The 178,420-nt window shown below is 71.0% G+C and carries 143 protein-coding genes and 1 pseudogene; 87 read left to right on the top strand and 57 right to left on the bottom strand.

All coding sequences use genetic code 11. The features are described 5' to 3' along the window. Positions 1–378: 378 nt before the first annotated feature. The 6 genes and pseudogenes from ACIBKX_RS17880 to ACIBKX_RS17855 all read right to left on the bottom strand — a co-directional run bounded on the left by ACIBKX_RS17880 (position 379) and on the right by ACIBKX_RS17855 (position 7,649). Positions 379–792, bottom strand: coding sequence for a PTS fructose transporter subunit IIA (locus ACIBKX_RS17880; RefSeq protein WP_363274100.1), 414 nt, complete (start codon positions 790–792; stop codon positions 379–381). Beyond that, entirely contained in the window at positions 789–1,394 is a 606-nt protein-coding gene (gene dhaL / locus ACIBKX_RS17875; protein WP_363274099.1) for a dihydroxyacetone kinase subunit DhaL, read from the bottom strand. Before dhaL ends, ACIBKX_RS17880 begins: the two co-directional genes overlap by 4 nt. A 134-nt stretch (positions 1,395–1,528) precedes the next feature. Further along, positions 1,529–2,521 (bottom strand): dihydroxyacetone kinase subunit DhaK, encoded by a 993-nt coding sequence (dhaK, locus tag ACIBKX_RS17870; RefSeq protein WP_363274098.1) that lies wholly within the window; start codon positions 2,519–2,521, stop codon positions 1,529–1,531. Between the two features lie 110 nt (positions 2,522–2,631). Further along, entirely contained in the window at positions 2,632–3,231 is a 600-nt protein-coding gene (locus tag ACIBKX_RS17865) for a sarcosine oxidase subunit gamma family protein (RefSeq protein WP_363274097.1), read from the bottom strand. After that, positions 3,221–6,381: pseudogene (locus ACIBKX_RS17860) on the bottom strand (sarcosine oxidase subunit delta family protein). Before ACIBKX_RS17860 ends, ACIBKX_RS17865 begins: the two are co-directional and overlap by 11 nt. 29 nt (positions 6,382–6,410) lie before the next feature. Continuing rightward, the gene (locus ACIBKX_RS17855) at positions 6,411–7,649 is read right to left on the bottom strand and encodes a sarcosine oxidase subunit beta family protein (protein ID WP_363274096.1); all 1,239 of its coding nucleotides are present in this window, start codon (positions 7,647–7,649) and stop codon (positions 6,411–6,413) included. A 130-nt stretch (positions 7,650–7,779) separates the two neighbouring features. Between ACIBKX_RS17855 and ACIBKX_RS17850 the strand changes: the two genes are divergently transcribed. The 5 genes from ACIBKX_RS17850 (at position 7,780) to ACIBKX_RS17830 (ending at position 12,286) form a co-directional block, all read left to right on the top strand. After that, positions 7,780–8,451 (top strand): GntR family transcriptional regulator, encoded by a 672-nt coding sequence (locus tag ACIBKX_RS17850; RefSeq protein ID WP_363274095.1) that lies wholly within the window; start codon positions 7,780–7,782, stop codon positions 8,449–8,451. A 215-nt stretch (positions 8,452–8,666) separates the two neighbouring features. Beyond that, a complete protein-coding gene (locus tag ACIBKX_RS17845; RefSeq protein ID WP_363274094.1) occupies positions 8,667–8,996 on the top strand; it encodes a hypothetical protein in 330 nt (109 codons plus the stop codon). A gap of 209 nt (positions 8,997–9,205) precedes the next feature. Further along, complete coding sequence (locus ACIBKX_RS17840) at positions 9,206–10,321, top strand: PLP-dependent cysteine synthase family protein (protein WP_363274093.1); 1,116 nt, start codon at positions 9,206–9,208, stop codon at positions 10,319–10,321. Next, positions 10,318–11,613, top strand: coding sequence for an MFS transporter (locus ACIBKX_RS17835; RefSeq protein WP_363274091.1), 1,296 nt, complete (start codon positions 10,318–10,320; stop codon positions 11,611–11,613). Before ACIBKX_RS17840 ends, ACIBKX_RS17835 begins: the two co-directional genes overlap by 4 nt. A 124-nt stretch (positions 11,614–11,737) precedes the next feature. Continuing rightward, the gene (locus ACIBKX_RS17830; RefSeq protein ID WP_363274089.1) at positions 11,738–12,286 is read left to right on the top strand and encodes a class I tRNA ligase family protein; all 549 of its coding nucleotides are present in this window, start codon (positions 11,738–11,740) and stop codon (positions 12,284–12,286) included. A 51-nt stretch (positions 12,287–12,337) separates the two neighbouring features. Here ACIBKX_RS17830 and ACIBKX_RS17825 read toward each other — a convergent pair whose 3' ends face one another. Further along, a complete protein-coding gene (locus ACIBKX_RS17825) occupies positions 12,338–14,137 on the bottom strand; it encodes a coagulation factor 5/8 type domain-containing protein (protein WP_363274087.1) in 1,800 nt (599 codons plus the stop codon). 214 nt (positions 14,138–14,351) lie between these two features. Further along, a complete protein-coding gene (locus ACIBKX_RS17820) occupies positions 14,352–15,344 on the bottom strand; it encodes a winged helix-turn-helix transcriptional regulator (RefSeq protein ID WP_363274086.1) in 993 nt (330 codons plus the stop codon). Positions 15,345–15,630: 286 nt separating this feature from the next. Here ACIBKX_RS17820 and ACIBKX_RS17815 point away from each other — a divergent pair, with 286 nt between their 5' ends. Both ACIBKX_RS17815 and ACIBKX_RS17810 read left to right on the top strand, forming a co-directional pair. Next, a complete protein-coding gene (locus ACIBKX_RS17815; protein ID WP_363274229.1) occupies positions 15,631–16,671 on the top strand; it encodes an NAD(P)-dependent alcohol dehydrogenase in 1,041 nt (346 codons plus the stop codon). 83 nt (positions 16,672–16,754) lie between these two features. Continuing rightward, entirely contained in the window at positions 16,755–16,949 is a 195-nt protein-coding gene (locus ACIBKX_RS17810; RefSeq protein WP_363274085.1) for an antitoxin, read from the top strand. On the opposite strand, the gene cydC is transcribed toward ACIBKX_RS17810, so the two are convergent. From cydC to ACIBKX_RS17790, 4 genes are read right to left on the bottom strand one after another with little or no spacing between them, the layout of a single operon-like run. Continuing rightward, positions 16,897–18,603, bottom strand: coding sequence for a thiol reductant ABC exporter subunit CydC (gene cydC, locus ACIBKX_RS17805; protein ID WP_363274084.1), 1,707 nt, complete (start codon positions 18,601–18,603; stop codon positions 16,897–16,899). The genes ACIBKX_RS17810 and cydC overlap by 53 nt on opposite strands. Beyond that, positions 18,600–20,300, bottom strand: a complete 1,701-nt coding sequence (gene cydD, locus ACIBKX_RS17800; RefSeq protein ID WP_363274082.1) for a thiol reductant ABC exporter subunit CydD — start codon at positions 20,298–20,300, stop codon at positions 18,600–18,602. The genes cydC and cydD overlap by 4 nt, the downstream gene beginning before the upstream one ends. A 30-nt stretch (positions 20,301–20,330) precedes the next feature. Continuing rightward, positions 20,331–21,365, bottom strand: a complete 1,035-nt coding sequence (gene cydB / locus ACIBKX_RS17795; RefSeq protein WP_363274081.1) for a cytochrome d ubiquinol oxidase subunit II — start codon at positions 21,363–21,365, stop codon at positions 20,331–20,333. Between the two features lie 14 nt (positions 21,366–21,379). After that, the gene (locus tag ACIBKX_RS17790; protein WP_363274080.1) at positions 21,380–22,648 is read right to left on the bottom strand and encodes a cytochrome ubiquinol oxidase subunit I; all 1,269 of its coding nucleotides are present in this window, start codon (positions 22,646–22,648) and stop codon (positions 21,380–21,382) included. A 190-nt stretch (positions 22,649–22,838) separates the two neighbouring features. Between ACIBKX_RS17790 and ACIBKX_RS17785 the strand changes: the two genes are divergently transcribed. The 3 genes from ACIBKX_RS17785 (at position 22,839) to ACIBKX_RS17775 (ending at position 25,572) form a co-directional block, all read left to right on the top strand. Next, on the top strand, positions 22,839–23,768 hold the full coding sequence (locus ACIBKX_RS17785; protein ID WP_363274078.1) for a LysR substrate-binding domain-containing protein: 930 nt from the start codon (positions 22,839–22,841) through the stop codon (positions 23,766–23,768). Between the two features lie 212 nt (positions 23,769–23,980). Next, the gene (locus ACIBKX_RS17780) at positions 23,981–24,304 is read left to right on the top strand and encodes a 2Fe-2S iron-sulfur cluster-binding protein (RefSeq protein ID WP_363274077.1); all 324 of its coding nucleotides are present in this window, start codon (positions 23,981–23,983) and stop codon (positions 24,302–24,304) included. Further along, positions 24,304–25,572 carry an FAD-dependent oxidoreductase gene (locus tag ACIBKX_RS17775; RefSeq protein ID WP_363274076.1) on the top strand — a complete coding sequence of 423 codons (1,269 nt, stop codon included), beginning with the start codon at positions 24,304–24,306 and terminating at the stop codon, positions 25,570–25,572. The genes ACIBKX_RS17780 and ACIBKX_RS17775 overlap by 1 nt, the downstream gene beginning before the upstream one ends. A gap of 6 nt (positions 25,573–25,578) precedes the next feature. On the opposite strand, the gene ACIBKX_RS17770 is transcribed toward ACIBKX_RS17775, so the two are convergent. Together ACIBKX_RS17770 and ACIBKX_RS17765 are read right to left on the bottom strand one after the other, a co-directional pair. Then, the gene (locus ACIBKX_RS17770) at positions 25,579–26,082 is read right to left on the bottom strand and encodes a hypothetical protein (RefSeq protein ID WP_363274074.1); all 504 of its coding nucleotides are present in this window, start codon (positions 26,080–26,082) and stop codon (positions 25,579–25,581) included. A gap of 108 nt (positions 26,083–26,190) precedes the next feature. Next, on the bottom strand, positions 26,191–27,684 hold the full coding sequence (locus tag ACIBKX_RS17765; RefSeq protein ID WP_363274072.1) for a SulP family inorganic anion transporter: 1,494 nt from the start codon (positions 27,682–27,684) through the stop codon (positions 26,191–26,193). Between the two features lie 198 nt (positions 27,685–27,882). Between ACIBKX_RS17765 and ACIBKX_RS17760 the strand changes: the two genes are divergently transcribed. From ACIBKX_RS17760 to ACIBKX_RS17750, 3 genes are all read left to right on the top strand, one after another. After that, a complete protein-coding gene (locus ACIBKX_RS17760) occupies positions 27,883–28,287 on the top strand; it encodes a MerR family transcriptional regulator (protein ID WP_363274228.1) in 405 nt (134 codons plus the stop codon). 281 nt (positions 28,288–28,568) lie between these two features. After that, positions 28,569–29,651: a phosphate ABC transporter substrate-binding protein PstS gene (gene pstS / locus ACIBKX_RS17755; RefSeq protein ID WP_399375832.1), complete on the top strand. Its 1,083-nt coding sequence runs from the start codon at positions 28,569–28,571 to the stop codon at positions 29,649–29,651. A gap of 123 nt (positions 29,652–29,774) precedes the next feature. Further along, positions 29,775–31,346, top strand: coding sequence for a phosphodiester glycosidase family protein (locus ACIBKX_RS17750; RefSeq protein WP_363274070.1), 1,572 nt, complete (start codon positions 29,775–29,777; stop codon positions 31,344–31,346). Between the two features lie 20 nt (positions 31,347–31,366). Here ACIBKX_RS17750 and ACIBKX_RS17745 read toward each other — a convergent pair whose 3' ends face one another. After that, a complete protein-coding gene (locus tag ACIBKX_RS17745) occupies positions 31,367–32,656 on the bottom strand; it encodes a cytochrome P450 (protein WP_363274069.1) in 1,290 nt (429 codons plus the stop codon). Positions 32,657–32,835: 179 nt separating this feature from the next. On the opposite strand from ACIBKX_RS17745, the gene ACIBKX_RS17740 reads away from it, so the two are divergent. The 4 genes from ACIBKX_RS17740 to ACIBKX_RS17725 all read left to right on the top strand — a co-directional run bounded on the left by ACIBKX_RS17740 (position 32,836) and on the right by ACIBKX_RS17725 (position 37,441). Further along, positions 32,836–34,848, top strand: coding sequence for a tetratricopeptide repeat protein (locus tag ACIBKX_RS17740; RefSeq protein ID WP_363274068.1), 2,013 nt, complete (start codon positions 32,836–32,838; stop codon positions 34,846–34,848). A 74-nt stretch (positions 34,849–34,922) separates the two neighbouring features. Next, positions 34,923–35,735 carry a hypothetical protein gene (locus ACIBKX_RS17735; RefSeq protein WP_363274067.1) on the top strand — a complete coding sequence of 271 codons (813 nt, stop codon included), beginning with the start codon at positions 34,923–34,925 and terminating at the stop codon, positions 35,733–35,735. A 37-nt stretch (positions 35,736–35,772) separates the two neighbouring features. Next, positions 35,773–36,684 carry an AraC family transcriptional regulator gene (locus ACIBKX_RS17730; protein ID WP_363274066.1) on the top strand — a complete coding sequence of 304 codons (912 nt, stop codon included), beginning with the start codon at positions 35,773–35,775 and terminating at the stop codon, positions 36,682–36,684. A gap of 124 nt (positions 36,685–36,808) precedes the next feature. Beyond that, positions 36,809–37,441 (top strand): NAD(P)-dependent oxidoreductase, encoded by a 633-nt coding sequence (locus ACIBKX_RS17725; RefSeq protein WP_363274065.1) that lies wholly within the window; start codon positions 36,809–36,811, stop codon positions 37,439–37,441. Positions 37,442–37,466: 25 nt separating this feature from the next. On the opposite strand, the gene ACIBKX_RS17720 is transcribed toward ACIBKX_RS17725, so the two are convergent. Continuing rightward, positions 37,467–38,066, bottom strand: a complete 600-nt coding sequence (locus ACIBKX_RS17720; protein ID WP_363274064.1) for a helix-turn-helix transcriptional regulator — start codon at positions 38,064–38,066, stop codon at positions 37,467–37,469. Between the two features lie 133 nt (positions 38,067–38,199). Between ACIBKX_RS17720 and ACIBKX_RS17715 the strand changes: the two genes are divergently transcribed. The 7 genes from ACIBKX_RS17715 (at position 38,200) to ACIBKX_RS17685 (ending at position 47,215) form a co-directional block, all read left to right on the top strand. After that, positions 38,200–38,838 carry a class I SAM-dependent methyltransferase gene (locus ACIBKX_RS17715; RefSeq protein ID WP_363274063.1) on the top strand — a complete coding sequence of 213 codons (639 nt, stop codon included), beginning with the start codon at positions 38,200–38,202 and terminating at the stop codon, positions 38,836–38,838. Positions 38,839–39,034: 196 nt separating this feature from the next. After that, positions 39,035–40,732, top strand: a complete 1,698-nt coding sequence (locus ACIBKX_RS17710; RefSeq protein WP_363274062.1) for a dynamin family protein — start codon at positions 39,035–39,037, stop codon at positions 40,730–40,732. Positions 40,733–40,766: 34 nt separating this feature from the next. Then, a complete protein-coding gene (locus ACIBKX_RS17705; RefSeq protein WP_363274060.1) occupies positions 40,767–41,342 on the top strand; it encodes a hypothetical protein in 576 nt (191 codons plus the stop codon). Beyond that, positions 41,335–43,236 (top strand): dynamin family protein, encoded by a 1,902-nt coding sequence (locus tag ACIBKX_RS17700; protein ID WP_363274059.1) that lies wholly within the window; start codon positions 41,335–41,337, stop codon positions 43,234–43,236. Before ACIBKX_RS17705 ends, ACIBKX_RS17700 begins: the two co-directional genes overlap by 8 nt. Continuing rightward, positions 43,233–44,447: an Hsp70 family protein gene (locus tag ACIBKX_RS17695; RefSeq protein WP_363274058.1), complete on the top strand. Its 1,215-nt coding sequence runs from the start codon at positions 43,233–43,235 to the stop codon at positions 44,445–44,447. The genes ACIBKX_RS17700 and ACIBKX_RS17695 overlap by 4 nt, the downstream gene beginning before the upstream one ends. A gap of 27 nt (positions 44,448–44,474) precedes the next feature. Continuing rightward, positions 44,475–44,903, top strand: coding sequence for a YbjN domain-containing protein (locus ACIBKX_RS17690; RefSeq protein WP_363274057.1), 429 nt, complete (start codon positions 44,475–44,477; stop codon positions 44,901–44,903). Positions 44,904–44,995: 92 nt separating this feature from the next. Continuing rightward, a complete protein-coding gene (locus ACIBKX_RS17685; RefSeq protein WP_363274056.1) occupies positions 44,996–47,215 on the top strand; it encodes an NADP-dependent isocitrate dehydrogenase in 2,220 nt (739 codons plus the stop codon). Between the two features lie 80 nt (positions 47,216–47,295). On the opposite strand, the gene ACIBKX_RS17680 is transcribed toward ACIBKX_RS17685, so the two are convergent. Continuing rightward, positions 47,296–48,210 (bottom strand): hypothetical protein, encoded by a 915-nt coding sequence (locus tag ACIBKX_RS17680; protein ID WP_363274055.1) that lies wholly within the window; start codon positions 48,208–48,210, stop codon positions 47,296–47,298. 245 nt (positions 48,211–48,455) lie between these two features. Here ACIBKX_RS17680 and ACIBKX_RS17675 point away from each other — a divergent pair, with 245 nt between their 5' ends. Beyond that, a complete protein-coding gene (locus ACIBKX_RS17675) occupies positions 48,456–49,634 on the top strand; it encodes an acyl-CoA dehydrogenase family protein (protein WP_363274054.1) in 1,179 nt (392 codons plus the stop codon). Positions 49,635–49,643: 9 nt separating this feature from the next. Here the strand turns inward: ACIBKX_RS17675 and ACIBKX_RS17670 are convergent, their stop codons facing one another. Then, positions 49,644–50,558, bottom strand: coding sequence for an AraC family transcriptional regulator (locus ACIBKX_RS17670; protein ID WP_363274053.1), 915 nt, complete (start codon positions 50,556–50,558; stop codon positions 49,644–49,646). Between the two features lie 194 nt (positions 50,559–50,752). Here ACIBKX_RS17670 and tkt point away from each other — a divergent pair, with 194 nt between their 5' ends. The 7 genes from tkt to ACIBKX_RS17635 all read left to right on the top strand — a co-directional run bounded on the left by tkt (position 50,753) and on the right by ACIBKX_RS17635 (position 59,605). Continuing rightward, on the top strand, positions 50,753–52,849 hold the full coding sequence (tkt, locus tag ACIBKX_RS17665; protein WP_363274052.1) for a transketolase: 2,097 nt from the start codon (positions 50,753–50,755) through the stop codon (positions 52,847–52,849). Between the two features lie 89 nt (positions 52,850–52,938). After that, on the top strand, positions 52,939–54,078 hold the full coding sequence (tal, locus tag ACIBKX_RS17660) for a transaldolase (protein ID WP_363274051.1): 1,140 nt from the start codon (positions 52,939–52,941) through the stop codon (positions 54,076–54,078). Then, the gene (gene zwf / locus ACIBKX_RS17655; protein ID WP_363274050.1) at positions 54,075–55,619 is read left to right on the top strand and encodes a glucose-6-phosphate dehydrogenase; all 1,545 of its coding nucleotides are present in this window, start codon (positions 54,075–54,077) and stop codon (positions 55,617–55,619) included. The genes tal and zwf overlap by 4 nt, the downstream gene beginning before the upstream one ends. Further along, a complete protein-coding gene (gene opcA / locus ACIBKX_RS17650) occupies positions 55,616–56,557 on the top strand; it encodes a glucose-6-phosphate dehydrogenase assembly protein OpcA (protein WP_363274049.1) in 942 nt (313 codons plus the stop codon). Before zwf ends, opcA begins: the two co-directional genes overlap by 4 nt. Beyond that, the gene (pgi, locus tag ACIBKX_RS17645; RefSeq protein ID WP_399375821.1) at positions 56,550–58,223 is read left to right on the top strand and encodes a glucose-6-phosphate isomerase; all 1,674 of its coding nucleotides are present in this window, start codon (positions 56,550–56,552) and stop codon (positions 58,221–58,223) included. The genes opcA and pgi overlap by 8 nt, the downstream gene beginning before the upstream one ends. Positions 58,224–58,291: 68 nt before the next feature. After that, entirely contained in the window at positions 58,292–59,170 is an 879-nt protein-coding gene (gene gnd, locus ACIBKX_RS17640; protein ID WP_363272834.1) for a phosphogluconate dehydrogenase (NAD(+)-dependent, decarboxylating), read from the top strand. A gap of 78 nt (positions 59,171–59,248) precedes the next feature. Then, positions 59,249–59,605, top strand: a complete 357-nt coding sequence (locus tag ACIBKX_RS17635; protein WP_363272832.1) for a VOC family protein — start codon at positions 59,249–59,251, stop codon at positions 59,603–59,605. A 67-nt stretch (positions 59,606–59,672) separates the two neighbouring features. Here the strand turns inward: ACIBKX_RS17635 and ACIBKX_RS17630 are convergent, their stop codons facing one another. Further along, positions 59,673–62,063: an excinuclease ABC subunit UvrA gene (locus ACIBKX_RS17630; RefSeq protein ID WP_363272831.1), complete on the bottom strand. Its 2,391-nt coding sequence runs from the start codon at positions 62,061–62,063 to the stop codon at positions 59,673–59,675. A 74-nt stretch (positions 62,064–62,137) separates the two neighbouring features. Beyond that, the gene (locus ACIBKX_RS17625; RefSeq protein ID WP_363272830.1) at positions 62,138–62,494 is read right to left on the bottom strand and encodes a VOC family protein; all 357 of its coding nucleotides are present in this window, start codon (positions 62,492–62,494) and stop codon (positions 62,138–62,140) included. A gap of 145 nt (positions 62,495–62,639) precedes the next feature. On the opposite strand from ACIBKX_RS17625, the gene ACIBKX_RS17620 reads away from it, so the two are divergent. The 4 genes from ACIBKX_RS17620 (at position 62,640) to ACIBKX_RS17605 (ending at position 68,129) form a co-directional block, all read left to right on the top strand. Further along, positions 62,640–63,602, top strand: coding sequence for an oxygenase MpaB family protein (locus ACIBKX_RS17620; protein ID WP_363272829.1), 963 nt, complete (start codon positions 62,640–62,642; stop codon positions 63,600–63,602). Then, positions 63,584–65,839: a tetratricopeptide repeat protein gene (locus ACIBKX_RS17615; protein WP_363272828.1), complete on the top strand. Its 2,256-nt coding sequence runs from the start codon at positions 63,584–63,586 to the stop codon at positions 65,837–65,839. Before ACIBKX_RS17620 ends, ACIBKX_RS17615 begins: the two co-directional genes overlap by 19 nt. 48 nt (positions 65,840–65,887) lie before the next feature. Then, on the top strand, positions 65,888–67,438 hold the full coding sequence (locus tag ACIBKX_RS17610; RefSeq protein ID WP_363272827.1) for an NAD(P)/FAD-dependent oxidoreductase: 1,551 nt from the start codon (positions 65,888–65,890) through the stop codon (positions 67,436–67,438). Positions 67,439–67,511: 73 nt separating this feature from the next. After that, positions 67,512–68,129: a TetR/AcrR family transcriptional regulator gene (locus tag ACIBKX_RS17605; protein WP_363272826.1), complete on the top strand. Its 618-nt coding sequence runs from the start codon at positions 67,512–67,514 to the stop codon at positions 68,127–68,129. A 24-nt stretch (positions 68,130–68,153) separates the two neighbouring features. Here ACIBKX_RS17605 and ACIBKX_RS17600 read toward each other — a convergent pair whose 3' ends face one another. After that, positions 68,154–69,386: an FAD-dependent oxidoreductase gene (locus ACIBKX_RS17600; protein ID WP_363272825.1), complete on the bottom strand. Its 1,233-nt coding sequence runs from the start codon at positions 69,384–69,386 to the stop codon at positions 68,154–68,156. Positions 69,387–69,496: 110 nt separating this feature from the next. Between ACIBKX_RS17600 and ACIBKX_RS17595 the strand changes: the two genes are divergently transcribed. Further along, positions 69,497–70,156, top strand: coding sequence for a hypothetical protein (locus ACIBKX_RS17595; protein ID WP_363272824.1), 660 nt, complete (start codon positions 69,497–69,499; stop codon positions 70,154–70,156). 75 nt (positions 70,157–70,231) lie between these two features. On the opposite strand, the gene ACIBKX_RS17590 is transcribed toward ACIBKX_RS17595, so the two are convergent. Beyond that, positions 70,232–72,199: a hypothetical protein gene (locus tag ACIBKX_RS17590; protein WP_363272823.1), complete on the bottom strand. Its 1,968-nt coding sequence runs from the start codon at positions 72,197–72,199 to the stop codon at positions 70,232–70,234. Positions 72,200–72,547: 348 nt separating this feature from the next. On the opposite strand from ACIBKX_RS17590, the gene ACIBKX_RS17585 reads away from it, so the two are divergent. Both ACIBKX_RS17585 and ACIBKX_RS17580 read left to right on the top strand, forming a co-directional pair. After that, positions 72,548–73,651, top strand: a complete 1,104-nt coding sequence (locus tag ACIBKX_RS17585) for a nitronate monooxygenase family protein (RefSeq protein ID WP_363272822.1) — start codon at positions 72,548–72,550, stop codon at positions 73,649–73,651. 21 nt (positions 73,652–73,672) lie between these two features. Then, positions 73,673–75,226: an acyl-CoA synthetase gene (locus tag ACIBKX_RS17580; RefSeq protein ID WP_363272821.1), complete on the top strand. Its 1,554-nt coding sequence runs from the start codon at positions 73,673–73,675 to the stop codon at positions 75,224–75,226. An 8-nt stretch (positions 75,227–75,234) separates the two neighbouring features. Here ACIBKX_RS17580 and ACIBKX_RS17575 read toward each other — a convergent pair whose 3' ends face one another. Next, a complete protein-coding gene (locus tag ACIBKX_RS17575; RefSeq protein WP_363272820.1) occupies positions 75,235–77,658 on the bottom strand; it encodes a penicillin acylase family protein in 2,424 nt (807 codons plus the stop codon). Positions 77,659–77,798: 140 nt separating this feature from the next. On the opposite strand from ACIBKX_RS17575, the gene ACIBKX_RS17570 reads away from it, so the two are divergent. Further along, positions 77,799–79,298, top strand: coding sequence for an acyl-CoA synthetase (locus ACIBKX_RS17570; protein ID WP_363272818.1), 1,500 nt, complete (start codon positions 77,799–77,801; stop codon positions 79,296–79,298). 91 nt (positions 79,299–79,389) lie between these two features. Here the strand turns inward: ACIBKX_RS17570 and paaK are convergent, their stop codons facing one another. Beyond that, positions 79,390–80,676: a phenylacetate--CoA ligase PaaK gene (gene paaK, locus ACIBKX_RS17565; RefSeq protein WP_363272817.1), complete on the bottom strand. Its 1,287-nt coding sequence runs from the start codon at positions 80,674–80,676 to the stop codon at positions 79,390–79,392. A 288-nt stretch (positions 80,677–80,964) separates the two neighbouring features. Here paaK and aroQ point away from each other — a divergent pair, with 288 nt between their 5' ends. Further along, positions 80,965–81,612 carry a gamma subclass chorismate mutase AroQ gene (gene aroQ / locus ACIBKX_RS17560; protein WP_363272816.1) on the top strand — a complete coding sequence of 216 codons (648 nt, stop codon included), beginning with the start codon at positions 80,965–80,967 and terminating at the stop codon, positions 81,610–81,612. Between the two features lie 42 nt (positions 81,613–81,654). Here aroQ and ACIBKX_RS17555 read toward each other — a convergent pair whose 3' ends face one another. From ACIBKX_RS17555 to ACIBKX_RS17535, 5 genes are all read right to left on the bottom strand, one after another. Then, complete coding sequence (locus ACIBKX_RS17555; RefSeq protein WP_363272815.1) at positions 81,655–83,031, bottom strand: cytochrome P450; 1,377 nt, start codon at positions 83,029–83,031, stop codon at positions 81,655–81,657. Between the two features lie 6 nt (positions 83,032–83,037). Continuing rightward, complete coding sequence (locus tag ACIBKX_RS17550; RefSeq protein ID WP_363272813.1) at positions 83,038–84,078, bottom strand: terpene synthase family protein; 1,041 nt, start codon at positions 84,076–84,078, stop codon at positions 83,038–83,040. Between the two features lie 19 nt (positions 84,079–84,097). Continuing rightward, complete coding sequence (gene uppS / locus ACIBKX_RS17545) at positions 84,098–84,862, bottom strand: polyprenyl diphosphate synthase (protein WP_363272812.1); 765 nt, start codon at positions 84,860–84,862, stop codon at positions 84,098–84,100. Between the two features lie 351 nt (positions 84,863–85,213). After that, positions 85,214–85,804, bottom strand: a complete 591-nt coding sequence (locus tag ACIBKX_RS17540; protein ID WP_363272811.1) for an alpha/beta hydrolase — start codon at positions 85,802–85,804, stop codon at positions 85,214–85,216. 37 nt (positions 85,805–85,841) lie between these two features. Beyond that, a complete protein-coding gene (locus ACIBKX_RS17535) occupies positions 85,842–87,458 on the bottom strand; it encodes an acyl-CoA synthetase (RefSeq protein ID WP_363272810.1) in 1,617 nt (538 codons plus the stop codon). A 202-nt stretch (positions 87,459–87,660) separates the two neighbouring features. Between ACIBKX_RS17535 and ACIBKX_RS17530 the strand changes: the two genes are divergently transcribed. The 6 genes from ACIBKX_RS17530 to ACIBKX_RS17505 all read left to right on the top strand — a co-directional run bounded on the left by ACIBKX_RS17530 (position 87,661) and on the right by ACIBKX_RS17505 (position 93,182). Next, entirely contained in the window at positions 87,661–88,461 is an 801-nt protein-coding gene (locus tag ACIBKX_RS17530; protein ID WP_363272809.1) for a crotonase/enoyl-CoA hydratase family protein, read from the top strand. A 104-nt stretch (positions 88,462–88,565) separates the two neighbouring features. Beyond that, the gene (locus tag ACIBKX_RS17525; protein ID WP_363272808.1) at positions 88,566–89,525 is read left to right on the top strand and encodes an OB-fold domain-containing protein; all 960 of its coding nucleotides are present in this window, start codon (positions 88,566–88,568) and stop codon (positions 89,523–89,525) included. Then, a complete protein-coding gene (locus ACIBKX_RS17520) occupies positions 89,526–90,590 on the top strand; it encodes a thiolase domain-containing protein (RefSeq protein ID WP_363272807.1) in 1,065 nt (354 codons plus the stop codon). It abuts the gene before it with no gap. Further along, positions 90,590–91,756: a thiolase domain-containing protein gene (locus ACIBKX_RS17515; RefSeq protein WP_363272806.1), complete on the top strand. Its 1,167-nt coding sequence runs from the start codon at positions 90,590–90,592 to the stop codon at positions 91,754–91,756. The genes ACIBKX_RS17520 and ACIBKX_RS17515 overlap by 1 nt, the downstream gene beginning before the upstream one ends. A 107-nt stretch (positions 91,757–91,863) precedes the next feature. Then, the gene (locus tag ACIBKX_RS17510; protein ID WP_363272805.1) at positions 91,864–92,106 is read left to right on the top strand and encodes a DUF397 domain-containing protein; all 243 of its coding nucleotides are present in this window, start codon (positions 91,864–91,866) and stop codon (positions 92,104–92,106) included. A 167-nt stretch (positions 92,107–92,273) separates the two neighbouring features. Then, positions 92,274–93,182 carry a universal stress protein gene (locus ACIBKX_RS17505; protein WP_363272804.1) on the top strand — a complete coding sequence of 303 codons (909 nt, stop codon included), beginning with the start codon at positions 92,274–92,276 and terminating at the stop codon, positions 93,180–93,182. Between the two features lie 84 nt (positions 93,183–93,266). On the opposite strand, the gene ACIBKX_RS17500 is transcribed toward ACIBKX_RS17505, so the two are convergent. Continuing rightward, on the bottom strand, positions 93,267–93,998 hold the full coding sequence (locus tag ACIBKX_RS17500) for a leucine-rich repeat domain-containing protein (protein ID WP_399375817.1): 732 nt from the start codon (positions 93,996–93,998) through the stop codon (positions 93,267–93,269). Positions 93,999–94,144: 146 nt separating this feature from the next. Here ACIBKX_RS17500 and ACIBKX_RS17495 point away from each other — a divergent pair, with 146 nt between their 5' ends. The 12 genes from ACIBKX_RS17495 to ACIBKX_RS17440 all read left to right on the top strand — a co-directional run bounded on the left by ACIBKX_RS17495 (position 94,145) and on the right by ACIBKX_RS17440 (position 108,317). Then, positions 94,145–94,891 (top strand): SDR family oxidoreductase, encoded by a 747-nt coding sequence (locus tag ACIBKX_RS17495; protein ID WP_363272803.1) that lies wholly within the window; start codon positions 94,145–94,147, stop codon positions 94,889–94,891. A gap of 522 nt (positions 94,892–95,413) precedes the next feature. Continuing rightward, on the top strand, positions 95,414–96,817 hold the full coding sequence (locus ACIBKX_RS17490; RefSeq protein WP_363272802.1) for a ricin-type beta-trefoil lectin domain protein: 1,404 nt from the start codon (positions 95,414–95,416) through the stop codon (positions 96,815–96,817). Positions 96,818–96,987: 170 nt separating this feature from the next. Beyond that, positions 96,988–98,664: a hypothetical protein gene (locus ACIBKX_RS17485; RefSeq protein WP_363272801.1), complete on the top strand. Its 1,677-nt coding sequence runs from the start codon at positions 96,988–96,990 to the stop codon at positions 98,662–98,664. A gap of 279 nt (positions 98,665–98,943) precedes the next feature. Then, positions 98,944–99,651 carry an AfsR/SARP family transcriptional regulator gene (locus ACIBKX_RS17480; protein ID WP_363272800.1) on the top strand — a complete coding sequence of 236 codons (708 nt, stop codon included), beginning with the start codon at positions 98,944–98,946 and terminating at the stop codon, positions 99,649–99,651. 235 nt (positions 99,652–99,886) lie between these two features. Beyond that, a complete protein-coding gene (locus ACIBKX_RS17475) occupies positions 99,887–100,807 on the top strand; it encodes a metallophosphoesterase (RefSeq protein ID WP_363272799.1) in 921 nt (306 codons plus the stop codon). 91 nt (positions 100,808–100,898) lie between these two features. Then, entirely contained in the window at positions 100,899–102,137 is a 1,239-nt protein-coding gene (locus ACIBKX_RS17470; RefSeq protein ID WP_363272798.1) for an MFS transporter, read from the top strand. Next, positions 102,134–103,093 carry a hypothetical protein gene (locus ACIBKX_RS17465; RefSeq protein WP_363272797.1) on the top strand — a complete coding sequence of 320 codons (960 nt, stop codon included), beginning with the start codon at positions 102,134–102,136 and terminating at the stop codon, positions 103,091–103,093. The genes ACIBKX_RS17470 and ACIBKX_RS17465 overlap by 4 nt, the downstream gene beginning before the upstream one ends. A 66-nt stretch (positions 103,094–103,159) precedes the next feature. Further along, entirely contained in the window at positions 103,160–103,765 is a 606-nt protein-coding gene (locus ACIBKX_RS17460) for a hypothetical protein (RefSeq protein WP_363272795.1), read from the top strand. Between the two features lie 10 nt (positions 103,766–103,775). Next, on the top strand, positions 103,776–104,441 hold the full coding sequence (locus ACIBKX_RS17455; RefSeq protein WP_363272794.1) for a fibronectin type III domain-containing protein: 666 nt from the start codon (positions 103,776–103,778) through the stop codon (positions 104,439–104,441). A 34-nt stretch (positions 104,442–104,475) separates the two neighbouring features. Next, the gene (locus tag ACIBKX_RS17450) at positions 104,476–105,408 is read left to right on the top strand and encodes a hypothetical protein (RefSeq protein WP_363272793.1); all 933 of its coding nucleotides are present in this window, start codon (positions 104,476–104,478) and stop codon (positions 105,406–105,408) included. After that, complete coding sequence (locus ACIBKX_RS17445; RefSeq protein ID WP_363272792.1) at positions 105,405–107,060, top strand: sigma-70 family RNA polymerase sigma factor; 1,656 nt, start codon at positions 105,405–105,407, stop codon at positions 107,058–107,060. The genes ACIBKX_RS17450 and ACIBKX_RS17445 overlap by 4 nt, the downstream gene beginning before the upstream one ends. Before the next feature lie 252 nt (positions 107,061–107,312). After that, entirely contained in the window at positions 107,313–108,317 is a 1,005-nt protein-coding gene (locus ACIBKX_RS17440) for a helix-turn-helix domain-containing protein (protein WP_363272791.1), read from the top strand. Between the two features lie 86 nt (positions 108,318–108,403). On the opposite strand, the gene ACIBKX_RS17435 is transcribed toward ACIBKX_RS17440, so the two are convergent. Then, a complete protein-coding gene (locus tag ACIBKX_RS17435; protein ID WP_363272789.1) occupies positions 108,404–109,201 on the bottom strand; it encodes a methyltransferase domain-containing protein in 798 nt (265 codons plus the stop codon). Between the two features lie 246 nt (positions 109,202–109,447). Here ACIBKX_RS17435 and ACIBKX_RS17430 point away from each other — a divergent pair, with 246 nt between their 5' ends. The 8 genes from ACIBKX_RS17430 (at position 109,448) to ACIBKX_RS17395 (ending at position 121,744) form a co-directional block, all read left to right on the top strand. Further along, the gene (locus ACIBKX_RS17430) at positions 109,448–112,102 is read left to right on the top strand and encodes an aminotransferase class III-fold pyridoxal phosphate-dependent enzyme (protein ID WP_363272788.1); all 2,655 of its coding nucleotides are present in this window, start codon (positions 109,448–109,450) and stop codon (positions 112,100–112,102) included. A gap of 56 nt (positions 112,103–112,158) precedes the next feature. Next, positions 112,159–113,235: a 3-oxoacyl-[acyl-carrier-protein] synthase III C-terminal domain-containing protein gene (locus ACIBKX_RS17425; protein ID WP_363272787.1), complete on the top strand. Its 1,077-nt coding sequence runs from the start codon at positions 112,159–112,161 to the stop codon at positions 113,233–113,235. Continuing rightward, complete coding sequence (locus tag ACIBKX_RS17420; protein WP_363272786.1) at positions 113,232–113,507, top strand: acyl carrier protein; 276 nt, start codon at positions 113,232–113,234, stop codon at positions 113,505–113,507. Before ACIBKX_RS17425 ends, ACIBKX_RS17420 begins: the two co-directional genes overlap by 4 nt. Then, positions 113,504–115,258 carry an AMP-binding protein gene (locus ACIBKX_RS17415; protein WP_363272785.1) on the top strand — a complete coding sequence of 585 codons (1,755 nt, stop codon included), beginning with the start codon at positions 113,504–113,506 and terminating at the stop codon, positions 115,256–115,258. Before ACIBKX_RS17420 ends, ACIBKX_RS17415 begins: the two co-directional genes overlap by 4 nt. Further along, complete coding sequence (locus tag ACIBKX_RS17410) at positions 115,255–117,552, top strand: MMPL family transporter (protein WP_363272784.1); 2,298 nt, start codon at positions 115,255–115,257, stop codon at positions 117,550–117,552. The genes ACIBKX_RS17415 and ACIBKX_RS17410 overlap by 4 nt, the downstream gene beginning before the upstream one ends. A 235-nt stretch (positions 117,553–117,787) precedes the next feature. Continuing rightward, positions 117,788–119,137: a helix-turn-helix domain-containing protein gene (locus tag ACIBKX_RS17405; protein WP_363272783.1), complete on the top strand. Its 1,350-nt coding sequence runs from the start codon at positions 117,788–117,790 to the stop codon at positions 119,135–119,137. Continuing rightward, a complete protein-coding gene (locus tag ACIBKX_RS17400; RefSeq protein WP_363272782.1) occupies positions 119,134–120,843 on the top strand; it encodes a fatty acyl-AMP ligase in 1,710 nt (569 codons plus the stop codon). Before ACIBKX_RS17405 ends, ACIBKX_RS17400 begins: the two co-directional genes overlap by 4 nt. Positions 120,844–120,958: 115 nt before the next feature. Then, entirely contained in the window at positions 120,959–121,744 is a 786-nt protein-coding gene (locus tag ACIBKX_RS17395) for a helix-turn-helix domain-containing protein (RefSeq protein WP_363272781.1), read from the top strand. Positions 121,745–121,755: 11 nt separating this feature from the next. On the opposite strand, the gene ACIBKX_RS17390 is transcribed toward ACIBKX_RS17395, so the two are convergent. From ACIBKX_RS17390 to ACIBKX_RS17380, 3 genes are all read right to left on the bottom strand, one after another. Next, a complete protein-coding gene (locus ACIBKX_RS17390; protein ID WP_363272780.1) occupies positions 121,756–123,744 on the bottom strand; it encodes a nitrate- and nitrite sensing domain-containing protein in 1,989 nt (662 codons plus the stop codon). Between the two features lie 54 nt (positions 123,745–123,798). After that, positions 123,799–125,241, bottom strand: a complete 1,443-nt coding sequence (locus ACIBKX_RS17385; RefSeq protein ID WP_363272779.1) for a ferredoxin — start codon at positions 125,239–125,241, stop codon at positions 123,799–123,801. A 77-nt stretch (positions 125,242–125,318) separates the two neighbouring features. Next, a complete protein-coding gene (locus ACIBKX_RS17380) occupies positions 125,319–126,218 on the bottom strand; it encodes a helix-turn-helix domain-containing protein (protein WP_363272778.1) in 900 nt (299 codons plus the stop codon). 684 nt (positions 126,219–126,902) lie between these two features. Between ACIBKX_RS17380 and ACIBKX_RS17375 the strand changes: the two genes are divergently transcribed. From ACIBKX_RS17375 to ACIBKX_RS17365, 3 genes are all read left to right on the top strand, one after another. Next, the gene (locus ACIBKX_RS17375) at positions 126,903–129,806 is read left to right on the top strand and encodes an AAA family ATPase (protein ID WP_363272777.1); all 2,904 of its coding nucleotides are present in this window, start codon (positions 126,903–126,905) and stop codon (positions 129,804–129,806) included. A 128-nt stretch (positions 129,807–129,934) separates the two neighbouring features. Then, entirely contained in the window at positions 129,935–130,435 is a 501-nt protein-coding gene (locus tag ACIBKX_RS17370) for a hypothetical protein (RefSeq protein ID WP_363272776.1), read from the top strand. 158 nt (positions 130,436–130,593) lie between these two features. Continuing rightward, on the top strand, positions 130,594–132,927 hold the full coding sequence (locus ACIBKX_RS17365) for a glycoside hydrolase family 95 protein (RefSeq protein ID WP_363272775.1): 2,334 nt from the start codon (positions 130,594–130,596) through the stop codon (positions 132,925–132,927). A gap of 117 nt (positions 132,928–133,044) precedes the next feature. Here ACIBKX_RS17365 and ACIBKX_RS17360 read toward each other — a convergent pair whose 3' ends face one another. From ACIBKX_RS17360 to ACIBKX_RS17350, 3 genes are all read right to left on the bottom strand, one after another. Then, positions 133,045–135,045: an N-acetylmuramoyl-L-alanine amidase gene (locus tag ACIBKX_RS17360; protein ID WP_363272774.1), complete on the bottom strand. Its 2,001-nt coding sequence runs from the start codon at positions 135,043–135,045 to the stop codon at positions 133,045–133,047. Between the two features lie 272 nt (positions 135,046–135,317). Further along, on the bottom strand, positions 135,318–136,214 hold the full coding sequence (locus ACIBKX_RS17355) for a methyltransferase domain-containing protein (protein WP_363272773.1): 897 nt from the start codon (positions 136,212–136,214) through the stop codon (positions 135,318–135,320). 172 nt (positions 136,215–136,386) lie between these two features. Then, complete coding sequence (locus tag ACIBKX_RS17350; RefSeq protein ID WP_363272772.1) at positions 136,387–136,653, bottom strand: hypothetical protein; 267 nt, start codon at positions 136,651–136,653, stop codon at positions 136,387–136,389. Between the two features lie 195 nt (positions 136,654–136,848). Between ACIBKX_RS17350 and ACIBKX_RS17345 the strand changes: the two genes are divergently transcribed. From ACIBKX_RS17345 to ACIBKX_RS17335, 3 genes are read left to right on the top strand one after another with little or no spacing between them, the layout of a single operon-like run. Then, positions 136,849–138,261: a PepSY domain-containing protein gene (locus ACIBKX_RS17345; RefSeq protein ID WP_363272770.1), complete on the top strand. Its 1,413-nt coding sequence runs from the start codon at positions 136,849–136,851 to the stop codon at positions 138,259–138,261. A 48-nt stretch (positions 138,262–138,309) separates the two neighbouring features. Beyond that, a complete protein-coding gene (locus ACIBKX_RS17340) occupies positions 138,310–139,188 on the top strand; it encodes a DNA-binding protein (RefSeq protein ID WP_363272769.1) in 879 nt (292 codons plus the stop codon). A gap of 9 nt (positions 139,189–139,197) precedes the next feature. Continuing rightward, positions 139,198–139,923, top strand: coding sequence for a tyrosine-protein phosphatase (locus ACIBKX_RS17335; RefSeq protein ID WP_363272767.1), 726 nt, complete (start codon positions 139,198–139,200; stop codon positions 139,921–139,923). 10 nt (positions 139,924–139,933) lie between these two features. Here the strand turns inward: ACIBKX_RS17335 and fdxA are convergent, their stop codons facing one another. The 11 genes from fdxA to gap form a co-directional block, all read right to left on the bottom strand. Next, complete coding sequence (gene fdxA / locus ACIBKX_RS17330; protein ID WP_363272766.1) at positions 139,934–140,254, bottom strand: ferredoxin; 321 nt, start codon at positions 140,252–140,254, stop codon at positions 139,934–139,936. A gap of 95 nt (positions 140,255–140,349) precedes the next feature. Continuing rightward, complete coding sequence (ptlI, locus tag ACIBKX_RS17325; protein ID WP_363272765.1) at positions 140,350–141,720, bottom strand: pentalenene oxygenase; 1,371 nt, start codon at positions 141,718–141,720, stop codon at positions 140,350–140,352. A 41-nt stretch (positions 141,721–141,761) separates the two neighbouring features. Next, a complete protein-coding gene (gene ptlA / locus ACIBKX_RS17320) occupies positions 141,762–142,775 on the bottom strand; it encodes a pentalenene synthase (protein WP_363272764.1) in 1,014 nt (337 codons plus the stop codon). Between the two features lie 89 nt (positions 142,776–142,864). Beyond that, entirely contained in the window at positions 142,865–143,878 is a 1,014-nt protein-coding gene (locus ACIBKX_RS17315) for a polyprenyl synthetase family protein (RefSeq protein ID WP_363272762.1), read from the bottom strand. Next, positions 143,875–144,774 carry a neopentalenolactone/pentalenolactone F synthase gene (gene ptlD, locus ACIBKX_RS17310; RefSeq protein ID WP_363272761.1) on the bottom strand — a complete coding sequence of 300 codons (900 nt, stop codon included), beginning with the start codon at positions 144,772–144,774 and terminating at the stop codon, positions 143,875–143,877. Before ptlD ends, ACIBKX_RS17315 begins: the two co-directional genes overlap by 4 nt. 49 nt (positions 144,775–144,823) lie before the next feature. Continuing rightward, the gene (gene ptlE, locus ACIBKX_RS17305; protein WP_363272848.1) at positions 144,824–146,578 is read right to left on the bottom strand and encodes a neopentalenolactone/pentalenolactone D synthase; all 1,755 of its coding nucleotides are present in this window, start codon (positions 146,576–146,578) and stop codon (positions 144,824–144,826) included. A 35-nt stretch (positions 146,579–146,613) separates the two neighbouring features. Continuing rightward, positions 146,614–147,423, bottom strand: a complete 810-nt coding sequence (gene ptlF, locus ACIBKX_RS17300) for a 1-deoxy-11-beta-hydroxypentalenate dehydrogenase (RefSeq protein WP_363272760.1) — start codon at positions 147,421–147,423, stop codon at positions 146,614–146,616. 142 nt (positions 147,424–147,565) lie between these two features. Beyond that, positions 147,566–149,020 (bottom strand): MFS transporter, encoded by a 1,455-nt coding sequence (locus ACIBKX_RS17295; RefSeq protein WP_363272759.1) that lies wholly within the window; start codon positions 149,018–149,020, stop codon positions 147,566–147,568. Between the two features lie 57 nt (positions 149,021–149,077). Beyond that, on the bottom strand, positions 149,078–149,929 hold the full coding sequence (ptlH, locus tag ACIBKX_RS17290) for a 1-deoxypentalenic acid 11-beta-hydroxylase (protein WP_363272758.1): 852 nt from the start codon (positions 149,927–149,929) through the stop codon (positions 149,078–149,080). A gap of 118 nt (positions 149,930–150,047) precedes the next feature. Beyond that, entirely contained in the window at positions 150,048–151,244 is a 1,197-nt protein-coding gene (gene penM / locus ACIBKX_RS17285) for a pentalenolactone synthase (RefSeq protein WP_363272757.1), read from the bottom strand. Between the two features lie 149 nt (positions 151,245–151,393). Next, positions 151,394–152,398 (bottom strand): type I glyceraldehyde-3-phosphate dehydrogenase, encoded by a 1,005-nt coding sequence (gap, locus tag ACIBKX_RS17280; protein ID WP_363272756.1) that lies wholly within the window; start codon positions 152,396–152,398, stop codon positions 151,394–151,396. A gap of 140 nt (positions 152,399–152,538) precedes the next feature. Here gap and ACIBKX_RS17275 point away from each other — a divergent pair, with 140 nt between their 5' ends. Beyond that, positions 152,539–153,000 (top strand): MarR family transcriptional regulator, encoded by a 462-nt coding sequence (locus tag ACIBKX_RS17275; RefSeq protein WP_363272754.1) that lies wholly within the window; start codon positions 152,539–152,541, stop codon positions 152,998–153,000. A 44-nt stretch (positions 153,001–153,044) separates the two neighbouring features. Here ACIBKX_RS17275 and ACIBKX_RS17270 read toward each other — a convergent pair whose 3' ends face one another. Together ACIBKX_RS17270 and ACIBKX_RS17265 are read right to left on the bottom strand one after the other, a co-directional pair. Continuing rightward, the gene (locus tag ACIBKX_RS17270; protein ID WP_399375815.1) at positions 153,045–155,312 is read right to left on the bottom strand and encodes an FUSC family protein; all 2,268 of its coding nucleotides are present in this window, start codon (positions 155,310–155,312) and stop codon (positions 153,045–153,047) included. Positions 155,313–155,405: 93 nt separating this feature from the next. Then, the gene (locus ACIBKX_RS17265) at positions 155,406–155,984 is read right to left on the bottom strand and encodes a TetR/AcrR family transcriptional regulator (protein ID WP_363272752.1); all 579 of its coding nucleotides are present in this window, start codon (positions 155,982–155,984) and stop codon (positions 155,406–155,408) included. A 351-nt stretch (positions 155,985–156,335) separates the two neighbouring features. On the opposite strand from ACIBKX_RS17265, the gene ACIBKX_RS17260 reads away from it, so the two are divergent. The 4 genes from ACIBKX_RS17260 to ACIBKX_RS17245 are packed head-to-tail and all read left to right on the top strand — an operon-like array spanning position 156,336 to position 161,182. Beyond that, positions 156,336–156,926, top strand: a complete 591-nt coding sequence (locus ACIBKX_RS17260; protein WP_363272751.1) for a 2Fe-2S iron-sulfur cluster-binding protein — start codon at positions 156,336–156,338, stop codon at positions 156,924–156,926. Next, positions 156,923–157,915, top strand: a complete 993-nt coding sequence (locus tag ACIBKX_RS17255) for a xanthine dehydrogenase family protein subunit M (RefSeq protein ID WP_363272750.1) — start codon at positions 156,923–156,925, stop codon at positions 157,913–157,915. Before ACIBKX_RS17260 ends, ACIBKX_RS17255 begins: the two co-directional genes overlap by 4 nt. Then, positions 157,912–160,041, top strand: coding sequence for a xanthine dehydrogenase family protein molybdopterin-binding subunit (locus tag ACIBKX_RS17250; RefSeq protein WP_363272749.1), 2,130 nt, complete (start codon positions 157,912–157,914; stop codon positions 160,039–160,041). The genes ACIBKX_RS17255 and ACIBKX_RS17250 overlap by 4 nt, the downstream gene beginning before the upstream one ends. Continuing rightward, positions 160,034–161,182, top strand: a complete 1,149-nt coding sequence (locus ACIBKX_RS17245; RefSeq protein WP_363272748.1) for an XdhC/CoxI family protein — start codon at positions 160,034–160,036, stop codon at positions 161,180–161,182. The genes ACIBKX_RS17250 and ACIBKX_RS17245 overlap by 8 nt, the downstream gene beginning before the upstream one ends. 47 nt (positions 161,183–161,229) lie before the next feature. On the opposite strand, the gene ACIBKX_RS17240 is transcribed toward ACIBKX_RS17245, so the two are convergent. Next, positions 161,230–162,345 carry a substrate-binding domain-containing protein gene (locus ACIBKX_RS17240; protein WP_363272747.1) on the bottom strand — a complete coding sequence of 372 codons (1,116 nt, stop codon included), beginning with the start codon at positions 162,343–162,345 and terminating at the stop codon, positions 161,230–161,232. Positions 162,346–162,833: 488 nt separating this feature from the next. Between ACIBKX_RS17240 and ACIBKX_RS17235 the strand changes: the two genes are divergently transcribed. The 3 genes from ACIBKX_RS17235 (at position 162,834) to ACIBKX_RS17225 (ending at position 165,389) form a co-directional block, all read left to right on the top strand. Further along, entirely contained in the window at positions 162,834–163,037 is a 204-nt protein-coding gene (locus tag ACIBKX_RS17235) for a cold-shock protein (RefSeq protein WP_015031667.1), read from the top strand. A gap of 178 nt (positions 163,038–163,215) precedes the next feature. Beyond that, positions 163,216–164,685, top strand: coding sequence for a DEAD/DEAH box helicase (locus tag ACIBKX_RS17230; protein WP_363272746.1), 1,470 nt, complete (start codon positions 163,216–163,218; stop codon positions 164,683–164,685). Between the two features lie 74 nt (positions 164,686–164,759). Next, positions 164,760–165,389, top strand: coding sequence for a LysE family translocator (locus tag ACIBKX_RS17225; RefSeq protein WP_363272745.1), 630 nt, complete (start codon positions 164,760–164,762; stop codon positions 165,387–165,389). Here ACIBKX_RS17225 and ACIBKX_RS17220 read toward each other — a convergent pair. Next, the gene (locus tag ACIBKX_RS17220) at positions 165,367–166,368 is read right to left on the bottom strand and encodes a WYL domain-containing protein (RefSeq protein ID WP_363272744.1); all 1,002 of its coding nucleotides are present in this window, start codon (positions 166,366–166,368) and stop codon (positions 165,367–165,369) included. The genes ACIBKX_RS17225 and ACIBKX_RS17220 overlap by 23 nt on opposite strands. Positions 166,369–166,526: 158 nt before the next feature. Here ACIBKX_RS17220 and ACIBKX_RS17215 point away from each other — a divergent pair, with 158 nt between their 5' ends. Next, a complete protein-coding gene (locus tag ACIBKX_RS17215; RefSeq protein ID WP_363272743.1) occupies positions 166,527–167,267 on the top strand; it encodes an NIPSNAP family protein in 741 nt (246 codons plus the stop codon). A gap of 66 nt (positions 167,268–167,333) precedes the next feature. Here the strand turns inward: ACIBKX_RS17215 and ACIBKX_RS17210 are convergent, their stop codons facing one another. After that, positions 167,334–167,921: a TetR/AcrR family transcriptional regulator gene (locus ACIBKX_RS17210; RefSeq protein ID WP_363272741.1), complete on the bottom strand. Its 588-nt coding sequence runs from the start codon at positions 167,919–167,921 to the stop codon at positions 167,334–167,336. Between the two features lie 168 nt (positions 167,922–168,089). On the opposite strand from ACIBKX_RS17210, the gene ACIBKX_RS17205 reads away from it, so the two are divergent. From ACIBKX_RS17205 to ACIBKX_RS17195, 3 genes are all read left to right on the top strand, one after another. Next, complete coding sequence (locus ACIBKX_RS17205; protein ID WP_363272740.1) at positions 168,090–168,872, top strand: SDR family oxidoreductase; 783 nt, start codon at positions 168,090–168,092, stop codon at positions 168,870–168,872. 368 nt (positions 168,873–169,240) lie between these two features. Then, on the top strand, positions 169,241–170,059 hold the full coding sequence (locus tag ACIBKX_RS17200) for a helix-turn-helix domain-containing protein (RefSeq protein ID WP_363272738.1): 819 nt from the start codon (positions 169,241–169,243) through the stop codon (positions 170,057–170,059). A 142-nt stretch (positions 170,060–170,201) separates the two neighbouring features. After that, the gene (locus ACIBKX_RS17195) at positions 170,202–172,049 is read left to right on the top strand and encodes a choice-of-anchor A family protein (RefSeq protein WP_363272737.1); all 1,848 of its coding nucleotides are present in this window, start codon (positions 170,202–170,204) and stop codon (positions 172,047–172,049) included. Positions 172,050–172,096: 47 nt separating this feature from the next. On the opposite strand, the gene ACIBKX_RS17190 is transcribed toward ACIBKX_RS17195, so the two are convergent. From ACIBKX_RS17190 to ACIBKX_RS17180, 3 genes are all read right to left on the bottom strand, one after another. After that, entirely contained in the window at positions 172,097–172,810 is a 714-nt protein-coding gene (locus ACIBKX_RS17190; RefSeq protein ID WP_363272736.1) for a L,D-transpeptidase, read from the bottom strand. Positions 172,811–172,945: 135 nt separating this feature from the next. Beyond that, positions 172,946–174,229, bottom strand: a complete 1,284-nt coding sequence (locus ACIBKX_RS17185) for a lipase family protein (RefSeq protein WP_363272735.1) — start codon at positions 174,227–174,229, stop codon at positions 172,946–172,948. A gap of 103 nt (positions 174,230–174,332) precedes the next feature. Next, a complete protein-coding gene (locus ACIBKX_RS17180) occupies positions 174,333–175,106 on the bottom strand; it encodes an ankyrin repeat domain-containing protein (RefSeq protein WP_363272734.1) in 774 nt (257 codons plus the stop codon). Positions 175,107–175,344: 238 nt separating this feature from the next. Here ACIBKX_RS17180 and ACIBKX_RS17175 point away from each other — a divergent pair, with 238 nt between their 5' ends. Beyond that, entirely contained in the window at positions 175,345–176,373 is a 1,029-nt protein-coding gene (locus tag ACIBKX_RS17175; protein ID WP_363272846.1) for a chitinase, read from the top strand. A 110-nt stretch (positions 176,374–176,483) separates the two neighbouring features. Here ACIBKX_RS17175 and ACIBKX_RS17170 read toward each other — a convergent pair whose 3' ends face one another. Beyond that, positions 176,484–177,383 (bottom strand): LysR family transcriptional regulator, encoded by a 900-nt coding sequence (locus ACIBKX_RS17170; protein ID WP_363272733.1) that lies wholly within the window; start codon positions 177,381–177,383, stop codon positions 176,484–176,486. A 76-nt stretch (positions 177,384–177,459) separates the two neighbouring features. Here ACIBKX_RS17170 and ACIBKX_RS17165 point away from each other — a divergent pair, with 76 nt between their 5' ends. Further along, positions 177,460–178,200, top strand: coding sequence for a hypothetical protein (locus ACIBKX_RS17165; RefSeq protein ID WP_363272731.1), 741 nt, complete (start codon positions 177,460–177,462; stop codon positions 178,198–178,200). Positions 178,201–178,420: the final 220 nt, after the last annotated feature.

Below are 178,420 nucleotides of genomic sequence, written 5' to 3'. Positions count from 1 at the left end.
GGAGACCGTTCACAGCTTCCGGTAGGGGTACGCCTCCTCTGCTGCGGCCTGCACGGGGGCGAGATCGGCGCGCGCTGCCTCGTCTTCAAGGGTCGTGGAGCGTGCCGGATCGAGAACCGCCGGGCAGCGGTCGGGAGGGGGGAGGCGCTGGCCCGGCAGTTCTTGCGGGAGAGCTGACGGCTCACCATGTTTGGTGGGAGACCGTTCACAGCTTCCGGTAGGGGTACGCCTCCTCTGCTGCGGCCTGCACGGGGGCGAGATCGGCGCGCGCTGCCTCGTCTTCAAGGGTCGCGGAGCGTGCCGGATCGAGAACCGCCGGGCAGCGGTCGGGAGGGGGTGAGGCGCTGGCCCGGCAGTTCTTGCGGGAGAGCTGATCGCTCACACCTTCCGGTAGGAGTACGCCTCCTCTGCCGCCGCCTCCACAGCGTCCAGATCCGCGCCCGCCGACGCGGTCACCACCGCCGCCACCGCGCCCTCCACGAACGGGGCGTCCACCAGGCGGGTGCCGTCGGGGAGTTCGTCGCCCTCCGCGAGCAGGGCCTTCACGGTGAGTACCGCGCTGCCCAGGTCGGTGAGGATGGCGACGCCCGCGCCGCGGTCCACCTTCGCGGCCGCCGCCGAGATCAGTTCCGCGCTGGTGCCGAGGCCGCCGTCCTCGGTGCCGCCCGCACCGGCCACCGGGGCGGGCGCCCCGCCGCCGGCGAGCCCCGTGGCCAGCGCGGCGACCGCGTCGGCGACCGGCCCGCTGTGCGAGACGAGGACGATGCCGACCAGCTTCTCGTCGTCACTCATGCGCCCGCCCCCGCCGTCTCGGCGAGCGCGTCGAAGAGCAGCGCCGACGACGTGGCGCCGGGGTCCTGGTGCCCGATGCTGCGCTCGCCCAGATAGCTGGCCCTGCCCTTGCGGGCCTGCAGCGGCGTCGTCGCGACGGCGCCCTCGTTCGCGGCGTCGCGCGCCGCGCCGAACGAATCCCCGAGCGCGTCGACCGCCGGGACCAGCGCGTCCAGCATCGTCTTGTCGCCGGGTGCCGCACCGCCGAGCGCCCCGACGGCGTCGACACCGGCGCGGAACGCCTCCGCGAACTGCTGCTCGGTCACCTCGGCGGCATCGCCGAGCGCCTTGCCCGTACGCCGCAACAGCGTCCCGTACAACGGGCCCGACGCCCCGCCCACGGTCGAGATCAGCTGTCGGCCGGACAGGGTGAGCACGGCCCCCGGCGTATCCGGCTCCTCCTTCTTCAGGGCGGTCACCACGGCGGCGAAGCCCCGCTGCAGATTGCTGCCGTGGTCGGCGTCGCCGATCGGCGAGTCCAGCTCGGTGAGCCGCTCCGCCTCCCGGTCGACGAGTGCGGCGGCCGCTGTCAGCCAGCGACGGAAGAACGCTGCGTCGAGCACTGAACAATCTCCTTGCGCAGTAGGGCAGTAGGGCAGTAGGGCAGTAGGGCAGTAGGGCAGTAGGGCAGTAGGGCAGTAGGGCAGTAGGGCAGTTGGGTTGGAGGGCCGTTGGTCAGGGGGCAAGACGTGCGCGGCTAGACGCCCCAGCGCAGCCCCGCCGTGCGTACCGGCGCGTTCCACAGGCGCAGCAGCTCCTCGTCCACCTGACACAGCGTCACCGAGGCGCCCGCCATGTCCAGTGACGTCACATAGTTGCCGACCAGGGTGTGCGCCACCACGACATCCCGCTCGGCGAGGACCCGCTGTACCTCGGCGTTGAAGCCGTACAGCTCCAGGAGCGGCGTCGCCCCCATGCCGTTCACCAGGACGAGCACCGGATTGCGCGGCCGGAGGTCCTCCAGCACGGCCTCCACCGAGAAGTCCGCGATCTCGTGCGACGTCATCATGGAACGCCGCTCACGCCCCGGCTCGCCGTGGATGCCGACGCCCAACTCCAGCTCGCCGGGCGGCAGATCGAAGGTGGGGCTGCCCTTGGCGGGAGTGGAGCAGGCGCTCAGCGCGACGCCGAAGCTCCGGGAGTTCTCGTTCACCTGCCGGGCGATCGACTCGACCCGCTCCAGCGGCATGCCCTCCTCGGCCGCCGCGCCGGCGATCTTCTCGACGAAGAGGGTGGCGCCGGTGCCGCGCCGCCCCGCCGTGTACAGGCTGTCGGTGACCGCCACGTCGTCGTTGACGAGCACCTTGGCGACCTGGATGCCCTCGTCCTCGGCGAGTTCCGCCGCCATGTCGAAGTTGAGCACGTCGCCCGTGTAGTTCTTCACGATGAACAGCACGCCCGCCCCGCTGTCCACGGCGGCCGCGGCGCGGACCATCTGATCGGGCACGGGCGACGTGAACACCTCGCCGGGGCACGCCGCCGACAGCATCCCCGGTCCGACGAATCCGCCGTGCAGCGGCTCGTGCCCGGATCCGCCGCCGGACACGAGCGCGACCTTCCCGGCGACGGGTGCGTCCCTGCGCACGATGACGCGGTTCTCCACGTCGACCGTCAGCTCCGGATGGGCGGCGGCCATGCCCCGCAACGCGTCCGCGACGACTGTCTCCGCCACATTGATCAGCATTTTCACGGGTACCTCCAGGTGACGTCAGCGGTCCAACGCCAAGTATCGGCACAGGTCCCGCGCGGGGCACCCGTTGCGGCGAGATCGGCGAGGCGGATCGGGGCCGCCGCTGCCCGTCAGGCCGCCCCGGCTCCAGGCCCGTACTCGACGCAGACGTCGGCGAGCCATGCCGCGAGATACCCCGCGAACGACGACCTGACGAAGAGCCGGACACTGCGCGGCCCCTCCTCGCGCACCACCAGCGTCACGCCCGCCTGCGCCAGCAGCGTCGTCCGGCAGGCGCCCGCGCCGGTGCCCCGCGGATCGAGGTCGAGGGCGCAGCCGTGTGCCAGGACATCGGGGACGAGGTCTCCCGAGAGCGCGAGGACGGTGCGGTGTGCCGAGGTGTCGGTCACGCTGCCGAACGCGTCGCCGATCGCGGCGCGCAGTCCCGCGACCAGTTCCGCTGCCCGCCCGGCGGGAGCCACCAGGAGCCATTCGTCGGGGCCGAGCCACAACGCCTCGACGGGGGTGTCCAGTCGGGAGTCGCCGGGGCCCGGCAGGCCGTAGCCCAGATACTCCTCCACGGCCGTGGCCGCCGCGCCGCCCGGAGCCGCCCGCAGGGTGAGCTGGGTGAGGAACGGGATCTCCTGGACGTCGAGTCCGGAGGGGAGCCCGGCGAAGACCGTGCCCCACTCCTGGAGCGGGCTGACGCGTACGGGGGTCTCAGCCGTCACGGCGGGCTCCCTCCTTGTCGAAGACGACGGGTTCGGCGACGGTCACCGGGACGGTGCGGCCGTCGAGCGGGACGTACAGCGTCTCGCCGACGCGCTCCCCGCCGGAGCGCAGCAGCGCCAGCGCGAAGGTGCGGTCGAGGGCGGCGCTGCGGTAGCTGGAGGTGACGTGGCCCAGCATCGGGACGGGCGGCTCGGGCACGGTCTCCGTGGCGATGATCTGGGCGCCCTCGGGCAGCAGGGTGTGGCCGTCGGCCGGCAGCAGGGCGACGAGCCGCTTGCGGTCGGTGCTCCGGTTCTCGGCCCGGTCGAAGGAGCGCTTGCCGATGAAGTCCTTCTTCTTCTTGGAGATCACCCAGTTCATGCCGAGGTCCTGTGGGGTGACCGTGCCGTCGGTGTCCTGGCCGATGATCGGGTACGCCTTCTCGGCGCGCAGGACGTGCATCGTCTCGGTGCCGTACGGAGTGAGGCCGAACGGCTGCCCGGCCACGTACATCGCCTCCCAGACCGAAGTGGCGTACCAGGCGGGCACGTTGATCTCGTACGCCAGCTCACCGGAGAAGCTGATCCGGCAGACCCGTGCGTCGACCCCCGCGACGGCCGTGTCCCGCCAACTCATGAACGGGAACGCCTCGTTGGAGACGTCCAGGCCCTCGGTGACGGCCGCGAGGACGTCGCGGGAGCGCGGGCCGACCAGCGGAATGGTGGCCCAGTGCTCCGTCACCGAGGTGAGGTGGACGCGGAGTTCGGGCCACTCCGTCTGGAGCCACTCCTCCATCCATTCGAGGACCTTGGCGGCGTTGCCGGTGGTCGTCGTGAGGAGGAACTCGTTCTCGGAGACCCGGATGACCGTGCCGTCGTCGAGCGTCATGCCGTCGACGCCGCACATGACGCCGTAGCGGATCCGGCCCGGCTTGAGGCTGCTCATCAGGTTCGTGTAGAGCCGGTCGAGCAGGACGCCCGCGTCCGGCCCCTGGACGGTGATCTTGCCGAGCGTTGAGCCGTCCATCATGGCCACACCCGTACGCGCCGCGCGGCACTCGCGCAGCACCGCGTCCTCCATGGTCTCGCCGGGGCGCGGGTAGTACCACGGCCGCTTCCACTGGCCGACGTCCTCGAACAGGGCGCCGTGCCGCTCGTGCCAGGCGTGCAGGGCGGTCACGCGCACCGGGTCGAACAGATCGCCGCGGTTGCGCCCGGCGAACGCCGCGAACGCGACCGGCTGGACGGGCGGCCTGAAGCTCGTCGTGCCGAGCTCGGACACCTCGCGGCCCAGCGCCTCGGCGACGATCCCCGAGGTGAGGATCCCGGAGGTACGGCCCTGGTCGTGCGCCGTACCGATGGTGGTGTAGCGCTTGACGTGCTCGACCGAGCCGAGCCCGGCGCCCGTGGCCCGGAACACGTCGCAGACGAGCGCGTCGCGCTGGAGGTCGACGAATTGCGCCGTGCCGTCCGTGTCCTCCTGCGGGCTGGGCACACGCCACAGCTCCAGCGCGGGGGAGGGGAGTTCCGTGGCGGTCGCGGGGACTGTGGTGGGGGTGGCGGTCACGCCGAGTGCCTCCAGGGCCGATCCCGTGGCGGCGATGCCGCCTGCGAGACACGCGCCGAGCGTGCGCAGACCGTCCGCGGCGCCCGCCGTCCTTACGCCGGAGAGCGCGGCGACAGGCGTGAAGGCGGCCGACTCCGTGTCGTAGCGCAGCTTCCCCCGTGCCTGACTGAACAGCGCCACCGAGGGGTTCCAGCCTCCGGAGACGAGGAGTACGTCGCAGTCGATGCCGTGCCGCCGCGCCGCCTCCTCGCCGTGCTCGGCGACATGGACCCGCGAGACGCGCCCGATGCCGCTGGTGCCGGTGACGACGTGCCCGCCGAACACCGGGATGCCGCGCGCGGCACAGGCCCGCTCCAGCCGGTCCGGGACGCTCGCCCTGGCGTCCACGACGGCGGCGATCTCCGCACCGGCGCCGGCGAGTTCGAGCACCGCGTCGTACGCGCTGTCGTTCGTGGTGAACACGGAGATCCTGCGGCCGACGAGGACGCCGTAGCGGTGCAGATACGTCCGGGCCGCCGAGGCCAGCATGATGCCGGGCCGGTCGTTGTCGTCGAACGCGACGGGACGCTCGGTGGCGCCGGTGGCGTGCACGACCTGCCGGGCCCGGATGCGCCAGATCCGCTGGCGCGCGCGATGACGCGGGGCCGCGGCACCGAGATGGTCGGTCCGCTTCTCCAGGGCGAGGACGAGATGGTCGTCGTAATGACCGAAGGCGGTGGTACGCGTCAGGAGCGTCACGTCCGGGTCGGCCGCGAGCCGGCCGGTCACCGCGTCGACCCACTCCTGGGCGGGCCGCCCGTCGATGGTCTCGCGCGTGCCGAGGAGGCTGCCGCCGAACTCCGGCCCGCTGTCCAGGAGTACGACCCGGACGCCCGTGCCCGCGGCGGCGCTCGCCGCCGCCAGACCGGCCGGTCCGCCGCCGACGATCAGCAGCTCGGCGTGCAGATGCTTCGCGTCGTAGCGGGCGGGGTCCGGCTCGGCGGGCAGCCGCCCCTGACCGCTCAGACCCCGCGCGGCCAGACCGTCGTACAACTCGACGGTGGTGGCGGTGAGCATCGGTTCGGGGAACGGGGCCTCGATCTGGACGAGCGCGTTGGGCTCCTCGACACCGGCGGCCACGATGCCGCGCGGGCGGCCGTACTTGATGCTGTTCGCCACGTGGTGCACGCCGTTCGCCAGGAGCGCGGAGGCGAGCGTGTCGCCGGGGTGCCCGGTGTACGTGGTGCCGTCGAAGGTGAAGCTCAGCGTGGTGGCGCGGTCGACGCGGCCGTACGCGGCGGTGCGGAAGGGAGTGCTCATGCGGTGGCCTCCTGGCCCTCTCGCGCGGCGCCGGTCGGCGGGTTCGGTGAGCCGACCGGATACACGGAGAGGAACTCGTAACTGACCGTGTCGCGCACGGCGTTGAACCAGCGGCGGCAGCCTGCGGTGTGCGCCCAGCGCTCGGCGAAGGGCCCCTTGGGGTTGTCGCGGAAGAAGACGTACTGGGCCCACTGCTCGTCGTCGAGCGCGTGCGGGTCCTCGGGGTGCGCCACATGGGCCTGGCCGCCGTAGTGGAACTCGGTCTCCTCCCGAGGTCCGCACCAGGGGCACGGGATGAGCTGCATCGCTGTCTCCTTGGAGATGCTCGGGGTGTTCAGTGCGCGACGGCGGCGGCGCCGTGCTCGTCGACGAGTGCGCCGGTGGTGAAGCGGTCGAGCGTGAAGGGCGCGTTCGTGGCGTGCGGCTCCCCGGTGGCGATGGTGTGTGCGTACGCCCAGCCGACGCCGGGGGTGGCCTTGAAACCGCCCGTTCCCCAGCCGCAGTTGAGGTACAGGCCGTCGACGGGGGTGAGGCCGACGATCGGCGACGCGTCCGGGGTCGTGTCGACGATGCCGCCCCAGGTGCGCAGCATGTGGGCGCGTGCGAAGACGGGGAAGAGTTCGAGGGCCGCCGCCATCTGCCGTTCGATGATGTGGAAGGCGCCGCGCTGGCCGTAGCCGTTGTAGCTGTCGATGCCGGCGCCCATCACCAGTTCGCCCTTGTGCGCCTGCGAGACGTACACATGCACCGCGTTGGACATCACGACGGTGGGGTGCACGGGTTCGAGGAGTTCGGAGACGAGGGCCTGGAGCGGGTGGCTCTGCAGCGGGAGCCGCAGCCCCACCATCCGCGCGAGCACCGAGGTGTGCCCGGCCGCGGCGAGTGCCACCTTGCCCGCGGCGATCCGGCCGCGCGTGGTGCGGACGCCGGTGACCCGCCCGCCCGTCACGTCGATGCCGGTGACCTCGCAGTTCTGGATGAGGTCGATGCCGTACGCGTCGGCACGCCGCGCGAACCCCCAGGCCACGTAGTCGTGCTTGGCGATGCCCGCCCGCGGCTGGTACGTCGCACCGTGCACGGGATAGCGCACGTCGGGGCTGACGTTGACGATCGGACAGACCTTGGCGACCTCGTCGGGCTCCAGCCATTCGGCGTCGATGCCGTTGAGCTGGTTCGCGTACACGCGGCGCCTGCTGTCGCGGACGTCCTGGAGGTTGTGGGCGAGGTTGAGGACGCCGCGCCGGCTGAACAGGATCGGATAGTCGAGATCGTCCTCCAGGGTCTCCCACAGCTTGAGCGAGTGCTCGTAGATCCCGGAGCTCTCGTCCCACAGGTAGTTGGACCGGATGATCGTGGTGTTGCGGGCCATGTTCCCGCCGGCCAGCCAGCCCTTCTCCAGTACGGCGATGTTCGTGATGCCGTGATTCTTGGCCAGGTAGTGGGCGGTGGCCAGGCCGTGCCCGCCGCCACCGACGATCACCACGTCGTACGACGGCTTCGGGTCCGGGTTCCGCCACAGGAACTCGGGGTGGTCGGGCAGGGCGTCGCCGGAGGTCAGGTCGCCGGGGGTCATGAGGACTCCTTGGAAGCCGACTGATGGCCCACTGATATATCAGTGCGGATCTCCGGTACGGTAGTTGTCGTTCAAGTAGCCGTCAATGGGCGCCCGCGTCGCGCCGGACCCGCGTCCCGAAGGAGATTCCGTGTCCGCTGGATCCGCGCAGGAGACGCAGCAGCCGCACGGGCCGACGCTGGCCGAGCAGGCGTACCACGCGATCACCGACCGGCTCGTCACGCTGCACATCCGGCCGGGCGAGCCGGTGCACGACGCCCGGCTCGCCGAGGAACTGGGTCTGGGCCGGACGCCCGTGCGCGAGGCGCTGAAGCGGCTCGAGACCGAGAAGCTCGTCGTCGCCTATCCGCGGCGCGGCACCTTCGCCACCGAAGTGCAGATCGCCGACCTCGCCCATATCTCCGAGGTGCGCCAGGAACTCGAACCGCTCGCCGCGTCACTCGCCGCCCGCCGGGCCACGGGCGCCGACCGGGCACGGCTCGGCGAACTGCTCTCCCGCCTGGAGCCGGAGCCGGAACGGGCCGCCGACCGGACCGAGTTGCTCCGCCTCGACATGGCGGTGCACCGCGCCGTCTACGCCGTCACGCACAACCCGTACCTGGAAGCGACGCTCGTCGGCTACGACAACCTCGCCACCCGCATCTGGTGCCTGTTCGTCGACCGGCTCGACGGACTCGACCAGCACGTCCACGAGCACGGCCCGCTGCTGCGAGCGGTCGTCCAGGGGGAGGCGGAGAAGGCGGCGGCGCTGGCGGCCGAGCACGTCGACAACTTCGAGCGCGCGATCCGCTCGCTGATCTGAGCGCCTGAGCGCCTGAGCACTTGAGCGCCTGAGCCTCTGAGCGACGGACCGGCGGCCCGCGCTCCGGCGGTCCGCGCTCCGGCGGCCGCCGTGGCGCAAAGCCGATGCGTGTCACGCCCTGCCCCGAATGATCGGGTTAGGATCACGGCGTGATGACGGCCTGGTCTCCTTCGCCTGCGCAACGGAGCCGCTCAGCAGCGGTTCTGTGGCGTGCGGTGGGCCTGGGTCTGCTCCTCTTCGGCCTGGTGTTCACGCACGCGGCCAGTCCGGACGCCACCAGCGGGCACCTCGCCGTCGACAGCGGCATCGCCGCGCCCGGCGTACCGGGCGGCCATCACCAGGACCACGAGCAGCAGCACACCGTCGAGGAGTGCGCGCTCGGACAGCCGCCGCAGGGCCCCGACGTGGACATGCCCTGCCTCTCCCCGCTGGACTCCGACCAGCGTGCCGGCGCGTCCCTCCTGACGCGCGCGCACGCCGTGGCCGGGCGGGACTTCGTCGTCCCGATAGCGCACGCGGCCGACTCCACGATTCTGCGCATTTAGGCCGAGGGCTCCCTCAACCGGCCCGTCCTGTCCCGGAGTTCACCGACTCGACCCGCAGAACCCGCGGGCCGGGCACTCCTTCGCGCCGCACGGCCGGTCGACCCCGCTCACCGACCCTCACACAGCTCCGCCCCCCTCGGCCCGCCGCCATGCCGGCCCGCCGCGGGGCGAGGCGTGCTGCCCGCGCACCATCGAACGAGAGCGAAGAGATGCACTCTCCGACCACCCACGCCTTCACCCCCGCCGGAGCCGGTCTGCCCGGCCTCGTCGGCAACACCCCTGTCCTGCACGTGTCCCGGCCCTTCACCCCGCCCGGCCGCGGCTTCTGGGCCAAACTGGAGGGCTTCAACCCCGGCGGCATCAAGGACCGCCCCGGACTGCACATGGTGGAACGGGCCAGGTCCCGCGGCGAACTGAAGCCCGGCCTCCCCGTCATCGAGTCGACCAGCGGCACCCTCGGCCTCGGCCTCGCGCTCGCCGGCATGGTCTACGGACACCCGGTCACCCTCGTCACCGACCCCGGCCTCGAACCGTCCATGACCCGGCTGCTCGCCGCCTACGGAGCAATCGTCGACACGGTCCCCGAACCTCATCCGACCGGCGGCTGGCAGCAGGCCCGCCGCGACCGCGTCACCGAACTCCTCGCGGCCCACCCCGGCGCCTGGTGCCCCGACCAGTACAACAACCCGGACAACGTCACCGCCTACACCCCGCTGGCCCTCGAAGCCGCATCGCAGCTCGGCCATGTCGACGTACTCGTCTGCAGCGTCGGCACCGGAGGCCACTCGGCGGGTATCTCCCGCGTCCTGCGCCAGCTCTACCCGGAGCTGCGGCTCGTGGGCGTGGACACCATCGGCTCGACCATCTTCGGGCAGCCCGCGAGGCCCCGCCTGATGCGCGGCCTCGGATCGAGCATCTACCCGCGCAACGTCGCCTACCGCAACTTCGGCGAGGTGCACTGGGTCTCCCCGGCCGAATCCGTCTGGGCGTGCAGGCAGTTGGCCGCCTCGCACTACGCCACCGGCGGCTGGAGCGTCGGCGCGGTCGCCCTGGTGGCCGGCTGGCTCGCCAGGACCCTGCCGGCCGACGCCCGCATCCTGGCGGTCTTCCCCGACGGACCCCAGCGCTATCTGGAGACCGTGTACGACGACGAGTTCTGCGCCCGGCACGGACTGCTGGGCAGGACGCCCGCACCCGAACCGGACGTCGTGGCACGCGCCGACGAGAAGGAGGTCACCCGCTGGACCCGCTGCGCCACGGTCGTCGACCCGCTGGACGCGGCGACGCCGGCCGCCGCGTCGGAGGAAGAGGAGGCCGCGCGGTGAAGAACACCCTCGCGCAAGTGCGCTCCTACGACCGGAGCGTGCAACTGCTCCTGGTCAACCAGTTCACCATCAACCTCGGCTTCTACATGCTGATGCCGTACCTCGCGGCGCATCTGTCCGGCACTCTCGGGCTCGCGGGCTGGCTCGTCGGACTCGTCCTCGGCGTACGCAACTTCAGCCAGCAGGGGATGTTCCTCATCGGCGGCACCCTCGCCGACCGGTTCGGCTACAAGCCGCTGATCGTCGCCGGATGCGTGCTGCGCACCGTCGGATTCGCCACCCTCGGCCTCGTCGACTCGGTGCCCGCGCTGCTCGCCGCGTCGGCGGCCACCGGCTTCGCGGGCGCGCTGTTCAACCCGGCCGTGCGGGCCTACCTCGCGGCCGACGCGGGCGAGCGGCGCGTCGAGGCCTTCGCGCTCTTCAACGTCTTCTACCAGGCGGGCATCCTGCTCGGGCCGCTGGTCGGGATGCTGCTTACCGGCCTCGACTTCCGGATCACCTGCCTCGTGTCGGCTGCCGTCTTCGCCCTGCTCAGCGCCGTACAGATCAGGGCGCTGCCCGCCCGCAGGGGAACGGCGCCGCAGGGCGGCGAGGCCGCCGGCGAAGGGGTGCTCGCGCAGTGGCGGAGCGTCGTACGCAACCGTGCGTTCCTGCTCTTCTCCTGCGCCATGATCGGCTCGTACGTCCTGACCTTCCAGGTCTATCTGGCGCTGCCCCTGGAGGTGCGACGCGTGGGCGGCGACGGGGAGTTCGGCACCGTGGCCGTCGCGCTGCTCTTCGCCGTGTCCGGGCTCACCACCATCCTCGGGCAGACCAGGGTGACCGCCTGGTGCAAGGCACGGATGGCGCCGGGGCGGGCCCTGGTCTGGGGGCTCGCCTGCATGGGCGTCGCGTTCGTGCCGCTGCTCGCGGCGACCGCGCTGCCCGTGCCGGACGCGGGTCCGGGCCGCTGGCTGCTCGCCGCCGTGCCGCCGACGCTGGCCGCGCTGCTCCTGGCGGTGGGCACGATGATCGCGTACCCCTTCGAGATGGACACCATCGTCCGGCTCTCGGGGGACCGGCTCGTCGCCACCCACTACGGCCTCTACAACACCATCTGCGGGGTCGGCATCACCCTGGGCAACCTGCTCACGGGCGCGGCGCTCGACGCCGCCCGGTCGGCGGGCATGTCGGCCCTTCCCTGGCTCGCGCTGCTGGTCCTCGGCCTGGCCTGCTCCGGCTCGCTCTACGGGCTGCATCGCGCGGGAAGCCTGACGCGCACGACGCCGGAGGCACGGCCCGCAGGGGTCTGAGCGGGGTGGCGCATTCACGTCATGGCGTACGTGTGCCATGGCGCATGCACGTCACGGCGTGAACGCGCAGGCCCAAGCCGTGGATCGGGACGCGGTCGCCGGGACACCCTGAACCGGCGGCCGCGTGGGGCGGCAGTCCGGGCCGTACGTCGCCGCCGACGCGCCGGCCCGGTACCTGCGCGCCGACGGACACCGCGTCCTGTTCACCGGCGCCACCGCCGACCACTCGACGGCGGTCGAGGCGCGGGCGCCGCGCCGTGGCCGCACCGCCGCCGGGGTCGCCGAAAGGTTCCGGGCCGCGATCGAGGCGGACTGGCGCAGGGCCGGCATCTCCTACGACCGGATCGTGTGGTCGCGCCGCGACCGGGGCCACGGCGGCAGGCTGCGCGCCCTCGTGGCGCGGCTGCACGCCGACGGAATGCTCGTCGGGCGCGAACGTCCGCCGCCCTACTGCGGACCGTGCGCCCGATGGCTGCACGGCGTGCACGTGACCGGTGGCCGCCCGCGCTGCGGCACCCCGGCCGACGGCGACGGCTGCCGCGCCTGCGCCCTGCCCTCCGAAGCGGCCGAACTCCGCGACCCCGCCTGCACGCTGTGTGCCGCACCCGCCGAACTACGGGCGTACGAGGGGCTGTTCTGGCCGCTTGATCCGTTCCGGGAGCGTCTTGCGTGACCCAAGAGCGCGGGCCCGGCGGCGAGGCCGGCGGTGGCCGGGGCACAGGTCTCAGGGGAAGGAGACCACCTTGGACGGCACGGTGTCCGAGCCCGACGTGGGGGCGCCGGTGGCGTTGATGACGTGCGCGTACTGCCCCTTGCCGCCGAGCGAGACCACGAGCAGGTGATGGAATGTGACGCCCCCGGTGGCCGGGGCGGCGAAGCCGTGCTCCTGGATGATGGTCGGGTCGACGTTGTAGTAGCAGTAGCTGCCCAGGCCCCAGCCCTCGTGCGCGGAGACCGAGTCGGCGACCTTGTAGGCGGCGTATCCCCTGAGGTCGCCGTTCTGGATGGCGGCCTGGTTCGGGGCGTCGTACGCCTTCTCGTTCTGGTAGAAGATCGTGCGGCCTCGCTCGCCCGTCCACTGCACGTCGTATTTGTTGAAGTGCTCCACGAACAGGCCGGTGGCGAGCACGTCGTCGCCGTTCACGACGACTCCGTGGTCGGCCCGGTTGGTCTCCCAGCCGACGCCCTCGCCGTGGTCGGCGCGCCAGACCCAGGTGTGGTCGACGATCGTGTGCCGGCTGTTGACCACCATGCTGGTGGTGGCCTTGCCCGCGCCCGCCCCGCCGATGCGGATGAACACGTCCTGGACGGTGGTGGGATTGCCGGCGTGCGCGGTGCTCGCGCCCGGGGGGCCGATCTCGACGAGCGTCTCGGAGTTCGTCGGCCCGGCGTCGACCAGGAATCCGGCGAGGCGGATCCCGTCCACGTCCGCGGTCTTCAGCGCGGTCACGCCGCCGTCCGGGACGAGGGTGGCGTACCCGATGCCGAGGACCACGGTGTTCGCCTTCTTGACGTCCAGCGGCCGGTCGAGGTGGTAGATGCCGGGCGTGAGCAGCAGATGCAGCCCCTGGTCGAGCGCGGCGTTGAGGGTGGCCGCCGACTCGCCCGGCTTGGCGACGTGGAACGCGGACAGGGGGAGGGACTCGCCCTGCGGGGTGCCGTGGCCCCAGCTGGTGCCGCGCGCGTCGGTGCGCAGCGCTGGCAGGAACACCTTGTACTCCGCGCCGTCCAGGTGGAGGAAGGGCTTCTCCCGGGAGTACGGGGTGGTCTGCAGGGTCGTGTACGGGGGCTCGGGGAAGGAGTCGCCGGGGGCGCCCTCCACGCCGGAGAAGACCATGTTCCACACGGCGTTGAGCCAGCCGCCGATCGCGCTGTCACGGGTGTACCACTGCTGCTGGGAGTACGGCTGGACGGTGCCGTCGATACGGCTGTCGGCGATGTAGCCGCCGCTGGCCCAGCCGTAGCCGTCGGGTGCCAGGTTCAGGTCGCCGCGTATGTGCATCCGGCGGAAGGGGGCGGCCTGGGAGACCGCCCAGCGGTTGGCGCCGCTGACCGGCGCGAGGGAGAGGTTCTCCGCCGAACGCCAGAAGTTCTGCGTGGCGTTGCCGTTGAACCAGCCGGCGTCGACCGTGACGTCACCGTTGATGTGCGTGTCGTCGGGGGACAGGCCGAGCCCCATGATCGAGGTGTAGAAGCCGATCTGGGCGTTGAGCCCGCTGTAGGTGCCGGGCTTGAAGAGGAGGGCGTAGCGGTCCGGGCCGAACTGCGCCGACTCCTGCCGCTTGAAGATCTCGTCCAGCTTCGCCTGGATGCCCGGTGTGGACGGGTCGAAGACGATGACATTCGGCCCGAGGTCCGGGGCGGCGGCGGATGCGCCGGCAGGCGCCTCGGCGGGTGTCGCGGCGGGGGACTGGGCGGTGGCGCCCGCCCGGGAGGCGAGCAGGCCGGTGGCCGGGACCGCGAGAGCGGCGGCCAGGGCGGAGCGGCGAGAGAGGTCGGCTCGCGGGGGAAGGTGCGCTGACATGGGGGATTCTCTTCTCTGGCAGGCGGGTTGGTGGGGGTGCCGGAGGTCGCTCCACGTTCAGAACCTGAACGGTGAGAGCGCTGAGAGCGCTCTCACGCGTTGGATGGTTGTATCTGGGACGGATGACGTCAAGAGGGTGCGCACGATGTCGCCCGTACTGCGGTGACGAAGGTGAAGCGGGCTTCCCCGTAAGTGAGTTGGTGCCGTGCCTGGCTCAGGAGGCGGGCGGGACCGTCAGTTCGGAGCGGACCACGCCGAAGATGTCGGCCATCCGCAGCGCCGCCTCCAGGTCGCCGTCGACACTGGTGAGTTCGGCGCTCATCGCGTCCTCCAGCGGCAGCGATCCCGCGCCGAGCTGGAGCAGCGAGCCCAGGTCGGTGACGAGGGTCGCGGCGGCGTCCGGGGCGGGGCCGAGGTCCATTTCGACGGTGCCGTCGTCGACGCGGGCATGGAAGACGAACCCGTCGATCACGAACTCATAGGTCTCGCGCACGCCACGGGCGCGCTCGGGCAGGAACGAGGATCCGACGCCGCCGACCATGCCGGTGCTGCCGCCGGTCGCCTCGGGGTGCGCGCCGACGATCGCGATGACCCGTGCGGCGGCCGCGAGGTCGCCCTCCAGCTGGACGAGACCGCGCGCCATCGCGTCCTGGAGCTCCATGAGCCGCGCCCCGACGGCCAGAAACGTGCCGAGGTCGGAGGTGATGGAGCAGACGGCGTCGGCGGCGCTGCCGTGCCCGATGTCGAGTACGCCGTCGTCGACCCGGAGGTGGAAGGTGTCCCCGTCGACCACGAACTCGTACGTCTCGCGCACCCCGCGTGCCACCTCGGGCCGGAAGCCGGCGCGCAGACAGCCGAGCACCCAGCTCAGCTGGATGTCGCCGGGCCGCGCGGTGACCGGGAGCCGCATGCCCCAGCGGGTGAGCTCGTCGAGCACGGGGCGCATCGCGGTGCCGAGCCCGGTCAGCTCGTACACCGTGGAGGCGGCGGGCGGCGGCAGCTTCGCCTGGCTCACCACACCCGCCTCCCGCAGCTCGCGCAGCCGGTCCGCCAGGACGTTGGGGCCGATGCCGGGCAGGCCCTCGACGAGGTCGGTGTAGCGCCGGGGGCCGAGCAGCAGCTCGCGCACGATCAGCAGCGACCAGCGCCCGCCGACGACGTCCAGGGCGCGGGCCGCCGGACAGAACTGGTCGTAGCTGCGCGTCATGGGAGGGGTCCTGCCTTCTGCGTCGATAGGGGCTGCTTAGTTTTCCGATGGTACCGGTGAACTCGTGGGTGCGGACGGCCTGTTGGGGTCCTTCGGTTGCGTTCGCGGGGCGGGTGCCGTGCTCGCGCCCCGGCGACACGAGCTGTCTCGGTGGGTCATATGTCCCAGTGGGACAATTCGAGGAGTACAGTCGGAAGACGGAAGCAAGCAGCACAAGCAGCGGTACCTGGCAAGAAACGAGGCATCCCCGATGTCAGCGCAAGAGATCTCCGACCTGCCCGCCGAGATGAAGGCCGTCCAGTACGCCAGCGTGGGCGCCGCCCCCGAGGTCGTCACCGTCCCGCGCCCCGTGCCGGGACCGGGCCAGGTGCTCCTGAAGGTCACCGCCGCCGGTGTCTGCCACTCCGACATCGCGGTGATGAGCTGGCCGGCCGAGGCGCTGACCTTCCCGCTGCCGCTCACGCTCGGCCACGAGGGCGCGGGCACCGTCGCCGCGCTCGGCGAGGGCGTCACCGGCTTCGGGCTCGGCGACTCGGTGGCCGTCTACGGACCGTGGGGCTGCGGCGCCTGTCTGATGTGCGCGCAGGGCAAGGAGAACTACTGCACGCGCGCCGCCGACCTCGGCATCCGCCCGCCGGGACTCGGCGCGCCCGGCGCCATCGCCGAGTACATGATCGTGGACGACGCGCGCCACCTGGTCCCGCTGGGCGACCTCGACCCGGTGACCGCCGTGCCGCTCACCGACGCCGGCCTCACCCCGTACCACGCGATCAAGACCTCGCTGCCCAAGCTGACCCCCGGCAGCACCGCCGTCGTCATCGGCACCGGAGGCCTGGGCCATGTCGCCATCCAGCTGCTGCGCGCGCTGACCCCGGCGCGGGTGATCGCCCTGGACGTCACCGAGGAGAAGCTGCGCCTGGCGCGTGAGGTCGGCGCCCATGAGGCGGTCCTGTCCGACAAGGAGGCGGCCGGCAAGGTCCGCGAGCTGACCGGCGGCCTCGGCGCCGAGGCGGTGTTCGACTTCGTCGGTGCCCCGCCCACCGTGGCCACGGCGACCGCCTGCGCCGCGGTCGAGGCGGATGTCACCATCGTCGGCATCGGCGGCGGAGCGGCATCGGTGGGCTTCGGCACGACGCCGTACGACGCTGCGGTCCGCGCCCCGTACTGGGGCAGCAGGTCCGAGCTGATCGAGGTCCTCGACCTGGCCCGCTCCGGAGCGATCGACGTCCATGTGGAGACGTACGCGCTCGACGACGCCCCCAAGGCCTACGAGAACCTGCACGCGGGTCGCATCAACGGCCGCGCGGTGATCCTCCCCAACGGCTGAGGGCCCGCGCGGGCCACGGGATGCGGACCGCGCCCGGTGCGGCGACCCTGGATGTGGGGGCGACGCACAGAGGAAGGTTCCCCATGTCAGTGATGGACAAGCTCAAGCAGATGCTCAAGGGCCACGAAGACCAGGCCGGCAAGGGTGTCGACAAGGCGGGCGACTTCGTCGACGAGAAGACCCAGGGCAAGTACAGCAGCCAGGTCGACACCGCCCAGGACAAGCTCAAGGAGCAGCTTGGCCGGGACCAGGGCCAGGAGGGGCCGCCTCAGTCGTGACGGTACGGGCCCTGCCGCGGTCGACGAGCACGATCCGGTCGGCCGCGGCGAGGCCCGCACGCTCGTGGGTGACCAGGAGCGTGGTGCGGCCGCGCGTCGCGTCGAGGATGTCGGCGAGCACGGCGGCCGCGGTGTCCGGGTCGAGCCCCTCGGTGGGTTCGTCGAGGACGAGTACGGGCGGATCGGCCAGCAACGCGCGGGCGAGCAGCAGTCGTTGCCGCTGACCGCCCGACATCGCGGCGCCGTCCGCGCCGAGCAGGGTGTCCCAGCGCTCGGGCAGTGACTCGACCCAGTCCAGGAGCCGGGCGCGGCGGGCCGCTTCGCGCAGCTCGGCGTCCGTGGCCTCGGGGCGGGCCAGGAGCAGATTCGCGCGGATCGTGGTGTGGAAGACGTGCGCGTCCTGGGTCACCCCGGTGATCACCCGGCGGACGTCGGCCCCCGCGCAGTCGCGCAGCTCGCGCCCGCCGACCAGGATGCTCCCGGCCTCGTACGGCACGCAGCGCATCAACGCCGCGACGAGCGTCGACTTCCCCGAACCGCTGGCGCCGAGGAGCACGGTCCGGCTGCCGGGCGGCAGTCGCAGGCTCACCCCGTCCAGGGCGGGCGGTCCTTCGGCGCGGTGCCGCACCCGCAGCCCTTCGACGCGCACGCCGAGCGGTTCGCCGACGGGCAGCGGGACCGGGGCGGGCGGATCGGTGACCGTCGGCCGGGTGTCGAGGAGTTCGGCGAGCCGGTGCGCGCAGGCGCGTACCCCGGCAAGGTGCCGGGCGGCGGCGGGCAGCGGCGTGAGCGCCTCGAAGGAGATCAGCGCGAGCACCGCGAGCACCGTCAGATGTACGGCGGACAGCGCACCGGCCGTATGCGCGCGCAGCGCGAGCAGGGTGACGCCGACCGTCGTACCGCCCTGGAGCAGCAGCACCGAAGTCGAGGCGAGCGAGGTCGTCAGGGCCTTGCCGCGCTCCAGGGCGGCGATCCGGCCGGCGGCGCGGCGGGCCCGCTCATGGGCGCGCCCGCGCGCTCCGTACGCGGCCAGATCCGCCGCGCCTCGGGTCAAGTCCAGGGTGGCCGTGGCGAGTTCGGCACGCGCGCCCTTCTCGGCACGGCCCGCACGCCGGGACAGCGTGAGCACCAGGGCGGGCACCAGGAGCCCCGCGACGGCGAGCGCGGCGCCGAGCAGGAGGCCTGCCTGCGGCAGCAGCAGCGCGGCCGTCCCGGTGGCGGCCACGGTGACCGCGCAGGCCGCGAAGGCCGGAATGAGCACCCGCAGCAACAGGTCCTGGACGGCATCGACGTCGTCCACGAGGCGGGTCAGCAGATCGCCGCCGCGAAAGGCGGGAGTGCCGGCCGGGGCGAGCGGCACCAGCGCGTCGTACACCCGCCCGCGGAACCCCGCGACGGCCCGCAGCACCCCGTCGTGCCCGAGCAGCCGGTCGACGTAGCGCAACGCCCCGCGCCCGAGGGCCAGGGCACGTACGACGACGACGGCGAGGCCCACGGAGGCGATCGGCGGCTGCTCGGCGGCCCGCGTGATGAGCCAGGCGGCGGTGCCCAGCAACGCGGCACCGGCCACTTCGCTCCCGGCGGCGGCGAGCGCGGCGGGCAGCAGCCTGCGCCAGTGGGGGAGGAGATGAGCCAGGAGACGGAGCGTGGTCATGAGGCCATCAGCCCCTCCGGAGGAGTCGGCGTCGGCTGCGCGGCGGTCAGGGTTCCCGCTCGCACCGTGATGATCCGGTCGGCGTGCGGCAGCAGGGCCGGGCGGTGGGCGACCACGACGGACGTCCGGTCGCGCATCAGGGCGAGGGTCGCGCGGGTGACGGCCGACTCGCTCTCCGGGTCCAGGTGGGCGGTGGGTTCGTCGAGCAGCAGGACGGGGGCGTCCTTGAGGAACGCGCGGGCCAGCGCGATCCGTTGGCGCTGACCGGCGGAGAGCCCGGCGCCCTGCTCGCCCAGCGGTGTGCCGTACCCCTGCGGCAACTCCTCGATGAAGCGGTCGGCGCAGGCGGCGCGCGCCGCGCGGCGAACCTCGGCGTCGCTCGCGGCGGGCCGCCCGAGGCGGATGTTGTCCGCGACGGACGCGGCGAACAGGTGCGGGCGCTGCGGCACCCACGCCACCCGGTCGCGCCACGCGTCGGCGTCGAGGTCCGCGAGGCCGGTGCCGCCGACCGTGACCCGGCCCGTCGTGGGGGTCACGAAGCCGAGCAGCAGCGCGAGCAGCGTCGACTTGCCCGCGCCGCTCGGGCCGATCAGGGCCACGTGCTCGCCGGGGCGGACGGCGAGGGAGACCTGGTGGAGGGCGGGTTCGGCGCGGTCCGCGTACCGGACCGTGACCGCGTGCAGGCGCAGGGCTGCCGTACGGGCGTCCGGCGTCGGCGCATGGGCCGACGAGCGCCCCGCATGCGGCTCGTCCGCTTCGTCGAGTACGGCGAAGACGCGCTCGGCCACCGTGACGCCCTCCGCGCTGTCGTGGAACGCCCCGCCCAGGGCACGCAACGGGAGATACGCCTCGGGGGCGAGGAACAGGACGGTCAGCGCCGTGCGCAGCTCCACCTCGCCGGCGAGCAGCCGCAGGCCCAGGGGGACGGCGACCAGCGCAACGGAGAGGGTGGCGACCGTCTCCAGGACGAGGGAGGACAGGAACGCCACGCGCAGCGTCCGCATGGTGGCCCGGCGGTGGGCGTCCGCCATCTCGCGCACCACACGGGCCTGATGCCGCTCGCGGCCGAAGGCCTTCAGCGTCGGCAGTCCCGCCACCACGTCCAGGAAGTGACCGCCGAGGCGGGCGAGGAGCCGCCACTGTCCGGCGGTGCGCCGCGCGGTGTGCAGGCCGACCAGCGCCCCGAACACGGGGATCAGCGGCAGCGTCACCACGATGATCAGCGCCGAGGTCCAGTCGGTCCACGCCAGCCAGCCGACGATCGTCAGGGGCACCACGGCTGTGGCGGCCATCGTGGGCAGACGGCCGACGACGTACGGATCGAGGGCGTCCAGGCCGCGGGTGAGCAGCGTGGCCGTCTCGCCGTGCCGCCCGGCCGCGAGCCGCAGCGGTCCGGCGGTGCGCAGCCGCCCGGTGATCCGGTCCCGCAGCGCCCGCTTGGCCTCGGCCGCGACGCGCTCCGCGAGCACCCCGCGGACCCACGTCAGCAGCGCCCGCAGCGCCATGACGCCGCCCAGCGCGAGCAGCGGCGCGAGGGCGGTCCCGTACCCGGCGAAACCGTCCGCCAGTACCGCCGCGAGCAGCACCGCCTGGGCGACCACGAGTCCGGCGGCGAGCAGTGCCAGGGCAGCCGAGCACGTCATGTGCCGTCGCAGCGCGGGGACTTCGCGCAGCAGGCGGCGTTCGACGGGTTTCATTCTGCGGCCTTCCTCTCGTTCTCGCGCCGCTCAGAAGTAGCTGGGGTGACGGCGGCCGGTCCGCCCCCTGAAGGCCCACCAGCTCCACGACTGATACGCCAGGATCACGGGGACCAGGACGACGCCGAAGGCGCTCAGGATCTTCAACGTGGCGTCGTCCGTCGCTGCCTGACCGATCGTCATCCCCGTACCCGCCGAGCTGATCAGGACGTACGGATAGTGGCCGAACCCCACGAGCAGCACCGGCAGCGCGGTCGCGCAGGAAGTGGCAGCGAACGCCGGCGCATGCCGCCCCCGGGCGAGGAACCACCAGGCCCCGGCGAGCGCCGCGGCGAACAGCGCGGCGATCACCGCCGAGGGCGCGGGATTCGTCATCGAGGCGCCCGCGCCGAAGAGCGTCAGGAGGACCGGGAGAGCACCCACCGCGCCCGCCCCGCACAGCAGCTCGGCACCCAAGTGCCGGGCCCGTGCGGCGAGTTCGGGTGTCGAGCGCAGGGCGACGAACACCGCACCGTGCGCCGCGAAGAGCAGCGCGGTGCTCACCCCGCAGGCCAGCACGAACGGTGTGAGCACGTCGCCGGCCCCGATGTGGAAGCTGCCGTCGGCCCGCCGGGGCACGCCGTGCAGCAGCAGGCCCAGGACGAGCCCCCAGCACAGGGCGGGCAGCGCGCCGCCGAACACGATCAGCGCGTCCCACCACCGGCGGCCGCGAGCGCCGCGCGATCGGCCGCGCAGCTGGATCGCGGCGTTGCCGAGGACGAGCCCCGCGAGGATCGCCACGATCAGCGGATACAGGCCGGACAGCAGTGTGCCCTCCAGATGCGGGAAGGCGCCGAACAGGACGCCGGTGAAGGCGACGAGCCAGACCTCGTTGCCGAGGAAGAACGGGGCGATGGCGTCGAGGGCGGCGCTCCGGCCGGGGTGTGCCGCCTCTTGAACTGATTGCTCCGTGCCGCGCCTGAGGAGCGGATGCAGCATCTGTACGCCGTAGTCGTAGCCGCCGAGCACGAAGTACCCGGCGAGCAGCAGGCCGAGGAGGGCCAGCCAGAGAGTCTCCAGACTCATGTCGGTCAACTTTCCTAGAAGGTCAGCGCCGGTTTCCGCTCCTCGGGGAGCGGCTCGGTGGCGCCGAGCTGAGTGGCGTCGGGGCCGCGCCGGGCGAATCTGGTGATCAGGGTCCAGTTCGTCACCGCGAGCGCGACGAAGATCGCGACGAACACGGTGCAGGACACGATCAGTGAGCCCCTGCCGACCGGGGAGAGAGCGTCCTCGACCGTCAACTCGCCGTACACCAGCCAGGGTTGGCGCCCCACCTCGCGTACGACCCAGCCGCCCACGGAGGCGATGAAGGGGAACGGGACCATCGCCACCAGGACCCACGAGGCCCAGCGCCACCGCACAAGACGGTCCTTCCACAGCAGGATGACCGCGACGAACGTGATGGTGGAGACGGTGTTGCCGATGAGCGTCATCACGTCCATCGAGATCCGCACGGTGTCCTGCCAGGGCACATAGTCGCCGGGTCCGTGCTCCCGGACGAGCCGCGCCTGCAGCTCGGCGACGCCGCTGTTCTCCAGGACCGCGTGCTTCATCGGCTGGGTCCGCTCGATCACGGGCCGTTGCAGTTCGCCGACCACGACGACGAAGAACGAGGCGACCATCGCCACCCAGAGCCCCAGGCGCAGCGAGCCGCGGAACAGCTCGGTCTCCTTCGTGTGCCGCAGGAAGTGGTGGGCGCTGACCCCGGCGACGAAGACGCCGCCCGTCGTCAGCGCGCCGAGGGCGACATGGCCGAGGGCGACCAGGGCGCTGGAATTGGTGAGCAGCGCCCCGAAGTCGGTCAAGTAGGCGGCGCCGTCCCGGACTTCGTGACCCACGGGATGCTGCATGAAGCCGTTGGCGACGAGGATCCAGTACGCGGAGGCGTACGCGGTCAGGGCGACCAGCCAGATGAGCGTCACATGGACGCCCCTGCGCAGCCGGCCCCAGCCGAAGATCCACATGCCGAGGAAGGTGGACTCGGCGAAGAAGGCGATGAGGGTCTCCAGCGCCAGCGGGGCGCCGAAGACATTGCCCGCGAACTTGCTCAGGCCGCTCCAGCTGAGCCCGAACTGGAACTCCATGACGAGGCCGGTCACGATGCCGACCGCGTAGTTGATGACGTAGAGCTGACCCCAGAAGCGCGTCATGCGCTCCCGGACGGCTCGCTTGACGGGATCACGGGTGAACGCGGCCCGGGTGTGCATGACCGCCACCAGAGGGACGAGTCCCATGGTGAGGATCACGAACAGCCAGTGGATGCCGGTCGTGGCCGCGAACTGGAGCCGGGCCAGATCCGCAGCGCTCATGGTGCGACCTTCCTGGGAAGGGACGGTGGACGGATGCGGGGTCCCCGCGTCGCGTGTGCAGCCGCCGGGCGACGTGGCCCGTCAGCTGCGCGGTGACCCCGACGACGACCGTAGGGAGAAACCGCTTATGCATTCCAAGACCGAATCGGCCATGTGATGATGACCCGGCAGGCATAAGTGAAGGTGGATCGTGGATCTTCTGCAGTTGCGCTACTTCCAGGCCGTCGCCCGTTACGAGCACATCAGCCGCGCCGCCGAGGAGTTGCGCGTCGCCCAGCCCTCCGTCAGCCGCACCATCGCGCGCCTGGAGGCCGAGCTGGGCTCCCCGCTCTTCGACCGGCAGGGCCGCCGCATCCGGCTCAACCAGTACGGCGTGATCTTCCTGCGCCACGTCGACCGCGCCCTGAGCGAACTCGACGACGGGCGCAGGGCCGTCCGTGAGGCCCGCGACACCGGGCTCGGCCGGGTCAGCGTCGCCTCCGAGACCCTCCTGACCGTCACCCCGCTCCTCGGCAGCTTCCGCGGCACCTACCCACGTGCCGACGTGCGGCTCTTCCAGTCGACGGCGGAGGAGATGGACCGTCAGCTGCGGGCCAGGGAGGTCGACTTCTGCGTGGCGTCGCAGCCGCTGACCGGATCGCACCTGGAGTCGGTCGAGCTGGCCCGCGAGGAGGTGCTGCTCGCGGTTCCCTACGGGCACCGGCTCGACGGGCGGGAGAGCGTGACGATCCGGGAGATCGCCGACGAGCCCTTCGTCACCACCCGCACCGGCCACTGGCAACGCACCCTGCTCGACCGGCTGTTCGCGGCCGAGGGGCTCACGCCGCTGGTGTCCTGCGAGGGCGACGAACCGGGCGCGAGCCAGGACATGATCAGCGCGGGCCTCGGCATCGGCCTCATCCCGGCGGTGTCCCGGCAGGCCGGCACCCACACCCGCGTCCCGGTCGCCTGGGTGCACGTGGCCGCGCCCGGTTGCGACCGGGTGCTCACGCTGGTGTGGAACCGTGATGCGCACCTGTCCGAAGCCGCCCTGAAGTTCCGTGAGTTCGTCGCGAGCAGACCTCTGATGACCCATCATCTGCCGGACCCGCGCCGCGACCGCTCCGCCGATCCCTCGTAGCGCGCGCGGAACTCCTCTGGTACGTTGCGACGCGCTGCCCGATCCACGGCCCAGGACGTCGCGTGTCCGAACGGCCGGTGGCGGGCGGCGAGTTACGGCAGGGGTGTCGCGTCCCCCACCGGAACCATCCCGACCTCCCCCTTTCACCGTGACCGGTGTCCGTGCCCCGCCGCGCCCCCGCGTGCCGCCGGACACCATCGAGGAGTTCCGCCATGCCCAAGATCACCTATGTCGCCGTCGACGGCATCCCGACGACGGTCGACGTCCCCCTCGGCACGAGCGTCATGCGCGGCGCCGTCTTCAACGACATCGACGGAGTCGTCGCCCAGTGCGGCGGCAACGCGCAGTGCGCCACCTGCCACGTCTACGTGGACGCGGCGGGCCTCGGCAAGCTGGAACCCGCAGGGCCCGACGAGGACGACATGCTCGACTTCACCGCGTCCCCGCGCCGGCCCGAATCCAGGCTGAGCTGCCAACTCCCGGTCACCGGCGACCTGGACGGCCTTGTCGTCCGGCTCCCCGAGCGGCAGAACTGATGGCGGACCACACACCGCCCGCCTCCGTCGTGATCGTGGGCGCGGGGCAGGGCGGCTACCAGACGGCGGCGACGCTGCGCGAGCGCGGCTACCGGGGGCGCGTCACGCTCATCAGCGCCGAGGACGCCCTGCCGTACGAACGCCCCCCGCTCTCCAAGGCGTACCTGAAGGGCGCCGCGTCCGCGACCGGCGACGAACAGCTGTGGCTGCGGCCCGCCGCGTACTACGTACGCCACGGGATCGACCTGGTCGCGGGCACCGTCACCGAGATCGACCGGGCCGGGCGCACCGTCCGCCTCGCCGACGGTGCCGCGTACGACTACGGCCATCTCGTCCTCGCCACCGGCGCCAGGCCGCGCACGCTCGCCGTGCCGGGCGCCGGGCTGCGCGGCGTCCACACCCTGCGCACCGCGCGCGACGCCGCCGCGCTGCGGGCCTCGCTGGCCGCCGCGCGGCATGCGGTGGTGGTCGGCGCAGGGTTCATCGGGCTCGAATTCGCGGCGGTGGCAAGGGAGTCGGGCCGCGAGGTGACGGTCGTCGAGGCGCTCGACCGGCCGCTGGCCCGCGCCGTCGGCGCACGCACCGCGGAGCACTTCACGCGGCTGCACCAGAAGGCGGGGACCCGGCTGCTGTTCGGCGGGGCGGTGGCCGCCGTCCGCGGGGACCGGAAGGGTGCCGTGGCGGCGGTGGAGCTGGTCGACGGAAGTGAACTCCCGGCAGATCTAATCCTGTTGGGTCTCGGTGTCACCCCGCGCGCGGAACTCGCGGCAGCCGCCGGGCTTCCGGTGGCCGGTGGCATCACCGTCGACTCCCGGCTGCTGACCGCCGATCCGTGCGTCTCGGCCATCGGGGACTGCGCGGCCTTCCCGCTGGCTCGCTCAGGCAAGCGGCTGCGGCTCGAGTCGGTGCAGAACGCCGCGGGCCATGCCCGGCTTGTCGCCGACCGGTTGACCGGGGCGCCGCGCGACTACGACGAACTGCCCTGGTTCTGGAGCGTCCAGTTCTCGACGACCGTACAGATCGCGGGAGTCGGCGAGGGCCACGACGCCGAGGTGGTGCTCGGCGACGACCCCGACGCGTTCTCGGTGCTGCTCTTCCAGGGGGAGCGGCTGCGGGCGGTCGAGTCCGTCAACCGTCCCAGGGACCACATCGCGGCGCGCCGCCTGCTCGGCAGGGGAGCGGCCCTGACCCCTGCCGAGGCCGCCGCGCCGGGGTTCACGCTCACGGCGCGTCCGGCGGGCCACGGGGGGAGTGGCGCTACCGGGTGAGCTGCGCTACCGGGTGAGCTGCGCCTCCTCGGTCAGGCCGGGTATGTGGGAGCGCGAGGCCTCGATGAAGCCATAGATCAGCGTACGCGAGGTCTCCCGCACGCCCTGCAGCTCGTTCCGCGTCTCGGCGGTGGGCATGTCGTCCACCGCCTTCAGCGCGTCCCTGCCCAGCGCGGCCAGGTTCGGCGCGTCGGTGAGCAGCTCGGCGCGGAACATGGCCTCCATCGCCACCGCCCGCAACCGCTGTGACTCGCGGCGCAGTTCGTGCAGCTCGGCCTCTTCCCTGACCCGGCCGTCGTGCCGGCCGAACCAGTAGTCCATCTGTCCGCGGCGGTAGTTCGCGAGGGCGCCGCCGAACGCGCAGTAGGCGTCGATCCGTTCCTGCCGCAGACGCTCGTCACGGGTGAACTGCTCCGCCCGTAACGCCGTCCGGTGCTGCAACAGATGAGTCAGCCCGGCACCCAGCAGGGTACCGAGAACGGCGACGACGCTCGTGGCAACTACATCCATGCGGTCAGGAAAACATGTGCCGTGGCCGGGCTGCACCCGTGGGAGTGAGTGTGGCCGGAACGGCGGCCTTGCGGACCGGCCAGGCCGCCACCTACGGCCAGACGGTCATCAGTGGCCGCCGGTCAAACCCCCGCTGAGCCGCTCATGCATCTCGGCGCTCGGCCGGTTGAGGCCGACGATCTCCACCGTCTTGCCGCGCTGCTCGTACTTGTGGGTGACGGCGTCCAGCGCGGCGACACTGGAGGCATCCCAGATGTGCGCGTCGGACAGGTCGACGACGACCTCGTCGGGATCGGTGGCGTACGCGAACTGCGTCACCAGATCGTTCGACGAGGCGAAGAAGAGCTCGCCCGTGACGGAGTAGACGACCCGACTTCCGTCCGGGTCGGTCACCGCGGTGACCTCGGCGAAGTGGGCGACGCGCTTGGCGAAGACGACCATCGCGGTGATCGACCCGACGATCACGCCGACGGCGAGATTGTGCGTGGCGACCACGCACACGACGGTGAGCACCATCACCGTGATCTCGCCCGCGGGCATCCGCCTCAGCGTCTTGGGCGCGATCGAGTGCCAGTCGAAGGCCGCGAAGCAGACCATCAGCATCACGGCGACCAGGGCGGCCATGGGTATCTCGGAGACCACCGGCCCGAAGACGATGCACAGGACCATGAGGAAGGCGCCCGCGAGGAACGTCGAAAGGCGGGTGCGGGCGCCGGCGACCCGGACGTTGATCATCGTCTGGCCGATCACCGCGCAGCCGCCCATGCCGCCGAGGAAGCCGGTGACGATGTTGGCGATGCCCTGGCCGATCGACTCACGGGTCTTGGAGGAGCGGGTGTCCGTGATGTCGTCGACGAGCTTCGCGGTCATCAGGGACTCCATCAGACCGACGAGCGCCATGGCGAACGCGTAGGGCGCGACCGTCGTCAGCGTGTCCAGCGTGAACGGGACATCGGGAAGCCCGGGCACCGGCAGCGCCGACGGCAGCTCCCCCTTGTCGCCGACGGTCGGCACCGCGATGCCCGCCGCCACCGTGATCACCGTGAGGATGATGATGGAGACCAGCGGCGCGGGGACCACCGTGGTGACCTTCGGGAAGAACACCATCAGCGCGAGACCGCCGAGGATCAGCGGATAGACGGCCCACGGCACGTCGTGCATCTCCGGCACCTGCGCCATGAAGACCAGGATGGCGAGGGAGTTGACGAAGCCGACCATCACCGAGCGCGGCACGAACCGCAGCAGTTTCGCCACGCCCAGCGCCCCGAGCGCGATCTGGAAGACACCGGCGAGGATCACTCCGGCGATCAGATAACCGAAGCCGTGCTCGCGATTGAGGGGAGCGATGACCAGGGCGACGGCACCGGTCGCCGCGGAGATCATCGCGGGCCGCCCGCCGACGACCGCCGTCGTGACCGCCATCGTGAACGAGGCGAACAGACCGATCGCCGGATCGACACCGGCGATGACGGAGAAGGAGATCGCCTCGGGGATCAGCGCGAGAGCGACGACGAGACCGGCGAGGACCTCGGTGCGCAGCACCTTCGGGGGCGGAAGGGCGTCGCGCAGCCGCGCGGCCGGGGACGGTGCGGAGGAGGCCAAGAGAGCGGAAACCTGTCGTGCTCGGGCACACCGGGGCGATCGGCGGTGTGCGTGATGTCCGTGGCGGGACGGCGGAATCGGGCCCGGCACCCCGGTACTCTACCCTGACGTGAGGGTAGAGATCGGAGCCGGTCGTCCCCGACCCGGCAGCGGACACAGGGAGACGGCCGCGTGAGCAGCACGCACGGAGAGGCCCGCGTGAGCGGCAGACACATGCAGATCGGCGAGGTCGCCGCGCGCACCGAACTGTCGCTGCGGACGATCCGGCACTACGAGGAGACCGGACTCGTCACCCCCTCCGCCCGCTCACAGGGCGGCTTCCGCCTCTACACCGAGGCCGACGTCACACGCCTCGTGGTCATCCGCCGTATGAAACCGCTCGGCTTCACGCTGGACGAGATGTGCGACCTGCTGTCGGCCACCGACCGCCTCGACTCGGGCGAGGAACTGACCGGGGAGGAGCGGGAGCAACTCGTCGAGCGCGTCCGGCGCTTCGAGCGCGCCGCCGCCGAGCAGGTCGGCAAGTTGCGTACGCAGCTGGCGCGGGCCGAGGAGTTCGCCGGGACCCTGCGCGATCGGCTCGGGCAGTCGCAGACCGGCTGAGCACGCCCGCTGCGGTCGGCCCCCCTGCTCGCCCGTGACCGTCGGCCCCCCGCTCGCCCGTGGCCGCAGGGCCCCGCTCGCCCGTGACCGTCGGCCCCCGCTCGCCCTCCGGACGACCGGGTGTCGCCCGATGTTCGCCTTGGATTCACCCGGCGGGCCCCCAAGATCGGCGAGCATCTAGAGCATCCGGTTCCATATGCGGTAGCTCCAGGGGGAGAACGGTGCAGCGCCCACGCCCGACACGTACCAACTCATCGATCGCCGCGGTCGCTTCGGCCGCCATGGCGGTGGTGCTGTCGCTGGCGGGATGCGGGGCCATCGGCCTCGGCGACGACGACAAGGCGACCGCGTCCAAGAGCCCCTCCCCACTGCCCCGGATCGACTGCGCCGAGGGGAAGGCGCAGGTCGCGGGTTCGGGGTCGAGCGCCCAGCAGAACGTGATGAAGTACTGGATCAAGCAGTACCAGCGGGCCTGCCCCGACGTGCAGATCGCCTACAACCCGCTCGGCTCGGGCGCGGGCGGCGCCCAGTTCCTGCGGGGCGCCACCGCGTTCGGCGGTTCCGACAGCGCGCTCAAGCCCGCGGAGGCACACCAGGCGCCGGGCGTCTGCCCCGACGGCAGGGTGATCAATCTGCCGATGGTCGGCGGCTCCATCGCGATCGGCTACAACCTGCCCGGCGTGGACGACCTTGTGCTCGACGCGCGGACCCTCGGCAAGATCTTCGACTCGCGGATCACCCGCTGGGACGACCCCGAGATCCAGGAGCTGAACCCCGGCACCGACCTGCCGTCCATCCCCGTGCGGCCACTGCACCGGTCGGACGACTCGGGCACCACACAGAACTTCCAGGCGTACCTCGCCGGCGCCGCCCCGGAGACCTGGCCGTACCCGGCGAAGAAGTCCTGGCAGGGCAAGGGCGGCGGATCGGCCAGCGGATCCAGCAACGTCGTCGAGCAGGTCAACGCCAGCTTCGGCACCATCGGCTACTTCGAGCTGTCCTTCGCCGCGGGCGACCAGGTCAAGACCGTCAGCATCGACACGGGAGCGGACGAACCCGTCGCCCCGACCCCGGAGACCGCCTCCGCAGGCATCGCAGCGGCGCGGGTCGTCGGGCAGGGCAAGGACCTGACCCTGAAGTTCCGATACGGCCTCACCGCCGAAGGCGCGTACCCGATCTCCCAGGTCACGTACGAGATCGTGTGCGACAAGGGGAACCGGCCCGAGACGCTGCCCGCGCTGAAGTCCTTCCTGACCTACACGGCGGGCGACGAGGGACAGCGGCTGCTGTCCGGGATCAACTACGCGCCGCTGCCGGACTCCGTCGCGGTGCAAGTGCGCGAGGTGGTACGGGAGTTGTCCTGACCGGCGCCGTGTGAGCCACCGTGTTTTCCGCGCGGACTTCTGGTATTTACGCGAGAGATCAGCTGCCGTCCGCGAACTCGCGTTCGCTGCGCAGGACATCGCGTACTCGACCGAGGAGTTCTCGTGGCCCCAGCACGCCGCCCGATCAGAACCGTCGTCAGGGCGTCGGTGGTCGCCGTCGCCACGGCGGGCCTCATCGCCCGCGGTGCCGTCGCCGCCCCGACGGGAGCGGTTCCGACCGGAGCCGTCCCGAGCCCCCTCGAAGGCTGGCGGCACGACGCGCTCGCCGCTGGGGTCGACCTCTACCAGGGGACGGTCGCGGGCCGGCCGGGAGCCGACCACTGGACGGTGACCGTGCGCGCGAACGGCGCCCACCTCGCCCCGGAGCAGGACGCGGAGGCGCTCGCCGCACGGCTCGACGGGGCAGGCTTCGGCGGCGCCCGCACCGAGCGCGTCGCCTGGCCGCAGGGCGCCGATCGCGAAGGGCTGATCGGCGTCCGCGTACGCGTCGGCGAGTACGGCACCCGCGCCGATGCCGACGCCCGCCGGAAGGAGCTGGCCGCCCGGGGCTTCGACGCGCTCACCGAGTGGACCGGCGCCGACGGCACGCCCGGCACCGGAATCGCCCGCGTCAAGGTGGCGATCGTCGACCCGAAGCGGTACGGCGGAACGCTGAAGGCGAGCTACGGCACCGCGGTCGCCGGACGCGAGAAGGTGTCCGACATGGCCACGGCCGACGACGCGCTGCTCGGCGTCAACGCGGGCTTCTTCGTCATGGAGGCCAAGGACGGCGTGCCGGGAGCGTCGGCCGGAATCGCCGCGTACGACGGCGAGTTGCAGAGCGCCGCCACGAACGGCCGGGTCGCCGCGGTGCTGCGCGGCGACGGACTGCGCCCCGAGTTCAAGAAGCTGAGCACCGCGCTCCGGGTCCGCGCGGGCAAGGCGTCCGCGGTCGTGGACGGCGTCAACCGGGTGCCCGGCCTTGTGCGCAACTGCGGCGGCGTCGGCGGCGACACCCCGACCCAGCGGCCCCAGCACGACGTGACCTGCGCCGACCCCGACGAGATCGTCGAGTTCACCGACGAACTGGGCGCCCCGACCCCGGCCGGCGCCGGTGTGGAGGCCGTGCTCGACGCGCGCGGCCGGGTCCGCGAGCTGCGCCCGCAGGGCGGCGACGTGCCGTCGGGCGGCAGCGTCCTCGCGGGCATCGGCGACGGCGCCACCTGGCTGCGTACGCACGCGAAGCCGGGCGGCACCCTGAAGGTGGACCGGCAGATCCGCGACGAGCGCGGTCGCACCCTGCGCCTCGGCCCGCAGGACGACATCGTCAACGGCGGACCCGAGCTGGTGCGGGACGGAAAGGTGGCCGTGAACTACGGCGCCGACGGCATCGAGCGGACCGGCGACCCCTCCTTCGCGTACACATGGGGCCTCAAGCGCAATCCGCGGGCGCTGCTCGGCGTCGACGGGCGGGGCCGCCTGCTGGTCGTCGCCGTCGACGGACGGCAGCCCGGCAGCAGCGACGGATTCGGGCTCAATGAGGGCGCGGAACTGATGAAGTCGCTCGGCGCGGTGCGGGCCATGGCGCTGGACGGCGGCGGTTCGGTCGCCATGGCGGTCAACGGCGAGGTGATCAACTCGCCGTCGGACGGCACCGAGCGGGCGGTGGGGGACGCGCTGCTGTTCTCGCGCTGAGGCGCCCGTTCCAGGGCTGCTCAGTCGGGCAGCCCGACCGGCACATGGCGCGGACCACGCACCAACAGCCCAGGCCGGTACGGCAGTTGCTCCGGGTCCGCCGTCAGCCGCAGTCCGGGGAAGGCGTCGAAGAGACGGGGCAGGGCGACCGCGGCCTCCAGGCGGGCCAGGCGCGACCCCACGCAGAAGTGCGGGCCGTGGCCGAAGGCGGCGTGCGGCGCCGTCCGGGTGCCGCCGGCCAGATAGCGGTCCGGACGGAAGGCGTCCGGCTCCGCGAAGTGCCGGGGGTCGCGATTGGCGGCGGCGAGCACGGCGAGGACCGACGCGCCCCCGGGTATGACCGTGCCCGAGCCGAGGTCCACCGGCTCCGTCGTCCGCCGCCACGTCGTGCCCTCCAGCGGGCTCGCGTGCCGCAGGGTCTCCTCGACGACGGCCGGCCAGCGGGCGGGATCGCGGCGGGCGGCGGCCAGTTCGCCGGGGTGGCCGAGCAGCAGCAGGGACGCCGACGCGAGGAGGTTCATCGTCGTCTCGTAACCCGCGAACAGCAGCAGGAACGCCATGGCGAGCAGCTCGCCGTCGTCGAGCCCGCCCTCCGTCGCGTCGTGCGTCAGCGCGCTGAACAGATCGGGGCCCGGCGCGCGGCGCTTGCGCGCGATGAGCCCGGTGAAGTAGCCGTGCAGCCGCGTCCAGGCCTCGTCGACCGCGCCCGCCGCGAGCGCGTCGGCGGGCGAGCCGACCCGGTAGGTCCAGTCCCGCAGGTCCGCCCGGTCGGCCTCCGGCACCCCGAGCACCTCGCCGATCACCAGGACCGGCAGCGGGAAGGCGAAGGCGTCCACGAGGTCCGCGGTCCCCTCGCGCCGCAGCCGGTCCGCCACGTCGTCCAGGAGACCGGCGGTCAGCTCCTCGATACGGGGCCGCAGCGCGTCGACGCGGCGCGGCGTGAACGCGGCGGCGGTCAGCCTGCGCAGCCGGGTGTGATCGGGCGCGTCGGAGTTGAGCATGTGCCGGGCCAGACAGGCGCGGGCCCGCTGTGCGGGCGAGTCGGCCTTCGGGCGGCCCGCGCCCGGCGGCGGCACGTTCGAGAAACGCGGGTCCGCGAGGACGGCCCGCGTCTCCTCGTACCCGGTGACGAGCCAGGCGTGCGTGCCGTTCGCGAGCGGCACCCGCACGGCGGGGCCCTGGTCGCGAAGGCGCGCGTAGTACGGGTACGGGTCGCGCGCGAACGCGGGATCGGCGGGGTCCAAGGGGGCCGCGGCGTCCTCGGTGCCCGTGGCGTCCTCGGCGTACACATCGTCCAGGGGTGTGATCACCCGCCCATCCTCACCCGGCCCCACACGCAGGAAGGGGGCGGCCCCCGGCCAGCAACCGACCACCGGACCTGTGGGAACCGGACAACAACTGGTGGCACCTCCGGCGGCGGCCGGCGGCCGGCGGACGGAGATCGCACACAACCCTCCTGCCCGGAGCCCCGTTGGGCTACAAAGAGACGGTGAACGAGTCGTCCAACGATCTGAGCGGAACCGTCAGCGGCACGGTCGTCCAGGCGGGCCACATAGGGGAGTTGCACCTCGCCCCCACCGCTCCCGCCGTGCCCACCGCTCCCGCCGCGCCCACCGCGCTGGCGGGCCTGCCCCCGGACGTGCCGGAGTTCACCGGCCGCGACGCGGCCCTGCGCGCCGTCACCGCCGCGCTGCGCCCCGACTCCGGTTCCTCGCCGCTCCTGGTGTCCACGCTGGCCGGCACCGCGGGCGTCGGCAAGACCGCCCTCGCGGTGCGCGCCGCCCACGACGCGGTGGCGAACGGCTGGTTCCCCGGCGGTGTGCTCTTCGTCAACCTCCAGGGGTACGACGCCGACCGCGCCCTGCGCCCCGACACCGCGCTCTCCGTCTTCCTCGGCGCCCTCGGCGTCCCCGACGAACTCTTCCCGCCCACCTACGAAGGCCGCCTCTCCCTGTACCGCTCCAAGCTCGCCGACGTCGCCTCCCGGCACGGCGCCGCCCTGGTCTTCCTCGACAACGCCTCGTCGACCGAGCAGATCGGCCCGCTGCTGCCCGCATCGCCGCTGCACCGCGTGCTCGTCACCAGCCGGCACACCCTCGGGGATCTGCCCGGATCGCGGATCGTGGACATCGGCGTACTGGAACCGGACGAGGCCGCCGCGCTGATCACCCGTACCCTGCGCGTCCGCAGGCCCGACGACGACCGCGTCCGGGACGAACCGGACGCCGTGCGCGATCTCGCCGACCTGTGCGGGCACCTCCCGCTCGCGCTCGCCGTCGTGGCATCGATCCTCGCGGGCGACCCGGACCAGTCGGTCGGCGAACTCGCCGCCGCGCTCCGCGACCGCGCCACGCGTCTGGAAGAGCTGGCGTACGGGGACCGTCCGTCGGTCGCCGCCGCCTTCGAGCTGTCGTACGCCCGGCTCGCCCCCGACGAGGCCCGCACCTTCCGGCTGCTCTCGCTCAACCTCGGCCAGCAGGTGAGCGTGGCCGCCGCCGCGGCGCTCACCGGCGCCTCGCTGCCCCGGGCGCGGCGGCAGCTGCGGGCCCTGCGGGACGCCCACATGATCGAGCCGGGCGAACCCCGCGGCTGGGTCCGCTTCCACGACCTGCTGCGGCTCTTCGCCGAGCGGCGCCGCCGGGAGGAGGACGACGGGGCGGGCGTCGGGGCCGCCGTCGACGGCCTCCTCGCCCACTACCGGGACAGCGCGCAGGACGCCGTGGAGCGGCTGGTCACGGCGGCGCGGGCCGGTTCGCGCGACGAGGCGACGGAGGAGTGGCTGGACACCGAGCGGCTCAACCTGCGCGCGGCGCTGCAACTGGCCCAGCAGCACGGCCGGACGGGGGTGGTGCTGCCGCTCGCGCACAACGTCAGCTGGTTCCTGCGCCGACGCCAGGACTGGGCCGCAGGTCTGGAGGTGTGCGACATGGCGGTGCGGTTCGCCCGCTCCGGCACGGACCCCGCACAGCGGGCGCTCGCCCTCTACAACAAGGGTGACTTCCTCAAGCACAAGCAGGACTACGGACGGGCGCTGGCCGCCTTCACGGCGGCGCTCGACGGGTACCGGGAACTGGCCGACCGGGCGGGCGAGGCCAGGACGCTGCACAGCATGGGCACGGCCGCCCGCCGCGCCGGACGGTACGCCGACGCGGCGCGGCACTACTCCGCCGCCCTGCCGCTGTTCCGCGAGCTCGATGACCGGCAGACCACCGGCCACACGCTGTTCAACCTGGGCAACACGGCGCGGGGGCAGGGCGACCAGAAGGGGGCGGAGGACTGGTTCGGGCACGCGCTCGACGCGTACCGGCAGGTCGGCAACGAGATCGGCCGGGCCCGCACCCTCCAGCACCTCGGCCGCCTCGCCGTCGCGACGGACCGGCCGGACGCGGCGCGCGGCCACTGGGAGGAGGCCAGGACGGCGTACGGAGACGCCGGGCACGCCGAGTGCTGCGGAGGGCAGGTCGCCGAGCTGCTCGCCGGGCTCACCTGCGAGGACGGCTAGGATCGCGGGAATTCGGCACAACTGGCACGACCGACGGGAAAAGGAGCACAGTGCGCGCAATGGGGAGGGGCATCGTGACGGCAGCCGTGGGGGCGGCGCTCACGATGACGGTCGCGGGATGCGGCGCTGACACCGGCGCCGGTCGCGGCGACACGGGCAAGGGGCAGGGGAAGGACAAGAGCGCCGGGGCGCACGACGAGCGGACCGACGCGCGGGCCGTGCTGCTCGCGGCGGCGGAGAAGACCGGTGCGCAGACCTCGTACAAGACGGTCCAGACGGGCCACGGCGGCTCGGACCGGTCGGAGATGCTCTACCAGAAGAAGCCCGCGGCCACGGTCATCAAGGCCTGGGTGACGAAGTCGTCGGCCAACCCGACCGGCATCAGCCACATGGTCGCGGTGGACGGCGCGACGTATGTGAAGACGGACAAGGTGCCCGGCAAGAAGTGGTACCGCATGGACACCGGCGTCATCGGCGCTTCGCGCGCGGCCGGGTACGTCCCCGAGTTCACGGGCGCGCTCGCCGCGACGAAGTCCACGAAGTGGGTCGCCGAGGAGAAGGTCGGCGGACGCCCCGCCGACCACTACCGAGGCACGGTCGTCCTGAAGGAACTGGCCCGGTACACCGGCGCCGCCCTCGACAAGGACGTGCGCGACGCCTATGTGGAGGGCGCGCGGAAGCAGGGCCTGACCTCCGTCGTGATCGACCTGTGGGTCGGCAAGGACGACCTCGTCCTCAAGTCCCGTGAGACCGGCGACGGTTCGAAGGGCCGCGAGGAGCTCAACGAGGTGTACTCGGACTTCGGCGCCGTGCCGGAGGTCGCCGCGCCGGCCGCGGGAACCGTCGCGAGCTGGGACGAGTTCATCGGGGCGCAGGCGACGCCGTGACCGCACGGGCGGCCGTCGCGGGTGGTATCGAGGACCTATGACGTGCACCTTTCGACAGGCGGCCGCGGGCGACATCCCCGAGGTCGTCTTCGCCGCCCCGGCCGGCACCCCCGCCCCGGTGGAGGTGCTGTCGCTCGCCGCCCTGCGCGAGCGGGCCCGCGGCGGACCCGCGGACCGCATGCGCAGGCCGCAGCGCCCCGACTTCCACCATCTGCTCACCGTGCGCTCCGGCTCCCTCGCCCACATGGTGGACTTCACCGACTACGTCCTGGAACCGGGCGGCTGGCTCTGGGTGCGGCCAGGACAGGTCCACCAGTGGGGGGACCTCGACGGGGCCGAGGGCACGGTCGTCTTCTTCGAGCGGGAGTTCCTCGACCCCTCGGCGGCCGTCGCCGCCGGGGTCGACGACGCGTACGCGCCGCCCGTGCGGGTCCCCGCCGGTGCCGACGCCGAGGGATTGCGCGTCGCCGTCGCCCACCTGGAGCGGGAGTTCCACGCCTTGGGCGGGCTGCCGCTCGATGTCCATGTGGCGGTCCTGCGGCATCTGCTCGACGTACTCGTCCTGCGCGTCGCCCATGTGTCCGCGCCCGACTCCGCGGGGCCCGAGCCGGGGGAGACCTTCCTGCGCTTCCGGGACGCGGTCGAGCGGGACTTCAGCCGCAGCCGACGGCTCGACGACTACGCCGCCGCCCTCGGCTACTCGACGCGCACCCTCTCCCGCGCCACGCTCGCCGGGGCCGGGGTCGGCGCCAAGGAGTTCATCGACCGCCGGGTGGTCCTCGAGGCCAAGCGGCTGCTCGCGCACAGCGATCAGCCCGCGGCCAGGATCGCCGACCGGCTCGGCTTCTCCAGTGCGACCAACTTCAGCAAGTTCTTCCACAAGCGGACCGGGCAGACGCCGATCGACTTCCGGGGCGCGATGCGGGGGCAGGGCGCGCCCCATCCGTAGCGTGTCGGATTCTGACCATACGACGTCGCAGGCGCACCCGACTCACCTGCGTAGACGCCCGTAGCTTCGAAGGTGCAGACGGAAACAGGAATCGATCTGCTCCCGAGAGAAGCGAGAAGAACCCATGCGTATCCTCCTCTTCGGCGCCACCGGCATGGTCGGCTCCCGCATCGCCGCCGAGGCCCTGTCCCGCGGCCACGAGGTCACCGCCGTCAGCCGCTCCGGCAAGGCGGTCGGCACCGCGGCCGCCGTCACCGGCGACGCCTCGGACCCGGCCGTGGTCGCCGAACTGGCCGCCGGGCACGACGCGGTGGGCTCCGCGCTCGCCCCGCCGCGCGACGGCTCCGCGCCCAGCGAGCCGTTCCTCGCCACGAACAGGGCGCTCGTCGACGGCGTACGCGCAGGGGGAGTCCGCCGCCTGGTCGTCGTCGGCGGCGCGGGCAGCCTGGAGATCGCCCCCGGCCAGGCCCTCGTCGACCAGCCGGACTTCCCCGACGCCTACAAGGCGGAGAGCCTCGCCCAGCGCGACGCCCTCGGTTTCTACCGCACGGCGGGCGACGTCGACTGGACGTACGTCTCCCCGGCCGCCCTCATCGAGCCCGGCGAGCGCACCGGCACCTTCCGGATCGGCGGCGACCAGCTCCTGGCCGACGCCGAGGGGAACAGCCGGATCACCGCCGAGGACTACGCGATCGCGTTCGTGGACGAGCTGGAGAAGGGCGCCAACCCGCGGGCGCGGATCAGCGTCGCGTACTGAGCGGCCCGCGGCGGACCGGTGCGGGTCAGGTCTTCGGCGTGGGCCTGACCCGTACGTGCACCCGCTCGCCCTGCGCCCCGAACAGCGCCAGGAACTCGACCGGATGATCGCCCGCGTTGGTGAAGCCGTGCGGGGTCCGTGTGTCGAACTCGGCCGCCTCGCCCGCGGTCAGGACGAGATCGTGCTCGCCCAGGGCCAGCAGCAGCCGGCCGGACAGGACATAGAGCCACTCGTACCCCTCGTGTACCCCCTGTTCGGGGCGGGTGCCGGGCTCCGGCTTCTTGCCGACGGGCAGGACCAGCTTGTACGCGTGCAGCCCGCCCAGATGCCGGGTCAGCGGCACCCACGTCCTGCCCTGGCGGGTGAAGGGCCGGGCATGGACGCGGGGATCACCGGTGGCGGGCGCGCCGACCAGCTCGTCCAGCGGCACGCCGTGCGCCTTCGCCAGCGGCAGCAGATGCTTCAGGCTCGGCTCGCGCAGACCGCTCTCCAGCCGGGAGAGCGTGCTCAGGGAGATCCCGGTCCGCTCGCTGAGCGCGGCCAGGGTGGTGCCCCGCGCGGTGCGGAACGCCTTCAAACGCGGCCCGACGGCGGTCAGCACCTCCGCGAGATCGTCGTCGCTCATCCCTCCATTTGCCGCCCCGGCAAATATCTTTGTCAAGCCGCGACGGGCCCGCGCACCGTGGGCGGCGTACCGGGGCGCAACTGGCACAGCTCCGTACGCCGCAGCACGAACGCCGCACGAAGGGATCGCAGCGATGACCGACACCACCACCGCATCGGCCGGGGAATTCTGGGACGAGCGCTACCGCGAGCGGGACCGGATCTGGAGCGGCGAACCCAACGCGTCCCTCGTCCGCGAGACCGCCGGCCTGGCCCCCGGCAGCGCCCTCGACCTGGGCTGCGGCGAGGGCGGCGACGCGATCTGGCTCGCCCGGCGCGGCTGGCGCGTCACCGGCACGGACGTCTCCCGCGTAGCGCTGGGCCGTGCGGCCGAGCACGCGGCACAGGCGGGCGTCGCCGAGCACGTCGACTGGCGGCACCACGATCTCGCCGCCTCCTTCCCCGAGGGCTCCTTCGACCTGGTCTCCGCGCAGTTCCTGCACTCCCTCGTCGACATGCCGCGCGAGCGGATCCTGTGGAACGCCGCGCGCGCCGTCGCGCCCGGCGGACTGCTCCTGGTCGTCGGCCACGAGGGCTTCCCCGACTGGGAGCCCGGACCCCACCCCGATGTGCACTTCCCCACGCCCCAGGAGATCCTCGACTCCCTCGAACTCCCGGCGGGGGAGTGGGACGTACTCGTCAGCGACTCCTACGAGCACCACCTCACCGCACCCGACGGGCGGCCCTCCGTCCGCACGAACAACACCCTCGCGGTGCGCCGCAGGCCGGTCTGAGCCGTCCGTCGCGAGTCGTCCGCCGGCCCAGAGAACGACTCCTGTCGCACCCGGCGGCGCACTGCGGCTCTTGCGGGTGGAACCTGCCCCCGTCGTATTGCTCCGGCCCCCCGCTCTCCCCATACTGCTGGCATCGGGGGAGGGCGGGGCATCTGGCCGCCCAGTGATGACGCCCGCTCCCGGGTGGGGGTGGGACATGGGCGTCCACAGTGACAGCGCGGGACGGACTCCGGCGGGGGACCGCGGGACGGGCGCGCGGGAGACCCTGGGCACGCTGTCCCGCACGGCCTTCGCGGGCGGGGCCGACGAACTCGGCGGGACCCTGGACACCGCGGCGCGGCGGCTCGGCGAACCGATGCGGCTCGCCGTCGCGGGGCAGCTGAAGCGCGGCAAGTCGACGCTGGTCAACGCGCTGCTCGGCGAAGAGGTCGTGGCGGTCGGGCAGTTGGAGACCACGTTCAACGTCACCGAGTTCCACCACGCGGCGCGGCCCCGGCTCACCGTGCACTACAAGGGCGACCGGCCGCCCCGCGACGTCTCGCCCGAGGAGCTGGCGCGGCTGAGCGTCCGCGACGCCGACGCGCTCGACACCCTGCGCGGCATCCGCAAGCTGGAGGCCGGCTGGCCCAACGACCTCCTGAAGTCCTTCCGGCTCATCGACACGCCGGGCCTCGCCAGCGTGCACCGCACCGACGCGGCCAACGCCGCCGCCTTCCTCGGCATCCAGGACCCCGCCGCGCAGGCGGAGAGCCAGGCCGTGCTCGACGCCATCGGGCGCGACGCCCAGGAGGTGCACGACGACAGCGTGGCCGAACTCGACCGCGCCGACGCGGTGTTGTTCCTCTTCACGCGGGCGCTCGGGAGGGCCGACATCCAGGTCGTCGAGGAGTTCGTCGGCGCACACCAGAGCGCGGTCAACGGTCTGCGGGCCTTCGGCGTGCTCACCCGCTGCGACCAGTTCTGGCCGCCCGCCGCCGATCTGCCGGGACAGCCGGACCCTTTGGAGTACGACCCACTGGACGCCGGACGCGAGATCGTGGCCGGATATCTGGGGCGCCCCGCGCTGCGCGCCGCCTTCCACACCATCCTGCCCGTCGCGGGCCTCACCGGGCTCGGCGCCCGCACCCTCACCGACGACGCGTACACGTCCCTGGCCAAGCTCGCGGACACCGACGCCCGGCTCCTGGTGAACCGGCTGCGCAACGAGCGCCGGTTCGCCCGCCAGGAGTACGAGGACCTGGCGGTGCCGCCCGAGGACCGGGCCCCGCTGCTGCACCGGCTCGGCGCCTGGGGCGTGCACCGCGCGTGCGTGCTGATCCGGCGGGGCGCCGATCTCGTCGACGTACAGAAGACGCTCCTCGCGGAGAGCGGCGTGGCGGCGCTGCGTGACCTGATCGTCGAGCACTTCGGCAACCGCTCCGGCCTCATCAAGCTCGACTCCGCGCTGCGCGAGGCCACCGCCTCCGTGCACCGCTCCCGCGCGCTGCCCCGCGACCGGGAGCACGGGTTCGCGTTCGCCGAGACGGTCGACGGGGTCGGCGCCGCCCTCGAACGCTTCCGGCTCAGCGATCCGGGCCCCGCCGAGATCGCCCTGCTCACCGGAGTGTACCGGGGCGACTACGACTTCACGGACGGCGAGCGCGACGAGGTGCTGCTGGTCACCGGGGAGCGCGGGCGGTCGGTCGCGGCCCGGCTCGGACTGCCCGCGGACGCACCGCTCTCCGCGTTCCGCTCCGCCCTCGCCGACCGGCGGGCGGCCTGGCGGGTGCGGGTGGACGACCCGTTCCACGCGCCGCCCACCGTCCTCGCCGCGCGCACCGTGCTGCGTACGTACGACCGGATCGCCGAGCAGGTGGCGTCGGCGGAGCGGCTGCTGTTCCACGAGACCGACTGAGGTCGGTGTCCGACGGCCCGTGAAGGAGGCCGGCATGACACGGCGACACCCCTGGTGGGACCCGCGCTCCTGGTGGCAGCGGCTGCGTGGACGCGCGACGCGGAGAGAGGCGGCCAAGCTCGACCCGGCCCTGGGGGCGCCTCCGCGGGAGGAGCCGGCCTCGCGGGAGGAGCCGGTCCCGCAGCAGGAGCCGGTCCCGCGGGAGGAGTCGGCCCCGCCCGTGCCGCCGCCCACGCCGGTGCCGGTCTCCCCCGTCGCCGACGACGCGGGGCCGCTCCCCGTCGTGGCCGGACTCATCGACGTACTGGACCGGGTGGCCGTCCTGCGCGGGCGGCCCGAAGGGGTGCCGCTCGACCCCTCCCTGCTCGACTGGCTGGAGCAGGCCGTGCTGCGGATGCTCGCCGACTGCGAGGTGCGGCCCTACGAGGGTGAGGGCGAACTCGACCCGATGCGGCACGAGTCGGTGCTCTCCGAGCCCGCGCCCCGGCCCGATCTTGTCAACCACGTCGCGGCCAATCTGCGCCCCGGCTACCTCTGGCGCGCCGAACCGGTGCGGCCCGCCCAGGTCACCGTCTACGTGGCGGCGAAGGAAGGAGCCGGCGATGACTGACGCCGAGCCGCTGCGGGCCCGCGCCCGCACCCTGTTCACGGACGCCGAACAGGCCCTGCGCGCCGACCCGGAGGTGGGCCGCGAACCGCTGCGCCGCCTCGAGGAGCACCGGGCCACGCTGGAGGGGCTGCAGTACCACGTGGTCGTCTGCGGCGAGTACAAGCGAGGGAAGTCGAGCCTGCTCAACGCGCTGATCGGCCGGCCCGGACTGTTCCCCGTCGACGTGCACGTGGCGACCAACACCGTCTCCACCCTGGAGTACGGCACCGAGGAGCACGCCGTGGCCTATCTCGCCCCGGAGGCGGCGGGCGAGGAACTCACCGCGGTGGAAGTGCCGTTGGCCGAGCTGCGCGACTACGTCACCGAGCAGAAGAACGAGCAGAACGTACGCAACGTCCACCTCGTCCGCATCCAGTTGCCGCTCGACCAGCTGCGCACCGGACTCGTCATGGTCGACACGCCGGGCGTCGGCAGCATGAACCTCGCCCACGACGCGGCCACCCACGCCTTCCTCGGGCAGGCCGACGCGCTGATCTTCGTCGGCGACCTGGTGGTCACCTTCAGCACGGACGAACTCGCCTTCCTGGAGCGGGCGTTGGCCAAGTGCCCGACCGTGATCACGGTGCTCACCCGCAGCGACCAGGTGGTCGACCCGGAGCCCTCGCTGCGCGCCGCCCGCCGCAAGATCGCCGATGTCACGGGGCGCGCCGAGGCCGACCTCGTCGTCCTTCCGGTCTCCTCGCCGCTGCGCGCCTCCGCGTGGCAGTCCGGGGACCCCGAGATGCTCGCCGACTCCGGATTCCCGGACCTGGAGCAGGAGTTGTGGGACGGCCTCGTGACACGGGTGGGCCGGCAGCGGGTCGCGCGCTGCGCCGCCGGGCTCGCCGACGCCCTGGCCGCGGCCCGCGCGCCCATCGACCTGGCCCTGGAGAGCCGCTCCGACCACGAGATCGAGCGCTTCGACCAGGAGCTGGCCCGCCGCGCCGAACTGGCGGCGGACCTCCAGGCCCGCAGCGCGCGCTGGCGCACGGAACTGCCCAATGTGTTCCACGACGAGACCCAGCGGATCAGGCAGGGGCTCCAGGGGATCTTCGAGGCGGCGAGCCAGGACTTCTCCGCGGCCGCCGCCGGAGCCACCGACCCGGCCCAACTCGACGACGGCGTACGGGAGATCGGCCGCCTTCTGGTGGACGGCGTCGAGATCGCGATGGAACGGCTGCGGGACGCCGCCCGCCAGGTGCAGCAGGCCTTCGCCGCACAGACCCAGGTCCCCTTCCAGGCCGCCACGTTCAGCGTCGGCGGATTCACGCCGGACCTGCGGGGCATGAAGGCGGCGCCGCCCGGACTCGACGCGGGGTCGGGACAGCCCGCGCACCATCTGAGCAACACCTGGCGCTCCGCCATCGCCGGGGCCGGACTCGGCGGCGTCATCGGCGGGATGATCGGCGTGGTCGGCGGACCGCCCGGCATCGCCGTCGGGGCGGCGCTCGGCGGGCTGCTCGGCAAGGTCGTGGGCGCCATCACCGGCTGGTCCGACTCCCGGCGCGCGGAACGCGAACGCGCGGAACAGCAGCGCAAGGAGTGGTCGCGGGAGGCCGTCCGCACCCTGACCTCCGGCACCCTGGCCCAGATCCGCGGCAACGAGGCACGCGCGCTCGCCGCGTTCGACGACGCCGCGCGCGACATCACCAGGCTGCTCGTCGCCGACATCGAGCGCGGCATCGAGGAGGCGAGGGAATCCCTGGAGCGCTCCCGCAGGGAAGTGGAGGAGGAGCGCGGGCGTACGGCGGAGCAACAGCGGCTGCGCCGGGCCGAACTGACCGAGCGCCGCGACCGCTACAACCAACTCATCGCATCCGCCGGGGAGTTGGTCGACCGGGCAGGTGGGACGTGAACGGCGCGACACCGGGACCCGTGCACGGGATCGACTTCGGTACGTCCACCTCCGCGCTCCTCATCGGACGGCAGGACGGCACGGTGACCGGCGTCAAGGACCCCGCCGTACCGCACGCGGGCCTGTCGATCAGGACCGCGGTCTGTCCCACGCCGCGCGGTGAACTCGCCGTCGGACAGGCCGCGTACGCCGCGCGCATGGCCAACCCGGTGGAGTACCACGCGGAGTTCAAGCGGCACTTCGGCGAGTCGGTGCCGCTGATGGCGGCGGGGCGTGCGCGCCAACCGCACGAGCTGACCGGCGAGATGCTGTCCTTCCTGCGGAGCTGCGCGCTCAAGCAGGTCCCTCAGGAGCCGCAGGCCGTGGTGATCACCGTCCCCGCGAGCTGGGAGTCCGGCAACCGTGACCTGATGCTGGACGTCGCCGAGACCGCCGGGTACCGCCGCTCGACCGTACGCCTGGTCACCGAACCCGTGGCGGCGCTCGCGCACGCCTTCGCCGAGCACCGCCCCGAGGACCGGCACTGCTTTCTCGTGTACGACCTGGGCGGCGGGACCTTCGACGTCGCGGTGGCCCGCAGCGTCGGGGCGGAGTTCGAGCTGGCGGGCGCGCCCGGCGGGCTCGCGGACGTCGGCGGCGGCGCCTTCGACCGGGAGATCCTGCGCTGGCTCGCGGCCCGGCTGCCCGACGGGGCGCGCGCCGCCCTGGAGCGCCCCGCCCACGACCACCAGGCGCTGCGCGAACGGCTGCAGCTGCTCGCCCAGTGCCAGACGCTGAAGCACCAGCTCTCCCTGGTGAACGACCACACCGAGTACTTCACCAGCAACGGCGGGGTCGTGCCGGTGACCATGGACAGCGGGGAGCTGGCCGCGCTGCTCGGCCCCTTCCTCGACCGCACCCTCACCGAGTGCGAGCGCACCCTCGCGGCGGCCGGGCTCGGCTGGGCGGACGTCGACGCGGTCGTCCCCGTGGGCGGCAGCAGCCGGCTCGGCGCGGTGGGCGCGGCCCTGTCCGACCGGTCGAAGCGGACGGTGCGCCTCATACCCGATCCGGACCTCGCGGTGGCCGACGGCGCGGTGCTGCTCGCCCGGCGGGTGCTCGCCGAGGGCGAACTGCCGCCAGGACTCTCGCCCGGTGATCCGGTGGCGCGGCAGCTGCGCGCCGGACTGAACCACGACCTGATCGCCCGTGTGCGCAGGCACGCACGGTAACCCTACCCACCGAGAGGAACGATCCCCATGGCCACCTTCAGCGACTCCTGGCGCCAGCTGCTCCACGACTACGCGCGCGAGAAGGACTACCGGTACCAGGTCAGCGGGGACACGCGCCTGCTGCAGTTCTCCGTCGACAACCCCGGCCGCGAGAGCATCACCCTCTTCGTCTCGGACGTCGGCGAGATGGTGCACTTCTCGATGAGCGACAGCGGCTACCTCCCCAAGGACAAGATCCCGCTCGCCGTCGCCGCGGTGAACCAGTACAACCAGGAGCACCTGCTCCCGAAGGCGTACGTCTACGAGAACGACAGCGGCCAGAGCGACCTGCACGGCGGCTGGACGCTGCCCGGCGTCTTCGAGATCACGCCCGCGCAGTTCTCCGAGGTCATGGACTGGGCGCTCAGCGTGTGCCTGGAGCTCTTCGACTGGCTGCACGAGCACTACGGACTGTGACCGCACAAGTACCGCAGGGCCGCTTCGTGGAAGAGGGCGATCACGAGATATCTTGATGTCGAGCAATGTTGCAGACGTGGAGCGGAGCACCGGTGACTGACTCGACCATCATCTACACCCACACTGACGAGGCCCCGGCCCTGGCGACGTATTCGTTCCTGCCGGTGATCGAGGCCTACGCCTCGACGGCGGGGGTCACTGTGGAGAGCCGTGACATCTCCCTGGCGGGGCGCATCATCGCCCTCTTCCCCGAGTTCCTCGAGGAGAGCCAGCGCATCGACGACGCCCTCGCCGAGCTCGGCGAGCTGGCGAAGACGCCCGGCGCCAACATCATCAAGCTGCCGAACGTCTCGGCCTCGATCCCGCAGCTGAAGGCGGCCGTCGCCGAGCTGCAGGGCCAGGGCTACGCGCTTCCGGACTACCCGGACGACCCGAAGACGGACGCGGAGAAGGACATCCGGGCCCGTTACGACAAGGTCAAGGGCAGCGCCGTGAACCCGGTCCTGCGCGAGGGCAACTCCGACCGCCGCGCCCCCGCGTCGGTCAAGAACTACGCCAAGGCGCACCCGCACCGCATGGGCGCCTGGACGGCCGACTCGAAGACGAACGTCGCCACCATGGGCGTCGACGACTTCCGCTCCACCGAGAAGTCCGTGACCATCGCCGACGCCGGTTCGCTGCGCATCGAGTTCACGGCCGAGGACGGCACCAAGACCGTCCTGCGCGAGTCCGTACCGGTCCTCGCGGGCGAGGTCGTCGACGCGTCCGTGCTGCACGTGGCCGCGCTGCGCACGTTCCTCAGCGAGCAGATCGCCAAGGCCAAGGCCGACGGCGTGCTCTTCTCGGTGCACCTCAAGGCCACCATGATGAAGGTCTCCGACCCGATCATCTTCGGCCATGTCGTGCGCGCCTTCTTCCCGAAGACCTTCGCCGCGTACGGCGAGAAGCTGGCCGCGGCCGGCCTGAGCCCGAACGACGGCCTGGGCGCCATCCTCGGCGGCCTGGACGCGCTGCCCGAGGGCGCTCAGATCAAGGCCTCCTTCGAGGCCGAGATCGCCGAGGGCCCCGAGCTCGCGATGGTCGACTCCGACAAGGGCATCACCAACCTGCACGTCCCGTCGGACGTCATCGTCGACGCCTCCATGCCCGCGATGATCCGTACGTCCGGCCACATGTGGGGCCCGGACGGCGCGGAGGCCGACACCCTGGCCGTGCTGCCCGACAGCAGCTACTCCGGCGTCTACCAGGTCGTCATCGACGACTGCCGCGCCAACGGCGCCTTCGACCCGGCCACCATGGGCTCGGTCCCGAACGTCGGTCTGATGGCGCAGAAGGCCGAGGAGTACGGCAGCCACGACAAGACCTTCGAGCTCGCCGCCGCCGGCACGGTGCGCGCGGTCGACGCCGCGGGCAACGTCGTCCTGGAGCAGTCCGTCGCCGCCGGTGACATCTTCCGGATGTGCCAGACCAAGGACGCCCCGATCCGCGACTGGGTCAAGCTCGCCGTCACCCGCGCCCGCGCCACCGGCGACCCGGCCGTCTTCTGGCTCGACGAGGACCGCGCGCACGACGCGCAGCTCATCGCCAAGGTCAAGGCGTACCTGCCGGAGCACGACACCGAGGGCCTGCGGATCGAGATCCTGTCGCCGGTCGAGGCGACCAAGCTCTCCCTGGAGCGCATCCGCCGCGGCGAGAACACCATCTCGGTCACCGGCAACGTGCTGCGCGACTACCTGACGGACCTGTTCCCGATCCTGGAGCTCGGCACGAGCGCCAAGATGCTCTCCGTCGTCCCGCTGATGAACGGCGGCGGCCTGTTCGAGACGGGCGCGGGCGGCTCGGCCCCCAAGCACGTCCAGCAGCTGGTCAAGGAGAACTACCTGCGCTGGGACAGCCTGGGTGAGTTCCTCGCCCTGGCCTCCAGCTTCGAGCACCTCGCGCAGACCACGGACAACGCGCGCGCCCAGGTGCTCGCCGACACCCTCGACCGCGCGACGGCGACCTTCCTCAACGAGGACAAGTCGCCGACCCGTCGCCTCGGTGGCATCGACAACCGCGGCAGCCACTTCTACCTGGCCCTGTACTGGGCCCAGGAGCTGGCCAAGCAGACCGCCGACGCGCAGCTCGCCGAGGCGTTCGCCGCGCTGGCCAAGACGCTGACCGAGCAGGAGCAGACGATCGTGGACGAGCTGATCGCCGTCCAGGGTTCGCCCGCCGACATCGGTGGCTACTACCAGCCCGACTCGGCCAAGGCGGCGTCCGTGATGCGCCCGTCGGCCACGCTGAACAAGGCCCTCGGCCTCCTCGGCTGAGCGCTTTCCGGCTGAACCGACCGTGCCCCGGCCGCACTTGTGTGCGGCCGGGGCACGGTCGTATCCGCGGGCGTGGAGCCTCAGCCGAAGGCCACCGAGCTGATCTTGTCGTCGAAGTCGATCGCGGACAGGTCGGCCACATCGCCGTTGATGACCTTGGAGGTGCCCTTGCAGTCGGGGTCCGTCCAGATCTTCATCGAGCCGGACACCGAGACGGACGAGGTCACCTTCGGGCGGGCCAGGTTCTGGCAGCCGGCTCCGGCGACGCCCTGCGCGGGCCCGTTGTCCGAGAAGTTCGCGTCGTCGAAGAGGATCGCGCTGCTCGCGGGCGCCGCCTGCGCGGCGTCCGGGGTCTGTGCCGGCTCGGCCTCGGCGGGCGCGCCGGACTTCTGGCCGTCGGGCTGTACGCCGAACCAAGTGCCGCCCACGCCCTGGCCGTTGGTGTCGCCCGGCTTGAGGTCCTTGCTGAACCGGTAGACAGGCCAGCCGCCGACGGTGACCTGCTGGGTGCCGTCGTCCCGCCGGATGACGCCGACGTCCGAGGCCTGCACTCCGTCGACGAAGATCTTGCCGCCCGGGTTCACGAGGACGGGCGGCCAGGTGGTCGCGCAGGCGTCGTTGCAGTTGGACTTGGAGGGTGACGCGGTGTCCTTGTCGAAGCGGTAGAGGGTGAATCCGGCGCCGTTCACCACGACCGGGTCGAGTGCGCCCGCCTTCGCCGCCGACAGCTGCACCCACTTGCGCTGCACCGGATCGGCGGCCGGCTTGCCGGGCGGGTTGGCCCAGTCGCCGGTCTTCTCGGGCGCGTTGTTCTGCCGCGCGGTACCGGACTTGAAGGCGAGATCCATGGAGCCGTCGGACGCCGGCGCGGAGGTGGCGGGCTTCGCGGCCGGGTCCTTCGCGGCGCTGTCGCCGTCGGCGCCGCCGCAGGCGGAGAGCAGCAGGACCCCCGCCGCGGCGAAGGAGGCGAAGAAGGCGGTGTTCTTGCTGAGCATCGGAGGTCTCCTCGATTCGGTGTGACGTCGCGTCGGATCGGTACGCGTTCGACGGGGAGTACGGAGCCCGCCAGGCCAGGTGCTCATCAATTTTCCGACTGAAACCAAACCGAGACATTGTCTAAGGTGCGACCCATTCCGGTTGCTGCGTGAGTGTCACCGCCATTCCCTATTACTGAAACGCGTTCTACTGTGTGCGCCGTCAAGTCCCATGTGACGTGAGCCAGCGGAAGCCAGGAGGGGCCGTGCACCTCGAATACACGCCTGAGCAGCGGCAGTTGCGCACCGAGCTGCGCGCCTACTTCGCGGAGCTCGCGCCCGACAACGTCTACGCCAGGTACGCCGACCCCGCCGCGCAGAAGCGGTTCTACCGGGAGACGGTCCGCCGGCTCGGCTCCGACGGCTGGCTCGGCGTCGGCTGGCCCAAGGAGTACGGCGGTCGCGGGCTCACGCCCATGGAGCAGTTCATCTTCTTCGACGAGGCGGCCCAGGCGGGGGTCCCGCTGCCGCTGATGGCGCTGAACACCGTCGGACCGACCATCATGCAGTTCGGCACAGAGGAGCAGAAGGCGTACTTCCTGCCGCGGATCCTCTCCGGAGAGCTGGACTTCGCGATCGGCTACAGCGAGCCCGACGCGGGCACGGACCTCGCCGCACTGAAGACCAAGGCGGTCAGGGACGGCGACGACTACATCGTGAACGGGCAGAAGATCTGGACGACCAACGGCGACACCGCCGACTGGGTCTGGCTCGCCGTCCGCACCGACCCGGACGCGCCGCCGCACAAGGGCATCACCATGCTCCTCGTGCCGACGACTGATCCCGGCTACTCCTGCACCATCATCAACACCCTGGCCTCGCACGACACGACGGCCAGCTACTACGAGAACATCCGCGTCCCCGTCTCGCGCCGCGTCGGCGAGGAGAACAAGGGCTGGCGGCTCATCACCAACCAGCTCAACCACGAGCGCGTCACGCTCGCCGCGCACGGCACCATGGCCATCCGTGCGTTCCACGACGTACAGCGCTGGGCCGCCGACACCAAGCTTGCCGACGGCCGCCGCGTGATCGACCTCAACTGGGTCCGCCAGCGCCTGGCCAGGACGCACACCAAGCTGGACGCGATGAAGCTCCTCAACTGGCAGATGGTGAACGCCGTCCAGGAGGGCACCCTCACCCCGCAGGACGCCTCCGCCGTCAAGGTCTACGGCTCCGAGGCCCGCCGCGACGCGTACGCCTGGCTCATGGAGGTGGTCGGCGCCGCCGGCGCCCTCAAGGAGGGCTCGGCGGGCGCCGTGCTCCACGGCGAACTGGAGCGCGGCTACCGCAGCGCGGTCATCTTCACCTTCGGCGGCGGCAACAACGAGATCCAGCGCGAGATCATCTCGTGGATCGGGCTCGGGATGCCGCGGGTGCGCCGCTGAAGCCGTCCGTCAGACCTGTGACGCCCTGAATCCCGCCGGTGTCACCCCGGCGTGCAACTGGAAGAACTTCGAGAAGTTCGCCGAGTCGCCGAAGCCGACCGCCACGCCGATCCGCCCCACCGGCAGATCGGTGTGCGCGAGCAGTCGCTTGGCCTCCAGGACCACGCGGCGGTCGATGAAGCCCTTCGGGGTCTGGCCGGTGGCGGCGCGCACCGCGCGGACCAGCGTGCGCCGCGAGTAGCCCAGCTCGTCGGCGTACGCGCTGACGCTGTGGTTGGTGGTGAAGCCCTGCTCCACGGCCGTGCGGAACCGGGTGAACGTGGTGTCGGGCTGTGGTGTGCACTCGTCCGCCGCGGCCCGCGCCGACACATGCGCGACGCGCAGCATCAGCGCCGTCAGGGAGTGTCGCAGCACGGACGTGTGCAGGCTCAGCGGCAGCGTCGACGTGTCCAGGTACTCGCGCTGCAGCTGCTCCAACGAGGCTTTCAGCGCGGCGAGTTGGTCCGCGTCGGGGTGGAGGAGCGGCGGCCGGTCGTAGCGGTACATGCCGGTCGACTCGACGATCGCGCGCGGCAGGAAGCCGGGCTGCATCGTGAGCGCCGTGCCGACATACCGCTCGGAGGTCGCGAAGCCGTGTACCTGACCGGGCCTGATCCACAGGATCTCGCCCGCCCCGACCTCGTACTCCGTGAAGTCGACCATGTGGTGGACCGGGCCCTCGCGGAAGAACAGCAGGACGTGGAAGTCGATGCGGTGCACCCGCCGCGACAGACCCACGCCGCCGGCCCAGGGGCCGTCCGTGCCCATCGGGCCGACCTGCATCCCGACGCCCGAGACGCTCGTGCTCGGGTCGAAGGGATACGTACGGATGTGCTCCGCCGTACCCAGATGTGCGCTCGGATGTGCGCCGCCCCGCTCCGTCATGCGTCTTCCTTGGCTCCGATCGACTTCACGCGCTCTCCGTGTCTCATTTTCACCGAACGCTGACACGCGAGCACCTACCTCGCCAAAAGTATGACCTTTAACTTCGTAGGTGGCTGGACCAGGGATTTTAGGCCCCGGCGGCCGGTGCCTGCCGGCACCACCGATGGACAACGGATGCGAAGGAAGTCATTCAGATGAGCACGCAGACACCGGACGGCCTCGACCCCTTCGAGCGCCCCTTCGAGTGGACCGAACTCGACCAGCGTGCCGTCGACACCGCCCGCCTCCTGGCGGCCGACGCCGTGCAGAAGGTCGGCAACGGACACCCCGGAACGGCGATGAGCCTCGCCCCCGCCGCGTACACCCTCTTCCAGAAGGTCATGCGGCACGACCCGGCCGACCCGGAGTGGACCGGCCGCGACCGCTTCGTCCTGTCGCCCGGCCACACCAGCCTCACCCTCTACACCCAGCTCTTCCTCGCCGGGTACGAGCTGTCGCTCGACGACCTGAAGGCGTTCCGCACCCAGGGTTCCAAGACACCCGGCCACCCCGAGTACGGCCACACCGCCGGGGTCGAGACGACGACCGGGCCGCTCGGCCAGGGCGTCGCCAACGCCGTCGGCATGGCGATGGCCGCCCGCTACGAGCGCGGCCTGTTCGACCCTGAGGCCCCCGAGGGCGCAAGCCCCTTCGACCACACCATCTGGGCGATCGTCTCCGACGGCGACCTGGAGGAGGGCGTCTCCGCCGAGGCCTCCTCGCTCGCCGGACACCAGAAGCTCGGCAACCTCGTCTTCGTCTACGACGACAACCACATCTCCATCGAGGGCGACACCGAGACCGCGTTCTCCGAGGACGTCCTGAAGCGCTACGAGGCGTACGGCTGGCACGTGCAGCGCATCGAGCCGCAGAACGACGGCAACGTCGACGCGAAGGCGCTGTACGAGGCGCTCGCCGCCGCCAAGGCCGAGACCGCGCGCCCCTCCATCATCGCGATGCGCACGATCATCGCCTGGCCCGCGCCGACCGCCCAGAACACCGAGGCCTCGCACGGCTCCGCGCTCGGTGCCGACGAGATCGCCGCCACCAAGCGCGTCCTCGGCTTCGACCCCGAGCAGTCCTTCATCGTCGAGGACGCGGTCATCGCCCACGCCCGCAAGGCACTTGACCGCGGCGCCGAGGCGCACGCCGCCTGGGACAAGCAGCTCGGCGCCTGGCGCACCGACAACCCCGAGCGCTCCCGGCTGCTCGACCGCATCGTCGCCGGCCGCCTCCCCGAGGGCTGGGAACAGGCGCTGCCCGCGTTCGAGGCCGGCTCCAAGGTCGCCACGCGTGCCGCCTCCGGCAAGGTCCTCCAGGCGCTCGGCCCGGTCATCCCCGAGCTGTGGGGCGGCTCGGCCGACCTGGCGGGCTCCAACAACACCACGATCGACAAGACGTCGTCGTTCCTTCCCGTCGGCAACCCGCTGCCGGAGGCCGACCCGTACGGCCGCACCGTCCACTTCGGTATCCGTGAGTTCTCCATGGCCGCGGAGATGAACGGCATCGCGCTGCACGGCAACACCCGCATCTACGGAGGCACGTTCCTCGTGTTCTCCGACTACATGCGCAACGCCGTCCGTATGTCGGCGCTCATGCAGCTCCCGGTCACCTACGTATGGACGCACGACTCCGTGGGCCTGGGCGAGGACGGCCCGACGCACCAGCCGGTCGAGCACCTCGCGTCGCTGCGTGCGATCCCGGGCCTGAACGTCGTCCGCCCGGCCGACGCCAACGAGACCGCGATCGCCTGGCGCGAGATCCTGCGCCGCGGCTCCGCCAAGCCGGCCCCGCACGGCCTCGCGCTCAGCCGCCAGGGCCTTCCGGTGTTCGAGGCCAACTCCGATGCGGCCAAGGGCGGTTACGTCCTCGCCGAGGCGTCGAAGCAGACCCCGGACGTCGTCCTGATCGCCACCGGCTCCGAGGTGCAGCTCGCCGTCGCCGCCCGCGAGACGCTGGAGGCGGAGGGCATCGCGACCCGCGTCGTGTCGATGCCGTCCGTCGAGTGGTTCGAGGAGCAGGACCAGGAGTACAAGGACAGCGTTCTGCCGTCCGCCGTGAAGGCCCGCGTCGCCGTCGAGGCCGGTATCGGTCTCACCTGGTACCGGTACGTCGGCGACGCCGGACGCATCGTCTCCCTGGAGCACTTCGGCGCCTCCGCCGACGCCAACGTCCTCTTCGCCGAGTTCGGCTTCACCGCCGAGAACGTCGCCGCGCAGGCCCGCGAGTCCCTCGCCGCCGCCCGCAGCTGACCCCGTACCGACACGTACGCCCGCACGCGTACGGACCCACCTGCCGAGTACGCCCGCACGCGTACGCCCGAGAGAAGATGAAGAAGCATATGAGCAACGCCGGTCCCTCCTCCTTTGCCGCCTCGCCCCTCAAGGCCCTCTCCGACGAAGGCGTCTCCATCTGGCTGGACGACCTGTCCCGCACCCGCATCGAGTCCGGCAACCTGGCCGAGCTGATCGAGAAGAGCCACGTCGTGGGCGTCACCACGAACCCCTCGATCTTCCAGGCCGCCATCGGCAAGGGCGAGGGCTACGAGGACCAGCTCGCCGACCTCGCCGTCCGCAAGGTCACCGTCGACGAGGCCGTGCGCATGATGACCACGGCCGACGTCCGCGCCGCCGCCGACATCCTGCGCCCCGTGTACGAGACGACGCAGGGCCGCGACGGCCGCGTCTCCATCGAGGTCGACCCGCGGCTCGCCCACGACACCGAGGCGACGGTCGCCGAGGCCAAGCAGCTCGCCTGGCTCGTCGACCGGCCGAACGTCATGATCAAGATCCCGGCGACGAAGGCGGGCCTCCCGGCCATCACCGAGGTCATCGGCCTCGGCATCTCCGTCAACGTCACGCTGATCTTCTCGCTGGACCGCTACAAGGCCGTCATGGACGCCTACCTCAAGGGACTTGAGCTGGCCCACGAGCGCGGCATCGACCTGTCCGCCATCCACTCCGTCGCCTCCTTCTTCGTCTCGCGCGTCGACTCCGAGATCGACAAGCGCCTCGACAAGGTCGGCACGGACGAGGCCAAGTCGCTCAAGGGCAAGGCGGCCCTCGCCAACGCCCGGCTCGCGTACGAGGCCTACGAGCAGGTCTTCGCCTCCGGGCGCGCCACCAAGCTGGAGGCCGCGGGCGCCAACAAGCAGCGTCCGCTGTGGGCCTCGACCGGTGTGAAGGACCCGTCGTACAAGGACACCCTGTACGTCGACGAGCTGGCCGCCCCCGGCACCGTGAACACCATGCCGGAGGCCACCCTCAAGGCCACCGCCGACCACGGCGACATCCACGGCGACGCCGTGACCGGCACCTACGACGCCTCGCGCGCCGAACTGGCCGCCGTCGAGCGGTTCGGCATCTCCTACGACGAGGTCGTGCAGCAGCTCGAGGACGAGGCCGTCGCCAAGTTCGAGATCGCCTGGACCGACCTGCTCGCCACCGTCACCTCGCGCCTCGAAGGGTCTGAGGCCAAGTGAGCTCTCCCCTTTCGGGAACCGCCTGGCAGAACCCGCTGAGGGACCCCCGCGACCGCCGCCTCCCGCGCGTCGCGGGCCCCTCCGGGCTCGTCATCTTCGGCGTCACGGGCGACCTGTCCCGCAAGAAGCTGATGCCGGCCGTCTACGACCTCGCCAACCGCGGTCTGCTCCCGCCGGGCTTCTCGCTCGTCGGGTTCGCCCGCCGCGAGTGGGAGGACCAGGACTTCGCGCAGGTCGTCCACGACTCGGTGCGCGAGCACTCCCGCACCCCCTTCCGCGAGGAGGTCTGGCAGCAGCTCGCCGAGGGCATGCGCTTTATCCCCGGCGACTTCGACGACGACACCGCGTTCAAGCAACTGCGGGAAGCCGTCGACGAGTTGGACGACAAGCGCGGCACCAGCGGCAACTACGCCTTCTACCTCTCCGTACCCCCGAAGTTCTTCCCCAAGGTCGTCCGGCAACTCAAGAAGCACGGCCTCGCGGACGCACCCGGGGGCTCCTGGCGGCGCGCCGTCATCGAGAAGCCGTTCGGCCACGACATGGAGTCGGCGAAGGACCTCAACGCGATCGTCCACGACGTCTTCGCGCCCGAGCAGGTCTTCCGCATCGACCACTACCTCGGCAAGGAGACCGTCCAGAACATCCTGGCGCTCCGCTTCGCCAACCAGATGTACGAACCCATCTGGAACCGGTCATATGTCGACCACGTCCAGATCACGATGGCCGAGGACATCGGCATCGGCGGCCGGGCGGGGTACTACGACGGCATCGGCGCGGCTCGCGACGTCATCCAGAACCACCTCCTCCAGCTGATGGCGCTCACCGCCATGGAGGAGCCGGCCGCGTTCGACGCCGAGTCGCTCGTGACGGAGAAGCTCAAGGTCCTCAGGTCCGTGCGGCTCCCCGCCGACCTGGAGAAGTCCACCGTGCGCGCCCAGTACGCCGAGGGCTGGCAGGGCGGCGAGAAGGTCAAGGGCTACCTCCAGGAAGACGGCATCGCGCGTACGTCGAAGACCGACACCTACGCCGCGGTCAAGCTGGAGGTCGACAACCGCCGCTGGGCGGGCGTCCCCTTCTACCTGCGGACGGGCAAGCGTCTGGGCCGCCGCGTCACGGAGATCGCCGTCGTCTTCCAGCGCGCCCCGCACTCCCCGTTCGACTCCACCGCCACCGAGGAGCTGGGCCAGAACGCGATCGTCATCCGCGTCCAGCCCGACGAGGGCATGACCGTGCGCTTCGGCTCCAAGGTGCCGGGTACGTCGATGGAGATCCGCGACGTGTCGATGGACTTCGCGTACGGCGAGTCGTTCACGGAGTCCAGTCCGGAGGCGTACGAGCGGCTCATCCTGGACGTCCTGCTGGGCGACGCCAACCTCTTCCCCCGAACAGAGGAAGTGGAGGAGTCCTGGCGCATCCTCGACCCCGTCGAGCGGCACTGGGACGAACATGGCAGGCCCGCCCGTTATGCCTCGGGCAGCTGGGGCCCACAGGAAGCGGACGAGATGCTCGCACGAGACGGACGGAGCTGGCGCAGGCCATGAAGATCGATCTGACTGACACCACGGCAAGCAAGATCAACAAGGCGCTCGTCGAAGGACGCCGCGCGATCGGGACGCCGGCCGTGGGCATGGTGCTCACGATGGTCGTCGTCACCGACGAGGAGAACGCCTACGACTCGATCAAGGCCGCCGAGGAGGCGTCCCGCGAGCACCCCTCGCGCACCCTCGTCGTCATCAAGCGCACCGCACGCTCCCCGCGTGACCGTCAGGCCACCCGCCTCGACGCGGAAGTACGGGTCGGCGCGGACGCCGGCACCGGCGAGACGGTCATCGTGCGCCTGTACGGCGAGGTGACCCAGCACGCTGACTCCGTCGTCCTGCCGCTGCTCCTGCCCGACGCCCCGGTCGTCGTCTGGTGGCCGGTCGACGCCCCGGACGTCCCCGCCAAGGACCCGCTCGGCGCGCTCGCGGCCCGGCGCATCACCGACGCGTACGCCGTCGAGGACCCGCTCGCGGCCCTCGGCGCCCGCGCCAAGTCCTACGCGCCGGGCGACACCGACCTGGCCTGGACCCGGCTCACGCCGTGGCGCTCCATGCTGGCCGCCGCCCTCGACCAGGCCCGCGTCGACATCGTCTCCGCGGCCGTCGAGTCCGAGGCCGAGAACCCCAGCGCGGAGCTGCTCGCCCGCTGGCTCGGCGCCCGGCTCGGCGTCCCGGTAGAGCGCGTCACGACCGCCGGGCCCGTCGTCACCGCGGTCCGCCTCGGCACGGCGGGCGGGGAGATCCGCATCGACCGCCCCGAAGGCCCGCTCGCCACCCTGTCCCTGCCCGGTCAGCCGGAGCGCACCCTCGCCCTGAAGGTCCGCTCCACCGCCGAGCTGATCGCCGAAGAGCTCCGCCGTCTCGACGCCGACGAGATGTACGCCGTCGCGCTGCACGGGGACGCCTCCGGCTCCAAGGAGTCTGTTCAACATGCCTGACACGAAGCCCGACACGCCTCACACGAACCCCCTGTTGACGCGGCGCCCGCAGTGGACGGCCCTCGCGGACCACCGCGCCAAGTTCAACGGCACCCATCTGCGCGACCTGTTCGCCGCCGACCCGGAGCGCGCCGAGCGCTACACGGTGCGGGTCGGCGACCTGCACATCGACTACTCCAAGCACCTGATCACGGACGAGACGCTCGCCCTGCTCCGGGAACTGGCCGTCGCGACCGATGTGTTCGGGCTGCGTGACGCGATGTTCCGCGGCGAGAAGATCAACACGACCGAGGGCCGCGCCGTGCTGCACACGGCCCTGCGGGCCCCGGCCGGTGCGGTGATCGAGGTCGACGGCGAGAACGTCGTACCGAAGGTGCGTGAAGTCCTCGACCGGATGGCCGCCTTCGCCGACAAGGTCCGCTCCGGTGCGTGGACGGGCCACACGGGCAAGCGCATCAAGAACGTCGTGAACGTCGGCATCGGCGGCTCGGACCTCGGTCCCGCGATGGCGTACGAGGCCCTGCGTCCGTACACCGCACGGGAGTTGACGTTCCGCTTCGTCTCGAACGTGGACGGCGCGGACCTGCACGAGGCCGTGCGGGACCTGGACCCGGCCGAGACGCTCTTCATCGTCGCCTCGAAGACCTTCACCACCATCGAGACGATCACGAACGCCAAGGCGGCCCGCTCGTGGCTGCTCAAGGGACTTGAGGACGAAGAGGCCGTCGCCAAGCACTTCGTCGCGCTCTCGACGAACGCCGAGAAGGTCGCCGGGTTCGGTATCGACACGGCGAACATGTTCGAGTTCTGGGACTGGGTCGGCGGCCGCTACTCCTTCGACTCGGCGATCGGTCTCTCGCTGATGATCGCGATCGGCCCGGACGCCTTCCGTGAGATGCTCGACGGCTTCCACCTGGTCGACGAGCACTTCCGCACCGCCCCCGCCGAGGCCAACGCACCTTTGCTCCTTGGCCTGTTGGGCATCTGGTACGGCAATTTCCACGACGCCCAGTCGCACGCCGTGCTGCCGTACTCGCACTACCTCTCCAAGTTCACCGCGTACCTCCAGCAGCTGGACATGGAGTCCAACGGCAAGTCCGTGGACCGCGAGGGCCGGCCGGTGGAGTGGCAGACGGGCCCGGTCGTCTGGGGCACGCCCGGCACCAACGGGCAGCACGCGTACTACCAGCTCATCCACCAGGGCACGAAGGTCATCCCGGCGGACCTCATCGGCTTCGCGCGGCCGGTCGACGAGCTGGACCCCGAACTCGCGGGCCAGCACGACCTGTTGATGGCCAACCTGTTCGCGCAGGGCCAGGCGCTCGCCTTCGGCAAGACGCCGGACGAGGTCCGTGCGGAGGGTGTCGCCGAGGAACTGGTCCCGCACAAGACGTTCCGGGGCAACCACCCCACGACGACGATCCTCGCCGGGGAGCTGACCCCGTCGGTCCTCGGCCAGCTCATCGCGCTCTACGAGCAGAAGGTCTTCGTCCAGGGCGCCGTCTGGAACATCGACTCCTTCGACCAGTGGGGCGTGGAGCTGGGCAAGGTCCTCGCCAAGCGCGTCGAACCCGCCCTCACGGAAGGGGCCGAGGTCCCCGGCCTCGACGCCTCCACCCGGTCCCTGGTCACCGCGTACCGCGCGCTGCGCGGCCGCACCGCCTGACGTAACGACCTCAGTAGCCCTCAGCACTCCTCACTCTTCAGCACTCCTCAGAAAGCAAGTGAACCGACATGCAGCTTGGACTCATCGGCCTCGGCAAGATGGGCGGCAACATGCGCGAGCGGATCCGCCGCGCGGGCCACACCGTCATCGGCTACGACCGCAACCCGGAGGTCTCCGACGTCGCCGACCTCGCCGAACTCGTCGACCGGCTCGAAGGCCCGCGCGTGGTCTGGGTGATGGTCCCGGCCGGTGCCGCCACCCAGTCGACCGTCGACGAGCTGAAGGGCCTGCTCGCCGAGGGCGACATCGTCGTCGACGGCGGCAACTCCCGCTGGACCGACGACGAGAAGCACGCCGCCGAGCTGGCCGAGCGCGGCATCGGCTTCGTCGACGCCGGTGTCTCCGGCGGCGTCTGGGGCCTGGAGAACGGCTACGCCCTGATGGTCGGCGGCTCCGACGAGCACGTCGCCCGCGTCAAGCCGGTCTTCGACGCCCTCAAGCCCGAGGGCGACTTCGGCTACGTCCACGCGGGCAAGGTCGGCGCGGGCCACTTCTCCAAGATGGTCCACAACGGCATCGAGTACGCGATGATGCAGGCCTACGCCGAGGGCTGGGAGCTGCTCGAAGCCGTGGACCCGGTCACCGACGTCCGCGAGGTCTTCCGCTCCTGGCAGGAGGGCACGGTCATCCGCTCCTGGCTGCTCGACCTCGCGGTCAACGCCCTGGACGACGACGAGCACCTGGACAAGCTGCGCGGCTTCGCGCAGGACTCGGGCGAGGGCCGCTGGACCGTGGAGGCGGCGATCGACAACTCCGTGCCGCTGCCCGCGATCACGGCATCCCTCTTCGCCCGTTTCGCCTCGCGCCAGGACGACTCGCCGCAGATGAAGATGATCGCCGCGCTCCGGAACCAGTTCGGCGGCCACGCGGTCGAGTCGGCCAAGTAGTCCGCCGGACTCCAGTCCGCCGGTCAGCCCGGGAAGAAATGCCTGTTCTTCCAGGCCAGGCGCGTCTAAGCTCTGCGGATGACCTTGCAATGGGAACAGGTAATCGTCCACGCTGAAGACCCGGCGACCCTGGGGCAGTGGTGGGCCGATGCCCTCGGTTGGGTCGTCGTCTACACCTCCGACGACGAGTTCGAGATCCGTCCGGCGCCGGACCAGATGCCCGGCCTGGACTTCGTCCGGCTCGCGGAGAGCAAGAAGGCCAAGAGCCGGCTGCATCTCGACTTCCGGCCCGACGACCAGGCCGCCGAGGTCGCCCGTCTCGAGGCGCACGGCGCACGGCGCGTCGACATCGGCCAGGGCGACGAGCCGTCCTGGGTGGTCCTGGCCGACCCCGAGGGCAACGAGTTCTGCATCCTGGGCCAGCGGAAGCCGTAACGCGCCACAACGCGCACGCCTGATGCCCGGCGAAGCCGTCGACCGGCTCCGCCGGGCATCGGTGCGTTCAGGCTCCGACGTACTGCGCGAGATGCTCGCCCGTCACGGTGGAGCGGGCCGTGACGAGATCGGCGGGCGTGCCCTCGAAGACGACCAGGCCGCCGTCGTGGCCCGCGCCCGGACCGAGGTCGATGATCCAGTCGGCGTGCGCCATGACCGCCTGGTGGTGCTCGATGACGATGACCGACTTGCCGTCCTCGACGAGCCGGTCGAGCAGGCCGAGCAGCTGCTCGACATCGGCGAGGTGCAGGCCCGTGGTCGGCTCGTCGAGGACGTAGACGCCGCCCTTGTCGGCCATGTGCGTGGCCAGCTTCAGCCGCTGCCGCTCGCCGCCGGACAGCGTGGTGAGCGGCTGGCCGATGGTGAGATAGCCGAGCCCGACGTCGGAGAGCCGCTGCAGGATCTTGTGCGCCGCGGGCGTCCGCGCCTCGCCGCCGCCGAAGAACTCCTCCGCCTCGGCCACCGACATCGCGAGCACCTCGCTGATGTCCCGGCCGCCGAGGTGGTACTCGAGCACCGAGGCGTCGAACCGCTTGCCCTCGCAGTCCTCGCAGGGCGTGGACTCTCCGGCCATGATCACCAGGTCGCTGTAGATGACGCCCGCGCCGTTGCAGGTGGGGCAGGCGCCCTCCGAGTTGGCGCTGAACAGCGCCGGCTTCACGTCGTTGGCCTTCGCGAACGCCTTGCGGATCGGATCCAGGAGGCCCGTGTACGTCGCCGGGTTGCTGCGCCGCGAGCCGCGGATCGGGCTCTGGTCGACCGACACCACACCCTCGTCGGACGGGATCGACCCGTGGACGAGCGAACTCTTGCCGGAGCCCGCGACGCCGGTGATCACGGTGAGCACCCCGAGCGGGATGTCGACGTCGACGCCGCGCAGGTTGTTCGCCTTCGCGCCGCGGATCTCCAGGGCGCCGGTGGACTTGCGCACCTCGTCCTTGAGCGCGGCCCGGTCGTCGAGATGCCGACCCGTGGTGGTGTCACTGCCCTGGAGCCCCTCGACGGTGCCCTCGAAGCAGATCGTGCCGCCCGCCGTACCGGCGCCGGGGCCGAGGTCGACGACATGGTCGGCGATCGCGATGACCTCCGGCTTGTGCTCCACGACGAGCACCGTGTTGCCCTTGTCGCGCAGCCGCAGGAGCAGGTCGTTCATCCGCTGGATGTCGTGCGGGTGCAGCCCCGCCGTGGGCTCGTCGAAGACGTAGGTGACGTCGGTCAGCGATGAGCCGAGGTGGCGGATCATCTTGACGCGCTGTGCCTCGCCGCCCGACAGCGTGCCCGAGGCCCGGTCGAGCGAGAGATAGCCGAGGCCGATCTCCACGAACGAGTCGAGGGTCTGCTGAAGTGCCGTCAGGAGGGGTGCCACCGAAGGTTCCTTGATGCCGCGCACCCATTCGGCGAGGTCCCTGATCTCCATCGAGCAGGCGTCGCCGATGCTCTTCCGCTTGATCTTCGACGACCTGGCGCCCTCGCTGAGCCGGGTGCCGTCGCACTCGGGGCAGACGGTGAACGCGACCGCGCGCTCCACGAACGCCCGGATGTGCGGCTGCATCGCCTCCTTGTCCTTGGACAGGAACGACTTCTGGATCTTGGGGATCAGGCCTTCGTAGGTGAGGTTGATGCCGTTGACCTTCACCTTCATCGGCTCGCCGTAGAGGAAGGCCTGCATCTCCTTCTTGGTGAACCTGCTGATCGGCTTGTCCGGGTCCAGGAGGCCCGACTGGGCGTAGAGCCCCACCGTCCACTGGCTGTCCGACTTCCAGCCGGGGATGGTGAAGGCGCCCTCCGCGAGCGACTTCGAGTCGTCGTACAGCTGCGTGAGGTCGATGTCGGACACGGCGCCGCGTCCCTCGCAGCGCGTGCACATGCCGCCCTTGCGCTCGAAGGTGGCCTTCACCGTCTTGGTCTTGGCGGCACCCCGGTCGACGGTGATCCCGCCGCTCGCCCGGACGCTCGCCGTGTTGAACGAGAACGCGCTGGGCGGGCCGATGTGCGGCTTGCCGAGACGGCTGAAGAGGATGCGCAGCATGGCGTTGGCATCGGTGGCCGTGCCGACCGTGGAGCGCGGGTCACCGCCCATCCGCTGCTGGTCGACGGTGATCGCGGTGGTCAGCCCGTCGAGTACGTCGACCTCGGGCCGTGCCATCGTCGGCATGAAGCCCTGCACGAAGGTGCTGTAGGTCTCGTTGATCATCCGCTTGGACTCCGCGGCGATCGTGTCGAACACCAGCGAGCTCTTGCCCGAACCGGAGACACCGGTGAACACCGTGAGCCGGCGCTTCGGGATCTCGATGCTGACGTCCTTGAGATTGTTCTCGCGGGCGCCGACCACCCGGATCAGGTCGTGGGTGTCGGCGGGGTGCGGGGCAGGCGACTGCGTTTGCGTCCTCTTGGCCATGCTGTTCGTGTCTCCATCTGTCGGGCGGGAGGCCGTCGTCGCCTCCCGTCGTCGCCTGCTTTTTCGCTAAGCGGTCAGCGGTCCTGAAGCAGCCCGAGCACATTACCGTCGGGGTCCGTCACGGTGGCCACAAGCCGGCCGGGACCGACCTCGTGCGCGGGCTCCTTCACCTTGGCACCCGCGGCGGCCAGCTCGGCGAGCTTCGCCTCGATGTCCGGCACGTGCCAGTAGGACACCGGCGCGGTCATGCCCTGCGCGGCGCCGCCCGGCACCAGGCCGATGTGCTGGCCCGCGGTGTCGTAGCCGACGTAGTAGGACGAGTCCGCCGACGGCTCCACGCCGAGCAGCGCGGTGTAGGCGGCCTTGGCCGCCGTCAGGTCGGTGACGGGGTGCAGCACGGTCTTGATGCCCTGGGTGGCAGAGTCGCTCATGATCACTCCTGAGATCGGGGGCGCGTCCCCGACGGGACGGCCGGACATCGAAAACGCTAGTCGGGGTCCGATGAGTGCGCTTCTCGATTCCTGATCGGTCCCGGCCGGGTGCGCAGTGCGTAGCCTGCGGTCAGGAGGTGGTGGCATGAGCGAGGCAGCCCCGTCCCGGGCGGCGGACCCGGGACTCTTCGGCCCCGCATCGGTGACCTGGCAGATGCACGGCGACCCGATGATGTGGGTCGCCGGGGTCCGCGCGCTCTATCTGCAGGCCCTGCACCCGCGCGCGGTCCGCGGCGTCATGCAGAACTCAGCTGCGTTCGACAGAGAGAGGGGCCGCAAGGACGCCTGGGGCCGCCTCCTGCGCACCGCCAGATTCGTCGGCACCATCACGTACGGCACCACCGAGGCCGCCGAGCAGGCCGGCGCGCGGGTCCGGAAGATCCATACGATGCTCAAGGCCACCGACCCGGACACGGGGGAGGAGTACGGGGTCGACGAGCCGGAACTGCTGCTCTGGGTGCACTGCGCCGAGATCGACTCCTATCTCCACGTCGCCCGCCGCTCCGGGTTCCGCCTGACCGACGAGCTGGCCGACCGGTACGTCCGCGAACACCGCGAGAGCGCCCGCCTCGTCGGCCTCGACCCCGTCGGCGTACCGGCGACGACGGCCGAACTCGCGGCGTACTTCGAAGACGTCAGGCCGCAGCTGGCCGCAGGGCCCGAGGCGCGCGACGTCGACGACTTCCTCCGCCGCCCGCCCACCCACCCGCTGCTGGTCCCCGCGCGCGTCCTGCTCTGGCGCCGGGTCGCGAACCTGGCGTACGCCTCCCTGCCGCCGTACGCCCACGAGCTGTACGGCAGGACGGCCCCGCCGCCCGCGACGGTGACCCGGCGGCTCGTCACCACCGGCACCATCCTGCGCACCGTTCCCGCACGTCTACGCTGGCAACTTCCCCCAAAGCACATTCTGCGCGCCATGGCGAGGCTCGGTCCCGGCAGTCGGCCTGCCCCGTACAAACTCGACAGACGGACAGCCATACTGGACGGGCCGGGGAGGGCGATGCGAGGCAACGGGGGCGACGGCGGGAGATGGCGGACACCAGGCTGATCCAGGGCCGGTACCGGCTGCTCGATCTCATCGGGCGCGGCGGCATGGGCGAGGTGTGGCGGGCGCGCGACGAGTCCTTGGGGCGGAGAGTCGCCGTCAAGTGCCTCAAGCCACTGGGGCCCCAGCACGACCAGTCGTTCACCAGAGTGCTGCGCGAACGCTTCCGGCGCGAGGCCCGCGTCGCGGCGGCGCTGCAGCACCGGGGCGTCACCGTCGTCCATGACTTCGGGGAGCACGACGGGGTCCTGTACCTGGTCATGGAACTCCTTGAGGGCCGCAACCTGAGCCAGCTCCTGGAGGACAACAGACAGCATCCGCTGCCCGTCGCGGACGTCGTGGAGATCGCCGACCAGGTCGCCGCCGCGCTCGCGTACACCCATGACCAGGGCATCGTGCACCGCGACCTGAAACCGGCCAACATCATGCGGCTGACCGACGGCACGGTGAAGATCTGCGACTTCGGGATCGCCCGGCTCGGCGCCGACATCGGCTTCACCTCACGCCTGACCGGCACGGGCATCGCGATGGGCACCCCGCACTACATGTCGCCCGAGCAGATCAGCGGCGCCCAGGTCGACCAGCGCAGCGACCTCTACTCCTTCGGCTGTGTGCTGTACGAGATCGCCACGGGGGCGCCGCCGTTCGACCTGGAGGACGCCTGGGCGGTCCTCGTCGGACACCGCGACACCGCGCCCGAGCCGCCCCGCAGACACCGCGAGGAGCTGCCCGAGTACTTCGAGGACATCGTCCTCGACCTGCTCGCCAAGGAGCCCGACGACCGGCCGGGCGACGCGCGCGAGCTGGGCCGCCGCATCGTCGCGGGCCGCGCCGTGCCCGCCGCCCCCGCCGTCCCGACGTACGTCCCGACGGTCGTCGCCGAGCCCGTGCGCCGCCCCGAGCAGCCGCCCTCGCGCGAACCACGGCTGCCCTCCTGGACGCGCGGCATGACGACGGGGCACAAGGCGAACGGCGCCTCCGAACTGCGCGTCACGCCGCCCGACGCCGCGGCGGGCCTGACCGGCGAGTGGATCCCGCGCGCCGACACCCGCCGGTCCGCCGCGCCCCGCGGCCCCGAACGCCCCACGCCGTCACCGGAGTTGGTGGCCACGCTCACCAGCAGGCACAACGCGGGCCTGAGCCTGGGGCGGCTCGGCCGCTGGGCGGAGGCGGGCGAGGTGCACCGCGCGGTGGCGGCCGAGCGGGAGTACGCCCTTGGCCCCGACCACCCGGACACGCTGGCCAGCCGCTACGAGGTCGGGTTCACGCTCAGCCGCACCGGGCGGGCCGCCGACGCGCTGCGCGAGTACGGCAGGGTGGCCCAGGGCAGGGAACGCACGCTCGGCCCCGAGCATCCCGACACGCTCGCCGCCCGGCAGGAAATGGCGTATGTGATGGGGCAGTTGGGGCGGCACTTCGAGGCGCACCAGCTCTATACGTCGGTCCTTTCCCTGCGCGAGCGGACGGCGGGCCCCGACCATCCCGACACCCTGCGCTGCCGGCACAACCTCGCCTACAACCTCAGCAGGCTCGGCCGCCTTGAGGACTCCTACCAACTGGCCCGCGAGGTCGCGACGGCCCGCGCCCGTGTCCTCGGCGTCATGCACCCCGACACGCTCGTCACCCGCTACGAAGTCGCTTACGCACTCGGCCAGTTGGGCCGCTGGCCCGAGGCGCTCCAGACGTACCGCGAGGTCGCCGAAGCGCGGGTGCGGGCCCTCGGCGCAGACCACCCCGACACGCTCGCCGCCCGCTACGAGGTGGGCATCAGCCTCGGCCGTCTCGGCCGCAGCGGCGAGGCCCTGGAGCTGTACCGCGACCTGATCGACGACCGCACCCGTGTGAATGGCCCCGCCGACCCGGAGACCCTGCGCGCCCGGCACGGCCTCGGCGTGAACCTCGGCCGCCAGGGCCGCTGGGAGGAGGCACTCGCCGAGGCCCGCGACGTCTGCGCGATCCGCGAGCGGGTCTTGGGCGGCGACCATCCGGACACCCTGGTCAGCCGCCGCGAGGTCGCCGTGGGCCTGGGCTGGCTGGGCCGCTGGCCGGACGCGCTGACGGAGTACCGCAGGGTCGCCGCCGCGCGCGAACAGGTCCTCGGCGCGGACCACCCCGATGCCCTGGCCAGCCGCAACGACGAGGCGCACTGCCTGGAGCAGCTGGGCCGTGGGACGGAGGCGGTGGAGCTGTACCGCAGGGTGGCGGCTTTGCGCCAGCAGCGGGCTTCCGGGGGGCATTGAGGACGCGAGGGTCGCGCCACGGGGCGGCACCTCGTGCTACCAAGAGCTATGCCTCCTCGCGATCGATACGACGCAGTCATCATCGGCGGTGGTCACAACGGGCTCGTCGCCGCCGCCTATCTGGCCCGCGCCGGACGCACCGTCCTGCTTCTGGAGCGGCTCCCCGTGACCGGTGGTGCCGCCGTGTCCAGTCGGCCGTTCCCCGGCGTGGACGCCCGCCTCTCGCGCTACTCGTATCTGGTCAGCCTGCTGCCCCGGAAGATCGTCCGGGATCTCGACCTGGACTTCCGGGTGCGTACGAGGACTGTCTCCTCGTACACCCCGGCCGACCGTGACGGCGTACCGACGGGGCTGCTCGTCGGGGGTGGCGAGGCGCGGACGAAGGAGGCGTTCGCGCGGCTCACGGGCGGGCCGCGCGAGTACGAGGCGTGGCGGGAGTTCTACGGGATGACCGGCCGGGTGGCCGAGCGGGTCTTCCCCACGCTCACCGAACCGCTGCCCACCCGCGAGACGCTGCGCGAGCGCGTCGCGGACGACGAGGCCTGGCGGGTGCTGTTCGAGGAGCCCATCGGCGCCGCGATCGAGCGGCGGTTCGCCGACGACCTCGTGCGCGGAGTCGTCCTCACCGACGGCCTCATCGGCACCTTCGCCGACGCGCACGACCCGTCGCTGCGGCAGAACCGCTGCTTCCTCTACCACGTCATCGGCGGAGGCACCGGCGACTGGAACGTGCCGGTCGGCGGCATGGGCGCGCTCACCGGAGCCCTCGCGGCGGCGGCCCGCGCGGCGGGCGCCGAACTGGTCACCGGCCACGAGGCCACCCGGATCGACACGGACGGCCTGACCGCCGAGGTCACCTGTCGGACGGCCGACCGCGAGGCCACCGTCGCCGCCCGACATGTCCTGGTCAACGCCTCCCCGCAGGAGCTGGCCGCGCTGGTCGGCGACGCCCCGCCGGCCCCCGCCGAAGGCGCGCAGCTGAAGGTCAACATGCTCCTCGAACGGCTGCCGAGGCTGCGCGACACCACGGTCGACCCGCACGAGGCCTTCGCCGGGACCTTCCACATCGCCGAGGGATACGGGGAGTTGGCGACCGCGTACGCCGAGGCCGCGGCCGGTGACCTGCCCTCCGCGCCGCCCTCCGAGATCTACTGCCACTCCCTGACGGACCCCACGATCCTCGCCCCCGAGCTCGTGGAGCGCGGCTACCAGACGCTCACCCTCTTCGGCCTGCACACGCCCGCCCGGCTCTTCGCGCGGGACAACGACGCCGTGCGCGACGAACTCCTGAAGTCGACGCTGGCCCAGCTCGACGCCCAGCTGGCCGAGCCGATCGCCGACTGCCTGGCCACCGACGCCGAAGGGCGCCCCTGCATCGAGGCGAAGACCCCGCTGGACCTGGAGCGTGACCTGCGCATGCCCGGCGGCAACATCTTCCACCGCGACCTCGCCTTCCCCTACGCGCAGGGCGACACCGGCCGCTGGGGCGTGGAGACCCGGCACGCGAACGTCCTGCTGTGCGGGGCGGGCGCGGTGCGCGGCGGCGGGGTCAGCGGGGTGCCCGGGCACAACGCCGCGATGGCCGCGATGGGCGAATAGCCGCTGGTGGACTGGTGTACGGTCATGTGTCGCTGTCGTCAGGGGTGCGAGGGAAGAGAGGGGTGGCGTCACGATGGCCGCTCGCCGCGCGCAGGGTGCGCCGACCTTCACCGAGCAGGCCCGCCGCAGCCAGCTCGTCGAGTGCACCATCGACCTGATCTCCACCAAGGGCTATCCGGCGACGTCCCTCGCGGCCATCGCCGAGCGCGCGGGCCTCTCCAAGGCCGCCGTCCTCTACCACTTCTCGTCCAAGGACAACCTCACCAGAGCGGCGCTCGAACACGTCCTGGGCGAGTTCACCTCGTACGTCAATGAGCGCGTCGCGGCCGAACCGGACCCGCGCGCGGCCGTCGTCGCCTACGTCCGGGCGATGATCGGCTACCAGCAGGCCAACCGCCGCCACGTGCGCGTCATCACGGAGATGCTCCTCGACGACGGTGGCGGCACCCGGCTCAAGGCACCGGGCGGCCATGACACGGCGGGCCGCTGGAACGCGCTCGCCGACCTCCTCGCCGCGGGCCAACGGGCCGGCCGGTTCAGGGAGTTCGACCCGCCCACCGTGGCCCTCGCGATCGGCGGCGCCATCGACGGAGTCGTCGCGCACTGGCTCGCCCACCCCGAACTCGACCTGGACGCGGCGGCGGACGAGCTGGAGACGTTCACGCTGTACGCAGTCGAGAAGCGCGACTGACGGCCTTCAGGTGACTGACCGCCTTCAGGGGCGTCGGCGGGCGAACTCCGGCGCGTGCTCGGGACGTATCCCCACCGCTCCCAGATAGCCCGTCACGGTACGCAGCGCGGGCACCCTCCGCAGCAGTCGCAGCGGCACCGGAAGCCGGTCGCCCCTGAGCGTGCCGTCGAGCGCGGGACGCAGCAGCATCTCGTGCTCGCCCAGCTGCTGCTTCTGCGTCACCGTCACCGGAAGCGTGCGCCGCTTCTGCACCCGCTCCAGATCGCGCACGCCGACCTCGCCGCCGCGCAGCGCCCCCGCGAGGAACCGCGCGGCCGCCACCGCGTCCTGCACCGCGAGGTTGACCCCGACGCCGCCGACCGGCGACATGACGTGCGCCGCGTCCCCGATGCACAGCAGCCCGTCCCGGTACCAGCGCGGCAGCCGCCCCATGGTCACTTCGAGGAGCTTGACGTCGTCCCAGGAGCGGATCGCCGCCAGGGCGCCGGGATCCCAGCCGAGCAGGCCGCCGAGCCGTTGACGGAACCACTCGATGCCGTGTGCGCGCAGCTCGGCGTCCGTGCCCTTCTTGATGAGGTAGGAGGTCTGGTAGTAGTCGCCGCGGTCCATCGTGGCCGCCACCTGGCCGTCGCGGACGCTCATCGCGACCCGCCCGCCGCCGTGCCCGCCGCGCGGCACGGGCACCTTCACCTGCCAGACGTCCATGGGTACGTCGAAGTGGTCCATCCGGAGCGCGGCCGCCTCGCGCACCCGCGAGTGCCGCCCGTCGCAGGCGACCGTCAGATCCGCGTCCAGCTCGCCGGGTGTGCCGTCCGGATCGGTGTAGTGGACCCCGGTGACCCGGCCGTCCCGGTCGGTGCGCAGCCCGGTGACGGCGGTCCGCATCCGCAGCGTGAACGACGGTTCCTCGGCGGCGGCGCCCGCGAGCAGGTCGAGGAAGTCCCACTGCGGGACCATCGCGATGTACTTGTGCCGGCCGGGGATGTGCCGCAGGTCGCCCGCGACGACGGTGGTCCCCTCGATGTCCATCCGCATGTCGCGCAGCTTGTGCGCGGGCAGCCGCGCGAAGCGTTCGCCGAGCCCGAGTTCGTCGAGCAGCCGGAGCGTCGAGGGGTGGACGGTGTCCCCGCGGAAGTCACGCAGGAAGTCCCCGTGCTTCTCCAGGACCGTGACGTCCACACCGGCCCTGGCGAGCAGCAGCCCGAGCATCATCCCCGCGGGTCCGCCGCCCACCACACAGCAGGTCGTGCGTTCCATGCCTGTCTCCTCCCTCGTGGCGTGTGAGCACTCTAACCGATCGGTCAGAAGTCTGACCTATCGGTCAGTTCCCGTGCCCGGACGGGGAGATGGCCGATAGTGTGATCGGTATGAGTGACGGCATCGCGTGGATCGGCGCGCACCACCACACCCCTGCATCGACCGTGCCCGGTATGCTCGGCGGCATCTCGCTGACGCTGGCCCGAGGCGTGCAGAAGGACGAGTTCCTCATCAACCTGGGCGCCGACCTCGACGAGCTGGCCGCGCGCACCCCGTGCGGGGAGCTGCGCGTACCGGCCGGCCGGCCGGGTCAGCCCTCCCCTCACCTCAACCGCGCCATGTACGGCACGTGCGGTGAGTGGACGTACGTCCTTGAGGACTGGGGGATGGCGACCTGGGCGACCGGCTACCAGGGCAAGGTCGAGTCGATGCTGCCCTGCGAGGGCGAAGAGATCCTCTGCCTGACCGCCAACCGCTTCAGCCCCCCGGCCCTGATCATCCACGCGCCCGATGCCCGCGCGCACCGGGCCGACTTCGGCACCGACACGGGGGAGGGCTCGGCCCTCGACGCCGCGCTCGGCGCCGCGGGCGCGGTGTTCCCGTCGATGCCCGAGGCCGCTGAGGCCGAAGTCGTCGCGTACTTCGAGGAGCACGGCGAGCGCCTGCCCGAGCTGGTGTTCACCGCCGTGGGCGCCTACACGGGCGTGGCCATCGACCAGGACGCCGTGCGGGCCGGTGACCTGCCCGGTGTCCTCGTCGCCCCGGCCTGACCGTCTGTCGCGCACACGAGACCGGCCCCCACCCTGATCACAGGGCGGGGGCCGGTGCCTTCGAGGGCAGGCGTGTTACTGCGCGGCCAGCTTGCAGATCACCGGCTGACCGCCGCCGATGCCGTACTTGCAGGTGCCGCCGTCATCCATCCGAGTGTCCAGCCAGTACGCGTCCTTGTCCATGATGCGCATGTCCCGCATGAAGGTCGCGAAGTGGTTGCCCATGGATTCCTGGTTGTGCATGCCGGAGATGGCCGACCGGCCGCACACCTCGCCGAACGTGGGGTCGGTGCCGTTCAGCGAGAACAGGTGGACCATGGTGCCGTGCTTCTTGGCGTAGGTGCCGATGCACGCCGCGCCCGTCGGGGTGGTCCCGCCCGGCTGCACGGCGGGGTTCAGTCCGCCCTCGGTGGAGGACATGCCGCCGCTGTTGTAGGAGGAGGCGAACGCGAACTCGTCACAGTTCAGCGCGTCGGCCGCGTCCACCAGGGCGGAGGCGTCGCCGTTCGCCGCGGCCCACCCGGTGGGGCAGATCCGGTTGCGGCTGCGGGAGTTCTGCGCGCTGTCGCCCATGTAGTACAGGGGCTTCTTGTCGTCCATCGAACCCGGATGCTTGGGCGTGGACTTCTGGATCAGCCACGCGTGCGCCGCGGCCTGCGGGAAGGCCTTGGCGTTGAAGATGTAGGTGGGCGCGTGGTTGACGAAGACACAGCCCGTGCCCGGCCCGGCGTTGGTGGTGTCGCAGCGGATCTGGTCGAGATCCTCCACGCCGCCGTCGTAGTCCAGGGACCACTGGTAGCCGGTCATGAACGGGCGGATCTTCCCGTCCGCGGGCAGGATGTTCGCGTCGATCTTCACATCCGGCTTGTACAGGTACGTCTTGCCGGCCACCGAGGCGTCCCAGGTGTACGAGGTGGTCAGCGACGCGGAGTGCATCTCGCCCGGCACCCACCAGGTCTTGCCCTTCCATGCGCTGGAGTCGGGCTCATGGGGCGTACACGACGCCTGGCACAGGTGCTCCACGCCCACGAAGTTGATCTCACGGAACGCGGGCGGAATCTGCTGCGCGGGCTCGATCGTCAGGTGCTCGGTGAAGCTGTTCTGTCCGTCGAGCTCGAGCATCCGCAGGAACATGAAGTGAGCGGTGGACTGGATCACGCCGTCCATGCGGATGTAGACCGGCACCGACCTGACGTCGCACTCGGTGAACCGGGTGGCGAGGATGTTCTCGAAGTCGGTGTTGCACCACTCCACCCCGGCCGTCGCCGCCGCCGAACCCGTGGCCTTCGCCGGGCTCTTGGGCGCCTTGTCCTTGGCCGGAGTCGACTTGCCGAAGCACACCTGACGGCCGTCCGCGTCCGCCTCGCTGCACTGCTCGACCGCCGACTTCGACGACGAGCGCGCGGACAGCGGCGTACCGGCCGAGCCCAGCGGCTTCGTCTGGTAGTAGTTCGGCGGCGTGTTCAGCGACGTCGGATCGGGCGCGGTGTAGTCGGGGGTCGGCAGCGTCAGGTCGACCGGCAGCTCGACCCGGAACTTCGCCCACGGCGACCACGCCGTCTCGTAGAGGGAGCCGTCGAACGCCGACGTGTGGAAGACGTAGTTCGTGTTCAGCGCCAGCTTGCCCACCGGCACATTCACCGTGACCGTCGTGCCCGACGCCACGTAAGGGGAGACGATGACACCCCACTCGTTGTCGTCGATGCTCACCTTCTTCAGCGGATTGCCCGCCGCGTCCGCGGTCCACACCTCGAACGTCAGCGTCGACTTGTCGCCGTCCGCGTCGGTCACCTTGTTCTTGAGCTGGACCTTCTGGGACGTCACCCGCTGGAATCCGCCGGGTGCGGCGTTCCGCGACAGCGGCGCGGCGGTCGGGCTCTTGCCCGACACCGGTCGCGATCCCGCGGCAGCCGCACGCGTGGTCTTCTCCGGCCCGGCGGCGGGCCGGGTCGAGGGGGCGGCGTTGGGGTCGGGCTGTGCGGCCGGGGCCTTCTCGGCCGCACCGGCCACACCGCCGACGCTGCCGACACTGAACAGCAGCATGGCCGCGGTGCCGACGGCTATCCGGGAGAGCGCGTGTCTCTTCCTGGTTCTTGATCTGCCAAACAAGGCATTGCCCTTCTGGCCCCGCCCCCTGGAAACGGGGGCAGGACGGTACTGGTGTGTCGCGCCGCCCCCTTTCCTACGCGGCGTGATCATGGCCAAGCAATGCGCCCAAGCTGGGCAGTTGGTCCTTATCCGGAGCTAACGGAAGTGATCTGGCACACGGTTGTACGGGTCGGCACAACAACCTTGCAAAGGTTCCTCGCCAACCACGGGTGTACGACAGGAATCTGACACTGCATCAGAAAATCTCTTCCGTCGTCCGCGCCGCTGCGGCATCCTGCGCCCATGCAGACAGAGCTGAGCAGGAGACTGGGAGTCGAGCACGCCATCTTCGGCTTCACGCCCTTCCCGGCGGTGGCCGCCGCCATCAGCAGGGCCGGCGGATTCGGTGTGCTCGGCGCGGTCCGCTACACGGCACCCGACGAACTGGCCCGCGACCTCGACTGGATGCAGGAGCACGTCGGCGACCGGCCCTACGGCCTCGACGTCGTGATGCCCGCGAAGAAGGTCGAGGGGGTGACCGAGGCCGACGTGGAGGCGATGATCCCCGAAGGTCACCGGCAGTTCGTCAAGGACACCCTCGGCAAATACGGCGTACCCGAACTCGCCGAAGGGGAGGCGTCCGGCTGGCGCATCACCGGGTGGATGGAACAGGTCGCCCGCAATCAGCTCGACGTCGCCTTCGACTATCCGATCAAGCTGCTCGCCAACGCGCTCGGCTCACCGCCCGCCGACGTCATCCAGCGCGCCCACGACAACGACGTACTGGTCGCCGCGCTCGCGGGCAGCGCACGGCACGCCCGCAAGCACGCCGAGGCCGGCATCGACATCGTCGTCGCACAGGGCTACGAGGCGGGCGGCCACACCGGCGAGATCGCCTCGATGGTGCTCATCCCGGAAGCCGTCGAGGCGGTCGCGCCGCTGCCGGTGCTCGCGGCGGGTGGCATCGGCAGCGGCGACCAGATCGCCGCCGCGTTCGCGCTCGGCGCGCAGGGCGTCTGGCTCGGCTCCCTCTGGCTCACCACAACAGAGGCGGACCTGCACTCGCCCGCCCTCACCCAGAAGCTCCTCGCCGCGGGATCCGGCGACACCGTCCGCTCGCGGGCCCTGACGGGCAAGCCCGCACGCCAGCTGCGCACGGACTGGACGGACGCCTGGGACGACCCGGAGGGACCCGGCACGCTGCCCATGCCGCTGCAGGGACTCCTCGTCGCCGAGGCCGTGTCCCGCATCCAGAAGTACGAGATCGCACCCCTGCTCGGCACCCCCGTCGGGCAGATCGTCGGCCGGATGAACAGCGAACGCAGCGTCCAGGCCGTCTTCGACGACCTGACCCGCGGCTTCGAGCGCGCCATCGACCGAGTGAACCGCATCGCCGGACGCGACTGACCAGACGGAGGAGAGGCCCCCATGAGCAGCACGCCCCCCAACGGCTTCTGGGCGCAGGCAGCAGCGGACCCGGACCGCGTGGTCCTGATCGCACCCGACGGCGAGGAGTGGACCTCCCGGCGCCTGCACGCGGCGGTCAACCAGCTCGTCCACGGCCTGCGCGACGCGGGCCTGGAGCGCGGCGACGCGTTCGCCGTCGTGCTGCCCAACGGCGTCGAGTTCCTCACCGCGTATCTCGCGGCCTCCCAGGCCGGGTTCTATCTCGTCCCCGTCAACCACCACCTGGTCGGCCCCGAGATCGCCTGGATCGTCGCCGACTCCGGGGCGAAGGTGCTCATCGCCCACGAGCGGTTCGCGGACGCGGCGACCGCGGCGGCCGACGAGGCGAAGCTGCCGGCCACCCACCGGCACGCCGTGGGCGAGGTCCCCGGCTTCCGCCCGTACGCCGAACTCCTCGCCGGACAGCCCGAGTCGGCCCCCGCCGACCGCACCCTGGGCTGGGTCATGAACTACACGTCGGGTACGACGGGACGCCCGCGCGGCATCCGCCGCCCGCTGTCCGGGAAGCTGCCCGAGGAGTCGTACCTGGGCGGCTTCCTCGGTATCTTCGGCGTCAAGCCGTTCGACGGCAACGTGCACCTGGTCTGCTCACCGCTCTACCACACGGCCGTCCTCCAATTCGCGGGCGCCGCCCTGCACATCGGCCATCCGCTGGTCCTGATGGACAAGTGGACGCCGCAAGAGATGCTGCGCCTGATCGACACGTACAAGTGCACGCACACCCATATGGTGCCGACCCAGTTCCACCGGCTGCTCGCCCTGCCGGACGCGACGAAGGCGGCGTACGACGTGTCGTCGATGCGGCACGCCATCCACGGCGCCGCGCCCTGCCCCGACCATGTCAAGCGGGCGATGATCGAGTGGTGGGGCGAGTGCGTCGAGGAGTACTACGCGGCCAGCGAGGGCGGCGGCGCCTTCGCCACCGCCCAGGACTGGCTGAAGCGGCCCGGCACGGTCGGCAAGGCCTGGCCGATCAGCGAGCTCGCGGTCTTCGACGACGACGGGAACCGGCTGCCCGCCGGTGAACTCGGCACCGTCTACATGAAGATGAGCACCGGCGGATTCTCGTACCACAAGGACGAGTCCAAGACGAGGAAGAACCGCATCGGCGACTTCTTCACGGTCGGCGACCTCGGCCTCCTCGACGAGGACGGCTACCTCTACCTCCGCGACCGCAAGATCGACATGATCATCTCGGGCGGCGTCAACATCTACCCCGCCGAGATCGAGTCCGCCCTGCTCACCCACCCCGCCGTGGCGGACGCCGCAGCGTTCGGCATCCCGCACGACGAGTGGGGCGAGCAGGTCAAGGCGGTCGTGGAGGTGGCGGAGGGCCACGCGGCGGACGACGCCCTGGCCACCGAGATCCTCGCCCACTGCGAGCGCCGCCTCGCGGGCTACAAGCGGCCGAAGAGCGTCGACTTCATCACCACCATGCCGCGCGACCCGAACGGCAAGCTCTACAAGCGGCGGTTGCGCGAGCCGTACTGGGAGGGACGAGAGCGGGCCGTGTAGCCGCGGCCTCAGCGCCGCTCGCGCACCTTCACCACCTTCAGCTTCGGGTCGCTCAGGATGTCCTTCTCGCAGAACCGGGACGTCACCCAGCGCTCATCGGCGTAAAGGCGCGTCTGATCGCTGTAGTGCGGCGAGCCGGGATTCGAGGACTGGGAGTAGGTGAGCAGCGTGCGGGCCCTGGGGCAGTGGCTCTTGTCCCAGCCGACCGCCTGGATGTGGCTCGACCCGTGGGCGACCTCGGTGTAGCCGCCGCCCTTCGCGTCCCACACCGGCTCCACCTTGTTCCACACGCCGACGGACTCCGTGCCGCCATGGATCGGCAGCCGCTCCGATCCGCGGACGACGAACTGGTTCTGGCCCAGCGGAGCGTCCGGCGCGATGCCAGCGCCCGTCAGCTCGGACACCGCGTCCGCGAGCGCGGTCCCAAAGCCCGGGGCATCCGTGTTGAGGGTGTTCGGGGTGCGCACCGGGTCGGCGGCCGAGAACGGGACCTTCCACAGCTGGGCGTTCGGCACGGCGGCGACGAGCTTGCGCCAGAAGCGGTCGAAGAGGAGCGCGCCCTCGCTGCCCGTGTCCATGGTGCGGTCCCAGGACTTGAGTGCCTCGCAGGCCTCGCGTACGTCGACTGCCTTGCCGTCGCTGCCCGTTGCCGTCCCGCCGGGCAGCGCCGCGCACGCGCGGGCCACGTCGGCGGCGGCGAGATCGCCGGCCGGCGCACGGTTCGCGAACTGCTGCTTCTGCAGGTCCTCCACCGTCAGGCCGCCCTTCTCCGCCATCGCCGCGACGTCCTCGATCGCGCCGCGCGTGCGCAGGGAGCGCTGCGTGCCGATGGTGCCGAAGACCCGCTCGTACCCGGTGACCGGCCGGTCCGCGTTGGTCAGCCAGGCGCTGTCATTGGAGTTCTCCGCATACGGCGCGTCCTTGAGGGTCGGCATCTTCGACGGGCCGAAGACACCCGGCTGCACGGCGTCCTTGTCCGAGCCGAGCGCGCACTCGCCGCGCGATCCGTCGAGCACGGCGACACCCGACGCGGGGTAGGTCACCTTGCCCAGATCGGTGGAGCAGCGCTGCGCCAGGTCGTCGGTGATGCGGGGCAGCACCTGCGACTGGGTGAGCAGGGAGTGGCCCTTGCGGTCGGCGGCGATCGTGTTGACCCAGGGCAGGCCCTGGGTCTCCCGCAGGGACTTGAGGATGCCGTCGGTGGAGCGGGCCTTGCCGAAGCCGAGGTTGGTGTCGCTGCCGCGCAGGTTCACGGCGTTGGGGTCGTTCAGGGCGTACGCCGTCTTCGCGGTCCACGGCAGCGGCAGCTGGGAGCCCATGCCGCTGGTGACCGGGCCGTAGCGGGTCCACCACTGTGTGCGGGTCACCGGCGGACCGTCCTTGACCGGCACCTCGACCGTCCGCTTCGTCATCTTCTCCGGCTTGCCGTCCACCAGATAGGCGGTCGGATCGGCCGGGTCCAGGGTGAGTTGATGGAGGTTGAGGGTCACTCCCGTCGCCACCGTGTGGCTCCACGCCACATCGCCGTTGAAGCCGATGTTCACGACGCTCGTGCCGAGCAGTGAACCGCCCGAGACGTTCAGTTCGCCGGGGATCGTCTGCTGCGACTGCCAGAAGCGGCGGCCGCCCTGCCACGGATAGTGCGGGTTGCCGAGCAGCAGCCCCTTCCCGTTCGCGGTCGTCTTCCCGTTGAACGCGACGGCGTTGGACCCCATGTCGGCATCCTCTGCCGAGAACATCTCGCGCGCGGCCTTCGCGGTGCGCTCCGGGTCGGGCGCGGTCCGGTCCGCGGTCGCCGCGGTCGGCGGCTGCGCGGCCGTGATGCCGTCGATGCCGCGGCCCTGACCGCCGAGGACCTGGACGGCGTAACCCTGCCGCGCCACGTCCAGGGCGGTGATCGGGCGCAGCCACTTCGCGCCCTCGCACGCAGGGTCGGTGACGCGGTTCTGCCGCAGCCAGGCGTTGTAGCCCGCCGCGAAGCCGCGCATCAGCTTCTTCGCCGTGCTGCTCGGGCCGGCCGGGGCAGGCCGCTCCAGGAGCTTCTCCACCGTGCGGGTGTCGCGGACCCCGCCGAAGTACAGGTCGCTGGAGAGGTTCGTGGTCGCCGACGACAGCGAGCCGTCGGGCTTGCCCTCGGGCCCGAAGAAACGTGACCGTTCCCCGCGCACGGTCACATAGCCCTCGGCGAGCGTGCACACCTGGTCGGCGGCCTGCGCCCAGCCGGTGCCGAAGCCGAGGTTCTCGTAGTCCTTGGCGAGGATGTGCGGGATGCCGTACTGCGTGTAGCGGACGGTGGCGGACAGGCCGCCGCCGGACGGGCGGGCGTCGCGCGCCTCGTCCGGGCCGGCGGCCACGGCCGACGGCGGCAGGAGCGCCGCGGCGGTCAGCAGGCCGATACCGAGGGCCGTCAGGCGTCTGATGCGGGTACGCATGGTGCCTCCCAACTGGTGTGAGGGAAGGGGCGGTTGAGCGTACCAACCGGTATGTCGGTTGATCGAGAGCCGGAACAGGACGGCTTCAGGGCCCGTCCGGAGCCTTGACCGCCGTGACGGGCGGAGCAGAGGATCACGCCATGACTGATGTACGGGGCAACACGGTCGACGGAGTCCTGCGACGGAGCGCGCGCCGCGTGCCGGGGCGGGTGGCGCTGCGGTACGGGGAACGGTCCTGGACCTACGAGGAGTTGGACGCCGCCGTCTCGCGCGCGGCCGGGGTGCTGCGGGACGCGGGACTCCAACGGGGCGACCGGGTGGGCGCCTACGCGCACAACTCGGACGCGTACCTCATCGGCTTCCTGGCCTGCTCGCGGGCGGGCCTGGTCCATGTGCCGGTCAACCAGAACCTGGTCGGCGACGACCTGGCGTACATCGTCGGCCAGTCCGGCAGCTCCCTGGTCCTCGCCGACCCGGACCTCGCGGGCCACCTCCCCGACGGCACCCGCGTGCTGGCCCTGCGCGACGCGGCGGACTCGCTGCTCACGCGGCTCGACACGGCGTCGGCGTACGACGGCGAAGAACCCGGCGCCGACGACCTCGCCCAGTTGCTCTACACCTCGGGCACTACGGCCCTCCCCAAGGGCGCCATGATGAGCCACCGGGCGCTCGTCCACGAGTACGTCAGCGCCATCACGGCCCTCGACCTCAAGGAGACGGACAGGCCCGTCCACTCGCTGCCGCTCTACCACTCGGCGCAGATGCATGTCTTCCTGCTGCCGTACCTGGCCGTCGGCGCCGAGAACACGATCCTCGACGCGCCGGACGCCGGGCGGATCTTCGACCTGGTCGAGGCGGGCCGCGCCGACAGCCTCTTCGCGCCGCCCACCGTCTGGATCGGCCTGTCGAACCACCCCGGCTTCGCCACCCGCGACCTCGGCGCCCTGCGCAAGGCCTACTACGGGGCGTCGATCATGCCCGTACCCGTCCTTGAGCGGCTGCGCGAACGCCTTCCGTCGCTCGGCTTCTACAACTGCTTCGGGCAGAGCGAGATCGGCCCGCTCGCCACGGTCCTCGGGCCCGACGAGCACGAGGGGCGGATGGACTCCTGCGGGCGGCCCGTCCTCTTCGTCGAGGCGCGGGTCGTCGACGAACAGGGCCAGGAGGTGCCCGACGGCACCCGGGGCGAAGTCGTCTACCGCTCACCGCAGTTGTGCCAGGGCTACTGGGACAAGCCCGAGGAGACCAAGGAGGCGTTCCGTGACGGCTGGTTCCACTCCGGGGACCTCGCCGTGCGGGACGAGGAGGGCTACTTCACGGTCGTCGACCGGGTGAAGGACGTCATCAACTCCGGGGGTGTGCTCGTCGCCTCGCGTCAGGTGGAGGACGCGCTCTACACCCACGAGCGGGTCGCCGAGACGGCCGTCATCGGGCTGCCGGACGAGCGCTGGATCGAGGCGGTCACCGCCGTCGTCGTACGCAACGGCGACGTGACGGAGGCCGAACTCATCGACCACGCACGCGAGAAGCTCGCCCACTTCAAGGCGCCGAAGAGGGTCGTCTTCGTGGACGAGCTGCCGCGCAACGCGAGCGGGAAGATCCTCAAGCGGGAGCTGCGGGACCGGTTCAGCGGGGTCTAGGGTCTGTCCGGCGGATCTGGCCGGCTCCTGTGGGCGGTGCGTTGTCTGTGCCGGGCCAGCGCGTCCCAGGCAAGATCCGCCGGAGAGGTCCCTAGGCGTCCCGCAGATCCACGATCCGCTTGAACTTGCCCACCGAGCGTTCCACCGTCTCCGGGTCCACGATCTCCACCGCCACCGATACGCCGATGCCGTCCTTCACCGCCGTCGCGATCTCGCGCGCCGCCTCCTCGCGGCGCTCCGGGGTCGTGTCGGGGCGGGACTCGGCCCGGACCGTCAGGGCGTCCAGGCGGCCCTCGCGGGTCAGCCGGAGCTGGAAGTGCGGGGCGACGCCCGGTGTGCGCAGGACGATCTCCTCGATCTGGGTGGGGAAGAGGTTCACGCCGCGCAGGATCACCATGTCGTCCGAGCGGCCCGTCACCTTTTCCATGCGGCGGAACGTCCGTGCCGTGCCGGGCAGCAGCCGGGTCAGGTCACGGGTGCGGTAGCGGATGACCGGCATGGCCTCCTTGGTGAGGGAGGTGAAGACCAGCTCGCCGCGCTCGCCGTCCGGGAGCACCTCGCCGGTGATCGGGTCCACCACCTCCGGATAGAAGTGGTCCTCCCAGATGTGCAGCCCGTCCTTGGTCTCCACGCACTCCTGGGCGACACCGGGGCCGATCACCTCCGAGAGCCCGTATATGTCCACCGCGTCGATCGCGAACCGCTCCTCGATCTCGCGGCGCATCTCCTCCGTCCATGGCTCGGCACCGAAGATGCCGACCTTGAGGGACGTCGTGCGCGGGTCGACGCCCTGCCGCTCGAACTCCTCCAGGAGCGTGAGCATGTAGGAGGGCGTGACCATGATGATCTCGGGGCGGAAGTCCTGGATCAGCTGCACCTGACGTGCCGTCATGCCGCCGGAAGCGGGGATGACCGTACAGCCGAGCCGCTCCGCGCCGTAGTGCGCGCCGAGCCCGCCGGTGAACAGGCCGTAGCCGTACGCCACATGGATCTTCTGCCCCGGCCGGCCGCCCGCCGCGCGGATCGAGCGGGCCACGACGTCCGCCCACATCGACAGGTCCTGCTCGGTGTAGCCGACGACCGTGGGCCGCCCCGTGGTGCCGCTCGACGCGTGCAGCCGCCGCACCTCGGACTGCTCCACCGCGAACATCCCGAACGGGTAGTTGTCCCGCAGATCGGTCTTGGCCGTGAACGGGAAGCGGGCCAGATCGGCGAGCGTACGGCAGTCGTCGGGGTGCAGCCCCGCCTTGTCGAACGCCGCCCGGTAGAAGGGCACGTTCTCGTACGCGTGCAGCAAGGTGTCCTGTAGGCGCTCCAGCTGCAGCGCCTCGAGCTCCGCGCGCCCGAGCCGCTCCGCCGCGTCCAGCATGGCCGTCATATGGAGGTTCTCCCGTCCCAAACGGGCGACCGATCATTCGGTCGTGGATCTTCTGTCCAGCTCAGTAATCCAGTCGCGTGGGCGGTCGTCAAGAGATCGCGCAGGGCGGCTTCGCGCGTCGGCCTCCGCGCGGCGTGAGCTGCGGGGACGGCGATGTGGAGGGCGATTGCCGGGGGCAGCTTCACGCGGGCGCCGCACGCCCCGATCGGCCGGGGCGCCGAGACCGCCGGGCCGTACGATGGCGGGCGTCGAGAACGACCAACACGGCCATCTCCAGGGGGACATCCCGTGCAGAGCACCTCGTCCGCAGTCCGCTTCCTGGCCGCCGGCGCTCTCGCGGCCGTACTGCTTGGAGGTGCCGGGGCCGGTGCCGGGCAGGCCGCCGCGGCTCCCGCTCAGGGGGCAGCTGTCGCGGCTTCCGTTCAGGGGCCGGCTGTCGCGCACACCGCGGCGTACGGCAGGCTCCACCCCATCGCCGACCTCTCCGCCCGGCGCCTGGCCACCGCCGACCTCGTCGCCGCCGCCAAGTACGGCACGGACAGCCCCATCGACGATCCGGCCCGCGAGCGGCAGGTCCTCGACGACGTCGCGCGCCAGGCACGAGAGATGGGCGCGGACCCCGAGGTGACGGTGCGGATCTTCCGCGACCAGATCGAGGCCAACAAGGTGGTGCAGCGCGCGCTGCACCACCGGTGGGGCGCCGACCCGTCCAAGGCGCCGACCGAGCGTCCTGACCTCGCGGAGGTCCGCAAGGAGATCAACCGGGTGAACGGTGAACTCGTGCGCGCCATCGCAGGCTCGGCGGCCACGCGCACAGCCCTCTACTGCGGCGGACTGCTGACCGCGGCGGCCGTGCATGTACGACACGACCGGCAGCTGGACGCGCTGCACACCGTTGCCTTGGAGCGGGTGCTTCGCTCTGTCTGCGGCGCTTGACCGCGTGGCGCGCAGGGACCCACCTCTGGCAAGGACCCTTCTCTAGCTGGCAGTTGGTGCGACACCTGAGTGAGTGTCAGCGCGAGGCGTTGCCTGCATGTGGAGCCTGCGGGGCCTCAATGCCAGCCCCAGAGCGGGGCGGACCTCTTGCTGGCCGGGCAGGTGTTCCAGGCGCCATCGGGCCGTGATGGTCGCGAGGGCAAGGATGGTCTCGGTCATGCCGAAGGTGTCGCCGATGCATTTGCGGGCGCCGGCCGCGAAGGGGAGGAGGGCGTGGCGGGGTGGCTGCGGGCGCTGTGGGTCCCAGCGGTCGGGGTCGAAGGTTTCGGGGTTGTCGTACAGGTCCGGCCGGTGGTGGATGAGGTAGGGGCTGTAGGCGACGATGCTCCCGGCGGGCAGCAGGTGGCCGCCCAGGCGGGTGTCGGCGGTGACGGTGCGGGTGAAGATCCAGCCCGGCGGGCGGAGCCGGAGGGTTTCGGTGATGATGCGGTGCGTCAGTTGCAGGCGTGGCAGGTCGGCGTGGGTGGCCCTGGCTCCGTCCAGGACGGTGTCGACCTCGGCGTGCAGCCGCCGCTCCATCTGGGGGTGCCGGGCCAGCAGGTCGAGGGTCCAGGCCAGGAGGGAGGCCGAGGTCTCCGTACCGGCGAGGAAGAAGGTGACGATCGTGTCGCTGATCTCCGCGTCGGTCATGCCGCGACGGTCGCCTTCGGAGTCATGGGCCACGATCAGGGCTGAGAGCAGGTCGGCGTGGTCGACGCCTGCGGCGCGGTGCTGGGCGATGATCTGGTCGAAGGCGTCGCGCAGGCGGGTGCGCGCGCGTACGTGGGAGCGGTTGCCCGATGTGGGGAGCCGGTCCAGCGGGGGGATCATGAACATGCGCTGGTAGAAGCCGTCGAAGAAGGTCGTCACGTCGTCGAGGACCGGGCCGAGTTCGCCGGGAGGCAACGCGCCGGAGAACAAGGTGGCGGCCGTGATCTTGGACGTGATCGTCATCATCTCGGTGGGCACGTCCAGGATCTGTCCGGCCTGCCAGGAGCCGGTCACTTCCTCGATGCAGGGGCTCATGGCCTGTGCGTAGCCGGGGAACCGTTTCGGGTGGAAGGCCGGCTGGGCAAGCCGGCGCAGCCGCCGATGCGCACTGTACGGACAGCTGGCCAGGCCGTCATCACCCACGACTTCCCGTACCCGGTCGAAGATCGGTCCGCCTTTGTCGAATACGCGGTCGTCGACCAAGGCCTGCCGGGTCAGTTCTGGATCACAGATCATCACCAGGGTGAAGGGGCCGAGCCGGATGCGGACGAGTTCCCCGTGGGTGGGCAGAGAGTTGATGAACTCCAGCGGGCTTCGCAACAGCGGGATCAGATGGCCGACAAGGGGCAGCGCCTTGGGGGCCATGGGGACCGAACGCAGGCTCGTCATGTCCACTCACTCCCCGGCCAGGCCGGAGCGGGCTACGAGTCCTTGCGATTCAGTGCTCCGCAACCCGTAGCGCGGCGTCTCCAATGACCATGTGTAGACGGAGTCGACCCAGTGGAATATTGCCTGGGCATGGTTCCTGACCGCGTCATGCAGGGAGGTGTCGGCGCAGATCGAGGCAGCGGTGTTGGCGTTCTCGTAGCGCATCGACGCGTTGAGGGTGAGCGCGCAGGAGAAGGCCATGTCCACCGGAATTCCGTATTCCCGGCAGATGACACCGACGAGGCTGAGCCTTTCCCCTGACTCGGCAGCCACGTGGCAGCTGTGCAGGTCATTGTCGAGCCCGACGAGCAGACTCCCCTGCTTCATGAGCTGAAGCAATGGTCCTGGAAGCGGCTCACCCGGCCCGATGAGACCCGGCTGAAGCCTCTGTATCCACATGCCGAGAACGATCCCCGCCGTGCGGGTCCGGTGCCTCAAGTACCGGTCCAGGCTCGGGAGGGGTTCCCCCCTCTCCCATGCTTGTCGAGCCGTGTACTCGTGCAGGAATCCCAGCAGCAAGCCCGTGAAGCCGGGGAGCAGTTCGGCTCCTTCCGCTGCGACGATGTCGTCGCGCAGACTGGCCAGCGGCCGGAGGATGTCCGGCCCGTCGGACGGCGCATGCCCCCTCTCCAAGGTGTCCCTCACGGGTTCTACGAGATGGCCGACCGGCTGGTCGCTGCCGAGGTCGACGGTATTCAGCCAGAAGAGGATCATCTGCAGCTTGGCCAGGGGAAGCAGCACATTCCAGGGGGCTTGTGGGGCGAAAAGTCCCACCAGGTGCCCAGGGGTCGCTTGGGCCGCTATGTCGATATGGGCCTTGCTCAACCCAAGGTTTGCCGCCCAGGCGAGAAGGGTGGACTCCAGTTGGTCCGTCTGCGGGTGAGCAGGGTACGTTTCACGTCCCTTTCCCAGGTGGGAGAGAATCCAGGGCTTCAGGGGCTGATAGGAGCCGGCGATGTCGTCCGTCGTCCTGGAGTCAGGGAACAGAAGAGACGTCTGAGGCGTCATGGTGCGGTTCCTTCCTGCTCTACTTTCCGAAACGTCGATGACGGGCGCCGTAGAAGGCCAGGGCGCCGTGGAGATCGGACTGGGTGAAGTCGGGCCACAGGACAGGGCAGAAATAGAGTTCGGAGAGAGCTGCCTGCCAGAGCATGAACCCGGAAAGGCGTTGCTCGCCGGAGGTGCGGATCACCAGGTCAGGGTCGGGCAGCCCGCTGGTGGACAGGGCCTGGGCGAACGACCTCTCGGACAGGGCGAAGCCGGCGGAGTTGACCGCCTGGTGGGCGATGCGGCGCGCCGCGGCGAGGATGTCCTGACGGCCGCTGTAGCCGACCGCGAAGTTGATCTGCGGGCCCTGAATGCGGCAGGTGGTGATCTCCGCCTCGCGCAGCGCGGTTGCCAGAGACCGGGGGAGCAGTCGGGGATCCCCGAGGTGACGCATCCTCCAGTGTCCGGTTGCCGCCAGACGGTCTGTCAGTTCCGATATGACGTTCAGAAGTTCGTGGAGCTCGGCCGCGGCGCGGTTGAGGTTGTCCGTCGAGAGCAGCCACCATGTAGTGGTCTCTATGCCTACGGCCTCACACCAGTGAACGGCCCGGCAGACGTTGTCCGCGCCCTCCCGGTGGCCTTGCTCGACGGGGTGGCCATGGGCCTGCGCCCAACGACGGTTTCCGTCCACGATGAAGGCGACGTGACGTGGTCCCCTGCCCGCGCCGAGAGAGCTCTGCGCGCAGTGTGGGGTGTCCTCGTCGGAGAAGGGCGAGTCGGGGAGGTCGCGCGGAGGAGTACTCATCGGGCACTTCCTTATGGCCTGGGACCAGGGCATGCACGGACGATGCGAATCCAGCGGGCTCAACGAGCAAGGAAATGGGCGAGGTCGGCGGATGTGCCGCAAGGGCGGCTGCCGACGGCGGCTTCCTCCGAATATCCTGGTCCGCTCCGCCGAGGTTGCAAAGGCGTGTCCAGGGGCGCTGGGACGTGCGCGCGCCCCAATAGGAGGCCGACGCGGCTCCTGCCGAGGGCGCTCAAGTCGCCTTTTGACGTGCGGCGCTCTCTCCGCACGTCAAACGCGTCGACCGGCCCGCGGACTCGTCACCGGTCTTCCGGCGGGGCGCTCAGTGGTCGAGGTCTTCCGGCAGGGCGCTCAGTGGTCGAGAGAGCCGATGAAGCGGTGCAGTCGCAAGACGACCTGTCGCAGTACGTCGACGGATCCCACGACGTCGTCCGCGAGCTCCAGGGCGTGATCCGCTGACGGGATCTCCAGGACGTCATGGCGCAGTGACTCGGCGACCTTGGCGTCCCACAGTGCGTCGGCGCTCCCGCCGACGAGGAGCGTCGGCGCCGTGGCCCGCCGGAGCGAGCGGGCCACGTGCTCGTAGGTCAGGAGTGGGGTGAGCCAGGCGGCCGCGAGGTTCCGGTCGGCCGCCACGCCACAGGCGAGTGAGCCCAGGGACTTGCCGACGACGAGGCGACACGCCCCTTCCTCGGCGTCGATCGCCTCGGTGACCTGCCGCTCGACCCAGGCGATCCGCTCGTCCACGGGGAACTGCCCGAAGTCGTCGGGGACCCGCCACCACAGCTCCTGAACTGTCCAGCCGTGCTGGAGGAGCACGCCACGGGCGAAGTGCAGCAGAGGCCTGGCGGGCGAGTAGGCGACGCCGGGCACGACGACCGCGACGCGGTCAGGAGCGCCGTCGAAGCGGGCGGGGGCGGCGAAGGGGGAGGGATCGGTCATGGCCGCAGGCTACTTGCCGCAGGCCACGCGTCGGCGATCAGCCGCCCGCCGCCACCGCCTTCGCCCACCGGTAGTCCGCCTTGCCGCTGGGGGAGCGCTGGATGTGGTCGGTGAAGACCACGGCCCGGGGGATCTTGTAGCCCGCGAGGCGGGTGCGGCAGTGGCTCTGGACCGCTTCCAGGTCCAACGCTGCTGCCCCGTCGCGGAGTTGGACGACCGCGGCGACCCGGTTGCCCCAGCGCTCGTCGGGCACTCCGGCCACCAGCGCGTCGTACACGTCCGGATGGGACTTGAGCGCCTGCTCGACCTCCTCCGGATACACCTTCTCGCCGCCCGTGTTGATGCACTGCGAGCCCCGGCCGAGGACCGTCACGATGCCCTCGTCGTCGACGGTCGCCATGTCGCCGAGCAGCACCCACCGCTCGTCGCCCCGCCGGAAGAAGGTCTCGGCCGTCTTCTTCGGGTCGTTGTAGTAGCCGAGCGGCACATGGCCGCGCTGGGCGATGCGGCCCGGCTCGCCGACCGCCACCGGGTCGTACGTCGCCGGATCCACCACCTGTGTACGGGAGTTGACCCGCAGCCTGAACCCCTTGTCCGGGCCCGAGTCGTCCGTCGCCGTGCCGTTGAAGCCGGACTCGGACGAGCCGAAGTTGTTCAGGAGCATCACGTTCGGGGCGAGCGCGGTGAACTGCGCGCGCACCGTCTCGGACATGATCGCGCCGGACGACGACACACTGAACATGGCCGACAGGTCCGTCCCCTTGCAGGGCCCGTTCAGCGCGTCTATCAGCGGCCGCAGCATCGCGTCGCCCACCAGCGACATGCTGGTGACCTTCTCCCGCTCGATCGTGCGCAGGACTTCCTCGGGCGCGAACTTGCGGTGGATGACGAGGCGTTGACCGAAGTTGAAGCAGATGAACGCCGTCAGCGTGGAGGTGCCGTGCATCAGCGGGGGAGTCGGGAAGAAGGTGATCCCGTCGCCGCCCGCCGCGACCCGCTCGGCCAGCTCCTCGGGCCGCGTGACCGGCTCCCCGGTGGGGGCGCCGCCGCCGAGCCCGGAGAAGAACAGATCCTCCTGACGCCACATCACCCCCTTGGGCATGCCGGTCGTGCCGCCGGTGTAGATGATGAACAGGTCGTCGGGCGAGCGGCCCCCGGCGAAGCCCCGCTCCGGTGACCCGGTCGCCTCCGCCTCCGCGTACGGCACCGCGTCGAGCGGCGGAGCCCCGGCGGGCGGGGTCCCCACCCGCACCAGATGCCGCAGCTTCTCCGTCCTCGGCAGTGCCGCCGCCACGCGCTCGGTGAACTCGCCGTCGAAGACGAGCGCCGCGAGATCCGCGTCCCGGTAGAGGTAGACCAACTCCTCCTCGACATAGCGGTAGTTGACGTTCACCGGCACCAGACGTGCCTTGAGACACGCGAGCACCGTCTGCAGATACTCGACGCCGTTGTAGAGATGGAGCCCCAGGTGCTCGCCCGGCTTGATCCCGCTGTCGATCAGGTGGTGCGCGAGACGATTGGCCGCCGCGTCGAGCTCGGCGTAGGTGAGCCGGCGCTCCTCGCCCGTGCCGGGGTGGTCGATGTACACGAGCGCCTCGCGGTCGGGGACCACGTCGACGACCGACTCGAACAGGTCGGCAAGGTTGTACTCCACCGCTCCTCCTGACCCCGGCGTCATCTCTTCTGGCTGTGGCGGTCATCAGAGCAGAGCCGCCCACAACTGGGAAGGGTCCCCGTCCAAGAAATCTGACTGACTGTCAGAAAACTCTTGAACTGCTTCCCCGGCTACTGCAACCTGTTCCAGGTCTGCGGAGGACCGCGGCGACAGCCGTCCGTCGAGAAGAGGGAGCACGGCAATGGGTGGGACGGAACATCTCGCTGTGCAGCGCGAAGGCGCCACACTGATACTCACGCTCAACCGGCCGGAGGCGAAGAACGCGCTGTCGCTGCCGATGCTGGTGGGCCTCTACGACGGCTGGCTCGCCGCCGACGCGGACGACACCGTCCGCTCGATCGTCCTCACCGGCGCGGGCGGCGCCTTCTGTGCCGGCATGGACCTCAAGGCCCTGGCGGGCAAGGGGATGGACGGCGAGCAGTACCGGGACCGGATGAAGGCCGACCCCGATCTGCACTGGAAGGCGATGCTGCGCCACCACCGCCCCCGCAAACCCGTCATCGCCGCGGTCGAGGGGTACTGCGTCGCGGGCGGCACGGAGATCTTGCAGGGCACGGACATCCGCGTGGCGGGGGAGTCGGCGACGTTCGGTCTCTTCGAGGTCAAACGGGGGCTGTTCCCCATCGGTGGATCTACCGTGCGGCTCCCTCGGCAGATTCCGCGTACGCATGCGCTGGAGATGTTGCTGACCGGGCGGCCCTATACGGCGCGGGAGGCCGCGGACGTCGGGCTCATCGGGCATGTCGTGCCGGACGGCACCGCCCTGGAGCAGGCACTCGCCGTCGCCGAGCAGATCAACGCGTGCGGGCCGCTGGCCGTGGAGGCGGTCAAGGCGTCCGTGTACGAAGCCGCGGAGATGACCGAGGCGGACGGTCTCGCGGCCGAGCTGAAACGGGGCTGGCCCGTCTTCGACACCGCCGATGCGAAGGAGGGGGCACGGGCCTTCGCGGAGAAGAGGGCTCCTGTCTTCCGGCGTGCGTAGGGCACCCCTGAAAGGGGCGCGGGGGACTGCGCGACCAGCCGCGGCGGTCCCGCAGACAACAGAACACCTGTCACTCGGAGTTACTCGGAAACGGAGTCCCAGCCATGGCATCCGCTGCCTCACCGGAGGTGCTCAGCGCCCCTCTCGTCGTCGAGTTTCCCTTCACCCGGTCCCTCGGGCCCGTGCAGAGCGCGTTTCTCAGCGGGCTGCGGGAGCGGACCGTACTCGGAGTGAAGGGGAGCGACGGGCGGACTCTGGTGCCGCCCGTCGAGTACGACCCCGTCACCGCCGAGGAGATACGCGACCTGGTCGAGGTCGCGGCGACCGGCACCGTCACCACCTGGGCCTGGAACCATGAACCGCGGCGCGGGCAGCCCCTCGACACGCCCTTCGCCTGGGTTCTGGTCAGGCTCGACGGCGCCGACACCGCCCTGCTGCACGCCCTGGACGCGCCGGGGCCGCAAGCCGTGAGCACCGGTATGCGCGTCCGGATCCGGTGGGCCGCCGAACGCAGCGGCGCCATCACGGACATCGCCTGCTTCGAACCGTACGACGGGGAATCCGGCGGCGAAGTCGGGGCGCACGACGGCGAGTTCAGCGATCCCGTGACCGGGATCGTCGCGCCCGCGCGGCTCGACTACACCTACTCGCCGGGCCGGGCCCAGAGCGACTACCTGGGCGCCCTCGCCGACCGGAGGGTCGTCGGCGAGCGCTGCCCCTCCTGCCGCAAGGTCTACGTCCCGCCCCGAGGCGCCTGCCCCACCTGCGGCGTCGCCACCACCGAGGCCGTGGAAGTCGGGCCGCGCGGCACGGTCACGACGTACTGCATCGTGAACATCAAGGCGAAGAACCTCGACATCGAAGTGCCCTACGTGTACGCGCACATCGCCCTCGACGGCGCCGATCTCGCCCTGCACGCGCGCATCGGGGGCATTCCGTACGACCAGGTGCGGATGGGCCTGCGCGTCGAACCGGTGTGGAGCGAGGGGAGTCGCTTCCCCGACCACTTCCGTCCGACGGGCGAGCCGGACGCCGACTACGACACGTACAAGGAGCTGGTGTAGATGCCGTCCGCCATGCGGCCCGCCCGCGACATCGCGATCGTCGCCTTCGGGCAGACCGACCATCTGCGCCGCACCGACGAGCTCTCCGAGGTGGAGATGCTCATGCCGGTCCTGCATGAGGTGCTCGACGCCACCGGTCTGAAGACCAGCGACATCGGGTTCACCTGCTCGGGGTCCTCGGACTATCTCGCCGGGCGTGCCTTCTCCTTCACGATGGCGCTCGACGGGGTCGGGGCCTGGCCGCCGATCTCCGAGTCGCACGTGGAGATGGACGGGGCGTGGGCCCTGTACGAGGCGTGGACCAAGCTGCTCACCGGCGAGGCCGACACCGCGCTCGTGTACGCCTACGGAAAGTCGTCGCCCGGTTCGGTGCGCGACGTACTGACCCGGCAGCTCGACCCGTATTACGTGGCCCCGCTCTGGCCCGACTCGGTCGCCCTCGCCGCCCTCCAGGCGCAGGCGCTCATCGACGCCGGGGACGCCGACGAGCCCGCGCTCGCCGGGGTCGCCGCCCGGAGTCGCGCGGACGCCGCCGCCAACTCCCATGCCCAGCTGAGCGGTTCGGTGCCGCAGGGCGAGTACGAGGTGCGTCCGCTGCGGACCGGCGACTGCCCGCCCGTCGGCGACGGCGCCGCCGCCGTGATCCTCGCCGCCGGGGACCGGGCCCGCGAGCTGTGTGCGCGGCCCGCCTGGATCCGGGGGATCGACCACCGCGTCGAGGCGCACAGCCTCGGCGTGCGCGACCTCACCGACTCACCGTCGAGCCGCATCGCCGCCGAGCGCGCCGGAGCCTTCGAACGGCCCGTGGACACCGCCGAGTTGCACGCGCCGTTCAGCTCGCAGGAGGTCGTCCTGCGCAAGGCGCTGCGGCTGGGGGACGACGTCCGCGTCAACCCGTCCGGCGGCGCGCTCGCCGCGAACCCGATGATGGCCGCCGGCCTCATCCGGCTCGGCGAGGCCGCCGCCCGCATCCACCGGGGCGCGTCGGACCGCGCCCTCGCGCACGCCACGTCGGGGCCGTGCCTGCAGCAGAACCTGGTCGCCGTCCTCGAGGGAGACGCGTGATGAGCAAAGAGCCCGTGGCCGTCGTCGGGATCGGCCAGACCAAGCACGTCGCGGCCCGCAGGGACGTGTCGATCGCCGGACTCGTCCGGGAGGCCGCCCAACGCGCGCTCTCCGACGCCGAGTTGACGTGGTCCGACATCGACGCCGTCGTCATCGGCAAGGCGCCCGACTTCTTCGAGGGCGTCATGATGCCCGAGCTGTACCTCGCCGACGCGCTCGGCGCGGTCGGCAAGCCGATGCTGCGGGTGCACACGGCGGGTTCCGTCGGCGGCTCCACCGCGCTCGTCGCCGCGAACCTGGTCGCGGGCCGCGTGCACGGCACCGTACTGACCCTCGCCTTCGAGAAGCAGTCGGAGTCGAACGCGATGTGGGGGCTCTCCCTGCCGATCCCCTTCCAGCAGCCGCTGCTCGCGGGCGCGGGCGGCTTCTTCGCCCCGCACGTGCGCGCGTACATGCGACGCACCGGCGCCCCCGACACGGTCGGCTCGCTGGTGGCGTACAAGGACCGCCGCAACGCGCTGAAGAACCCGTACGCGCATCTGCACGAGCAGGACATCACCCTGGAGAAGGTCCAGGCCTCGCCGATGCTCTGGGACCCGATCCGCTACTCGGAGACCTGCCCGTCGTCCGACGGTGCCTGCGCGATGGTCCTCACCGACCGTGCGGGCGCGGCCCGTTCGCCCCGGCCGCCCGCCTGGATGCACGGCGGCGCGATGCGCAGCGAGCCGACGCTCTTCGCCGGGAAGGACTTCGTCTCGCCGCAGGCCGGCAAGGACTGCGCGGCGGACGTCTACCGGCAGTCGGGCGTCACCGACCCGAGGCGCGACATCGACGCCGTCGAGATGTATGTGCCGTTCTCCTGGTACGAGCCGATGTGGCTGGAGAACCTCGGCTTCGCCGACGAGGGCGAGGGCTGGAAGCTCACCGAGTCCGGCGTCACGGAACTGGACGGCGACCTGCCCGTCAACATGTCGGGCGGTGTCCTGTCCACCAATCCCATCGGCGCCTCCGGGATGATCCGCTTCGCCGAGGCGGCACTTCAGGTGCGCGGGCAGGCGGGCGAGCACCAGATCGACGGGGCCCGCAGGGCGCTCGGGCACGCCTACGGGGGCGGGTCGCAATTCTTCGCCATGTGGCTCGTCGGAGCAGAGCCGCCCACGACGTGACGGTTCCGTCAGGCCGGGCGGGCGTCCGTCCTCCTTCCGCGGCCTGTCCGGCGCCGGTACCGAAAGCTAGGCTGGCGGGCGGACGACGCATCGGGAGGAGCACGGACGTGGCCGAAGGCACCATTCAGCAGCATCCGCTCGCAGGCTGGGACAAGCCGGAGCTCGACCTCAGCACCGCGGACTGGCGATCGAGCAGCGAAGGGCGGGGGGACGTGGAGATCGCCTTTGTCGAAGGATTCATCGCGATGCGCAACGCCGGCCGGCCCGAGAGCCCGTCCCTCATCTTCACCCCGGCGGAGTGGGGAGCCTTCGTGCACGGCGCGCGCGAGGGCCAGTTCGATCTGACGTAGGCCGTACGGGCGTCGTGGACCCTCGTCCCCGCCTTTCGCGGCCGGTCGCGCCGTCGGCCGTGCTGACCTGGTGACTTTGGACTCTGCCCCGGGCCCGCCCGCCGAGCGAGGCTGGACCCGGAAGCGGAGCCCGTCGACCTTGGCCCAGCGCCGGAGACGAGGAAGTCATGAGCGACGCCCAGAGTGGCGATGCCCCCGTGGAACCCGTGGTCGTGGCCGTGGACGGTTCGTCCGGCAGCGACCACGCCCTGGAATGGGCGGTGACGGCCGCGCGCCTGCGGGGCGCGCCGCTGCGGGTCGTGCATGTGCGGCAGTACGCGCTGCCGCTGGCCGACGGGCCGCGCATGCCGACCATCGACCACCGCCACGACCCCGATCCGGTCGTCGACCGGGCGCGCACCCGGCTCGAAGGGCGCCCGGATCTGCCGCCGGTGACGTTCGACGTCGTGGACGGAGCACCGGGCAAGGACATCCCGCAGCTCGGCGACGAGGCGCAGCTCCTGGTGCTCGGTTCACGGGGGCGCGGCGGCTTCCGCAGTCTGCTGCTCGGCTCCAACGGCCTGGCCTGCGCGCGGGAAGCGGCCTGCCCGGTCGTCGTCGTACGCCCCGGTGAGGAACCGGCGGCCGACGCCGGGCCGCGCGTGGTGCTCGGCCTCGACGCGCTCTCCCCGGACGAGGGCACGATCGGCTTCGCCTTCGCGGAGGCGGCACTGCGGGGCGCGGCGCTGCGCGTCGTCTGCGCCTACGCCTCGCCCACCCTCGTCTACACCGCCACCGGCGACTTCGTGACGTCGGCCAGCGCGGACACCGCCGCCGCGGCGGAGCGTACGGAGCTGGCGGACGGACAGCTCGCGCCCTTCAAGGAGCGCTACCCGCAGGTGAGCGTCGAGACGCTGATCCTGCCGGGTGACGCGGCGGGCATCCTGGTCCTGGAGTCGCAGGCGGCGGAGCTGGTGGTCGTGGGCCGCCATCACCGGCGCATGCTGCTCGGCCGCCTCGTCGGCTCGGTGACCAACGCGGTGCTGCTGCATGCCGAGGGGGCGGTGGCGGTGGTGCCGGTGAGTCAGGAGGGGTGAGGGCCGCCTACTGAGGGACGGGGCGAGTGGTGCCTACTGAAGGACGGGGCGAGTGGTGCCTACCGCAGGAGGGGCGGGCGGCGCCTACCGCAGGACCACGCATCCCTGCCGCTCCAGCCTCCCCGACAGTTCCTCCGGTACGGCGACCTCGTTCCAGCGCAGGTCCAGCTTCTCCAGGGCGGGCAGCTCCGCGATCCAAGGGGGCAGCTCGCGCAGGCGGTTGGCGCGCAGGTCGAGGCGGCGCAGCAGGGGCAGGCCGCGGAGCGCGTCCGGCACCCGTGTGAACTCGTTCTCGCGCAGCTCCAGTTCACGCAGCTGCCGCAGGCCCCGCACGGAGGACGGGAGCGTGCTGAGGCGGTTGCCGCGCAGCCACAGTTCACGCAGGGCGGCGAGTCCGCCCAGGGACGCGGGCAGCGAGGTCAGGCGGTTGTGCTGGGCGCGCAGTTCCACAAGGGCCGTCAGTGAGCCCAGCGCATCCGGCAGCGCGGTGAGCCGGTTCTCGCCGACGTTCAGATACGCCAGGCGCCGCAGCCCGCCCAGCGATTCCGGCAGCGACGTGAGCGCGTTGTCGTGGAGGTAGAGGAAGCGGCTCAGCCCCGTCAGCCCGCCGAGTTCGGGCGGGACCGAGGCCAGCCTGTTGTGGCCGAGGTCCAGGGTGTGCAGCGCGGACAGCGTGCCGATGCGGGCCGGCAGCGACGTCAGCGCGTTGTCGGGGAGGAGCAGGACCGCCAGGTCCGGGTCGAGCCACACCTCGTCGGGGACCTCGGTCAGGCCGCCGTGCCAGTAGTTGAGTACGTGTTCCATGCCGACCGCCACGTGGGGCCCCTTCCGTCTGCCGGAAGACGACGGTAGCCAACCCCCGTCACCGGGCTCTGGTCGGGCTTGACGCGGACACGGGCCGACACTAACTTCCAGCGGGCAGAAGGATGAACGTACGTCACATATGTGAACAGGGGTGGGGTATGGCGCACAGGCGCATCGTGGTCTCCGGTGGTGGTACTGGCATAGGTCGTGCCGTCGCCGGATCGTTCGCGGCGGACGGCGACCGGGTGGTCGTCGTCGGCCGACGTGACAAGGTGCTGGAAGATGCCGCAGCAACCCTCAACGCCCGGCATGGGAGCGGTCTCGTCAGCTGGGTGGCGGCCGACCTCGCCGTGCCGGAACACGTCCGCCGCGCCGCCGACTTCATCACCGCCGACGGTGATGTCGACGTCCTTGTGACCAACGCGGGCGGCAATGTCGCCCCGGGGCGGGGCGCCACTCTGGAAGACATCGCCACCGGATACCGCAGCAACTTCGACGCCAACGTCCTGACGTGCGTCCTGCTGACCGAGGCCCTTCTGCCGCACGTCCGTCGTCCCGGTGGGCGCATAGTCCACCTCTCCTCCATCGCGGCTCTGCGGGGCCCGGGTTCGTACGGCGGCTCCAAGGCGGCGGTGAACACCTACACCTTCGAGCTCGCCCAGCGCCTTGGAGCGGAAGGCGTCACCGTGAATGCCGTGGCGCCCGGATTCGTCGCCGACACGGAGTTCTTCGGCGATCGTGCGACCCCCGAGTTCATCGCCGCCCGCGTCGGGCGGTCCCTGACCGGCGAGCCGGGCCGGCCCGACGAGATCGCCGCTGCGATCCGCTATGTCGCCTCTCCCGAAGCGGCCTACCTGACGGGGCAGATCGTGCACATCAACGGTGGCGCCGCGCTGGGGCGTTAGGCCGTCTCCGCGCGCCGCGCGGGACTGGCCCCGGACGGTCCGGGCGGACGGTTGACTCGACCCCGGGCAGGGGTGACCTGACTGGACCGGCCGGGTGGCGGCGCGTGCCGCCGCCACCCGGTGACCTCCCGGTCCTCTGGCGACTCTCACCTCTGTGTCGCGAGGCCCTCCTCGATTGTGTGCGTACGTCCGCGTGCGCGGGTCGGCACGGGACTCACCAGGGAAGGAGAGGGTGAGGCGGGATCGGTCCCGGCGCTTTGCCGATGCTTTACCTTCAGGGTTCATCCCTTCAACTCCCGCAGACAATCCAGGAGTTCGGTGCTGGACAGGGCGCCTCGGCCGCTGCTACGTTCCCGGCGACCTCCCGCAGGACTCCTCATTCCGCACCTCACGCCTCTGGGTCGTCGTCGGGCGCCTTCCTCCTGAACCGGAGGATCCGTGCGAGACACCCACGCCGCACCGCGGCATCGAGAGACACCGGGCAGACCCCGCAGCAGGCACCGCGCCACGTGGAAGCACGCCGTGCCCAGCGCGCTCGGCGCCGTGCTCGCCCTGCTCATCGCCCTTCTCGGGATGCCGGGTTGGGCCGCCGAGGAGGACGGCGACGAGTTCGCCTCGTACGCCGTGACCGAGGCCCCGCCCGTCGCCTGCGCGAAGAACGCCGGGGCGCGGCACAAGGGCATCCACGTCTTCTACGTCCACCGCGCAGGGGAGGACCGCGCCGCGGAACGCGCCCCGGTCATCCGGCGCCTCATGTGGGACGTGGACCAGCAGTTGGAGGCCGGCACCAAGCGCCTCGACGCCGACCAGAGCCGCCGGTATCAGATGGTGCAGGACGACTCCTGCCGGATCGAGGTCACCCCGGTCGGAGTGAGCGGTCTGGCCGAGATGCCCGGGATCGCCGACATCAAGAGGGCCATGGACCGGGCCCTGATGGCCCGACTCGCCCCCAGTGCATCGGCGGAGGACCAGAACAAGAAGCTGGACGCTTACCTCGACGGGCAGCGTCCGATGCTCTTCATGGACTGGGAGGAGACCGAAGGACTCGCCTGCGGCGTCGGCGGAGGCGCCGGCCGGGCCAAGAGCACGGGCGGCTGGGCATCGGTGACGAGGCCGTGCTGGAACTCGTACACCATCACCCACGAACTGATGCACAGCTTCGGCGTGCCGCACTGTGCCGACGGTGAACAGCCGGGTCACCTGCAGCACGGCAAGGACCCGCTGTGCGGGGGCGGTTCGAGTGCGGACGGCGCAGAGCCGAAGTGCACCGAGGCCAACGCCGCCGAGATGCTGGACTGTGTCGGCGACCAGTTCCACTACTTCCATCCGGCCCCCGAGGCGGGCAGCGCGCTGGCCGAGGCCCCCGAGGAGAATGTGGCCAACAATCCGCAGCTGCTCACCGACGTCCCCGCGCGGCCCGTCGACGTCCGGCTCCAGAGCCGCACCAGTGGTCTCTGCCTGGACCGGGGCGCGGACGGAGCCGTCGTCCAGAAGGAGTGCGCCGAGGGCAACGGCTCGTCCACCCAGGTATGGCGGCGAACGCTCGACAGTGACGGCTACCTCACGCTGAGGCTGGTGCCGGACGGACGCTGCCTGACGCTGCCCTCGGACCAGCGCCCCGGCAAGGGCGAAGAGGTCGAAGCCGTCGCCGCGGTCCTGTCGGCGTGCGCCGCCGCCGAGCCGCGCCAGCAGTGGTGGATGCGGGACGGGGCGGGCCCCGACCACACCGACTCCTGGCTCGTGAACCGCGCCACCCGGCAGAACGTCGGCCTCGAAGACGGCGGCAAGGAGAAGCAGGCCGGGACGCGACTGGTCCAGATGAAGGGCGGTCCCGGCACGTTCACCCCGCAGTTCGTGACAACCCTTGCGAAGGCCGGTCAGACGGCGTCGTGCGGATCGAAGTCCGACGAGCCGAAGGGCTGTTGAGCAGACCCGCCCAAGCTTTCGGCCCCAGCGCCCACCGGCACCCGGCACCCGGCACCCGGCGGCCGGAGGCAACGGGCGGCGGCACCGCACCGGGCGACGGGCTCCCGTCCCGGGACATGTGCCGCCGCCCGCCCAGACCACACCCCACCCGCTCCTGTGAGGAGAATCCGATGTCCTATGCCCGAGAAGTCCTCGCCGCCGCCCGGACGACGCCCCTGCGCCAAGTGCTCGCACCCGCACGCGCCCATCGCCCCCCACTCGGCGACGCCGAAGCGGTCGAGCAGGTCAGGTCCGGCCGGGCAGGTGCCTTCCGGTCCGTCGTCACCCGGCACTGGGCTGCCGTGGCGGCGTACGTACGCACCGGTGTCGTGGACGAGGCGATGGCCGAGTCGCTGGTCCGCGGGGCCTTCGAGCAGGTCTTCGAGACCGCCCGGCACGGGCCGGGTTCCGCGGTGCCGCTGCGGGCCCAGCTGCTCGTCCAGACGCGGAGGGGCATGGTCCGGGCATGGAGCCATGAACGTACCGAAGGCGGATCATGCCCACCGGACTCAGGTGGGCGATTCAGCAGGGGATTCAGCGAATGGGCGGGCATGGGCAGCACCTGGCCCCTGCTGATGGGCTCCCGGCTCGCGGCCGCCTACCGCACCTTGTCGGGCCCCCGGCAGACAACTCTGTGGCACAGCGCCGTCGAACGGGAGGGCCGGCTCCTGACCACGCAGGTGCTGAGCGCCGACCGCGCCCAGTACGGTGCGCTCGTCGGAGCCGCACGCACCGCTCTGCGCGATGCGTATCTCGGACTGCACCGGGGCAACGCGGCCGACACCCGGGCCGAGGAATGCCTGCGCCACTGCGATCTGCTGGCCGAGGCGACGGCCGAGACATCGAGCGCCGTCGCCTTGTTCCACCTGGTCGACCACCTCGACTGCTGCGCCAACTGCACCGCGGCATACGCGGACCTGGTGGACCTGGACGGCCGGCTGCGCCGACAGCTCCCGGCGATCCTGCTGGGCTGGTGGCCCGCCCGGGCCTACGCGGCGCTGAAGAAGGAACAGCTGCCGCCCCGCGCCCCCCTGCCGTTCCTCGACCGGGCGGCCTCGCGGGAGTGCGTGGACAGGGCGCGCCACCGCAAGCAGCGCATCGGAATCCTGAGCACCCGCGTCGGCGTGTACGGCCTGTGCACGGCCGCGGCCGTGGGGCTCGGCCTCGCGGGCTACCGGGCATCGACCAGTCCGCCCCGCGATGACGGCGCCTCGTACGCCGAGGACCCGGAACCCGCCCCGACCGTCACGCGGACGGTGACCGCCGAACCCTCGTCCGCACAAGAGAGTTCACCGACGAGCCCCGACCGCCCTCCGTCGCGCTCGCCGGGCACATCCACCACCCCGGCCGTTCCACACCCCACACCCACCCCGTCCACGCGACCGACGCGGCCGTCCCCTCCCTTGCACCGGGCAACCGATCGTCTGCTCCTCGCCCGAGGCACGAACCTGAGGGGCGCCACGGCCCTGCCGGACGGCACCGGCCGGACGTTCGCCAACGGCGGCGTCGTCCGTCTGGGCAAGGTCGACTTCTCCGCGACGCCGCCGCGGACCGTGGCCCTGAACCTCACGCCGCGCGCTCCGCTGCTCTCCCGCACCACACTCACGCTCACGTTGGACGACCCCGATGGGCCGCCTCTTCTGTCGTACGAGATTCCGGCGGTCGTCGACCGGGGCAGCCCGTTCGTTCCGGTCCTGCCCCTGCCTTCGGTGTCGACCGTGACGGGTGTGCACACTCTGTATGTCAAGCTGTCGTGTTCGGATACGACCGCAGCGGGCGCGGACGTGCATTGGGTGCGCTTCCAGTGAACCGACTTACCCGCGGTCGCCTGAGTCATGGCCTGAATATTGCTGTGAGTCATCCCCGTAGCTGTTGGAGCAATCGACTCCGCAGCGCATTTCTGCCCCTGGCCTTGTTGGGCGCACAGGAGGGAGGTTCGTGCCCTAACTTCCTTTGTCGTCATGGAAAACATGGAGAATCCATCGGGTCCAGCACAGGGGTGGCAGCGGTCACCCGTCCGCGGAGAATCCCTTGATTTCGACGGGCTAGGTCCGCTCCTGGTACTGGCCGACGGAAGGCGACTTCACTTGGGCCCCCCGCGCCAGCGAGCGGTCCTGGGACTTCTGCTCATCAATGCGAACCGGCTGCTGCCCACCGACTCGATCATTGAGTCCATTTGGGAGGGCGAACCGCCGCCGCAGGCCACGGCGGCACTCTACGCCTATCTCTCCCGGCTGAGACGATTACTGTCCGGCACCGGCTGGCCCTCCCTGTTGGTGCGTCAGAATCCGGGCTACCTGCTGGCCGTGCCGCCCGAGCAGATAGCAAGTCAGCGTTTCGAGCGGGCGGTTTCCGAAGGTGAGCACTTTCTGCGGCAGGGCGACCACCGGGCCGGCGGGAGTCGGATGGCGGAGGCCATCAGAATGTGGCGGGACATTCCGTACGCGGATCTCGGCCATTACGACTTCTCCGCCCGGGAATCCACGCGACTGGAAGCCGTGCGGTTGATCGCGGTGGAAGGACTTGCCGAATCCCTGCTCAGGCAAGGTGATCCGCATGCGGTGGTCGGACTGCTGTACACGGAGGTCCAAGTGCATCCGTTCAGTGAGAACCTCGTCCACCACTTCATGACCGCGCTCTATCTTTCCGGGCGCAGGGTGGATGCGCTCAAGGTGTATGAGCAGACCCGGTCAAGACTGGCCGAGGAGATGGGAGTTGACCCCGGAAAGGAACTGCGCGATCTCCGCCAGGGCATCCTGCTGCAGAACCTGGTGCCCAAGCCTCCCTGTTCATGAGTCGCCGGACTCGTCATTCCGCTATCGGGCCGAGGTTACCGGCGAGAAGCAAGAAACGCTCAAGCCGACGGCAATGAATGGGTCAGTCCACGCCAAGTCGCCTGCAACGAGGGCATGCCACAGTCGGAAACGAGCGTGCAGAAAACGTAGTCGGAGACATTGAAAGGGCCTGAAAATGCGATCCAGTGAGTCCACCGGAACCCCGAAGCAGCGATCAGCGAGAAAGGTTGCGGCCGTGGGGGCCGCAGGACTGCTCGCCGCGGTGGCGGCGGTGACCCTGCCGCAGAGTGCTTCGGGGAACAGCGAGCAGCACAAGGGGGAATCGGTCGCCGCGGAGGCCGTGACCGTCGTCGCCGCTGGCGATCTGTGCGGCTCGGCGTGCAACCAGACGGCCAAGGTCGTCGAGAAGATCAACCCGAGCGCCGTGATCACCCTGGGGGACAACGCCTACAGCGAGGGCACGGCGAAGGAGTTCCGGGAGAAGTACGCCCCCAACTGGGGCAAGTTCCTCAGCAAGACCTACCCGACGCCGGGCAACCACGAATACCGCACCGACGACGCCGACGGCTACTTCGACTACTTCGGCAGCAGGGCCGGTACACGGGGCAAGGGCTACTACAGCTTCAACGTGGGCGACTGGCATTTCGTCGCGCTGAACTCCGAGATCTCCGCGGGCTCCGGCTCGACACAGGAGAAGTGGCTGCGCGCGGACCTGAAGGCCAACACGAAGCCCTGCACGGCGGCCTACATGCACCGCCCCCAGTTCAGCACCGGAGACCACGGCGACGACTCGAAGGTCAAGGCCCTGTTCACCGCGCTGTACGACAACAAGGCCGACCTGCTGCTGTCCGGTCACGACCACCACTACGAGCGCTTCGCGCCCAGCAAGCCGAGCGGCAGCAAGGACACGGTCAACGGCGTCCGCCAACTGGTCATCGGCACCGGCGGAACCACCCTGCGCGACGGGACCAACGACTCCAAGGCGACCACCGAGTCGGTGAACAGGAAGACCTTCGGGGTGTCCAAGCTGACCCTGTCGTCCACCGGCTACGAGCACCAGTTCGTACCGGTCGAAGGGCGGACCTTCACCGACAAGGTGACGGGCACCTGCCACAAGGCGGCGGCGAAGTCCCAGTCGTCGACCGCCACGGACTGACCCCCCGCACGTACGGCCTCAGCCACTGAAGCCGATGCGGCGGTGGGACCCCCACCCGCCGCCGCATCACCGTGCTGGAACGGAGCGGTCCATGCTGTATCTCTCGACCACCCGGCGCCCCGCCGCGGCCCGCGGCGGCGGCGCCGTCCCCTCCACCGTGATCGGCCTCGGCCTGGTCAGCCTGGTCACCGACATCTCGGCCGAGATGGTCACCGCGGTGCTGCCGATGTACCTGATGTACGGCCTCGGCGTCGGATTCCTCGTCCTCGGCACCATCGAGGCCCTGTACGCGGCCGCGACCGCCACACTGCGGCTCGCGGGCGGCTATGCAGCCGACCGGTTGCGGCGACCCAAGACGGTGGCCACCATCGGCTACGCGCTGTCCGCCGCCACCAAACTCGGTCTGCCCGCGGTCGGCGGCTCGGTGCCGGGTATCGGCGCCATGCTGGGACTCGACCGGGCGGGCAAGGGTATCCGCACCGGCCCGCGTGACGCGCTCATCACGCTTGCCGCGCCGCCCGACGCGCTGGGGCGCGCGTTCGGAGTGCACCGCGCGATGGACACCACCGGGGCGCTGCTTGGGCCGCTGGTCGCCGTCGCCCTGGTCGCCCACACCACCGGGTACGACGCGGTGTTCGCCGTGAGCTTCTGCCTCGGCCTGGTCGGCGTGATCGTCCTGGCGCTGTGCGTACCGATGCCGCCGTTGCCGGCGCGGCCAGGGCAACGAGACGCCGGCAAGGGGCGGGTGACGCTGCGTCAGGCCCTGGCCGTGCTGACCCGTCCCGGCATCCGGCGCGCCTGCCTGGCCGCGGGTGCGCTGGGTCTGGTGACCGTCGGGGACATGGTGCTGTACGTGTCGCTGCAGCAGCGGTCCGGCCTGTCCACCACCTTGCTGCCGTTGCTGCCGCTGGGCACGGGGATCGTCTTCCTCCTCGCCGCGACCCCCGTCGGCCGGCTCGCCGACCGCGTCGGCCGGTGGCCGGTCTTCCTCGCCGGACACGTCCTGCTGCTCGCCGCCTACCTCTGCGTCGGACTCGTGCCGGGCGGCCGGCCCACCGCCGTGCTCGTCCTAGCCCTGCACGGCCTGTTCTACGCCGCGACCGACGGGGTGCTCATGGCCCACGCGGCTCCGCTGATCCCCGAAGCGCTCCGTGCGACCGGCCTCGCCGCCGTGCAGACGGTTCAGGCACTCGCACGGGCCGGAGGGGCGCTGATGGTCGGGGCCGCCCTGCAACTCGCCTCACCGCAAAGTGCGTTCACCGTCCTGGCGGTCCTGCTGGGCTGCGCGGTGCTCGCGGGGGCACGTCTCGGCAAAGGAAGCAGGACATGACCGTCCAAAGGCAACGGCTCACCGCCGCGCTGCTGATAGCGACCACGCTGATCGCGGGTTGCGCCTACACGGGATGGAAGATCGCGGCCACCCGGTCGGCCGCGAAGAGCGCACAGCAGCTCGACGTGCTGCGGGCCGGAACACTGCTCTACGTCGACCACTCCACGAGCCGGGTACGGCAGGTGCGTACCGAACGACCCGGAAAGGTGCTGGGGACGGGACCGAAGTGCCTGCGGGTCTACGCGGCCGCCGGAACCCTCGCCTGTCTGCGCTCCGCGACCCTTCCCGGCGGCTTCGAAGTGGGCGTGTTCGACGAAGAGTTGAACGAGCGAAAGGTGATTCCGGTCTGGGGCAAGCCGAGCAGGGTCCGGGTGTCCCCGTCCGGCCGCATGGTCGCCTGGACGGTGTTCCGCGCCGGCGACTCCTATCTGAGCCCCGGCGGGTATTCCACCACAGCCGGTGCGTACGACCTGGAGACCGACGACCACTACGGCTCCCTGGAGGACTTCGAGGCGTACGTCGACGGGCGCCGGTTCACGGCCGCGGACCGCAACTTCTGGGGCATCACCTTCGCCTCGGACGACCGCACCTTCTACGCCACCATGTCCTCCGGGAAGCGCACCTGGCTCATGCGGGGCGATCTGCGCGACCGCCGTCTCGAGGCGATTCGCCCGAATGTCGAGTGCCCCTCGCTGTCTCCCGACGGACGCCGTATCGCCTACAAAAAACGCGTCGGGAACCACTGGCGATTGCATGTCCTGCGCCTCTCCACCGGCAAGGACATCCCACTCGCCGAGCCGGCACATGTCGACGACCAGCCCGCCTGGCTCGACGCGCGCACCGTGGGCTACGCCCGCTCGATCGACGGACACCCGGTCCTGTTCGGTGTTCCCGCCGACGGGACCGGCAGCCCTGTCCGGATCCGCGGTGGCTCGTCGCCGGCGGCCCTGAACTGACCACACCGACTGACCACACCAGCTGACCACACCACCGAAACCAAGACCGACTCCGGAGGTTCCTCCATGCAAGCAAAGCACCGAGTTCTGCTGGCCTGCGCGCTGACCGCACTGCTGTCGCCGGCCGCGATACCCGCCCATGCCGAAGTCGAGCCGGGCGGCTGGCAGTCCACCAGCCCCACGTTCAAGGTCCAGGAACGAGGCTGCGGCCAGGTCAGCGACCTCACCTTCAGGCTCACCTGCTCGGACGGCGACGGCGACAACCGTGCGGAGCGGCGGTACGCCACCTACGAGGGAGGCACGCGCCAGTTCGAGGGCTACTTCACCATCACCAGCATGGGAGGCGACCGCATCTCCCTGAAGCAGACCTTCCGTGAATCTCCCAACGGGGGCTCCTACTTCATGCTCGGTGTCGAACGGGGCGGCCGCCTCTACTCCGTGAAGAACGGGGGCGACACGATCGCGGGTGGCGCCACGGTCGGCACGCGGGTCCGGGTGAACACCGTCCACAAGGTCGGCGACGTCCACCGCGTGTACATCAACGGCTCCTTGAAGCGATCCGAAGGCAGTCGGGACGGCAGCTTCTACGACAAGCTCGGCGCCTACGCGACGGACAGCGGCAAGGGGCCGATCACGGTCAAGTGGAGCGACATCAAGTTCTGGCGGAAGTAGGAGTCGGACTGTGCGTTTCACGGTCCGTACCTCAGTGGCGGTCCTGCTCGCCGGCGCAGCCCTGACCGGCTGCGCCGGCGAGGCACCGCAGAAGCAGTCGCGCCCGGAGCCGAAGCCGGACGCGGTCCTCGAGGCGAGCGCGACATCGCCCGACGACACCAGGCTGACCTGGCGCACACGGGGTGGAGACGTCGCCTGGCGTGTCCTCGAGTTCGCCACCGAACGATCCGGCCCCTACACATCCTTGGGCTTCCTGCGGCCCGGTCGGACCAGCTTCCGGCACACCGATCTGATGCCCGGGACCACCTTCTACTACCGGCTTCGTCCCGTGCACGGTCCGGCGTCACGCCCTGTGCACGTAGACCTGGACCGAAGGGAAGCCGACAAGGAATCCGGGAGTGTGAGCAGTTCCGCGCCGGCGAACCTCAGGGCGAACCTCATGCGCGGGAACGGCATCGGATTCAGGTGGACGGATCGCGCGAGCGATGAGGACGGATATCTGATCGAGGTGCGCCGGGACGGCAAGAAGCACTTCTCCGTCGTCGCGGTATTCGGCCCCGGCGTCGAATCCGCGAAAGTCATCACGCTGCCCGACGAGAGGAGAGCGGAGTTCCGTGCCCGCGCTTTTCGCTACGGCAGTTCTTCGAATGTGGTCCACCGCACCACCGGGAATTGAAGGACCGTGGATCCGCCGCAAAGGAAGGTAGATCATGCCCCGTTCTTTCCTGTCCCGCCCGACGAGGTACGCGTCCTCCGACGCCACGGCACTCGCCGCCGTGCAGCGAGGACAGATCGATGCCTTCCGACTCATCCACGAGCGGCACTACCCGGCCGTCCACGCGTACGCCATGGAATGCCTCGCGGATGCCGAGGCGGTCGGCGGGCTCTCCACACGGGTGTTCCGGCGGGTACTCATGACGCGACTCAGGGGTGGCACGGTCATCGGCGTACGCCATCCGGGCTGCCTGCGGCGCGAGCTTCTGGACGGAGTGCGCAGCGGAGCGGTGGCGCACGCCACGTACGACCGGGCCGCGCTCGCCCCCGGATTCCGGGACTGGGTGGCCAAGGGCGCGGCCTGGCCCATGGAGGACGGCAGCCAACTGGCGCAGGCCTTCGAACGGCTGCCACGGTCGGCGCAGATCCTGCTGTGGCACGGAGTGGTGGAGCGGGACGATCCTCAGCTCATCGCCCGGATCACAGGGCAGTCCGAGGCTGCCGTCGCCGCCTCCACACAGCGGGCCAGGGAGCTGCTGCGGGGTGTCCGACTGGGGCTGCACGCGGAGCGCGCGGGGCGCCAGGAGTGCCGGGAGGCCTTGGCCGGGCTCGAAGCCCCGCTCGACGGTGCCGTGGTGTCCGGCATAGCGGCGCATGGGCTCGACTGCCCGTGGTGCCGTGAGGCGGGGGAGGACCTGGCGGACCTCGACGGGCGACTGGGGAGCCACTTGCCCGCCTGGCAGTTGGGCTGGTGGCCCGGCCCCCGGTACCTGCGGCTGAAGGCGGCGTCCAGTGCCCTCGCCGATGCCTCCGCGTACCTCTCGGAATTCCCCGAGCCGGGGGCCACTTGGGTGCCGCAGCGGGCACGAGCCAGGTCGGCAAGACATCGATTCAACCGAAAACCGCATGACACAGGGGGACATGCATGACAGTTGCGGACAGCGAAGACCAGCCGGCGAGCCGCACCGATGCCGAACTCACCGCCCTCTTGCGGGAGGAGAACGACGACGGGGCCCTGGAAGAGATCTACCGGCGTCACCGTGCGGCGGTTCTGTCGTACGCCCGTACGTGCTGCCGTGATCCGCACACGGCGGAGGACCTCGTGTCCGAAGCGTTCGCCCGCACGATCCGGGTGGTCCGGTCAGGAGGCGGCCCGGAAGCCGCATGGCGGCCCTATCTCCTCGTGGTGGTCCGCCGCACGGCGGCGGACTGGGCCGCGAGCTCCCGAAGGACCGCACTCTCCGCCGAATTCGAGCAGTGGTTCGAGGAGCACACCGACGCATCAGAGGGCGAGGACGGTGAGGAGCGCGTCCTGCGCCTGGAGGAACACAGCCTCGTTCTGCGCGGCTTCCGCAGCCTGCCGGAGCGCTGGCAGGCCGTCCTCTGGCACACGGTGGTCGAGGACGAATCGCCGGCCCGGACCGGGGCGCGGCTCGGGATCAGCGCCAGCGCCGTCACCTCCCTCGCGGCACGTGCCCGCGAGGGCCTGCGCGAGGCGTATCTGACCGCCCATGTGCAGAGCGGCGACGCGACCGCCGAGTGCGGTCACTACCGCTCGCTGCTGGCGGCCGCGGTGCGCCGCAGCGGGTGGCGCGGCAGCAGGGACCTCGCGAGGCATCTGTCGGCCTGCGCCAGGTGCCGTCGCGCCGCGACCGAGCTCGCCGACCTCAACAGCCGGCTGCGCACGGCGCTGCCCGCGGGCGTGTTGCTGTGGGGCGCCCAGGCGTACGTGGTGGCGAGGATGGCCGGTGCGGACGCGGCCACGGCGGCGCTCGCGAGTCGGGCGGACGGCGACGGGGCAGGGCAGCGCGGCCTGTGGACACGGGCGCGGGGTGTGGCGATCACGACGTCCTGTCTGCTGTTCGGTGCCCTGTGGCTGTCGCCCCCGAGCGCGCCGGACCGGACGCTGCTTGCCCCGAAGGCCGACCGGTCGCTCGTCCCCACGGATACGTCTTCGCCCCCACCGGAGGCGGACTCGACGGCGGGCTCGGCGCCGGTCACGAGCCGTCCGCCCCGACGGACGGCCGATGGGCCCACGCCCAAGAAGTCCACGCGGTCCATGGACCGCGCCGCATCGCCCTCTTCCTCATCCTCCTCGTCGTCGATGGGCAAGCGCTCTCGCCTGGTCGTCGCGACGACCCGCCGCTGCGTGGAAGTACAGGGCGAGACGTCCACCCCGCGGGAGGCGTACTGCGTCGGCAGTACGCGGCAGCAATGGGAACTGGTGCCCGTGAAGAACACCAGCGGCGACGGCCGGACCCATCTGCAGCTGCGCAACGCGTACACCAGAAGGTGCCTGACCCACACCGGGACGACGAAACCGGAGGACCCGGTGTGGCAACGCCCGTGCAACAGCTCCGACAGTCAGCAGACCTGGGTCATGGAGGTCGACCAGGACCGTGGTCTCGTCTCTTTCCGGTCCCGGAACGCGTCAGCCTGGCTGGGACTCAATGACGCGGAGGGGGCTGCCGCTGAGGCGCAGCACAATCCTTATCTCGGGACAAGCTCCGATGAAAAGGATCAGTACGACGAACTTTGGGCCGATTTCCTTTGCGGGGACATACAGTTCTACCAGGATTGACGGAGGTGCAATGTTACTGAGGGGTGTTCGCTCAAAGTAGCCGTAATCGTGTCGGGATTTGGATTGACTCGAGCCGGCTCGATGTCCTGTCGATGTCATTGACCAGATTGGGCACGATGTCCTTCGCAGGAGTTGGCCAACCGGCCAGGATTGGCTTACTTTCTTCTTCGGCAGTTTCCGAGAGTAACTGCACCCCCCACGGTTCTCTGTCCACTGCCAGGTGCTGCCCGGCCATGTAGGAAACGGACCCAAATGTTGGACGCCGACCTGTCGGCATACCTTCAGGAACTAGGTCTCCCTTCGTATGAATCTGATGCCTTCGAAGCGTTGCTCCGCATGGGATCCTGCAATGTCGAAGAGCTGGCCGCCGAACTGGAGTGGAAAACCAGTTCCGCGGCGAGCGCCGTCGAGCGGCTCATCACGCTCGGCCTTGCCGCTACTCAGGGGCCCGATCATGCGAACATCCGGCCCGCTGAACCGACGACGGCCCTTGAGCAGCTCGCCCATGAACGCGCGGCCCATCTCCGGCAGGCACGCGTGGCGGTGCTCAACGCGTATCGCGGGTATCGCAAATCTGTGGGGGCTCAGGAAGAAGACGCACTCGTCGAGGTCGTCACCGGTTTCCGTCAGATAAAAGAACGTGTACGGCAGTTGGAGACAACGGTGAAGAGTGAGGTCATGCGCCTCGATTCGCCCCCCTACCTCTCATGTGTCACGAGGCTGGAGTACGGTTCCCCCAACCATGTCGAGATGGAGAACCTCGAACGCGGTGTGAAGTACCGGGTCGTCTATTCCGCGGAGTCGGTGAAGAGACGTTCGTATTATGTCGCCAACATTCAGCCCTGCATTGCCGCCGGTGAACAGGCCCGGGTACTGCCCAGCGTCCCGGTGCGGCTCAGCATGTACGACGCCCGAGTGGCCACCCTGGCCATGTCGTCCGTCGAGGCCGAGGCCAACGAATCCTTGCTGATCGTGCACCCATCAGGCCTGCTCTCGGCCCTGCGGGGTCTGTGTGACGCCTCTTGGCGCGCGGCTCATCCCATGCACCTGGGCAGCCAGGTTCCGCTTGCGCTGCCGCCCCTGCAGCGCCATCTCCTCGCGCTGTTGGGTACCGGCATCACCGATGAGACCATCGCCGACCTGCTGGGCGTCAGCCGCCGTACCCTGTCCCGCAATCTGGAGAAGCTGTGTCAACGCGCCGGTGCCACGTCACGTTTCCAGTTGGCGCTCCATGCCGCACGAGAAGGGTGGATCTGACGCGGTAACCGGGGCTCGACCGCCCGCACTTGTGGCCCGCCCGCCGACGTCGCTCGCCGGCCGGGCCACAGGCGTCGATGAACGGCTCACGCCGCGAAGGGCTCCCGGCATGTGTCGCGGCTCCGCCGCCCCCACACGAACTGGGTGAGACCCGCGATGCGCCGGTCGACGCCGGCCAGCCCTCTGGCCCGCAGCGCGCCGACGAGCTCATCGGGGCCGAACAGGCGCATGCCGGAGCTCCGGATGATGACTTCTCCCGCCGCCTTCCCGAGCGTTCCGGCCGGCCGGCAGCTGGTCAGCAGCGCGATCCGGCCGCCGGGAGCCAGGACTCGGACCATGTCGTCGAGTGCGGTGCAGGGGTCGGCGAACATGTTGAGCGCCGCGAAGCAGCACACCGCGTCGAAGGACTCGTCCCGGAAGGGCAGCGCGGTGGCGTCGGCGCAGACGTAGGCCACATTGCTCCGGTGCGTTTCACGGACGGCCCTCGCCAGCATGCTGGGGGAGGAGTCCAGCCCCACGGCGAGGCCGTCCGCTCCCGTCGCCCGGCCGAATGCCCGGGTGAAGTTCCCCGGACCGCAGCCGACGTCGAGCACCGCGCTGCCGGGCCGTACACCGAGCAGGCGTCGGGCCATGCGGTGTTCCTCGGCCATGTCAGGGCCGGACGGGCCTCCCTTGAACACCCAGCCGAGGAACGGCCGCCACCAGTCTTCGTAGATCGCGGGCACGGCCCGGGTCCTCATGAGGGCCTGGGCGAAGCCCGTCGACGCCGGAACCCCGCCGTCGGTCAGGTCCAGATATCCGCGGGTCACACAGGGAACGCTTCGCTGGTCCGTCAGCAGACGGAGCGCATGGTCCAGGGCCGGGGGCCATGGGGTCGTCGTCATGTCCTCACTCGCTTCGATTCTCGCTGCGTGTGCTCATGGCGACAGCAGGACAGCAGGCGCGAACCTCTTTGTCCAAGGAAAGCCGACGGGTTGTCACCTGGACACAAATTGTGAATATCCCTGTTGTCATCGACCGGTGGTATTTCGGGGATCTCGTTGCGCGGCCCAGGTGGCGATGCAAGCCTCATCGCATCCACGGAATTTCCGTACCTGTAAGCCCAATTGACCCGGTCGAAGGAGAAACACATGGCGGTTCGGCTTCGCCTTGTCGGGGCGGCTCTACTCGAGGCCGGCCGGATCCTGTGGTGGACCACGTATTTCATCGTGAGTTGGGCCGCACTCCGTTCCTCGCGCAAGGTCGACCGCATGACGGCCAGGACGACAATGGCGGTCCTCCTGCGCGACTACCTGGTTCGCATGGGGCCGCTCTATATGAAGGCCGGACAGATTCTGGGGACCCAGTCCGGGCTGCTCTCACAAGGAGCCGCAGAGGAATTCCGGTTCTTCTTCTCGGACCTCCCGCCCATGAACAGGCGCGAGCTGCACGAGACGCTGGCGCGCGGCCTTCCCGTCCCCCAGGAGCGGATGTTCACGCGGTTCCAGAGGGAGCCCCTGGCCGTGGGGTCCGTCGCGCAGGTGCACCGAGCAGTGCTCAGTGACGGCAGCGACGTGGCGGTCAAAGTGGTCAAGAGCGGGGTGCGGCAACGGCTCCTGGTCAGCTCGTGGATCCTCGAAAGGCTGCTCACCACGGCACACACGCTGGTGCCCCGGCTGCGGAAGTACAACCTGCCCGGCCACTTCGCCGAGCTCAGGCCGCTGCTGACCGGCCAGTGCGACATGCGGCAGGAAGCCCGCGCACAGAGTGAGATCGCGCGGAACTTCGCGGGCCATCCGTTCCTCGAGGTGCCCCGTCCCTATACCCATCTGTGCACGGAGGACGTCCTGGTCATGGAGTTCGTGGCGGGGACACCGGGCCACGACGTCCGTCGCACCGCGTATTCACGGGCCGATCTGGCGCGGAGGCTTCAGGACTCCTTCTACAGCATGGTGTTCTTCCACGGCCTCTTTCATGTCGACCCTCATCCGGGAAACATCATGTTCGGCCCGGGCGGACGGATCGTACTGCTCGACTTCGGCCTCGTCGGCCGGCTCTCCGCGGACGACAAATGGAACCTCTCGGCCTTCTACTACGCCTGCATCCGCGGCCAGTGGAATCTGGCGGTGGAGCGCTTCGTCGAGACGTTCGTCGTACGGCCTGAGCTCTTCCGTGAGCACGCGCCGCAGCACAGGGGCGAGTTGGCGGAAATCCTGCGCCGGCACTTCGAGGAGGACACCTCCCAGTGGTCCACCATGGCGTTCTTCGACGAGGCGACCCGGTTGCTCTACCGGGCCGGGGCACGGGTGTCCACGCGGTTCTCGCTCCTCGCCCTCTCCATGCTCACCGGCGAGGGGTTCATTTCCCAGACCGACCCCGAAATCGACTTGTGGCGCAACGCCCAGCGGTTCACCGACATGTTCTCGCCCTACCTGAGCGAGGAAGTGCGTGAGCGCTTCGAGCGGGAAATCGGCGGCCGCAGCCCGCGCTGCCTGGAGGTGCGGAACCAGGCTTCGGGCTATCTCGTCGCACCGACCCATCTGGACCGCTACGTACTGCCCAGCGCATTCCCCCTCATCGTCGAGCAGGCATCGGGATCGCGCCTGTGGGACATCGACGGGAACGAATACGTCGATCTGTCCTGCGGATACGGCCCCCACATCCTGGGATACGCCCACCCCAGTCCGGTCCAGGCCATTCAGGAGGCGGTCGCGAAGGGAGCCGTCAACGCGCTGGGAAACCCCGCCGAGTTACGTCTGGCCCATGCGATCGCCGAGGCGTTCGGCCCCGGAGCCAAGGTCATCCTCGGCAACTCCGGGACCGAGGCGGTCCAGATGGCGTTGCGGCTGGCGCGAGCGCACACCGGACGGCAGCGCGTGGCCAAGTTCGAGGGCCACTACCACGGCTTCTCGGACCAGAGCCTGGTCAGTTCGCTCTTCCGCTACAGCGGGGACCCGCACAGCCCGCGACCGATCGCCAACTCCGCCGGAATCCAGCGCAAGGTGGTCGACGACACCCTCGTCCTCCAGTACGGCGACCCCTCCTCGATCGACCGGATCGCGGCACACGGCCACGAGTTGGCGTGTGTCGTGCTCGAACCGATGCCGGTGGCCCTCGCGGCGTTCGACCGCGCCTTCCTGGAGCAGCTGCGGGATGTCTGCTCCCGCACGGGTGTCCTGGTCATCTACGACGAGGTGGTCACCGGCTTCCGTGTGCACTACGGCGGCGCGCAGCATCTCGCCGGCGTACGGCCGGACCTCACCTGCCTCGGCAAGGTGATCGGCGGCGGGCTCCCCTGTGGCGCTGTCGTGGGACGGTTCGACGTCGTCGATGTCGCCGGAACATCGGGTGACCCGTTCATCGATCTCGACAGCCGGGCCTTCGTGGGCGGGACCATGAGCGGCAACTCGGTCACCTCGGCGGCGGGCGCGGCGGTCCTGGAGCATCTGCGGTCGAATCCGGAGATCTACCGGGACCTGCGGGAGAAGACCGAGTGGCTGGCCCGCCAGTTGGAGGAGCGCGCCGCCGATCAGGGCATCGACTGCAGGGCGAAAGGCTCGCACTCCATCTTCTCCCTCACCTTCGACCACGCCGCCCCGCGACTCGTGCGGGACCGGCTCACCGGATCGAACTTCAAGGCCAACCTGGCGCTTTCCTATTACATGCGCAAATGCGGTGTCTATCTCCCCGAACTGCACACCATGCTCCTCAGTGCCGCTCACACGGACGCCGATCTCCAGCACGTGGTGCAGGCATTCACCTACAGCATCAAGGAGATGGCCACCGATGGATTCTTCACTCTCTAGTCGAGGAACATGCCTCACCCGATTACCCAGTTGCTCAGCAACAGGAAGGGAATGCGATGAAATTCCTGGCGATCGAGCACGAGTTGCCGTCGCGACAAGTGACCAACGACGAGGTCGTGGAACGTGTGCTGCGCGCCAGTTCCCGGCACCTGACGTCCTCAGAGCTCGACCTCGTGGCGGAGTTGATGCGGAACTGCTTCGAATCGGCGGGGACGAAGGTGCGGCACTGTCGCGCCGAGGGCGAAACGGCATCCGGCCTCACCCGCCGGGCGGGCGAGCGGGCCATCTCCGCCGCGGGGCTGCTGCCCGAGGACATCGACCTCGTTCTGTACGCGGGAATCGGCCGGGGCGTCCTGGAGCCGGCCACGGCCGTCACCTTCCAGGATCTCCTGGGGCTGCGGCAGGCCACCGCGTTCGACGTCCTGGACGCCTGTGCCAGCTGGCTGCGCGCCCTTGACGTGGCACGCGCCTACCTCGCCCTCGGCGTCTACCGGAACATCATGATCGTGAACGCCGAGTTCGGCGGGGGCGACGAGCAGCGCCACGAACTGCGCTCAGTGGAGGAGTTCCCCCACTGGCACCCCGCGATCACCATCGGGGAGGCGGCGACCGCGGCGATCGTCACCGCCGAGAACCACCTCGACGTATACGAGGCCGACTTCCGGACCTGGGGAGCCAAGCGCAGTCTCTGCTTCGTTCCGCTGGAGGGTTTCGACGGCTACTTCGGAAAGGAAGTCGACGTCCCCGGAGGGGTGGCGCCGATGAGGTTCGTCTCGTTCGGACTTCGCCTGATGGAGTTCGGAACCAGGAGAATCATCGAGCATTACCAAGAGCGGCCGCAGTTCGAGCGGTTCAGGCCTGACCGGATCTTCGGGCATTCGGCCAGCGACGGGATGAGCGAGTACGTACTCGAGGCATGCGGCATCGACACGGACCGCTTTCACTTCGACCACCACAGGCACGCGAACACGGCTGCGGCGTCCATCCCCCTCGGCATGTCACAGGCGATGAAGAGCGGCCGACTTCTCAATGGTGACCGTGTGGTCCTCATGGCCGCTTCGGCCGGCGTCACCACCGCCCTGATGAAGTTCGTGTTCCACGACAGGACTGCTACCGCAAAGGAACTCCGATGAAAACGCCGGACGACTCCCAGATATTCTCCGTGATCGCCGAGCTTGCCCACCAGGTGGACGAGCGGATCGATCCCTCGGATCTCCAGCTCGACGACACCCCGCTCAAGACGTACGGATTCACCTCGCTCACCGCCGTGCGCCTGCTGACCCTCGTCGAGGACCGCTTCCTTGTCGCCGTCAGTGACGCCGACGCGTTGACGTCGACGTCCATGCGCCAACTCGTCGACCTCGTGCAGCGGCGGTCGAGGACCGAGGGGAACGCCGCCTCGTGACACAGCCGAACCTGCTGACCCGCGTCTACGCGGCGGCCCGCCGTCGGGGAGACGGCCCCGGAGTGCGCTTCCTGAAGTACGGCAGTCCGGATGTGGCGCTGCCGTACGAGGATTTCCTGCTCAAGGGCGCCTGGCTCGGGGGAGAGTTACCGCAGACCGCCCAGGGGGACCCTGGAGCCGTGGTCATCGCGGCGAACGACCCGATGGCCACGCTGCTCGCCTTCTTCGCGGCGCTGTCGACCGGTCGGCCGCCGCTCGTACTTCCGGGGCCCGCGGCGGCCGGGGGCATGCCCGCGTTCCACGACCGGATTCAGCACATGTCCGACCGGTTCGCGGGCTCGTGTGTGCTGGCCGTGGAGGAAGGCCTGGTTCCGGACGGCGCCACACCGTCCGGCGTTCCCGTCCTCCCCTTGCCCACCGACCTCTCCGCCTACAAGACGGCACCGGTCGAGAGCCTGGGCCGGAACCGGAGCCTGGGCGGCGACCGACTCGCCTTTCTCCAGATGACCAGCGGATCCACGGGGGACAGCAGGCTCGTCGCCATCACCCATGCCAACGCCTGCGCCAACCTGGCCTCCCTGCGTGCCGGGCTCGGCGCGGGCAACGACGAGCGGATGGGTTCCTGGCTGCCGCTCTACCACGACATGGGACTGGTCGGCACGGCGCTGCTGAGCTTCGTCTTCGGCTGGCCGCTGTACCTGATGAAGCCCACCGACTTCATCATGCGGCCGCACCGCTGGATCAACGCCCTCAGCGAGCACCGTTGCACGGTCACCGCGGCGCCGAACTTCGGCTACGACTACGCCTGGCGGCGGATCCGCGACCAGGAGATCGCCGGGTGCGACCTCGCGGCCCTCAGGCGCGCGGCGGTCGGCGCCGAGCCGATCCGGCCCGCCACCGTCTCCGGCTTCGAGGAGCGCTTCCGGGACCACGGTCTGCGACCCGGGAGGGTCGTCCCCAGCTATGGCATGGCCGAGACGACCGTGGGAGCCACCATGGTGCCGCCCGGGAAACCGGCGCGCTGTCTCTTCGTGGACGTGGCCCACACCGAGACGGGGAGTCCCGTCCGCATCCTGGGCGAGGAGATCATCGGTTCCGGCTCGACCCGAGGCCTGCCCGACGCGCCGAACCTGGGCGCGACCCCCGTGCTCTCCGTGGGCCCACCACTGCCCGGCATGGAGGTCGTCGTCACCGATGACGAAGGCAACCGTCTCACCGAGGACGGGATCCTGGGCGAGGTCGCGGTACGCGGTCCCAGCGTGTCCGCCGGCTATCTCGACCCCGTGACGCACCGGCCCGTGCCCTTCCCCGGAGGGTGGCACCGAACCGGTGACCTCGGCCTCCTGCGCAAGGGAGAGCTGTACATCCTGGAACGCCGCAAGCACGTCATCATCCGCAACGGACGCAATTACCTCGCCTCTCTGCTCGAAGAGCGGGTGGCCCACTTCCTCGCCCATTCGCCGCACGAGATCATGGTGCTCGACACCGACATCCACGACCCCGACAGCGCCATCGTGGCCCTCGTCGAGAACTACTCCGGTACGGCTTGTCTCAGCCACGAGCAGATGACGGCCTTCAAGGAGCTCGACCTGCCGCTGGAATCCCTGCTGTTCACGCGCAAGCGCACCATCCCGCGCACCACGAGCGGCAAGAAGAAGTACGACCAGGCACGGCGGCAGTTGGGCGAGCACGCCGCCTGGGCGGACCAGGTCCTGCAGCTGGGCGGTTCGCCTCCGCGGGGCAGTGCGTGACGTCCACAGGTCGCCACGTCAGGCCGCGAGGACGACATGCCAGGCGGCTCGCACCCGCGTACGGTCCCGCGCTGACCCGCTGGGGCATCGCGGTCGCACGCCGCCGTTCGGTCGTCCTCGTGGTCTGGCTGCTCCTGGTCCTCGCTGCCGGTGCCGCCTATCCGCTGCTCCAGGAGAGGCTGGGAGCGCCCGACCATACGGTGCGCGGTTCCGACTCGGCACGCGCGGCGCAGCTGATCGCTCGTCACTTTCCGGCTCTCGGCTCGGAACAGGACATGGTGGTCTTCCGGTCGGACCGCCATCAGGCAGGCACTGACGCCTATCGGCGGCACGTCTCAACGGTCCTCGACGCAGTGGCCGACGTGTCGGGAGTCGTCGGGGTGTCCGGCCCCTACGATCCCGACGAGCGTGGCCGGATCTCCGCCGACAAGCGGGCCGCCGTCGCCGTGGTCTCCCTCCGGGGCGACGTCGCGGCCCGGTCCCGGCTCGCCGCGGATCTCCAGCGGAAGGTGCGCCTGCGGTCCTCCGGGGCGGCGGTGGAAGCGTATGTGGTCGGCGTCTCTCCGCTGAGCAACGACCTCTCCCGTGTGCAGTTGCACGACCAGCACGTCGCCGAAGGCATCGGTGTTCCCATCGCGCTCGTCGTTCTCCTGCTGGCGCTCGGCTCCCTGACCGCGGCCGTACTGCCTGTCGCCCTCGCGTTCGTGGCCGTCCTGGTCTGTCTGGGTATCCTCGCCGTGTTCGCCGTAGCGCTGCGTCTGGACACCTTCGTGACCGTCATCACCACGATGATCGGCGGCGGTGTGGGGATCGACTACGCGCTGTTCGTCGTCAGCCGCTTCCGGGAAGAGCTGGCCCGGCGCACCAGGCCCGCCAAGGACATGCCGCACACCGAGGCGATCGAGGCATCGGTCGGTGCCGCCCTGCGCACATCGGGAGGAACCGTCGCGGCCTCCGGGCTCATCGTGATCGTCGCCCTGGGCTCGATGGCGATACTCGACGGTCACCTGTTCCTGGAGATCGCGATCGCCGCCGGACTGGTCGTGGCCTGCTGTGTGCTGGCCGCCCTCACCCTGCTGCCGGCCCTCCTTGCCGCGCTCGGCACGCGGATCAACGCGGGCAGGCTGCCGCGCCGGAGAGGCGCGCGCCCCGGCGTACGACAGCGGGGCACCTCCGGCCGCTGGGCGGCCTGGGCCCGCTACGTCCAGCGCCGGCCGTTCCGGGTCGGGCTGCCGGCACTGATGCTGCTCGGCCTCATCGCCGCTCCGGCCTCGGAGCTACGGCTCGGCTTCGACCTGGGCCTGGAGACCCTGGACGACGCGCCCTCCGGCCGGGGACAGCGGATCATCTCGCAGTCGTTCGCCCCCGGTTCGGTCGCCCCCCTCACCATCATCGGCTGCGCTGGGGAAGGCCCGCTCGGCACTCGGCAACTGCGCTCCTTCGACCGGCTCACGACATCGCTGCGCGCGGATGACGGGGTCGCGCAGGTGACCGTCGCCGCGGACAAGAAGCGTGCGCCCGGCTCCGCCGGGCGCACCGTCGACGTGAGTGCCGACGGTCGGTGCGCACACCTGAGCGTCGTCTCCTCCGAGGAGGTCGACTCTCCCGCGACGCGTGCCCTGGTCGGGCGTATCCGGGGCGAGTTGGCGCCGGCCGCCTTCTCGGGCGCGCCCACGCGGCTGTACGTGGGAGGGCTCACCGCCGAGTACGTCGACCTGTCGGCCGAGACGAGCACGAAGCTGCCGGTGGTCGCCGCGATCATCTGTGTGCTCTCCCTCGGCTATCTGTTCGTCATCTTCCGCAGCCTGCTGCTGCCGGTCAAAGCCGTCCTGCTCAACCTCCTCGCCACCGCTGCCGCATTGGGCCTCACCGCGCTGGTCTTTCAATTCGGGCACGGGGCCGAGCTGGTCGGTTTCCGCCCGAACGGCACGCTGCAGGCCTACCTCCCCGTGGCGTTGTTCGCTCTCCTCTTCGGCCTTTCCATGGACTACGAGGTGTTCCTGGTCCGCCGCGTCCAGGAAGAGTGGCTCCGCAGCGGTGACAACGCCCGCGCGGTCGTGCACGGCGTGGCGCACACCGCGAGGGAGATCACCGCCGGATCGGCGATCATGGCCGCCGTGTTCGGCAGCTTCCTGCTGGCCCGGGCGCCGGAGCTCAAGCAGTTCGGCTTCGCGCTGTCCGTCGCCGTCCTGCTCGACGCGAGCATCGTCCGAGTCGTGGTCGTCCCCGCGCTGCTGAGCCTCGGAGGCCGGGCCAACTGGTGGCTGCCCCGAAGGCTGAAGCCCCGTTCCTAGAGGTCGGCGACAAAACGAGCAGACGGAGCTTGTCGCTTGACGAAAAGAACGGACTTCTCGGCTGGCGGGCGCCACATGCTTGAGTACCTTTGGAGCAACCGCTCGCGCCGCCTGATTTCGGGATCCCCCGTGCGTTTGTGCACCCCGCCGGCGGCGCGAGCGGCCTCACATATTTCCAGCACGAACCGCTTGCGGAACGCGACAACTGAAAGGTCGTACCGAATTGGCTGGCAATATGAAGGGGAAGCAGTCCGACCCGTTCTACGTCCTTCCCCAAGAGCTTTCCGAGAGATTCTTTCCCCTGCTCCCTGCGATCTCGAATGACATAGTCGCCGCCATATGTGAAGGCGTTCCGGAGTACGTTCGTCCCTCTGACGCCAAGTACCGCAGGATACTTCGCAAGGGCGTCGAAGAGGCATTGCGGACCTTCATCGACCGCATGGGCTCACCGAGCAATGGGACGGATTCCGTCAGCTCCACCTACGAGCTGATCGGGGCGGGAGAGGCGAGTGAGGGGCGCACCCTCGAGGTGTTCCACGTAGCGCTGCGTCTGGGGTCCCGAGTCGCGTGGCAGAAGGTGGTTCAGTACACGGACGACAGCGTGTTGCCCAGGCGGCAACTGGCAACGCTGGCCGAGGCCATGCTCGTCCACATCGACGACATTTCGGCCGCCGCCATCACCGGCTTCACACGGACCGGAGTGCGCCGGAAGCAGGAGAACGCACTGCGGCGCGAGCGGCTGGTGAGCCTGCTCACGGCCAGCCCGCCGGCGTCCGCGGAGGCGATCGAGGACCTCGCCCACGCCTGCCAGTGGCGGGTGCCGCAGCGCTTGGCCGTGGCCGTCACCGAGGCGTTGCCTCCCGGCATCGACGTGCGGCCTTCCGTTCCGCCCGGTGTGCTGGTCGGCAAGGCCGACGGGGCCCTCTGTCTGGTGATCCCCGATCCGGAGAGCCCCGGACGTCGTGCGGCGCTGCGGCGTCTCTTCGGCGGAAGGGGGGTGGTGGTCGGTCCCGAACTTCCGGTGACCGAGGGGGCGTCGTCGCTGCGCATGGCCACGGATGCCAGGTGCCTGGCGCGCAACCACATCATTCCCCGGGATGATGTGGTCTTCTGCTCCGACCACTTGGCGACACTGCTGCTGTTCCGGGACAGGAAGCTGATGGAGGTGCTGTCCGCGCATCACCTGCGCCCGTTGGCGGAGCTGGCCCCACAGCGCCGTGACCGGCTCGCGGAGACCCTGCTCGTGTGGTTGCGCTCGGGCAACAGCGTGACGGCCGTCGCGGGGCGCCTGCTGATCCATCCGCAGACTGTCCGCTACCGCCTTCGGCAGCTGGAGAACCTGTACGGGGCCAAGCTGCGCGAACCCGACGTCCAATTCGAGCTCGAGCTTGTGCTCAGGGCCTGGGCCCTGCAGAAATCGGCTTCGGAGAGGGACGGTTCGCGCTCGCGAGAACTGAAGGCGGCCCTGGGGCGCCCCGGACCCGCCGGCCGCCGTGTTCGTTCGAGGCGTCCTGCGGTGAAGCCGCACCTGACCTCCCCGGCCGAGTCGCCGCGCACCCTCCGCACCAGGGGCGAAGGGCGATGACGGACATCACTCGCGGCCTCGTGGACTGTGTGAACCTGCGCGCGCGTCAGTCGCCTGTCGGTGCCGCCTTCACGGAGGTGACCTTTCCGGGCATCCGGGTGGAGGGCGCACGGCGCACCCTGACGTGGTCCCAGCTGCGCCGCCGCGCACTGGTCGTAGCCGGCCAGCTGTCCGGCTACGTGAGCCCGGGAGACCGCGTCGCGATCATGCTGCCGCAGGGTCTTGACTATGTGACGGCCTTTCTGGCGTGTCTCTACGTCCGGGCGATCGCCGTTCCGCTGCCCGCACACGGCCGTCAGCCGGCGCGTGCCGCCAGGGTGCTCGCGGACTGCGCACCTGCTGTTGTCCTCGCCGATGCCCGTTCCAGCAGTGATGTGCGCCAGTGGACGAAGGAGCAGGGCCTGGGCTGCCGCACCGTGCTGCCGGTGGACGACCTCCCCGACTCCGTGCCCCGTGGAGCGTTCCCGCCCACCGACCCGGGCTCGGTGGCCTACCTGCACTACACGTCGGGCACCGGCGGCGCGACGGTCGGGCTGATGGTCAGTCACAGCAGCCTCGCGACCAATGCCCGGCAGGCGGCGCGCGCGTACCTCGCGGGGCTGGATGCCACGAAGGTCACCGGGGTGAGCTGGCTGCCCCTGTTCCAGGGGCTCGGCCTCGTCATGGGCATCGCACTGCCTCTGATCGCGGGCTTTCCCTCGACGCTGATGGACCAAAGTGCCTTCCTCCAGAAGCCGTTGAGATGGCTGAGGCTGCTTTCGGAGAGTCCGGGAGCCATCACCGCTGCGCCCAACTCCGCGTACGACTACTGCGTCGACCGCATCCGGTACGCCGATGCCCAGTCGGTCGAGTTGAGCCGTGTCGGAACCCTGATCAGCAGTGGTGAGCCGGTCAGGGCATCGACGCTCAGGCGATTCCAGCGCGCTTTCGGCCCTGCGGGGCTGCGGCCGGAGGCTCTCTGCCCCTCCTACAGCCTGGCCGCGGGCACGGCCCTGGTGTCGGCGAAGCCGATGGGCACCCGCCCACAGGAGTTCCGGTTCAAGCGGAGCACCCTGACGCAGGGACTGCTCGGCAATGCGTCGGCCGACGACAGGGCGGCCGTTCGCGTGGTGAGCTGCGGGACGCCGACCGGGCAGCGCGTGTGCGTGGTGAGATCCGGCAGCAGGACCCTCGCCGATGACGGAGAGATCGGTGAAGTGCTGGTGCGCGGGCCCAACGTGGCGGACGGGTACTGGAACCATCGCCAGATGTCGGCCCGCACGTTCGGCATCGCGGTCAGGGGCGCACCAGGGCGGTGGATGAGGACGGGCGACATCGGTGCCATGCACAACGGGCAGCTGCTCGTCACCGCTCGTGGCGAAGAGCTGATCACTGTCGGCGGCCGGGTCCACGCGCCGTACGAGGTGGAGGAGGACGTGCAGCGGGCGATCCGCTGGATCGAGCGCGACCGGCTCGCCGCCTTCAGCATCCGATCCCCGGGCGCCGCCTCCGACAGAGCCGTCGTCGTCGCGGAATACCGCCGAGGTGCCGCCCCTCGGGAGGACGACCGTCGGAAGGCGGCCCGGATGGCCCGCCTCATCGTCTCCCGCAGGCACGGACTGCACCTGAGCTCCGTGGAACTGTTCCCTCCCGGCTCGTTGCCCCGGACTCCGAGCGGCGCCGTCTCTCGTTCGGCCTGTCGGAAGATGTACGTAAAGGGTTGGTAAATCAGCAGGATCGACGTGCGCCGGACGCCGTCTGCCATGTGTATCTGCTTCCTGCGGGCGGGGCACCGCACCCGCCCGCCGCCGAACAGTGGAGAGGCACACAACAGTGCAGCCGATGAAAGAGCCGCAGCCGTACGTCGGGTCCGAGGTGCCGGGAGGCCGGGACGCTGCCCGGATCACCGCACGCGAAAGGCTTGTCGACCTGCTGACAGGATGTCCGGTCCCCTCCTCGGACACCGTCGAGACGTTGGCGGGGGCAGCCGGGTGGCGGCCGCCGGCCGCGATGCAGGCGGTGGCCGTCGTGCATGAGGCCGCGCCGCCGCTGTTGCTTGACCGGTGGCCCGGCGCACTGCTGGGGCGGCAACCCGAGGGAACCGTCCTCCTGCTTCCGGAACCGGAGGAGAACGGCCGCGCCGTGCTGGCTCGGGCACTGCGCGGCCGGACGGCGGCCGTCGGTCCGGTGGTGCGCCTTCCGGAAATGGCGGCTTCCTTGCGTTGGGCCCGGCAACTGCTGGCTCTGGTCCCGGAGCGCTCCGCACCCGGAACTCGTCTCGTGTACGTCGAAGACCACCTCGCCGCCTTGCTGCTGCTCCAGGACGAGGGACTGGCAAGGTTCTTCGCCGCCCGGCGACTGCGTCCCCTCCGAGGCCTGCCGGCCGACCGGGCCGAGCGGTTCGCCGAGACGCTGCTGGCGTGGCTGAGGTGCGGTGGAGCAACGGGAGCGGCGAAGACGCTGGAGGTCCACCCGCAGACCATCCGCTACCGCATGCGGCAGATCGAGGCGCTCTTCGGCCCGGAACTCCGGGACCCGAAGGGCCGATTCGAGTTGGAGCTCGCTCTGCGCAGCGGACGTCTGGTGGCCGAGGCCCGGCAGATTCGCTTTCGCGCGCGACAGCGGTAGTCCTTCCGCCGTCACGGTGTGCTGCGACCGGTCGTCCGCCGGTGCGCGCCGGCACCTCGGGACGAGCGAGGGGGCGCTGAAGGCAGCCAGGTGCTCGTCTCCGTCGCTCGCTGCCGCGGAAGCTCGGGGAGCAGCGAATCGGGGATCAGGACCACGGCGGAGATGCCGCCGTACGCCGAGCGGCGCAGCGACACCTTGAGGCCGTGGCGGTGGGACAGCCGGCTGACGACGAAGAGACCGAGATGCCGGGCGTCCGTCCGGTCGAACTCCAGGTCCTCGCGGAGGAGAGCATTGGCCTTCGCGAGGGCCACCTGGTCCATGCCGGTGCCGCGGTCCTCGATGGTGACCACGCATCCGTTCGCGACTCGCTCGGCGTCGACGGTGACCTGGGTGTCGGGCGGCGAGTTCTGGGTGGCGTTCTCGAGGAGTTCGGCGATGAGGTGGGCGACATCGGCGACGGCCGGGTCGATCAGGGTCAGTTCGGGGAAGCGGTGGACGACGACCCGGGTGTAGTCCTCCACCTCGCCCACCCCCGCCCGTACGACGTCGACCACGGGGACGGGACGGTTCCACGTTCGCGGCGAGGGCCCGCCCGCCAGGACGATCAACCCCTCGGCGTGGCGGCGCATGAGTGTCGTCAGATGGTCGAGGCGGAAGAGTTCGGCGAGCGCGTCCGGATCATCGGTCCGTCGCTCCATCGCGTCGAGGGCCGCGTGCTGACGCTGAATCAGCGCCTGGCTGCGCCGGGCCAGACTGGCGAAGACCGCGGTGGCGGCGCGACGGATCTCCGCCTGGCTGACCGCCGCGTGGACGGCGGCCTGGCGCACGAGATTGAACGCGCGGGCGACCTGGCCGATCTCGTTGTCGCCGGTCCGCAGCGGGAGGGCCGTCTCGACGTCCACGTTCTCCCCTTTGCCCAGCCGCTGCAGCAGACCCGGGAGCTGCTCATGGGCCAGCCGCCACGCGGAGTCCCGCAGCCGCAGCAGTTCCCTGGCCAGATGACGTCCGAGCAGGGTGGAGAGAGCGATCGTCATCAGCACGGTGAGCAGGCCGAGCCCACCGATGGTGAAGCCGCGGCGGACGAGGTCGTCGGCGTTGTCGCCGGCCAGCGCGCCGACGGCCGAGACCCGGCGCTGATTGAGCAGGTCGAGGCCACGGCTCGCCTCTCCCGCGGCTGTGCGCCAGGCCTTGGCATCGACCCGTGAGGCCGCCGCGCCGCCCCTTTTGAGGAAGCTGCCGTCCTGGAGGAAGGTACCTTCGTCGCGTTCCAGGGCGGTCCAGAACGCGGCGCGGCGCAGCTTCTCGTAGCCGGTCCGGTCGTCCTCCGTCAGCCGGGGCACGTGGGTGTCGAGCAGGCTGCGCCGGGTTGCCACGGAAACGTCCAGGAGCCGCAGCAGGGCGACGTCGGCGTCCGGCCGGCCGCCCACGGCCGCCAGCACCGCACATTCCTGCGCGAGGAGTTCCTGCGCCTGTGTGAGTTCGAGCAGGGCCGTGGTACGTCGGGACTGCCGGGCGTCGGGGTGCGTCATGGAGCCGAGGAAGCGCATCGAGGCGCCGATGACCCCGTTGTACTCCCGCATCGCCCCTGCGGGGGAAAGGGAATGGCTGAGCGTTTCCCGTCGGATTCCGCCCAGCCGGCCGGTGGCGGACAGCAAGTCTTCCAAAGCGCCGCGCTGGGCTGCACCGGTTTGCACGGTGCGGTTGCGCAGCTCTGCGGTCGACCTGTCGGCCTCTTCCTGGGACCTCTGCAGGGAAGCGAGCGACGCTGATCTCCCGGCGTTGAGATAGCTCATCGACTGTGCTCGCTCGACCTGCAGTGACGCGGTGAAGGAGCGCACTGAAGGCGCGACGTGTTCATAGAACTCGCTCACGGAACGCAGCTGGGAGACCTCGTCCGACACTCTGGGAATCGAATAGACCCATAAACCACTGAGGGATATGAGCGGTACGAGTGTCAGCACGGTCAGCTTGGTACGCAAGGAAGTGGTCTGTACGCGCATGGCGTCCTCAGAACTCAAGTGAGTGCGGGCAGTCGGTGCTCGAGGCGTGAGGGCTCACGACCCCAGGCGAAGCGCCAAGGAGGGGCAGCGGTGCACGGCGCGCGCGGCACGCCTGCGCTGCCGGCCGCTGACGGCGGTTGCCGTGGCGACGGGGAAGCCGTCCTGGCCGAGCCGGACGATCTCCGGGGCGACCACCGCGCAGAGGCCGTGTCCCTCACATCGCGTCCTGTCCACGACCAACTGGTCTGCCTCGGCTCGTGGCCGTGGACCGGTCCGCCGGTGAACGCCGGTGAGCGGAAGGACCTTTGGCGCCGGGCTGGGCATCGGGAGAGCTCCGATGACCGGCCGCCCGCACCCCAGGCCGCTCGCGTGGTGCCTGAAGTCCTCGGGGAAGGAGCCGTGCGCGGACGCCACGAAATCCGAGAGCTGGTCCAGGTGGGGGCAGGAACCTCTGCCCGCGGCGACGACGTGCGCGTACGCGGGCAAGCCGGCCTGAACAGGGCTGCGCCGTGCGGCCGTCATCCGGGCCAGTGCGGCGGTCACCGTCCGAGCCCGATGCGCGCAAGAACCGCACCAAGCCGCAGCGGCGTTCACGATGTGCCCGGCGACCCGAGCCGCCTCGCCCACCGGGCAGGTGCGATCAGGAAGGGGCAGCAGGGCCCCCGCGCCGTGTGCGCCCAGGAGTCTCGGGGACACCTGGACCGACGCGGCCCATTCGGGCGCGAGCCACCTTCCCCGATAGCCGCCGACCAGTACTCCTTGCCCGGTGTCGAACCCGCAGGACCGCAGCACGTACGACAGTGACATGCCGGAGGGCGTCTCGATCACGGTGTGTCCTCCGACGGTCAGGAGGACGGTCGTTGGTTCCGGAGGCGGTGTTCGCTCCTGCTGGGGCAGGCCGTGCCGATGCGTCCCGACGGCCAGTTGGGCGTAGGTCTGACAGCTGCCGAGCAGGGTGAAAGGGGCGATCTCCCGTTCGTCGAAGCCCAGGCCGTTCAGACGTGTCACCCGCACGTCGATCCCGGTGTGGCCCAGGTCGGCCGCCGCGTGTCGCACCGACCGTGCGACGTCCTCCCGGACCACGCCGATCAGGACCTCCGTCGCGTCGAGCGCCCTGGCGGCCAGGAGTGCTCCGTCGAGGACAAGATGCGGGGTGTGCAGCAACAGGCCCGTGGAGGCGAGACAACTCGGCTCGTCCTCGGCGCCGCTGACCACGAGCCGCGGCCTTCGTCCCTGGGCGAGGCCCGCCTCGGCGACCCTTCTGAGGGCCTGGGCGAAAGGAGCGCCGCTCTCCCACAGGCCGAGGCGTTCAGCGCGACGCACCAGATCGTCCCCGGAGAGGGCGGGCGCAGGACCGTGAATCGTCGTGTGGGCCTCGCGGCCCAGGCGGCCGTACCGGGCGATCCCCGCCAACAGCCGGGGCTCGCCCATGGTCACCAAGCGGGGGTCTGCCCACGGGCCGGCCGGAGGGACCAGCGGCGTGCGGAGTGCGGGCATGGATACCTTTCCAGGTCTGGTGGTCTGGTGGTCTGGTGGTCTGGTCGTCCGGTGGTCTGGTCGAGGCCGGTCGGGGATCAGGGGCGGGGCCGGCCGGCCGGGGGCCGCTCCGGTTCGCCGCCGAGCATCTTGTGGGCCCGCAGCGCGATCTCCAGCTCGAAGCGGAGATCCGGGTCGTTCAGGGCCGGGCCGAACTGCTTCGCGATCTGACGCAAGCGGTAGCGCACGGTCTGCGGGTGGATGTGCAGGGCCTGTGCCATCTCCAGAGGGCTTCCCCGATGCTGCAGCCATGCGGTCAGCGTCTCCACGCATCTCTCTCGCTGACGCGCCGTCAACTCCTGCAGAGGCGTCAGATGGCGCTCGACCAGCGCGTGCACGATCGTGTCGTCCCGGGTGAGGAGCAGCTTGGGCAAGTGGTCGGCGCACTGGAGCACGGGGGCGCCGACGATGAGCCCGCGCTCGGCCAGATCCAGGAGTTGACGTGCCGAACGCAGGGACAGTCCGGCCTCGTGGGGAGGCACCGGCGGTCCCACCGCGACGCGACGCCCCTTCGTGATCCGCTCCAGAGCGAGGAGATCCTCACGCTTTGGGTCGGGCAGGATCCAGTAGGGATGCAGTCCTTCGTCATCACCGAGCACATGCCGACCGGGTGGCAGAGGTGTGCCGCTGTGGGCGGGACGCCTGGCGGGCGTCAGCGCCACCGCCTGCACGCTGTCGGGCAGCGGCCAGCCGGCGGTGTGCGCCAGGTCGACCACCGTCCGCCGCGAGGGCGCCACCGTCCCCGTCAACGCACTCAGCAGGCTCTCCCTGTGCCGTTGCGCCGAGCTCATGGTCCGTTCCTGCTCTGCCAGGTAGCCCTGGACGGTGTGGCCGACCAGTTCGTCGGCGTAGGCGAACAGGGCCTCCGCCAATGCGTACATCTGCGCCGGCGGAGTGTTGCTGTGGCCGCTGATCTCCACGTACCGGCGCCAGGTCATGTGCGCACCGAGGCGGAAGGCGGCCTGCAGCTTGCCGAGACTGCGCCCCCTTTGGATGTGGGAACGGCCCAGCTCCCGGCAGAGTGCAGGTGTCCGAGCGTCCCTTATTCCCCTGATGGAAACGGAAGGGGAGTCGCACCGGTCCGCGAACTCCCGGAGCGCCAGTTGCACACCCTGCCGGACGCGTTTGCTCACGGGGTCTCCGGGCTGTGTACGGAATTCCTCCGCCGCCTCCCCTACAGCCTGGAGGATTCTGTCGGCCAGCGTGGGTGACTCCGCCTTCATCAGAGGGACGATGGCCACGGGAAGTGGCGTCCATGAGGAGTCTGCCAACTGGTTCACGGATGGCCTCGCTCTTGCGTCGGTCGAATCATCCTTCGCGCTGATCCTCGATCACGGATGGCAACCCGAACCTCGGTTCCGAGGAAATTTGTCAGGGGTGTGCAAGGGGTGAGTCAATCTTCAGCAGATTCCGTCGGCCATGTCGGCGATCGAACTCCGAGAACCCGCACGTCGCGATTGATCCGGAGCCCCTTGCGTCCACGGGAGGACGACGCCGGCCCACCTCGTCACTGTCGGCGAACCGGCTCCCGGCGGCCCGCGCGGGCGTAATCTGAAGTGCCTGAAGGCCACCGCGTGCGCTGCGGGAAGCGCCGGGCGCACCACCGTGGCGGGGGGTGTCTCATGGTGCAGCACTTCGGCCACGGCAGGCGGATCCTCTTCGAGCGGGAGAGTGAACTCGCCGCGGTCGACGAGGCGTTGAGCGAGCTGTGCGGGCTGCCGCGCAAGGGCGCGGAGGTCCAGGACCGGCCTCGTGGCGCGCTGATCGCCTTCGCGGGGCGGGCAGGCCTCGGCAAGACCTCCCTGCTCGCCGAGACCCGGCGGCGCGCGGCCGGCAAGGGCTGCACCGTCGCGTCCGCGCGCGGCAGCGACCAGGAGCAGCGCGTCGCGTTCCACGTCGCACGCCAGCTGGTGCAACCGCTGCTGGCCCCCGTCCCGGACGCGGAACTGCGGGCGACGCTGGGCAGTTGGTACGCGATCGTCGGCCCCGCCCTCGGACTCTGCTCGGCGCCGGACAGTGCGCCGCCCGACCCGCAGGGCCTGCGGGACGGCCTCGACTGGGTGCTCACCCATCTCGCCGTACAGCGCGCCCCGTTGGTCGTCGTCGTCGACGACGCGCACTGGGCCGACACCGAGTCGCTCAGCTGGCTCTCCGCCTTCGCGCCGCGCGCCGAGGCGCTGCCGCTGCTGCTCGTGGTCGCCTATCGCCCCGAGGAACTGCCCGCCCACGCCGAGGAGTTCAGGGGGTTGCCGGGCCGTGCGGGCCAGCGGCCCATCGGGCTCGAACCGCTCAGCGCCGCCGCTGTCGCCCGCCTCGTGCGCGACACGCTCGGCGCCCGTGCCGACGACGCGTTCTGCCGCGAGTGCTGGGCGGTCACCGCGGGCAACCCCTTCGAGGCGGTGGAGCTGACCGCCAAGGTCCGCGACCGCGGCCTGGTCCCCGACGAGACGGCCGCACATCTGCTGCGCGACCTCGCCGCCGCCGTCAAGGGCAGCGGACTCGTCGCCCGCCTGGAACGCCTCGGCACGTCCACCGTCCGGTTCGCCTGGTCCTGCGCGGTCCTCGGCACCGAGATATCCCCGGCGCTCGCCGCCGCCGTCGCGGGCATCGGCGAGCGCGAGGGCGCCGACTGCGCCGACCGGCTGCGCCGCGCCCGCGTCCTCACCGGCGCGGGACCGCTGGAGTTCGTGCACCCGCTGATCGCCACCGCCGTGTACCGCGCCATCCCCTGCGGGGTGCGCGTCGCCCTGCACGGCCAGGCCGCCTGGACCGTCGTCAACGCCGGGCTCGGCGCGTCCGCCGCCGCCCGCCATCTCCTGGAGGTGCACCCCGACGGCGACCGCTGGGTCGTCCAGCAACTGCGCGCCGCCGCCCGCGAGACCGTCCGCGCCGGAGCCCCCGACGCGGCCCGCCGCTATCTCGCCCGCGCCCTGCGCGAACCACCGCCCTGGGAGGAGCGCGCCGAGGTCCTCTACGAACTGGGCTGCGCCTCCCTGCTCACCGAACCGGCGACGACCGTGAACCATCTGCGGGCCGCCCTGGAGGAGCCCATCACCGACCCGGCCCTGCGGCACGGCATCGTCTACCGCCTCTCCCAGGTCCTCGCCCACTCCGACCGGCTCGACGAGGCGTCCGGCACGCTCGCCCGCGAGATCCGGCTGACCACCGACCCACGGGTACGGATCCGGATGCAGGCCGAGCAGTTCATGTGGGACGCCTTCCGCGCCGACGAACCCGACTCGCCCGCCCGCTCCCGGCGGCTGGCCCGGCTCGCCGAGCGGCTGCCGGGCCGCGACCTCACCGAGCGGTACATCATCGGGCTCCGCGCCTGGGACGCGACGCTGCGCGCCGAGCCCGCCAAGACGGCCGTACGTCATGCCGAGCGGGCCCTGGTGGGCGGCCTCGGCTGGGCGGAGGAGGACCGCGGCTTCGAGGTCCCGGTGCTCGTCGCGCTCACCTTCCTCTACGCCGACCGGCCCGGCCGCGCCGAGGAGCTGTTCGCCGCCGGGATCGCCGAATTCGAGCGGCAGGGCTGGCGGGGCGCCCATATGTCCTTCGCGTACACGCTGCTCGCCTACATCCGCTTCCGGCGCGGCAGGCTCGCCGAGGCCGAGGACTTCGTACGCGCCGGGCTGCGGATCGCCGAGCGGGTGGGGCCCGGCACCCCGGCCCACTGGTACGCGGTCGGCATCCTCATCGAGACGCTGCTGGCGCGCGGCCGGGTCGCGGAGGCCACCCGGACCGCCGAGCGCTACTCGTTCGGGGAGCCGTTCCCCGCGGCCGTCGTCTTCCCCGACGCGCAGGCCGTGCACGGCGAACTGCTCCTCGCCCGCGGCCTCGCCAAGGACGCGGCCGCCGAACTCGCCGCGGCGGGCCGCCGCCTCGACCCGCGCGGGATGCGCAACCCCGCCTGGTGCCCCTGGCAGCTGCACCTCGCGCTCGCCGAGGCCGACGACGCCCCCGAGCGCGCCCTTGCCACCGCGCACGACGCGACCCGGCGGGCCCGCGGCTTCGCCACCGAGTCGGCGGTCGGACAGGCGCTGCGGATCACCGCCGAGGTCTCCTCTGGCTCGGCCCGCGTCAAGCTCCTGGAGGAGTCCGTCAGCCATCTGGAGCGCTCCCCGGCGGCGTACGAACTGGCCTGCGCCCTGGTCGCCCTCGGCACCGAACTGCGCCGCGCCGGACGCGTCAAGGAGGTCGCCGAGCCGCTCTACCGGGGGCTCGACGCGGCCGTCCAGTGCGGGGCGGAAGGCCTGGTCGAACGGGCCCGCGAGGAGCTGGCCGCGGCGGGCCTGCGCCCCCGGCTCCTGCACAGCACCGAGCGGGACACGCTCTCCGCGCGCGAGCGCACCGCCGCCAAGCTCTCCGTCCGCGGCGAACCGCCCGCCCGGATCGCCGCCGAGCTGCACACCGACGAGCCCGCCGTGGTCCGGCTGCTCTCCGCCGTATACCGGAAAGTGGGAACGGACCACGCCGGACTCGCCGCCGCCCTGGGCACCACGCCGCCCCGCCCGGACCCGCGCTGAACGCCGCCGACCGGCCGCTGACCTCGGGCGGATCGGTACGGCGGACTCCGCTTGCCCCCTGCCCGGTCCCGCGCCGACGGGCCCCGCCCCCGCGCCGACGAGCAGCGCGGGCCACGTACCATTGGCGCATGTCCTTCCTCCGCCGCCGCAGCTCCGCCACTCCCGCGGGCCCGGACTTCGACGTCCTGGCCATGGACCCCGGTGACTGGCCCGGCAATCTCGGCGCGGGCCTGCTGCCCGCGCCCGACGGCAGCTGCCAGGGTGTCTTCCTGCGCTACGACCTCTTCGGCGGCCGCGGCCCCGCGATGATCATCGGCAATCTTCCCGAGGGTTCCCCGGCCCGCGAGACGGCCGACGGCGAGGTGCCCTTCGAGGTCGCCCAGCTGCTGCTCGCGCTGGAGAACGACGAGGAGATCACGGTCACCTCCAGCGAGGACATGCCGGTGATGCAGGGCGACAACCTGCTGATCGTGCGCCGCCTCAAGCTCTCCGAAAGCCGTATCTCCTGCGTGCAGTTCGACCGCAGCGACGGCGTCCTCGTCACCATCGCCGCCTGGGACCGGCCGATCACCGACGATCTGTACGCGCTGCTCAAGCCGCTGCCCGCGGAGCTGTTCCAGCAGGGCTGACGCACCCCGGCGGCGCGGGCCCCGCAGCCGGCCGTCCGACTCCGTCCAAGAACCCGCCCCTTCCGTCCAAGGGGTGGGTTTGTCATGCGCCTTGCCAGCGAGTCATCGGACTTTTAACGTGACCGCTCATGACTCCTGGGATCTCGCGAAGAACCACCATGAAGTCCGCCGTCGGCGGAGCGGCCGTACTGGCGACGGGCGGAGGCGTGCTCGCGGGAGCTGCTTCCGCGGTCGAGCGTCGCGGTGACACCTCCGATGAATCGCGGCTCTGGTACTCGGCCCCCGCCGCCGACTGGGAGCGCGAGGCGCTACCCGTCGGCAATGGCGCACTCGGCGCGATGGTCTTCGGCACCCTCGCCTCCGAGCGGCTCCAGTTCAACGAGAAGACCCTGTGGACCGGCGGTCCCGGCTCCAAGGAGGGCTACGACTTCGGCAACTGGCGCGAGTCCAGGCCCGGCACCCTCGACGCGGTCCGCGAGGAACTCGACGACAAGGGCGCCCTCGACCCCGACGCCGTCGCCGCGAAGCTCGGCCAGCCGCGCCGCGGCTACGGCGCCTACCAGACCTTCGGCGATCTGCGCCTGGACGTCGCGGGCGCGCCACAGGCGCCGGAAGCCGGCTACCGCCGCTCCCTCGACCTGCGCACCGCCCTCGCCTCCGTCACGTACACCCACCAAGGAGTGCGCCACGAGCGGGAGTTCTTCGCCTCTCACCCGGACGGTGTGCTCGTCGGACTCCTCACCGCCGACCGGCCGGGCAGCGTGACCTGCACCGTGCGATACACCTCGCCGCGCGCCGACTTCACCGCGGCGGCCGACGGCGACCGCATCACCGTACGCGGTCAACTCGCAGACAACGGACTGAAGTTCGAGACCCAGATCCGAATCCTGCACCAAGGCGGAGAGCGCACCGCCAACGCCGACGGCAGCGTCACCGTCAGCGGCGCCGACCACCTCTGGTTCGCGCTCGCCGCAGGCACCGACTACGCCGACACCTACCCCGACTACCGCGGTGACGACCCACACGCCGCCGTCACCCGCACCGTCGACGAGGCCGTCGCCCGCGGGCACGGCTCGCTCCGCGCCCGCCATCTGCGCGACCACGGCGAGCTGTTCGGCCGCGTCGCCCTCGACCTGCGCGCCGCGCTGCCCGCCGACATACCGACCGACCAGCTGCTCAAGGGGTACGGGGGCGGGGCGAGCGGCGCCGACCGCGCGCTGGAATCGCTCTTCTTCCAGTACGGCCGCTATCTGCTCATCGCCTCGTCCCGGGCTGGATCGCTGCCCGCGAATCTGCAGGGCGTGTGGAACCACAGCACGACACCCCCGTGGTCCGCCGACTACCACACCAACATCAACCTCCAGATGAACTACTGGCTCGCCGAGGCCGCCAACCTCGCCGAGACCACCGCCCCCTACGACCGCTTCGTCGAGGCGCTGCGCGAGCCGGGCCGGCGTACGGCGAAGGAGATGTTCGGCTCGCGCGGCTGGGTCGTGCACAACGAGACCAACCCCTACGGCTTCACCGGCGTGCACGACTGGTCGACCGCGTTCTGGTTCCCCGAGGCCGCCGCCTGGCTCACCGCGCAGCTCTACGAGCACTACCGCTTCGGCGGCTCCACCGGCTACCTCCGCTCCACCGCGTATCCGGCGATGAAGGAGGCCGCCGAGTTCTGGCTCGACAATCTGCGCACCGACCCGCGCGACGGCACCCTCGTCGTCACGCCCAGCTACTCGCCCGAGCACGGGAACTTCACCGCGGGCGACTCCATGGCGCAGCAGATCGTCCACGACCTGCTCACCAACACCCTGGAAGCGGCCCGCGTCCTCGGCGACTCGGCCGCCTTCCGCGCCGAACTGGAGAAGACCCTCGGCAAGCTCGACCCCGGCCTCCGCATCGGCTCCTGGGGCCAACTCCAGGAGTGGAAGGCCGACTTGGACGACAGAACGGACGACCACCGGCACGTCTCCCATCTCTACGCCCTGCACCCCGGACGGCAGATCGAGCCCGGCAGCAAGTGGGCGGACGCCGCGAAGGTGTCGCTGACCGCGCGCGGCGACGGCGGTACCGGTTGGTCCAAGGCGTGGAAGATCAACTTCTGGGCGCGGCTGCGCGACGGCGACCACGCGCACAAGATGCTCGGCGAGCAGCTCAAGTCCTCGACGCTGCCGAACCTCTGGGACACCCACCCGCCGTTCCAGATCGACGGCAACTTCGGCGCGACGTCCGGCGTGGTCGAGATGCTCCTGCAGAGCCAGCACGACGTCATCGAGGTGCTGCCCGCGCTCCCCGCGAGCTGGCCCGAGGGATCGGTGCGCGGACTGCGGGCCCGCGGCGGCGCACGGCTCGACGTCGACTGGTCGGGCGGGCGCGCCACCCGCATCGTGCTCACGGCCACGCGCACCCGTGAACTCACCGTGCGCAGCGGCCTGTTGGCGGACGGCGAGAAGACGTTCAAGGCGCGGGCGGGTCAGCGGTACGTCTTCGACTGAACTCGCCCGCGGGTCCGCCGGGGCAGGCCCGCCCCACGCACATGCCAGGGCCGGGCCTGCCCCCACGCAGACCCGGCCCCGACTGTCCTCGGCGGCTCCAGGAGCCCCTGGGAACTCCTACGAGCCCGACGGCATCACCCGCACGTCGGCCGCCCGCACATACGCGACGCGGTGCCCGAACTGCACCTCGTAGTACATGTCCTTGCCGCGCACCACCTTGTGCGGCTTCGTGTCGAACGTCGGCGCGTAGAAGTACTCGCCCGGCATCTTGTCGCCCACCGCGTACTTCTGCCCCGACAGCAGCTTGTACGGCAGCGGGGTGACCGGCTGCGCGGGCACGCCCTCCGGGTACGCCTCCTTCTCCGGGTAGGCCCGCCCGTACACCGGGACGCTGTCCGCCCCGGCCTTCGGCGTCACCACGAGGCCCGCCGCGTCGAGCGCCGTCGGCTGCTTCTTCGGGTTCTTGAACCAGGCCTTCTGCCCCAGGTACCAGACGGCCGTCCAGTCGCCCTCACGGTCGGCGACCGCGTACTGCTGGCCGGTGGAGAGCCGGGCGCCGACGTCGTTCACGCCGATCGTCGAGTCACCGCCGCCCGGCCGCAGCCCGATGTCCTTGATCAGCGGCGCGTCGTCACGCGGCTCGGTGTGCACCCGCACCGCGCCCGAGCCGTGCGTCTCGCACTTCTCGCCCGGCTTGACGCAACCCGTGTACTCCGGCCGGTTCTTCGCGTACTCGGGGGCCACCGTCACCAGACCGCCGTCCGGCCCCGCCGTGCGCTTGAACGGCTTGCCCATCAGGGTGAAGTAGTGCTGCCAGTCCCAGTACGGGCCGGGGTCGGTGTGCATCCCCGCGATCGTCGACGGCACCGTCCCCTGGACGTTGTCGTGGCCGATGATGTGCTGCCGGTCCAGCGGGATGTCGTACTTCTTGGCGAGGTACTTCACCAGGCGCGCCGACGAGCGGTACATCGCCTCCGTGTACCAGGTGTCGGGCGCCGCGAGGAAGCCCTCGTGCTCCAGGCCGATCGACTTGGAGTTCACGTACCAGTTGCCCGCGTGCCAGGCGACGTCCTTCGCCTTCACGTGCTGGGCGATGTGGCCGTCGGTGGAGCGCAGCGTGTACTGCCAGGACACATAGGTGGGGTCCTGGACCATGTTGAGGACGCCTTCCCAGCGGCCCTCGGTGTCATGGACGACGATCGTGTCGATGCTCTGGCTCTTGGGCCGGTTCGACAGGTCGTGGTTGCCGTAGTCGTCGTTGCCGTTCGGGTCCTTGAACTCCTCGTACGGCGCGGGAATCCACTCGCACGACACGGTCTTGGGACACTCGGTCTCACCCGCGTCGGCCTTCCGCAGCCCCATGCCGCGCACCTGCGCCGCGTCCGGCTCCAGACCGCCGTCCGCCGCGAGCGACACCCGCTGCCCGGCGTCCGTGGTGCGCGTCTGGCCGTCGCGGATGACCGCGAACACGTCATTGGCGTACGTCGCGGCCGTGGCCTCGTCGTCGGCGCCGGAGAAGCGGGCGATCGCGCCGTACCAGTCGGCCGGGTCCGAGCTCAGCGGCTTGCCCAGTTGCTCTTGCGCGTCCGCCAACAGGGCTGCTCCGCCACGGATGTTGGCGGCCGGGTCGGTGCGCAGCCGTTCGGCTGACTGGCCGCTGAGCTTCGCGGCGCGGGGCAACGTCTTGAGCCGGGCGGGCAGTTGGGAGTTCTCCGGGACCTTCGCCGTCGACTCCTCGGGCTTCAGTACGCCCCGTGAGTCGTCGCCGCGTGGATCCTCCGCGCCCTCGCTGTGGTGCGGGGCCCCGGCGATCGCGGTGCGCGCGTCGGTGAGGTGCATCGGGCCGTAGCCGCCGGTGACGCTCGGCGCGCCGCCGTGCGCGTCCCAGCGGGACTGCAGATAGGAGACGCCGAGCAGCACGCTCTGCGGCACCTCGTACTCGGCGGCCGCGGCCGCGAAGGCGGACTGGAGGCGCGCGGACGGCTCCTGGCCTGGCGCGTCCGACGACGGGGCGGCACCGAGCAGCGGGAACAGCAGACCGGCGCTGAGAACGGCACCCGCGGTCCTGACGGACCGTCTGCGCGCGGCAGGAGTGGGTGCGGTGGCGGATCCTCGCAATGCAGCCTCCTGGGACGGTGAAGCGTGATGGGGCGTGCGGGGCCGGGCGTGCGTCAGTGGTACCGGCTCCCCGACGATCCGTCAATCATGCCCAGGGAGAAGGATTTCCCATGTCAGCGCCGGTCCCGGCGGGTTTCGCCCGAGGAGGCCGCACGGCCTGCGACGCGTCAGTGGATTGGACCAATGAGCAGCACGAACGCGTCGTGACCGGTGGGGCGGACACCTCGGGCCGTCAGTGGTCCGGTCCACCTGTTCGGGGGAGGGGAAGCCCGCTACTTCTCCGGCTTGCGGACGACCAGCTGGTAGTAGTCCATGTGGTTCCGGCAGAAGCTGCGGTAGGGAACCATCAGCGGATCGGTGTACGCCAGCGCCTCCTTGCCGAAGCGCTCCCCGATCTCCCCCCGCCGGTCCTCGTACAGCACGCACATCAGCTCGCCGCACAGCGCCGCGTCGGCGGTCCGGTTGCGTACGGTCTCGACCCGGAAGCCGGCCTCCTCGATCTCGGCGAGGAGCTTGGCGAAGGGGGTCAGCGGGGGACAGGTCCACATCCGCGTGTACGCCGCGACCTCCTCGTCGGTGGGCGTGCCGCGCAGGGCGAACTCGGTGAAGAGGAAGCGCCCGCCGGGCCGCAGCACCCGCAGCGCCTCGCGCAGCCCCGCCGGACGGTCGGACAGATGCGGGAGGCAGTCGATGGACCAGGCGGCGTCGAACGTGGCGTCCCCGTAGGCCAGTTCCATGGCGTTGCCGTACGCGAAGTCCACCCGGTCGGCGAGACCCAGGGCCTCGGGCCCGGGTTCGGTGAGGCGCGCCTGGCAACTGGCCAGCTGGCTCCTGCTGACGGTGATGCCGGTGACCCGGCCGCCGCTGCGCGCGGCGAGAGCGACGGCCGGGCCGCCGGTGCCGCAGCCGATGTCGAGGAGGTGCTCGTGCGCGGCCAGGCCGATGGTGTCGACGAGGAAGTCCGTCTGGCGGTCCTGCGCGAGGTCCGCCAGAGCGGTGAGGGTGGTGACGGGCGTGGGCGCGTCGTGCGATGCGTACATGCCGATGTGGACGGCGGTCGAGCCGAGGGTCATGGCGAGCAGATCGCCGAACCGGTCGTACATCGTGCCGACTTCTTCGGGGGTGGGGGCCGTCGTGGTGCCGTGTGCGCCGTGCTGTTCCAGTGCCATGGTGAATCCCTTCCGGCGACGGTCAGTCGTTCGAGGACTCGCGTGGGTACGGATACGGATACGGGTACGGATACGCGTGTGATGGCAGGGACATGCCTGCGGCGGACGCTAGCACCGGTGGGGCCGGCGACGGAGCGCCGGAAAGCGCCAAGAGACCGGTGGCGCCCGGCCGTCACCCCGTTTCGGCGGACCGCCCGGCGTGCTCCTCGACCTGCCGCCCCACCTCGCGCGCCTCGTCGGTCAGCGCCTGGAGCCGTGCCTCGGCCCGGTCGGCGCGGGCCTGGATGCGTGCCGTGTCGTCGGCGATGACCCGGCACGCCAGGTCCATCGCGGCGTCGACGTCTTCGGGGCTCCCGCGCTCGGCCAGCTCCGCAAGGGCGTTCTTGACCGCGGGGATGCCGCCGCGCTCGTGGATGTCGTTCCAGAACTCATAGTCCATCCGGGCATTTTGCCGCAGGGGCGGCGGTGCCGCGGACGGTGAGGGTGACACCACCCTCACGCCCATGTGACGTACGACACATATAAATCGAATATCGGCGGGAACTCTTGCGCACCCCCGGCCGACTCCTGGACCGGTCCGACGACGGGCCGCCAGCGCAGCCACCCCCCCCGCAGCGATCCAGGAGAGCCCCTCATGTCCGCCGAACCCACCCTTCTCGCCCCGGACGACGGGCCGGACACCCAGGAGGCGTCGCCGTCCGGGCAACGGTCCGGATGGGCGTCGCTGCGTCCGCTGGTGCTGCGCCTGCACTTCTACGCCGGCGTGCTCATCGCCCCCTTCCTGCTCGTCGCCGCCACGACGGGGCTCCTGTACGCGTGCTCGTTCCAGACCGAGAAGATCGTGTACGACCACGAGATGCGCGTCCCGGTCAGCGCGAACGCCACCGAACTCCCCGTCACACGGCAGGTGGCCGCCGCCCGCGAGGCGTACCCCGAGGGCACGGTCGGCGCGGTGCGGCCGTCCCCGGAGCGCGGCGCCACGACCCGCGTCCTGCTGACCGGCGTGCCGGGCGTGGACGCCGACCGCAAGCTCGCCGTCTTCGTGAACCCGTACAACGGCGAGGTGCGCGGCGCACTGGAGCAGTACGGCTCCACCGGCGCGCTGCCCCTGCGCACCTGGATCGACGAACTCCACCGCGATCTGCACCTGGGCGAATCCGGCCGCCTCTACAGCGAACTCGCCGCGAGCTGGCTGTGGGTGATCGCGGGCGGCGGCCTGGTCCTCTGGTTCGGCCGGCGCCGCGCCCGCCGCAAGCTCCGCGGCACCTCGGGGCGGCGGCGCACGCTGTCGCTGCACGGCTCGGTGGGTGTCTGGGCGGCCGTCGGACTGATCGGCCTCTCGGCGACGGGCCTGACCTGGTCGACGTACGCGGGACAGAGCATCGCCGATCTGCGCGAGGCACTCGGGCAGACGACGCCGACCGTCACGGCGGGGGTCGCGGGCGGCGGCGAGCACGCCGAGCACGGCGGCTCCGGCGAGGCGGGAGCCGCGCAGGGAACGGGAGTCGGCCTCGACGCGGTCCTCAAGGCGGCCCGAGCCGAGGGCCTCGGCAACCCGGTGGAGATCGTCCCGCCCGCCGACCCCTCGTCGGCGTACGTCGTCAGCCAGATCCAGCGCAGCTGGCCCGAGAAGCAGGACTCCGTCGCCGTCGACCCGGCCACCGGCAAGGTCACCGACGTCCAGCGGTTCGCCGACTACCCGCTGCTCGCCAAGTTGAGCCGCTGGGGCATCGACGCGCACACCGGGACCCTGTTCGGCCTCGCCAACCAGATCGCCCTGGCCGCCCTCGCCCTCTGCCTGATCCTGCTGATCGTCTGGGGCTACCGCATGTGGTGGCAGCGCGGCCGGGGCAGCTCCTTCGGACGACCGCTGCCGCGCGGCGCCTGGCAGCACGTCCCGGCGTACGTCCTGGTCCCGCTGATGGCGGCGATCGCCGTGCTCGGCTACTTCGTGCCGCTGCTCGGCATCCCCCTGGCGGCGTTCCTCGCCCTGGACATCGTCCTCGGCGAGATCGCCTACCGGCGCGGACGGCGTACCTACGCCTGACCGTTCCCGGCCCGGTCCGTGGCACCGGACCTGTCGTACGGTGAGGCAGTGATCACCTGGGCCGTGCGCACCGTCGAGCGTCTCGTGGCGCTCGACGCCGAGCGCGGGGCGAGGGCGTCGCTGCCCGCCGTGCGCGCGGCGCTGCGGTCACTGCCGGCACCGGCCGCCGCCCCGACCCGCGACGAACTCGCCGCCCTCGCCGAGTTGTACGAGGTGGCCGGCTGGATCCTCTTCGACGCCGGGCGGTACGGCGCGGCCCACCGGATGAACGCTCGGGCCCTGGACCTGGCGGGGCGCGGCGGCGACCGCTGGACGGCCCGCTTCGTGCTCCTCAACCACAGCATGCTCAAGGCCCATACGGGAGAACCCGGATCGGCGCTGGACGCCGCCGCCCGCACGGCCGGGGCACGACCGCTGCCCGCCCGCGTCGGCAGCCTCGTCCTGGTGCGGCAGGCCCACGCGATCGCCATGCTGGGCGGCCGCACGGAGTCCACGGCGCTGATCTCCCGCGCGCACAGCCGCTTCCAGGACGGCATCTCGCGCCACGACCCGCACTGGGCCTGGTGGTTCGACGAGACCGAACTCATCGGCCACCAGGGCTGGGTGCACGCCAGGCTGCACGACTGGGACCGGGCCCTCCCGCTGCTGCACCGCGCCGCAACCGCGCCCGGACCCGCCTACCGGAAGCTGTTCACCGCGCAGCTCCTCGCGGCCTTCGCCGGGGCAGGCGCCTGGCGCGACGCGGGCGACCTCATCGAGCGGATCGCCCCCGACGCGGCCCGCATCGGCTCCGTACGGACCACGGAGACACTCGGCAGGACGGCGGCCCTGCTGCTGCGGCGCACGGATGTCCCGCCGGCGCTGCGGGACGCCGCCGCCCATCTGCTGGAGTGTCTGCCGCGCGGGCAACGCGATCCCGCCGCCTAGAGTGCCCCCGTGAGACGACACATAGATTTCGATCGCCTGCACAACTTCCGTGACCTGGGCGGCTATCGGACCCGCGACGGCCGCACCGTGCGCTGGGGCCGCCTCTACCGCTCCGACTCCCTCGCCAAACTGGCGGGCGCCGACTGGGACCGCTTCCTCGGCCTCGGCGTCCGTACGGTGATCGATCTGCGCTACCCCTGGGAGATCGAGGCCAAGGGCCGGGTGCCCGACGCGGAGGGCATCGCCTACGTCAACCTCAGCGTGGAGCACCGGCCCTACGACCAGGCGGAGATCGACCCCGCCCTCGACCCCTGGCGCTACCTCGCCGACCGGTACGCCGAGGTCGCCCTCGACGGCGCCGACGAACTCCGCGCGGCCCTGGAGACCATCGCCGACGAGAACGCCCCGCAGGTCTTCCACTGCGCGTCCGGCAAGGACCGCACCGGACTGCTCGCCGCGCTCGTCCTCGCGCTCCTCGACGTGGACGAGGACACCATCGCCGAGGACTTCGCGCTCACCGAACTCGCCACGGAGCGGCTGATCGCGGACTGGAGGGCGGCCCACCCGGACCGCACGCTGAGGTGGCCGGGGTACGGGCGGGCGCCGCAGGAGGTCATCCGGCTGTTCCTGGCCGACCTGAACGCGACGTACGGATCGGTGCGGGACTACGCCGTCAAGCACGTCGGCATCGACGAGGAGCTGATCGACCGGCTCAGGACGCGACTGCTCGACTGACGCGTCCCGCTCATCCCGTGCGGACCGGCTGTCCGGCGACGAGCGGGTGGTCGTGCTCGACCGGGCCGAGGGCGCCGGCGCCGCCGGGCGAACCCAGGTCCTCGAAGAACTCGACGTTCGCGTTGTGGTAGTCCGCCCAGTCGCCGGGCACGTCGTCCTCGTAGAAGATCGCCTCGACGGGGCAGACCGGTTCGCACGCGCCGCAGTCGACGCATTCGTCCGGCTGGATGTACAGGGCCCGCCGGCCCTCGTAGATGCAGTCGACGGGGCACTCCTGTATGCAGGCCTTGTCCTTGACGTCCACACAGGGCTGGGCGATGACGTAGGTCACGGACGTTTCCTCTTCTTCGTGTCGTCGTGGCGCATCGGCCCGGCCAGCTTGTACACGTCGACTTGAGCGCGGCCGCAGGACGGGCAGGGCACGGCTCACACCCCGCCGACCGCCGCCCGGCGCGGGGATCGGGCGTCCAGCCGCAGCCGCAGCCGGCGCGGGTGGTAGACGGTGGCCAGTGGGACCGGGCGGATGTCCATGCCGGGCTCGCAGGTGACCCGCCACCGGCCGAGGATGGTGGCGAGCCCCAGGGTGGCCTCGGTACGTGCGTAGAGGTCGCCGATGCACTTGCGGGCGCCGGTGCCGAACGGCACGTACGCGTGGCGGGCGGCCGGCGCGACCCGGTCCGGGAGCCAGCGGTCGGGGTCGAACTCCGCGGGGTTGTCGAAGGCGTCCTCGAACTGGGCGACCGCGGCGGGGCTGAACACGACGGTGGACCCGGCGGGCAGCCGACGGCCCGCCAACTCCGTCGGGGCCGCGGTGAGGCGGGTGAACAGCCAGGCCGGCGGGTGCAGTCGCAGCGCCTCGGAAATGATCCGGTCGGCCAGCGAGAGCTTCGGCAGGTCGTCCCAGTGCGGGGCGCGGCCGTCGAGGACGGCGTCGATCTCGTCGTACAGCGCGGCCTCGATCTCCGGATGCTGGGAAAGCAGGTAGAAGACCCAGGTGAGGGTGCCCGCGACGGTCTCGGTGCCGGCCGCCATGACGGTGATGACCTGGTCGTGGATCTCCTTGTCGCCGAGCCGCCCGCCGTCGTCGTCACGGGACGCGAGCAGCGCGGCGAGCAGGTCGTCGTGCTCGGTGTCGGAGCTGCGGTAGTCGTCGATGAGCCGCTGGGTGGTCGCGTGCAGGAAGTCCAGGTTGCTCTTGTAGCGGCGCTGGGACGGCAGCGGCAGCCGGCGGATGGCGGCGGGCAGGAACATCTGCCGGAACAGCCCGTTGAGCACGACGTCGAAGGAACGCTCCACCTTCGCCGCGAGCGCCGGGCTGACCGGTGTCGAGTACAGCGTGCGGCCCACCGTGCGCAGCGCCATCCCGTACATCTCCTGGAAGGCGTCGACGACCATGCCGTCCCGCCAGCGCGACGCCGTGTCCTCGATCTCGGCCTGCATCGCCTCCGCGTACCGCTTGAGCTGGCCGCGGGTGAACGCCGACTGCATCAGCCTGCGCTGTCGGCGGTGGTCGGAGAACGGGCAGGTGACCAGGCCGTTTCCGGCGATGTCACGGGCGCGGTCGTAGAAGACGCCGCCCTTGTCGAAGGTGCGGTCGTTGGTCAGGACGTGCCGCAGCAGTTCGGGGTGGGTCGGCACATAGGCGGGGGTGGGGCCGATCTTGATCTCGACCAGGTCGCCGTGGGCGGACAGCGAGGTCATGAAGTTCACGGGGTGACGCATCATCTGCAGGGCGTGTCCCACGACGGGGAGCGCGCCGGGTGCGGCTCCCGCAGAGAAGGTGGTCTGCTCGGGCATCGGTTCCTCGACTTCCTGATTTCCGCGGTGTGGTTGACGGCTCAGCGGGCGGTGCTGCCGAGCTCCTCCAGATAGCCCTGGGCGCCGGCGGCGAGCGCGAACTCGGCGTCGTAGCGGCCCGAGGAGCGGTGCCAGTCGTAGGAACCGCGGATCACGCTGCGTACTGCGTCGTCGCGGTAGCGCTCCAGGGCCTCCCGCTCGGCCTCGTCGAGCCCGTAGATGTCGCCGAGCCGCGGCAGGCAGGACTCGAGGAGCAGATACTGCTCCAGGCGGGCGCGCACCTCGCCCTGGATGTGGGTGACGCTGCGGTCCTTGGACCAGCCGTGCTCCCGGCGCAGGATCATCACCATGTTGTTCTGCTCGCCGCGGGCCTCTTCCTTCTCCAGCGACGCGATGTCGTTGAGCAGCAGATTGACGTCTACGGCGATCTGCAGCATCGCGGAGACCACGGCGCTGTCGAACACCCGGTGCGGCACCTCGAAGCGGCCCGCGCGCTCGGCGAGGTCGACCGTCGGCTGCACCCCGATGGTCTCCCGGCGCACGGACAGATACTGGGCCGCGGAGTGGTACGGCCGGTCCCAGAAGCGGCTCTCCGCCTCGTCGACGTACCCCTCGAAATAGCTGCGCCAGTGCCGGGCGCTGCGCGCGCACCAGGCGGGGGTCATGCCCTCGCGGGTGCGCCGCCAGATGTCGGCGAAGCCGTGGGCGATGGGGGGCGCGCTGTCGGGGAGAGGGCCGTCGAGCGCCGCCGCGACCGCGTCGGTGAGCTCCTTGGTCTCCTTCGGGTTCTCGCCGCGCGGCCCGTCGAAGAGGTCGTCGAAGAGGAAGAACCACGACATCAGGTCGACGCCGAGGTCCAGGTCGGCGCCGGTGGCGTGCGGGTAGAAGCGGGAAGCCAGGTCGGCGTAGCCGCCGCGCAGATGACGTGCCGCCGCGGCCTCGGACTTGATGAGCCCGAGCGAGCGCGGCCAGTCGAGCTGCTCGGCGTCGGCCCGCGCGTGATCCGGGCTCTGCCGACCCGGCAGGGGTATGTGGAATGCGACGTCCTGGGGCATGAGGAGTTCCTTGGGAGGGGGAGGGGGGAGCGGTTGTGGTGGTGCCCTGGTGGAGGGGCCGCGCCGGTCAGTGGGCAGGTCGCCCGGTCTCAGACGTCGCGGTCGACGACGAACCGCCCGAGCGCGAGGAGTTCGTCCCGCGCGCCCGCGGCGAGATCGACGCCGCGCAGCGCGTCCTCGGCCAGCGCCATCCGCCGAGCGGCCTCCGCCAGCGCCCAGTCCCGGCCGCCGGCGGCCTCGATCAGTCCGGCCACGCGCCGCAGTTGTGCCTCGTCGGGTTCGCCGCGGGTGGTGAGCCAGGCGGCGAGCTCGGCGCCGAGCGGGCCCTCCTGGTTCAGCGCGTGGGCCACCGGCAGGGACTTCTTCCGGGAGCGCAGATCGGAGTGGACCGGCTTGCCGGTGACGGCGGGGTCGCCCCAGATGCCGAGTACGTCGTCGACCAACTGGAAGGCGACGCCCGCCTGGTCGCCGTAGAGCGCCAGCGCGTCCACCGTCGCCTCCGGGGCCCCGGCGAGGACGGCGCCGATCGCGGCGCTCGCCGAAAGCAGCGCGCCGGTCTTCCCGGCAGCCATGTCGACGCACTCCTCGACCGTGACGTGCGAGCGCTGTTCGAAGGCCAGGTCCTGGACCTGACCACGGATCAGATGCCGGGTGGTGCGCGCGAGGAGCCGCGCCGCGGGCGCCGCCGTCGGCAGCCCGGTGTCGAGCAGCACCTCCTGGGCGAGCGCCAGCAGCGCGTCACCGGTCAGGATGGCGCTGGAGGGACCCCACAGCTTCCACACCGTGCGCCGGTGGCGGCGCTCCTCGTCGCCGTCCATCAGATCGTCGTGCACCAGCGAGAAGTTGTGCACGAGTTCCACGGCGACGGCACCGGGCAGCGCGACCTGAGGCTGCGCGCCGACCGCCTCGGCGGAAAGCAGCGCGAGCGCGGGGCGTACGGCCTTCCCGGCGTCGGCGCTGGTGGGCGCGCCGCCGGCGGTGATCCAGCCGAAGTGGTAGGCCGCCTGGTGACGTGAGCGGCGGTCGAGCCGGTCCACGGCGGCACGCAGCGCCGGGGTGATCGTGCCCCTGCTGTGGCTGAGGCAGGCGGGAGCGGTGCTCATGCCGCGACCTCCGCCTGCCAGGGGGCGGTCGGGTCGTCGAAGATGCTGACGACCTGGCGCATGACGCGCCGCTCGGCCGGGTCGAAGGGCTGCTTGGCGTGGATGGTGCCGAGCTGGTCCCACATGACGATGTCCCCCGGCCGCCACGTGTGCGCGTAGGTGTGCCGGGGACTGCCCGCGTGCGAGAGGAGTTCGTCGAGCAGCTTGCGGCTCTCGTCGGGGGCGAGGTCCACGATCCGCTTGGTGTTCAGGCTGCTGACGTAGACAGACTGGCGGCCGGTGCGCGGATTGCGGGCGATCAGCGGGTGGACGGTGGAGGTGCCGTCCTCGGCCTTGATCTGCCGGGTGTGCTCGCCGAGCGACACCTCGCCCTGGAGCTCCTCCTCGATGGTCTCCTCGTACCCGGTGCGCAGCGCGTGGCGGACCCGGTAGGAGTGCAGGCGCCGGCGCTCCTCCGGGGACAGCGACTCGTACAGGGCGTACATGTCGGTGAAGAGGGTCTCCCCGCCGCCGGACGCCGGCACTTCCACGGCCTCCAGGAAGCCGACCTGGGAGACGCGCGGGCGGAAGGAGTAGTCGGTGTGCCAGCCCATCCAGCCGGCGTCGCCGACGCCGATCTTGCGGCCGTCCTCGACCAGGTTGGAGACGATCAGGATCTCGTTGTGGTCGGGATGGGCGCCGTTGGTCAGACCGGTCTTCGGGATGTAGCCGAAGCGCCGGCCGAAGGCCAGGAAGTCCTCGTGGGCAGGGGTCTCGTGGCCGCGGAAGACGAGCACGAGATGCGCGTCGAGCGCCGCCCAGATCTCCTCGGCCTGGGCCTGGTCCAGGTCGCCGGTGACGTGGGCTCCGTGCACGACGGCGCCGAGCGCGGCGCCGGGTATCGGCGTGACGTCCATGGGCGTTGCCGCCTTTCGCAGAAGGGAGGGGCCGGGGAAGCGGGGGTGATCAGCGCAGGTCGAGGCCGGCGAGGTCGCCCGCTTCGCGCCAGCGCCTGAGGATGTTCACGAACTCCACCGAGCCGCCGCCGTAGCTGGAGTTGAGCAGGGGCATGCCGCCCGGATCGCCCTCGTTGTTGTAGAGGCCGGGCGTGCAGTTCTCGAGGAAGTCGATGCCGTTGGTGGCCAGCCGGAGGATCTCCTCGACCCATTCCTTCTCGCCGGCCTCTGAGGCCTCGACGACCCGGTGGCCGCGCTCCTCGACGCGGCGGACGACATGCGCGAGGTGCCGGGTCTGCTCGCCCAGCATGTAGGCGATGTTGACGTGCCGGCCGGCCTGGACCTTGGACAGGATGAAGCAGTTGGGGAAGCCGTTCACCTGGAGCCCGTGCAGGGTGCGCGCTCCGTCCGCCCACTTCTCCGAAAGCCGTACGCCGTCGCGGCCGACGATGTCGTAGCCGGCCCGGTCCGTGTACGGCACGGCGAACTCGTGCTCGTACCCGGTGGCGAAGACCAGGCAGTCGACCGGGTACTCCCGGCCGTTCGCGACGACCCCGGCCGGGGTGAGCCGCTCCACGCCCTGCCCCTCGGTGTCGACCAGGGTCACGTTGGGCCGGTTGAAGGTCTGCAGGTAACCGTCGTGGAAGCAGGGCCGCTTGCAGTACACCCGGTAGTACGGCTTGAGGGCGGCGGCGGTCGCGGGATCGGTGACGACGCCGTCGATGCGGGCCCGCAGCTCCTCCATCTTGAGGAAGTCCGCCCGCTCGGCCGCGAGCGCCCGCTCCGCGGGATCGCCCTCGGTGTCGCCGGTGGGCAGGATCGCGGCGGCCAGCTTGGCCGTGGTCTGCGTCCAGCGGTCCTGGACCAGGTCCTCGTCCTGCGGGACACCGGAGGTCAGCGCGTGGAAGTTCTCCATCCGGCGCTGCTGCCAGCCCGGTTCGAGGCTCCGCGCCCAGTCCGGCGGGGTGGGCCGGTTGCCGCGGACGTCGACGGTGGCCGGGGTGCGCTGGAAGAGGACGAGCCGCTCGGCCCACTCGGCGAGGTGCGGGGCGAGCTGGATGGTCGTCGAGCCGGTGCCGATGACGCCGACCGTCTTGTCCTTCAGCTTGGTCAGGCCGCCCGTGCTGTCGCCGCCGGTGTAGTCGAAGTCCCAGCGGCTGGCGTGGAAGGAGTGCCCGGCGAACGTGTCGAGCCCGGGCAGGCCGGGGAGTTTGGGGCGGTGCATCAGCCCGATCGACATGGCCACGTACCGGGCCCGGAACTGATCACCGCGGTCGGTGCTCACCAGCCACCGCTCGGCGGCCTCGTCCCAGCGCAGCTCGGTGACGGCGGTCTGGAACAGGGCGTCGCGGTAGAGGTCGTACTTGTGGGCGATCTTCTGGAGGTGGGCGAAGATCTCGGGCCCGGTGGCGTACTTCTCGGTGGGTATCGTGCCGATCTCTTCGAGCAGCGGCATGTAGATGTAGCTCTCGACGTCGCAGCGGACGCCGGGGAAGCGGTTCCAGTACCAGGTGCCGCCGACGTCACCGGCCTCGTCGATCAGCCGGATGCGGTCGAGGCCGGTCTCCTTGCGCAGGTTGGCGCCGGTCAGCAGGCCGCCGATGCCGGCGCCCACGACGGCCACGTCCACCTCGTCGGTGAGCGGCTCGCGCTCCCGCCGCTCGGTGTAGGGGTCGCGCGCGTAGCCGCTGAAGTCACCGCGGGCGAACTGGTAGGTGCGGCCGGTGGTGCGCTTGTCGCGCTCCTGCCGGTACTTCTCCCTCACCGTCTCCAGGTCGAAGGCCGGCGTTTCGTCGAAGGTCAGCGTTTCGTCGTCGCGGTCGTCGCGGTCGTCGCTTTCGGCGCGGGCCACAGCTCCTCCTCGGGGGAAGGGGGCGGAAGGGAAACATGACGCCATACGTCGTCGAACTGATCGCGCAGCCGCAGCGGCGCGTCGGAGTTGCTGAACAGGTAGAAACGGTCGGAGCCGAGGGCCTCGTACACGAGATCGGCGACGTCATCGGCGCTCACCGACGTGTCGCCGCCCGCGCCGCGCGGCGCCGTCAGGCCCTGCACCATGGGGGTGTCGACCCGGCCGGGGCAGAGCACCGACACCCGGACCGGCGTGCCGTGGAGGTCCGCGCGCAGACTGCGTGCGACGGCCAGGTCCGCGTGCTTGGACGCGGCGTAGGCGGCGCTGCCGGCCCCGACGACGAAGGCGGACATCGAGGCCGTGTGGATCAGATGGGCGGGGCGGCCGCCGTCGAGCAGCCGGGGCACGAAGGCGCGGGCCACCAGGACGTGCGCCCAGTGGTTCACCTCGAAGACCCGCCGCATCCGCTCCAGCGGCACCTCCCACAGGGGCTGTCCCACGGGACCGAGGACCCCGGCGTTGTTGCACACCACGTCGACGCCGCCGAGCAGACCGAACGCCGAATCCGCGAGCCGTTCCACGGCGTCCGGGTCGGTCAGGTCGGCGGTCACCGCGGTGACCCGGGCGCCCCGCGCGGTGAGTTCGGCGGTCCGGCGGTGCAGGGCGTCGCCGTCGACGTCCGCCATGACGACGCGCGCGCCGGCCCGCGCGAGGCGGGCGCTGAGGGCGAGGCCGATGCCGCTGGCCGCGCCCGTCACCACGGCTGTCCTTGTCTGTGACTGCGCTGTCTGTGACTGCACTTGACTGTCTCCGCTTCCGCGCAGGGGCACGCCGAAGGACGGCGCGCCGTTGCCGACGAGAAGGTGTGGATCGGGTCGTGCCGTTCGAGGAGGGCGGCCGTCAGCCGGGGTCGGGGAGCTTCAGGCTGATCGCGAGAACGGTCGCCGTGAGCAACCCCAGCAGGGCGAGGACGAGCACGGCCGCCGACGCCGTCGACACCCAGCCGTCCAGGGAGAGATAGAGGCTTCCGCCGACGGTCGCGCCCAGCGCGGTCGCCATCTGCTGACTGGTCACCAGCACACCGCTGCCCATGCCGGCCTGCGAGGGCGGCACGTCGGCGAGGATCGTACGGAACAGTGTCGGCCCGGTCAGTGCCGCGCCCACGCCGTAGAGACCGATCCCGACGAGTACGAGCGTCAGGGAGGGATGCGGCCAGCCAAGGCCGACCACCAGCGCGAGCAGCAGCAGGCCCGCGCCCTGCACGACGGCGCCCAGGGTGACGATCCGGGCGCCCAGGGCCGCCGCGATCCTCGGCGTGAACAGCGTCACCACGAAGAAGGCCACGGCGAACGGCGCGAGCCCGCCGCCGGATTCGAGCCCGTCCAGGCCGAAGTGGCCCTGTGCGACCAGCGCGTACACGAACAGGAAGGCGCCGAAGCCGGCCGAGAACGGCACCATCGCCGCGAGGCCTCGCCGCATCCCCGGATGGGAGAGGACCGACGGGGACAGCAGCGGTGATCCGCCCCGCGCCTCCAGCGCCCGTTCGGCCCGCGTCAGCGCCAGCGCCCCCACGGCGGCGACCGCGAGCAGCGACCACAGCCACAGCGGCCAGCCCAGTTCGGGGCCCGCCACGACCAGGGCGAGGACACAGACCATGGTGAGACCGAACAGCAGCGTGCCCGCCGGGTCGAAGCCGGGCTTCGTGCCGGCCCTGGTCGCGGGGACGCGCCGGACGGCGAGCAGCGCGGCCACGCCGATCGGCACGTTGATCGCGAACACCATCCGCCAGCCGATCCCCGCGACGTCGAGCGTGACGAGCAGCCCGCCCAGGATCTGCCCGGTCACCATGCCCAGGGCCGCGGTCGCGCCGTACAGGCCGATCGCACGGGCCCGCGCCTGCCCCGCGGTGGCCGCCTGGATCGTGGCGAGCACCTGCGGTACGAGCATCGCGGCGGCGGCACCCTGCAGCAGCCGGGCCGCGACGAGGAACTCGATGGTCGGGGCGAGCCCGCACAGCGCCGACGTGGCGGTGAACGCCGCGAGCCCGTACGCGTACAGGCGCCGTCTGCCGAAGGCGTCGCCGAGCCGGCCGCCGAGCACCAGGCCGAGGGCGTAGGTGAGGCCGTAGCCGGACACCACCAACTCCAGTGCGGCGGGGCCGCCGTGGAGGTCGTCACTGATCGAGGTCAGCGCCACATTGACGATGGAGGCGTCCACGATGGACAGGGCGTATCCGGTGAGCACCACCACGAGGGCGATGCCACTGAGCCCCGCGGCGGCCGGTTCGGGGCCGGCCGAGGGTGCTGGTGTCGCGGTGGACCCCTGCGGAGGGCGCAGGCCCTCGTGCTTCGTCATGCGCTGCCTACCCAGGCGTGTGTGGGGGACGGTTGGGGGAGTGCCGGGGCTCTGCCGTCACTCGGTGGTGGTGGGAGTGCCCGTGATCTTCGACAGGATTCCCTTGGAGGCGTCCTTCGCCGACTCCGGCCACGGGGTCAGGGAGTTGAACCCGCGGTGCGAGGACTCGGGCTGGACGCGGGTATCCATGGACATCCGCATGGCGGCCGGGTCCACCGAGACGTTCGGGACGGACTTGTGGCACATGTAGGCGTGGAAGAGGATCACGTCGCCCGGTTCCATGGGCGAGAGCAGCAGCTGCTCGTCCGCGCCGAACTCCTCCGCGGGGACGCCGCGTACGGGGTGGCCGAAGCGGCGGAAGTTCTCGGTGACGACGTGCTCGCGCGGGCCCTTCTTGTGGCTGCCGTCGGCGACGGCGACGCCGCCTATGGCGCGGGTCGTCGGGAGCAGCGGTATCCAGGCGGTGCGGAAGTCCTTGTTCGGGCCGATGTAGAAGCCGTCCTGGTGCAGCGGCGTCAGGAAGCTGGGCTCCGCGGTGTCCGGGGCGGACGGGTAGTAGCGGATGGTCGTCGACTTGAAGACGAAGACGGGCTCGCCGAAGACCTGCTCCCAGACCTTCAGGGTCGAGGGGTGGTTCCACAGCTCGTCGTACTCGACGTAGTCGTGCATCGCCACCTCGTCGACCGCCTCGAACGAGTCGATGCTCAGGGTGTCGAGGGTCGTGCCGGGGGCGGCGTGGCCGAGTGCGATCAGACCGCCGAGCATCTGCTCGGCCGCGGTCCGCACCAGGTCGCGGTCCAGGGCGCCGCGCAGATAGACGTAGCCGTGCTCGTCGTAGAACCGGTCGAGGGCGGCACGGTCGTCGAGCAGGGGCGTGCAGTCGACGTAGTCGCTGAAGGTGTCCGTCATGGTTCCTCGTCCTCGTGACGTCTGTGCGGGGGAGAAGGATGCGGGGAAGTGCGGGGAAGGCGCGTCGAACATCCGGGCGGGACGGCGGCTTCGTCGGCGCCGGGCGGGACCGGGTCGCTCAGAAGGTGACGGGGATTTCGTCGAACCCACCGGTGATCCGGTGTTCCTGCCAGCGCAGCGACTCCTCGGGCACCGCGAGCCGCAGATCGGGCAGTCTGCGGAACAGCCGCTCGAACACCGCGGTCAGCTCGATCCGGGCCAGCGTCCGGCCGATGCAGTGCCGGGCGCCGTGCCCGAACGCCATGTGCGTCTTCGGCTTCTCCCGGCCCAGGTCGAAACGGTCGCCGTCGGGGAATGCCCGGCTGTCGTAGTTGGCCGCGCCGATGGCCAGCTTCACCGCGTCGCCGGTACGGATCACCGTGTCGCCGACGGTGATGTCGCCGTGCGCGTAACGCGGTATCAGTGCGTTGGATCCCTTGCCGCCGACACCGAGGCGCAGGATCTCCTCCGTCGCCGCCGACGCGAGTCCGGGATTCTCCACGAGCCGGGCACGCTGGACCGGATTGCGCAACAGCAGCAGGGTGCCCAGGTCGATGCGCACAATGGTGGTCTCATAGCCGAACAGAAGGACGGCATTGCCCAGCTGGGCAATTTCCGCGTCGGACAGTTTGCCGTCTTTATCGGCGATCAGCTCGGACAGAATGTCGTCGCCCGGTTCAATTCGCTTGCGCGCCACGAGTTCCGTTATGTAGTCGACAACCTGTTGGAAGGTGTTCGCCGAATGCTGGTCGTCGCTCTGGTCGAAGGTCCCTCGCGCCCACAGCCCGAACCGCTCCCGGTCGGCGAGCGGCACGCCGAGCAGATCGCAGATCACCATGGTCGGCAGCGGGAACGACAGCACGCGGTGCAGATCGACCGGCGGCGCTGTCGCGGCCAACTGGTCGAGCAGTTCGTCGACATGCCGCTCGATCTGGGTCTTCATCAGGCGCATCCGGCGCGTGGAGAACCGGGGCACGAGCAGCTGGCGCATCTGCGTGTGCCGGGCGGGCTCGGTCTCGTGGTCGTCGCCGGCCATCAGCGCGACCATGAAGCTCCTGGCCGCGCTCTGGGCCGATCCGTCGGGGGCGGGGTTGCTGAGCCGCAGCCGGCGGTCGGCGAGCAGCGTCCGTACTTCGTCGTAGCGGGTGACCAGCCAGGCGTCTTCTCCGGCGGTCCGCACCTTGGTGATGGGCCCCTCCTGCTGCAGCGCGCGCATCTGGGGCGCGATGCCGAGGATATCGGGGTTATCGAACGGTAACCTCGGAAGTTCCTTCATGGAATGATGCTCATGCCGTTCAGGTTTTAGTGTCAATGAGTTGGGGGTCGGTAATTTCACACGTCGAGTCGGCATGGATTGATTCACGACTGTTCATGTGTCCGACGTCCGGTGAAATTCCGGCAATTGCGCAGTGAATTCTTCTGCGATTACAGAGAGGCCCCGACCAGCTTGGCGAGGTCGATGAGGCGGTTGGAGTAGCCCCACTCGTTGTCGTACCAGCCGACGACCTTGACCTGTCCTGAGGAGACCCGGGTGAGCCCGGCGTCGAAGACGCAGGAGGCCGGGTCGCCCGCGATGTCGCTGCTGACGATGGGCGCTTCAGTGTAGGAGAGCAGGCCCTTGTAGGCCCCGGCCGCGGCGGCCGCGTACGCCTCCTTGACCTCCTGCACGCTCGTACCGCGGCTGGTCGTGACCGTCAGGTCGGTGACCGAGCCGGTGGGCACGGGCACCCGCAGCGCGAAGGCGTCGAGGCGGCCGGCCAGCTCCGGCAGCACCAGGCCGATGGCCTTGGCCGCTCCGCTGGAGGTCGGCACGATGTTGAGGCCCGCGGCGCGGGCGCGGCGCAGGTCCTTGTGCGGCGCGTCCAGCAGGTTCTGGTCCTGCGTGTAGGCGTGGACGGTGGTCATCATGCCGGACTCGATGCCCACGGACTCGTGCAGCACCTTCGCCAGTACGGCAAGACAGTTGGTGGTGCAGGAGGCGTTGGAGATGATCGTGTGGCGCTCCGGGTCGTAGGCGGCCTCGTTCGCCCCGAGCACGATCGTGACGTCCTCGCCGCTGGCCGGTGCGGCGATGACGACCTTCTTCGCGCCGCCCTCGACATGGGCGCGCGCCTTGGCCGCGTCGGTGAAGATGCCGGTGGACTCGATCACCACGTCCACGCCCAGGTCGCCCCAGGGCAGGGCGCCGGGGTCCCGCTCGGCGAGCACCTTGATCGTCTTGTCGCCGACGCGGATCACGCCGGGCTCGGCGGTGATCTCGGCGGGGAAGCGGCCGAGCACCGAATCGTAGGCGAGCAGATGGGCCATCGTGGCGACGTCACCGAGGTCGTTGACGGCGACGATCTCCAGGTCCGAATCCTGTGCGGCCGCCGCGCGGAAGACGTTGCGGCCGATGCGCCCGAACCCGTTGATGCCGATACGCGTGGTCATAGAGCAATCCTCACTCTGCGCTACTGACGTGGGGTGACGCGCCGTTGCGCCATGGAGGTCGGGTGGGCCCGCGTGCCGTCGCGAGGCGCTGACCGCCGATGCATCAACCAGCTTATATAAGTGCACGCTATTTTTCTAGGGTGACCACTTCGCACGACAACAGCCCGAGGGACCTGCTTGACGTGGGTGCCCTGACCACGGCGATCGAGAACTTCAACCGCTTCTACATCCGTCTGCCCACGCTGCAGACGCTGTCGTTCACGACGCTCTCGGTCCTCGACACCCTGACCACTCGCGGCCCGACACGCCTCACCAAGCTGGCCACGACCGAGCAGATCAGCCAGCCGGGACTCACCCAGCTGGTCACGCGCCTGGAGCAGGACGGGCTCGTGGAGCGCCGCCCCGACCCGACGGACGGACGCGCCACCCTCGTGCACATCACGGAGGCCGGCCGCGAGGTGGGCAGGTCGCGCCTGGAGGACCGGACCCGCCGACTGCTCCCGCTCGTCGGCCAGTTGACCGCCGAGGAACAGCAGGCGATCACCAAGGCGCTCCCGGCGCTCTCACGCCTCGCGGAACTCGGCAACGAGGACCGGCCTTAGCGTCTGAGGCCGTACGAAAGCCTCTGAGGCCGTACGAAGCGGCCTCAGCCGGAGCGCTTCGGCGAACGCCCTTCGACCGGTACGCCCAGCGGGCGGGCGAGGCCGACCACTCCCTCGTCGAGGCGCTGCAGATGGCGCAGGACGCGGAAGGTGACCGTTCCGGAGCGCAGTGCTCCGGTGCCGTCGGCCTCCAGCATGGAGGCGATGCTGGCCCCGGTCCTGACCTCGTCGCCGGTCTTCACTTCATCGACGTACGCGGTGATGACGTCGAGGTTGTGCGCGATACGACGGCCGGCCCTTGCGAGGCGCGGATCGGCGGCGACGGTCTTGCTGTACGGCACCAGCTCGGCCGTCGCCGCGAGGGAACGCGCGTGGTACGCGGTGGTCTCCAGGAGCGCCACCAGATAGCGGGCGGTCCTGCGGCGGTCGCGCAGCGGGGTGATCGGATGGGTGAGCGGCTGGACGGAGTCGCGCAGGTCGTCGAGCGCGGAGTCCAAGTCCCGTGCCTTGTCCAGGAGATCGGCGGCAGGGCCGCCGCTGAGCTGCTCCACGGACGCGGACACGACGTCCGCGAGCCGGGCGAGGACGGTGCTGAGCAGTTCGTCGGTACGGCGGTCGGTGCGCACCGGGAGGACGAGGACGGCCGCGATGATGCCGCAGGCCGCGCCGAGCGCCGTCTCCTCGATGCGCAGCCAGAGCACGGAGAGGCTGTAGGTGTTCAGGAGCGTGTAGAGCAGGCCCAGCATGGCCGTGACGAAGAACGACATCAGGGCGTACGACAGCGGGGCGGTGAAGAACATCGCGAAGATGAGGACCAGGACCAGGGCGAACGCCAGCCAGGTGTGGTCGCCCACGAGCCCCGCGAGCGCCACACCGGCGACGACACCGAGCACGGTGCCGAGCACCCGCCGGTATCCCTTGACCATGATCTCGCCCGTGGACGCGGTGTTGAGGAAGACCACCCAGCAGGTGAGCACCGCCCAGTACCAGCGCTGCGTGGAGAGGAACTCGCCGCCGACGATGGCCAGCGTCGAGCCCACCGCGACCTGGAAGGCGGCCCTGGTGGTGGGGCGCCGCAGGCCCGTGTGCTCGTCGTCGGCCGCCTCGACGATCTGCTCGACCCCGGCGATCGCGATGTCCTCGGCGTCGAACTCCTCGCGGGAGCGGGTCGTCGCGGGGGAGTCGTCGGACTCGTCCTGCGGTCCGTCCAGCGCGAGCCGCAGTCCGAGCACGGCACGCGCGGACTCGCCGATGCCGCGGAAGACGTCCTGGACGGCCAGCGAGGCCCGCGGCAGATTGTCCTCGTCGCGGTAGCCGAGCAGCCTGTTGCGTACGTGGGCCAGCGCCGTGCCCCGGTCGCCGGCGACCGGATGTGCCACCAGGTGGTGCAGCGCCCTGAGGTCACGCCGGAGCGTGACGGTCGCATCGTCTTCGGGGCGGATGCGGGTGCCCGTCTGAGGCACCGGGGCGTGCGGCAGATGCAGCGTGAGGGTGTCCGCGCGCTCGGCGCTGCGCGCGTTCAGGAGCAGTACGCCGAGGCGTTCGGCGGCGATCTCCGCGTCCGCGACGCGGCGTTGCACCAGGGAGGCGGTGGCCTCGTCGGGGGTGCCCTCCTCCAAGTGGTCCTGGATCATCAGGGCCGTCTCGTGCAGCCGCGCGGTGCCCCGGCGCAGCTCGTCGAGGACCTTCTCCAACTCGTCGGGTACGGCGTCGAGCAGCTCGATCTGGGTGGCGACCAGCTGGGCGAGGCGCGCCCGGAAGGCGACCCGCAGCCGGCCGAGGACCCGCTCGGGCGTCTCCGGCACCACGGCGAACCGCACGACGGCGCTGCACCCGAAGGCGATGGTCAGGGCCAGGCACAGCTCGGGCAGCGCCGACCCGGTGGCGCCCACGAACAGCGAGACGAAGTAGACCTGGAAGCCGATCAGACCGAGGGCCGTGGCCCGGTCGCCGAACCGGCGGCAGTAGACGGCGCCGAAGATCAGCGCCACGAAGAAGACGTCACCCGTGACGACCCGGTCGTGCAGCAGCGCCCCGAGGGATATCGCCGCCAGCGAGACGGGCAGCCCGAGCGCGAGCGTGACCGCCTGGTCGCGGGTCTCCTTCTCCTTGATGGCGAAGGTGGCGACCATCGCCGTCATGGCGCCCGCGACCATGTGCGTGACGTCCGTGCCGAGCAGGGCGAGCACGACGAGCGTCAGGGCGATCGCGCCGACCGTGCGGAGTCCCGCCATCAGCCGCAGCAGTCCGGGGTCCGACGCCACGAAGCGGTCCCACGCGCCGGTCCTGGTCCGCCGATTCACTGCGCTCACACCCTCGTCGCCGCTGTTCAGGGCGCGATTCTGTCACGGGAACGTGCGGCCGGGACCTGAGGGGCGCAGGCGTCTCGAACCGCAAGACGGGGCTCAGTGTCCGGGGGCGCCGGCCCGCAGTCCGTCCATGACGAGGTCCATGAGGCGTCCGGCGCGTGGCTGCCAGTCGCTGTGCGGGTCGATCTGCCAGAGACCGGCGATGGCGAGCATGAAGTCGTCGGGGGTCAGACCGGGGCGGATCGTGCCGGCCTCCTCGTTCGCCTCCAGAAGCAGCGAGACGGCCGAGATCAGCGAGCCCTTGCTGACGGCCATCAGCGTGCCGTGCCCGCTGGTCGCGCTGCGGATCGCGTCGGCGAGGCCGGCCTTGGCCATGGCGTACTGCGCGAGCCGGTCCATCCACTCCCGCAGCGCCTGGTCGGGGGCGCGGGTGTCGAGCAGCTGGCAGGCGGTGTCGCAGACCTGCTGGACCTCGTAGCGGTACACCTCGAGGACGAGCGCCTCGCGGTTGGGGAAGTTGCGGTAGAAGGTGCCCTGGCCGACGCCCGCCTTCTTCGCGATCAGGCTCAGCGGCGCGTCCGCCGCGCGGGTCAGCTCCGCGAGGGCGACCTCCAGGATGCGCTCACGATTCCGTTGCGCGTCCGAGCGCAGTCGGGCGTCCTTCTTCTCCCGCACTCGGCCCTCCTTCCTGGAGTGTTCCTGGAATCACGCTTCCGGGAATCGGGGCGCGGGCCGGTCGTGTTGCAGCCCGTGCCGGTATTGCTAAGCGGACAGCTGTCCGCTAAATTCAATGTTTGCGGACAGCTGTCCACTTAGGCTCACCATACCGGCAGAACCGGTCGGAGGGCACGCCGTCGGGCGACCGCCGTCGGCCGCCCGCCCGCCGCACGTCACAGGTGCCTGACCCGGCACTCCTACGTACAGCGCCATCTCTTCCCGAACTCACCGTCGGGATCGCCTCGTTCCACGCTCCCACCGAAGTGGCAGCTGCCGACAGAAGCAGACAGAAGCGAAAGAAGGCTGATCGTGGCTCCATCGACGTCCAGCGCCATCACACTGAACATCAACGGCGAAAAGCACACGCTGCCCGTCGACCACCGCACCACCCTGCTCGACGCACTGCGCGAGCGCCTCGATCTGACCGGCACGAAGAAGGGCTGTGACCAGGGCCAGTGCGGCGCCTGCACAGTGTTGATCGACGGCCGCAGGGCCGTCTCCTGCCTCCAGCTCGCGGTCGCGTCCGAGGGCCGGGAGATCACCACCATCGAAGGCGTCGCCGACGGCGACCAGCTGCACCCCGTGCAGCAGGCCTTCCTCGACCTCGACGGCTTCCAGTGCGGCTACTGCACGCCGGGGCAGATCTGTTCGGCCATCGCCGTGATCGAGGAGCACGCCAAGGGCTGGCCGAGCGCCGCGACCACCGACGTGAGCCCCGACGCGGCCGTGCCCGAGCTGACCGCCGACGAGATCAGGGAGCGGATGAGCGGCAACCTCTGCCGCTGCGGCGCCTATGTGTCCATCGTCCAGGCGGTCGCCCGCGCGGCCGGGAGCGACGTCGGCAGTGAGACCGGCATGGTGATCGAGAGCAGGACCGTGGGTACGGAGGCCGTGGCATGAGGGAATTCGACTACCGACGCGCGAGCGACGTGTCCGGCGCGGTCGCGCTGCTCGGCGCCGACCCCGAGGCGCGCTACATCGGCGGCGGCACCAACCTCGTCGACCTGATGAAGACGGGCGTGGAGCGCCCCGCCCTGCTCGTCGACGTGCGAGAGCTGCCCCTCGACCAGATCGAGAGCACGCCCGAGGGCGGGCTGCGGATCGGCGCGACCGTCACCAACAGCGACCTCGCCGCCCACCCCGAAGTCCGGCGCCGCTACCCGGCGTTGACACAGGCAGTCCTCGCCGGCGCGTCCGGACAGCTGCGGAACATGGCCACGGTCGGCGGCAACCTGCTGCAGCGCACCCGCTGCGGCTACTTCACCGACCTGACCAAGCCCTGCAACAAGCGCACCCCCGGCAGCGGTTGCCCCGCCATCGAGGGCGAGCACCACAACCACGCGATCCTCGGCGCCTCCGGCCACTGCGTGGCGATCCACCCCTCGGACATGGGCGTGGCGCTCGCCGCCCTCGACGCCGTCGTCTCGTACGAAACAGCCGAAGGCACCGGCGAGTTGCCGCTCGCCGACTTCTATCTGCCGGTGGGCGAGACGCCCCACCTGGAGACCGCGCTGCCGTCCGGCGCGCTGATCACCGCCGTCACGCTGCCGCCGGCCCCGGTCGCCGCCGTCTCCCGCTACCGCAAGGTCCGCGAGCGCGCCTCGTACGCCTTCGCGATCGGCTCCATCGCCGCGGCACTCGACGTCCGGGACGGTGTCGTACGCGAAGTGCGCCTCGCCTTCGGCGCGGTGGCGTCCCGGCCGTGGCGCGCCCTGGAGGCCGAGCGGGTGCTGACCGGGGGCCCGGCGACCGCCGAGGCGTTCGCCGCCGCCGCGGACGCCGAACTGGCGGCCGCGAAGACGCTGCCCCACAACGGCTACAAGGTGACGCTGCTGCGCAACCTCGTCGTCGCCATGCTGACGGAACTCACCGAGGAGGCGACCCGATGACAACCCAGACGACCGCAACAGCCACCCCGGTGACAGGCGCCACCGGCAGCTCGTACACCCGCGTCGAGGGCGTCGACAAGGTCACCGGCGCGGCCCGGTACGCGGGCGAGGTGCCCGCCGCCGAACTCGCCCACGGCTGGCTGGTGTTGTCGAGCATCGCCCGCGGCCGCATCGTCTCCGTCGAGTCGGACCCCGTCCGTGCGATGCCCGGCGTCCTCGCCGTGCTGCACCACGGGAACGCGCCGCGCGTCGACGGCGACTACCTCGGCATGATGGGCAAGCCCGACCCGATCGTCGAGGTCTTCCAGCACGACCGGGTGCCGTTCGCCGGCTGGCCGGTGGCGCTCGTCGTCGCCGAGACCTCCGAGCAGGCGCGGGAGGCCGCCGAGGCCCTGGTGGTGCGGTACGAGGAGGAGCCGCACGACGTCGCGTTCACCGCCGAGCACCCCGGCACCTACACGCCGGACGGCCATCTGGTGGAGAAGGGCGACCTGGAGGCCGAACTCGCCGCGTCCGCCCATGTCGTGGACGCCGAGTACACCACGCCCGAAGAGCACCACAGCTCGATGGAACCGCACGCGGCCCTCGCCTACTGGGACAGCGGACGGCTCGAGGTCGTCGACTCCAACCAGGGCAGCACCTGGGTCGCGGAGGAGCTGACGAAGCTGTTCTCGCTCGACCCCGGAACCGTCCGGGTGCGGTCGGAGCACATCGGCGGCGCCTTCGGCGCCAAGGGCCTGCGTGTGCACCAGATCCTCGCCATCATGGCGTCGACCGTGCTCGACCGCCCGGTCCGGGTCGTCATCACCCGCCGCCAGCTCTTCTCCCTCGTCGGCTACCGCAGCCCCACCGCCCAGCGGGTCCGGCTCGGCGCCGACGCGGACGGGCGGCTGCGAGCCGTCGGCCACCAGGCGCACAGCCTCACCTCGACGATCCATGAATTCGTCGAGGGCAGCGCCGGGTTCGGACGTCCGATGTACGCGTCCGACGCCCACCGCAGCGTCAACCGCGTGGTCCGCCTCGACGTGCCGACGCCGACGTTCATGCGCGCGCCCGGCGAGGCCCCCGGCTCCTTCGCGCTGGAGTCCGCGCTCGACGAACTCGCCGAGCGGTGCGGAATCGACCCGATCGCGCTGCGCGTCCGCAACGAACCGGAGGTGGGCCCCGTCTCCGGTCTTCCCTTCGGCTCCCGCAATCTCCTCGCCTGCTTCGAGGAGGGCGCCCGCAGGTTCGGCTGGGCCGACCGGGACCCGCGCCCCGGCGTGCGCCGCGAGGGGCGCTGGCTGATCGGCACCGGCACGGCGGCGGCCACCTTCCCGGTGATCGTCATGCCGTCCACGGCGGCCGTGACGGCGGAGGCCGACGGCACCTTCACCGTACGGATCACCGCCTCGGACGTCGGCACGGGCGCGCGCACCGCGCTGACGCTGCTCGCCGCGGAGACCCTCGACGTGCCGCGCAACCGGGTCCATGTCCGCATCGGCGACAGCGACTTCGGCCCCGCGGCCATCTCCGGCGGTTCGATGGGCACCCGCTCCTGGGGCTGGGCCGTCACGACCGCCGCGCGCGACCTGAAGGAGCAACTGGCCCTGGGCGGTGACATCCCGCCGCAGGGAATCACCGTGCGCTCCGACACCAGTGCCCTCCTCGGCTCCCTCGGGGAGAAGGAACGGCACTCCTACGGCGCGCAGTTCGCCGAGGTCGCCGTGGACGTCACCACCGGCGAGGTCCGCGTCCGCAGGATGCTCGGCATCTTCGCCGCAGGGCGGATCGTCAACCCGCTGACCGCGCGCAGCCAGCTCGTCGGCGGCATGACCTGGGGCCTGTCGATGGCCCTGCACGAGGAGGCGGTCAGGGACAGTGCGACGGGCGGCCACGTCGGCGCCGACTTCGCGGGCTACCACTTCGCCGCGAACGCCGATGTGCCCGAGATCGAGGCGGACTGGGTGCCCGACCCGGACTCCGACGACCCGGTCGGCATCAAGGGCATCGGCGAGATCGGCATCGTCGGCGCGGCGGCGGCCATCGCCAACGCGGTCTGGCACGCGACCGGCGTACGCCACCGGGCACTGCCCATCCGCCCGGACCGTGTCCTGGAGGCGGCCGACGGAGCCTCCGATGCTTGACATCGCCGACGAGCTGCACCGGTGGGTGCGGGAGGGCCGGGCGTTCGCCGTCGCCACCGTCGTGGCGGTGGGCGGCAGCGCCCCGCGCCCGCCCGGCGCCGCCCTCGCCGTGGACAGCGAGGGCACCGTCATCGGCTCCGTCTCCGGCGGCTGCGTGGAAGGCGCCGTGTACGAACTGTGCACCCAGGCCCTCGACGACGGCACGGCGGTGCGCGAGCGGTTCGGCTACAGCGACGAGGACGCCTTCGCCGTGGGCCTCACCTGCGGCGGTGTCATCGAGGTCCTCGTCACGCCGCTGGCCGTCGACGCACCCGGCAGGGCCGTGTTCGCGGCGGCCCTCGCCGCCGCGGCGAACGGCGAGGCGGCAGCGGTCGCCCGCATCGTCGAGGGCCCGGCCGAACTGCTCGGCAGGGCGCTGTTCGTGCGCGCCGACGGTTCGTACGAGAGCGGCCTCGCCGGCCATCCGGAGCTCGACCGGACGGTGGTGGGGGAGACCCGCGCGATGCTGGACGCCGGACGCACCGGCGAGTTCGCCGTCTCGGAGAGCGGATCGCGCTGCGGGGCGCCGCTCACCCTGTTCGTCGAGTCCAGCGTGGAGCCGCCCCGGATGATCGTCTTCGGGGCCGTCGACTTCGCGGCGGCCCTGGTGCGGGCGGGCAAGTTCCTCGGCTACCGCGTGACCGTGTGCGACGCCCGTGAGGTCTTCGCCACGCGGGCCCGCTTCCCCGAGGCGGACGACATCGTCGTCGACTGGCCGCACCGCTATCTGCGGGGCACCGGGACGGACGCCCGCACGGTGCTGTGCGTCCTCACGCACGACGCCAAGTTCGACATCCCGCTCCTGGAGGCGGCACTGCGGATGCCGGTGGCGTTCGTCGGGGCCATGGGCTCACGCCGCACCCACGAGGACCGCAACCGCCGGCTGCGCGAAGTCGGCGTGACCGAGGCGGAGCTGGCCCGGCTGCACTCCCCGATCGGTCTCGACATCGGGGCCCGTACGCCGGAGGAGACCGCCCTGTCCATCGCCGCGGAGATCATCGCGACGCGGCGCGGTGGCAGCGGCGTACCGCTGACGGGGTCGGGCACGCCCATCCACCACGACGGTGCGGGCGGTCCGGCGGACGCGGGCGCCGCGGCGTGACGCGAAGGCCCGCGGCCGGGAGCAAAGGCTCCCGGCCGCGGGTCGTGTCACTTGAGACCGATCTCCGCGCACGCGGCCTTGTACGCCGGCGTGCAGATCTCCGAGGTCTTGTAGATGCCGTCCTCGATCACCGTCGACTTGATGGTGTCCTGGGTCAGCGGGCGGACCGAGACCAGGAGCGAGGGGATGTTCTTCGTGCTGGCGTTCTCCGACGTGTCGCCGGCCAGCGCGTCGAACTCGACCATGCGGCCCTGGGCGATCCGGACCGCCATCTGCGCGGCGCCCACCGCCTCCTCGGGGTAGGACTTGTAGACGCTCATGTACTGCTCGCCCGCGACGACCCGCTGCACCGCCGGCAGCTCCGCGTCCTGGCCGGTGACCGGGGGGAGCTCGGTGAGTCCTGCGGCCTTCAGGGCCTTGATGACGCCGCCCGCCATGCCGTCGTTGGCGGAGTAGACGCCCGCGATGTTGTCCTTGCCGAGCGCGGTGATCGCGTCCCGCATATGGGCCTGCGCCGTCTCCGGCTTCCAGCCGTCGGTGTCGTAGCTCTTGGCGACGTCCACCTGGTTCTCGAACTGGGAGAGCGCGCCGTCCTTGAACACGGCGGCGTTCGGGTCGGTCGGCGAACCGTTGATCATGACGATCTTGCTGTTCCTGCGGTCGCTGCCGAGCGCCTTGAGCAGCGCCTGGCCCTGGACCTGGCCGACCAGCTCGTTGTCGAAGGCCACATAGCCGGAGACGGGGCCCTCGGCGAGCCGGTCGTAGGCGATGACGGGGATGTCCGCTTCCTTCGCCTTCTTGACGGACGGGGCTATCTTCTTCGCGTCCACCGCGCTGACCAGCACCACGTCGACCTTGTCGGCGACCATTTTGTCGAGCTGGGCGCTCTGCTTGGCCGCGTCCTGTCCGGCGTTGGCGTAGACGACCTTGCCCTTGCCGTTGGTGAGCTTGTCGACCTGCTTCTCGATGATGGGGTGGTCGAACTTCTCGTAGCGTGCCGTCTCGGACTCGGGCAGGAGCAGGCCGACCGTGACGTCGTCCCCCTTCCTGTCCTCCTTGGCGCTTGAGTCGTCGGAGTCGAGCAGTCCGCCGCAAGCGGCGAGCGAGAGGGCCAGCATGCCGACGGTGACGGCGGCGGTGGCTTCACGTCTACGGGTTTTCATTCGTCCACTTCCTAGACCTGACCGCTTCGCTGCGGTCCGGGGTGGCTGAAAGCCAACCCGGAGGCCCCGCTGACGTCAAGGAGTCAATCGATAACAAGATGACATTGGCGCCATGTGTTTCAGAGTTGAACTGTTCGGGATGAACCGGCGCGGCGGGGCCCCCGCGAGGCGCGGGGCCCTGCGCTGGGGGTTGGGGCGCGTGAGGCTCCCGGCGGGGCTCCGGGAGCGGGAAGCGGAGGGGAAGCTTCGCATTTCCCGGTTTCGCGGACGAAATAATCAGAGCATGATCGTGCCCGGAAGCTCACACCGTGCTACTGTTGATCGGAGTTGCAGTTGTGGTTCCCATAAGACTTCAAGTGCCTTAGGCGGATCTGATCCGCCGGGCACTTTTGTATTTCCGGAGCGGTTTTCCGGACGGGGCAATCAACGTGGCGACGCCGGAGTTCGCACAGTGCGGTCTCCGGGCTTGCCCCGAAGGAGATTTTGGTATGGCTAACGGCACCGTGAAGTGGTTCAACTCGGAAAAGGGCTTCGGCTTCATCGAGCAGGAGGGTGGCGGCCCGGACGTCTTCGCCCACTACTCGAACATCGCCACCTCTGGCTTCCGTGAGCTCCAGGAAGGCCAGAAGGTGACCTTCGACGTCACGCAGGGCCAGAAGGGCCCGCAGGCGGAGAACATCCTCCCCGCCTGACGCTCACGCGCTGACACGAGGCTGGTGCCCGCACCTCACGGTGCGGGCGCCAGCTCGTTGCTGTTTGCAGACTTGTCTGCGTTTCTAAGTTTTTGCTTTTTTGGCTCGTGCTTGCAATTCGTTCGGTTGGATTTCACCGAGAATTCCTCGATGCGTGCCTTATCGAGGAAGGTTCCCCGTGAACCGTTCAGGTCGCACGAACGATCGCCATTTCGGCAACAACCGCCACCGAGGCCACAGCGGCCAGAAGCGCCGCCCCACCGCCCCGCAGGGCGAATTCGCCTCCCCCGTCACCGTCACCCCCGGCCTCCCCGCGGCGGAGACCTTCGGCGAACTCGACATGCCGGAGACGCTCCTCACCACGCTCACCGGCCTCGGCGTGACCGAGCCGTTCCCGATCCAGGCGGCCACGCTGCCCAACGCCCTGGCCGGGCGCGACGTACTCGGCCGCGGACGCACCGGATCGGGCAAGACCCTGGCCTTCGGCCTGCCGCTCCTCGCCCGCACCGCGGGCCGCCGCGCCGACGCGAAGCGACCGCTGGCCCTGGTCCTCGTCCCCACCAGGGAGCTCGCCCAGCAGGTCACCGAGGCACTCACGCCGTACGCGAAGGCGCTGAGGCTGCGCGTCGCCACCGTGGTCGGCGGCATGTCGATCGGCCGCCAGGCGGGCGCGCTGCGCGGCGGCGCCGAGGTGCTCGTCGCCACGCCCGGCCGGCTGAAGGACCTCATCGAGCGCAGGGACTGCCGCCTCGACCAGGTGGCGATCACGGTCCTCGACGAGGCCGACCAGATGGCCGACATGGGCTTCATGCCGCAGGTCACCGAGCTGCTCGACCAGGTGCGCCCGGACGGACAGCGGATGCTGTTCTCCGCCACCCTCGACCGCAACGTCGACCTCCTGGTCCGGAACTACCTCCAGGACCCGGTGGTGCACTCCGTCGACCCGTCGGCCGGCGCGGTCACCACGATGCGCCACCACGAACTGCATGTGCACGGCGCCGACAAGACCGCCACCGCCACCGAGATCGCCGCCCGCGACGGCCGCGTGATCATGTTCCTCGACACCAAGCACGCCGTCGACCAGTTCACCCGGCACCTGCTGGGCAGCGGCGTGCGCGCCGCCGCGCTGCACGGCGGCAAGTCGCAGCCCCAACGGACGCGTACGCTCGCCCAGTTCAAGTCCGGCGACGTCACGGTCCTGGTCGCCACGAACGTCGCGGCCCGCGGCATCCACGTCGACAACCTCGACCTGGTGGTCAACGTCGACCCGCCGAGCGACCACAAGGACTATCTGCACCGCGGCGGACGCACCGCCCGCGCCGGCGAGTCCGGCAGCGTCGTGACCCTCGTGCTGCCGAACCAGCGGCGCGACATGAGCCGACTGATGGCCGCCGCAGGGATCCGGCCGCAGATCACCCAGGTCCGCTCCGGCGAGGCCGAGTTGAGCCGCATCACGGGCGCGAAGGCCCCCTCCGGCGTGCCGATCGGCGGCGCCACGCCCAGTGTGGAGCGCCCCAAGCGGGGTGGCGCGCCGTTCCGCGGGATGGGCAGCCGTCCGGGGCGGTCCGGCGGCGGTTCACGCCGGGGCGCCGAGTCGCGCGAGATGGCCGAGGCGCGGAAGGCGGCGCGGGTGCGGCGCGGGGCCTGAGCGACCGGCCGTACCTGACTGGCTCCGCCGGATAATCGATTGCCCGGCGGGGCGTCAGCCGTGAGGCTCGCCGCATGCCTGTCGACCCTCATCTGCTCGCCGCCTTCACGGTGACCACCGTCATCGCCCTGATCACTCCGGGGCCGGACATGCTGTTCGTGCTCGGCTGCGGCATCCGGGGCGGGTCCCGCGCCGGTCTGCTGGCCACGCTCGGGGTGATCACGGGAGACGCGCTGTACGTCGTCGCGGCAGCCGCCGGGCTCGCGGTGCTGCTGACGACGTTCCCGGTGGTGTTCACCGTGCTGCGGTTCGCGGGGGCCGCCTATCTGGTCTACCTCGGCGTCCAGATGATCCGCCGGCGCAAGCAGGGCCAGGGCCTCGACGAGGCCGCCGGCGGGATGTCGGGACGGCGGGCGTTCCTCAACGGGGTGGTGTCCTCGGCGGCCAATCCGCAGACGTTCACATTCATGGTCGCCTTCCTGCCCCAGTTCATCGACCCGGCGGCCGGCCCGGTCTGGGCGCAGTTCGCCGTACTCGGCGGCGTACTGATCGTCCTGGAGTTCCTCGCCGACGGGACGGTGGGCGTGCTGGCCGGGCGTATCGGCGGCTGGCTGCGCGAACGGCAGGCGGCGCGGCGCCGGATCGACGCCGCCACCGGGGGCCTGTTTATCGGCCTGGGCGTCAGGCTGGCGGCCGAGCGCTGACGCCGCCCACGTCGTAGGCCCGCGCGAGCGTCTCCACGGTGGCGGCCATGGCCCGGCGGAGCTCGGCCGGGGCGACGACCTCGACGTCCACGCCGAGCCGCAGCAGCTCGCCGCAGGCATGCTCGGTGCCTTCCACCGGGATGACCGCCTCGACCCATCCGTCGTCGCCCACCGCCGTCGCGGTGGCGTCGACCGCCCTGACGACATCCGGGGCCACGTTGTCGGGCAGGCGCCGACGTCCGTGCGGGGAGAGCCGGACGGTCGCGGTGCCGGTGTAGCGGCGCGCCCGGAAGTCGTCGAGGTAGGCGGCCCAGTACGAGCCGAGGTCGAAGTCGTCCGGCCTGTCGAAGAGTTCGTCGCACAGCACCGCGTCCAGGACCTGGGCGACGCGGTACGTCGCCGTTCCCTTCTCCGAGGCGGCAACGGCGTACCAGGTACCGGACTTGAGCACCAGGCCGTAGGGGCGCAGACGGCGGCTCACCTCCTGCGGGGCGCGCCAGCGGCGGTACCGCACGTCCACCGCACGCCGGGTGAGCACCGCGTCGACGAACAGCGGGAGATACGGCGTCTGTTCGGGCTCCCGGTACCAGCCGGGCGCGTCCAGATGGAACACCGCGCTGACCCGCGCGGCCTCCTCGCGCGGCCCCGTCGGCAGCGCGGCGAGCAGCTTCAGCCGGGCCGCCGTCACCTCGGCCGCGAGCCCCAAGTCGGCGGCGGGTCCGGGCAGTCCGGCGAAGAACAACGCCCGCGCCTCGCCCTCGCTCATCCCGGTGAGCCGGGTGCGGTACCCGTCGAGCAGCCGGTAGCCGCCGCCGCGGCCCGGCTCCGCGTAGACCGGCACGCCCGTGTCCTGGAGCCGCGCCAGGTCACGGTAGGCGGTGCGTATGGAGACCTCCAGTTCGTCGGCGATCTCGGCCGCGGACATACGGCCGCGCGACTGCAGCAGGAGCAGCACCGACAGGAGTCGACTGGCAGACATGCGCGCATTCTCCCCGGAAACCCTGACAGGACCTGTCACAAGGGGGCTTTAGCGTCGGCACGCGCCATCGACGTACGACCGTCGGCACGAGCCGTCTGGATGTACGACCGTCGGCGCGCACCATCGACGAACGACAACGGAACAACAGGAGTCCCGCTGTGTCACCCACCGGCCTCGTCGGCCCGCCCGCCGTGATCGAACTCCGCCAGTACACACTGCGTCCGCACCGGCGCGACGAACTCGTCGAGCTGTTCGACCGGGAGTTCGTCGAGACCCAGGAAGACGTCGGCATGAGCGTGCTCGGCCAGTTCCGGGACCTCGACGACCCCGACCGCTTCGTCTGGCTGCGCGGATTCCGCGACATGGAGACACGCCACCGCGGGCTCACGGACTTCTACGGCGGCCCGGTGTGGGCCGAGCACGGCCCGCAGGCCAACGACACGATGCTCGACTCCGACGACGTGCACCTCCTGCGTCCCCTGCACACAGCGAGCGGCTTCACCGCGTCCCCCGCCGACCGGGCGCCGGTCGGCGCTCCGGCCCCGGAGCGGTTCGTGGCCGCCGTACTGTGGTCCTTCGCGCCCGGACAGGAGAAGGGCGTCGAGCTGATCCGGGACGGCCTCCTCGCCGTGCTCGCGGCGACCGGACCCGCGCCGCTCGCTTTGCTGACCACCGAGTCCGCCCCCAACACGTTCCCCCGGCTGCCGGTCCACACCGGCAGGAACGTGGCCGCGGTCTTCACTTCGTACGCCGATGAGACCGCGTACCGGCGGCACCTCGCCGCGCTCCGGGCTGATCCCCGCGCACGGGACGAGATCCTGCCGGCCGTCGAACGCGAGCAGACGTCGGAACCCCGGACGCTCCGGCTGGCGCCGACCGGCCGCTCGCTCATCTCCTGAGCCGAACCCTGAGCCGAATCCTGGTCCGGCCCTGATTCGGCCCTGATCCGGCCCCCGATCCGGATGTCAGGCGGTGGCCGGTCCGCCGATGCCGTGCAGCAGCGTCTCGACGACGCGCGTGGCGAGCGCGTCCACGGCGGCATCGGTGGCCGGTGCCTCGGCCGCCGCCTCGTGGATGAGGGCGTAGTAGACGCGCCGCGCCCAGTCGAGGTCGGTGTCGGGCCGGAGCAGGCCGGTGTCACGGGCGCGGGCGAAGAGCCGCTCGCACGAGGCGAGTACCTCGGCGTGCACGCGCGCGACTTCGGGGGCGTCGCCGGGGACGGCACCCATCGCGAAACCCCAACTGATCTTCACGCGGAGCACGTTCGCGGTGACCTGGTAGAGCGCGACGGCGGGCGGCGCGGTGTCCGGCCGGGCCGCTTCGACGGCTTCATGGAAGCGCTGGGTCGCCCATGCCGCGAGCGCCACGATCAAGGCGTCCCGCGAGGTGAACCGCCGGTGGACGGTGGTCCGTGCGACCCCGGCAGCCTCGGCGATCTGCTCCATGGTCGCCGCCGGGTTCGCGGACAGGACCCGCTCGGCGGCTTCGAGGATCGCGCGGACCGTCCGCTCGGTGTCGGCGCGCAGCGGTTTCGGGGAGGCGGGGATCGCCATGGGGCGCGGGTCCTTCCGGGGTGGTGGTCGTCAGGTGACGAGAGTACGTCCATGTGGCGGGTCCTCGATGAGTTGCAACATGCATGTCGCATATCGTAGGTTCAATGCATCGAGCGTGACGCAATTGGCGTGACGTGACGTCACGTGATGTCTGCCTGGAGGATCACCATGGACATGTACCTGAACGGCAAGACCGCCCTGGTCACCGGGGCCGGCCGCGGCATAGGACTGGCCGTCGTCCGGGCGCTGGCCGCCGAGGGCGTCCGTGTCGTCGCGGCGAGCCGCACGCCCACCCCGGAAGTGAAGGCGGCCGGTGCGATCCCGGTGGCAGTGGATCTTTCGGAGCCCGCCGGAGCCGAGCGGCTTGTGGAAGAGGCCGTGGCCCGGCTGGGCGGCATCGACATCCTGGTCAACAACGTCGGCGGTGGGGACGGTGGCCTGTCGGGCGGCTTCCTCGACACGACCGACGCGCAGTGGGCGCAGGTCGTCGACCTCAACTTCCTCGCCGCCGTCCGGGTCACGCGCGCCGCCCTGCCCGCCCTGCTCACCTCCCGCGGGGCGATCGTGAACGTCTCCTCGATCGGCGCCCGCGTCCCGCACGGCGGACCCATCGCCTATACGACGGCCAAGGCCGCGCTCACCGCGTTCGGCAAGGCACTGGTCCACGAGTTCGGCCCGCGGGGGGTGCGTGTGAACACCGTCTCGCCCGGCCCGGTCCGCACCGCGATGTGGGAGAGCGAGACGGGGTACGGCGCGGAACTGGCCGCGTCCATGGGGGTTTCCCGGGCCGAGCTGCTGGCCGGGCTGCCCGCGGCGATGGGGATGGTCATCGACCGCCTCGTCGAACCGGACGAGGTCGCCGCGCTCGTCACCTATCTCGCCTCACCGCTCGCCGCGGCGACGAACGGCGCGGACCACGTGATCGACGGGGGATCAGTCAAGACGGCCTAGCCGCAGGTCTCTTCACCGTGTCGGCGCGTACGGAGCTGGTGCGTACGGAGCTTGCGCCTACGAGGCTTGTGTCTACGGAGCCTGCGTATACAGAGCCTGCGTATACAGGGCCTGCGTATACAGAGCCTGCGTATGCAGGGCCTGCGTCTACGGAGCTTCTGACGAACGGTCACTCTCGCGCTTCCGGCAGATTGCACATGCCAGAAGCAAGTGCGAGGGAAAAGGCTATCGGCTGCCCGCTGGTCCTCGGACGTTTTCGAGCGAAACTCCCCGACAGCCGACACAAGCCCCCAAGAATCCCCCTGGAATTGTTCACTCCGCATCGGCCCTCCGACCCGCCCGATGCCTTCGTCCAGGGGGAGACCACCTTGACCGCAAGCACGAACGCCGCCGCGCCCGGACCGACGCTCATCGGCTCCGTCAGACGGGCCATGCTGCTGCTGGAAGCCATCGCCTCGTACGGAAACGGAGTCCCGGCCAAGCGCCTCGCACGGGAGACCGGATTACCCATCGCCACCACCTATCACCTGCTCCGTACGCTCATCCACGACGGCTACCTCCGTCGCGAGGGCGGCCGTTACGTGATCGGCGAGGGCGTGACACGACTCGGCGACGCCGCCGAGCGGCGATCCGGCAGGGCCGATCTGGACGACTGGCTCGGCACCTTGCGCGACGAGCTGGGGGCCGCCGTCTACTTCGCCACGTACGAGGACGGCGAGGTCAATCTCGTCGCCCGCGCCGAGGGTCCCCGCACCCCCGGCGTCGAGCAGTGGGCCGACTTCCGCCGCACCGCGCACGCCCACGCCGTCGGCCAGTGCCTGCTCGCCCAACTCGACCGCGAGGCCCGCCGCGACCACCTCGCACGGCACCCCGTGGAGCACCTCACGCCGTACACCTACCGCGAGGAATCGACCCTGCTGCGCCGCCTGTCCGCCCTGCGTCGGGGCGCACCCGTGCTGGAACGCCGGCAGTACGCGGCGGGCACCGTCTGCGCGGCCGTGCCCATCACCGTCGGGACGGTCCCCGCGGCCGTCGCGCTCTCGCTGCCCGCCCATCTCGACCACCTCCTGGAGCACCGCTCGTCGCTGCTCCAGCGCCATGCCGAGTCCACGCTCACCACGCTGGCCTTCAGCGTCCGCAGCACGGGCCAGAGCGGGAGCCAGAGCCAGAGCCAGGGCCTGGGCTGACGGCGAGCGCGTGCCGCCGTGCGGGTGGAAGTCGGGCCGCCCTCCAGGGGAGGGCGCGGCCTGTCGCGCGGTGTCCGTCGGGGGCGGGGCCCAAGGTGCGTGGAGGAATCACTTCCTATCGCCTGAGGAGCTGGTTATCGACATGCTCGGACTGTTCCACACGTCCCGCGCCGGACGCCTGCTGACCACCGTGAGCTGTGCGTTCGCCGCCGCGTCCGTCCCCCTGTTCCCGGCGGGGAACGCCCTGGCGTCGACGGGCGGTCCCTCGGCAGGGGGACCCGCGGCGGCCGGGAAGGTCATGGCGGCGCCGCTGCCGGGCGGACTCGGCCCGTGCGTACCGGGCAACTGCCCTCCGGGGCCGTACCCAGAGGTCAACAACCAGGGCATCCAGTACCGCGACGACGCGATCAACATCTTCGCCGGCGGTGACTTCCTCGTCCGCGGAAGCGCCGCCGAGGCCGAGGGCCGCGTGGTCGTCCTCGGTGACTTCGACCAGGACAAGGCGGCAGGGGCCAGCGCCATCTACAACATCGGCGAGGCAGGAGTCGGCTCCCGCGTCACGCCGTCCATCGGCTCCGACTGGCTGACGACCGGCGGTGACGTCACCGTTGCGGGGGGCGAGCGACTCCTGGCCGAGCAGGGCGTCGTACGCCACGCGGGTACGACGAGCGGCACGATCCTCGCCCAGGAAGTGGACGAGGACCCCGACGCGGTCGACCCGTACAGGGCGTTGCGCGCTCAGCTCACCACGGCCAGCCAGTGCTACGCGCACGGCGACGGCGGCACGCGCGCACCGACGGGGACCGCCGTGCACGCGGGCGGCGAGACGGTGTTCACCGGCGACGGCACATCGGCGCTGCAGGTCTTCAACGTCGACTTCGACATGCAGAGCGCGAGCGGCGGTCAGGAAGGCATCCGGTTCGAGAACATCCCGGACGGCGCCACGGTCCTCGTCAACGTGCTCGGCGACCAGCCGGTCATCAACACCTACAGCGGCGGCATCGACGACGCGACGGACCCGTTCAACGCGCTGAGGGAACGCCTGCTGTGGAACTTCCCCGACGCCACGGGTGTGGAGATCAAGGGCACCGGCCAGTTCCAGGGCAGCGTACTGATCGGGCAGAACGCGTCGAACGCGACGATCAGTGTGCCGGGCGTCAACGGACGCTTCTTCACGGCGGGTTCGATCCTCCACACCAGCTCGGCGAGCGGCGGTGGCGGCCAGGAGTTCCACAGCTACCCCTTCGTCGGCGACCTGCCCGAGTGCTGGAACGCGCCCACCGTCATCGGCAGGGTGACCGTCGTCAAGAGGGACCAGGAGGACGGCACGGTGCTGCCGGGCGCCGAGTTCCAGCTCTGGCGCGAGACCAACGGCGCCGCCGGTGTGCAGACCTCGGGAGCCGACGCCGACACGCAGATCGGTGACGCGTGCACCACGGACGCCGAGGGCGAGTGCGGCCGCGCCGTGCCGGTCGGCACCTACTACTGGGTGGAGACCGAGGCGCCGGACGGGTACGAACTGCCCTCCCCGGCGTCCTTCGGACCGCTCGTGCTGACCGAGGCCAACGCGAGCGGTGGCGTCACGGTCACCGCGAACAACACGAAGGAGGACGACAACGGCGAAGATCCCCAGGGCGACATCCACGTCGTCAAGACGGACCGGGACAACGGCCGCCCGCTCGCCGGGGCCGTGTTCGAGCTGTGGCGTGAGACGAACGGCCGTGCCGGACTGCAGACGGGCGGCGCGACGCCGGACACCCGTAAGGGACAGGGCTGTTCCACGGACAGCCGGGGCCGCTGCGACTTCCCCGACCAGGAGCTCGGCACCTACTACCTCAGGGAGACCGCGGTCCCGGACGGCTACCGGCTGCCCAAGCCTCCCGTCACCGGCCCGTACCGGCTGACCGAGGGCAACGCCACCGCCGGTGTCACGGCCAGGCTCAAGAACGACCGTGACGAGGGAGGCAAGGGCAAGGGCGGCAAGCGCTGACCCCGGACTGAACCGAACCGTTCCGGGCGCCGCCGGCTGACCTGCTGTCAGCCGGCGGTGCCCGGCTTCGTGCCCCACACGTAGACGCGATCGCCCTTGCGCAGCAGCCCGTACAGCCGCTTCGCGTCCGCCACCGTCAGATTGACGCAGCCGCCGGAGCCGGAGGAGTAGAGGTCGTGCCGGGTGCCGTGCAGCGCCTGGCCGCCGTTGAAGAACTGGGCGTACGGCATCGGCACGTCGTAGATCGTCGAGAAGTGGTCCCGGTGCTTCCAGTAGATCCGGTGCCAGCCGCGCCGCGTCTCCAGACCGTCCCGGCCGCTGCGCATCGGCACCGGGTCGAAGACGAGCCGCCGCTTCACCTGCACCCAGAGGATCTGCCGGGTGAGATCCGCGCACACCACCCGGTACGCCCTGGCCGGGCAGGCCTTGCGTGCCGCGGGGTTACGCCGTGCCTGGTCGGCGACGAGGACGCGGTACGTCCGTAGCGACGCACGCCCGTCGGCGGGCTTCACCCCGAGCCGCCGTTGCAGATTTCGGATGGCCGCGCAGTCCTCGGGGGACTGCACTCCGTCGACCGGGCGCCGCAACTCCCGCTCCAGCTGCCGCTGGTAGGGGGCGGTGCCCGCGGTGCAGGGAGCTTCGGGGCGGGTGGAGGCGGCGGCTGCCGGGGAGGTGAGCAGGGCGATGGCTGTGGCAGTGGCGGTTGCGCTCAGCAGGAACGTACGAAGGGAGAGAGGCTGAGGCTGGATGCGTCGGATCATATAGTCACATTTGCCACATATTCCCTGTCTAGACGGGACTGTTCAGGCGAACGACTGCGACGGCGTGCTCCCCATCCCCTCCTCCGCTGCTGTCTGTCTGCGGCGGAGGAAGGGAGGAGCGCGCGGGCCGTCGGCTCAGGTGCCGCAGTTGCCCGATGTGGGTTCATCGGCGAAGCGGCGGCCGAGCCATTCGAGGGCCGGGCCGTTGCCCTGGATCGCCGTGCCAACGTGGGACTGCCCGGGGAAGGACTTCCACTCCACGGCGTTCCCCTTCGCGCACCAGTCGGCCCGCAACTGCTGCCCGACCGCGTACGGAATCGTCTCGTCCGCGTCCCCGTGGTACACGAACGTCGGCGCGGAAGGCCGTACGGTGCCGATCAACTGGTCGGCGATGGCCTGCCGCCAGTCCGGCTGGTCCAGCGGGTTGGACGTGGTGACGTCCTCGATCTTCTTGCCGCGCCCGGCCTCCAGGGCCGTGCCGACGCACTCGTTGCGTACGACGTCGGCGAGCTTGCGGCCCTCGTCGTTGAGGTACTTGTCGAGCGACAGGGGTGGCTGGGCGGCGTTCAGGCCGACCGCCGACATCAGCAGATAGCCGGCGCTGTCCCCGCCCTCCAGCGAGTCGGCGACCTTGGTGAGATCGGCGGGAACACCGCCGCTCGCCGTCCCCTTGACCTTCAGTTCGGGGGCGTACGTCGCGGCCATCTCGGCGGCCTTCGCGCTGGCGCCGCCGCCCTGCGAATAGCCCATGATCCCGACGGGCGCGTCCGGAGTGATGCCGTACTTCGCGGCCTCCGGGTGCCGCTGGGCCGCACGCGCCGCGTCCAGTACGGCGCTGCCCTGAGCCCTGGCGACCATGTAGGTGTGGTCGCCGGGCGTGCCGAGGCCTTCGTAGTCGGTGACGACGACGGCGTAGCCGCGCACCAGCGCGGCGTTGACGAGGGGCGCCTCCGCCGTCGTACCGCCCGGGAATCCGGCGGACGGCGCGCACTTGTCGCCGAGGCCGACGGTGCCGACGGCGTACGTGATCAGGGGGCGCGGGGTGGTCTTGCCGTCGTCGGGGACGATGACGGTACCGGAGACGGCGTTGGACCGCCCGTCGGCGGAGGTCGAACGGTAGGAGATCTTCCAGGCCTTGGTGGGGGTGGGGGCGCCGGGCGTGTACTGGAACGAGGACGGCTCGGAGGCGAGGATCTCGCCGGGGGTCTTCTTCTTGGGCTTCTTGGCCTTCTTGGCGGGCTTCTTTCCCGGCTTCTTCTCCGGGCTCTTCGCCGTGCTCTGTGTTGTCGCGGGGGTGGCGTCCGGGGCGCCGGCCGGCGCGTTCGCGCTCTGTGCGGCGGCGGATCCGGGGAGCCCGAGCACCGCGACGGCGAGAACGGCGCCCGCGGCGACCGGCCGTCTGCGTGAGGCTGACATCATGCGGCTCTCCCAACTCTCCTGTGGGGAAGGGGGGTTGGGCAGCACCGTACTGACCCGTCAGTAAGAGAGCCATAGATGTCACAAGCCGTCTATGGCCGTCTCGCTATCGCCGTGTGTCGCCCGACTCGGCCCGTGTCTTGGCGCCTTGGTCGGTGAGCCACCGTACGACGTCGCCGGCGTCCTGGGCGCGGGCGATGTCCAGGGGTGTCATGTCGTCGTAGCCGATCCAGTCGAGATCGGCGCCGGCCTTCAACAGGCGCTGAGCGGCGTCGAGTTGACCCCCGTGGCAGGCGCCCCAGAAGGCGCTGGTGACGGCCGGCGGGGACGGTGGCTCGGGTGTGGCGAGGAAGGCCTCGACCCGGTCGAGCAGTCCGAGGGTGGCCGCGTCCTGGAGGTCCGCGCGGGCCCCGAGTTCCAGCAGCCGGTGCGCCGCGCGCCACTGGCCGAAGCCGCGGGCGTCGGCGAGGGGCGTGCCGCCGCCGATGACGGCGCCGGACGCCTCGATGTCGGCGCCCGCGTCGACCAGGGCGTCCAGGGCGATGACGTCGTTGTTGCTGGCCGCCCAGTGCAGCGGCGTCTCGGTGTGGGCGCCGATGAAGCGGGCGTCGGGGTCGGCGCCCGCCGCGACGAGGGCGGCGATGACGGCGGTGGCCTGCGGGTAGTGGCCGGGCCAGTCGGTCGCGACGTGCAGCAGACTGCGCCCGCCGGCGGAGGCGGGACCTTCGGTGGTGACGGTGCCTGCGGCGAGACCCTGATGATCGGTCAGGAGCCGGTGCAGGGCTGGGAGATCACCGGTCCGGATCGCGTCGGTCACGGCGACGGCGAGCGGATCCCGGCTGTCGAGGTCAAGCGGGTGTCGTGGGTTGAGCTGGTTCATGAGGTGGTAGGCCTCCTGCTCGATGACGCGGTCGTTCCCATCATCCCGCCGCCATCCTGGTCCAGACCTATTGACGGAAGGTCTGGACCACTTTACGGTGTGGCGCATCGCCCCACGTACGTCTCCAGGCACCACAGTCCAGGAGGTCAGCGTGACACCCCGAACCCCGTCAAGACCCCTCTCCCCGCGCCGCGCGCCGTCCCGGCTGCTCGCGATCGGCCTGACGGCGGTCTGCGCCATGGCCACGCTGATCGGCGCGGCGCCGGGTGCGTCGCAGGACACCGCAGGCGGCGCTGCCCGCGCCACCACCCAGGACGAGACCTGCGCGGTCAAGTCGAAACCCGCGGGCAAGGTGCTCCAGGGCTACTGGGAGAACTGGGACGGCGCGGCCAACGGCGTGCACCCGCCGTTCGGTTGGACCCCGATCACCGACAGCCGCATCCGCGAGCACGGCTACAACGTGATCAACGCGGCCTTCCCCGTCATCCGCTCCGACGGAACCGTCCTGTGGGAGGACGGCATGGACTCGACGGTGAAGGTCGCGACGCCCGCCGAGATGTGTCAGGCGAAGGCGGACGGCGCCACGATCCTGATGTCGATCGGGGGCGCGACGGCGGGCATCGACCTCAGTTCGAGCACGGTCGCCGACCGGTTCGTCGAGACGGTGGTGCCGATCCTCAAGAAGTACAACTTCGACGGCATAGACATCGACATCGAGACCGGCCTGGTCGGCAGCGGCGACATCACCAAGCTCTCCGCCTCGCAGTCCAACCTGATCCGCATCATCGACGGCGTACTGGCTCAGATGCCCTCGAACTTCGGCCTGACGATGGCCCCCGAGACCGCGTACGTCACCGGAGGCAGCGTGACGTACGGCTCCATCTGGGGCGCCTACCTCCCCATCGTGAAGAAGTACGCCGACAACGGCCGCCTCTGGTGGCTGAACATGCAGTACTACAACGGCAGCATGTACGGCTGCTCCGGCGACTCCTACTCCGCCGGAACCGTCGAGGGATTCACCGCCCAGACGGACTGCCTCAACAAGGGCCTGGTCATCCAGGGCACCACGATCAAGGTCCCCTACGACAAACAGGTCCCGGGCCTGCCCGCCCAACCGGGCGCGGGCGGCGGCTACATGGCCCCGAACCTCGTGACACAGGCATGGAACCACTACAACGGGGCGCTGAAGGGCCTGATGACGTGGTCCATCAACTGGGACGGGTCGAAGGGGTGGACCTTCGGGGACAATGTGAAGGGGCTTCCGTAGCGCGGGTCGCTCGCGCAGGTCAAGACCCCGGTCCGTAGACGCGGAGGAAGGCCCGCACCCCGGCGGTCACCGCCTCGCCCGCCTCCTGGGCGGACACCGGAAGGGCTCCGTCACGAGACTTCCGGGGTGGCCGCGGTGAGGGCTGCCGCGAGGAGCGTGGGCGGACCGTCCAGGGTGGGGCTGTGCAGGGCCTCGGTGCGGTGTACCAGCCGGGGTGCGGTCAGGGGGACCGCGCTGAGGTCGGGGAGGTCCTCGATCGCGGGCTGGGGGAGAAGTGCGAGCCCGTGTCCCGCAGTGATGAGAGCGATGAGTCCGCGTATGTCGGTTCCTTCGTAACGCACGGCCCCGTGGTAGCCGTCGGAGCCGCTGGCGGTGCGCAACTGGTTGAGCGAGACGGCGGTGTCGGGTGCGTCGATCCATCGGGCGTCGGCGAGGTCGGCCAGGCGCAGACCGGCGCGGCGGGCCAGCGGGTGCCGGGCGGGGAGTGCCACGGCCAGGGGCTGTTCCGCGACGGCCGTCGCGGTGAGCGGGCCGACGTCGACGAGGTGGAGCGGGTCGTTGGGCGCGGCGATGCCGTCGACCAGGCCGAGGTCCACGGTCGCGGTCGCGACCTCGCGCGCGATGGCCTCGCGGCCAAGGACGCGCACCGTCACCTCCAAGCGGGGCTGCGACCGGCGCAGGCCGGCGAGCGTCCGGCCGAACCGCGGGCTCAAGGCCAGCGGTGAGGCCCCGATGACGGTGCGGGCGGCGGGTGCCGCGGTCAGGCGCGCGATATCTGCGCGGGCGGCGTCCAACCGCAGCAGCAGCGGCCCGGCGTGCTCCAGCAGGCGGACGCCGACGTCCGTCGGGGTGACCGGGCGCCGCAGCAGGAGGGCCGCCCCGAGGTCGCCTTCGAGCGCGGCGATGTGCTGGGAGACCGCCGACTGCGTGTAGCCCAGTTCGCGGGCCGCCTCGGAGAACGAACCGCAGCGGCACACGGCCACGAACGTACGAAGGAGGTGCGGATCCATGCCCATCAGTATCGCTAATGGAATGGTGATGAATCATCGTTGGCGCTGAACTCGGTTACCGGGGCAGGCTGTCCACATGCCCGAACCCTTGAACTTCCCGACGGCCCGCGTCGCGCTGGTGGGCGACCGCTCGCCCAGCGTCCGGGCCCACGCCCGCATCCCCGCTCTCCTCGACGCACTGGCCCAGCGCGACCAGTTGGTCCTGGACGCGTACTGGATCCCGACCCCGGACGCAGAACCCGACGGGGCCCTCGACGGCTTCGATGCGATCTGGGTGGTGCCCGGCAGCCCGTATCGCAGCGAAGCCGGGGCGATCGCGGCGGCTCGCACCGCGCGTGAGCGGGGCATCCCGTTTCTGGGCACCTGTGGCGGCTTCCAGCACGCGGTCCTGGAGTTCGCGCGCAACGTGTGCGGGCTTCGTGGCGTCCATCACGCGGAGAACCAACCGGAAGCGGACGACCTGCTGTTCGTCCCGCTGGCGTGCTCCCTGGTCGGCCACGAAGGCGTGGTCGACATCGACAGGGGCTCGCTGGCGGAGCGCATCATGGGAGCCGAGCGGACAACCGAGCGCTATCACTGCTCGTTCGGCCCCAGTCCGGACTACCTCGATGTCCTGCGTGCGCACGGACTGCGCTTCAGCGGGGCCGACGAGGCGGGCGACGTACGGATGGCCGAGCTGCCGGACCACCCCTTCTTCCTGGCCACCCTGTTCCAGCCCGAACTCGCGGGAGACGGCACCCGCCCCCACCCGATCATCCGGGCACTGGCTTCCGCCGCGGTCGAACATGCCGCCAAGGACTCCGTACGGATGAGCTGAGTTGCCGGATGAGGGCGGCGAGGTTTCGCACGTCGGCGCAGAGTGCGTCGGCCAGTGCCGGTCCGGCGGTTTCGCGGCGTCTGCGACACGGCGGCCGTGCGGGCAGGCACTTGCCCGCACGGCCCCGGCCCCTGGAAGGCGGGGTTCCCACCGCTAGGGAGCATGCCTTGATCGACCTCACCGACATGTTCGGCGAGGGATGGTGTCTGACCCTCGCCCC

Source organism: Streptomyces sp. NPDC050658 (assembly GCF_044457025.1).
Classification (GTDB): Bacteria; Actinomycetota; Actinomycetes; order Streptomycetales; family Streptomycetaceae; genus Streptomyces.
Note: the sequence above shows the minus strand (reverse complement) of the source record. Positions and strands in the feature narration are given on the sequence as shown.

Coding starts and splice junctions, on each gene's coding strand:
- ACIBKX_RS17880 (WP_363274100.1), bottom strand. CDS start 792: ATGAGTGACGACGAGAAGCTGGTCGGCATCGTCCTCGTCTCGCACAGC.
- ACIBKX_RS17855 (WP_363274096.1), bottom strand. CDS start 7,649: ATGACCCCCGGCGACCTGACCTCCGGCGACGCCCTGCCCGACCACCCC.
- ACIBKX_RS17840 (WP_363274093.1), top strand. CDS start 9,206: ATGCACTCTCCGACCACCCACGCCTTCACCCCCGCCGGAGCCGGTCTG.
- ACIBKX_RS17825 (WP_363274087.1), bottom strand. CDS start 14,137: ATGTCAGCGCACCTTCCCCCGCGAGCCGACCTCTCTCGCCGCTCCGCC.
- ACIBKX_RS17820 (WP_363274086.1), bottom strand. CDS start 15,344: ATGACGCGCAGCTACGACCAGTTCTGTCCGGCGGCCCGCGCCCTGGAC.
- ACIBKX_RS17815 (WP_363274229.1), top strand. CDS start 15,631: ATGAAGGCCGTCCAGTACGCCAGCGTGGGCGCCGCCCCCGAGGTCGTC.
- ACIBKX_RS17810 (WP_363274085.1), top strand. CDS start 16,755: ATGTCAGTGATGGACAAGCTCAAGCAGATGCTCAAGGGCCACGAAGAC.
- cydC (WP_363274084.1), bottom strand. CDS start 18,603: ATGACCACGCTCCGTCTCCTGGCTCATCTCCTCCCCCACTGGCGCAGG.
- cydD (WP_363274082.1), bottom strand. CDS start 20,300: ATGAAACCCGTCGAACGCCGCCTGCTGCGCGAAGTCCCCGCGCTGCGA.
- cydB (WP_363274081.1), bottom strand. CDS start 21,365: ATGAGTCTGGAGACTCTCTGGCTGGCCCTCCTCGGCCTGCTGCTCGCC.
- ACIBKX_RS17790 (WP_363274080.1), bottom strand. CDS start 22,648: ATGAGCGCTGCGGATCTGGCCCGGCTCCAGTTCGCGGCCACGACCGGC.
- ACIBKX_RS17780 (WP_363274077.1), top strand. CDS start 23,981: ATGCCCAAGATCACCTATGTCGCCGTCGACGGCATCCCGACGACGGTC.
- ACIBKX_RS17775 (WP_363274076.1), top strand. CDS start 24,304: ATGGCGGACCACACACCGCCCGCCTCCGTCGTGATCGTGGGCGCGGGG.
- ACIBKX_RS17770 (WP_363274074.1), bottom strand. CDS start 26,082: ATGGATGTAGTTGCCACGAGCGTCGTCGCCGTTCTCGGTACCCTGCTG.
- pstS (WP_399375832.1), top strand. CDS start 28,569: ATGGCGGTGGTGCTGTCGCTGGCGGGATGCGGGGCCATCGGCCTCGGC.
- ACIBKX_RS17730 (WP_363274066.1), top strand. CDS start 35,773: ATGACGTGCACCTTTCGACAGGCGGCCGCGGGCGACATCCCCGAGGTC.
- ACIBKX_RS17725 (WP_363274065.1), top strand. CDS start 36,809: ATGCGTATCCTCCTCTTCGGCGCCACCGGCATGGTCGGCTCCCGCATC.
- ACIBKX_RS17720 (WP_363274064.1), bottom strand. CDS start 38,066: ATGAGCGACGACGATCTCGCGGAGGTGCTGACCGCCGTCGGGCCGCGT.
- ACIBKX_RS17715 (WP_363274063.1), top strand. CDS start 38,200: ATGACCGACACCACCACCGCATCGGCCGGGGAATTCTGGGACGAGCGC.
- ACIBKX_RS17710 (WP_363274062.1), top strand. CDS start 39,035: ATGGGCGTCCACAGTGACAGCGCGGGACGGACTCCGGCGGGGGACCGC.
- ACIBKX_RS17705 (WP_363274060.1), top strand. CDS start 40,767: ATGACACGGCGACACCCCTGGTGGGACCCGCGCTCCTGGTGGCAGCGG.
- ACIBKX_RS17700 (WP_363274059.1), top strand. CDS start 41,335: ATGACTGACGCCGAGCCGCTGCGGGCCCGCGCCCGCACCCTGTTCACG.
- ACIBKX_RS17690 (WP_363274057.1), top strand. CDS start 44,475: ATGGCCACCTTCAGCGACTCCTGGCGCCAGCTGCTCCACGACTACGCG.
- ACIBKX_RS17680 (WP_363274055.1), bottom strand. CDS start 48,210: ATGCTCAGCAAGAACACCGCCTTCTTCGCCTCCTTCGCCGCGGCGGGG.
- ACIBKX_RS17670 (WP_363274053.1), bottom strand. CDS start 50,558: ATGACGGAGCGGGGCGGCGCACATCCGAGCGCACATCTGGGTACGGCG.
- tkt (WP_363274052.1), top strand. CDS start 50,753: ATGAGCACGCAGACACCGGACGGCCTCGACCCCTTCGAGCGCCCCTTC.
- tal (WP_363274051.1), top strand. CDS start 52,939: ATGAGCAACGCCGGTCCCTCCTCCTTTGCCGCCTCGCCCCTCAAGGCC.
- opcA (WP_363274049.1), top strand. CDS start 55,616: ATGAAGATCGATCTGACTGACACCACGGCAAGCAAGATCAACAAGGCG.
- pgi (WP_399375821.1), top strand. CDS start 56,550: ATGCCTGACACGAAGCCCGACACGCCTCACACGAACCCCCTGTTGACG.
- gnd (WP_363272834.1), top strand. CDS start 58,292: ATGCAGCTTGGACTCATCGGCCTCGGCAAGATGGGCGGCAACATGCGC.
- ACIBKX_RS17635 (WP_363272832.1), top strand. CDS start 59,249: ATGACCTTGCAATGGGAACAGGTAATCGTCCACGCTGAAGACCCGGCG.
- ACIBKX_RS17630 (WP_363272831.1), bottom strand. CDS start 62,063: ATGGCCAAGAGGACGCAAACGCAGTCGCCTGCCCCGCACCCCGCCGAC.
- ACIBKX_RS17625 (WP_363272830.1), bottom strand. CDS start 62,494: ATGAGCGACTCTGCCACCCAGGGCATCAAGACCGTGCTGCACCCCGTC.
- ACIBKX_RS17620 (WP_363272829.1), top strand. CDS start 62,640: ATGAGCGAGGCAGCCCCGTCCCGGGCGGCGGACCCGGGACTCTTCGGC.
- ACIBKX_RS17615 (WP_363272828.1), top strand. CDS start 63,584: ATGGCGGACACCAGGCTGATCCAGGGCCGGTACCGGCTGCTCGATCTC.
- ACIBKX_RS17610 (WP_363272827.1), top strand. CDS start 65,888: ATGCCTCCTCGCGATCGATACGACGCAGTCATCATCGGCGGTGGTCAC.
- ACIBKX_RS17605 (WP_363272826.1), top strand. CDS start 67,512: ATGGCCGCTCGCCGCGCGCAGGGTGCGCCGACCTTCACCGAGCAGGCC.
- ACIBKX_RS17600 (WP_363272825.1), bottom strand. CDS start 69,386: ATGGAACGCACGACCTGCTGTGTGGTGGGCGGCGGACCCGCGGGGATG.
- ACIBKX_RS17595 (WP_363272824.1), top strand. CDS start 69,497: ATGAGTGACGGCATCGCGTGGATCGGCGCGCACCACCACACCCCTGCA.
- ACIBKX_RS17590 (WP_363272823.1), bottom strand. CDS start 72,199: ATGCTGCTGTTCAGTGTCGGCAGCGTCGGCGGTGTGGCCGGTGCGGCC.
- ACIBKX_RS17585 (WP_363272822.1), top strand. CDS start 72,548: ATGCAGACAGAGCTGAGCAGGAGACTGGGAGTCGAGCACGCCATCTTC.
- ACIBKX_RS17580 (WP_363272821.1), top strand. CDS start 73,673: ATGAGCAGCACGCCCCCCAACGGCTTCTGGGCGCAGGCAGCAGCGGAC.
- ACIBKX_RS17575 (WP_363272820.1), bottom strand. CDS start 77,658: ATGCGTACCCGCATCAGACGCCTGACGGCCCTCGGTATCGGCCTGCTG.
- ACIBKX_RS17570 (WP_363272818.1), top strand. CDS start 77,799: ATGACTGATGTACGGGGCAACACGGTCGACGGAGTCCTGCGACGGAGC.
- paaK (WP_363272817.1), bottom strand. CDS start 80,676: ATGACGGCCATGCTGGACGCGGCGGAGCGGCTCGGGCGCGCGGAGCTC.
- ACIBKX_RS17555 (WP_363272815.1), bottom strand. CDS start 83,031: ATGACGAGCCTGCGTTCGGTCCCCATGGCCCCCAAGGCGCTGCCCCTT.
- ACIBKX_RS17550 (WP_363272813.1), bottom strand. CDS start 84,078: ATGACGCCTCAGACGTCTCTTCTGTTCCCTGACTCCAGGACGACGGAC.
- uppS (WP_363272812.1), bottom strand. CDS start 84,862: ATGAGTACTCCTCCGCGCGACCTCCCCGACTCGCCCTTCTCCGACGAG.
- ACIBKX_RS17540 (WP_363272811.1), bottom strand. CDS start 85,804: ATGACCGATCCCTCCCCCTTCGCCGCCCCCGCCCGCTTCGACGGCGCT.
- ACIBKX_RS17530 (WP_363272809.1), top strand. CDS start 87,661: ATGGGTGGGACGGAACATCTCGCTGTGCAGCGCGAAGGCGCCACACTG.
- ACIBKX_RS17525 (WP_363272808.1), top strand. CDS start 88,566: ATGGCATCCGCTGCCTCACCGGAGGTGCTCAGCGCCCCTCTCGTCGTC.
- ACIBKX_RS17520 (WP_363272807.1), top strand. CDS start 89,526: ATGCCGTCCGCCATGCGGCCCGCCCGCGACATCGCGATCGTCGCCTTC.
- ACIBKX_RS17515 (WP_363272806.1), top strand. CDS start 90,590: ATGAGCAAAGAGCCCGTGGCCGTCGTCGGGATCGGCCAGACCAAGCAC.
- ACIBKX_RS17505 (WP_363272804.1), top strand. CDS start 92,274: ATGAGCGACGCCCAGAGTGGCGATGCCCCCGTGGAACCCGTGGTCGTG.
- ACIBKX_RS17495 (WP_363272803.1), top strand. CDS start 94,145: ATGGCGCACAGGCGCATCGTGGTCTCCGGTGGTGGTACTGGCATAGGT.
- ACIBKX_RS17485 (WP_363272801.1), top strand. CDS start 96,988: ATGTCCTATGCCCGAGAAGTCCTCGCCGCCGCCCGGACGACGCCCCTG.
- ACIBKX_RS17470 (WP_363272798.1), top strand. CDS start 100,899: ATGCTGTATCTCTCGACCACCCGGCGCCCCGCCGCGGCCCGCGGCGGC.
- ACIBKX_RS17465 (WP_363272797.1), top strand. CDS start 102,134: ATGACCGTCCAAAGGCAACGGCTCACCGCCGCGCTGCTGATAGCGACC.
- ACIBKX_RS17460 (WP_363272795.1), top strand. CDS start 103,160: ATGCAAGCAAAGCACCGAGTTCTGCTGGCCTGCGCGCTGACCGCACTG.
- ACIBKX_RS17450 (WP_363272793.1), top strand. CDS start 104,476: ATGCCCCGTTCTTTCCTGTCCCGCCCGACGAGGTACGCGTCCTCCGAC.
- ACIBKX_RS17445 (WP_363272792.1), top strand. CDS start 105,405: ATGACAGTTGCGGACAGCGAAGACCAGCCGGCGAGCCGCACCGATGCC.
- ACIBKX_RS17440 (WP_363272791.1), top strand. CDS start 107,313: ATGTTGGACGCCGACCTGTCGGCATACCTTCAGGAACTAGGTCTCCCT.
- ACIBKX_RS17435 (WP_363272789.1), bottom strand. CDS start 109,201: ATGACGACGACCCCATGGCCCCCGGCCCTGGACCATGCGCTCCGTCTG.
- ACIBKX_RS17430 (WP_363272788.1), top strand. CDS start 109,448: ATGGCGGTTCGGCTTCGCCTTGTCGGGGCGGCTCTACTCGAGGCCGGC.
- ACIBKX_RS17425 (WP_363272787.1), top strand. CDS start 112,159: ATGAAATTCCTGGCGATCGAGCACGAGTTGCCGTCGCGACAAGTGACC.
- ACIBKX_RS17420 (WP_363272786.1), top strand. CDS start 113,232: ATGAAAACGCCGGACGACTCCCAGATATTCTCCGTGATCGCCGAGCTT.
- ACIBKX_RS17405 (WP_363272783.1), top strand. CDS start 117,788: ATGAAGGGGAAGCAGTCCGACCCGTTCTACGTCCTTCCCCAAGAGCTT.
- ACIBKX_RS17400 (WP_363272782.1), top strand. CDS start 119,134: ATGACGGACATCACTCGCGGCCTCGTGGACTGTGTGAACCTGCGCGCG.
- ACIBKX_RS17395 (WP_363272781.1), top strand. CDS start 120,959: ATGAAAGAGCCGCAGCCGTACGTCGGGTCCGAGGTGCCGGGAGGCCGG.
- ACIBKX_RS17390 (WP_363272780.1), bottom strand. CDS start 123,744: ATGCGCGTACAGACCACTTCCTTGCGTACCAAGCTGACCGTGCTGACA.
- ACIBKX_RS17385 (WP_363272779.1), bottom strand. CDS start 125,241: ATGCCCGCACTCCGCACGCCGCTGGTCCCTCCGGCCGGCCCGTGGGCA.
- ACIBKX_RS17380 (WP_363272778.1), bottom strand. CDS start 126,218: ATGACCTGGCGCCGGTACGTGGAGATCAGCGGCCACAGCAACACTCCG.
- ACIBKX_RS17375 (WP_363272777.1), top strand. CDS start 126,903: ATGGTGCAGCACTTCGGCCACGGCAGGCGGATCCTCTTCGAGCGGGAG.
- ACIBKX_RS17370 (WP_363272776.1), top strand. CDS start 129,935: ATGTCCTTCCTCCGCCGCCGCAGCTCCGCCACTCCCGCGGGCCCGGAC.
- ACIBKX_RS17365 (WP_363272775.1), top strand. CDS start 130,594: ATGAAGTCCGCCGTCGGCGGAGCGGCCGTACTGGCGACGGGCGGAGGC.
- ACIBKX_RS17355 (WP_363272773.1), bottom strand. CDS start 136,214: ATGGCACTGGAACAGCACGGCGCACACGGCACCACGACGGCCCCCACC.
- ACIBKX_RS17350 (WP_363272772.1), bottom strand. CDS start 136,653: ATGGACTATGAGTTCTGGAACGACATCCACGAGCGCGGCGGCATCCCC.
- ACIBKX_RS17345 (WP_363272770.1), top strand. CDS start 136,849: ATGTCCGCCGAACCCACCCTTCTCGCCCCGGACGACGGGCCGGACACC.
- ptlI (WP_363272765.1), bottom strand. CDS start 141,720: ATGCCCGAGCAGACCACCTTCTCTGCGGGAGCCGCACCCGGCGCGCTC.
- ptlA (WP_363272764.1), bottom strand. CDS start 142,775: ATGCCCCAGGACGTCGCATTCCACATACCCCTGCCGGGTCGGCAGAGC.
- ACIBKX_RS17315 (WP_363272762.1), bottom strand. CDS start 143,878: ATGAGCACCGCTCCCGCCTGCCTCAGCCACAGCAGGGGCACGATCACC.
- ptlD (WP_363272761.1), bottom strand. CDS start 144,774: ATGGACGTCACGCCGATACCCGGCGCCGCGCTCGGCGCCGTCGTGCAC.
- ACIBKX_RS17295 (WP_363272759.1), bottom strand. CDS start 149,020: ATGACGAAGCACGAGGGCCTGCGCCCTCCGCAGGGGTCCACCGCGACA.
- ptlH (WP_363272758.1), bottom strand. CDS start 149,929: ATGACGGACACCTTCAGCGACTACGTCGACTGCACGCCCCTGCTCGAC.
- penM (WP_363272757.1), bottom strand. CDS start 151,244: ATGAAGGAACTTCCGAGGTTACCGTTCGATAACCCCGATATCCTCGGC.
- gap (WP_363272756.1), bottom strand. CDS start 152,398: ATGACCACGCGTATCGGCATCAACGGGTTCGGGCGCATCGGCCGCAAC.
- ACIBKX_RS17255 (WP_363272750.1), top strand. CDS start 156,923: ATGAGGGAATTCGACTACCGACGCGCGAGCGACGTGTCCGGCGCGGTC.
- ACIBKX_RS17250 (WP_363272749.1), top strand. CDS start 157,912: ATGACAACCCAGACGACCGCAACAGCCACCCCGGTGACAGGCGCCACC.
- ACIBKX_RS17245 (WP_363272748.1), top strand. CDS start 160,034: ATGCTTGACATCGCCGACGAGCTGCACCGGTGGGTGCGGGAGGGCCGG.
- ACIBKX_RS17240 (WP_363272747.1), bottom strand. CDS start 162,345: ATGAAAACCCGTAGACGTGAAGCCACCGCCGCCGTCACCGTCGGCATG.
- ACIBKX_RS17235 (WP_015031667.1), top strand. CDS start 162,834: ATGGCTAACGGCACCGTGAAGTGGTTCAACTCGGAAAAGGGCTTCGGC.
- ACIBKX_RS17225 (WP_363272745.1), top strand. CDS start 164,760: ATGCCTGTCGACCCTCATCTGCTCGCCGCCTTCACGGTGACCACCGTC.
- ACIBKX_RS17220 (WP_363272744.1), bottom strand. CDS start 166,368: ATGTCTGCCAGTCGACTCCTGTCGGTGCTGCTCCTGCTGCAGTCGCGC.
- ACIBKX_RS17210 (WP_363272741.1), bottom strand. CDS start 167,921: ATGGCGATCCCCGCCTCCCCGAAACCGCTGCGCGCCGACACCGAGCGG.
- ACIBKX_RS17205 (WP_363272740.1), top strand. CDS start 168,090: ATGGACATGTACCTGAACGGCAAGACCGCCCTGGTCACCGGGGCCGGC.
- ACIBKX_RS17195 (WP_363272737.1), top strand. CDS start 170,202: ATGCTCGGACTGTTCCACACGTCCCGCGCCGGACGCCTGCTGACCACC.
- ACIBKX_RS17190 (WP_363272736.1), bottom strand. CDS start 172,810: ATGATCCGACGCATCCAGCCTCAGCCTCTCTCCCTTCGTACGTTCCTG.
- ACIBKX_RS17185 (WP_363272735.1), bottom strand. CDS start 174,229: ATGATGTCAGCCTCACGCAGACGGCCGGTCGCCGCGGGCGCCGTTCTC.
- ACIBKX_RS17180 (WP_363272734.1), bottom strand. CDS start 175,106: ATGAACCAGCTCAACCCACGACACCCGCTTGACCTCGACAGCCGGGAT.
- ACIBKX_RS17175 (WP_363272846.1), top strand. CDS start 175,345: ATGGCCACGCTGATCGGCGCGGCGCCGGGTGCGTCGCAGGACACCGCA.
- ACIBKX_RS17170 (WP_363272733.1), bottom strand. CDS start 177,383: ATGGATCCGCACCTCCTTCGTACGTTCGTGGCCGTGTGCCGCTGCGGT.
- ACIBKX_RS17165 (WP_363272731.1), top strand. CDS start 177,460: ATGCCCGAACCCTTGAACTTCCCGACGGCCCGCGTCGCGCTGGTGGGC.